The 230686-nt window shown below is 45.1% G+C and carries 215 protein-coding genes, 2 tRNA genes and 2 pseudogenes (2 of these 219 running past the window's edge); 130 read left to right on the forward strand and 89 right to left on the reverse strand.

Going from position 1 to position 230686, the window contains the following annotated elements; translation table 11 throughout:
- The 3 genes from ricT to P150_RS0111025 form a co-directional block, all read left to right on the forward strand.
- Positions 1 to 56 carry the 3' end of a regulatory iron-sulfur-containing complex subunit RicT gene (ricT, locus tag P150_RS0111015; protein ID WP_028897727.1) on the forward strand. 1264 nt of this gene lie to the left of the window's left edge, so the window shows 56 of its 1320 coding nt (coding positions 1265-1320); its start codon lies off the left edge, out of view; its stop codon occupies positions 54 to 56.
- Positions 46 to 537 carry a gliding motility lipoprotein GldH gene (locus tag P150_RS0111020; protein WP_028897728.1) on the forward strand — a complete coding sequence of 164 codons (492 nt, stop codon included), beginning with the start codon at positions 46 to 48 and terminating at the stop codon, positions 535 to 537. The genes ricT and P150_RS0111020 overlap by 11 nt, the downstream gene beginning before the upstream one ends.
- A gap of 602 nt (positions 538 to 1139) precedes the next feature.
- Entirely contained in the window at positions 1140 to 2078 is a 939-nt protein-coding gene (locus tag P150_RS0111025) for an IS30 family transposase (protein ID WP_028896942.1), read from the forward strand.
- Between the two features lie 232 nt (positions 2079 to 2310).
- On the opposite strand, the gene P150_RS0111030 is transcribed toward P150_RS0111025, so the two are convergent.
- From P150_RS0111030 to P150_RS0111040, 3 genes are all read right to left on the reverse strand, one after another.
- The gene (locus tag P150_RS0111030; RefSeq protein WP_028897729.1) at positions 2311 to 3558 is read right to left on the reverse strand and encodes an acyloxyacyl hydrolase; all 1248 of its coding nucleotides are present in this window, start codon (positions 3556 to 3558) and stop codon (positions 2311 to 2313) included.
- Between the two features lie 35 nt (positions 3559 to 3593).
- A complete protein-coding gene (locus P150_RS0111035; protein WP_028897730.1) occupies positions 3594 to 4370 on the reverse strand; it encodes a TatD family hydrolase in 777 nt (258 codons plus the stop codon).
- Positions 4371 to 4648: 278 nt separating this feature from the next.
- Positions 4649 to 6841: a S9 family peptidase gene (locus P150_RS0111040; protein ID WP_028897731.1), complete on the reverse strand. Its 2193-nt coding sequence runs from the start codon at positions 6839 to 6841 to the stop codon at positions 4649 to 4651.
- Positions 6842 to 6903: 62 nt separating this feature from the next.
- Here P150_RS0111040 and P150_RS0111045 point away from each other — a divergent pair, with 62 nt between their 5' ends.
- Positions 6904 to 7800: a TIGR01212 family radical SAM protein gene (locus P150_RS0111045; RefSeq protein WP_028897732.1), complete on the forward strand. Its 897-nt coding sequence runs from the start codon at positions 6904 to 6906 to the stop codon at positions 7798 to 7800.
- Positions 7801 to 7931: 131 nt separating this feature from the next.
- Here P150_RS0111045 and P150_RS0111050 read toward each other — a convergent pair whose 3' ends face one another.
- Both P150_RS0111050 and P150_RS0111060 read right to left on the reverse strand, forming a co-directional pair.
- Positions 7932 to 9503, reverse strand: coding sequence for an Rne/Rng family ribonuclease (locus P150_RS0111050; RefSeq protein ID WP_028897733.1), 1572 nt, complete (start codon positions 9501 to 9503; stop codon positions 7932 to 7934).
- 285 nt (positions 9504 to 9788) lie between these two features.
- A complete protein-coding gene (locus P150_RS0111060) occupies positions 9789 to 10067 on the reverse strand; it encodes an HU family DNA-binding protein (protein WP_028897734.1) in 279 nt (92 codons plus the stop codon).
- A 179-nt stretch (positions 10068 to 10246) separates the two neighbouring features.
- On the opposite strand from P150_RS0111060, the gene coaW reads away from it, so the two are divergent.
- A complete protein-coding gene (coaW, locus tag P150_RS0111065) occupies positions 10247 to 11065 on the forward strand; it encodes a type II pantothenate kinase (RefSeq protein ID WP_028897735.1) in 819 nt (272 codons plus the stop codon).
- 416 nt (positions 11066 to 11481) lie between these two features.
- On the opposite strand, the gene P150_RS0111070 is transcribed toward coaW, so the two are convergent.
- The 4 genes from P150_RS0111070 to P150_RS0111085 are packed head-to-tail and all read right to left on the reverse strand — an operon-like array spanning position 11482 to position 16910.
- Positions 11482 to 12462, reverse strand: coding sequence for an MlaD family protein (locus tag P150_RS0111070; RefSeq protein WP_028897736.1), 981 nt, complete (start codon positions 12460 to 12462; stop codon positions 11482 to 11484).
- Between the two features lie 2 nt (positions 12463 to 12464).
- The gene (locus P150_RS0111075) at positions 12465 to 13829 is read right to left on the reverse strand and encodes an N-acetylmuramoyl-L-alanine amidase (protein ID WP_028897737.1); all 1365 of its coding nucleotides are present in this window, start codon (positions 13827 to 13829) and stop codon (positions 12465 to 12467) included.
- Positions 13830 to 13883: 54 nt separating this feature from the next.
- Positions 13884 to 14264 carry a dihydroneopterin aldolase gene (folB, locus tag P150_RS0111080; RefSeq protein WP_028897738.1) on the reverse strand — a complete coding sequence of 127 codons (381 nt, stop codon included), beginning with the start codon at positions 14262 to 14264 and terminating at the stop codon, positions 13884 to 13886.
- A gap of 45 nt (positions 14265 to 14309) precedes the next feature.
- Positions 14310 to 16910: an adenosylcobalamin-dependent ribonucleoside-diphosphate reductase gene (locus tag P150_RS0111085; RefSeq protein ID WP_028897739.1), complete on the reverse strand. Its 2601-nt coding sequence runs from the start codon at positions 16908 to 16910 to the stop codon at positions 14310 to 14312.
- 93 nt (positions 16911 to 17003) lie between these two features.
- Between P150_RS0111085 and P150_RS0111090 the strand changes: the two genes are divergently transcribed.
- Positions 17004 to 17744 (forward strand): nitroreductase family protein, encoded by a 741-nt coding sequence (locus P150_RS0111090; RefSeq protein WP_028897740.1) that lies wholly within the window; start codon positions 17004 to 17006, stop codon positions 17742 to 17744.
- Between the two features lie 431 nt (positions 17745 to 18175).
- On the opposite strand, the gene P150_RS0111095 is transcribed toward P150_RS0111090, so the two are convergent.
- The 3 genes from P150_RS0111095 to P150_RS0111105 form a co-directional block, all read right to left on the reverse strand.
- Positions 18176 to 19750, reverse strand: coding sequence for a DUF6850 family outer membrane beta-barrel protein (locus tag P150_RS0111095; protein WP_028897741.1), 1575 nt, complete (start codon positions 19748 to 19750; stop codon positions 18176 to 18178).
- 172 nt (positions 19751 to 19922) lie between these two features.
- Positions 19923 to 21128 carry a DUF4876 domain-containing protein gene (locus P150_RS0111100; RefSeq protein ID WP_028897742.1) on the reverse strand — a complete coding sequence of 402 codons (1206 nt, stop codon included), beginning with the start codon at positions 21126 to 21128 and terminating at the stop codon, positions 19923 to 19925.
- 12 nt (positions 21129 to 21140) lie between these two features.
- Entirely contained in the window at positions 21141 to 23921 is a 2781-nt protein-coding gene (locus P150_RS0111105) for a TonB-dependent receptor (protein WP_028897743.1), read from the reverse strand.
- Between the two features lie 832 nt (positions 23922 to 24753).
- Between P150_RS0111105 and P150_RS0111110 the strand changes: the two genes are divergently transcribed.
- Both P150_RS0111110 and P150_RS0111115 read left to right on the forward strand, forming a co-directional pair.
- A complete protein-coding gene (locus P150_RS0111110) occupies positions 24754 to 25233 on the forward strand; it encodes a methylated-DNA--[protein]-cysteine S-methyltransferase (protein WP_051617685.1) in 480 nt (159 codons plus the stop codon).
- 110 nt (positions 25234 to 25343) lie between these two features.
- A complete protein-coding gene (locus P150_RS0111115; RefSeq protein ID WP_028897745.1) occupies positions 25344 to 26060 on the forward strand; it encodes a YjjG family noncanonical pyrimidine nucleotidase in 717 nt (238 codons plus the stop codon).
- Positions 26061 to 26302: 242 nt separating this feature from the next.
- On the opposite strand, the gene P150_RS16445 is transcribed toward P150_RS0111115, so the two are convergent.
- Entirely contained in the window at positions 26303 to 28492 is a 2190-nt protein-coding gene (locus P150_RS16445) for a T9SS type A sorting domain-containing protein (protein ID WP_051617628.1), read from the reverse strand.
- Positions 28493 to 29109: 617 nt separating this feature from the next.
- Here P150_RS16445 and P150_RS0111125 point away from each other — a divergent pair.
- Together P150_RS0111125 and P150_RS0111130 are read left to right on the forward strand one after the other, a co-directional pair.
- Positions 29110 to 30924, forward strand: a complete 1815-nt coding sequence (locus P150_RS0111125; RefSeq protein WP_028897746.1) for an aminotransferase class I/II-fold pyridoxal phosphate-dependent enzyme — start codon at positions 29110 to 29112, stop codon at positions 30922 to 30924.
- Between the two features lie 14 nt (positions 30925 to 30938).
- Positions 30939 to 31949 (forward strand): NAD/NADP-dependent octopine/nopaline dehydrogenase family protein, encoded by a 1011-nt coding sequence (locus tag P150_RS0111130; RefSeq protein WP_028897747.1) that lies wholly within the window; start codon positions 30939 to 30941, stop codon positions 31947 to 31949.
- A gap of 470 nt (positions 31950 to 32419) precedes the next feature.
- On the opposite strand, the gene P150_RS0111135 is transcribed toward P150_RS0111130, so the two are convergent.
- Positions 32420 to 32962, reverse strand: a complete 543-nt coding sequence (locus P150_RS0111135; RefSeq protein ID WP_369793318.1) for a formyltransferase family protein — start codon at positions 32960 to 32962, stop codon at positions 32420 to 32422.
- On the reverse strand, positions 32880 to 34031 hold the full coding sequence (locus P150_RS0111140) for a GNAT family N-acetyltransferase (protein WP_028897749.1): 1152 nt from the start codon (positions 34029 to 34031) through the stop codon (positions 32880 to 32882). Before P150_RS0111140 ends, P150_RS0111135 begins: the two co-directional genes overlap by 83 nt.
- A 510-nt stretch (positions 34032 to 34541) precedes the next feature.
- Here P150_RS0111140 and P150_RS0111150 point away from each other — a divergent pair.
- The gene (locus tag P150_RS0111150) at positions 34542 to 35705 is read left to right on the forward strand and encodes an IS4 family transposase (RefSeq protein ID WP_028897750.1); all 1164 of its coding nucleotides are present in this window, start codon (positions 34542 to 34544) and stop codon (positions 35703 to 35705) included.
- 867 nt (positions 35706 to 36572) lie between these two features.
- Here the strand turns inward: P150_RS0111150 and P150_RS17640 are convergent.
- From P150_RS17640 to P150_RS0111185, 6 genes are all read right to left on the reverse strand, one after another.
- Complete coding sequence (locus P150_RS17640) at positions 36573 to 36872, reverse strand: transposase (RefSeq protein WP_197018083.1); 300 nt, start codon at positions 36870 to 36872, stop codon at positions 36573 to 36575.
- A 603-nt stretch (positions 36873 to 37475) separates the two neighbouring features.
- Positions 37476 to 38414: an IS30 family transposase gene (locus tag P150_RS0111165; protein WP_028897751.1), complete on the reverse strand. Its 939-nt coding sequence runs from the start codon at positions 38412 to 38414 to the stop codon at positions 37476 to 37478.
- 241 nt (positions 38415 to 38655) lie between these two features.
- Positions 38656 to 39561: an IS982 family transposase gene (locus tag P150_RS0111170; protein WP_028897752.1), complete on the reverse strand. Its 906-nt coding sequence runs from the start codon at positions 39559 to 39561 to the stop codon at positions 38656 to 38658.
- A 309-nt stretch (positions 39562 to 39870) separates the two neighbouring features.
- Complete coding sequence (locus P150_RS0111175) at positions 39871 to 40227, reverse strand: DUF2023 family protein (protein ID WP_231477631.1); 357 nt, start codon at positions 40225 to 40227, stop codon at positions 39871 to 39873.
- A 57-nt stretch (positions 40228 to 40284) separates the two neighbouring features.
- A complete protein-coding gene (fldA, locus tag P150_RS0111180) occupies positions 40285 to 40773 on the reverse strand; it encodes a flavodoxin FldA (RefSeq protein ID WP_028897754.1) in 489 nt (162 codons plus the stop codon).
- A gap of 199 nt (positions 40774 to 40972) precedes the next feature.
- Positions 40973 to 43072: a S8 family serine peptidase gene (locus P150_RS0111185; RefSeq protein ID WP_028897755.1), complete on the reverse strand. Its 2100-nt coding sequence runs from the start codon at positions 43070 to 43072 to the stop codon at positions 40973 to 40975.
- A gap of 223 nt (positions 43073 to 43295) precedes the next feature.
- On the opposite strand from P150_RS0111185, the gene P150_RS16455 reads away from it, so the two are divergent.
- Together P150_RS16455 and aroC are read left to right on the forward strand one after the other, a co-directional pair.
- Complete coding sequence (locus P150_RS16455) at positions 43296 to 43934, forward strand: peptidylprolyl isomerase (RefSeq protein WP_036932196.1); 639 nt, start codon at positions 43296 to 43298, stop codon at positions 43932 to 43934.
- Between the two features lie 190 nt (positions 43935 to 44124).
- Positions 44125 to 45225, forward strand: a complete 1101-nt coding sequence (aroC, locus tag P150_RS0111195) for a chorismate synthase (protein ID WP_028897756.1) — start codon at positions 44125 to 44127, stop codon at positions 45223 to 45225.
- A 1033-nt stretch (positions 45226 to 46258) separates the two neighbouring features.
- Here aroC and P150_RS0111205 read toward each other — a convergent pair.
- Entirely contained in the window at positions 46259 to 47107 is an 849-nt protein-coding gene (locus P150_RS0111205) for an esterase family protein (RefSeq protein ID WP_028897758.1), read from the reverse strand.
- 144 nt (positions 47108 to 47251) lie between these two features.
- On the opposite strand from P150_RS0111205, the gene P150_RS0111210 reads away from it, so the two are divergent.
- The 4 genes from P150_RS0111210 (at position 47252) to P150_RS0111225 (ending at position 51093) form a co-directional block, all read left to right on the forward strand.
- Complete coding sequence (locus P150_RS0111210; protein ID WP_028897759.1) at positions 47252 to 48157, forward strand: M48 family metallopeptidase; 906 nt, start codon at positions 47252 to 47254, stop codon at positions 48155 to 48157.
- Between the two features lie 169 nt (positions 48158 to 48326).
- Complete coding sequence (locus P150_RS0111215; RefSeq protein WP_028897760.1) at positions 48327 to 48776, forward strand: NfeD family protein; 450 nt, start codon at positions 48327 to 48329, stop codon at positions 48774 to 48776.
- Between the two features lie 40 nt (positions 48777 to 48816).
- A complete protein-coding gene (locus P150_RS0111220) occupies positions 48817 to 49770 on the forward strand; it encodes an SPFH domain-containing protein (RefSeq protein WP_028897761.1) in 954 nt (317 codons plus the stop codon).
- Between the two features lie 174 nt (positions 49771 to 49944).
- Positions 49945 to 51093 carry a UDP-N-acetyl glucosamine 2-epimerase gene (locus tag P150_RS0111225; RefSeq protein WP_028897762.1) on the forward strand — a complete coding sequence of 383 codons (1149 nt, stop codon included), beginning with the start codon at positions 49945 to 49947 and terminating at the stop codon, positions 51091 to 51093.
- A 367-nt stretch (positions 51094 to 51460) separates the two neighbouring features.
- Here the strand turns inward: P150_RS0111225 and P150_RS16460 are convergent, their stop codons facing one another.
- The 4 genes from P150_RS16460 to P150_RS0111245 form a co-directional block, all read right to left on the reverse strand.
- Positions 51461 to 52465 carry an endonuclease/exonuclease/phosphatase family protein gene (locus tag P150_RS16460; protein ID WP_051617630.1) on the reverse strand — a complete coding sequence of 335 codons (1005 nt, stop codon included), beginning with the start codon at positions 52463 to 52465 and terminating at the stop codon, positions 51461 to 51463.
- A 43-nt stretch (positions 52466 to 52508) separates the two neighbouring features.
- The gene (locus tag P150_RS0111235; RefSeq protein WP_028897763.1) at positions 52509 to 53591 is read right to left on the reverse strand and encodes a bifunctional 3-deoxy-7-phosphoheptulonate synthase/chorismate mutase type II; all 1083 of its coding nucleotides are present in this window, start codon (positions 53589 to 53591) and stop codon (positions 52509 to 52511) included.
- 287 nt (positions 53592 to 53878) lie between these two features.
- Positions 53879 to 54691: a lipopolysaccharide assembly protein LapB gene (locus P150_RS0111240; RefSeq protein ID WP_028897764.1), complete on the reverse strand. Its 813-nt coding sequence runs from the start codon at positions 54689 to 54691 to the stop codon at positions 53879 to 53881.
- A 75-nt stretch (positions 54692 to 54766) separates the two neighbouring features.
- Positions 54767 to 55903, reverse strand: a complete 1137-nt coding sequence (locus tag P150_RS0111245; protein ID WP_155952998.1) for a hypothetical protein — start codon at positions 55901 to 55903, stop codon at positions 54767 to 54769.
- Positions 55904 to 56105: 202 nt separating this feature from the next.
- Between P150_RS0111245 and P150_RS0111250 the strand changes: the two genes are divergently transcribed.
- Together P150_RS0111250 and P150_RS0111255 are read left to right on the forward strand one after the other, a co-directional pair.
- Positions 56106 to 56318: a heavy-metal-associated domain-containing protein gene (locus P150_RS0111250; RefSeq protein WP_028897766.1), complete on the forward strand. Its 213-nt coding sequence runs from the start codon at positions 56106 to 56108 to the stop codon at positions 56316 to 56318.
- A 112-nt stretch (positions 56319 to 56430) separates the two neighbouring features.
- Complete coding sequence (locus tag P150_RS0111255) at positions 56431 to 58353, forward strand: cation-translocating P-type ATPase (protein WP_028897767.1); 1923 nt, start codon at positions 56431 to 56433, stop codon at positions 58351 to 58353.
- Between the two features lie 143 nt (positions 58354 to 58496).
- Here P150_RS0111255 and P150_RS0111260 read toward each other — a convergent pair whose 3' ends face one another.
- From P150_RS0111260 to P150_RS0111280, 3 genes are all read right to left on the reverse strand, one after another.
- Positions 58497 to 59354: a hypothetical protein gene (locus tag P150_RS0111260; RefSeq protein ID WP_028897768.1), complete on the reverse strand. Its 858-nt coding sequence runs from the start codon at positions 59352 to 59354 to the stop codon at positions 58497 to 58499.
- Positions 59355 to 59687: 333 nt separating this feature from the next.
- Positions 59688 to 59996 carry a hypothetical protein gene (locus P150_RS0111270; protein WP_028897769.1) on the reverse strand — a complete coding sequence of 103 codons (309 nt, stop codon included), beginning with the start codon at positions 59994 to 59996 and terminating at the stop codon, positions 59688 to 59690.
- A 642-nt stretch (positions 59997 to 60638) separates the two neighbouring features.
- Positions 60639 to 61586 (reverse strand): aldose epimerase, encoded by a 948-nt coding sequence (locus tag P150_RS0111280; protein ID WP_028897770.1) that lies wholly within the window; start codon positions 61584 to 61586, stop codon positions 60639 to 60641.
- A 290-nt stretch (positions 61587 to 61876) separates the two neighbouring features.
- Between P150_RS0111280 and ftcD the strand changes: the two genes are divergently transcribed.
- The 9 genes from ftcD to P150_RS0111330 all read left to right on the forward strand — a co-directional run bounded on the left by ftcD (position 61877) and on the right by P150_RS0111330 (position 75940).
- Complete coding sequence (gene ftcD, locus P150_RS0111285; RefSeq protein WP_028897771.1) at positions 61877 to 63580, forward strand: glutamate formimidoyltransferase; 1704 nt, start codon at positions 61877 to 61879, stop codon at positions 63578 to 63580.
- A 147-nt stretch (positions 63581 to 63727) separates the two neighbouring features.
- Positions 63728 to 65722 carry a urocanate hydratase gene (locus P150_RS0111290; RefSeq protein ID WP_028897772.1) on the forward strand — a complete coding sequence of 665 codons (1995 nt, stop codon included), beginning with the start codon at positions 63728 to 63730 and terminating at the stop codon, positions 65720 to 65722.
- Positions 65723 to 65965: 243 nt separating this feature from the next.
- Positions 65966 to 67441, forward strand: coding sequence for a histidine ammonia-lyase (hutH, locus tag P150_RS0111295; protein WP_028897773.1), 1476 nt, complete (start codon positions 65966 to 65968; stop codon positions 67439 to 67441).
- Positions 67442 to 67457: 16 nt separating this feature from the next.
- Positions 67458 to 68702 carry an imidazolonepropionase gene (gene hutI, locus P150_RS0111300; RefSeq protein ID WP_028897774.1) on the forward strand — a complete coding sequence of 415 codons (1245 nt, stop codon included), beginning with the start codon at positions 67458 to 67460 and terminating at the stop codon, positions 68700 to 68702.
- A 451-nt stretch (positions 68703 to 69153) separates the two neighbouring features.
- The gene (locus tag P150_RS0111305) at positions 69154 to 70698 is read left to right on the forward strand and encodes a restriction endonuclease subunit R (protein WP_028897775.1); all 1545 of its coding nucleotides are present in this window, start codon (positions 69154 to 69156) and stop codon (positions 70696 to 70698) included.
- 234 nt (positions 70699 to 70932) lie between these two features.
- Entirely contained in the window at positions 70933 to 71148 is a 216-nt protein-coding gene (locus tag P150_RS0111310; protein WP_155952999.1) for a hypothetical protein, read from the forward strand.
- A gap of 263 nt (positions 71149 to 71411) precedes the next feature.
- Entirely contained in the window at positions 71412 to 73877 is a 2466-nt protein-coding gene (locus tag P150_RS0111320) for a TonB-dependent receptor domain-containing protein (protein ID WP_081819318.1), read from the forward strand.
- A gap of 62 nt (positions 73878 to 73939) precedes the next feature.
- Positions 73940 to 75175 (forward strand): hypothetical protein, encoded by a 1236-nt coding sequence (locus P150_RS0111325; protein WP_028897779.1) that lies wholly within the window; start codon positions 73940 to 73942, stop codon positions 75173 to 75175.
- A gap of 147 nt (positions 75176 to 75322) precedes the next feature.
- Positions 75323 to 75940, forward strand: coding sequence for a TetR/AcrR family transcriptional regulator (locus P150_RS0111330; RefSeq protein ID WP_028897780.1), 618 nt, complete (start codon positions 75323 to 75325; stop codon positions 75938 to 75940).
- A 116-nt stretch (positions 75941 to 76056) separates the two neighbouring features.
- Here the strand turns inward: P150_RS0111330 and P150_RS16465 are convergent, their stop codons facing one another.
- Positions 76057 to 76863: a DUF4359 domain-containing protein gene (locus tag P150_RS16465; protein ID WP_155953000.1), complete on the reverse strand. Its 807-nt coding sequence runs from the start codon at positions 76861 to 76863 to the stop codon at positions 76057 to 76059.
- Between the two features lie 263 nt (positions 76864 to 77126).
- On the opposite strand from P150_RS16465, the gene ffh reads away from it, so the two are divergent.
- The 10 genes from ffh to P150_RS0111380 all read left to right on the forward strand — a co-directional run bounded on the left by ffh (position 77127) and on the right by P150_RS0111380 (position 85828).
- Positions 77127 to 78524, forward strand: coding sequence for a signal recognition particle protein (gene ffh, locus P150_RS0111340; RefSeq protein WP_028897781.1), 1398 nt, complete (start codon positions 77127 to 77129; stop codon positions 78522 to 78524).
- Positions 78525 to 78569: 45 nt separating this feature from the next.
- Positions 78570 to 79454 (forward strand): bifunctional methylenetetrahydrofolate dehydrogenase/methenyltetrahydrofolate cyclohydrolase FolD, encoded by an 885-nt coding sequence (gene folD / locus P150_RS0111345; protein ID WP_028897782.1) that lies wholly within the window; start codon positions 78570 to 78572, stop codon positions 79452 to 79454.
- Between the two features lie 42 nt (positions 79455 to 79496).
- Positions 79497 to 79676, forward strand: a complete 180-nt coding sequence (locus tag P150_RS0111350; protein WP_028897783.1) for a tetratricopeptide repeat protein — start codon at positions 79497 to 79499, stop codon at positions 79674 to 79676.
- Positions 79677 to 79687: 11 nt separating this feature from the next.
- Positions 79688 to 79921: a ferredoxin family protein gene (locus P150_RS17160; protein ID WP_081819320.1), complete on the forward strand. Its 234-nt coding sequence runs from the start codon at positions 79688 to 79690 to the stop codon at positions 79919 to 79921.
- Positions 79922 to 79924: 3 nt separating this feature from the next.
- The gene (locus tag P150_RS0111355; protein ID WP_028897784.1) at positions 79925 to 81010 is read left to right on the forward strand and encodes a 3-methyl-2-oxobutanoate dehydrogenase subunit VorB; all 1086 of its coding nucleotides are present in this window, start codon (positions 79925 to 79927) and stop codon (positions 81008 to 81010) included.
- Between the two features lie 16 nt (positions 81011 to 81026).
- Complete coding sequence (locus P150_RS0111360; protein WP_028897785.1) at positions 81027 to 81794, forward strand: thiamine pyrophosphate-dependent enzyme; 768 nt, start codon at positions 81027 to 81029, stop codon at positions 81792 to 81794.
- Positions 81795 to 81817: 23 nt separating this feature from the next.
- A complete protein-coding gene (locus P150_RS0111365; RefSeq protein ID WP_028897786.1) occupies positions 81818 to 82360 on the forward strand; it encodes a 2-oxoacid:acceptor oxidoreductase family protein in 543 nt (180 codons plus the stop codon).
- Between the two features lie 285 nt (positions 82361 to 82645).
- The gene (locus P150_RS0111370) at positions 82646 to 83680 is read left to right on the forward strand and encodes an OmpA family protein (RefSeq protein WP_028897787.1); all 1035 of its coding nucleotides are present in this window, start codon (positions 82646 to 82648) and stop codon (positions 83678 to 83680) included.
- Between the two features lie 485 nt (positions 83681 to 84165).
- Positions 84166 to 84765 (forward strand): nitroreductase family protein, encoded by a 600-nt coding sequence (locus tag P150_RS0111375; protein ID WP_028897788.1) that lies wholly within the window; start codon positions 84166 to 84168, stop codon positions 84763 to 84765.
- A 4-nt stretch (positions 84766 to 84769) separates the two neighbouring features.
- On the forward strand, positions 84770 to 85828 hold the full coding sequence (locus P150_RS0111380) for a bifunctional methionine sulfoxide reductase B/A protein (RefSeq protein WP_081819321.1): 1059 nt from the start codon (positions 84770 to 84772) through the stop codon (positions 85826 to 85828).
- Positions 85829 to 85969: 141 nt separating this feature from the next.
- On the opposite strand, the gene P150_RS0111385 is transcribed toward P150_RS0111380, so the two are convergent.
- Together P150_RS0111385 and P150_RS17165 are read right to left on the reverse strand one after the other, a co-directional pair.
- Positions 85970 to 88702, reverse strand: a complete 2733-nt coding sequence (locus tag P150_RS0111385) for a calcium-translocating P-type ATPase, PMCA-type (protein ID WP_028897790.1) — start codon at positions 88700 to 88702, stop codon at positions 85970 to 85972.
- Between the two features lie 352 nt (positions 88703 to 89054).
- Entirely contained in the window at positions 89055 to 89222 is a 168-nt protein-coding gene (locus P150_RS17165; protein ID WP_081819322.1) for a DUF362 domain-containing protein, read from the reverse strand.
- Between the two features lie 220 nt (positions 89223 to 89442).
- Here P150_RS17165 and P150_RS0111395 point away from each other — a divergent pair, with 220 nt between their 5' ends.
- Together P150_RS0111395 and P150_RS0111405 are read left to right on the forward strand one after the other, a co-directional pair.
- Entirely contained in the window at positions 89443 to 90189 is a 747-nt protein-coding gene (locus P150_RS0111395) for a porin family protein (protein WP_028897792.1), read from the forward strand.
- A 338-nt stretch (positions 90190 to 90527) separates the two neighbouring features.
- Positions 90528 to 91799, forward strand: a complete 1272-nt coding sequence (locus P150_RS0111405; protein WP_036932200.1) for an MFS transporter — start codon at positions 90528 to 90530, stop codon at positions 91797 to 91799.
- An 18-nt stretch (positions 91800 to 91817) separates the two neighbouring features.
- Here the strand turns inward: P150_RS0111405 and mutY are convergent, their stop codons facing one another.
- Complete coding sequence (gene mutY, locus P150_RS0111410) at positions 91818 to 92801, reverse strand: A/G-specific adenine glycosylase (protein WP_028897794.1); 984 nt, start codon at positions 92799 to 92801, stop codon at positions 91818 to 91820.
- A gap of 116 nt (positions 92802 to 92917) precedes the next feature.
- Here mutY and P150_RS0111415 point away from each other — a divergent pair, with 116 nt between their 5' ends.
- The 11 genes from P150_RS0111415 to P150_RS0111465 all read left to right on the forward strand — a co-directional run bounded on the left by P150_RS0111415 (position 92918) and on the right by P150_RS0111465 (position 105132).
- Entirely contained in the window at positions 92918 to 93280 is a 363-nt protein-coding gene (locus P150_RS0111415) for a hypothetical protein (RefSeq protein WP_028897795.1), read from the forward strand.
- Positions 93281 to 93497: 217 nt separating this feature from the next.
- The gene (locus P150_RS0111420) at positions 93498 to 94091 is read left to right on the forward strand and encodes an IMP cyclohydrolase (RefSeq protein WP_028897796.1); all 594 of its coding nucleotides are present in this window, start codon (positions 93498 to 93500) and stop codon (positions 94089 to 94091) included.
- A gap of 93 nt (positions 94092 to 94184) precedes the next feature.
- The gene (locus P150_RS0111425; protein ID WP_028897797.1) at positions 94185 to 95207 is read left to right on the forward strand and encodes a rod shape-determining protein; all 1023 of its coding nucleotides are present in this window, start codon (positions 94185 to 94187) and stop codon (positions 95205 to 95207) included.
- 87 nt (positions 95208 to 95294) lie between these two features.
- Positions 95295 to 96176 (forward strand): rod shape-determining protein MreC, encoded by an 882-nt coding sequence (gene mreC, locus P150_RS0111430; protein ID WP_028897798.1) that lies wholly within the window; start codon positions 95295 to 95297, stop codon positions 96174 to 96176.
- A 69-nt stretch (positions 96177 to 96245) separates the two neighbouring features.
- On the forward strand, positions 96246 to 96746 hold the full coding sequence (mreD, locus tag P150_RS0111435) for a rod shape-determining protein MreD (protein WP_028897799.1): 501 nt from the start codon (positions 96246 to 96248) through the stop codon (positions 96744 to 96746).
- Positions 96747 to 98882 (forward strand): penicillin-binding protein 2, encoded by a 2136-nt coding sequence (gene mrdA / locus P150_RS0111440; RefSeq protein WP_028897800.1) that lies wholly within the window; start codon positions 96747 to 96749, stop codon positions 98880 to 98882.
- A gap of 31 nt (positions 98883 to 98913) precedes the next feature.
- Positions 98914 to 100389 (forward strand): rod shape-determining protein RodA, encoded by a 1476-nt coding sequence (rodA, locus tag P150_RS0111445; protein ID WP_028897801.1) that lies wholly within the window; start codon positions 98914 to 98916, stop codon positions 100387 to 100389.
- Positions 100390 to 100971: 582 nt separating this feature from the next.
- Entirely contained in the window at positions 100972 to 102252 is a 1281-nt protein-coding gene (locus tag P150_RS0111450; RefSeq protein WP_028897802.1) for a GLUG motif-containing protein, read from the forward strand.
- A 75-nt stretch (positions 102253 to 102327) separates the two neighbouring features.
- Positions 102328 to 104382, forward strand: coding sequence for a S8 family peptidase (locus P150_RS0111455; protein ID WP_028897803.1), 2055 nt, complete (start codon positions 102328 to 102330; stop codon positions 104380 to 104382).
- Between the two features lie 278 nt (positions 104383 to 104660).
- Positions 104661 to 104822 (forward strand): hypothetical protein, encoded by a 162-nt coding sequence (locus P150_RS17645; protein ID WP_155953001.1) that lies wholly within the window; start codon positions 104661 to 104663, stop codon positions 104820 to 104822.
- Positions 104823 to 104886: 64 nt separating this feature from the next.
- Positions 104887 to 105132 carry a hypothetical protein gene (locus tag P150_RS0111465; RefSeq protein ID WP_028897804.1) on the forward strand — a complete coding sequence of 82 codons (246 nt, stop codon included), beginning with the start codon at positions 104887 to 104889 and terminating at the stop codon, positions 105130 to 105132.
- A gap of 515 nt (positions 105133 to 105647) precedes the next feature.
- On the opposite strand, the gene P150_RS0111470 is transcribed toward P150_RS0111465, so the two are convergent.
- Positions 105648 to 106013, reverse strand: coding sequence for a helix-turn-helix transcriptional regulator (locus P150_RS0111470; protein ID WP_036932204.1), 366 nt, complete (start codon positions 106011 to 106013; stop codon positions 105648 to 105650).
- 163 nt (positions 106014 to 106176) lie between these two features.
- On the opposite strand from P150_RS0111470, the gene P150_RS0111475 reads away from it, so the two are divergent.
- The 16 genes from P150_RS0111475 (at position 106177) to P150_RS17650 (ending at position 120378) form a co-directional block, all read left to right on the forward strand.
- Positions 106177 to 106374 carry a helix-turn-helix transcriptional regulator gene (locus P150_RS0111475; RefSeq protein ID WP_028897806.1) on the forward strand — a complete coding sequence of 66 codons (198 nt, stop codon included), beginning with the start codon at positions 106177 to 106179 and terminating at the stop codon, positions 106372 to 106374.
- 117 nt (positions 106375 to 106491) lie between these two features.
- Positions 106492 to 106761: a hypothetical protein gene (locus tag P150_RS0111480; protein WP_028897807.1), complete on the forward strand. Its 270-nt coding sequence runs from the start codon at positions 106492 to 106494 to the stop codon at positions 106759 to 106761.
- A 172-nt stretch (positions 106762 to 106933) separates the two neighbouring features.
- The gene (locus P150_RS16470; protein WP_155953002.1) at positions 106934 to 107173 is read left to right on the forward strand and encodes an ornithine aminotransferase; all 240 of its coding nucleotides are present in this window, start codon (positions 106934 to 106936) and stop codon (positions 107171 to 107173) included.
- Between the two features lie 34 nt (positions 107174 to 107207).
- Positions 107208 to 107609, forward strand: a complete 402-nt coding sequence (locus P150_RS0111490) for a hypothetical protein (RefSeq protein ID WP_028897808.1) — start codon at positions 107208 to 107210, stop codon at positions 107607 to 107609.
- Position 107610: 1 nt separating this feature from the next.
- A complete protein-coding gene (gene dnaG, locus P150_RS0111495) occupies positions 107611 to 111576 on the forward strand; it encodes a DNA primase (protein ID WP_028897809.1) in 3966 nt (1321 codons plus the stop codon).
- A 37-nt stretch (positions 111577 to 111613) separates the two neighbouring features.
- Complete coding sequence (locus P150_RS0111500) at positions 111614 to 112132, forward strand: class I SAM-dependent methyltransferase (protein WP_028897810.1); 519 nt, start codon at positions 111614 to 111616, stop codon at positions 112130 to 112132.
- A gap of 623 nt (positions 112133 to 112755) precedes the next feature.
- Positions 112756 to 113280, forward strand: coding sequence for a hypothetical protein (locus P150_RS0111505; protein WP_028897811.1), 525 nt, complete (start codon positions 112756 to 112758; stop codon positions 113278 to 113280).
- Between the two features lie 52 nt (positions 113281 to 113332).
- The gene (locus tag P150_RS0111510) at positions 113333 to 113686 is read left to right on the forward strand and encodes a hypothetical protein (RefSeq protein WP_028897812.1); all 354 of its coding nucleotides are present in this window, start codon (positions 113333 to 113335) and stop codon (positions 113684 to 113686) included.
- Between the two features lie 51 nt (positions 113687 to 113737).
- A complete protein-coding gene (locus P150_RS0111515) occupies positions 113738 to 114730 on the forward strand; it encodes a S49 family peptidase (RefSeq protein ID WP_028897813.1) in 993 nt (330 codons plus the stop codon).
- A gap of 18 nt (positions 114731 to 114748) precedes the next feature.
- Positions 114749 to 116752: a hypothetical protein gene (locus P150_RS0111520; RefSeq protein WP_028897814.1), complete on the forward strand. Its 2004-nt coding sequence runs from the start codon at positions 114749 to 114751 to the stop codon at positions 116750 to 116752.
- A gap of 224 nt (positions 116753 to 116976) precedes the next feature.
- The gene (locus tag P150_RS0111525; protein ID WP_028897815.1) at positions 116977 to 117978 is read left to right on the forward strand and encodes a hypothetical protein; all 1002 of its coding nucleotides are present in this window, start codon (positions 116977 to 116979) and stop codon (positions 117976 to 117978) included.
- Positions 117979 to 118068: 90 nt separating this feature from the next.
- Positions 118069 to 118575 (forward strand): hypothetical protein, encoded by a 507-nt coding sequence (locus P150_RS0111530; protein ID WP_028897816.1) that lies wholly within the window; start codon positions 118069 to 118071, stop codon positions 118573 to 118575.
- Positions 118576 to 118607: 32 nt separating this feature from the next.
- Positions 118608 to 119039 carry a hypothetical protein gene (locus P150_RS0111535; RefSeq protein ID WP_197018085.1) on the forward strand — a complete coding sequence of 144 codons (432 nt, stop codon included), beginning with the start codon at positions 118608 to 118610 and terminating at the stop codon, positions 119037 to 119039.
- Between the two features lie 108 nt (positions 119040 to 119147).
- Complete coding sequence (locus P150_RS0111540) at positions 119148 to 119612, forward strand: HU family DNA-binding protein (RefSeq protein ID WP_028897818.1); 465 nt, start codon at positions 119148 to 119150, stop codon at positions 119610 to 119612.
- A 353-nt stretch (positions 119613 to 119965) separates the two neighbouring features.
- Complete coding sequence (locus P150_RS16475) at positions 119966 to 120229, forward strand: hypothetical protein (protein WP_036932206.1); 264 nt, start codon at positions 119966 to 119968, stop codon at positions 120227 to 120229.
- The gene (locus P150_RS17650; protein ID WP_155953003.1) at positions 120226 to 120378 is read left to right on the forward strand and encodes a hypothetical protein; all 153 of its coding nucleotides are present in this window, start codon (positions 120226 to 120228) and stop codon (positions 120376 to 120378) included. The genes P150_RS16475 and P150_RS17650 overlap by 4 nt, the downstream gene beginning before the upstream one ends.
- 141 nt (positions 120379 to 120519) lie before the next feature.
- On the opposite strand, the gene P150_RS0111555 is transcribed toward P150_RS17650, so the two are convergent.
- Both P150_RS0111555 and P150_RS0111560 read right to left on the reverse strand, forming a co-directional pair.
- Entirely contained in the window at positions 120520 to 120930 is a 411-nt protein-coding gene (locus P150_RS0111555) for a HicB family protein (protein ID WP_028897819.1), read from the reverse strand.
- Between the two features lie 38 nt (positions 120931 to 120968).
- Positions 120969 to 121163 (reverse strand): type II toxin-antitoxin system HicA family toxin, encoded by a 195-nt coding sequence (locus P150_RS0111560; protein WP_028897820.1) that lies wholly within the window; start codon positions 121161 to 121163, stop codon positions 120969 to 120971.
- Positions 121164 to 121326: 163 nt separating this feature from the next.
- On the opposite strand from P150_RS0111560, the gene P150_RS0111565 reads away from it, so the two are divergent.
- The 28 genes from P150_RS0111565 to P150_RS0111700 all read left to right on the forward strand — a co-directional run bounded on the left by P150_RS0111565 (position 121327) and on the right by P150_RS0111700 (position 147818).
- The gene (locus P150_RS0111565) at positions 121327 to 121518 is read left to right on the forward strand and encodes a hypothetical protein (protein WP_028897821.1); all 192 of its coding nucleotides are present in this window, start codon (positions 121327 to 121329) and stop codon (positions 121516 to 121518) included.
- Complete coding sequence (locus P150_RS0111570) at positions 121515 to 122159, forward strand: hypothetical protein (protein ID WP_028897822.1); 645 nt, start codon at positions 121515 to 121517, stop codon at positions 122157 to 122159. The genes P150_RS0111565 and P150_RS0111570 overlap by 4 nt, the downstream gene beginning before the upstream one ends.
- Positions 122152 to 123915, forward strand: a complete 1764-nt coding sequence (locus P150_RS0111575; protein WP_028897823.1) for a hypothetical protein — start codon at positions 122152 to 122154, stop codon at positions 123913 to 123915. Before P150_RS0111570 ends, P150_RS0111575 begins: the two co-directional genes overlap by 8 nt.
- A gap of 267 nt (positions 123916 to 124182) precedes the next feature.
- Entirely contained in the window at positions 124183 to 124500 is a 318-nt protein-coding gene (locus tag P150_RS0111580) for a hypothetical protein (protein WP_028897824.1), read from the forward strand.
- Positions 124497 to 125966 carry a hypothetical protein gene (locus tag P150_RS0111585; RefSeq protein ID WP_028897825.1) on the forward strand — a complete coding sequence of 490 codons (1470 nt, stop codon included), beginning with the start codon at positions 124497 to 124499 and terminating at the stop codon, positions 125964 to 125966. The genes P150_RS0111580 and P150_RS0111585 overlap by 4 nt, the downstream gene beginning before the upstream one ends.
- Positions 125963 to 126841: a hypothetical protein gene (locus P150_RS0111590; protein ID WP_028897826.1), complete on the forward strand. Its 879-nt coding sequence runs from the start codon at positions 125963 to 125965 to the stop codon at positions 126839 to 126841. The genes P150_RS0111585 and P150_RS0111590 overlap by 4 nt, the downstream gene beginning before the upstream one ends.
- Before the next feature lie 192 nt (positions 126842 to 127033).
- Positions 127034 to 128005 (forward strand): hypothetical protein, encoded by a 972-nt coding sequence (locus P150_RS0111595; protein ID WP_028897827.1) that lies wholly within the window; start codon positions 127034 to 127036, stop codon positions 128003 to 128005.
- Positions 128006 to 128089: 84 nt separating this feature from the next.
- Positions 128090 to 128674 carry a hypothetical protein gene (locus tag P150_RS0111600; RefSeq protein WP_028897828.1) on the forward strand — a complete coding sequence of 195 codons (585 nt, stop codon included), beginning with the start codon at positions 128090 to 128092 and terminating at the stop codon, positions 128672 to 128674.
- A 32-nt stretch (positions 128675 to 128706) separates the two neighbouring features.
- Positions 128707 to 128958, forward strand: coding sequence for a hypothetical protein (locus P150_RS0111605; RefSeq protein WP_028897829.1), 252 nt, complete (start codon positions 128707 to 128709; stop codon positions 128956 to 128958).
- Between the two features lie 7 nt (positions 128959 to 128965).
- Complete coding sequence (locus tag P150_RS0111610) at positions 128966 to 129484, forward strand: glycoside hydrolase family 73 protein (protein ID WP_028897830.1); 519 nt, start codon at positions 128966 to 128968, stop codon at positions 129482 to 129484.
- 4 nt (positions 129485 to 129488) lie between these two features.
- Positions 129489 to 130157 (forward strand): DUF6549 family protein, encoded by a 669-nt coding sequence (locus P150_RS0111615; protein ID WP_028897831.1) that lies wholly within the window; start codon positions 129489 to 129491, stop codon positions 130155 to 130157.
- Positions 130158 to 130371: 214 nt separating this feature from the next.
- Positions 130372 to 131316, forward strand: a complete 945-nt coding sequence (locus tag P150_RS0111620; protein ID WP_028897832.1) for an amidoligase family protein — start codon at positions 130372 to 130374, stop codon at positions 131314 to 131316.
- Positions 131313 to 131546, forward strand: a complete 234-nt coding sequence (locus P150_RS0111625; RefSeq protein ID WP_028897833.1) for a hypothetical protein — start codon at positions 131313 to 131315, stop codon at positions 131544 to 131546. Before P150_RS0111620 ends, P150_RS0111625 begins: the two co-directional genes overlap by 4 nt.
- Positions 131547 to 131703: 157 nt before the next feature.
- The gene (locus P150_RS17835) at positions 131704 to 131856 is read left to right on the forward strand and encodes a hypothetical protein (protein ID WP_197018087.1); all 153 of its coding nucleotides are present in this window, start codon (positions 131704 to 131706) and stop codon (positions 131854 to 131856) included.
- A 49-nt stretch (positions 131857 to 131905) separates the two neighbouring features.
- Entirely contained in the window at positions 131906 to 132163 is a 258-nt protein-coding gene (locus P150_RS0111635; protein ID WP_028897834.1) for a DUF5053 domain-containing protein, read from the forward strand.
- A gap of 165 nt (positions 132164 to 132328) precedes the next feature.
- Positions 132329 to 133420: a type I restriction endonuclease gene (locus tag P150_RS0111640; RefSeq protein WP_028897835.1), complete on the forward strand. Its 1092-nt coding sequence runs from the start codon at positions 132329 to 132331 to the stop codon at positions 133418 to 133420.
- Positions 133421 to 133439: 19 nt separating this feature from the next.
- Positions 133440 to 133991, forward strand: coding sequence for a DUF4468 domain-containing protein (locus P150_RS0111645; protein ID WP_081819323.1), 552 nt, complete (start codon positions 133440 to 133442; stop codon positions 133989 to 133991).
- Between the two features lie 293 nt (positions 133992 to 134284).
- Entirely contained in the window at positions 134285 to 134593 is a 309-nt protein-coding gene (locus P150_RS0111650; protein ID WP_028897837.1) for a hypothetical protein, read from the forward strand.
- A complete protein-coding gene (locus tag P150_RS0111655; protein WP_036932209.1) occupies positions 134590 to 134877 on the forward strand; it encodes a hypothetical protein in 288 nt (95 codons plus the stop codon). The genes P150_RS0111650 and P150_RS0111655 overlap by 4 nt, the downstream gene beginning before the upstream one ends.
- Positions 134878 to 134894: 17 nt before the next feature.
- Positions 134895 to 135188, forward strand: a complete 294-nt coding sequence (locus tag P150_RS0111660) for a hypothetical protein (RefSeq protein ID WP_028897839.1) — start codon at positions 134895 to 134897, stop codon at positions 135186 to 135188.
- A 131-nt stretch (positions 135189 to 135319) separates the two neighbouring features.
- Positions 135320 to 136756 carry a DNA cytosine methyltransferase gene (locus P150_RS17170; protein ID WP_036932210.1) on the forward strand — a complete coding sequence of 479 codons (1437 nt, stop codon included), beginning with the start codon at positions 135320 to 135322 and terminating at the stop codon, positions 136754 to 136756.
- Positions 136757 to 136810: 54 nt separating this feature from the next.
- The gene (locus P150_RS0111675) at positions 136811 to 137056 is read left to right on the forward strand and encodes a hypothetical protein (RefSeq protein WP_028897842.1); all 246 of its coding nucleotides are present in this window, start codon (positions 136811 to 136813) and stop codon (positions 137054 to 137056) included.
- A 48-nt stretch (positions 137057 to 137104) separates the two neighbouring features.
- Positions 137105 to 137533, forward strand: coding sequence for a hypothetical protein (locus P150_RS0111680; RefSeq protein ID WP_028897843.1), 429 nt, complete (start codon positions 137105 to 137107; stop codon positions 137531 to 137533).
- 2 nt (positions 137534 to 137535) lie between these two features.
- Positions 137536 to 141459: a 2-oxoacid:ferredoxin oxidoreductase subunit delta gene (locus tag P150_RS0111685; RefSeq protein ID WP_028897844.1), complete on the forward strand. Its 3924-nt coding sequence runs from the start codon at positions 137536 to 137538 to the stop codon at positions 141457 to 141459.
- Positions 141460 to 141597: 138 nt separating this feature from the next.
- Positions 141598 to 143742: a hypothetical protein gene (locus tag P150_RS0111690; RefSeq protein WP_028897845.1), complete on the forward strand. Its 2145-nt coding sequence runs from the start codon at positions 141598 to 141600 to the stop codon at positions 143740 to 143742.
- The gene (locus tag P150_RS17655; protein WP_155953004.1) at positions 143703 to 143882 is read left to right on the forward strand and encodes a hypothetical protein; all 180 of its coding nucleotides are present in this window, start codon (positions 143703 to 143705) and stop codon (positions 143880 to 143882) included. The genes P150_RS0111690 and P150_RS17655 overlap by 40 nt, the downstream gene beginning before the upstream one ends.
- A gap of 114 nt (positions 143883 to 143996) precedes the next feature.
- Positions 143997 to 146687, forward strand: a complete 2691-nt coding sequence (locus tag P150_RS0111695) for a hypothetical protein (protein WP_028897846.1) — start codon at positions 143997 to 143999, stop codon at positions 146685 to 146687.
- A 105-nt stretch (positions 146688 to 146792) separates the two neighbouring features.
- Positions 146793 to 147818: a hypothetical protein gene (locus P150_RS0111700; protein WP_028897847.1), complete on the forward strand. Its 1026-nt coding sequence runs from the start codon at positions 146793 to 146795 to the stop codon at positions 147816 to 147818.
- Here P150_RS0111700 and P150_RS17660 read toward each other — a convergent pair.
- Positions 147775 to 148974: a hypothetical protein gene (locus P150_RS17660; protein ID WP_155953005.1), complete on the reverse strand. Its 1200-nt coding sequence runs from the start codon at positions 148972 to 148974 to the stop codon at positions 147775 to 147777. The two genes, P150_RS0111700 and P150_RS17660, sit on opposite strands and share 44 nt — an antisense overlap.
- On the opposite strand from P150_RS17660, the gene P150_RS17665 reads away from it, so the two are divergent.
- Both P150_RS17665 and P150_RS0111710 read left to right on the forward strand, forming a co-directional pair.
- The gene (locus tag P150_RS17665) at positions 148927 to 149991 is read left to right on the forward strand and encodes a hypothetical protein (protein ID WP_155953006.1); all 1065 of its coding nucleotides are present in this window, start codon (positions 148927 to 148929) and stop codon (positions 149989 to 149991) included. The genes P150_RS17660 and P150_RS17665 overlap by 48 nt on opposite strands.
- 326 nt (positions 149992 to 150317) lie before the next feature.
- Positions 150318 to 150992, forward strand: coding sequence for a hypothetical protein (locus P150_RS0111710; RefSeq protein ID WP_197018089.1), 675 nt, complete (start codon positions 150318 to 150320; stop codon positions 150990 to 150992).
- Positions 150993 to 151048: 56 nt separating this feature from the next.
- Here the strand turns inward: P150_RS0111710 and P150_RS0111715 are convergent, their stop codons facing one another.
- Positions 151049 to 152239: a site-specific integrase gene (locus tag P150_RS0111715; protein ID WP_028897850.1), complete on the reverse strand. Its 1191-nt coding sequence runs from the start codon at positions 152237 to 152239 to the stop codon at positions 151049 to 151051.
- Positions 152240 to 152371: 132 nt separating this feature from the next.
- Positions 152372 to 152445 (reverse strand) — tRNA-Pro (locus P150_RS0111720).
- 276 nt (positions 152446 to 152721) lie between these two features.
- Between P150_RS0111720 and P150_RS0111725 the strand changes: the two genes are divergently transcribed.
- Positions 152722 to 153969 carry a 3-phosphoshikimate 1-carboxyvinyltransferase gene (locus P150_RS0111725; RefSeq protein ID WP_028897851.1) on the forward strand — a complete coding sequence of 416 codons (1248 nt, stop codon included), beginning with the start codon at positions 152722 to 152724 and terminating at the stop codon, positions 153967 to 153969.
- A 202-nt stretch (positions 153970 to 154171) separates the two neighbouring features.
- On the opposite strand, the gene P150_RS0111730 is transcribed toward P150_RS0111725, so the two are convergent.
- The gene (locus P150_RS0111730; RefSeq protein WP_028897852.1) at positions 154172 to 154384 is read right to left on the reverse strand and encodes a hypothetical protein; all 213 of its coding nucleotides are present in this window, start codon (positions 154382 to 154384) and stop codon (positions 154172 to 154174) included.
- Positions 154385 to 154452: 68 nt separating this feature from the next.
- On the opposite strand from P150_RS0111730, the gene P150_RS0111735 reads away from it, so the two are divergent.
- From P150_RS0111735 to P150_RS0111760, 7 genes are all read left to right on the forward strand, one after another.
- A complete protein-coding gene (locus P150_RS0111735; protein ID WP_028897853.1) occupies positions 154453 to 154851 on the forward strand; it encodes a hypothetical protein in 399 nt (132 codons plus the stop codon).
- Between the two features lie 61 nt (positions 154852 to 154912).
- Positions 154913 to 158524, forward strand: coding sequence for a hypothetical protein (locus P150_RS0111740; RefSeq protein ID WP_028897854.1), 3612 nt, complete (start codon positions 154913 to 154915; stop codon positions 158522 to 158524).
- A 45-nt stretch (positions 158525 to 158569) separates the two neighbouring features.
- On the forward strand, positions 158570 to 160168 hold the full coding sequence (locus P150_RS0111745) for a bifunctional response regulator/alkaline phosphatase family protein (RefSeq protein WP_028897855.1): 1599 nt from the start codon (positions 158570 to 158572) through the stop codon (positions 160166 to 160168).
- 30 nt (positions 160169 to 160198) lie between these two features.
- Positions 160199 to 160609, forward strand: coding sequence for a tRNA (adenosine(37)-N6)-threonylcarbamoyltransferase complex ATPase subunit type 1 TsaE (gene tsaE, locus P150_RS0111750; RefSeq protein ID WP_028897856.1), 411 nt, complete (start codon positions 160199 to 160201; stop codon positions 160607 to 160609).
- A 77-nt stretch (positions 160610 to 160686) separates the two neighbouring features.
- Positions 160687 to 161202: a WG repeat-containing protein gene (locus P150_RS0111755; RefSeq protein WP_028897857.1), complete on the forward strand. Its 516-nt coding sequence runs from the start codon at positions 160687 to 160689 to the stop codon at positions 161200 to 161202.
- A gap of 42 nt (positions 161203 to 161244) precedes the next feature.
- The gene (locus P150_RS18140) at positions 161245 to 161367 is read left to right on the forward strand and encodes a hypothetical protein (RefSeq protein ID WP_255327176.1); all 123 of its coding nucleotides are present in this window, start codon (positions 161245 to 161247) and stop codon (positions 161365 to 161367) included.
- A gap of 191 nt (positions 161368 to 161558) precedes the next feature.
- Positions 161559 to 162017 carry a histidinol phosphate phosphatase gene (locus tag P150_RS0111760; RefSeq protein ID WP_028897858.1) on the forward strand — a complete coding sequence of 153 codons (459 nt, stop codon included), beginning with the start codon at positions 161559 to 161561 and terminating at the stop codon, positions 162015 to 162017.
- A gap of 171 nt (positions 162018 to 162188) precedes the next feature.
- Here the strand turns inward: P150_RS0111760 and trxA are convergent, their stop codons facing one another.
- Both trxA and dnaE read right to left on the reverse strand, forming a co-directional pair.
- Positions 162189 to 162503, reverse strand: a complete 315-nt coding sequence (gene trxA / locus P150_RS0111765) for a thioredoxin (RefSeq protein WP_028897859.1) — start codon at positions 162501 to 162503, stop codon at positions 162189 to 162191.
- 69 nt (positions 162504 to 162572) lie between these two features.
- The gene (dnaE, locus tag P150_RS0111770; protein ID WP_028897860.1) at positions 162573 to 166289 is read right to left on the reverse strand and encodes a DNA polymerase III subunit alpha; all 3717 of its coding nucleotides are present in this window, start codon (positions 166287 to 166289) and stop codon (positions 162573 to 162575) included.
- A gap of 130 nt (positions 166290 to 166419) precedes the next feature.
- On the opposite strand from dnaE, the gene P150_RS0111775 reads away from it, so the two are divergent.
- Genes P150_RS0111775 through P150_RS0111785 form a run of 3 tightly spaced genes read left to right on the forward strand, consistent with a single transcriptional unit; the run spans position 166420 to position 168140 of the window.
- Positions 166420 to 167115, forward strand: coding sequence for a phosphatidylserine decarboxylase family protein (locus P150_RS0111775; RefSeq protein ID WP_028897861.1), 696 nt, complete (start codon positions 166420 to 166422; stop codon positions 167113 to 167115).
- A 17-nt stretch (positions 167116 to 167132) separates the two neighbouring features.
- A complete protein-coding gene (gene pssA, locus P150_RS0111780) occupies positions 167133 to 167828 on the forward strand; it encodes a CDP-diacylglycerol--serine O-phosphatidyltransferase (protein ID WP_028897862.1) in 696 nt (231 codons plus the stop codon).
- Between the two features lie 42 nt (positions 167829 to 167870).
- Positions 167871 to 168140, forward strand: coding sequence for a DUF4834 family protein (locus P150_RS0111785; RefSeq protein WP_028897863.1), 270 nt, complete (start codon positions 167871 to 167873; stop codon positions 168138 to 168140).
- 243 nt (positions 168141 to 168383) lie between these two features.
- Here P150_RS0111785 and pyrH read toward each other — a convergent pair whose 3' ends face one another.
- The 3 genes from pyrH to P150_RS0111800 are packed head-to-tail and all read right to left on the reverse strand — an operon-like array spanning position 168384 to position 170253.
- Positions 168384 to 169094 (reverse strand): UMP kinase, encoded by a 711-nt coding sequence (gene pyrH / locus P150_RS0111790; RefSeq protein WP_028897864.1) that lies wholly within the window; start codon positions 169092 to 169094, stop codon positions 168384 to 168386.
- Positions 169081 to 169866 (reverse strand): biotin--[acetyl-CoA-carboxylase] ligase, encoded by a 786-nt coding sequence (locus P150_RS0111795; protein ID WP_028897865.1) that lies wholly within the window; start codon positions 169864 to 169866, stop codon positions 169081 to 169083. The genes pyrH and P150_RS0111795 overlap by 14 nt, the downstream gene beginning before the upstream one ends.
- Positions 169867 to 169890: 24 nt before the next feature.
- Positions 169891 to 170253 carry a YraN family protein gene (locus P150_RS0111800; RefSeq protein WP_028897866.1) on the reverse strand — a complete coding sequence of 121 codons (363 nt, stop codon included), beginning with the start codon at positions 170251 to 170253 and terminating at the stop codon, positions 169891 to 169893.
- Between the two features lie 117 nt (positions 170254 to 170370).
- On the opposite strand from P150_RS0111800, the gene P150_RS0111805 reads away from it, so the two are divergent.
- Positions 170371 to 170823 (forward strand): nucleoside deaminase, encoded by a 453-nt coding sequence (locus P150_RS0111805; protein WP_028897867.1) that lies wholly within the window; start codon positions 170371 to 170373, stop codon positions 170821 to 170823.
- A 620-nt stretch (positions 170824 to 171443) separates the two neighbouring features.
- On the opposite strand, the gene P150_RS0111815 is transcribed toward P150_RS0111805, so the two are convergent.
- The 3 genes from P150_RS0111815 to rsmI all read right to left on the reverse strand — a co-directional run bounded on the left by P150_RS0111815 (position 171444) and on the right by rsmI (position 174212).
- Positions 171444 to 172160: a hypothetical protein gene (locus P150_RS0111815; protein ID WP_231477605.1), complete on the reverse strand. Its 717-nt coding sequence runs from the start codon at positions 172158 to 172160 to the stop codon at positions 171444 to 171446.
- Between the two features lie 354 nt (positions 172161 to 172514).
- The gene (locus tag P150_RS0111820) at positions 172515 to 173426 is read right to left on the reverse strand and encodes a hypothetical protein (RefSeq protein WP_028897870.1); all 912 of its coding nucleotides are present in this window, start codon (positions 173424 to 173426) and stop codon (positions 172515 to 172517) included.
- A 66-nt stretch (positions 173427 to 173492) separates the two neighbouring features.
- Entirely contained in the window at positions 173493 to 174212 is a 720-nt protein-coding gene (gene rsmI, locus P150_RS0111825) for a 16S rRNA (cytidine(1402)-2'-O)-methyltransferase (protein ID WP_028897871.1), read from the reverse strand.
- Between the two features lie 457 nt (positions 174213 to 174669).
- Between rsmI and P150_RS0111830 the strand changes: the two genes are divergently transcribed.
- The 4 genes from P150_RS0111830 to P150_RS16485 all read left to right on the forward strand — a co-directional run bounded on the left by P150_RS0111830 (position 174670) and on the right by P150_RS16485 (position 177982).
- Positions 174670 to 175281 (forward strand): thymidine kinase, encoded by a 612-nt coding sequence (locus tag P150_RS0111830; RefSeq protein ID WP_028897872.1) that lies wholly within the window; start codon positions 174670 to 174672, stop codon positions 175279 to 175281.
- Positions 175282 to 175306: 25 nt separating this feature from the next.
- Positions 175307 to 176410: an AI-2E family transporter gene (locus tag P150_RS0111835; RefSeq protein WP_028897873.1), complete on the forward strand. Its 1104-nt coding sequence runs from the start codon at positions 175307 to 175309 to the stop codon at positions 176408 to 176410.
- Between the two features lie 172 nt (positions 176411 to 176582).
- A tRNA-Lys gene (locus P150_RS0111840) sits at positions 176583 to 176655 on the forward strand.
- Positions 176656 to 176929: 274 nt separating this feature from the next.
- Positions 176930 to 177982 (forward strand): site-specific integrase, encoded by a 1053-nt coding sequence (locus tag P150_RS16485; protein ID WP_036932215.1) that lies wholly within the window; start codon positions 176930 to 176932, stop codon positions 177980 to 177982.
- 184 nt (positions 177983 to 178166) lie between these two features.
- On the opposite strand, the gene P150_RS0111850 is transcribed toward P150_RS16485, so the two are convergent.
- The 3 genes from P150_RS0111850 to P150_RS0111860 all read right to left on the reverse strand — a co-directional run bounded on the left by P150_RS0111850 (position 178167) and on the right by P150_RS0111860 (position 181296).
- A complete protein-coding gene (locus P150_RS0111850) occupies positions 178167 to 179090 on the reverse strand; it encodes a putative phage abortive infection protein (RefSeq protein ID WP_028897874.1) in 924 nt (307 codons plus the stop codon).
- Between the two features lies 1 nt (position 179091).
- Positions 179092 to 180075 carry a hypothetical protein gene (locus P150_RS0111855; RefSeq protein ID WP_018360139.1) on the reverse strand — a complete coding sequence of 328 codons (984 nt, stop codon included), beginning with the start codon at positions 180073 to 180075 and terminating at the stop codon, positions 179092 to 179094.
- A gap of 792 nt (positions 180076 to 180867) precedes the next feature.
- Complete coding sequence (locus P150_RS0111860; protein ID WP_028897875.1) at positions 180868 to 181296, reverse strand: DUF3408 domain-containing protein; 429 nt, start codon at positions 181294 to 181296, stop codon at positions 180868 to 180870.
- 710 nt (positions 181297 to 182006) lie between these two features.
- Between P150_RS0111860 and mobA (P150_RS0111870) the strand changes: the two genes are divergently transcribed.
- Positions 182007 to 182423 carry a conjugal transfer protein MobA gene (gene mobA / locus P150_RS0111870; protein WP_028897876.1) on the forward strand — a complete coding sequence of 139 codons (417 nt, stop codon included), beginning with the start codon at positions 182007 to 182009 and terminating at the stop codon, positions 182421 to 182423.
- Positions 182424 to 182510: 87 nt separating this feature from the next.
- Here the strand turns inward: mobA (P150_RS0111870) and P150_RS0111875 are convergent, their stop codons facing one another.
- The 5 genes from P150_RS0111875 to P150_RS0111895 form a co-directional block, all read right to left on the reverse strand.
- Positions 182511 to 182837, reverse strand: coding sequence for an RteC domain-containing protein (locus P150_RS0111875; protein ID WP_028897877.1), 327 nt, complete (start codon positions 182835 to 182837; stop codon positions 182511 to 182513).
- 22 nt (positions 182838 to 182859) lie between these two features.
- A complete protein-coding gene (locus P150_RS0111880; RefSeq protein ID WP_028897878.1) occupies positions 182860 to 183093 on the reverse strand; it encodes a hypothetical protein in 234 nt (77 codons plus the stop codon).
- A gap of 91 nt (positions 183094 to 183184) precedes the next feature.
- Positions 183185 to 184165 carry an AraC family transcriptional regulator gene (locus P150_RS0111885; protein ID WP_028897879.1) on the reverse strand — a complete coding sequence of 327 codons (981 nt, stop codon included), beginning with the start codon at positions 184163 to 184165 and terminating at the stop codon, positions 183185 to 183187.
- Between the two features lie 140 nt (positions 184166 to 184305).
- Positions 184306 to 185487, reverse strand: coding sequence for a hypothetical protein (locus P150_RS0111890; protein ID WP_028897880.1), 1182 nt, complete (start codon positions 185485 to 185487; stop codon positions 184306 to 184308).
- 18 nt (positions 185488 to 185505) lie between these two features.
- A complete protein-coding gene (locus P150_RS0111895) occupies positions 185506 to 187881 on the reverse strand; it encodes a TonB-dependent receptor (protein WP_028897881.1) in 2376 nt (791 codons plus the stop codon).
- A 201-nt stretch (positions 187882 to 188082) separates the two neighbouring features.
- Here P150_RS0111895 and P150_RS0111900 point away from each other — a divergent pair, with 201 nt between their 5' ends.
- Both P150_RS0111900 and P150_RS0111905 read left to right on the forward strand, forming a co-directional pair.
- The gene (locus P150_RS0111900) at positions 188083 to 189828 is read left to right on the forward strand and encodes an ABC transporter ATP-binding protein (protein ID WP_028897882.1); all 1746 of its coding nucleotides are present in this window, start codon (positions 188083 to 188085) and stop codon (positions 189826 to 189828) included.
- Between the two features lie 3 nt (positions 189829 to 189831).
- On the forward strand, positions 189832 to 191529 hold the full coding sequence (locus P150_RS0111905; protein WP_028897883.1) for an ABC transporter ATP-binding protein: 1698 nt from the start codon (positions 189832 to 189834) through the stop codon (positions 191527 to 191529).
- A 57-nt stretch (positions 191530 to 191586) separates the two neighbouring features.
- On the opposite strand, the gene P150_RS0111910 is transcribed toward P150_RS0111905, so the two are convergent.
- From P150_RS0111910 to P150_RS0111920, 3 genes are read right to left on the reverse strand one after another with little or no spacing between them, the layout of a single operon-like run.
- Positions 191587 to 191949, reverse strand: coding sequence for a hypothetical protein (locus tag P150_RS0111910; protein WP_028897884.1), 363 nt, complete (start codon positions 191947 to 191949; stop codon positions 191587 to 191589).
- A gap of 6 nt (positions 191950 to 191955) precedes the next feature.
- Complete coding sequence (locus P150_RS0111915) at positions 191956 to 193158, reverse strand: site-specific integrase (RefSeq protein ID WP_028897885.1); 1203 nt, start codon at positions 193156 to 193158, stop codon at positions 191956 to 191958.
- Positions 193159 to 193183: 25 nt separating this feature from the next.
- Positions 193184 to 194413 carry a site-specific integrase gene (locus P150_RS0111920; protein WP_028897886.1) on the reverse strand — a complete coding sequence of 410 codons (1230 nt, stop codon included), beginning with the start codon at positions 194411 to 194413 and terminating at the stop codon, positions 193184 to 193186.
- 287 nt (positions 194414 to 194700) lie between these two features.
- Between P150_RS0111920 and P150_RS0111925 the strand changes: the two are divergent.
- From P150_RS0111925 to P150_RS0111950, 7 genes and pseudogenes are all read left to right on the forward strand, one after another.
- A pseudogene (locus P150_RS0111925) lies at positions 194701 to 194901 on the forward strand (tyrosine-type recombinase/integrase); the annotation flags it as partial.
- A gap of 75 nt (positions 194902 to 194976) precedes the next feature.
- Positions 194977 to 195519, forward strand: a complete 543-nt coding sequence (locus tag P150_RS0111930; protein WP_028897888.1) for an ORF6N domain-containing protein — start codon at positions 194977 to 194979, stop codon at positions 195517 to 195519.
- Between the two features lie 258 nt (positions 195520 to 195777).
- Entirely contained in the window at positions 195778 to 196230 is a 453-nt protein-coding gene (locus P150_RS0111935; RefSeq protein ID WP_010992379.1) for a RadC family protein, read from the forward strand.
- A gap of 409 nt (positions 196231 to 196639) precedes the next feature.
- Entirely contained in the window at positions 196640 to 197173 is a 534-nt protein-coding gene (locus tag P150_RS0111940) for an antirestriction protein ArdA (RefSeq protein ID WP_010992380.1), read from the forward strand.
- 43 nt (positions 197174 to 197216) lie between these two features.
- Positions 197217 to 197429, forward strand: coding sequence for a hypothetical protein (locus tag P150_RS17670; RefSeq protein ID WP_032533122.1), 213 nt, complete (start codon positions 197217 to 197219; stop codon positions 197427 to 197429).
- 29 nt (positions 197430 to 197458) lie between these two features.
- Positions 197459 to 197674, forward strand: coding sequence for a DUF3873 domain-containing protein (locus P150_RS0111945; protein ID WP_028897889.1), 216 nt, complete (start codon positions 197459 to 197461; stop codon positions 197672 to 197674).
- Between the two features lie 20 nt (positions 197675 to 197694).
- Positions 197695 to 198174, forward strand: coding sequence for a hypothetical protein (locus tag P150_RS0111950; protein ID WP_028897890.1), 480 nt, complete (start codon positions 197695 to 197697; stop codon positions 198172 to 198174).
- A gap of 301 nt (positions 198175 to 198475) precedes the next feature.
- On the opposite strand, the gene P150_RS0111960 is transcribed toward P150_RS0111950, so the two are convergent.
- From P150_RS0111960 to P150_RS17840, 17 genes are all read right to left on the reverse strand, one after another.
- A complete protein-coding gene (locus P150_RS0111960; RefSeq protein WP_008766847.1) occupies positions 198476 to 198793 on the reverse strand; it encodes a hypothetical protein in 318 nt (105 codons plus the stop codon).
- A 13-nt stretch (positions 198794 to 198806) separates the two neighbouring features.
- Positions 198807 to 199256, reverse strand: a complete 450-nt coding sequence (locus P150_RS0111965; protein WP_028897891.1) for a DUF3872 domain-containing protein — start codon at positions 199254 to 199256, stop codon at positions 198807 to 198809.
- A gap of 21 nt (positions 199257 to 199277) precedes the next feature.
- On the reverse strand, positions 199278 to 199856 hold the full coding sequence (locus P150_RS0111970) for a conjugal transfer protein TraO (RefSeq protein WP_028897892.1): 579 nt from the start codon (positions 199854 to 199856) through the stop codon (positions 199278 to 199280).
- A gap of 2 nt (positions 199857 to 199858) precedes the next feature.
- Positions 199859 to 200767: a conjugative transposon protein TraN gene (gene traN / locus P150_RS0111975; RefSeq protein ID WP_028897893.1), complete on the reverse strand. Its 909-nt coding sequence runs from the start codon at positions 200765 to 200767 to the stop codon at positions 199859 to 199861.
- A 32-nt stretch (positions 200768 to 200799) separates the two neighbouring features.
- A complete protein-coding gene (gene traM / locus P150_RS0111980; RefSeq protein ID WP_028897894.1) occupies positions 200800 to 202167 on the reverse strand; it encodes a conjugative transposon protein TraM in 1368 nt (455 codons plus the stop codon).
- Complete coding sequence (locus P150_RS0111985) at positions 202142 to 202447, reverse strand: TraL conjugative transposon family protein (RefSeq protein WP_022470971.1); 306 nt, start codon at positions 202445 to 202447, stop codon at positions 202142 to 202144. Before P150_RS0111985 ends, traM begins: the two co-directional genes overlap by 26 nt.
- Before the next feature lie 3 nt (positions 202448 to 202450).
- On the reverse strand, positions 202451 to 203074 hold the full coding sequence (gene traK / locus P150_RS0111990) for a conjugative transposon protein TraK (RefSeq protein ID WP_005926197.1): 624 nt from the start codon (positions 203072 to 203074) through the stop codon (positions 202451 to 202453).
- Positions 203075 to 203086: 12 nt separating this feature from the next.
- Entirely contained in the window at positions 203087 to 204112 is a 1026-nt protein-coding gene (traJ, locus tag P150_RS0111995) for a conjugative transposon protein TraJ (RefSeq protein ID WP_028897895.1), read from the reverse strand.
- A 19-nt stretch (positions 204113 to 204131) separates the two neighbouring features.
- A complete protein-coding gene (locus tag P150_RS0112000; RefSeq protein WP_005926203.1) occupies positions 204132 to 204761 on the reverse strand; it encodes a DUF4141 domain-containing protein in 630 nt (209 codons plus the stop codon).
- Between the two features lie 4 nt (positions 204762 to 204765).
- The gene (locus P150_RS0112005) at positions 204766 to 205122 is read right to left on the reverse strand and encodes a DUF3876 domain-containing protein (RefSeq protein ID WP_028897896.1); all 357 of its coding nucleotides are present in this window, start codon (positions 205120 to 205122) and stop codon (positions 204766 to 204768) included.
- A 28-nt stretch (positions 205123 to 205150) separates the two neighbouring features.
- Positions 205151 to 207655: a TraG family conjugative transposon ATPase gene (locus P150_RS0112010; protein ID WP_028897897.1), complete on the reverse strand. Its 2505-nt coding sequence runs from the start codon at positions 207653 to 207655 to the stop codon at positions 205151 to 205153.
- Entirely contained in the window at positions 207652 to 207984 is a 333-nt protein-coding gene (locus tag P150_RS0112015) for a DUF4133 domain-containing protein (protein ID WP_008775036.1), read from the reverse strand. Before P150_RS0112015 ends, P150_RS0112010 begins: the two co-directional genes overlap by 4 nt.
- A gap of 11 nt (positions 207985 to 207995) precedes the next feature.
- A complete protein-coding gene (locus tag P150_RS0112020) occupies positions 207996 to 208292 on the reverse strand; it encodes a DUF4134 domain-containing protein (RefSeq protein ID WP_005926215.1) in 297 nt (98 codons plus the stop codon).
- 164 nt (positions 208293 to 208456) lie between these two features.
- Positions 208457 to 209170, reverse strand: a complete 714-nt coding sequence (locus tag P150_RS0112025) for a hypothetical protein (RefSeq protein WP_028897898.1) — start codon at positions 209168 to 209170, stop codon at positions 208457 to 208459.
- Position 209171: 1 nt separating this feature from the next.
- Positions 209172 to 209642, reverse strand: coding sequence for a DUF3408 domain-containing protein (locus P150_RS0112030; protein WP_028897899.1), 471 nt, complete (start codon positions 209640 to 209642; stop codon positions 209172 to 209174).
- Between the two features lie 4 nt (positions 209643 to 209646).
- A complete protein-coding gene (locus P150_RS0112035; RefSeq protein ID WP_028897900.1) occupies positions 209647 to 210408 on the reverse strand; it encodes a ParA family protein in 762 nt (253 codons plus the stop codon).
- Positions 210405 to 210734 (reverse strand): hypothetical protein, encoded by a 330-nt coding sequence (locus tag P150_RS17840; RefSeq protein WP_028897901.1) that lies wholly within the window; start codon positions 210732 to 210734, stop codon positions 210405 to 210407. Before P150_RS17840 ends, P150_RS0112035 begins: the two co-directional genes overlap by 4 nt.
- Before the next feature lie 357 nt (positions 210735 to 211091).
- Between P150_RS17840 and mobA (P150_RS0112050) the strand changes: the two genes are divergently transcribed.
- The 7 genes and pseudogenes from mobA (P150_RS0112050) (at position 211092) to P150_RS0112080 (ending at position 220510) form a co-directional block, all read left to right on the forward strand.
- Positions 211092 to 211529 carry a conjugal transfer protein MobA gene (gene mobA, locus P150_RS0112050; RefSeq protein WP_005926230.1) on the forward strand — a complete coding sequence of 146 codons (438 nt, stop codon included), beginning with the start codon at positions 211092 to 211094 and terminating at the stop codon, positions 211527 to 211529.
- Positions 211514 to 212757, forward strand: a pseudogene (gene mobB, locus P150_RS16490) (conjugal transfer protein MobB). The gene mobA (P150_RS0112050) and the pseudogene mobB overlap by 16 nt, the downstream one beginning before the upstream one ends.
- Positions 212758 to 212776: 19 nt before the next feature.
- Positions 212777 to 214789, forward strand: a complete 2013-nt coding sequence (gene mobC / locus P150_RS0112060) for a conjugal transfer protein MobC (protein ID WP_028897903.1) — start codon at positions 212777 to 212779, stop codon at positions 214787 to 214789.
- Positions 214776 to 216542, forward strand: a complete 1767-nt coding sequence (locus P150_RS0112065) for a hypothetical protein (RefSeq protein ID WP_231477606.1) — start codon at positions 214776 to 214778, stop codon at positions 216540 to 216542. Before mobC ends, P150_RS0112065 begins: the two co-directional genes overlap by 14 nt.
- Before the next feature lie 184 nt (positions 216543 to 216726).
- A complete protein-coding gene (locus P150_RS0112070) occupies positions 216727 to 218247 on the forward strand; it encodes a DUF3945 domain-containing protein (RefSeq protein WP_028897905.1) in 1521 nt (506 codons plus the stop codon).
- A complete protein-coding gene (locus P150_RS0112075; RefSeq protein ID WP_028897906.1) occupies positions 218244 to 218432 on the forward strand; it encodes a hypothetical protein in 189 nt (62 codons plus the stop codon). Before P150_RS0112070 ends, P150_RS0112075 begins: the two co-directional genes overlap by 4 nt.
- Entirely contained in the window at positions 218429 to 220510 is a 2082-nt protein-coding gene (locus tag P150_RS0112080) for a type IA DNA topoisomerase (protein ID WP_028897907.1), read from the forward strand. The genes P150_RS0112075 and P150_RS0112080 overlap by 4 nt, the downstream gene beginning before the upstream one ends.
- Before the next feature lie 104 nt (positions 220511 to 220614).
- On the opposite strand, the gene P150_RS0112085 is transcribed toward P150_RS0112080, so the two are convergent.
- The 13 genes from P150_RS0112085 to P150_RS0112145 all read right to left on the reverse strand — a co-directional run.
- Positions 220615 to 221136, reverse strand: a complete 522-nt coding sequence (locus P150_RS0112085) for a dihydrofolate reductase family protein (RefSeq protein WP_028897908.1) — start codon at positions 221134 to 221136, stop codon at positions 220615 to 220617.
- 379 nt (positions 221137 to 221515) lie between these two features.
- Complete coding sequence (locus P150_RS0112090) at positions 221516 to 221794, reverse strand: helix-turn-helix domain-containing protein (protein ID WP_007483899.1); 279 nt, start codon at positions 221792 to 221794, stop codon at positions 221516 to 221518.
- Positions 221795 to 221806: 12 nt separating this feature from the next.
- Complete coding sequence (locus tag P150_RS0112095; RefSeq protein WP_028897909.1) at positions 221807 to 223846, reverse strand: bifunctional DNA primase/helicase; 2040 nt, start codon at positions 223844 to 223846, stop codon at positions 221807 to 221809.
- A complete protein-coding gene (locus P150_RS0112100; protein WP_028897910.1) occupies positions 223809 to 224168 on the reverse strand; it encodes a helix-turn-helix domain-containing protein in 360 nt (119 codons plus the stop codon). Before P150_RS0112100 ends, P150_RS0112095 begins: the two co-directional genes overlap by 38 nt.
- Positions 224169 to 224368: 200 nt before the next feature.
- Positions 224369 to 225229: an RteC domain-containing protein gene (locus P150_RS0112105; protein WP_028897911.1), complete on the reverse strand. Its 861-nt coding sequence runs from the start codon at positions 225227 to 225229 to the stop codon at positions 224369 to 224371.
- A gap of 142 nt (positions 225230 to 225371) precedes the next feature.
- Positions 225372 to 226418, reverse strand: coding sequence for an ACR3 family arsenite efflux transporter (gene arsB, locus P150_RS0112110; protein ID WP_028897912.1), 1047 nt, complete (start codon positions 226416 to 226418; stop codon positions 225372 to 225374).
- Positions 226419 to 226430: 12 nt separating this feature from the next.
- A complete protein-coding gene (locus P150_RS0112115; protein WP_028897913.1) occupies positions 226431 to 226859 on the reverse strand; it encodes an arsenate reductase ArsC in 429 nt (142 codons plus the stop codon).
- A gap of 4 nt (positions 226860 to 226863) precedes the next feature.
- Positions 226864 to 228576 (reverse strand): arsenical pump-driving ATPase, encoded by a 1713-nt coding sequence (arsA, locus tag P150_RS0112120; protein ID WP_028897914.1) that lies wholly within the window; start codon positions 228574 to 228576, stop codon positions 226864 to 226866.
- A 25-nt stretch (positions 228577 to 228601) separates the two neighbouring features.
- Entirely contained in the window at positions 228602 to 228928 is a 327-nt protein-coding gene (gene arsD, locus P150_RS0112125; protein ID WP_005800952.1) for an arsenite efflux transporter metallochaperone ArsD, read from the reverse strand.
- Between the two features lie 32 nt (positions 228929 to 228960).
- On the reverse strand, positions 228961 to 229668 hold the full coding sequence (locus P150_RS0112130) for an aromatic aminobenezylarsenical efflux permease ArsG family transporter (RefSeq protein ID WP_005800951.1): 708 nt from the start codon (positions 229666 to 229668) through the stop codon (positions 228961 to 228963).
- Between the two features lies 1 nt (position 229669).
- Positions 229670 to 230113 carry a nitrophenyl compound nitroreductase subunit ArsF family protein gene (locus P150_RS0112135; RefSeq protein ID WP_028897915.1) on the reverse strand — a complete coding sequence of 148 codons (444 nt, stop codon included), beginning with the start codon at positions 230111 to 230113 and terminating at the stop codon, positions 229670 to 229672.
- A gap of 9 nt (positions 230114 to 230122) precedes the next feature.
- Positions 230123 to 230356, reverse strand: a complete 234-nt coding sequence (locus tag P150_RS0112140) for a thioredoxin family protein (protein WP_005800948.1) — start codon at positions 230354 to 230356, stop codon at positions 230123 to 230125.
- Between the two features lie 77 nt (positions 230357 to 230433).
- On the reverse strand, positions 230434 to 230686 hold the 3' portion of the coding sequence (locus tag P150_RS0112145; protein WP_028897916.1) for a helix-turn-helix transcriptional regulator. 74 nt of this gene lie beyond the right edge of the window; only the last 253 of its 327 coding nucleotides appear in the window; its start codon lies off the right edge, out of view; it ends in the stop codon at positions 230434 to 230436.

A 230686-nucleotide genomic window follows, 5' to 3' on the forward strand; every position in this document is an offset into this window, starting at 1 on the left:
GTGAGCAAGGAAATCAGCCTCCAAAACCAGTAAACAACAATCAGAATGAAGATTAGGGTAAACACCTTATACATACTCTCAGTGCTTATGGCTTTGGTCATAAGCACTTCTTCGTGTGATAATCCTAAAAAATACGACCACTATGAAGCCATCCCTCTTTCCGGATGGGCAAGAAACGATACGACTAAGTTCGAGATTCCCAGACAAAAGTCAGGCAACTACATTCTGGATCTGGGCATAAGGGCTTCACGAGACTATCCTTACAGGAATATCAGTCTGCTGTTGGAAAGTACCATCTACCCTAAAGACAAGAAGGACGAAAACAAAACTTTCTCGGACACAGTTGTGTGTAAGGTTATTGGTAATGATGGGGAACTATTAGGCAAAGATGGTATCAGCAGCACTGAAATCCTTCGATACGTAACTACCATTTCTCTGAAAGATTCCGATTCCATACATATCGACGTACGTCATATAATGAGCCAAGAAAAACTACTGGGCATCAGTGATATTGGAATAAGATTAACCAAAGACTAATGAACATTTGGGCTGAATCCAATTGGATTCAGCCCAAATGTTTATATATAATTGTTGTTGTCATAAGATTGTTTTATATCAAAGCATTAACGTATAAATAATCGTCCCTTAAAAAGAATCTTTCAGCGAAGAGTTCTTAAAACTCAGGCGTAATGGACATTTACATTACGCCGGCTATACTGTTTTCCTGTCGGAGCTTGGGAAAAGAAAGCAAAGGAGTTGGGAGAAAGCCTGTGAGAGGGTGGGAGGCAAGAGGACAGTCCGACGGACAAAATGCTCACAAGCCCTGCGTTCTCGGGGCTGCATCATTTCTTCCCTTGTATTCCGATTGTATTTCCTACGTACTTTTATTTGTCGCTATACCGTTCCGAGAATAGTTTCATAGCTATGAAACTATTGTCTCATAATTATGAAACAGTTGTCTCATGAAGATTCCAAATCGAAGTGCAAAAAAGAGTAGCCCTCGCCGAGAGATGCAGACGTTCTCGAAGCGTAGCGAGAGGTTGTCTGCATCTCTCGCCGAGGAAAAAGCAACAACCGGCAATACAAATTAAAAAAGGGAGACCGAAGTCTCCCCAGGATTAACTAACTTTGTATTGTTTATGTACCATCAATTAATCTCGGAGCAAAGGTCGCAAATTTTCGCCTTACTTCAAAAGAAAACCGCAAGAAAAGAAATTGCCGCCATCGTCGGCATCAGTCAGGCAACACTCTCACGTGAAATCAAACGCAACAGCACGCCCTCGGGAAAGTATATCTGGACGAAGGCGCACGACATGGCCATGGAGCGCAGGAGGCGAACGGTGAGCAACTCCAGGCTCTCCGACGAATTGGTCTGGAGAATCAAGGAATATATCGTTAATGACCAATGGTCTCCAAGACAAATATCAGGGTATCTGCGTGTGAATGAGGGGATAAAGGTGTCCCATCAGTCCATCTACAACATCATCCACAATGACCCTACAGGGAAACTTGCCGGGCACACAAGACATCAGATGAAATACAGGCATCACCCCAAGGGTGGGCATCTTCCTGTCAAGGACAGGGTGAGCATCCATGAGAGAAGCAAGGAAGTGGACGGGAAGAGATTTGGAGACTTTGAGATGGACCTGATCGTCGACCCTGCCCAAAGGGCCATACTCACACTGGTGGAGAAATCCACCAATATGTTGCTTATGCAGAAACTGCCATTTGGGAAGCAGTCGAAACCTCTGGCAAAAGCAGTCAGGAGACTGCTGCTGCCATACAAGGACAGACTGAAGACCATTACCACTGACAACGGACCTGAGTTTGCCGCACATAAGGATATCACGAAATGGTTGGGCGTGCCTGTGTACTTTGCAGATCCATATTGTCCATGGCAAAAGGGAGCCATTGAGAATACAAACAAGTTAATCAGACAATATATACCTAAAAAGGATTCCTTTGAGAACTATACGAACAAGAGGATTATGGCCATACAGAAGAAATTGAATGAAAGACCAAGGGAAAAACTAAACTTTTCCACACCAAAGTGCGAGTTCTTCAAACATGTGTTGTAATTTTGCACTTGCTGGTTGACTCTACACTCAAAGCTATGAAACAACTGTCTCATAGCTTTGAGATAATTCTCGGAACGGTGTATAAATAAATGCAGATACGAATCTTAGTTCGTGATAAACCTGATGAAGAAACATAAGATTGTGCTGAAAAGTAATGAATCTTCTTTTGTTTTAATCTCTCACAGAGAGCGCAGAATCACAGATATCATCCCTTAAAAGAAATGCTCTTGAATTATAAACGTATTGGATAAGTTACAACAAGCTCTGTAAGGTCTGCTTTAGTTTTGTGAGCCTTGACATTAATACCGATTTTCAATCCTTTCAGAGCAGGGAAAGAGTAATGTATGCCGATTCGTTCATAATAAGGAGTTTCGTTGTGTCGAGCATTGTCGCCCATCTGTCTGTGAAGATAGAAGCCGAAAGCCATTGCAAGGGACAGGTTATGATAGAAGACTTCGTGCTTGCCTGCAATACCTAATGACCAAGGGCTATGCTTCATATCTGCTCCCTTGGCAGTATCAATTTCCTTGATACGGTTGGAATAGGTGCCATAGAACCAGTCTATGCCGATCCCCGATGCCCAACGACGCGCATAGCGACACATAAGGTCGGCCTGAATGGAGTAGGCCATATAGAACTTGAAATGTTCGGTGCGATAGTTCGGGTCTGTTGATGGCGTACCGAATTGTGTGAGAAGCCAGTCTTCCAACAGGGTTTTTCCTCCGACGCCTGCTGCAACGTTCATATACCAGTACTTCCTGAACGGTGCAGGCTGAAATGCGTTCTTTTTTTCTACCGTTTCTTCGTAGTAAGGATAATACACTAAACCCAATGATGGTCCGAGCGTATTTGAGCCCTTGTTCGGGCGATACAATGCGCCATTGCTGTGATGCACAAATTCTAGACCTGCCTTCACTCCCCAATTACGGGAGAATCTGTATGTCTGATGGATTCCGGCAGCGAAATAAATGAGGAATGGCGTGCCTATAAGCTCGTTGTCGATATTGTTTTCTTTATTATATCGTTTCCTGTTATAGCCGAATCCTGCACTTAGGGAATAGCTTGTCTCCCAGTGCTTGCTGCGATGGAGGGTGCGATAGAATGTTCCGTAGAGGGATAAGGTATTTCCCAGTCGGGAATCATAGCTCACCTCCTGTGCCATTCCCCAGTCCGGATCTGGAAATCGGTGCATTCTTACGGCACCATTCATTGTATATCGAAGTCCGATTGACAGGGTGGGATATCCGAAATCTTTTGCAAAATCATCACTGTCAGAGGGTAGGGCAGAGTATCGGAGTTCGGCTGCTACGGAGCCGTTCGTTCCTTTCTGCACCCATTTTTTCTCGTATTTATCCAATGAAATAATGCTGCTGGGCGAACCGGTAACGGAGAGTCCCCAGTGTTTTGTGGAGTCTGCTTCTGATGCCATTGCATTCAATGTGGATGTGAGTATCAGTAAGAGTGTAAGAATTTTCTTCATATCAAGTAATTTGTGGTTATTTGAGTTGTTTGAGCTTAATTGAATCCGAAGATTCTCTTTACGTTTTTATTAGTCTGATCGGCAATTTCCTGTGCTGTTTCACCATATACTTCTGCTATCTTTGCTACTATGTGGACCAAAAACGCACTTTCATTCCGTTTGCCACGCATCGGGACAGGTGCCATATAAGGAGCATCGGTTTCCAGAACGATGCGTTCTAATGGGACGGTTTTCAGCGTTTCGGGCAGATTGGCTTTCTTGAACGTGAGCACACCACCGATTCCCAGTACGAAGTTATCGAATGAGAGCAATTCAGCAGCCTCCTTTTCATTGCCGGTAAAACAATGGAACACACCTCCCGGGAGTTCTTCCTGATATTTTCTCAGGATATGCACTAACTCGTTCTGCGCTTTTCGGCAATGAATCATCAATGGAAGACGCGTCTCGACAGACCATTTCACTTGTTCTTCAAAGGCTGCCAGTTGCTCCTTTTCAAATTCCCGGCTCCAGTAGAAATCCAACCCGACTTCGCCCACGGCTATACAGTATTTCGTTTCGTCGAGATGCAGGCGCATCTGTTTGAGAACGTCCTCGTAGTCTGCCTTCACGTCTTCGGGATGCAGCCCGACCATCGGATAGGCAAAGCCGGGGAATTGCGTGCAGACCGACTTTATCGTATCTATTGAATCCAGATTGATGGCAGGAAGGAAAACCTTTGAAACGCCTGCTTCTCTTGCTCTTGCCACCACTTCGGGCAAGTCTTCCTTAAATTCTTCTCCATCAAGGTGGATGTGTGTATCTATCATCGTCATCTAATATTATCAATATGAAATTGGCATAAACTTATACGGCAAATGCCGTTCTTTAGCAATGGCTTCGGTCGTTCCCTAACAACGGCTTCAGTCGTTCCTAAGGAAGTCCTCAGGCCGTTCCTAAGGAACCGTTCGAACCGTTCCTGAAGGTTGGGGTTTAAGGCTGAAAAATTATCGAATCTGCAAGTAGATTGCCGTCTGATGTTCAGAAAGAAATAGTATGACAACTGAACAATGCTACTTGCCGATTCGTTAAACTCACAAGCCTGTTTGCTTTCTTAGAGGTTTTCAATGAACCAGTTGGCAACCTGCTGGAGCAAGTGCTGACGGGTTTTTCCTCCGAAGATGCTGTGATTTCTGTTTACATATAAGTTCTCCTTGAAATCTTTTCCTGCCTGAACCAATGCTTCAGAATATTCGTAGGCATTCTGAATATGCACATTGTCGTCAGCTATACCGTGGCAGATAAGGAGTTTGCCGTGCAGCTTTTCGGCTCTGTTTATAGGATTGATGGCATATCCATCTGCATTCTCTTGCGGGGTGCGCATATATCGCTCGGTATAGACGGAATCATAGTAACGCCAGTTGGTTGGAGGTGCAATGGATACTCCCGCCTTGTAGGCGTTCCTTCCGTCGCTCATACTCATCAGCGTGTTGAAACCACCGAAACTCCAGCCCCAAATGCCGATGCGGCTTGCGTCCACATAAGGCTGTTTGCCCATCCACAGAGCTGCTTCCACCTGATCTTTAGACTCTAAATATCCAAGTTTCAAATAAGTACACTTCTCAAAATCAGCACCACGTGCGCCCGTTCCTCTGCCATCTACGCAGGCCACGATATAGCCGTGCTGATTGAGATATGTGTCGAACAAGCCACCGTTTCCCATAGAGCCTGCCGTCCAACTGTCTACGACCTGCTGACTTCCGGGGCCGCTGTACTGATGGAATATAACAGGATACTTCTTATTAGAGTCAAAGTTCTCTGGTTTTGCTATCCAACCGTTCAGTTCAACGCCTTCGGAAGTGGTGAACTTGAAGAACTCGCGCTTCGACATATTGAATTTTGCCAGTTCGGCCTTTAGCTTGTCGTTGTTGAGCACTTCTCTTACCAGTTTGCCCTGATTGTCGTAGATGGAATAGACATAAGGATTGTTTCTGTCGCTCCAGTTGTTCAGGAAATATTTGTAATCGCCCGAGAACACGGCATTGTTCCATCCATCCTTGTTGGAAAGCATCGTAACCTTTCCGTTCTTGTCGGCAACGTATATTTCGCGCTGCATCGGAGTCTTCATAGCAGCTTGGAAATAAGTGTTTCCCGATGTTTCGTCATAGCCGTACACTCTTATCACGTCGTAATTTCCATTCTCAATCTGACGTATCTGCTTACCGTTGATATCGTAAAGGAAAAGGTGCATCCGTCCGTTACGGTCGGAAGGCATAAGAATATGATCTTTCAGAATGCTGATTCCTTCCATAGCCTCTTCCTTCACGTACTTTGCAACGCTTTCCTTGATAATCAAATTGCATTCACTGGTCAGAGGATTGCAAGCGTAAAGCTGGAGAAGATCCTGATGGCGGTTCATCGTGTAGATGATGATTCTGTTGGCAATGCTCGTCGGTTTCACCCTCGGGATATATCCGTCAGCATCCAAAGGCAGGTTGTATTTTGCAGTCTTGCCGTCAGCAAGCGAATACGACCAGACACTCACTTTTGCATTATCTTCGCCTGCTTTAGGATATTTATAGGAATAATCGCCCGGATAGACTTCGTATTCCTTTCTCTGTGGTTTAGCACCTTGGAACATCTGAAGGGAATAAGTCTTAACCTTTGATTCATCAAAGCGAATCCAACTCAATGTCTTGCTGTCTGCACCCCACGCCAAGGCATTGTTGAATCCAAATTCCTCTTCATACACCCAGTCAGGAATACCGTTGATGATTTCATTGAACTTGCCGTCGGTCGTAATCTGCTTTTCCGTCTGTCCGTCCGTGATGAAGATGTTGTTGTTTCTCACGAAAGCTATCTTTCTGCTGTCAGGAGAGAAAGTAGGAATCTGCTGCAAACCGCCTTCTGATAATTTCTTGATGCTTTTGTCCTTTACGTTGTAGAGATAATATTGCGCTTTATAAGAACGGCGGTAAATCCGTTCAGTCTCTGTTTGAATCAGAATAAAAGCACCGTCATCAGAGATCTCATAACCGTCAATCTCTTCTATCTTCACGCCACTGATTGTATTGACATCAAACAGCACCCCTGTCTGTTTACCGGTCTTGAACGAGAATTTCTCAATCTTCTTGCCATCGCCTGAGATACTTGCATATTCGGAAGTACCCTTCAGAGGGTTGATGCCGTGAATGGTTTTGGCAACCAAAGAGTTGTTCGTAACTTGCTCAATAGTTATTGGCTCGCCAGCTAAGGCTTGATTAGCCAAAGAAAATATTGCAGCACATACTAAAAAAAACTTTTTCATTGTATATTTTATTGATTTAATGCAACAAAAGTACAAAATATTAAGTAAATTTGCAATAGTAAATGGAACAATACTATAATGATTTTGGAAATTGGATCAGAAAGCAATTTCCATTCCGTGTTCAGAAGATTTCAATCGATGCAGGTTTCACTTGTCCGAACCGTGACGGAAGGATAGGCAAGGGGGGCTGTATTTTCTGCGACAATAAAACTTTCAATCCTTCTTATTGCGAGTCTTCCAAGAGCATAACCCAACAACTGGAAGACGGAAAAGCCTTCTTTGCAAAGAAATATCCCGATATGAAATATCTGGCATATTTTCAGGCATATACGAATACTTATGACTCGGTGGAATCCTTGCGTCGGATGTACGAAGAAGCTCTTGGCGTGAAAGACGTAGTCGGCATAGTCATCGGCACGCGTCCCGACTGTGTGAGTGATGAACTTTTAGATTATTTGGAAGAGTTGAACAGGCAGACTTTCCTGATAGTGGAGTATGGAATTGAGAGCTGCAATGACGAAACGCTGAAACTCATCAACAGAGGACACGACTTCGCCTGTACCAAACGTGCCGTGGAGGAAACTGCCAAACGTGGCATAAAGGTCGGTGGACATATCATCGTCGGACTGCCGGGCGAAGACCCGGATGAAAGTCTTCGACAGGCATCTGTCATATCTTCATTGCCATTGACGATATTGAAAGTTCATCAACTGCAAATCATTCGCGGCACGAAACTCGCAAGGATGTACGAGAAAGAGCCTTTCCATTTATATAGCGTTGAAGAGTACATCGACCTCATTGCCCGATTCATTCAGTTGTTGAGAAAGGATTTGGTGTTGGAAAGATTTGTCAGTCAGAGTCCTCCCGAACTACTTGTAGCTCCTAAATGGGGCTTGAAAAACTATGAATTTACGAATCTTCTCAACAATCATCTAAGGATAATGATGGAAAGGAAGTAGAAGTTTGACCCTTAATTTAATTATCAGTAGAAAAGAAATATAAAAAGAGGTTGGGCATATCAGTTGCGCAACCTCTTTTTTATACTAACACTTTTCTTCTGTTTTAATCTTTCTAATTAGAAAGCAGTAACTTAGGATTTGTCGTTTAGTTCCTTCATATCAATGAACTGCTGCTTTTCATCGTAGAATTCGTACTGCATAAAAGCGAGTTTCTGAGAAGGAATGATACTAATGCCGAATCCGTACTTCATCTGCCACTTGCGCTTCAAGGAGATTATGCCTTGATTGATGTAGGCAGCAACGTAAGGATGTACGTGCAAACTGAACTTCTTGATTCCAATCTTGTTTATCAAGCGGTCAATCTTGCGCTCAAGCTGATCGGTAAACAGGATGCTGGAACGAATCTTGCCTGTGCCGAAACACGTCGGGCAGTCTTCTGCGACATCAACATCCATAACCGGACGAACACGCTGGCGTGTAATCTGCATCAGACCGAATTTGCTGAGCGGCAGGATATTGTGCCGAGCACGGTCTTTCTGCATCGCCTTGCACATACGTTCGTAGAGCATCTGTCGGTCTTCTGCGAGATTCATATCAATGAAGTCTACAACAATGATGCCACCCATATCACGCAGTCTTAGCTGTCGTGCCAATTCGTCTGCCGCACCCAAGTTGGTGTCAAGAGCGTTCTGTTCTTGTCCTTTGTCTTTTGCACGGTTTCCGCTGTTTACGTCTACAACGTGCATTGCTTCTGTGTGTTCGATGATGAGGTAGCAGCCGTGACCGTAGTTGATGGTCTTACCAAAGCTGGATTTGATTTGCTTTGTAACATCAAAGTTGTCGAAGATTGGCAATTTGCCATTGTACTTTTTCACTATGTTCGCCTTTTCAGGGGCAATGAGAGAAACATAGTGCTGTACGGCTGTACAAATCTCCTCGTCGTTCACATAGATATTCTCATAGGTAGGATTGAAGAGGTCGCGGAGCATTGCCACGGCACGTCCTGTCTCTTCAAAAATAAGTTGTGGGCGATTCTGAGTTTTCTGCACCTTGGTGATGGCTTCTTCCCATCTGCTCAAGAGCACTTTCATCTCAGCATCCAGTTCGGCTACTCTCTTTCCTTCAGCAACCGTCCGAACGATTACGCCAAAATTCTTTGGGCAAATGCTCTGAATGAGTTGCTTGAGGCGAGCGCGCTCTTCGCCGCTTTTAATCTTGGAGGAAACGTTTACCTTGTCCCCGAAAGGGATGAGTACAATGAATCGGCCTGCGAACGATAGTTCGCCAGTAAGGCGCGGTCCCTTGGTAGAAATGGGTTCTTTTACAATCTGCACCATTACCTCTTGTCCGACCTGAAGTGCATTCTGGATGCTTCCATCCTTCTTCAAGTCTGGCAAGTGGCTGGCTTTCTGAATAGGGTAGAGACGTTTCCTGTCGCTTTGTACCTGTTTGAGATATTTCGCAAAGGAGTCGAACTGACTTCCTAAGTCAAGATAGTGAAGAAATGCGTCGCGTTCATAACCAACATCTACGAAACAGGCGTTAAGGCCCGGCATCAGTTTCTTGACCTTTGCAATGTAGATGTTTCCAACTGAAAAATTGGCTTCTCTCGGCTCTCGCTGGTATTCCACCAGTCGCTTGTCTTCGAGTAATGCAATCGAAATCTCTTTCGGTTGGGCATCAATAATTACTTCGCTTGTCATTTTCTCCTGTTTTATAAATACTTTATGGTGTATTTATATTCAATAAAAACGAGACTTGTCTTCGCACTCCCAGGGAAAGGAGTATTATGCGATGACACGCCCCGTCAAGTTCTGAAAGACCAGTTTGTGCTTTCTGCCCCAGAGGCTTACTTGCTCTTGTGTCTGTTCTTTCTTAATCTCTTCTTACGCTTGTGCGTAGCCATCTTATGTCCCTTCTTCTTCTTTCCGTTAGGCATAGCTTTAAAATTTTAAATTGTTATTATAATATTTTGTTTCTTTCTTGTCTTACTTCTTCATATCCTCGATAAAAGTCTTTGCTGGCTTGAATGAAGGGAAGTCGTGTGCAGGAATAGTGATTGTCGTATTCTTTGAGATGTTACGAGCAGTCTTTTCAGCACGATGCTTTACGATAAAACTACCGAAACCACGGAGATATACGTTTTCCTTCTTGTCAAGCAAGCTGTCTTTGATAGCGTCCATAAAAGATTCTACAACCGCCGACACGTCTTTCTTGGCAATGCCGGTCGAAGATGCAATCTCGTTGATGATATCTGCCTTTGTCATTTTCTTTAATTTATCTTTGTTATTATGTATTCTTACCTATCTCTTCATAACGGAATGCAAAGATACTCATTTTCAGATAAATACGAAAATGTTTTTTACTATTTTTTGCAAAAACTCTTTTACACACGCTTTCGGTATCCTTTTTTTCATTATCTTTGCACTATAAATATATAAGGTGTATGAAGACTGCGATAGGAATAGACGTTGGGATTTCGACTACCAAAATTGTTGGAATCCGTGATGGAATGGTAGTGAACCCACTGCGCATCAAGGCTACCGACCCGATAACTTCTCTCTATGGAGCGTTTGGCAAGTATCTGTATGACAACAAGATAGAGCTTAACGATGTAGACAAGGTGATGATTACCGGTGTGGGCTCTGCTTATATCGACAAGCCTGTGTATGGGCTGCCGACCGAGAAAGCCGATGAGTTTCTGGCAGACGGTATGGGTGCCCAGTTTGCAGCGAATCTTGAGCGGATGATTGTGGTTTCGATGGGAACAGGCACTTCGCTGGTGGAATGCAACGAAGGAAAAATCAAACATATTGGTGGAGTGGGTATCGGTGGAGGTACGCTCAATGGCTTGTCAAGACTTTTGCTCAGCACCGACGATATTCATCAAATATCCGATTTGGCAATGAAGGGGGATATATCAAACATCAACTTGGAGATTGGCGATATTTCCGCTCATCCGCTCCCCGGACTTCCAATGAATGCCACAGCATCGCTCTTTGCCAATGCTCAAGGCAATGCAAGCAGGGAGGACATTGCGCTTGGGTTGATTTGTCTGGTGCTTCAGTCCATTGGTTCGGCAACGATTTTGAGTGCGTTGAATAGTGGTATCAAGGATTTCGTGTTGATAGGCAACTTGACGCTATTGCCGCAGTGCAAAGTTCTCTTCCCTATGATGGAACAAATCTATGATGTGAATTTCATTATTCCGAAACATTCAGAGTTCTGTACGGCTATTGGTGCAGCTTTGCAGGCGAAGAAATAACAGTTCTTCGTTTAAAGAAATTGCCCTGCCTTGGAAATGTTAGGCCGTGATTCTGATTGATGCAATGTCAGGAATGTTCTGTAACCTGTAAATTCCTGAAAATCAGACGATAAATAATTGCTTTCCATTCTTGCGAAGAACGCCGCGCAATCTTCGCAAGAATGCACGGTATTTTTGCGAAGAATGAAACGCATTCTTCGGATAGTTGTAAATCACTTGAATTTAGGGTAATTTCATACTCAAGAATATGAGGTTGCAAATGAGTTTGTCCTCGGATATATGAAGGTGTGTTTGCGAATAAGGCCGGTCATAAACTTCACGCTGTTGAAAGCATTGTCAGAACTCAGATAAAATATTATGCCCTCGTACTTCAATAGAAATACGAGGGCATAGTGCAGTATATAATCTTATTTTTCTTATTTATCTTTTCTGCCAAAGAGTGAGAAGTGGACGTAACGCTTCGGATGTGCCTTCAGGTTTACCATCAGACTGTCCATATTTGCCAATGTGTTGGACAGATTGTTGTAGAGCGTAGGGTCGTTCATCAGCAAGCCCATAGAACCTTTGTTGCTGTTCAATGTTGCGGTCAGCGTGTTTACATTGTCCAGTGCTGTGTTGAGTTTTGCCATTGTTGTGGCAATATCCAGTGCATTTACCTTGCTGTTGATGTTTGCCATCAGCCCGTCTGCTCCCTTCAAAGCACTCCGAGCCTCCGTAATGCCACTATTGGCATTCGCCATCAGGCTGTTTGTGTTGTCCATAAGATTACCGGCTTTTGCGCTCATAGCAGGCAGAGTGCTGTTCATTTGAGCCAGCAGAATGTTTAATTGCTTGGTGGAGGTAGTCAAATCGGCTGTAATCTTGTCTACATTGTGGATGGAATTCTTGACAGAAGGGTCAGCAAGAACGGAGTTTACATTGGCAAGAATGCTGTCGAGCTTTGGTAACATTTTCTGGATAGACGGCACCATATTTTTCACTTCGCCCATTGCGCCGTTGTTGATGCTGCCGTTGATAACACCATTTTCAGCCAGCCATTTGGTGCTTTTGCCCAGAACGAGATTTACCTGTACGTTACCCATCAGGTCGCTGATGATTTCAGCCGTGGTTCCTTCGGGAATTTTCATATTCCTATCAATATCAACGCCTACGCTGATACCTTTTTCGGGGTGGTTGTAATCGTAGGCAATATCCTTCACAATGCCCACCTTGAAGCCATTTGCATAGATAGGGCAGGTTGTGGTAAGCCCGCTGATATCGTCAAACTGCATCTTGTATCGTGTGTCTGTGGAAAAGAGGTTGAGTCCTTTCAGGAAATCCATACCGAAAAACAATATTATTATTCCACAAATAGCCACGAGTGCTATCTTTACTTCTGGTGTTAGAATCTTTTTCATAATTACTTTGTTTGTTGATTCCTCTTTGCAAATTCGCCAATCGCAACGCTGGTGTTCATTCGTTCACCATTCTTGAATGCGATAATGAACGCTTCTGGGAAATCTTTTCTAAGTTTCTGGCGCAGGCGAACCACTTCGTTATAGTCCTCGCTGGCACCGATTGTATATTTATAAACATTTCCTTCCTGGAATGAATCTACGTCGTTGTGTCCCTTGAAATGCTCGCTGCCAGGGCGCAACTGTCGGTTGATGGCAAATATCTGCACCTTGAAGATAGGACGAATTTCATTACCGGAGGTGTTGTTCTCCTTCTTTTCCTCTGGTTTCTTTGCAGCGACTGTCGCTTTCTTTTCCGATTTCACGTTTCTGCTGACAGATGCTTGCTCTTTCTTTTTGTTTTGGGTTGAAGCCTGAATGTTAGTTTTTTTCTCTTTTATAGCCTTTACTTCCTTTTCTTTTTTAATCTGAGTTGGCTGAGAAACTGCAACATTTACTTTTGGAGCGATCTTTACATCGTCGATGGTTTTAGGTTCTATCTTGGTAACAGTCGTAACCTTTGGCACCTGTTGAGGATAGTTTCCTTTGTAGGGAATAACCAAATGGTCGTCTACTTTATTCTTATATTCTACAAATGCTTCATAAATGCCACGCGCCATCAAGTCAATACCTTCCTCTGTGTTCAGAAATTGCTCTTCTTCTTCTGCCGTTATGAATCCCAATTCTATCAGACAGCCCGGCATCGACGTTTCGCGCAGCACCAGAAAGCCTGCCTGATGCACACCTTTGTCGATACGGTTTGCCTTGCTGCACACGGAATGCTGAATGAGTTGCGCCAGTTGAACGCTCTTTTCCATATTGGCGTTCTGCATAAACTCGAACATTATGTAGCTTTCAGAAGAATTTGGGTTGAATCCTTCGTAAGTCTGCTGATAGCCCTGTTCCAATGAGATTACGCCGTTCTCACGCATAGCCACGTCAAGGTTGTCTTTTGCACGGTGCATACCGAGTGTATAAACCTGAAACCCTCTTGGCGAACGACCCGGAGGGACTGAATTGGTGTGAACGGACACGAATAAGTCGGCTTTTGCCTTGTTGGCTATTTCCGCGCGACCCTTCAATGGAATAAAAACATCGGTCTTTCTTGTATAAACTACATTGACATCTGACAAATTGTGCTCTACTAATCTTCCAAATGCCAAGGCAACGTTCAGGTTTATATCTTTTTCTTTCGATATTGCACCGATTGCTCCGGCATCGCGGCCACCGTGTCCGGGGTCAATTACCAATGTAAACTTCCCCTTGGCACTGGTAATATTCAGTCCCAATCCGAAAGTCAATACAAATAGCAACAATACCTTCTTAACCATACTGTACATTTAAAAAGCAAAGTTACGTATTTTTATTCAGAAACTCGGAAGCTCTTATTGGGTTTTATCATTTATTAAATGTAATTCCACGCCTGCACCATCGCAGTCTGCTCCCATAGGTGGATTCAATTTAGTAAGTTTCAGGTCGATTCCTTCGATTTTTGGAAATGCTTCCGTCAGTTCATCGACAATGTTTCCAGCCACGTTTTCCAACAGTTTTGCAGGTCGTTTCATTATCGCTTTCAATAATTCGAATACCTCTGCATAGCTCAGCGTGTCTTCAACGTCGTCCGACTGCATTGCCTTTTCAATGGGATATTGTAAGCGAAGGTCGATGAGGTAATCATTGCCAACCTCTCGTTCCAAGTCTCCCACACCGATATAAGCGTGGAATCGGACACCTTTTATATATATATAGCTCGATTTCAGAATCATAATGTAGCTCCTCCGGAATGGAGGAGCTGTTTGTTTAAGAATTAATTATCCACATCTTGAAGCACCGCAACTGGTGCAAATCAGGCAGCCTTCCTGATAGACGAGGGTTTCCTGACCACAAGCAGGGCACTGCTGGCCCGACGCTTTCGTTCCGTCTGTAACATATTTCTTCAGCGCGCGCTCTACACCGTTCTTCCAAGTATTGATGCTTTCGTTCTTCAACTGCAATGAACTCACGAGGTTTATCACATTGTCGATTGGCATTCTGTAACGGAGCACACCCGAAATGAGCTTTGCGTAGTTCCAATATTCGGGATTGAATTTCTCTGAAAGCCCCTCTACGGTTGTTTTGTAGCCACGTTTGTTCTCGAACTGGAAGTCGTAACGGCGGCTTCCGTCTTCATTTGTAGACTTGATAATCTTACCCTTGGTAACACTCTTCGGCAAGGCAATTCCTTCTTCGTCGTCTTGCAGACCGGTAAAAATCTCATAGGGATAGCCATCTAACAAACCAACGAATGCCACCCACTTATCCTTGTTGTTCTGGAAACGCACGACATCGCAATCCAAAACGGCCGGACGTACCTCAACAACGTGAGGAGGCTGGCAGATATGCTCGTGATGTTCTTCTGCTGAACTCAAATCCTTAGTCTTTTCTTCCGATGCCAGTTCTTCTTTCTTTTTCTTGTCTTTCTTTGAAACGGAAATCATCACGCCGGAACGAGAGCCGTCTCGATAGATGGTGCAGCCCTTGCAACCACTCCTCCAAGCCTCAACGTAAAGTTTGTTTACCAATGCTTCGTCCACGCTATTCGGCAGATTTACGGTAACAGATATAGAATGGTCCACCCATTTCTGAATAGCTCCCTGCATACGCACCTTCATCAGCCAATCAACATCGTTTGCCGTTGCTTTGTAATAAGGAGATTTCTTCACAAGGTCATCAATTTCTTCCTGTGTGTACTTCTTTGTTGAATCGATGCCATTGATGTTCATCCAGTCAAGGAACTTCTGATGGTAGACGATATACTCTTCAAATGAATCGCCAACTTCATCAACATAGTCTACGTGTGCGTTGGTATCGTTCGGATTCACCTTGCGACGACGTTTGTAAACAGGCATAAAGACTGGTTCTATACCTGATGTGGTCTGTGTCATCAGCGAAGTTGTGCCCGTAGGAGCGATTGTAAGACAGGCAATGTTGCGACGACCGTATTTTGCCATATCGTTATACAGTTGCTCGTCTTCTTCTTTCATACGGAGGAGGAATGGATTGTCGGCCTCGCGAGCTGCGTCGAACACCTCAAAAGCACCACGTTCCTGTGCCATCGTAACGGATGAACGGTAGGCATTCAATGCCAAAGTCTTGTGTACTTCAACAGAGAAATCCGTAGCTTCCTGTGTTCCGTAGCGCAATCCCATCGCTGCAAGCATATCGCCCTCGGCAGTAATGCCCACACCTGTACGACGTCCCTTGCCGCTCTTGTCCTTGATTTTCTCCCAAAGATGATATTCTGCATTCTTTACTTCCTCGTTTTGTGGGTCGGTCTTTACCTTTGCCATAATCAAGTCGATCTTTTCCATTTCAAGATCAACGATGTCATCCATCAGACGCTGAGCTAACTGAACGTGTTTCTTGAACTTCTCGAAATCGAAATAAGCATCCTTTGTGAACGGATTCACTACGTATGAGAACAAGTTGATTGACAACAGGCGGCAACTGTCGTATGGACACAATGGAATCTCGCCGCAAGGGTTGGTAGATACGGTCTTGAATCCCAAGTCGGCATATCTGTCGGGAAGACTTTCACGCACGATCGTATCCCAGAACAACACTCCCGGCTCGGCACTCTTCCAAGCATTGTGAACAATCTTTTCCCAAAGTTTCTTTGCAGAAACATTCTTGCTGTAAGATGGATTATCGCTGTCGATTGGATATTTCTGCTCAAATTCCTTATCATTAACGGCCGCTTCCATAAACTCATCGGTCAATTTCACGGACACATTGGCACCGGTAACCTTACCTTCCTCCATCTTTGCGTCGATGAATGCTTCGGAATCAGGATGCTTGATGCTTACAGACAACATCAGCGCACCACGACGGCCATCCTGAGCCACCTCGCGCGTACTGTTTGAATAGCGTTCCATAAAAGGAACAAGGCCGGTTGAGGTCAGCGCAGAGTTGTTCACGGGCGAACCCTTCGGACGAATGTGGCTCAAATCGTGCCCGACGCCGCCACGGCGTTTCATCAGTTGCACCTGTTCTTCGTCGATTCGGAGGATTGCACCGTAAGAATCGGCATCGCCATCGAGTCCAATCACAAAGCAGTTTGACAACGATGCCACCTGATAGCTGTTACCGATTCCGGTCATCGGACTTCCGGCAGGAATGATATAGCGGAACTGGTCGATAAGGTCGAAGATTTCCTGCGCACTTACAGGATTCTTATACTTCTTTTCGATGCGGGCTATCTCGTTGGCAATGCGCCAGTGCATATCTTCGGGCGACTTCTCGTAGATGTTGCCGAAGCTATCTTTCATAGCATACTTGTTTATCCACACACGGGCAGCCAGTTCGTCGCCCTTGAAGTATTCCAAAGAGGCCTGAAATGCCTCTTCGTGAGAATATATTTTATTGGTTTCCATTTGTTGTTTAGTAAAATTTCTGCTTGCGAAGTTACTAATTGTTTTCCAAAAGTGAAAACTTTTCAGTAACTTTGTATCGTAAAAATTTCAAAAATGGAAAGCTTAAAAAGAAGAAGAACAATAAGAAAGTTCTCACAGAGAGAACTTTCCAACACACTCTTAAAGGAGTTGTTGAGTGAAGCGGAAAGGACACCTACGATGGGCAACCTGCAACTTTACTCGGTGGTGGTAACGAGAGATGCCGACAGGAAAAAGAAACTTGCACCGGCTCACTTCAATCAGCCTATGGTGGAAGGTGCTCCGGTGGTGCTCACTTTCTGTGCGGATTTCAGAAGAACGAGCCTTTGGGCGAAGCAACGAAAGGCCGAACCGGGCTACGATAACTTCCTCTCGTTTATGAATGCTGCAACCGATGCGTTGCTCTACTGTCAGACTTTCTGCAACATTGCCGAAGAAACAGGTCTCGGCACGTGTTTCCTCGGCACAACCATCTATTGCCCGGATGCCATTATCGATGCTTTGGAACTCCCTGAACTCGTTATGCCGGTTGCCACCATCACAATCGGATGGCCCGATGAATTACCGGCACTTACTGATCGTTTGCCTATTGAGAGCATTCTACACGAAGAAGTCTACGAAGATTATACGCCCGAGCGCATCGACCTTTTTTATAATGAGAAGGAAAACCTTGAGGAAAACAAGCATTTCGTGGAAATAAACAACAAGGAAACCCTTGCGCAGATTTTCACGGACATCCGTTACAGAAAGAGCGACAACGAAACTATGTCCGCTACTTTGCTGAATGCGCTGAAACGTCAGGGGTTTATCGAATAAAATTTGATATCTTGCAAAGAACTTTTATCTGGTATCTGGCAAATTTAGATTTCAAATGAACTGCGACACTTGTTTAATTATAGATAAATCATAACTCATTGAAAATCAGTTGATAATGATATTGTTTTCAATTGTGCGAAGAATGCGTTCCAATCTTCGCACAATTACAGTGCATTCTTGCGAAGATTAGAGAGCATTCTTCGGTTACTTGTAAATTAGGTATTTTACTGCTTATTTTCCTTTCCCTGAAAATTGAAAGGCAGTAATGTTTTATCTGCTTACTTTTTACTAATAGATAACAGGAAAAAGCCGTATCATCACTTAAATCTTTAAAGTGGATGATACGGCTTTTTAATATCGGCGAAGCGTGGAATATTTAGTTTATGATTCTTTTTCTGAAAACCGAATTGAATCTCCTTGTATTTACTGTTTTAGTTGAACACTCCAATTGAAATGCCGAAGTTATATCCCTTCTGCCGTTCTTCATTGTTGGCAGACTGGAAACCTCCATTTGCCTTTATGTACCACATTCCACGGACTTTCCTGATACTTAGCGGGAACTGATACATAACCTGAAGCTGCGTATGGAATACGTTGGCATCGTAATACCTGAAGTCAGGGATGAGTACGCTCTTCGCATAGTCTGTTGTCGGGTCGGCAAGGTTCAGTTCTGACTTTGTGGCAAAACTGTAGCCGAGTACGAGGTCGAGTGTCAGACGATTGTTGAACAGCGAGACACCATCTTCTGTCTGAAGATTGAAACGGCCGTATTTCGATTTGCTCTTGTTGAGCAAATGCGTGTTGCGCTGCGAACTGAGATTGCCTGCCAAGCCAAGATATGCCTTTACTTGTCTGGCATTGTTGGCTTCGTTCAGGCGAATGAGGTTGGCACGATAACGGAAATTCAAGTCCATAGTCTCCACCTGATAGCGTTTCTTGAACTCAAACTGGGTGTCGTAGCGATAAGAAGTAAGCCCGGTTGTGGCATCGTTCGTAATCACCAATTGCTGACGGTATTCGTTGGCATAGGCCTGTTGGAAATCGACCTTTACGTCAATCTGATGTATCAGCCTGTCGGTTTTTATGCGATTCTGCGACGCTATATTATATAAATAGGTGTAATAGCGTCCCGGTTCGTATTTGTAGTTGCCGTAAATATACTCCGTGCCGTGCTCAATGCTCACAGCACTCGTACTCGTGAAAGCGTCGTTCTTATAGCCATACTGGACTTCTGCACCGAAATTGTGGTTTACCCACTCACGATTGAAACTTGAATAGCCACTGATTGTTCCGTCGGCAACTTCCATTCCCGACATCAGATAATACATCAGGTTGGCATCGTTCTGAACGGTTGTCAGGCTACCCATCTTTTCCTTTCGGCGATTGTAGTGCCCGGAAAGTCCTATGGTGTGGGTGTCGTCGTTATCGAAGGAATAAGAAACGGAGGGTGTGAGTTTGTATTCCAAGAGGCGAGAGCGTGAACGAGGGTCGCGAAGGCGCGAAAGGTCGCCGAGATTATAATCCAATGCTACTCCGAAACGCCATCCGTTGAAGCTCTTTGTGCCTACTTTTGCTGTGAGTTCAAAGTCTTGATGGTCGTATTTCCCGGGGATGGAAGAGCCTGAAATGAAAGGATTTGCATTATACAGGCGATACTGGTCGCCCCAAACACGTTCTTGGGTACGCCCTATATCGAAACGGAACTTGCCGTAGCCATAAAGATACTTTCCCATTTGCTGATATCGCTCGGTAAAGAATTTCATAGAATTGGTCTCTTCGCCCTCTTGAACACGATGATAGTCGCCACCTTTGTGATAGTATCCGATGGAAGCCACACCACGATTGTCGGTTGGTTCAATGGTCAGTGCAGCCGAGTTTTCCGTGTTTCGCCACGTCTGCATCAGATCGCTGTAACGATATTCCGTGTCGCCACGAAGCGAATCGACCTGTGCGCAAGCCGGTAATGCAATCAGGGGGAGTGCTGTTAAAATATATTTTGTTTTCATTCCGAAATCAAGTCTTTTTCCTTTATCTTTCTTTGGTACGGGGAAAGATGACTCGTCAGTTTGGATAAAGGAATTATTGTAAGTTTATTTTTCTAAATTCAATATCTAACTGTCCCTGCCTGCCATTCTCTTTTTGCTTTCGAGGAAGAGTGAAAAGGCAAGGATGGTTTTCCTAATCATATTGTCTTGGAGCAATGGTGGTCGATACTTGGAAATCGTTGCTGCTGTTGTTGGTATCCATCAGAATCTTCTGACCGGCCGTACCTGTGCCGGAAGTCTTGCGATACACAACTTCGCCCGACCATCCGTTGATTGTATTCTGAAGAGCTGAGCCTGCATCGATGTCGGAATAGAGTCGTTTCTCGCCCATATCCTGCCCAGTAGACTTGTTTCTGAGGTATTCCACACCATCAATAATATAGCGTTTGGGCATCAAAGTGAACATCGTTCCACTCTTCTTACCATATTTATAGGTGCGCTTCCACGTTGTAACGTCCTCGGTTGTACGGAAAATAACGACTCCTTGTCCACTCTGAAGAATGTTGAATGTAGAAGCTCCCGAATAAATGTTGAAAGCATTGATTAACTCCTTCGTATCGGGATTGTTCTGAAACGTTCCACTTTTATCCTTGGTTTCAAAGTCTGCATCGAGCAAACTGTGTTCCAGCGGAGCATTCACACTATGGTCGATAGCACTGAGTGCCATCAGGACGGTGCCACCCGGCGCAACGAGGAATGGTTGGTCGTTTGGAATGCGAAAGGCTTGCTTCAATACAACTACCGAATCTGCGTATTCATCGTGCAAATTCTTGAGTGTGAATGCCTGTGGATTGTCCGTTTCAAGCAAACCAATGTATAATCCTGCCACATTGATGGTGTCGTCAGACTGATTATACAGTTCAATGTATCTTCCTGCACGATAGTTTCGGTTGTTGTTGTCCTTTGCACCGGCAGCATAAATCTTACCGATGACGATATCTCGCTTCAAGGATATCAAGGTGTTGAGTACGATTGGTTCAGAATTTCCTATCATATAGCCGTTTAAAGAACCTGATACCGTTGCACCGGAATTTGCTTCTTTGCTGCCAGTCAATGCGCTGTATTCGGCTGATGTCAGATGCCAAGAAACCGAAATGTCGTAAACGTCAGGAATCAGACTGCTGAAATGTGCCACACCATTCGCATCGGTAGTTGTGGAAATGCTTGTGCCGTTGGAAGTGATCGTTACTGTACGTCCCGAAAGATCCAATGCCGGATATTCAGATGGGGCAGACAATTGAATGTTTGTTGCAACATTGCCGGTTGCATCGTCGAAATCTACGCAGGCTGCAAGCACGAGTGTTGCGAGCAATGCGAAAATATATGTTATATGTTTCATAAGATGGAACTTTTAAAGATTAAAATACAACTCCACTCCGAAGTTAAAGTTGTTGGTATTTCTTTGAGTTAATGTACTCGTTTTGTTACCAGTGAGGAACGGCTCATAGTAAAGCATATTGTTCACATAGAGCGAAAGTCCTCCAAGACGGCCTAATTCCTTTGTAAGTCTGCCCGAAAGGTTCCACGTTACGGGGTTTTTCGTCGGTTCTTTATCCGTCGTTGTGCTGGCAAGGTCTTGAATGGCAACGTAATTTGTACCGATTGGAGCCGTTTCGTAATACTTTGCATCCATACCAAGATAGCCTCCCAGCATATTGGCAGTAATGTGGTGGCGTTGCAAATCGGTGTCGATCCATCCGATAGGAATGTTATTGCCTGTGTAGGATTTGTGCCAATCGTGCCAAATGGCTTGTGCAGTAAATGTCGCTACCATCTTTAAGCGAGGAATATGTGTTACGATTCGGAGCGTATTGATGAATCTTCGATACGATTCGTAGTCAAGTCCTGAAGGATAAATTACCTTGAAGGGAGTCAGTCCATAGCTCGAATAGCTCGCAGGCAGCAATGCAGACTTCACGGATTCTGATTTAATGTCGGTTGAATAGGTCTTTGTTTCCGAGTAAGCACCGTTGAAACTGAACGAAGTATGGATAGCCTTGATTTCCCCGAAGTCGAAATCGAACTCTACACCTTTGTTGATAGTGGTGTTTGTATTGCCCACTTTGCCTGTTGTCATAAAGACAATGTCCTGACGTTCAGGATTGTTGTAGTCGATAGTTGTTGCTGCGCCAGACGTGATAATCAATCCCTTTGAAGGCGTATAGACGTTTGAAGTGTAAGTGATATAATCGCTCAGGTTTCCAAAACCATTTGGCGTGCGGTCGCGATACGCCAGAAGACTGAGTTTCTTTCCGTTAGGCAACTTGAAATCCAGTCCAACTTCCACTTTGGTTGTGGTTGCATTCTTCAGATGCTTCGATGCTTCAACATTGTAAACCTGTGTGTGGTAAGCCAGTAGTTGTGCAATTTGGTCGGTCTGTGGCATATAGTTGGCAGCAACACGGTCGTCATAATTCTTATCGGGATAGAGATAATTCAAGCCGGGAGTCTTTGAATTCAGTCCGATACCTGCACGAATATCCAGCCATTTCGTGATGCTGAACGAAGCATTGAAGCGCGGACTGAGGGCATAGGTACTCAATTCGCCGAACGGTTGTAAGGAAGTGAAACGGAAACCGAGGTTGGCACGCAGCCGATTTACCTTATTGATATTCCAAGAGAAGTTGTCTTCTACGTAGGCCGACAACTGATGAATGCCCGGCACATCGGAGAATGCACGTGGACGACCGCTGCTGTTGGGGCGATAGGGGCGAGTGTCGTCGTCATTGTAATATCCCTTGCCGCTGTTCCAGTCATAGTGATAGTCCATACCGAGTTTGAATGCCTGATGCGTGTCGCCCAATTTGCAGTAGAACGAATTGTTGAGCTTTGCATATACACTTCCGGGACGGCTTTCCGTACGTCCTGTTGCAAGATAAGACTGGGTTAGCCACGGCACGATGTTGTAGCCGGTTTCCATCGCTGTTATGATAGGCAGCAGCCCCGTACTGTTGGTTACGAATCCAGAATTGATGTTGTCCGTTTCGCCGTAAGTCAAACCGAAAGTATAATTCAAGGTGCGCATAAACAGTTTGTCCACAGAAATGCGACCATTGTGCGTCAGACCGAAATTGATGTTCCGGTTCTTGCTGTACGTTCCGTCCTGAATGGCATCAGGATCTTTGCCCGACCAATCCTTTGCATAGAGCATACGGAGTTTGGTTTGCGTGTGCCATTTCTTGCTGATATCGTAGCTGTAACCCAGATTGAAAGTGGACCGGCCATAGCTTCGGGTCTTTTGGCGTGGATCGCCCCACGCCTTGGCATAATCGAAATTGAAGTTCAGAATGCCTGCACGGTTCAGCAAGAATCCTTTTCCGAGCGAAATATTCGTCATTTCGGGATTAACCTTTCCTCTTAATTGCCAAGGAGTAACGCCCATCTTGGAATTGACAACCACCAATCCACTGGTCAAGTCTCCATATTCTGCCGACGGAATGCCTCGAATCACCTCAACGCTTTCTATATTGTTGGCTGCAATCTGTCGCAAGTCTGTGCCCACGAAGGCCGTACTGCTGAACTGTCCCTGTGTCATTGCACCATTGTTGGACATCGGCACACCGTCTACCACCACACTCGAACCGAATGCGCTTGTATTGTTATTGACCAAAGTGCGGAGCTGGAGATTGGATTGTGAGGTCAAATCCGTATTTCTTATCATTTGACCGGGAATCAACTGCATAATATCAGACAGGGAACTCGCCTGAAGATGGTCGATAGCCTGACGGCCAATGATCGAGCTTGTTGATGCCCCCGACGCATTCTGCCTTGCAGTTACCGTTACTTCTCTCAAGGCAAGAGAGGTTGGAACCAGCGCAACGTTCACGTTCAGGTCAGTTTCTATCTTCAAGTTCGTCGTGTATTCCTCGTAGCCTACATAAGTTACCCTCAGAACGAAATTTCCGTTCGGAACTTTTTCAAACCTTGCTTTACCGTCTATATCCGTTACCGTAATCGAACCAAGTGGATTCAGCGTGGCAGTAGCCATCATCACTGCTTCCTTTGTGTTCTTGTCCGTTACGCTGATCGAGATGGTTTTGTTGCCCGCTTTTGCCTCAATCTGTGCATTGGCTGTCGGGGCAAACCCCACGAAGAGTAGGGCGATAAGACTTAGAAGTCTCACGATTTTCATATATTAAGTGTATTATGTTTATTCTGTACAATCTATTAAAAACGTTGCAAAGTTAGATAGAAGATGTGGAACTCGCAATACTCAAAGATAGGTATGAAACACGGTGGCTTTAAACATTTTCCGAGCAGTTCTACTTTAGTAGGTATGCTTATGAAAAGCGTGATACATTTTTGGGGAAAATAGTTTACAAACATTGCTTCATAATGCCGATATTTTCAGCAAGATATTTTTATTTTTCAAATACGCGGTTTTTGAGTGTGCAAAGATAAGGAAATCATTGTCAGCTCTGTACGGAATATGATTCGCATTTGTGCATCTGTAAAGACAGAAAAACTTCTTAAATAGACGAATAAATACGACTTAACGATCTTATTTTTCCTCCTTTCTTTCGTACTTTCGCATTGCATTCTTGCGATAATCAGTTTGCGTTTATCGCAAGAACGCATAATAACCTTCGTATATTTGCAACTAAATACTGCGAAAATAGCATCTGAAGCATAAAAACAGAGCCTGATTTTTTCTGAAACGAAGAAAAATTTTGTGCGTTTTTTGGTAATTAAATATTACAGAATGTTGAATGTTTTAGACGTTCAGCGAACTTTAATCTTACTTGCCGAAAGCCTGCAATTCTCTGTGTTTGGGATAAGATGATGAATATATATATTGACGGATTTACAAATAATTTGTTCAGAAACATAGGATTGTTCTCTCAGTTTTTCATTATTTTCTTGACCGAATGAAGTAATATTCTTATTTTTGTATCTATAAAATTTATGATAAAACCGTGCAACAGAAAGAATATATACAGCACTATGATTCGCCACTTGGTGGAATGTTGCTCAGCAGCGATGGGGAAGGACTGACAGGTTTGTGGTTCGATGGACAGAAATATTTCGCTTCTACATTGGATAGGGAAAATGCCATTGATGCCGAATTGGCTGTGTTCGGTGAAACAAAACGGTGGCTCGACCTCTATTTCAAAGGTGTTCAACCCGACTTTTTGCCTGCATTGCACCTCATTGACACACCATTTCGTCAGCGGGTGTGGCAGTCGCTTATGCGTATTCCACGTGGCAAATTAACAACTTATGCTGCTATCAGCCGCGAGATTGCTGCAGAGCGCAAGAAAGGTGCGATGTCGGCACAAGCTGTTGGTAGTGCTGTGGGGCATAATCCCATTTCTATCATCATTCCCTGCCATAGAGTAGTGGGAAGCAACGGAAGTCTGACAGGATATGCCGGTGGAATTGACCGTAAGATAGCCTTGTTGAGGCTTGAGGGAATAGACACGGACAAGCTGTCAATGCCTTGATTTTTTGCAAATAAGCCTTTCCCGAGAGCATAGCTGCTTCTGAATTTTATTTTTAATCGTAGCAGAATGCTGCATTATTTACTATCTTTGCCTCCAAAAATTCCGAACGAATGAAACAATATACCGACCTTTTCATCGATTTTGACGATACACTATACGATACACACGGAAATGCGCAGATAGCATTGAGAGAATTGTACGACTGTTTTCGTCTCGATGATTATTTTGATGATGCAGAACGATTCTATAAAACTTATTGGGACGTAAACGTGGCTTTATGGGCGCAGTATTCCCGTGGAGAGATTACGCGCGATTATCTTATCGTTGAGCGTTTCCGCCGTCCACTTTCGTCGGCTGTTCGCCGTCCCGAGGGTTGGCCCGACAAGGAGTATTGCGTGGCGATGAGCGATAAGTTTCTTGAGCTTTGTTCGGAAAAACCGGGCGTAATCGAGGGAGCGCACGAACTGATGGATTATCTGAAGGGTAGGGGATACCGTTTGCACATTTGCAGCAATGGTTTCGGCGAAGTGCAATACAAAAGGCTGAAAGCCTCACGGCTGATTGATTATTTCGACACCATCGTGCTCAGCGAAGACGCCGGTGCGAACAAGCCTTCTTCCCAATTCTTCGATTATGCCCTGAATCAAACCGGTGCGAAGGTGGAATCCACCCTGATGATTGGCGATAATTACGATACCGACATCCTCGGAGCGATGAATGCCGGCATCGACACGATGCTCTTCAACCGATGGGGAAATGCCGATGCGCTGTTTGGCACCATAAACTTCACGGTTGATTCCCTCCCGCAGATAATGGACGTTTTGTAACTGAGAAGTTTCGTTTTGCCAGACTCGTTGAAGTCCTAAGAAAGTATATGAAGAATAAAATAACGATAGCTATTATCTAATCCATCATATAGCATTTAATGATAGGAATGATATATAAAGACGAAAAGTGAGACGCATTTTAAAAGTTCTGTATCAAACTTTTAAGACGAGTCTCACTTTTTAATGTGTCGTGTTGCAGATTCTAATGTATCGACAAGGAATTAGAATTGCAAGCTACGTGTTTATTTTACGAATACCTTGCTCAAATCATCATTTACTTTTACGATGTAGATAGCTGACTGTACGGGGAACGAGAAGCGACCTTCCTGACTTGCATAGGTTTTAGTAATCAGGCGACCTTGCACGTCGTAAATGCTGATGTTGGCATTGCCTGAAGTATAAACGTCGATTCTGCCGTTTTCTGCCACGATTCGTGTATTGGTGTTCTCAACGGTGTTTATACCAGTAAGCGTATTTTTTACTGGCATCATTGCCGAATATTCAGATACATATTCAGTAGTATTCTTCTTTGCCGTTGCGATTACATCATAGGCATAGTCGTAGCCTTCTTCCAAGCCCTTCACGGCATAGGAATTGTCTTCTGTGAATATTGTCTGGTAAGGGCAATACAGACTCTCGCCTGCCTTCAGGTTCTGGCGTATCGTTACCTCGTCGATATAGAATTGCTGACCGTAAACGCTCATAAACGCGATTCTGATATTGCGGCGTGTGTTCCAGTCTGCCACATTTCCTTCAAACTTTACGGTTGCGCTTGTCATACCGGCTTCTTTATTCAAGGCTATCTTCTTGCCTTCCAATGCTATTCTGTCATTGATGTCTTTCATAACGAGTACATACAGAGAGTCGCCGGGATAGGAATTATATGCTTTCAGATCAACCTCAAAAGCACCATCGTCGCAGTCGAGAGAAAGGCGTGGAGAAACTACCAAACCCATTCTTTCCAGATATTCAGGCACTTTCTGTGCGCCGGCCATTCCATCTGCGAGTGCGGACAGTTGTTGCATCCAGTCTGTTTTTGTATATCCTTTCTTCGCCAGGGAAGTTGTTCGGTCGTATATTGTGACAGGAGAATTTACAGTACCGACTTTAATGTTGTTGAAATCTTCGTGAAGCACCACTACGTTCTCCATATCTTTCGTTGCTTTCACAACTTTATAGTTGTTGAGTTGATATGTTTCTGCGTTATGGATTCTGTTCCAGTTTGCGGTATAGCTTGTAGAAGTAACCTTTGTAGCTTCGTTTACGGTAGGCGTAATGCCGACGATTCCGTCTACCCACATATTGTTGGAACGGTCGGAAATTACTTCGCCGTCTTTAGCTCTCACATAGTAGAAATATTCGATTTCAGGATTTATGTCTGAGACAAGGCAGAAGGTGTCCGTTACTTCCTTGTCGGCAACCAGAAGTTTTTCTATTGGCAATGACTTGTAAGTGTAGGTTACATCGTCGATGGCAAAAGAAAGAAGATTCTTTTGTGTGAGTTCTATCTTCACTTGCGTGGTGTTCTCGCCAAGTGCAGCCATATCGAGTGTGTAGAAACCACCGTCTTTCTTCATCCAGTTGTTGGGAATATTTGCAACCGGAGTCCATTCTCCGTTTGAGAATATTGATACGCCCACCATAGAATACTTGTAGTTTGGCTCTTTCTCCATACTGCTGGGCTTTACCCAAAATGAAAGATTGGTAATGGGGGCAGGAGTTTTAGGAGTGATGATGCAGTCGCCAACCTCGTCGAAGCAAATGGATAAACTGCCAGAATTGAGGTCTTTTGCCAAAGTATAGACTTCTTTATCGCCCTTTGAAGACACGTCGATAGTCCAACCTTCGGGATAATTTGGATTGGCTGTGTTGATAGTAGTTTTATCTTCCTTTAGATTGATAGCGTCAAATCCCTCAACCACTTTGGTTTCAGGAATGACATTCTCGGGCATTCCCTTGTAAAATACATTCAGCAAGTAGCTTTTTGCTTCCTTCGTAGGATTCCATTTTGCTATGAATGAAGAACTGGACTTGTTGATTGGAGCCAGTGCAACAGGTGCCGGAATCCTGTTTCGAGTTCTGACAATCTTGATATCATCAATCAGCATATTGCATTCCTCGGCTTGAAACTGGAATACATTGTTGGCAGCAAAGGTTCCCTTATTTGAAACCATCTTGAAATCTTGCCATTCAGTAGTAAGATTTACGGTAATTTCATCTACCGGACCACTGCTGTTGTCGCATAAAGCCACCCAAAGTCTGCCATTCTTGTGTGCCTCTGAAAGACGCTTGGCACGGAATGTAAGCACCACGTCGCCATATAGTTCCATTTCGGGCGTGCTGATGAATCCTGCTCTATAACCGGTTGATGACAACTTTAAACAACAGGTTCCACCTGCTTGATAGGCATCATCGCCAGTCCAACCTTTCATCTTTGTGAGATTTTCAGGTATTTTATACTTCAGGTGTTTTCCACTTACTGCATTGTTGTCGGGAATTTCTTCTGTTCCTGCCGACCATTTAGAGAAGTCTTCTTCAAGAACTGTAACAGCTTTAACATTTTCTTTTGCAATGAGTTATACATTTTGATGCGATTGTGCCGATGTGCTGTGTGTGATTCCCATTGAAAAAATGAGCAATGCCAGCGAAAGTTGTAGCTTTTTTCTTTTCATAAAATTAATTTTAATTTGACAAATGGTGGCGAAATATACGAAATAAATATTCTAACATCAAAATAAAATGATGGAATTTGTTATTTTTGAACATATATTTCAGGAAAAAAAGTATTAAAGATGTATTTGAACGGCTTAAAAATTGATAATTCTTTATTATAATAAGTAGGATTTGTTTATTTTCAAATATACGATTTTCAAATGTGCATTTTTTATCGTATCTTTGTCCAATATTTTGTATACACGAGGTGGTTGAAACTTGATTTTTCACATTCAAGGACTAAAACTCTTCCGATTTACATAAAAATACAGTAAAGGCGACTTATTGATTACGCAATTTCATTATATAATTTATCTGTCATTTAAGATTAAAGGATATGCAGGCAATAATATTAGCAGCAGGAATGGGCAAACGCTTAGGAGAATTGACAAAGGGCAATACGAAATGTATGCTCGAGGTAAATGGTACTCGTCTTATAGACAGGGTCATCAATCAACTCTCGAAATTACAGTTGGAACGCCTGATTCTTGTTGTTGGCTATGAACGGGAAAACCTGATGAAGTATATTGGCAATCGTTATGATAGCCAAATAAAGATAGAGTTCATAGAGAATCCTATATACGACAAAACAAACAATATATATTCTCTGGCACTGGCAAAGGAAGAATTGTGCAAGGATGATACTTTGTTGCTTGAGTCTGATCTTATTTTCGACGATGAACTGCTGAGAATGCTGATAGAAAATGAAAATCCGAACTTGGCATTGGTAGACAAGTACCAGACTTGGATGGACGGTACAATGGTAAGAATTAATGAAGAAAAGGAAATCGTTAATTTTATTCCGAAGAGTGCATTCAGATATGAGGAAGTCGAAGAATACTACAAGACTGTGAATATATACAAATTCAGCAAGGAGTTTCTCACAAATGTATATGTACCTTTCTTAGATGCTTATAGTAAGGTTATGGGCAATAACGGATATTACGAGCAGGTACTGCGAGTTATCACTCATCTGCACCGGGCAAATCTCAAAGCACTCCCGCTGAATGGACAGAAATGGTATGAGATAGACGATGTTCAAGACTTGGACATAGCTTCTACAATCTTTTCAGACGGAGAAACAAAATATCACGAATATCATAAGAGATACGGTGGTTTTTGGCGTTTTCCACAATTATTGGATTATTGCTATCTGGTAAATCCGTATTTCCCTACAAAGAGAATGAAAGATGAAATGCGTGCCAACTTCGATACGCTCTTGAGTGAATATCCGTCAGGTATGTACGTAAACTCATTGCTGGCTGCTAAATATTTTGGTATCAGACAGGAATACACGGTTGTTGGGAATGGTGCGGCAGAGCTGATAAAAATAGTAATGGAAGAACATACCGACAAGAAAGTCGGCGTGATGTTCCCTACATTTGATGAATATCCAAACAGGTTAAAGCCGGAGCAGATAGTTCCATTCATTTCCACGAAGGAAGATTTTGGTTATACTGCCGATGATTTGATGTCATTCTTCGCAGATAAAGATATTTCCATCCTGTTATTAATTAATCCTGATAATCCTTCGGGCAATTTCATTCCCAAGAAAGATGTTCTGAGGTTGGCTGAATGGGCTGAGCATAAGGGCATCAAACTTCTTGTTGATGAAAGTTTTGTGGATTTTACAGACGACTTTGAAGATAACAGCTTGCTTCATAATGAAATATTGGAGAGATTTCCTGGCTTGATGGTTATGAAGTCTATCAGCAAATCTTACGGAGTGCCGGGACTTAGATTAGGCGTTTTTGTATCATCAGACGAAGAACTCATCGCGAAACTGAAGAAAGAGGTGTCAATATGGAACATCAATTCGTTTGGAGAGTTTTATCTGCAAATATTCGGTAAGTATGAAAACGACTACAAGTATGCCTGCGAGAAATTCATAAAAGAACGCAATATATTCTTTGAAGAATTAAAGCAAATACCATTCCTCAAAGTAATTCCTTCTCAGGCAAATTATTTCCTTTGTGAGGTTACGAAGAAATATACATCTGCTGAGCTTACACAAAAGTTGATAGAGAATGATGTGATTATCAGTAATTGCAGCTTGAAAAGAAATATGGGCAATAATAAGCAGTTAGTAAGATTTGCCATCAGGGACAGAAAAGATGACAGTAAATTGGTGGAAATTTTGCACAGATTATAAATCCGTTGTTTAGAATGAATATCTGTATTTGCGGAGGAGGAAATCTTGGACACGTACTCAGTGCATATATTGCAGCAAAGAAAGGTTACGATGTGAGCATATTAAGCAACCATCCAGATAAGTGGGGCAGAAGTATCCACTTGATATTACCTGATGGCAAAGAACTTATAGGAACCTTGGCAGGCATTAGTAATAAGCCTGAAGATGTGCTACGAAATGCTGATTTGGTTATCATCTCCTTACCGGGTCAATACATTCAGCAGGAACTTGAGAAAATAAAACCTTTTCTCAAGAGAAATACAGTTGTTGGAACTGTTGTTTCCAATACCGGTTTCTTCTTTCAAGCGCATACCATTATGCCAGATCAGCCTGTTTTCGGTTTTCAGAGAGTTCCGTTTATTTCAAGAATTGACGAGTATGGACACAAAGCAAACCTGTTAGGGTTTAAAAGGAAACTTAATCTCTGCATTGAAAATTATGAAGATAAGGATTCATTAAAGAATCATCTTGAAAATCTATTAGATACACCAATAGACCTTCTGAATAATTATCTGGAAGTAAGTCTGTCAAATAGTAATCCTTTGTTGCATCCGGCACGCCTATATACGATGTGGAAAAATTGGAAAGAGGGTATAGTCTATCCTTCGCAAAGTTTGTTTTATGAAGAATGGACAGATGAGGTTTCTGAAATCTACATCAATATGGACAATGAATTTCAAACTTTATTGAAATCATTGCCCGTATCAGAAGGAAGTATTCCCTCAGTGCTTGAATATTACGAAAGCACAGATGCGAAGTCATTGACCGAAAAAATCAGATCAATAAAAGCATTTCAGGGAATCAAATCTCCGATGATAGAGGTACAAGGAGGTTGGATTCCAGACTTAAACAGTAGATATTTTATAGAAGATTTTACTTTTGGTGCTTTTTTCATAAAGCAGATGGCCAATGAAAAAAAGATATCAATACCTGCAATAGAAACAGTGTGTAATTGGTATGATAATTTAAGGAAAATGCAATCATAGAATAAAAAAAATCTCATCCACTCTTTTTTGTTTTCTATCGTCTTTGAATTATATCTTCGGAATTGTAAGATTTTTTCATTCTAAAATATAATAGAAAATCCTTTGTTGCATACTTATAAGGTAATCTTCGTACAAATGGTAAGCAAATGTGCGAAGAATGTATTTCATTTATGCGAAGAATGCAATGTAAAACAATTATATTTGTAAATGTTTATAAATCAGTTGTTTGCACGACAGTATATCTTTGTTCTCTAAAAATATAATGTAAATATTTTTTGTGTCATATATAATCCGAAAAACGATTTAGATTGAGGAAGAAAAACAAAGCGAGTAAAATTAACAATCAAGTTGAAAAAACGAAAGGGTATAAAAAACGCACGCATAGTATAAATTTTCTATAATATCAATAGATAAAAAGTCCAAAAGTATTGCTCTTTTGGACTTTTTGGTAATACTAAGCGGTTATGCCCCTACCGTTTATCAAAACTGGAGTACAACTCTACTTGTGGTATTGTGTGTTTAAAACCTATTGAAAGAGCATTTAAACAGCGTTCTAAGGTGCGTAGCATAGTAGGAATGATGTGCTGCTCATAGAACTCCCGAGGGCAGAGTTGGTAGTCTATCCTCACAATTTCCTGTTCGCAGATATCGCCTGTGTCAAGTCCGTTGTCCGCCCAAAACCATGTAGCCGCGGTAATTGGTTCATGACGCTTATATGCCCACTTTATGGAGGCCGCCCCTCTTCCGTATGGCAGAGGGGACGGATGGAAGACGAGTGTGCCGAATTTGGGAATGCTGAGGGCTTCCACTGATACTTTTTCTGTGAGTAAGGGGGCGATAGCGAGATCGCATTCCTGGCTTGTCTCTTCAGTGATAGTATGTCCTTTGGCTTGCAGAAGGCACAGTGCCTTGTTATAAGCCAAGGTGTCTTTATTGCCTAATATCCTGATTTTCATCGCCTGTATATTTAAAGGCTTGGACAGCTCTAAAGTGTCCGCCGTAGCCTGCTGCATATTGTTTCTTTCCCGCTTTTATTGCGGAACGCTTAAAGGAAGCTACGCTTCTTGCCTTGTTTGCTCCGTAGAGTGTTCGACCTGTTTGTATCCATTTTTTTGAATGTCGCAGCGCACTGCATAGCTGTGGGTGAGAAGTATGGAAGAATACTGGGTATTTCTTGTTGCACCGTCCATTTCCCTGCAGGTGGTACTCGCATACGGCTTGAAGAAACTTTGTGCCTACGCCGATGCCCTGCCATTCCGGCATTACCACGAGTCGTGTTGCCCGGTATGCATTAGCGGTAAAGAGAGGTGCTACGGATAGGTGGCAGACCGGCTCCGTGCCGATGAATCCTACGAAGCATTCTGCCGTTACGGGCATAGGCAAGTCTAAATAGTAATGTTTTTTAAAGATTCTTGGGAATACAGCTCCGCTGACTTTATAAATTTGAAGGTTGAGCGTTGGGCGTTGCCGAAGGCAGTCACGCTCGTAAAAGCGTGCCTCCGCCGTATCGTAGACCCAATCTGGCTGTAGCCATTCAATGATATCATAGTGGCAGGACAGCAGAACTATTTTCCCGGTGCCTCTTCGCCATGTCTTGGCAAATGCTGCCGCTCCTACTTTTGCTATTTGTCGGTCGATAACTGATGTAAATTCGTCCACAACGGCATATTGGGGCTGTTCGCAGGCTAAGCGTGCCAATCCCGCCCTGAATTTTTCTCCGTTACTCAGTACGGAGAATGGCCTCAGCCACGAGGGTACATCTCCTAACCCCACGGCTGACAGCATCCCCGTTACGGTATTGAAATCGCCATCGGGCGCAATGCAGTCGACTATCGGCTTGTCTTCTTCCCACCCGGCGTATAGGTCATACATTGCCTTACTGCCAAAAATCTTGTTGCCGATGCTTGTTTTTCCACTTCCCGAAGGTCCTACGACAAGTCCTATTTTCCACTCTTTTTCTTCTATGGGCAGCTCGGCTTTTGTTGCCCAGTCGCAACCGCTTTCAGCATTAAAAAGGCTTTTTACCCGTTCTGCCCGATAGCTGTTATAGTTACTGCAATGGTGGTTTACTTCTATTCTCATACGTTTACTACTTTTGGTTTGTACCCGTCAGCGGCCAGATGCTCAAACACCGCTTTTTGTTCCTTTTCATCTGCGCATACGACAATGATGCCATACTGTGGTTTGTAAGTATATTTTCCCATATTATGTTTTTTGTTTTGCAAAGGTATGACAGACTGATTTATTGGGGGCATTTATTTTTTGTTTTGCACTGCACGTCAGCTGCAGTGTCTTCCAAAGCGTTTGATTATGTGATATACTTTACGCTCTGATATGTGGTATTTTTGGCTTAGCAGGGTTACGGTATAGGTAACTTTTTCGCCCTTATCTTTCATTTCCAAATACTTTGCATACAGTTCTACAAAGTTGTAATCGTCAGGCTTGATACCTGCTTCGTTTATCCGTTTTCATTGCCGTCCACTAAAAATCGCTAAGCGTTCTTTGAAATATTTGAAATATAGTTAGTTACAGAGATTTTCAAGGTGCGACGATTTGATTTTGTATCTTTGCAGTCCAAACAGATGACTGCATATGAACAAGCTCCAATACGTTTTCTCCCAATTGGTCGCTTTTATGGATTCAGACAAGTTTCGTCACATCGTTGATAAGTATGGCGGTAACCGCTATGTGAAGCACTTCACATGTTGGAACCAGATCCTTACACTCATGTTTGGCCAGTTGAGCAATCGTGAGAGCATGCGAGACTTGATTGTCGCCATAGAGGCACATTACCAGAAGTGCTATCATCTCGGACTTGGCAAGCACGTGACCAGAAGTAATCTGGCTAAAGCCAATACAAATCGTGCCTGTCGCATCTTCGAGCAGTATGCCTACTACCTTGTGAGTAAGGCCAGGCGCAAACGGGCTGCGAATATCTTCAAACTTGACGGTAATGTCTATGCTTTCGATTCCACGACCATCTCGCTATGCCTGAATGTGTTTTGGTGTGCCAAGTTCCGCAAGCATAAGGGCGGTATCAAGATACATACCCTATATGACCTGGAGACTCAGATTCCCGCCTTCTTTCATATCACCACAGCATCAGTGCATGACTCCAAGGCGATGGGGGAAATCCCCATTGAGACTGGTGCTTACCACATCTTTGACCGTGGCTACAACAACTTCAATGAGCTCTATCGCATACATCGTGCAGAGTCGTTCTTCGTTGTCAGGGCCAAGACCAATTTGCAGTACAAGTGCATCAAGTGGAGACGCAGGCTGCCCGGGGGAATAATGACAGATGCTGAGATAGAGCTGACCATCTATGGCAGTCAGAAAGGCTATCCAGAACATCTTAGGCTTGTACGATTCTTCGATGAGGAGCAAGGCCGTGAGCTCATGTTCCTGACTAACGCAATGGAACTGACCGCACTGCAGGTTTCCGACCTCTACAAGAATCGTTGGCAGATAGAGCTTTTCTTCAAGTGGCTCAAGCAGCACCTCAAAATCAAGAAATTTTGGGGAACAACTGAGAATGCTGTCAGAATACAGATTTACTCCGCCATCTGTGCCTACTGCCTCGTTGCCATTGTGCAATATGATATGCGATTGGATAGAAGCACTTATGAGGTGCTGCAAATCCTCAGCATGTCACTTACAGACACAACAAATCTCAGAGATCTCTTCGACAAAACTATATTCAAAAATGACAAAGACCGAAGTGGTTCAGGTGAACCTAATTTATTTAATTTTTAAACTCGTCCATTTTTAGTGGACACTAGTGAACAACTGCATAAACAATCCTCATTTTTAACATTTAGGCAGTAAAAACAGGGATAAAATGGAAAAACACGCCAAGCGGCTGTGTAAAAGCGTTTAAGTCCTGTTTAATCAGCTACTTACAAGCGTAAAACCGCCTAAAACTATGCAAAAACGGCTGTAATATCATTTAAGAGTAGTATTACAACCGTTTAAATTCCGTTTAATCAATGAGTTACAGCGTTGCGCACCATATTGTAACCACTTCTTTTAGGTACACCCAACGCAACACCCCAAAATACACAAGCCTTATTTCTTTGCGTTCTAAGCCCCTCGCGCCACCACGACTTGCAAACTCTCACAAGCCCTGTATTTAAAGCGTTCTGCGTGTTTCGTATAGCCTAATAGGCGGTGCAGATGTAAAGCAGAAGTTAAGCCGTCAATAGCATTCCTTTACACGATGTAAACTTTTCATGCTGAAACACCGTTTAAACACCCTCTAAATGTAAAGCAAATGTAAACCAATGCAAAGCAATTTTATACGATTGGTTTTTGTATTTATCCCATCTAACTACCTGATAATCAACAAATCAGTTGTATCATTTCGTTATGCAGTCTTTACATAAACCTTTTATAAACCGAAGCTATCGACACGCTTTAGTGGTTATGGTTCTGCTGTTTCTAAAAATATGCAGGTCAATACTGATATTGTAATATTGATGGTAACTATTACGAAGACATAGGAGAATATATATATTGTATGTTTACAAATAACATCCGAATATTTGTACGGTAAGCATCTGCTTTGGAATGTCCCTGCGTGTAGGAATGAAAGGGGGTATCAATATAAACCACAAGATAATGTTATGGGAGTTCTCTGCAAAGCCGGCTTTCCACATCTTCACGACAGCTCTGTGTAAGATTAGAGATTTGCCGTTTGCTGTAAGTGTGGTCATAGATTACCTCTAGTATTTTAACTGTCTGCTCTATCATCAACCCCTTGGTATAGAGCATGTTGAACAGTCTGGCACGTTTCCCATCCTCACTGCATATCAGGTCAAGAAGGACTGGATAGAAACTGCCACTCCGACTGCATGGAATGTGTAGGAAAAACGCAAAGCTATGGCTGTCCAACGTCTGGGACAGACGCCGTTCGTTGCTCACCTAAATGCTCCTCTATGAACAGTTTATGCTTATTAAATATCAGAGAATCTATAATTAATGGCTGAAGGAAGACAAACCCTCGCTGCTTGCTAGAGTAATTCGAAATAATTTCCGAAATTTGTACTTGTGTAAGTTCCATTTTATTTTTCTTTTTTGCTTCAAATACAAAGGTTATAAAAAGGGCTTACACACTTTTTAAGACAGTTCCGAAAAAAACGGAGATAAAGCATTTGCAAGAAGCGTTTCCATATCGTTTAACAACTACACAGAAAGGTCCAATCGAATAGTCGCCCAAAAGATACTGAGCAATCTCGCAATTGCTCGGTATCTTTTCGCAATAAATCAAGTACATTTGCGTTATCAGTCCAAGAAATCTCTCCAGTGAGTAAAATCCTCCGATTTTGAGAGAGAAAATAATGGGAATATATTGAATTATTATAAACTGAGTTATGTATAGATGATTGTATGAGAAATTATAAATGCGTTAATATTACAAGGGATTCAATGAAAAGAAAGACTCTCGTTGTAATAATAACCATCGGTTTGTTTGCCCTCTTAATCGAGGGAATGGAACTATTGTAGAGTCAACCAGCAAGTGCAAAATTACAACACATGTTTGAAGAACTCGCACTTTGGTGTGGAAAAGTTTAGTTTTTCCCTTGGTCTTTCATTCAATTTCTTCTGTATGGCCATAATCCTCTTGTCCGTATAGTTCTCAAAGGAATCCTTTTTAGGTATATATTGCCTGATTAACTTGTTTGTATTCTCAATGACTCCCTTTTGCCATGAACAATATGGAACAGCAAAGTACACAGGCACGCCCAACCATTTCGTGATATCCTTATGTGCGGCAAACTCAGGTCCGTTGTCAGTGGTAATGGTCTTCAGTCTGTCCTTGTATGGCAGCAGCAGTCTCCTGACTGCTTTTGCCAGAGGCTTCGACTGCTTCCCAAATGGCAGTTTCTGCATAAGCAACATATTGGTGGATTTCTCCACCAGTGTGAGTATGGCCCTTTGGGCAGGGTCGACGATCAGGTCCATCTCAAAGTCTCCAAATCTCTTCCCGTCCACTTCCTTGCTTCTCTCATGGATGCTCACCCTGTCCTTGACAGGAAGATGCCCACCCTTGGGGTGATGCCTGTATTTCATCTGATGTCTTGTGTGCCCGGCAAGTTTCCCTGTCGGGTCATTGTGGATGATGTTGTAGATGGACTGGTGGGACACCCTTATCCCCTCATTCACACGCAGATACCCTGATATTTGCCTTGGAGACCATTGGTCATTAACGATATATTCCTTGATTCTCCAGACCAATTCGTCGGAGAGCCTGGAGTTGCTCACCGTTCGCCTCCTGCGCTGCATGGCCATGTCGTGCGCCTTCATCCAGATATACTTTCCCGAGGGCGTGCTGTTGCGTTTGATTTCACGTGAGAGTGTTGCCTGACTGATGCCGACGATGGCGGCAATTTCTTTTCTTGCGGTTTTCTTTTGAAGTAAGGCGAAAATTTGCGACCTTTGCTCCGAGATTAATTGATGGTACATAAACAATACAAAGTTAGTTAATCCTGGGGAGACTTCGGTCTCCCTTTTTAAATTTGTATTGCCGGTTGTTGCTTTTTCCTCGGCGAGAGATGCAGACAACCTCTCGCTACGCTTCGAGAACGTCTGCATCTCTCGGCGAGGGCTACTCTTTTTTGCACTTCGATTTGGAATCTTCACTATACACTTATGTTGATAATTCAGAGTTTCTCAAAGAAGTTAATATAACGTGAGTTCGACGAATTCAGAACAAAGCAAGCTGTGTGTCCAATGTCCTTTGTACATTGATGCACGGCTTCTTTGGAAACAGGCAATAGGCCGCAATGCCCCCCAATAAATTGACGATGAAATTGTCAAAGGACCGATGCCTGGAGTGCTCCACCTGTGCAATGTTCTTGAGTTCATCGTTCACCGTTTCTATGATAGCCCTCTTTCTGAGCAGCAGTTTGTCCGAGACGCTCATCAATGCTCCTTTCATGTTGCTTTTCAACTTGGTAATAAGTTGTATGCCATCAACGAAAAGTCTTTGGAAGAGCCCCTTGCTGATATATCCCTTGTCACCGACCAACTTGCCATGTATAAACTCTACAAAGGCTTTGTATTCCAAAGGCTTACGGTCATCAAGACCACCTGGGGTAATCATGAAGTTGAGAAGTTCTCCTCTCTCGTTGCAGATTAAATGCAACTTGAATCCGAAGAACCACCCCATGGAGCATTTCCCTCTTTGGGCAATGCCCCTGAAAACCTTATGAATGTGTATTCTCTGGTTTCGGCAGACGCGAAGAGGTGTACTGTCAACAAAACTGATGCCTGTGCATTTGCCCAGCAGGACCTTTTTGATAAACAAAGCCAAGGGGATGGCGACTTCCCTTTCCAATTCTACGAAACGGTTGTACGAGACTACCTCGGGAAACAGATGACGTAAATGCTTGCACACCTTCTCAAGATAGAAATGCTTCAGGCAACGATAGCCTGAATCGTGAAAGAGTATCATAATCAGCATGGTTTCAGCCTTGGACATCGTGGAATCACGGTGATACTTCCTCTTGTCAGACGGTTTTAGCGTATATTTTGCCATCAGTGCGTCAAAAAACTTGCAGAAGTCATCTGCCATACAAAATATTTCTGTAACTTTGCCCTCGGTAAGCATAGCGATTTTTGTTTGTAATTCTTTGTATTTTAGCACTATAAAGTTACAACAAATTTCGCTAATTACCAAATTTACAAGAACTTATAATTCATCGAACTCACGTTAAAATAACAGGGGGAAACAGCCTAATGACCGATTTGGGATAAACACGTAATGTAATTGGCAATGAACAAAAAGAAAAGGGTTGTCTCACGACAACCCTTAATCCTATACAAAAACATTATGAAATAATTTTATTTCGCGAACAAGATTTTCATTTAATAAATTGCAATGGCCACTGCCATTCAACATATAATTTCTTTTTCTTATTTATTGAGCCTGATTGCAGGTGCGGCACTTTCTTTCGCAATAGCGTTCGCACTGTACGCGGATATCATAGCCCAACATTGCACCAAGTATGAAGTCTTCCTCGGGTGAGAGTTGATTCAACGGCTTGGTAACCATTAGCTGTATAGCGTCGAGGCACTCCTTGCGACCGAAGAAAAGGTTTAGGCAACCATTTCCTACGGGCTGTATGACGTAGGGGATGTTCTGATGCTGCAAGCGCGCAATTACATAGTCCTCATACTTTTGGTTGAAAGTATAGAGAATCATCTGTCGCACGCCCTTCTTGAACTCATAGATATGGTTCATCAGGACCTTCATATCCGACGGCATTGACTGCATCCCTTGCATCTGTTTTAAACAACTGACCTGAAAAGTGCCTAACTCTTTGCGTTTGGTTTAGAGCGAACCCTTGATGCTTTCCAACCAAGCGTCGATACGACCTTCTGTCTGATCGTCTTCGTTCACGTCGTCCAATGCGAGACCAACGAACTGACCATCGACAACTGCATCGCTATCGTCGAATGTGTAGCCGTCGGTAGAAACACCCGGGAGAACGTTTGCGCCTTCGCAAGCATCGAAGATTTCCTTCATTGCACCGCAGAAAGTGTCGCCGTAAGACTCGCTGTCGCCACAACCGAAGAGAGCTACGGTCTTGCCTGCAAGGTCGGCACCCTTCAATACGTTGATACCATCGTACCAATCGTCCTGCAATTCGCCTGCACCCCAAGTGGAAGTACCGAGAATGAGGTTATCGTTTTCTGCAACTGTGTCGGCAGAGAAATCTGTTACGTTGATTACTTCAGCACCGAGCTTTTCGCCTATCGTGTTTGCAATAGTTTCGCAAGTACCGGTTGATGAACCGAAAACTACAACTGTTTTTTTCATATCTTTGTTACTGATTTAGTTTTTTCTTTGTTTATTTCGGTTGCAAAGATAGGAAGTTTCTTTTTCACTTGCAATACCTAAAAATGGTGGTTATGGTAAAATACCTACTTTTGGGTAGTGGTTTGTGAGGAAAAAAGGGTGCAATCCCTTGCTTTTGTAACAAGAAATAGCACCCTTTCACGATTTGTAACTGTAATTCTTACTTGTTTACAAACTTCTTGTGATTGCGTATGTAGATACCTTTAGGTAGTCGTGCCGCATCCTTACCTATATATATGCCATCCAATGAGTATATTCTGTCGTCTTGAAGCTGTTCTTTTGACGGAATGTTCTCGATTCCGGCTGCTGCCTTCTTCAGAGCTTCCTTCAGTCCTTCGAGAATATCTATCTGTCCGTAGCCGTACAGATTGTTGGGATAGGAGAGGGAAGCGTCGTAGTGTGTGCAGGTTTTGCTGAAGATGTCGATGCAGTCTTCGGGTGTCAGTTTCGGATAAGCCTGTAACCAAAGTGCGATAGCACCTGCCACAACCGGTGTAGCCATTGAGGTTCCGGAGTTGCAGTTCCAAGCATAGGTACGTCCGTTGTATTCAAAGTGGCGAACGTCGCTGCTCAATGGATAGCCGGCATTGTCGGGATTGCCGATGAAGAAGCTGCTGTAAGACGATATGACATTCTGTCCCGGAGCCATAACATCGGGCTTGGTTCTTCCGTCGAGGGTCGGACCGACACCGGAAAAGGAAGACCTGCTTCCATTTTCCCCATTTTTATATGCCTTTGTTTCGCCGAGATAATTCACAAATTCCGTGCGATAGCCCGTAGACCCCACGCAGATAACGCTTGGGGCACTCGATGGAGAATGGACGCTGTGGCTGTTGTTGCCCGACGGAAGTTCCGGGTCGAGGCTGTTCGGTATGATGTATCCGGCTATTCTGTACAGTTCTATATTGGCATTCTCTCCCACGACTTCGAGCGAAACCGGCGTGGTGTGTCCGATTTTCTCTGCCGAAACACGAATGTCATACACCATTTCCACCTTATTATAATTGGAAGGGTAGGCTGCAACGTGCCAACGGTAGGGCGTTCCGTCAATCAAGATGGTATCTGAATACAATGAATCGGTGCTTGCCAGCACTTCACCGGCAGTGATTTCCTTCACGAAAGGAGTTGCATTGTCGTTGTAAATCTTGGTTATGAATGTGAAAGGTCGGTCGGTCTTTACCGTGTAATATCCGTAATCCATATTCCCGATGATAAGTCCGCCAGCCCGTTTCTGCCCCGACGGCTTGTGGATATAGTTCACGTGGTCTGCATCATTGCCTGCTGAAGCCACCAAAATGTGTCCGGGACCAGTGAGCGAATCGAGAATCTCATAGTACAGTTGGTCGTAGCCCATAAAATCCTGATGCCCTCCCTCGCTGAAATTGATAACGCAAGGCTTGCCCTGACTGTCGGCATAGTCGAACATATACTTGAATCCGAGTGCATCCGTGGCATAGGTGTATTTGTAATAGTCGGCCGTGTCGATGAGTGTTATGTTGTTTCCCGTAGCATTTGACACCATTACGATGTCGGCCTCATAGGCTATGCCCTTATATGGCGACACCGTTCCGTTTCCTTCAGCCCCACTTCCGGCTGCAATCCCTGCCGTATGCGTTCCGTGTGTCTGTGTCAGACCGTCTAATGGGTGTCCGATTGCGAGCAGCGCATCCTTTCCTATGTAATCTCTGCCTACGGGAAGCGAAGTGCCGATCGTGTCTTTCGACAACTGATCCCACATCGCCTTGACACGGTATTCGCTCATATCCGAGGAGTAGAAGTTCGGATGGGTAAGGTCGAAGCCAATATCCTGAACGCCCACCACAACTCCCTTGCCTGTATAAACCTCGGGAAGGCCTGTCCCGGCATATACCGGCAGGGCGTTCAGCTTTTCCGAAACAATATTCATCTGCGCATCGGCACGTTTCCCTGCCTCAATTCTTTCCACATCAGGATGGTTTGAAAGACTTGCCAACTGATTCAACGGAATGGAAACAATATGAATATTGCCTATCTTTGCCAAATTCCGGCAGCGATGATCGCTGAAAATTCTTTCGGCATCGCCGTTGATTTTCACGAAGGCAGTTATCGCAGGGCGTTTCTTCTGCAACTCTTGATTTTGTGAAAGGGCTTTTCGCTTCTGCAGACTGGCGTCGATGGTGGCTTGTCTGACGAGAGACGACATTTTGTGAAAGGCAGCTCGCTGCGCCGTCATCGTGGTTGCAATTCCGATGCAAAGGAGTAATAGTCTGATTCGTTTCATTGTTGTCTGATGTTTAAGGGCAATATGAGATACCATAGATATATTCTTAATTATCATATTGCAAAGAAATATAAAAAAAACGAGATTAACGAAGAAAACTCAAGATTTGCTGCCGGCGAAGTGTTTATAACTCGTTGCAATACTGTTTTTTTCATCTTCCCGGTCGATTTCTCATAATAAAATGTTACCTTTGCAATGAATCGTAAATTTTAAAAAGGAGATTATGGATAGTAAAACCCACAAATTCATATCTGTAAGTTATGAATTATATAGTGTAGAAAACGGTGAAGAACAGTTTGTAGAAAAGACGGAGGATGCGCGTCCGATGGAATTTTACACGGGCTGTGAAATGGCTTTGCCGGCATTTGAAAATGCAGTCGTTAATTTGAATACAGGTGATGATTTCGCTTTCACGCTTTCTCAGGAGGAGGCCTACGGGCCTCACAACGCAGAACAGGTGCTTCTGCTGAACAAGGAGATATTCTCCCGCGATGGAGCATTCGATGCAGAGAATGTATTTGTAGATGCAGTTCTTCCTTTGCAGAACGAGCACGGACAGCGTTTCATTGCCCGCGTATTGGAGATTACGGACGACTCGGTAAAGGTAGACCTCAATCATCCATTGGCAGGCAAGGATTTGAAGTTTACCGGACACGTTAATGAATCTCGCGAAGCCACGGAAGACGAAGTGAAAGAGTTCTTCGACAAGATGAACAGTCATCATTGTGGTTGCGGCTGTGGCGGACACGGCGACGGAAGCTGTGGTTGCGGCGGTCACGGTGATGGCGAATGTGGAGGCCACGGAGACGGTGAGTGCGGCTGTGGAGGTGAAGGCCACGAGGGTGGCTGTGGCTGCCATTAATCGGGAATGACGGAATAGAAGGGGTGGGTATGGATGTTCTTTGAGTTTTGAACACCCTACCTTATACTCCCAATATGGCTGTGGGTAATCACAATTCAGAATTTCATACTCTGAAAAATGGATTATGATTATCTATGGTGTGATAGTCGCTTCTCTGTTTCTTCTTTGTTCTTTTAAAAACTCGTAGAATATGCGCAATACTTTTGGAACCCTTTTTACCCTTACCACCTTTGGTGAAAGCCACGGAGTGGCAGTTGGTGGCGTTGTAGACGGAATGCCGTCGAGTGTGGATATCGATTTGGATTTCATTCAGAGCGAACTGAACAGGAGGAAACCGGGACAGAGCAAGATAACTACCGACAGGAAAGAACCCGATGAAGTGGAACTCCTGAGCGGTATCTTTGAAGGGAAGTCCACAGGCGCACCGATTGGATTCATTGTAAGGAATCGCAATCAGCACTCAAAGGATTACGATAATATAAGGAATCTTTTCCGCCCTTCGCACGCCGATTACACCTATTATAAGAAATATGGTGTGAGAGACCACCGTGGAGGAGGACGCACGTCTGCACGCATTACCTTGGCCCGAGTTGTAGCCGGAGCATTGGCAAAGCTCGTCTTGAGGAAATATGGCATTTCTGTTCACGCCTATACCTCACAGGTGGGTAATATCTGCTTGGAGAGAGATTACAGGAAGTACGATTTGAGCAAGGTGGAAGACAGTCCCACGCGTTGTCCTGATCCTGAAAAGGCAAAGGAAATGGAGTCGCTCATCAGTCAGATGAAGGAGGAAGGCGATACGATAGGTGGCGTTATAACCTGTGTGATAAAAGGTTGCCCTCCGGGATTGGGCGAACCGGAGTTCGGCAAGCTGCATTCGCTGCTCGGAGGTGCAATGCTGAGCATCAACGCCGTGAAAGGTTTTGAATACGGCGAGGGCTTTGCAGGTGTTTCTTGGCGGGGAAGCGAGCAGAACGACCGTTTCGTGTCGAATGCCGATGCAAGAGACGCATCACGTTTGGCTGTCAATACAAGTACGAACCATAGTGGAGGCATTCAGGGAGGGCTAAGCAATGGCGAGGATATTTACTTCCGTGTAGCCTTCAAACCTGTTGCCACCTTGCTGATGGAACAGGAAACGGTGGACGTTGAGGGCAATCCGGCTACGATAGATGTGCGTGGACGGCACGACCCTTGTGTATTGGCACGTGCCGTTCCTATTGTCGAGGCAATGGCTGCAATGGTCATTCTCGATCAGTTGTTGATCAATAATACAAGCAAATTAACATAATTTCAATCTTGGTGCATAAATTTTACGGCTAAAATGTTGAATTATCCGTTTTTAGTTATACCTTTGCACCACGATTCGAGATTGATTGCGAAATTCATCCGAAATCGTTTAGTTAAGTCTAGTTTAGTTTTTGTGTTGGTTGAGGGCGATACTTGTATCGCTCTCAAATCGTTTATATACCCCTCAACTCCTTTTTGAACAACGTTTCAGCCCAATGGAAAGTGGATGCGAGCTGTAAATTATAGCATCGTTCGCACACGGCATACCATAATATTTGTGTGCCTGATTTACGGATAGGTCTGAATGCAGAACCGTAAGGTTGGCTTTGATAATTATTTTGCTGTCTTGCCGTTGTGTTTTTCATAGATTTCTCGGAACTATAATCTTATACCTGAGTTCGGGATAAATCTGAACTTGGAAATATGCGATTGCACTAATAATTATTCAGCCATCTTGTGCTTTTATCTCTCACAGATTCCACAGATGCACAGACGTTTATTTTCGCCACAGAGAAGGCAAAGCCTTCAAGGATGGCACAGATTTCCTTGTGCGAATGAGTATTGCAGACCAAATATCCAATCGTTTCTCATCAGACATCTGTGCCATCCTTGAAGGCTTTGCCTTCTCTGTGTTCAGGGATAGGCGTAAATCTGTGCTTCTGTGAAATCTGTGAGAGAAAGTCTTGCCATTTTATCTCGAATTCGAGTAATCTTATGGGGAAAATGTATGAAATATGACTGTTTTTCAAACGTGCGAAGAATGCAATGCGTTCTTCGCACGTTTGCATTGCATTCTTCGCAAAAATGAAGTGCAATCTTGCGAAGAATGGAATATTGTTTTTAATATCTTGATTTTCAGTGTGTTATAAATTTCTTGCAATATGCGCACTATTGTGTGTATCTTCTGTGATTTGGATTGGGCGAAAGCACACGAATTGTAGGATAATTTTTCTGCACATACGAGGTAGTCTGCCTGTAAACTTGTTTGCTGATTACCCTGTTCCTTAAGGTTCGGGGCTTGTGTGGAACGCCGATTACTCAGTAAAGCTGCGTGAAGCAAACGGAAGGGCAAGACGAAGAGAGGTGCGCCAGTATTCCCAATTATGAGCACCGTTGCGAATGCGGAGTTCGCTACGGATGTTGGCAGCCTTGTAGAGCCTGAAGATGTTGATGCTTGAGTCGAAAAGGAAATCGTCGTCGCAATCGAAAAACCATTTCACGGTGCGCAACTGCTGTCTTGTGTTTTCATCGGCATCGGCAATGAATCGAATGGCAGAGTTGTCGGCTATGGATTCCGTGAGATAATAGAACTTGTTCTTCCTGTCTGGGTTGCCCTTGAGTGCGTCTGTTGGTTCGAGCCAAGGGCTCATAGCATAGGAGGAAGAGAATTTGTCGGGATGTTTCTGCGCATAGACAATGCTGGCTCCGCCACCCATCGAGAGTCCCATAATGGCACGCTGCGCTTTGTTGCCCATTGCCTTGTATTTTCTTTCGGCAGCAGGCAGCAGTTCGGAAAAGAAGAATGTTTCGTATTTTCGTCCCGGCATATCGAAATAACCGTTCCAATGGTTGTTTCGGTCGGGATGTCCGGCATTCGGCATAATGATTACCATTGGCTGTGCTTCGCCGGAACTGATGAGTTCGTCGGCTATGAGGCGTACATTGCCTAAGTTTTCCCAATCCGTGTGGGTGCCTGTGAGACCGTGCAGAAGATATACCACGGGATACTTGTCGGCAGACTGGTCGAAACCGTCGGGGAGATACACGTTGAAGCGCACGTGGCAGTTCATCGTCTTGCTGTAAATGCTATCCGTTACCACTCGTCCGGCTCGGGCGATAAGGCAGAAGCACAGTAAAGCCAAGGTAAAAGCAATCTTTCTCATCTTTATTTGTTCTATGTTGATATTGCAAAGATACGAAGAATAGAGTCCAGATAGTTTATTGTTTGTGAAAAAACAGTCAGTTCACTCTTTATGTGTAAAAAATGTTGTATTTTCGCACACGGAAAGTTATAAAAACATTTTAAGATGAATAAGATTAAGTTACTTTTAATGGCGATTGCAATCGCTACATTGGCTTCCTGTGGTTCAAGTTCTACGGTGCCTTTGAGTGGTCGGAAGCATCGCATTAGCGTGAGCGACGGAGAGCTGCTGAGCCTCAGTACGCAGGAATACAAGAAGTTTATGGCTTCTGCCAAGAGGTCTACCAATGCAAAGAATACGCAGATGGTGGAACGTGTTGGCCGTAAGTTGGCAAACGCTGTGGAAAGCTATCTGAGAAACAACGGATATGCCAACGAACTTCAGAACTTCCAATGGGAGTTCAACCTTGTTCAGGACAATCAGGCCAACGCATTCTGTATGCCCGGCGGAAAGATTGTAGTGTATGAAGGCTTGTTCCCATATACACAGAACGAAGCAAGTCTGGCTATCGTGCTCGGCCACGAGATAGCGCACGCCGTGGCTAAGCACAGCGCAGAGCAAATGACCAAGAAGCAGAATCAGGGCATCGGTACTGCAATTCTGGGCACGGTATTGAATTCTACGATGGGAAGTGGTGTCGGCGACATTGCAACCACGGTGGCAAATGGTGTGTTTACGTTCCGTAATGCAAGTTACAGTCGTTCAAATGAGAGCGAGGCAGACTATATGGGACTCATCTTTGCGGCAATGGCAGGCTATGATCCACAGGAAGCTGTCGGTTTCTGGCAGCGTATGGCTGCCTCAAAGGGTTCAGGTGCGCAGACTTCTCTGTCAAGTTATCTCAGCAGCCACCCGTCCGATGCAACACGCATCAAGAACATTCAGGGATGGATGCCTGAGGCTTTGAAATATTATCAGGCGAGTGGTGCTGCAAGCCCACGACCTGCAAGAACATTCACGGCGAAGAAGCCCGCAAAGCCTGCAAAGAAAAAGGGTTCTAAAAGACGTTAGGATTTAAGCGTCTGCGCAATAACAGGGGATTGCCACTGGCATTCAGGCTTTTCATCATTATGAAAATTCTGAATGCCGGTGGCGATTTTCTTTTAAAAAGTTGGCAGAACCAAATTCTTTTATTAATTTTACATTCGAAATTCAAGTGTTAATTTAAGCCATTATGACTATGATTGAATACTTCTCACAGAACCTGTGGTTGGCTTGGATGCTTGTAAGCATCCTTTGTCTCGTTTTGGAATTGACCAATGGCGATTTCTTCATTATGTGTTTTGCCATTGGAGGTGTTGCGGCAGGCATTGTTTCCGCTTTCACGGATAGCCTTGCTGTTCAGATTATCGTGTTCTCCATTGCAACGTTGTTGAGCATTTCCTTCGTTCGTCCTGTGGCATTGAAATACTTCCATAAGGGCGGCGAGAGCCGGGTAAGCAATGCCGAGGCCATCATCGGGCGTGTGGGAAAAGTTACGGAAAGGATAGAGGCCGGCGGCTATGGCCGTGTGAAGATCGACGGCGACTATTGGAAGGCTGTGGCAAATACACGTGAGGCTATTGAAGAAGGTATGGCCGTAAGGGTGCTGAAGATGGATTCCATCATCGTAACGGTGGAAATAGCTTAGTTTGGAAATACAAGAATAAAATCATTAAAACTTAATATTTATGGAAATAGGAACTTATGTATTGATAGCCATCGTGCTGTTGGTAATTCTGTTTGCCAAGATGGCGATTGTGATTATCCCTCAAAGCGAAACACGCATTATAGAACGGTTGGGTAAGTATTACGCAACCCTTCAGCCGGGTATCAACATCATCATCCCTTTCATCGACCGTGCAAAGGAAATTGTTGCATTGCGCAGCGGGAGATACACCTATACGACAGTAATAGACTTGCGCGAGCAGGTGTATGATTTCGACCGTCAGAATGTGATTACAAAGGATAACATTCAGATGCAGATCAATGCCTTGCTCTATTTTCAGATCGTAGACCCGTTCAAGGCTGTGTATGAAATCAACAATCTTCCGAATGCCATCGAGAAGCTGACGCAGACCACGCTCCGTAACATCATCGGCGAAATGGAACTCGACCAGACGCTGACCTCGCGAGATACCATCAATACCAAGCTGCGTTCGGTGCTCGACGATGCCACCAACAAGTGGGGAATCAAGGTGAACCGTGTGGAATTGCAGGATATCACTCCTCCTGAGAGCGTGCTTCAGGCTATGGAAAAGCAGATGCAGGCAGAGCGAAACAAGCGTGCCACCATTCTTACCAGCGAAGGCGAGAAGCAGGCAGCCATCCTTCAGTCTGAAGGCGAGAAGACATCGCGCATCAACCGTGCTCAGGCCGACCGTGAGCAGGCCATTCTCATTGCCGAAGGCGAGGCACAGGCGAAGATTCGTGTTGCCGAGGCCGAGGCTATTGCCATCGACAAGATTACGGAAGCTGTGGGAAAGAGCACAAATCCCGCCAATTATCTCATAGCACAGAAGTACATTCAGATGATGGAGGAACTGGCAAAGAACGGCAATCAGAAGACCGTATTCCTGCCATACGAGGCTACTGGCGTGATGGGCTCGGTTGGTGGAATCAAGGAAATGTTCAAAGGAGAATAATAAATGAGGGATTAAAGAGAGTTGGAGGAAGTCGTGTTTGCTTCATTGTCGGTTTCAAAGTACAAACGCCGATGAGCCTTTGTGCATTGGCTGATAACATTTATCTGAAGGATGCGGTTTCCTCCAACTTTATTTTTTCTGTCTCTAACTCAATAATAAAGAATCAATCGCCAAATGATAGAAACGAGAAAAGAACTGAAGATTTGTATTTTTTGCGGTGCCCGTCCGAACTTTATCAAGGTTGCACCCATTATCCGTCAGTTGCAGAAGATGCAGGAAGACGGCAAAAACATAAGAAAGATCTCTTATTCATTAGTCTATGCCGGCAGCGCAGAAGACCCGACGTTGGAAGACAGCCTGTTTGCTGACTTGCAGATAAACCGTCCCGACGTGTGTCTGGGTGTGGAATGTGAGAATTTGAACGAGCTTACGGGGCAGGTAATGTCGAAGTTTGAAGTGTATTTGCAGCAGCACGAAACAGACGTTGTAATCGTTGTGGACGATTTGGCATCAACAATGGCCGCTGCTATCGTTACCAAGAAGCAAGCCCTGATGCTGGTTCGTCTGGCCGCAGGCACACGTTCGTTCGACATCACGATGCCGAAGGAAATCAACCGACTGGTTATCGACGGACTTTCGGACATTCTTTTCACGGCCGGACTCAGCAACAACAGCATTGCAAACAGGGAAGGTGCCGAGCTTTCAAAGGTCTATATGGTGGGCAACATCCTGATAGACAATATCCGTTTCAATCGCGAAAGAATGGAAGGAATGTCTCTCGGTGCAATAGAATCTCTGAAGGATTTGCAGTTGAAGGAGAAAAACTATCTTGTCTTCACGCTCAACCGTAAGGCCTTGATGACCGACAAGGAAAATCTTGTGCAGATGCTGAAGGCTATGTTGGATGCTTCCGGCGATATACCCGTTGTGGCACCGTTGCGAGATTCCGCCGTAGACACGGTTCTTTCTCTGGGCGAACGTGAGGATTTGGATTTGCGCAGACTCCATATTGCCAAGCCGTTGGGCTATCTTGAGTTTGGCTATATGCTTGCAAATGCGAAGGGAATCATCACCGATTCGGGCAATGTAGCCGAAGAAGCCACATTCAACAATGTGCCTTGTGCCACTATCAACAGCTATACGGAGCATATAGAGAGCGTGAAGCAGGGAACGAACGTGCTCGTTGGCGAAGATGCAGAAAGGCTTCGTGAGGCTGTTTCGGATATGATAAACGACAGATGGAAAGCATCGAGCATCCCTGACCGATGGGACGGACGTTCGGCAGAGCGCATTGTCCAGATACTTCTTGAGAATATGAAATGATGAAATAGAATAACGGCGAGCGTACAAGTGTATGTTCGCCGTTATTTATTGGTGTCAAACTGAATTGACAAGGAGGTATAGTAATCTTTCAGCTTGGCGATTTTCAACTGTGGAATTATGAAAACAAGTGGAAATTCCACCTTCTTTCATACTCCTTTTTATACTCTTTTTCTGCCGATTTTTCACTCTTGTTTTGTGTTTTTGCAACGTGTTGAATATCAGTTGATTGCGAAAAGATCTATCAATCTTCCAAAAAAGTGCTATCGTTTTGGGTAAAAAGTACTATCGTTTTGAACAAAAAGTACTATCGTTTTTGTGGAAAAGTACTATCGTTTTCCGTAAAATCTGTGAGAGCTTTCTTTGGTATCTACCTTGATTGCCCGATAGGCTCGGCTGTTTTGCCCTTTCTAATCTTTAAAACAATAGGAAGATGGTCGCTCACACCTTTGTTGTATCTCGTTCCGTTGTAGAATCTCTTGGGTTTCTTTCCACCGTATTTTGTGTCATCTTCCAGCAGAAACTCGGCATCATTGATGGAGCAATCCATAACGTTCTGTGCAATGTTTCTGCTCACGAGCACGTGATCGAGGCTTGCCCATTCGCCTCTGAAACGGTAAGTTCCCCTTGCATCGTTGCGCCCTTCAGCCTTTGCCGAAACGTTTACCATATCGTGCTCATAGATGAGTTGCAGCGAGGCATCGCCGTAATAGTCGTTGAAATCTCCCATTGCTATGATCTGTGCGTTCGGCGAAATGATTCTGATGGAATCTATCGCCGTGCATAGCCTTTGAGCCACGTGCATTCTGAAAGGCCGTGTGGCCGGTTCGCCACCGAAACGGCTGGGTGCGTGGAGGAGGAATGCGTGGAGCGTGTCGCCGTCGGCCAGTTCTCCGGCTACGTGGAGGATGTCTCTCGTGGGTCTCATTCCTCTGATGGGGCGGATGCGAATTGTGTCGATGCTGACGGGACAGAATGAGAGAGGAGAATAGAGTAGGGCGACATCAACGCCTCGCACGTCTTCAGAAGCTGTCGTTATGTATTCGTAATGGGCTTTACGGAGCAGGGAACGTCTGGTCAGGTCGCGCAGAACGGTGTCGTTCTCCACCTCGCACAAGCCAACAATGTCGGGCAGGCTCCAGTTCTCCGAATCTTCTCCACACGAAATGATGGCTTGCGCTATCTTGTTCAGTTTCTCCCAGTATCTTTTCCTCGTCCATTTCCGTGGCGAATCGGGAAGAAATTCCTGATCGTTCTTCAGCGAATCGTGTTGCGTGTCGAAAAGATTCTCCACGTTGTATTCAACAATCGTGAATTGCGTTTGCCCGAACAGCAAGAGAGGAAACCAAAGGGCGATGATGAGGAGTTGCTTCATTCTATGGCTAAGGACTGATCGTGATAACTGTCAGCAGGCTGTTTCATTCCTGTTTCTCTTTCCGATGGTTCAGGATAGCCAACTGCTGGCGCACGCTCTCTTCGTGAATGAACTCGAAAACGTGGGCTGCAAATTCCGCATCCATACCACAGAGGGCTGCCTGTGCGCCACGCTTTTCGAGGATTTCGTTGTAGCGTTCAGACTGGAGCACGGTCATATTGTGCTCTTTCTTGTATCTGCCGATTTCCCTGCAAATGTGGAAACGCTTTGCAAGCAGTTCCATCAGGCTGTTGTCGAGGTCGTCGATCTGCGAGCGCAACTGGCGCAGCCCTTCCGTTTTGCAATGTCCGTTGCGCACCACGAGTGAGGAAAGAATATCGTCAAGAATATCCGGTGTTACCTGTTGCTTTGCATCGCTCCACGCCTCATCGGGATTGCAGTGGCTTTCCACAATCAATCCGTCGAAACCGAGGTCCATTGCCTGTTGGCACAAGGGTGCAATGAGGTCTCTGCGCCCACCGATGTGGCTCGGGTCGCAGATGATGGGCAAATCGGGGATGCGGCGGTGCAGCTCGATGGGAATCTGCCACATAGGAAGATTCCGGTAAATCTTCTTTTCATAACTGGAGAAACCGCGGTGGATGGCTCCCAATCGCTTCAGACCTGCCTGATTCAGACGCTGCAATGCGCCAATCCACAGTTCCAAATCGGGGTTCACGGGATTCTTTACGAGCACAGGAATGTCGATGCCTTTCAGCGAGTCTGCCAACGCCTGCATTGCAAACGGATTTGCCGTAGTGCGCGCTCCCACCCAAAGCACGTCCATTCCGTATTTCAGAGCCAGTTCCACGTGTTCGGGAGTTGCCACTTCCGTGGAAATCAGCATACCGGTTTCGTCCTTGACACGCTTCATCCACGGCAGAGCTTTCTCGCCGTTTCCCTCGAATCCACCCGGTTTCGTGCGTGGTTTCCAAATGCCGGCACGGAATATATGGCATCCTTTCTCGGCCAGAGCTGCTGCCGTGCTTATTAATTGTTCCTCGGTCTCTGCCGAACAAGGCCCGGATATCACGACAGGACGCTTCCTGTCGCTCGGCATTTCCAATGGTTGCAGTTCTAATTCCATAGTCATATATCTTCGTTTTTCTTCTTTTTCTATCTTAATAATGCCTTTTTCCGCGCCAATAACTGATTGAAATTTGGCAGCCGTGTCTGCTGATGTCGGATGATTTTCCGATACCTTGTCTGGACTGACAATAATGCGTTTTACAAGTAACCGAAGAATGGCTCGCAATCTTCGCAAGATTGCAGTGCATTTTTACGAAGAATGGAATGCAATCTTCGCAAAAATGGAAAGGAGTTTCTTGTCTGTTGATTTTCAGGTGTTTACAGAATTGGAAAGATTTACGTGCTTTAGCGGTTGCCGGTAAGGACTTCAGCGTCTCTTTGCAATTCGTCTGCCTTCTCCAAGTCTTCTTTTGCCTTGTCGGTCTCTCCTGTCTCCTCGTAGAGCAACCCTCTTTCCCTGAATGCCGCTATGCTGAATGGGCTGGCATCGATAACCTTTGAGAAATATTCCAAAGCGAGGGGAGCGTTGTTTCTGGCTCTCTCAATGCGTGCCTTGAGCAGCAGCACGTCCTCGTTGTCTTCAGTATGCTCAAGGAGCCATTGTGCATCGGCGTCAGCCTCTTCGAGCTGCTGCATACGGAGGAGGGTTTCTCCACGCAGCAGGTAGGCATCGCCGTAGGAATCGTTGAGCGAAATGGCTTTCGTGGCCATTGCCACGGTGTTCACATCGTCGCCCTGTCCTTTCGTCGCCTGTGCATAGAGATAGCTCACTTCGGGGTTTTCCTTGTCGATGAGCAATGCCTTTTCGCAGGCGTTGCTCATAATTCCGTAGTCCTCCATCATATAGGCAATGTTTGCCATACGGATGAAAATCTGTTGGTTGTCGGGCTGTACCTCGCTCAGCTTCAACAGTTGCTCGTAGGCTTCGGAGAGTTGTCCCGTCCGTGCGTAGACGATGGAAAGATAGTCGCGTATCTCATAGTCCTCCTGCAATTCGAGTGCGTGCTTGAAACATCTGAGTGCGTAGTCGTTCTCTCCGCTTTTCATAGCGCGCACGCCGTCGTATTTCAATACTTCAAAGTCTTTCGCCTCGCTTGCCGCCTTTGTTTCCTCCTTGTTTTCTTCCTTTCCTCCGAAGAGTTTCTGAAAAAAGTTCATATTGTGTAGCTTTTGTTTTAATTATTCCTTGCTGAAGTAGTCTGTCATTATGGGTCTTAGGAACTTGCTGAACAGTTATTTCACAACTATTTTTCTACCTTTATATATACAGACACCCTTGACAGGATTTGCATAGGCACGGCCCTGCAAGTCGTAGTACAGATGATTCTCCGTTCTCTGACTGTCCTTGACGGTCAGATTTTCGATGCCGTTTGTAACGGTAGTTTCGTGAATGGTTATTGATATGGCTTCATACATTGTTCCCCATTCCTTCTGCATACCGCGATTGTCGGTAAAGTAGTCGGCGGCACCGAGTATTTCGTCGTCGGCAGCCACGCATTTGTAGGTGTGGTTGGCTTTGTCGTAGGTCATCGGGAGCACCAGTTCGGTCATATCCCTCGTAGCCTCCACTGCGTCCTTATTCAACTTTCCCGCTTTGAAAACGAAACTTTCCGTTGCGCTGTAATGCCCGAGGAACTGGTCGGTGGGAATGTGCAGCGTGAACTGTTCGCCTTCTTTCGATACATAAGCCTGTTGCCAAGTTGCACTGAAGAGCGTTTCCAATGGCTTGAGATATATCTTGTTTCCATACTGAATACATTTCGCCTCGGTTTGTTGGTAGCCCTCGCCGTAAAAGTTGTCCGTGTATTCGTAGACGGCCGATGTTGTCAGGTTGTCGAGGAAAGTCTGATCGGTCATTCTTATGCCGTGTGCGTACCTGTATATGGTAGGGGCTTCTGCGTCTCCGTAGTATAGCGCGTAGGTAAGTTTGCTGCCGTCTATGATTATTTCGCCATTGCCCTTGTCTTTATATTCGAGGACGAAGTTTCCGGTCAGTGGTTTCTTGGTTTCAGGGTCTATGCAGGCAAAGTAAATCGTAGTTTTCTCTGCATTCTGTCCGAACTGTATATGCTGTACGGGCTGCCTGTTTTCTATTGTGATGGTTCCTGAACCCTTGTCTATTTTGCCTTTCATATAGCCTCCGTAGTCCAAGAACTCTCTTACAAGGACTTCGTCGTTGTCCATAAAGTATATTTTTTCTTCGATTAAGCTGCGTTTCGCGAATCCAAGTGTGTTCACATAGATTTCGTCGTCGAAGTAAAAGACTGTTGGTGTCTTGTCTTCGGGTTCTCCTATCGGTTCTGTATTTGCGGTTTGTGCGTTCATTGTGGTTGCTGCAACCATCAACAAGAGTAATGTTATGAATCTCATAAGCTCTGATAGTTTATTAAGTTCGTATTTGATAAAGAATATACTGTCGGTTTGAAACACTTACAAAGATAATCAAAAGTAACAGAATATGCTTTCCTTTTTCTAAAAAAATGAGAAATACATTGTCTTTTAAGCGTTTCCTGACTTACATTTGGATATTAGTAGCTATCTTTGCATTATAAACTTTTAAAAATAAAGAATTATGGAAAAAAGAACATACGCAGTAAGTGGAATGAAATGCGAACATTGTAAGGCAAAGGTTGAGAGCGCACTAAAAGGTTTGGACGGTGTTTGTAGCGTGGAAGCACATCTGCAAGATGCAAATGTTACGGTGGAGTATGATGAGAGCGTGATTGCCCCCGAACAGATTAAGGAAGCTGTGGAGAATAGTGGGCGGTATGAATTGCAGATTTAAGAGATAAAGAACCATAGAGCCTCCCAAGCCCCTCCAAAGGAAGGAATGTCTTAATTGTCAGTAGCTTCAACATCCCCTCCTTTGGAGGGGCTTGGGGAGGCTTAAATTTATTATGAAGAAAACGTTTCCAATAGTTGGTATGGCGTGTTCGGCGTGTTCTGCCAACGTAGAAAAGAAGTTGAATACATTGTCGGGCGTGGCGAGTGCTTCGGTGTCTTTGCCGGGACGTTCGGCACTTATCGACTTTGATCCGTCTCGGATTTCACCCGAACAGATGAAGGCCGAGATCAACGGCATCGGCTATGATATGATTATCGACGATGAACAATCCGTTGAGGAAATTGAGAAAAAGGAATATGCGCTGCTGAAACGGAGCACGATTCTCTCGTGGATATTTTCCATTCTGTGTATGGCTGTGTCTATGAGATGGATAGAGCTGGGCGCAAAAAGCGTTGCCAATCAGGTGACGATGCTCATTGCGTTGGCGAATATGATATATTGTGGCAGACAGTTCTATGTCAGTGCGTGGAAACAACTCCGACACGGTATGGCAAATATGGACACGCTCGTGTCGCTGTCTACGCTCATAGCCTTTCTTTTCAGCGCATTCAATACGTTTTGGGGCGATGCCGTTTGGACGAGTCGCGGCATAGAATGGCACACCTATTTCGATGCCTCGGTAATGATTATCACTTTCGTGCTCACGGGAAGACTGCTCGAGGAGAAAGCTAAGGACGGTACGGCTTCTTCTATCCGTCAGATGATGGGAATGTCGCCGAAGACAGCACACATCGTGGACGGCGAAAGAGTGGAGGAAGTTCCGATTTCCACCATCGAAGTGGGCGACATTCTGGAAGTGCGTCCCGGCGAGAAAGTGCCTGTGGACGGAGAGGTCTTGTCTGCCGAAAGTTTTATGAAGGCCGATGCGGCATACGTAGACGAGAGTATGATTACGGGCGAACCTACGCCGATGGAGAAGAAGAAAGGCAACAAGGTGCTCGCCGGTACGATTCCGAATCAGGGAAAGTTCCGGATGAAGGCACGCCAGATAGGCGAGAATACGGCACTCGCCCACATTATCCGTATGGTTCAGGAAGCACAGGGATCGAAAGCTCCCGTGCAGCGTATCGTGGACAAGGCTGCAATGGTGTTCGTTCCGATTGTGGCAGGGATTGCATTGACAACATTTCTTGCGTGGTGGATTATTGGAGGAAGCGAAATGCTCCCACAAGCCATTATGTCCTCCGTGGCTGTACTCGTAATCGCCTGTCCCTGTGCAATGGGACTGGCGACGCCTACTGCTTTGATGGTGGGAATAGGCAAGGCTGCTGAAAAGCAGATTCTCATCAAGGACGCTTCGGCATTGGAAGGACTGCGCAGGGTGGACGCATTGGTTACGGACAAAACCGGAACCCTGACCATTCCGAACACGAACGTGGATTTCACGAAAGCCGACGACTTGGAATTGGAAATGCGTGAAACCCTGAAACCCAACGCACGCAAGGTTATGGAAGAATTGCAGCGCAATGGCGTAGAGGTGTATATGATGAGCGGCGATAAGGAAGAGGCTGCACGATACTGGGCTGAAAAAGCCGGAATAAAGCATTGGCAGAGCAAGGTTTTGCCACAGGATAAGGAAAATCTCGTGAAGAAACTACGGAGCGAAGGCAAGCGCGTGGCAATGGTTGGCGACGGTATCAACGATACGCAGGCACTCGCATTGGCAGACGTGAGCATTGCTATCGGCAAGGGAACGGACGTAGCGATGGACGTGGCGCAGGTAACGCTGATGGGAGACGACCTTCAGACGCTCCCCGATGCCATTGAACTGAGCAGGCGTACCGTCCGTATGATATGGCAAAACCTCTTCTGGGCTTTCATCTACAACCTTGTCTGCATTCCTCTTGCAGCAGGTTTGCTCTATGCTTTCGGCATCCATTGGCAGATAACGCCGTCGTGGGCAAGTGCCCTTATGGCTTTCTCCAGCGTCAGCGTGGTGCTGAACAGTCTGCGATTGAAGTGGACAAGGAAATAAGGGAACGAGGAAACAAGGGGACGAGTTTACAAGGAATTACTGAATATAAAAAGTAATTTACTTGTAAACTCGCCCCTTCGTTCCCTTGTCTACTGACAAAAGCCCTCTTGTTCCCTGACAAAAAGTCCCCTTAAACACGCTTTTTATCTGACCGGATAATCGTATCTTCGGTTATTGTAGAAGTTTCCCCGTTGTTGAGGAATATGGTCAAATTCAACATTGATGGAGATAGAATTCTGATTGTTTTCGCCCCATTCGTAGGTTACTCCACCTCCGATTCTGTCCATAAATCTGTTGGCAGCAGGACCATAACCCATATAAGGGCTGTATGCCCAACCTGCATACATCGGACTGTACCCCATTCCGTATCTTCCGAATCCATAGCCGAAAGAGTTGTAGCCCATCATAAACGGGCTGAAGTTGTCGGAAGTAAATGCTTTCTGAACGAACGCATAGGCACTCCAATGCTCGTTGAAACGATAGCCGAACATTGCATTGATGCCTGCCGTGGTATAGTTGCTGCCGCCGAAAATCATATTGTTGAAATAGCCTCCTACGGCTAATGTGGCTTTTTGGGAAAGATTGGTAACGTACATCAGGGAAATATCCTGCGTGAAACCTGCACCGTGCCCGTAACCGTCGCCGAAGTTTGCAAATACCGACGCACCCACGTTCACGTTCAGTCCCTTGTGCAGTCGCCAAGTATTCAATCCCCAACCGTAATCCCAATATGGATAGTAAAGGTCATTGCCGGTCAGGGCCTGTCCGTTTTCGTCCACAAGAGGGAGGTTGCTGTCAATCTGCCGTTGCTGGGCACGTTCCTCGGCCAGCATTCTTGCATACTCCTTCTCGGCTTCAGTGGCTTGTCTCGGACCTTGCAAACGAGAAGATTCTATTGGTTCAATGGTGCTTTGCTCATTGTTGCCAACGTTATAGACATCCTGTGCATACGCCTGTATGCCAAGAATCATTGCCATTGCTATGATAAAAATCTTCTTCATAATATTGCAAATTTAGTCTTTCGCTTCTTAACTGCCAAAGAATTTAAAACTTATTAACCGGAGTTTAGAATAAGTTTGCGAGAGAACAAGAGGCAAGGGAACGAGGATGCAGGAGAACAAGGGAACGAGTTTACGAGAAGACAAGGCAACAAATAGGCGAAAAGACAAGAGAACGAGGAAACGAAAGGGCAAGTAGATTTCTTCATCATCCTACCGTTTCAGCATTGCATTTCCATATTTCCCTGCATATACTGAGGCAATCTGCCTGTCGATTCGTTTTCTCGTTCTCCTGTCTTTATAACTTCGGTTCACTCCGAACTCCGATTTTAATCTTTATTTCTCCCTATTGAAGAAGCAATAAGCGTAGAATCCCACCATCAGCACTACATACAACATAGAATAAATCCACATATTCGTTGTATCCAGTGGCAAATCGTTTTCCAGTCTCTCTATTTGTTGATACCAAAAGTACGAAAAGGCGAGAAGCGAAAAGACGGTGGCACAAAGGCCATACAGGGCTACTCTCTTTCTGAATTTCCTATTCTTTTCGTCCGGAGTTATCAGCAACGGTCCCCACGCACTGCCCAAAGGAAGTACAAAGCCTAGCAAAGTGCTTAGGATAATTTTGTTACGTATAGTCATAATCTTGGTGTTTTAAATTATTTTTTTAGTATTATTATGTGCAAATATAAACAAATTAACACGATCTCCCCCCATTTTAAAATATAGAATAAACATATTTAAGAAAATAATACACTTTGTTGGGATGCTTTCCCCTAAATATAAGGATGAATTTTAAGCAAGTACACTTATTCGGAATCGTATTTTCTCCTATGTTATAGATAGTGGGAGTGATGTGATAGTGAGGAAATATACTCATAAATAGAGATAATATTTGTGTGAATTTGTGTTGTTTAGGGCTTGAATTGATATGGTTGGAGTTAAACCAAATTAGCGCGATTTTCATTTTTGCGAAGATTGCACTTCATTTTTGCGAAGAATGCAAGGCAAACGTGCGAAGAATGGAATGCAATCTTCGCACGTTTGGAAATGAAGTTTTTATCTATTGATTTTCAGGGATTTATAAATGCAATGCAAATGAAAAGTGGAACGGAGAGAGAATATCCTTACCTCATTCGTTTTGTTTGTTGATTTGTTTCCTTGCAAACTCGTTTTCTCGTCTTCGGATTGGCTCATTCACTTGCAGCCTTATGTGCGATGCGTTCGGAATAACCTTGACCATTATATATGATAAGGTAGAAGACAGACGAATCGTGGTTTTCTTTATTCTCCTTTTTTCATTATCAATGGAGGATCGGTAGTGAACACAAATACGGTGGCAGCGTGGAATACCTGTCCGGGAGTGATGGTGGCATTGATTTTCTCCTTGTTTTCATCGTAGCCGGTGTGAAGGGGCTGGAAGGAAATGCCTGTGCTCTTCTTGCCGTAGGAGTTTATTTTAAGCGTAGGCTCGTAGGTATATACCGTCATTGCCCTGCCGCTCTGCGCATCGAAAAGGATTGCGGCAGGCTTCTGCACGTTTGCAGGGTGGCGAAGTTGGAAGGCGTGGTTGTAGCCGGTCTTCAGGTCGTTGATTCTTTCGCCTATCTCGCGTGTCCGTGTGAAGTTCAGCGGAGTGTGGCGCACGTTCTCCTGTTCGCCCGTGAGGTGCATCTCCTTGTCAAATACGTTCGATTTGTGCGAATCCACCCAAAGATGCTGTTGGAGAATGGAACGGTTCGGGTCGCCGGAGAGGTTGAAGACGATGCCGTTGGTAAGTTTGTACAACGTAGGGATGGTGGAAGTCATACGATAGTCAATGTCGAGTGCGTTCTGATCGGATAGCGTGTAGGTTACGGTGAAGTTCATTTTGCCTTCAAACCCCGCTTCGCTGTCGGCAGTAATGTATCTGAAGGTAACAGACTGGTTGTCTGCACTCAGCACCTCCCACGTCTTTTCTGCCAGCGTGCGTTCCACGTTGCCGTCTATGCTTATGAGCGTTGCGCCGAGCATAGGGTTTCTTTTGTAGCTTTCTATGTTTTCATAGCCTTTTATCACAGGTTCCAGCCTTCCGTTCCAGTTATGGGCAGTGAGCGACATCAGGCGAGCACCGTAGTTGCTTACCACGGCTTGCATTCCGGTATTGTTCGTTAATTGGAAAGTCTTTATTTCTTGTGCCTTCGCCGTAAAGGCAATCAGGCAGGCAATGACAGTCAGTGCGTAGTGTTTCATTGTATTCTCTCTTTCTGGTTTATTAATCACAAAGATACGAAAAAGTTATCATAAGCCTGCTTTTTTATGTTCATTTTTCTGCATATCCCTCTGCTTTTTTATTTGTTCACGGCTTGCAGATTGGCACATTTTCTTTTTCTTTCAGCAGAAATTTAGGATAATTGATGCCAAAAAATCACTATAAAAGCATTTTTTTTAATGATTTAATGAATATTTCTTTGTATTCTAATTCATTATTCCTAATTTTACAACCAATTAACTATCGCCTAAATTTAATATTCTAAAATAATATGGTACGAGAAAAACAAATCGTTGAGTGTGTTCCTAATATCAGTGAAGGACGCAACAAGGAAATTATCAAGCAAGTTACTGATGAGATTGAGCGCGTAAAAGGTGTGAAACTTCTCGATGTAGACCCGGGAGAAGCCACCAACCGTACGGTTATTACCTTTGTTGGAGAGCCGGAAGTGGTTGTTGAGGCTGCATTCCAATGTGTGAAGAAGGCTGCGCAGCTCATTGATATGCGCCAGCATCACGGAGCACATCCACGAATGGGAGCAACGGACGTTTGCCCTTTGATTCCTGTTGCGGGTATTACTCTTGAGGAATGTGCAGAACTGGCACGCAAACTTGCTGAACGGATTGCAACCGAACTCAGCGTTCCCTGCTATTGCTATGAGGCTGCTGCGAGAACACTGGAGCGCAAGAACCTTGCTATTTGCCGCAAGGGCGAATACGAAGGATTGCCTGAAAGAATGACAGTAGAGAAAGAAGCTCCCGATTTCGGCGCACGTGCTTGGGACGAAGGAGTGGCTCGTACAGGCTGTACGGCAGTTGGTGCGCGCGACTTCCTCATTGCAACCAATTTCAATCTCAACACCACTTCCACACGCCGTGCCAATGCAATTGCATTCGATGTTCGCGAGAAGGGCCGTCCACAGCGCGAAGGTGGATCGCCGGTTGGAAAGATTATGAAGGACGCCAATGGCGAAACCATTATGATACCGGGCACATTGAAGGCTACAAAGGCTATCGGATGGTATATTGACGAATATGAGATTGCTCAGGTGTCAATGAACATCACGGATATCAATGTAACCCCGCTTCACGTTGCTTTCGACGAGGTTTGCCGTTGTGCGCAGAACCGTGGCGTTCGTGTAACAGGTACTGAAATTGTTGGATTGATTCCAAAGCGCACATTGATAGAGGCAGGTAAATACTTCCTGAAGAAGCAGAACCGTTCAACAGGTATTCCTGAAGCTGATATTATCAAGATTGCCATCAAGTCAATGGGCTTGGACGATTTGAAGGGGTTCAACGCCCGCGAGAAGGTTATCGAATACTTGTTGGAAGACGAGAACAAGAAGGAACTCCTCATTGACCTTACTGTCAAGGGATTTGCAGAAGAAACATCGCGCGAGTCGCCTGCTCCGGGTGGTGGAACTATCTCTGCCTATATGGGTGCGCTCGGTGCTGCGCTCGGTACAATGGTGGCAAACCTTTCAAGCCACAAGGCCGGTTGGGACGCCCGTTGGGAAGAATTTAGTGATTGGGCAGAAAAAGGTCAGGCTATTCAGAAAGAACTGATGGTGCTTGTAGACGAAGATACCGAGGCATTCAACCGTATTATGGAGGCATTCGGTCTGCCAAAGGGTACTGAAGAGGAAAAGGCTGCCCGCTCAAAGGCCATTCAGGATGCAACGCTCTTTGCAACTCAGGTGCCTCTGCACACGATGCAGGCATCTGCAAAGGTGTTTGAACTCTGCAAGGCTATGGCTGAAGAGGGCAATCCAAACAGCGTTTCAGATGCCGGAGTGGGCGTGCTTGCTGCCCGTGCAGCCGTATTGGGTGCAGGTTTGAACGTGAAGATCAATGCGTCAGGCCTCAAGGATCGTCAGGTTGCCAATATGCTTGTTGCCGATGCCAACCTTCTTATCAAGCAGGCAAACGAGGCTGAGGCTGAAATTATGAAGATAGTCGAAGCAAAATTATAATATTCGGAGTCATAAAAGTTGAAGAGGGATTGAAGGCAGGTGTCTGTTAGTATAAAATCCTACATATAATAATAAGGTGTTTACCTTTAACCCCTCATCAACTTACCCTGATTCCTATTAAATAACTTTAAGCAAACCATTACAACTATGACTAAAGAACAATTCATAGAAGATATCCGTGTCGGTATTCCCGATACATTGCCTGAACCACAGGCGTATGATCCTAACATTAACCACGCACCGAAGCGCAAGGAAATTCTGACAGAAGAGGAGAAGAAACTCGCACTCCGCAACGCTCTGCGCTATTTCCCGAAGAAGTTCCACGCTACGCTGGCTCCGGAATTTGCAGAAGAACTGCGCACTTACGGACGTATATATATGTATCGTTTCCGTCCTACATACGAAATGTATGCCCGTCCTATCGACGAATATCCACACAAGTCTGAACAGGCGGCAGCCATTATGCTGATGATTCAGAACAATCTGGACAAGGCTGTGGCGCAGCATCCTCACGAATTGATTACATACGGTGGCAATGGTGCCGTGTTCCAGAACTGGGCGCAGTATCGTTTGGTAATGAAATACCTGAGCGAGATGACCGATGAGCAGACACTCGTGATGTATTCCGGCCATCCTCTCGGACTTTTCCCATCACACAAGAATGCACCTCGTGTGGTAGTTACCAACGGTATGGTTATTCCGAACTATTCAAAACCTGACGATTGGGAACGTTTCAACGCATTGGGCGTGAGCCAGTACGGTCAGATGACTGCCGGTTCGTATATGTATATCGGCCCGCAGGGTATCGTTCACGGAACAACGATTACCGTATTGAATGCTGCCCGCAAGGTGGGTGGCGACAATATGAAGCTCTTTGTGACGGCAGGTCTTGGTGGTATGTCGGGTGCTCAGCCGAAGGCGGGCAATATAGCAGGCGTCGTTAGCGTTACGGCCGAAATCAATCCGCTCGCTGCCCGTAAGCGTCACGAACAGGGATGGGTGGACGAACTCCACGAAAGTCTCGACGAATTGATTCCGGCTGTTCGCAAGGCAGTTGAGGAAAAGCGTGTCGTTTCAATGGCATACGTGGGCAACGTGGTAGACCTTTGGGAGCGTTTGGCAGAAGAAAATATCCGTGTAGACCTCGGTTCCGACCAGACTTCGCTCCACAATCCTTGGGCAGGCGGTTACTATCCTGTGGGCGTTTCCTTGGAGGAAAGCAAGCGTATGATGGCAGAAGAACCCGAACTGTTCAAGGAAAAGGTACAGGAATCCTTGCGCCGTCAGGTTGCTGCAATCAACAAACTTACTGCCAACGGTATGTATTTCTTCGACTATGGCAACGCCTTCCTCTTGGAGTCAAGCCGTGCCGGTGCTGATATTATGGGCGAAAACGGCAAGTTCCGTTATCCTTCATACGTTCAGGACATTATGGGTCCGATGTTCTTCGACTATGGTTTCGGTCCTTTCCGTTGGGTATGTTCGTCTGGCGACCCGAAGGATTTGGAAGCAACCGACCGTATTGCAACGGAGGTGCTCGAGGAAATGCGCAAGACTGCCACTCCGGATATCATCGGACAGTTGGACGACAACATCCATTGGATCAAGGAAGCGGGCAAGAACAAGCTCGTAGTTGGCTCTCAGGCACGAATCCTCTATGCTGATTCTGAAGGGCGAACAAAGATTGCCTTGGCGTTCAACGAGGCTATCAAGCGTGTCGAAATCAGCCGTCCTATTGTTCTCGGGCGCGACCATCACGACGTTTCCGGTACCGACTCGCCATTCCGCGAAACAAGTAATATCTACGACGGTTCGCAGTTCTGTGCCGATATGGCCGTTCAGAACGTTATCGGCGACTCATTCCGCGGTGCAACTTGGGTATCAATCCACAATGGTGGTGGCATAGGCTGGGGCGAAGTGATGAACGGCGGCTTCGGTATGGTTATCGATGGAGGCGAAGATGCTGAACGCCATATCCGTCAGATGCTCCTCTGGGACGTCAATAATGGTATCTCACGCCGTAGCTGGGCACGCAACGAAGGTTCTATGGACGCCATCAAGCGCGAAATGGAACGCACTCCGGGCCTGACCGTAACGCTTCCGAACCTCGTTGAAGACGACATTATCAACAACGCATTCTAACATTAAAAACAAGAGAATAGGAGGGGGCAGGCGTTCGCGTAATCGTTCCCGAGAGAAGACTTCGGTCTTCATTATATAATGGCTGTCGTCGTTTAAGTATAACGGCAAATATCGTTTAAGTATAACGACCATTACTGTTTAAGTTTAACGACCATCGCCGTTTAAGTATAGCGACAAATGCCGTTAAAACAATGCAAACCTCTGCCTCCTTCTCCTTATTATAACCAAAATAATTGAACAACAATGACACATCAAATAAGTGCAGAACACCTTTCTATCGAAAGAATCGGCGAAATCATCAAGAACAACATCAAGCTCGAACTCTCAGACGATGCACGTCAGCGCATCGTTCGCTGCCGCGAATACTTGGATAAGAAGATTGAAACATCAGACAAGCCCATCTATGGCGTAACAACCGGTTTCGGTTCACTGTGCAAAATCTCCATCGACAAGCAACAGCTCTCCGACCTTCAGAAGAATCTTATGATGTCTCACGCCTGTGGTGTGGGCGAAAGAGTGCCTAATGAAATCGTCAAGATAATGCTTTTGCTCAAGATTCAATCCTTGAGTTACGGTTTCTCGGCTTGCCAGTTGGTAACTGTTGAGCGTCTGATTGACTTCTTCAACAACGATATTTATCCTGTTGTCTATATGCAAGGCTCTCTCGGTGCATCGGGCGACCTCGTGCCTCTGGCGCACCTTTGCCTGCCTCTGTTGGGTATCGGCAGCGTGGAAATGAACGGCGAGGTTATCTCCGGCGAGGAAATGCTGAAGAAGATGAACTGGCAGCCGATTCAGCTTGTGTCAAAAGAAGGCCTTGCGCTGCTCAACGGCACGCAGAATATGAACGCATTTGCCGTTTGGTGTATGCTTCAGGCAGAGCGTCTGAGCGACTGGGCAGACAAGATTGGCGCAATGTCGCTCGAGGCTTACGACGGCCGTATCGAACCATTCACACACGCCGTACACGCTGTGCGCCCACATCAGGGACAGATTGAGACTGCTGCACGCATTCGTGAATTGCTCGAAGGCAGCGAACTCATCAAGCAGCCGAAGGTAAACGTGCAGGATCCTTACTCATTCCGTTGTATGCCGCAGGTTCACGGTGCATCGAAAGACACCATCCGTTACGTGAAATCAGTTATTGACATCGAAGTAAATGCAGCTACTGATAATCCAACTGTCTGCCCTGACGAAGATTTGATTATCTCTGCCGGCAACTTCCACGGCGAACCTATCGCACAGCCGATGGACTTCCTTGCGATTGCTCTTTGCGAACTCAGCAACATTTCAGAACGCCGTATCTACAAGCTCGTTTCCGGCACACGCGATCTTCCAAGTTTCCTCGTGGCTAAACCAGGCGTGAACAGCGGCTTTATGATTCCACAGTATACGGCTGCCTCTATTGTAAGCCAAAGCAAGATGTACTGTACGCCTGCTTCTGCCGACAGTATTCCTTCTTCACAAGGTCAGGAAGACCACGTAAGTATGGGTGCGAACGCAGCTACGAAGCTCTATCAGGTGGTATTGAACACAGAACGTGTGCTTGCTATCGAACTCTTCAATGCAGCGCAGGCACTCGAATTCCGTCGCCCACTGAAGTCTTCTCCGGCTATCGAGGCAATCTTCGAGGCTTACCGTAAGGTGGTTCCATTCGTGGAGAACGACCAGTTTATGGCTCCTCACATTGCAGAGTCGGTAGATTTCTTGAGAAAGTAAGAAGAATACTGCTGCTATGAAACTATTAGTAACAAACATAGGCGTCCTTGCCGGTGTCGGACACGAAGGAAAACGCTGTCTGAAAGGCAAGGAAATGTCGGAACTCAACACCATCGAGAACGCCTTTCTCTATGTGGAAAACGGGCGCATAGTATCGTATGGTGGGCGTGTGGATACGCCTCAGGTAGACAGAAACACGCTGATTGTGGATGCTGAAGGGGGCACGGTGCTGCCTTCGTTCTGCGATTCCCATACACACGTGGTCTACGCAGGCAGCCGCGAGCACGAGTTTGTGGATAAGATTCGCGGACTCAGCTATGCGGAAATAGCCAAACGAGGTGGCGGCATTCTCAATTCTGCCGACCGACTGCACGAACTTTCGGAAGACGAACTCTACAATCAGGCGATGAAGCGTGTAGACGAAGTGATCCGTAAGGGTACGGGAGCGATGGAAATAAAGAGCGGCTACGGGCTGAACCTCGAAGACGAACTGAAGATGCTGCGTGTTATCCGCCGTATCAAGGAAACTGCTCCCGTGAAAGTGGTGGCGAATTTCCTCGGCGCACACGCCGTAGGTCGCGAATACGCAGGCCGACAGGCAGAATATGTAGACCACATCATCAACGATATGCTTCCGGCAGTAGCGAAAGAAAACCTTGCCGACTTCATAGACGTGTTCTGTGATGAAGGTTTCTTCACGCCCGACGAAACGCGCCGATTGCTGCAAGCCGGTGCGAAATACGGACTGCGGGGCAAGATACACGGCGAGGAACTTGCCGTATCGGGTGGCGTTGAAGTAGGCGTGGAGTGCAACGCACTCTCCGTAGACCATCTTGAGGCGATGGACGACCGAGACATAGAGCTGCTCAAGGATACCGAAACAATGCCTACTGCACTGCCCGGCACGTCGTTCTTCCTCAATATGCCGTTTGCCCCGGGCAGAAAGATGATAGATGCAGGGCTGCCAATGGCGATTGCGTCCGACTACAATCCGGGTTCAACGCCGTCGGGCGATATGAAGTTTGCCGTTTCGCTGGCTTGCATCAAGATGCGCCTGATGCCGGCAGAGGCTATCAATGCGGCAACAATCAATTCAGCCTATGCAATGGGACTGAGCGAGGACTACGGTTCTATCACGAAGGGAAAGGTGGCGAACTTCTTTATCACTGCCCCCATCCCGTCCGTAGATTTCATTCCATACGCTTACACCACCCCGATTATTCGGCGTATCTTCCTCAAGGGCGAGGAATACGTAGGTTAAGCCATTTAAGAGAAAGAGATTTTACCGATAATAAAAGAATGCTACATAGTCTTGTGTTGTACATTTTCTCCCAATCGGTACAATCTCTTTCTCTTTTTGTTTTTTGTAGAATAGAATGTTTCGTTAGATAAAGTGTCAGCAAAGAATTGTATTCGGAAGTATTAATGATTTCAGTATAATCATAGGATTTATCAACGGAGGTGGAAACTATGCGGGCATTGCCAACTGAAAGAAAGGGAGAAAGAGATATTTGTCGTACTTGGTCTAGTATTAAGAAATTATTTGCTAAAAGTTAGTAGAAATCATCGTGGATATAAAATATTTATTTAACTTTGTTTTTGGAAATATATTTTGAATTTTGTTGTCTTTCAGTAGTTTGTAAAATCTAATGGAAACAATAATTTTTCAAATTGTTTCTTAAACTAAGAATAATATAAACTCGTATTTGTTTATGAATAAGAATTTCTGGAACTTATATAAAGAGGCAAAAGGAAAAGATGTTATAGAATTGTTTAATCCTGATGTAGAAGATACATATGAATCTGTTATTAATATCTGTGAATCTGCTAAGAAATGGAATGATGATTTTGATTCAGTATTGACAACCAATATCTATGGTTGTATATTGATAAATTTATTAGAACGATACCCATTACCTAAAGAAAATTTTACTCGCAAGTCTTTTTTGAAATTTGTAGAAGATTTCGATTTAATAAATTTCGATGTTGATATTAATGGCGATACAGTATGGTATGAAAAAGAAATTTTATTGCCTAAAGATAAATTTAGAAATAAAAACTCTATGGTTTGTCCTTTATCCCTCTTTTTGTATTTTCATTATGACTATTTTAAGCCTATCTTACTCCCACAACGTTTTGACTTAATGCAGAAACGTTGTGATGTATTAGGTATAGATTTGCCTGAAATTCCTAGGACAAAAGATTATAAAGAATATTTGATGTTCTATTATGATTTATGTGGTTGTATGAATGAGTTTCAAAAGAAATACGAATTGACCGATGCTGAGTTTTGTGCGTGTTTGTATGACTTTGGAGGTATGGCGATAGGAGAAACTGTAAAAATAGAAATGCCCAAACCGACGAATGTTTGGCTTACCGGAGCTTCTGGAAAAGCTGATTTTACGTATCTTGATAATTTAGGAAAGGACGAAGATAATCAAGGTCATATATGGGCTTGCAATGAAAGAACGAAACGAGGTGATATTATTATAATTTATTGTACTTCTCCAAGGAGTTACATTCATTCCATTTGGCGTGCAAATTCTGGTGGTATATTCAATCCTTTTGATAGTTATCAATGTCGTACAGCGGTATGTGATGGAATTAGGATTCCCGAAATAGGATTTAAAGACCTTAAAGCAGATAAGTATTTTTCACAAGTTCCAATAGTAAGAGGGAACTTGCAAGGAATTAATGGAGTGGAATTGAGTGCTGATGATTATTCTCGACTGTTGGAAATGATAGAAGAACGAGGAGGAAATGTATCCATATTACCAAAACTCTTTGATGGTGCCGATGTGGATTTTGGTATTATTGAATTAGAGAAAGATGTAGAAGAAAAGATTCTGATTCCAATTTTGAGAGAATTAGGATATGAAGATAAGGACTGGACTCGACAACTTAGTTTGAAAGCTGGGCGTCAAGAGAAAGCTATACCTGATTTTGTGTTCTTCCCACAAGGAAAAGAGCATTTTGAAAACGCTCCTTTTGTCATAGAAGCCAAACTCGATATGTCATCGGCAATAGAATTAAATCGTGCATTCCGTCAAGGTCTTTCGTATGCAAGGCTATTAAGAAGTAAATTAATGGGGCTTTGTGATAAAGAACGACTTGTTATATATCAAGTTGATGAGGTTGGTTCTAGTGATCAGACTAATCCGATATTTGAAAATCATTGGAAAGCAATATATTCCGATTCAGCAATTGGGACACGATTAAAACAATTGATTGGAGCTGAAGTTATTAGGTCCTTGTAGAGTTTTTGCATCTAATCATACAGTATTGGATAATTTGTCACATAATCCCAATATTTACATCTATGGTATTAATAATATGTTGAATGTATCCTTTCCTATCATTAGATTTACATTCTAAATTCTGCAAAGTGTCAAATGGTATGTGTTTTGTAAGTGGTTGAAAATCAGGTAGTAGTGATGCTGTTTGCAAACGTGCGAAAAATGTGTTCCATTCTTCGCAAGAATGCACGGCAAGTGACCGAAGAATGGAGAACATTCTTCGGTCATTTGCAAATCCTCTCTTTGGCTGTCTGTAATGAAAGCAGTTTTGTTGAAACTATTTTGCGCTTTATTAAAGAAATAAACGAAGAGCATAAGGAAATAAGAAATATGCAGGCAGAATTAATTCAGCGAATATTTTTTGTTTACCTGTTGTTGGTGGCAGACCAATACAATGATATTCGTTTTTGAAAAATGGCATATCGCAGAAATGCAAAGTCTGTATTTGCTGCTTTGGTTTCAGTTTTGGCTCAATGCGAATTATGCAATCAGCATTTGATGAAAAGGCAAGTGCAGATGATACTGACAAATTCAACACCTGCTATCAGAATACAGTCTGTGAGAAATTCCCGGGTTTATTCAATATTTCATATTTACCTATTTTTAGGTATTGTTGAGTTTCACGGATTTTATTACTTTTGCATATTAATAATTAAGAATTATGTAAAACTGATATGAATATTTTTATTAGAAAACGCAGACAGACATCTGCATTCATTCATAAGGAAATCCGCCATCTTGATAAAAAAAGATGGTGGATTTTTGTTTTGAATAATTTTGAATTTCGTTCGTTTTTCAAAAGCGTGGCATTTCGTTGTGCGCTAAGCTTGTTTTTAAGCGTATTTGCATATTCGGTCAATGCTCAAAAAGCAGTACTATACGGAACAATAACCGATGCTGCCACAGGAGAAGCCCTCATAGGGGCATCCGTAATAATCGACAATGGAGTTTTTGGAACTTCTACTGACCGGAATGGAAACTATACGCTGCAAATTCCGAACAGCCGGAAAGCACGTCTGTTGTTTAAATACATAGGATACAAAGACGAGCGACGAGAAATTGTGGTAAAGGACAGCACAAGATGTGATGTAAGCCTGAAAAGTACTGGCAAGCAGCTCGATGAAGTAACTGTAACTATGCGTAGCGACATAAGACGGCTGAAAGAGTCGGCTATGCCAATATCAGTTATCGGGCAGAGACAGCTGCAGGGAACAGCATCGAATATCAACGATGTTTTGGCCCGCACGGTAGGTGTAACTATCCGCAATACGGGAGGTATGGGCAGCTCTTCGCGTATCTCGGTCAGAGGTTTGGAAGGAAAACGGATGGGAATGTTTGTAGACGAGACTCCATTGGGACAGATTGGCAACTTTGTGGCTCTCAACGATATACCGACCAACTTAATAGAACGCATAGAGGTCTACAAGGGTATTGTGCCTTATAAGTTCGGTGGCTCGGCTTTAGGTGGCGCAGTCAATGTAGTTACAAAAGAATATCCTCCATTGTATTTTGATGCTTCATACGAGATAGGCTCGTTCAACACCCATCAGTTTTCCTCTATACTGAAACGGACGGATGTGAAATCGGGGCTTCAATTCAGCGTGGGAGGATTCTATACTTATGCGGGCAACAACTACAAGATGCGGCTTGTGAATATTGATAACCGCGAAGTGGAACGCAACCACGATAGATTCAAGAAATTCATTGCCGGTGGTTCTGTAAAAGCTACCAAATGGTGGTTCGACGAAATAAAGTTAGAGCTTATAGCAATGCGTACCCATCAGGAGATTCAAGGTATTGATATGGATATCAGGGAAGCGTATAACAAGTCGGAAAGTTTTGTCGCAGCTCTGAATTTTAAACGCGATAATTTCTTTTTGGATGGTTTGGATTTCGATTTGGATTTAGGCTATGTATTGGGAAAATATGGAATGCACGACACGGCGATGCATCAATATGACTGGGACGGGAATGAGCTTCCGCCTGTATCGCCTTATGGAGGAGAACAAAACAAGTTTCCGTCGGACGGGCATAACAGGTCGAATGATTTCATAGGAAAATTCAACTTAGGCTATACGATTGACAGGCATCATAGCATAAACTTCAATATATATGCCAACAATACGGCCTTAAAACCGAAAGATCTGCTTATGGACAAGGCTCTCGGATTTCGTGCAAACTTTCCAAGCAATATGAATAACGTTACTACAGGACTTTCCTACGATCTAAACCTGTTTGACGACCGTCTTCAGAACGCATTGACATTCAAGAACTTCATATTCTCTTCGCACTCAAGGAGCATTGATATTTTTTCGGTAAACGAACCTGAACCTGTAAAAGTATCGAAGAGTTTTTACGGATTCAGCAATGCCCTGCGCTATAAGCTGACTCCGGAAATTATGGTTAAGGCGGCTTTCAATTCGGAAGTACGCATTCCCACGAGTGAGGAGCTTATTGGCAACGGTTACTCCATACTCGCATCGCCGGCCTTGAAGCCCGAGCGCACCACGGGTTGCAACATTGGTGCTATGTTCCGGCAGCAAGGAAACGATGGAGGGCTGATAGAGTTGGAAGTCAATGGATTCTACAACACTCTCAAGGATATGATACGGTTTACACCCGATGTGATTCCTACTATGGCGCGATACCGAAACTTCGGAAGTGTACGCACGATGGGAATAGAACTGGAAGCAAAAGGCGATATTACACCTTTGTTATATGTGTATGCAAATGGTACATACCAAGACCTGCGCGACTCTCGGAAATACATTCCGGGAACAGAGGTTGTTAATCCCACAAAAGGAAAACGCATACCTAATGTGCCTTATCTGTTAGGAAATTTTGGTGTGGAGTTTCATAAAGAAAATCTTTTTGGAGGTCGTGGGCAAAACACACGTCTGCTCTTCGATGCGTCCTACATTCATCAATATTTCTATGATTTTGAAATGAGCAAATATCAAGAGCGCAAAATACCCACATCGTTCACTATGGATGCAGGGATAGAACATAGTTTGGAAAACAACCGTTGGACTCTCGCCTTGAAGGTTAAAAACCTGTCTAACCGTAATGTTGTTTCGGAACTTAACCGTCCGCTTCCCGGCCGTTCTTTGGCATTTAAAATAAGATATGTGCTAAAATAAATCCCGAGACAATCAGAATATAATAACAAACAATATATATTTATCATTAAAAAAATAATAGTATGAAAATTAAAGCATTATTTTCAGCCATTGCACTGATGGCACTGACAGTTTCTTGCAGTAACAATGACGACCCTACGCCAACTCCGATACCTGAAGGCGGAGCTTTCAAGGGGGTAATTTTTGCAACAGGCATAACAAACCCTGAGGGAAACAATGGCAGTATATATCTGCAGGCGTTATCCGATTTTGTTCCGGGTACTTACGATAATGAAAATACTTTGCCAACAGGATTTGGAGCAACTCCAATAGCATTGCCCAATGGAAACATCTACTCTTTTCCAGACTATATGGGAAATTCAAAAGCAGAGATTGCCCGCTATAATTTGAGCAATGACGGAAAATGGATTAAAAAAGGAGCATTGCCCATACCGGCAGGTGCAAATGCCTGCAACGTTGTGGAACTGAATCACGAAAAAGCCTATGTAAGTTTGCAGGGATTAGGACTCGTCAGAGTGTTTAACCCGACAACGATGACCAAAATCAAGGATATAGACCTGAACAGTTTGCAGCAGAAGGATGCAAAAGTATCACCGGCCGCAATGATAATACGGGATGGAAAACTTTATGTAGGGCTCAATCAAATGAATGCACAATGGATGCCTACGCAAAACAGCATAGAGCTTGCTATGATAGATGTTCAAACCGATGAGTTGAAAAAACATATTGTAAACAAGACGCACGGACTTAGCTTTGCAACACGTCCGATAGATGCTAATTCAATATTTATGGATGAGAATAAAGACATCTACATAAATTGTATAGGAGCATTTGGGTTCATACCTGATTTTCCGGGTGGTATTGTACGCATAAAGAATGGCAGAGATGAAATTGATCCTGACTATGTCATTCGTTTAAATCAGACGGAAGTAAAAGGACTGTCTACCAAATATGCCGAATTCATAGCTTCGATGTATTATGCCGGTAACGGAAAACTTTATATTTACGGAAATTCATACGGACTTGATGCTCAAGGGATGGCAAACCCATATTTGAGTCTTACCCATTTCCCGGGCGTGATTGACCTCAAAGAGAAAACTATAACTAAGATTGCGAATATGGAAATATCCAATCCACAAGGCATAGCTATTGCCAAATACAAGAATCTCATTGTGTTTGGAAGTGCAAACAAAAAGGCAACAGGTTTCTATACATATAATCCGGAGAATAAAGAAGTTAAAGGGCCTGTCATCAATGTGCAGGGCAATCCGGGTTTCTTTTACAGCTATGCCAAATAAACAAAGGATGGTATAAAAGTATACGTTTGGTTTTGAACGTTTGATCACAATTAAGATACGAGGAATGTCAGTCTCAACCAGTTGTTGGAATGGGAATGAATTTAGCATTCCTCGCATCTGAATTTATTGTATAATCTTATTCAGACAATGCAAACACGGAAAAAAGATATTCGGACACTTATACTTGCCGTAGCACGTGAGGAGTTTTTGAGGAATGGAGTAAAAAACACATCAATGAAAACTATCTCACTGAAATCCGGAGTGGCAGTAGGCAATATCTACAATTATTTTGAAAATAAGAGCGACCTGTTAAAAGCAGTTCTTTCCCCATTGATTAAAGCGTTTGAAGAATATAGAGAAAAGAACAGAAGCATTTCTTATTTTACAATCGATGTCTTTAAATATGATAGTTTTTTAGAAATGATGTACGATCAGATGGCATCCGTCATCACACCTTATCGGGATGAAATGAGATTGCTGCTTTTTGAGACTGCCGGTACTTCGCTTGAGAAATTCTTTCAGACACGTCAAGACGATATGCTTCAGGACGGTATTAGGTACTTGCAGATAATGAAGGAAAAATACCCCTATGTAGATATTGATATATCGCCGCATTTCCTTCATATTCTTTGCACCTTATGGTACGATGTTGTGAAGGAAATTGTGCTCCATCAAGATATGAGTCAAGAGGAAATAGATTTAATAATAAAGGACTATGTAAAATTTACTACTGGAGGGTGGAAATATCTTTTAAATATTCCATAAACATAAGGATTCTGCTTGTGATACAATTCATCAAGCAAGAATAGTATTTACACTATTCAGTAATACCGTCAATGGGATATTGGGAAAATCCTCTTCTGATTTTTAATTCCAAATTATCACTTGAACAAGTTTTCGATGGTGGAGCCCACAAAGTCTTCTGCTAAATCCGTCAATGGATTGAGAATTTTGTCGTTAATCAGTTCGTTGGTCTTTCTTTTAATCTCTTCTTCCAGTCTTATTTCGGCTTTCTCGTAATATTTTGTAGCAGCCTTTTTTAGGTTTTCCTTGTCTGTGGTAAAGATGTGCCCCAATAAGCCCACGGAGACGATACGGTCTCTGCCGTCGAGATTCACTTTCCCTACGGAGCAGACAAAGTAATTATCCACGGTGATAAGGTTGTCGGCGGCGAAGTTCACTATCTGTTTTGTGAATGAATTGCTGAGAGCATTCAGTGCTGAGGAGAGCAAGTCGCTGCCTGACTTTTCGCCTGCTTCGCTTACAGACTCGTTGATGGTGGCGGTGATTACGTCGGATAACTCATTTTTGTGGTCTTGTGGTTTCGGACAAGTGAAGATAAGCACCCCGACGCAGACAAGCAGCGTGAGGAATGAATAGAAAAGGCAGCCTCCACGTTTCTTCTGGGCAGCCGAAGTTGGCTTTTCTTCATTTTCGGAAACAGGGTTTGCCTGCACGATGGGGATTTCCTCGGCTGCGTTTCCCGTTGCTTGTGCTTCCCAGACACCTTGCTTGCCTGACGATAGATTGGCAATTGCCTGTCGCAAATCCTCTATCTTGCTTGCTTCAACCCATTCAAGCCCATTCGCGGGCATTACAACCGAATGCTCGTTCAGCCCTCTCTCCATCAGTTCTTTTATGCTGTATGGGCCTCGTTTCTCGTTATTTGTTCTGATGTAATATTCCATTTGCTTTCCTCTCTCTTTGTTGTTTATGATTGAACCGATAGTGAATCTCTCTGATTTACTGCGAGTTTTTTCGTTTATACAGAGTGCGAATTTAAATAATATTTCCGGAGAAAACAAAGATTTTTTGCTTTTTTAGCCACTTATATATAATAAGGTAAAGAAGAAAAGATATAATTTTTTTTAAATACTTTCTTTTTCATTTGCTTTTATATACCATATTTATTATCTTTGCATATATTTCGATTAAAAGACACTATAAGATAATGTTTGAAAATTTAAGCGATCGTCTTGACCGTTCCTTTAAGATTCTGAAGGGCGAAGGCAAGATAACAGAAATAAATGTAGCCGAAACGCTGAAAGACGTGCGTAGAGCATTGTTGGATGCCGATGTAAACTATAAAGTTGCAAAATCATTTACCGATACCGTAAAGCAGAAAGCTTTGGGTATGAACGTGCTCACGGCTGTGAAGCCCGGTCAGTTGATGGTAAAGATTGTTCACGATGAATTGGCAGAGCTGATGGGTGGAGAGGCAGTGGGCCTGAAGCTCGAAAGCAAGCCGGCAATCATATTAATGAGTGGTTTGCAGGGTTCGGGTAAGACTACATTCTCTGGAAAACTTGCCAACTTGCTGAAGACAAAGGAACACAAGAATCCGTTGCTCGTGGCTTGCGACGTTTATCGTCCTGCTGCTATCCAGCAGTTGCACGTTGTAGGCGAACAGGTAGGCGTTTCTGTTTACAGCGAGCCTGAAAGCAAGAGCGTGAATCAGATTGCTGAAAACGCTATCAGAGAAGCAAAGGCGAAAGGAAATGATGTCGTAATCATCGATACCGCTGGTCGTTTGGCCGTGGATGCAGAGATGATGGACGAAATCGAAAGCCTGAAGAATCACGTGAATCCTGATGAAATTCTGTTCGTTGTAGACTCAATGACAGGTCAGGATGCAGTGAATACTGCAAAAGAGTTCAATGACCGTTTGGATTTCGATGGTGTCGTATTGACAAAGTTGGACGGCGATACCCGTGGTGGTGCCGCGCTTTCAATACGCACGGTCGTTACGAAACCTATCAAGTTCATCGGTACCGGCGAGAAGATGGAGGCACTCGACGTGTTTCATCCTGCCCGTATGGCAGACCGTATCTTGGGTATGGGCGACGTGGTTTCGCTGGTGGAGCGTGCTCAGCAGCAGTTCGACGAGGAGGAAGCAAAGAAACTTCAGAAGAAGATTCAGAAGAACAAGTTCGACTTCAACGACTTCTACAATCAGATTCAGCAGATTAAGAAGATGGGTAATCTGAAAGATCTCGCTTCTATGATTCCCGGCGTGGGCAAGGCTATTCGCGACGTGGATATCGACGACAATGCTTTCAAGGGTATTGAGGCGATTATCCTGAGTATGACTCCGAAGGAGCGCACAAATCCTGAAATCCTGAACAATGTCCGCAAGCAGCGTATTGCAAAGGGTTCGGGTACGAATATTCAAGAGGTAAACCGTCTTGTCAAGCAGTTCGACCAGACTCGCAAGATGATGAAGATGGTAACTGGCTCCAAGATGGCAGGTATGATGGGACGAATGAAGAATATGCCTAATATGAAGGAATTGGGCGATATGTCTAATATGCCTGATCTGCCGAATATGCCAAAGATGCCTAAACTTTAGAATTAAAAAAAATATAATATAAACCTATAATAACTAATAATCAGAATGGAATATCAGCTTATTGATGGAAAAGCTACTGCAACTGCGATTAAGCAGGAGATTGCAGCAGAGGTGAAAAGAATAATGGAAGCCGGTGGCAAGCAGCCACACTTGGCAGCAGTATTGGTAGGCCACGATGGTGGCAGTGAGACCTATGTGAAGAACAAAGTGCTGTCTTGCGAACAGTGTGGTTTCAAGTCTACGCTCATTCGTTTTGAAGATGATGTTACCGAGGAGGAACTTCTCGCTTGTGTAGACAAACTTAATAAGGATGAAGACGTGGATGGTTTCATCGTTCAGTTGCCGCTGCCTAAGCATATTGATGAACAGAAGATAATTATGGCAATCGACTATCGCAAGGATGTGGATGGTTTCCATCCTATCAATGTGGGTAGAATGGCTATCGGTCTTCCTTGTTTCATTTCAGCAACCCCATTGGGTATTCTGACATTGTTGCAGCACTACAATATCCAGACTTCAGGAAAGAAGTGTGTGATTTTGGGTCGAAGCAATATCGTAGGAAAGCCGATGGCGCAGTTGATGATGCAAAAGCAGTATGGCGATTCAACGGTAACCGTATGCCACTCGCGTTCAAAGACCTTGAAAGAGGAGTGTAAGGAGGCAGACATTATTATTGCAGCAATCGGAACACCAGAGTTTGTTACTGCCGATATGGTGAAGGAAGGAGCCGTTGTCATAGACGTAGGTACGACTCGCGTGCCGGATGCAACGCGAAAGAGTGGTTTCCGTCTGAGTGGAGACGTGAAGTTTGATGAAGTTGCACCTAAGTGCTCTTACATAACTCCCGTACCGGGTGGCGTTGGTCCGATGACCATCTGTTCTCTGATGAAAAACACACTTGCTGCCGGTAAGAAAGAATACTACCGGTAGGGAGAATGATATTGCCAATCACAAAAATTAATACGAAAGATAATGACAGCAGAAGAATATTTGAAACTGGGAAATGACTACAGGAAGAAAGGTGATTTTAAGAATGCAATGAATTGCTATCTTGAAGCTATTGACTTGGATCCGGATTCTCCTGCTGTCGAAGCTAAGAAGATGCTGGAAGCTATCTTCAGTTTTTATAACAAAGACGCATATAATCCTTAAAAACAAAAACTATGAGCAAGATTAGAGGAGCTATCGTCGTTAATACCGAACGATGCAAGGGATGCCAGTTGTGTGTCGTCGCATGTCCGAAGGAAGTTATTTCCTTGGCACAGAAGAAAGTGAACACGCACGGGTACCCATTTGTTGAACCAGCTAATGCCGATCGTTGTATTGGTTGCGTATCGTGTGCAATTGTATGTCCAGACGGATGTATTACTGTTTATCGTAAAAAAGTGGAGGAATGAAGTATGGCTGAACAAGAAATAACATTGATGAAAGGCAACGAAGCTATTGCGCACGCTGCTATCCGCTGTGGAACAGATGGTTATTTTGGCTATCCTATCACTCCACAGAGTGAAATTATTGAAACATTGGCTGTTTTGAAGCCTTGGGAAACCACTGGAATGGTTGTTTTGCAGGCTGAAAGCGAGATAGCCTCTATTAATATGATCTATGGAGGAGCTGGAGCAGGTAAGCGCGTGCTTACGTCTTCTTCTTCTCCCGGTGTCGCTTTGATGCAGGAAGGCATTACCTATATGGCTGGTGCGGAACTTCCCGGAGTGTTTATTAACGTTATGCGTGGCGGTCCCGGTTTGGGAACTATCCAACCGAGCCAGAGCGACTATTTCCAAGCTACACGTGGTGGTGGTAATGGCGACTATAATGTCATCGTTCTTGCACCGAACTCTGTTCAGGAAATGGCAGACTTTGTTGATTTGGCTTTCGAGTTGGCGTTCAAGTATCGGAATCCGGCAATGATTCTTTCCGATGGCGTTATCGGTCAGATGATGGAGAAAATCGTTCTTCCACCTATGAAGCCGCGTCGCACGGAAGAGGAAATAATGAAGGAATGTCCTTGGGCTGCTATGGGTAAGAGGGGTGGTCGCAATCCTAACATTATTACTTCTTTGGAATTGCAGTCGGAAGTAATGGAAGTGCGAAACATTCACTTGCAGGAGAAGTACAAGCAGATTCGTGAAAATGAAGTGCGTTATGAAACTCGTGAGTGCGAAGATGCTGACTACATCATCGTTAGCTTCGGTAGTGCTGCCCGTATTGGAGAGAAGGCCATCGAGTTGGCACGCGAACAGGGTATAAAGGTTGGTTTATTCCGTCCTATTACGCTGTGGCCATTCCCAAGCAAGGAGATTCTTGATCTTGCAAAGGGCAAGAAGGGAATCTTGGTAAGTGAGATTAATGCCGGTCAGATGGTGCAGGATGTTCGTCTGGCTATTAATGGTGCGCTGCCTGTTGAGCATTTCGGAAGATTAGGTGGTATTGTTCCTGATCCGGAAGAAATCGTGGAAGCACTCAAGGAAAAGTTGATTAAATAATATGGAGGAAAGCCTTATGGCAAATGATATAATTTCACCAGAGAATCTGGTATACCAGAAACCGAAATTGATGAACGACACGACAATGCACTATTGTCCCGGTTGTTCACACGGAGTTGTACATAAACTCGTAGCAGAGATAATTGCTGAGATGGGTATGGAGGAAAAGACCGTAGGCGTATGTCCTGTTGGTTGTTCCGTATTTGCATACCGTTATCTGGATATTGACTGGGAAGAAGCACCGCACGGACGTGCTCCTGCTGTTGCAACCGGAATCAAGCGTCTTTGGCAAGACCGTCTGGTATTCACCTATCAGGGTGATGGCGACTTGGCTTGCATCGGTACTGCCGAGACTATTCACGCTTTGAACCGTGGCGAAAACATTACTATCATCTTCATCAACAATGCGATTTACGGTATGACGGGAGGACAGATGGCACCGACTACATTGATTGGTCAGAAAACAGCAACCTGTCCTTATGGTCGTGATCCTGAAATTCACGGTTATCCATTGAACATTACCGAACTGGCAAGCCACTTGCAGGGTACTTGTTACGTGACTCGTCAGAGTGTTGATACTGTTGCGTCCATCAACAAGGCAAAGAAAGCCATCAGAAAAGCTTTTGAATCCAGTATGCAGGGTAAGGGAAGTTCTCTCGTTGAGATTGTTGCTACCTGCAATAGTGGTTGGAAACTGACTCCGCCAAAGGCAAATGAATGGATGCGTGAGAATATGTTCCCTGAATACTTGAAGGGCGACCTCAAGGATACTACAAATCTTTAGTTAATCATTAATAGTTGAAGAGTATGAAAACAGAGATAATTATTAGTGGTTTCGGAGGACAAGGCGTTCTTTCTATGGGCAAGATCCTTGCTTATTCGGGACTGATGGAAGATAAGGAAGTTACTTGGATGCCGGCCTATGGACCAGAGCAGCGAGGTGGTACAGCCAACGTAACAGTAATTGTAAGCGATGAACGAGTTTCGTCACCTATTCTAAGTAAATACGATGTAGCCATCGTGCTCAATCAGCCTTCCCTCGAGAAGTTTGAGCCAAAGGTAAAACCGGGTGGCATCTTGATTTACGATGGATTTGGTGTGATAGCACCTCCCACACGCAAGGACATTACAGTCTATCGCATTGATGCAATGGACAAGGCTGCTGAGATGAAGAACTCAAAAGTCTTTAATATGATTGTCCTTGGTGGTTTGTTGAAAGTTTGCCCAGTGGTAAGTCTTGATGGTTTGAACAAAGCATTGTTCAAGACCTTGCCAGAGCGACACCACCACATGATTCCATTGAATATGGAAGCTGTGGAGGAGGGTAAGAAGATAATTACCGAACAGTAATTGATTTTTTTACAATATATTTTATAACTCTCTAATTTGTTTAAGGAACCTTCAGCAGCGATGCCATAGGGTTCCTTTTTTATTTACATCAGCTAAAATTATAATGGGTTATTATTTGTATGTATTTATATTTTTTACTTGTTTCTTGTTCATAATCACCTGTTTTCTTTGGTTTTATGATAGTTTTTGTTGAAATAATTTGGTAGTATGAGTATTTTTTTATTACTTTGCACCCGAAATCGATTGAAAATTACTTTTTAAAATATTAATTAATTCAGAGAGACAATGAAAAAGTTAGTTTTAATGTTGGCTGCTGCTACAATGGCAGTATCTGCTTCTGCACAGACTGTTGCAGAGAGCAAGACTTTTGATAACATCTATGTTGGAATCAACGGTGGTGTTGCTACAAAGACAACTGGACACAAGTGGTTGAGCGACCTCAATCCTAACGCTGGGCTTCGTATCGGTCGTTGGTTTACTCCTGTATTCGGTTTGGCAGTTGAGAGCAATGCATACTTCTCAAATAAGCCAGGCGAATCTACTGGAACTGTTGTTCGTGGTTTGAACACTGGTCTTTTGGCTACTGTAAACTTGAGCAACTGGTTCGGTGGCTACAAAGGCGAGCCTCGTTCATTTGAGGTAATTCCTGTTTATGGTTTGGGTTGGTTCCATTCTTTCAACAACAAGGGAATGAAGAATATCAATGCTTTGACTTCTAAGGCTGGTATTGACTTCGCTTTCAACCTCGGTGAGTCTAAGGCATGGCAGATTTACGTTGAGCCTTCTATCAACTACGCAATCAACGGTGCAGGTTACGATGGTGCAGAATATAACATCAACCGTAGCTTCGTTCAGTTGAATGCAGGTGTCGTTTACAAGTTCAAGAACTCTAACGGCACACACAACTTCACAATTGTTACTCCACGTGATCAGGCTGAAATCGATGCACTCAACGCACAGATCAATGAGCTTCGCAACCGTAAGCCGGAAGTTATCACTAAGGAAATCGTTAAGGAAGTTCCTGCTGTTAAGGAATTCACAGTTTCTGACTTGGTATTCGTAACATTCGCTCAGGGCAAGTATGCTCTTACTAACGAAGCTAAGGTAGCTCTTGACAATGTTAAGGCAGGCAGCCACGTACAGGTTGTTGGTACAGCATCTCCAGAAGGTAGTGCAGAACTCAACCAGAGACTGTCTGAAAACCGTGCTAAGGTTGTTGCAGACTACCTCTCAAGCCGTGGCGTAATCGTTGATGAAGCTACTGGTAAGGGTGTTCAGGGCACAACTTCTAACCGTCTTGCAGTTGTTTACGTTAAGTAATCAAATCAACAAGAAGTAATTATTAGAATTACATAAAAATGCTCCTCGGTACTTTTAGTACCGAGGAGTTTTTGTTTAATGTAGGTTTTCTGACCTTTTGCGAAATATTTATATTGAGGAATGTGTTTGCATCAGGCAGCACATATTTGCTTTGTCAGGCTACATCATAATCTGGTAGTTGAAAATACATTTTTCAAACGTGCGAAGAATGCGCTGCAATCTTCGCACGTTTGCGTTGCATTTTTGCGAAGATTGGAATGTATTCTTCGCACGTTTGCAAACAAAGATTTTGATACCTGATTATCAGATGTTTACAGAAGGAAGAATAATTTAATTAAAATGGTGGATAACTAAAATAAATTATACCATATTTATGTTATTTTCATAGTGTTTATAAGCATTTTGCTTGCAATATTGGAATTATTTCAGTAAGTTTGCAGTGCAAAGTATAAAAATAGTATTGACAAAGTAAAAAGATTAGGATTATGGCTAAAACATTTTTGGAAGCAATGGCTCATCGCCGTTCATATTATGCACTAAAGAACGAATCTCCTATTTCCGACAAAGAAATCATCAATATAGTGAACGAAGCAGTTAAGCACGTTCCGTCTGCATTCAACAGTCAGTCTACGCGTGTTGTGGTATTGTTGCACGAAAAGCATCAGCGTGTATGGGATATCACGAAGGAAATTCTTCAGGGTATCGTGCCTGCTGAGGCTTTTCAGGCTACAAAGGAAAAAATCGAAGGAGCTTTCCAGAGTGGATATGGTACTATTCTGTTCTATGAAGACCAGCGTCCTGTAAAGACTTTGCAGGAGCAGTTCCCATCTTACGCTCCCAATTTCCCCGTATGGTCGGAGCACACAAATGCTATGCACCAGTTTGCTATATGGACGTTGTTGGAAGATGCAGGTTTTGGGGCAAGCGTGCAGCACTATAACCCACTGATAGATGAAAGGGTAGCGAAGGAATTCGATATTCCTTCAGATTGGAAGCTCATTGCTGAAATGCCGTTCGGTGCGCCTGCCGGTGAACCGGGAGAAAAGGAATATCAACCTCTCAACGAACGAGTGCTCGTTCCCTAAGCCTATGAAGAGGTTTAAGACTTTCGTCCCGGCACTTTGCCTGTTGGGATTTATGCTTTTTTCCTGCACAAACAACAATATGGATAAGATGACTACAATGCGTGAACAACTGGAACGGCGTGCAAACAACGACTCGCTGCTGAAGTCTGAACTTTCTTCGGAGCAGTATGCCGTTACGCAGAACGGCGCAACGGAACGCCCTTTTACCAATGAATACGATGAAGAGTTCAGGGAAGGTATCTATGTTGATATCACTACGGGCGAACCTTTGTTCGTTTCTGCGGATAAATATAACTCCGGCTGCGGCTGGCCTGCGTTCTCGAAACCGATAAACGAAGAACTTCTTGTTGAAGTTGAAGATAATTCTCACGGAATGCAACGTGTGGAAGTGAGGAGCAAGAAAGGAAATGCGCATCTCGGCCACGTTTTCAATGATGGCCCGAAGGACAAAGGAGGAATGCGCTACTGTATCAATAGTGCTTCACTGAAATTTATACCGAAAGAAGATATGGAAAAAGAAGGATATGGAGAATACATAGGTTTGCTGTCAAAAACGAAGGAAATCTATGTGGCAGGTGGATGTTTCTGGGGAACGGAGCACTACATCAAACAGGTGGAAGGCGTTGTTTCAACAGAAGTTGGCTATGCAAATGGCAAAACTGAGAATCCAACCTATGAAGAAGTATGCACGGACAGAACCGGTTTTGCCGAAGCCGTTCATATTGTCTACGACCCATCGGTTGTAAGTCTGGAGTTTTTGCTGGAGCTTTACTTCAAGTCTATTGACCCGTTGAGCCTAAACCGACAAGGGAACGACAAGGGAACGCAGTACCGTACCGGCGTATATTATACGGATGCTTCAGAAAAGGCTGCCATCAGAAAGGTGTTCGATAAGGAAGAAAGCAAATATTCACAATTGCTTGAAGTGGAATTGCTTCCATTGAAGAACTTCTACCGTGCAGAAGAGTATCATCAGGACTATCTTGATAAGAATCCCAATGGCTATTGCCACCTGCCGCGCGCACTGTTTGAATATGCCAAGAAAGCGAATAAGAAGAAATAAAGTTGTTGTTCTTTAGTTTTCTCAAGCAGGCGTTTAAACAATGTACGTTTAGTATTTGACACCTGTTTATTATAATAAAGATAAAGAAATGCCACGGAACATCTGCATTCCGTGGCGTTTCTTGTTTGAAGTGGTTTGTTGTTACTTTGTAAAGAGATTGAATAGCTCGCGAATCCATAGTACAACAGATGTTCCGAGAATAATCAAAATCCAGTCTTCTATCTTCAATGGCGTAACGCTGAAGAGCGGGCCTCCGACGGTTACGATGATGATTTGTCCGATTAGGATAATGAGTGCAATGCCGATGAAACTCTGGCAGCCTTTGAAGTGGAACGCTGTCTTGCCAGTTGCGAATGCTCGTGCGTTGAACATATTCCAGAATTGCAGCATCACGAAGATAGTGAAGAACAATGAGAGTTCGTAAGCCGAGAGATGATGGTCGGCGGAGTTGAGTTTGAGGTCGCACAACTGTCTGAGACTCGTGATGTCGCTGTGTTGGAAGATGTAAACCAAGCTGATGAGTGCGAGGAAGAAGAGACCTCCCACGCCGATAATGGCAAACTTCATTGGTCGGTTGATGATGAATGCCATACGGTTTCGTGGCTTATGCTGCATAACTCTGGCATCAGGAGGCAACGCTGCAAGTGCCATCGCCGCGAAAGTGTCCATAATGAGGTTTACCCAGAGCATCTGTGTAACCGTGAGTGGCGAATCAGTGCCCATAAACGCACCTGCCAACACGATGAGACAAGCTGCTACATTTACCGTCATTTGGAAGAGAATGAAACGCTGAATGTTCTGATAGAGCGAGCGTCCCCACATTACGGCTCTGCCGATTGACGAGAACGAATTGTCTATGATGGTAATGTCTGATGCTTCCTTTGCTACGGATGTTCCGTCGCCCATCGAGAGTCCCACCTGTGCAGCCTTCAAAGCAGGTGCATCGTTCGTTCCGTCGCCTGTAACAGCCACCACTTGATTCTGTGCTTGGAGTGCTTCCACAAGACGTTTCTTGTCCATCGGGCGCGCTCGGGAAATGATTTTCAGATCCAGTACACGGTCAGCCAGTTCTTCATTGCTCAATGCCGCAAATTCAGGACCGGTTATAATGTTTCTATCTGTATCGGTTCCGTCATTCCATAAACCAATCTGTCTGCCTATTTCTTTTGCCGTTCCCGGCGTATCGCCCGTAACGATTTTTACTTTTATGCCGGCAGTGAAGCATTTCTCCACGGCAGAAGGAACATCTTCGCGCACGGGATCGCTGATGGCTACGATACCGAGGAAGTTCAGTTTGTCGGCTTTCAGCTCTCCGTTGTGAATCACATCTTCATCGTTTTCGATTACCTGTGCGGCAAATCCGAGCGTGCGCATTGCCTGATTCTGATATTCAATTAATTGCGCATCGATAGTCTCCTTCGTAACATTGCCGCTTGCAGTCTTGCAAAGCGAGAATACGATTTCAGGCGCGCCTTTCAGATAGAGTATTTTTTTGCCATTCGCACTCTTTACGAGCGTTGCCATATATTTACGTTCGGTGGAGAATGGTATTTCTTCGAGTCGCTCGGTCTTGTCCTTCAGTTCAAGATAGTTGAGATTATTGTCGTGCAGCCACAATAATAGCGCACCTTCGGTAGGGTTGCCCAATACGTTCGCCTTTTCGCTGTCCGAAAAGTCAAGCTGCGCAGTAGAGTTCACGGCTATTCCTTCGGTAATCATCAGGCAGAGTTCGTCGTTGCCGAGTTTTCCGTCCTTCAAACCATAGAAATTCGTCTTGTAAACCTGCATTCTGTTTTGCGTAAGCGTACCTGTTTTATCGGTACAGATTACGCTTGTAGCCCCCATTGTCTCGCAAGCGTGCATCTTTCTCACGAGATTGTTTGTCTTGAGCATCTTGCGCATAGAGTAGGCGAGCGAGAGTGATACGGCCATCGGCAGTCCTTCCGGCACAGCCACCACGATGAGTGTAACGGCAATCATAAAGGTCTGAAGCAGATAGGCAATGAAGTTTCCGATTTCAAACTCACTGGTAGTCAGATACATTATAATCCTTCCCACTACGATGAGCGCAGCGATACTGTAACTTGCCTTTGTAATGAGTTTGCCAAGACCGTCAAGCTGTTCGTTCAGAGGTGTCTTAACGCTGTCGTCTATCTGCGCAGCCCCCATTACCTTTCCGTTTTCAGTGGCGTCTCCCACGGCATAGACCCTGCAAATGCCGTGTCCTTCCATTACCTTCGTGCCACGCATAATGTGGTTGCTCGGAAAAGTAGCTTCTTTATCGAAAAGCGATTCGTCGGTGGTTTTCTCGCAGACAGGCTCTCCAGTCAGCGTGGATTCGTCCATTTTCAGCGTAATGGCTTCCAAAAGTTCTGCATCGGCAGGGATTTCTTCGCCTGTTCCGATGATAATGATGTCGCCCACCACTACATCTTTCTTCAGAATCTTTACCGGATGGCCGTTTCTGATTACCTGAACCGGTTCTTCATCGTTCACTTGATTGAGGATGGAAAACTCCTTATCAGCCTTCAACTCAAAATAGAATGCGATTCCGGTAGCGAGGAAGATAGCCACGAGAATGCCGATAGGCTCGAAGAATACCGTTGCGTCGGCACCGTGCAGGCCAAACCAATGGAAATATTCTGCGAGGGATATGAATACAGACAGGATGACTGCAATCTCAAGAATGAAGATAAGCTCGTCGCCATCGTTCCATCCTTTGATCAGATGTCCGAACGGTCCTGTGAGTTTCTCAAAGAATAGTTTCCATTTCGAGTCTTTCTGTGGAGGCGTCAGCACATTTGCACCGTGTTTCTCACGGCTCTGCAACACTTCTTCGTCTGAAAGTCCAACGTAATGTTTGTTTTGGCTCATAATGTCATTTTATTTAAAATCAGTTGATGGCGGTGTGAAAGTGCTAATGGGCAAGGAATATTCTCACTCTAAAGTAGTTCTTATATATTTAAAGAGGTAAGGCATCCTATGCTGTTTCTGCATTGGGAAATCAGTCCGCTCACTGAATAGCTCTTTCAACAACTGTTTATTTTGCTCTGCAAAGATAATAATTAAAATGGATTTTCCTCGCAACTTAAGTTCAGGATGAGATAAACAAGAAATTAAAAAACTATAATCGGACAAGAATAACCGAGCGTACAAATATTGCAAAACAAAAAAATGGATTCCGAAGAACCCACTTTAAAATTTAATCAGTAACAATATGTTTTCCTTATGGAAGGCTGATAGCCTCGTTAGGACAAACTTCAGCACAAGTGCCACATTCTGTGCAAGCATCTGGGTCGATTTTGTAGATATCGCCTTCAGAGATTGCAGCTACTGGACATTCATCAATACAAGTACCGCAAGCGATACAGTCATTTCCAATTACGTATGCCATAATAATAATCTTTTATATTGTAAATAATGTTTTTGTATAGGTTCCTATTTGGTTATACCTACTTTTGTTTGATGCAAAGGTAGAAATATTTTTGATTAATACCTAATAGTAATGATAGTTTTTTCAATATTTAGACAAAATAAAAATATGGATACCTATTAGTTAGGATTGGAATTAGCTGCACAATAAAGAGAATGGAAATGTCGTTATTATTACAGATATGAAAAGACTTCTATACATAGCGATATTTTTAGCCTGCGTGCTTGCAGGCAATGCACAGGAGCGAACCGTTCAGAACCGTCCCTACACCGATTTGCGCAAGTTTCATTTCGGAGTGATGGTGGGAACGCATCTGCAGGATTTGGAATTGCTGAATGCCGGACCTCAGATGATTGACCTTGAGGATGGAAACGGAATAGTGGAAAAGGTGGTATCAGCAGATCAGGACCGTTGGGATGCCGGCTTTACCGTAGGTGTGTTGGGCGAATTGAGGCTCAACACGCATCTCCAATTCCGAGTTGCGCCATCAATGTATTTCGGAACTCGGCACCTCACATTCAAGAATCATACGGATTTGGACGTGAATGGCCGTCCGACTGAAAAAGTACAGGATTTAAAGACGGCATACTTTGCGTGTGCGTTCGACCTGATTGCCGCTGCTCCAAGGTTCAACAACCACCGCCCATACGTAATGGTGGGAATCAATCCGATGCTGAATCTGTCGAGAAAGGACAATGATTTTCTGAAACTGAAGGGAAACGACGCATATCTGGAAGTGGGTATTGGCTGCGATTTCTACTTGTCTTATTTCAAACTGCGTCCTGAACTGAAGTTTATGTACAGCCTGACCAATAGCCTTGATGGCAAGCACGCTGATAAATTACGCGATAAGAGTATGCTGATGTACACAAATTCTGCCAAGGAAGCAAGGTCTAAAATGATAGCACTGACTTTCTATTTTGAGTAGGAAGTGTGAAGATTGAACTGCCGAACCTTCGCTTTGAAAGCAGTGCTGTTTATTAAATATGGTGCAATTTGTAAGTAATTGAAAATCAGCCTTTAAAAGAATGCTTTTCAAACGTGCGAAGAATGCGTTCCATTCTTCGCAAAAATGGAATGCAAATGTGCGAAGATTGCAAGCCATTCTTCGGTCATTTGCAAATCGTGCTTTTATCCACCTGTGATGTTATCGTTGTTTTTTGCTCAATTCAGCGCAGAATGGCAGAAATATAAGTTTATTTTGCTATCTTTGCATTCGTTGCAGGTTTGCACAGCACAATACTATTAATTAAAAACAAAAGAGAATTGAATCCCAATCGTAAGATATCACCGTGGGCGTGGGTACCTTCGCTTTACTTTGCCGAAGGGTTGCCATACGTTGCCGTAACCTTGTTGTCAATCCAGATTTATATGCAGTTGGGACTTTCCGACGCAGAAATAACTTTCTACACCTCTTGGTTTTATCTTCCGTGGGTAATAAAACCCCTGTGGAGTCCGTTCCTTGATTTGGTAAAGACAAAACGTTGGTGGATAACGGCTATGCAGCTTCTTCTGGGAGCAGCCTTCGGAGGAGTGGCTTTCGTGATAGACACGGACTGGTGGTTGCAGGGCTCGATATGCTTCTTTTGGCTGCTGGCTTTTTCCAGTGCCACGCACGATGTAGGGGCAGACGGATTCTATATGCTCGGTCTTGCAGAAAGAGAACAGGCTTTCTTCGTGGGTATCCGTTCAACATTCTATCGTGTGTCAATGGTAGTCGGAAAGGGTGGTCTGATAGCATTGGCAGGACTGCTTCAAAAGAGTATGGATGTTCAACTGAGTTGGGCACTGATATTCTATGGGCTTACGGCATTCTTCATCGGATTGTCCCTATACCACAAGTTTGTTTTGCCTAAGCCGAGCGAAGATGCCGAACACTATAAACTTACTGCTGGAGAACTGCTTAGGGAATTTGGGGCAACCTTTGCTTCTTTCTTTTTGAAAAAGCAGATATGGGTGGCTATTGCCTTCCTGTTGCTCTATCGCTTGCCGGAGGCTTTGCTCACGCCGGTGTCGCCTCTGTTCCTTCAGGGAAAAAGAACGGACGGAGGATTGGCTCTGAGTCTGGAGGAATTCGGAATCGTGAATGGAACGGTTGGCGTTTTAGGATTGCTCTTGGGAGGAATACTCGGAGGTATTGTGGCAAGTAGGGGAGGGTTGAAGAAGTGGCTTTGGCCAATGACCGTTGCCATCACGTTGCCTAATATTGCCTACGTGTATCTGGCATTCGAGATTCCCGAAAGCATCTGGGCTATCAGCACGGCTGTTTTCATAGAGAATTTCGGCTATGGATTCGGTTTCAGTGCCTATATGCTGTTTATGATTTATTTCAGTCAGGGCGAACACAAGACAAGCCATTATGCACTCTGCACGGGCTTTATGGCTCTGTCGATGATGTTGCCGGGATTGTTTTCCGGTAAACTTGCCGAACTGGTGGGCTACGATTGGTTTTTCGTCATAGTGATGGCATCGTGCGTCTTTCCGTTCCTCGTAGCCTCGCTCTTGAAAATCGACCCTGAATTTGGAAAGAAAGAATAAGTTTTTTCTGCGTTGGGTTCAAAGTTTGGACAGGAGAATTTCGAGGAGACGGGGTAGGGCGTAGTTGTTCAGTTCCGTTTCCTTAATCCAAATGTAATCAGGTGGCAGACTGGGTTTGATGTCAGTTTCGAGCAAATAGAAGTCTGCATATAAAACCTGATGTGTCAAGACGTGTTTTACCTTGTGTGCAATGGCCTTGCTTTCTTCTATGGCTATGTTGCAGGCATCGGTTGTTGGAAATTCCCATAAGCCTTGCCAGATGTCGCCTGCCGCACGTTTGCGAATCGCAATCTCATCGTTACACCTTATATATATAAAGGAGAAGACGCGTTCGCGCTGTTTAATTTTCTTGCTTTTCACAGGCAGCGTGTCGATTTTTTGTTCAGCGTAGGCTGCACAGGTCTCAACAAGAGGACAAACATTGCAGTCCGGGGATGCAGGCGTGCATTGAATAGCCCCGAAATCCATAATGGCCTGATTGAATGTCGCAGGCTTGTCTTTCGCAAGATACTCCTGTGCCATAGCTTTAAATTCCTTTTTCCCCTGAGTGGAGTCTATTGGTGTGTCGATGCCGAAATATCGTGAAATAACTCTGTAAACATTGCCGTCTACTACTGCAACCGGTTCGTTGAAAGCAATGGATGCAATGGCAGCAGCCGTATAGTCGCCTACGCCTTTCAGAGTCTTGATGGTTTCGTAGGTGGTGGGAAAACTGCCTGCCTCTGCGATTTGGCGGGCAGCTTTGTGCAGATTTCTGGCACGTGAGTAATAGCCGAGCCCTTGCCATTCGCGTAAAACCTCATCCTCGGTAGCCGATGCCAGATTCTCTACCGTAGGCCATCGCTTCATAAATCGTTCCCAGTATTCCCATCCTTGTGCGATGCGTGTTTGCTGAAGAATTACTTCGCTCAGCCATATAGCATAAGGGTTCGTGGTTTCCCGCCACGGCAGGCTGCGCCCGTTCAGTTCATACCATTTTAATAAAGCATTGGTAAAGTTCATATTGCAAAGATAAGGAAAACGGATAAGTATGAAAAGTAAAATGCTAAAAAGTTGGTCGATTCCATATTATTTCCTACTTTTGTTGCGAATAATAACTTACTAATTAAGGAAAAAGTATGAAAAGAACAGGAAAAATATCGCATTTTGTAGCCATCGCAGCATTTGCGCTGACTATCGGCTCGTGTACCACGAAGCAGTCTGCCGTAAATGATCTCGAAAGATTCTCTTATGAGCTGAGAGACAACAGCAGAGACTACACCGTGGATGAATGGAAAGGAGCTGTGGACAAGTTCGGCAAAATCCGGAAGCGTATTTCCAAGTATGATTACAATGCTGCTGAACGGCAGAAGATAGGTAAGCTCGAAGGACAGTGCGCCAAGTATATGGCAAACGGCGCCAAGGAGGGATTGCTGGACAAAGTTCTGGAGTTCGGTGGAGAATTGCAGGGTATTCTCGACGGCTTAGGCATTTTTAAATAAGGCTTCCTTGCTCATTCGCTATGCGTTCCCCGTGTAGCGAATGAGTGTCTCGTTTTTTATTTTTATATATATTCGCACATCGGTGCAATAATTAGGTATATACAGGGAAATTGATATTGAGCAATTTTGTTGCTATATTTAAGTTTTTTTGCGTCGAAAATGTTGTTATAGTTGTATGGTTTTAGTAACTTTGCAATTCAAATCCAAAATCTTAAATATGGCTGGTACAAAACAAATCAAGACTGCACTTATCTCGGTTTTTCACAAGGACGGTTTGGACGACCTGTTGAAGAAACTGAACGAAGAGGGTGTTAAATTTCTAAGTACGGGTGGCACGCAACAGTTTATTGAATCTCTTGGCTACGAATGCCAGAAGGTTGAAGACGTAACCACCTATCCTTCGATTCTCGGAGGTCGTGTGAAGACCTTGCATCCGAAAATATTCGGTGGCATTCTCTCTCGTCGCGATAATGAAAGCGATAGTGTGCAGATGAAGGAATACGAGATTCCAACCATCGACTTGGTTGTTGTGGACCTTTATCCTTTCGAGCAGACTGTGGCAAGCGGTGCCAGCGAGGCTAACATTATCGAGAAAATAGACATCGGCGGCATATCGCTGATTCGTGCCGGAGCGAAGAACTTCAACGATGTTGTGATTGTACCAAGCAAGGCAGAGTATCCGGTGCTCCTTCAGATACTGAATACTAAGGGTGCGCAGACTGATTTTGAAGACCGGAAAATGTTCGCAGAGCGTGCATTTGGTGTAAGCAGTCAGTATGATACAGCTATTCACAACTGGTTTGCCAAGTAATTTCAACTTGCAGAACTGGTTTTCAAAAAGCAATAATTTACTTGTTGGCAGTTTGTAAAACTAAGCCGGCATCTTATTTACAATTTATAAAGAATGGGATTATTTTCATTTATCCAGGAAATAGCAATGGACCTGGGAACAGCAAATACGATCATTATCAGTGATGACAAGATCGTTGTAGACGAACCTTCTGTGGTTGCGCTTGACCGTCGCACGGACAAGATGATTGCAGTAGGAGGTGATGCTAAAATGATGTACGAAAAGGAGCATCCTAACATTCGTACTATCCGACCACTTCGCGACGGTGTGATTGCAGACTTTACTGCCTGCGAGCAGATGATGCGTGGGCTTATCAAGATGGTTCATAGTGGGAACCGTTTGTTTTCGCCATCATTGAGAATGGTAATTGGTGTTCCTTCGGGCTCAACGGAAGTTGAACTCCGTGCCGTTCGCGATTCTGCTGAACACGCCGATGGCAGAGACGTGTATCTTATCTTCGAGCCAATGGCGGCAGCTCTCGGTATGGGGCTCGATGTTGAGGCACCGGAAGGAAATATGATTGTTGATATCGGTGGTGGCAGCACGGAAATTGCCGTGATTTCATTGGGAGGCATTGTCTGCAACAACTCTATCCGTGTGGCTGGCGATGATTTGACTGCCGACATTCAGGAGTATATGAGCCGTCAGCACAACGTGAAGGTCAGCGAGCGTATGGCGGAGCGTATCAAGGTTGCCGTGGGTTCTGCATTGACAGACTTGGGCGAAGAAGCTCCGGAAGATTACATTGTTCACGGTCCTAATCGCATTACTGCTCTTCCAATGGAGGTTCCTGTATGCTATCAGGAAATCGCACACTGTCTCGACAAGACTGTTGCAAAGATTGAAAACGCAGTTTTGTCAGCTCTTGAGAACACTCCGCCTGAACTGTATGCTGATATTGTGAAGAACGGTATCTACTTGAGTGGTGGTGGTGCATTGTTGCGTGGTATCGACAAGCGTCTGACCGATAAAATCAATATCCCATTCCATATTGCCGAGGATCCGTTGCACAGCGTTGCGAAGGGTGCAGGTATTGCACTTAACAATGTAGACCGTTTCTCATTCTTGATGAGATAATTATAAAAGCAAAACATATCTGTTATGGCAATGTCTCCCGATTGGAGGCATTGCTTTGATAGATATTTATGTTCCACAGTTCTAAGAATGCATAATCTAGCAGAGTTTTTGGCAAAATACAAACACTGGTTTCTTTTCCTGTTGCTGGAAATAATCAGTTTAGTACTTTTGTTCAGGTTCAATAACTATCAAGGCAGTGTGTGGTTTACTTCAGCCAACATTGTTGCTGGTAAGGCATACGAGGTAAGTTCGGAGATTTCGTCCTATCTGACAATGGGAAAAGCAAATGAAGAACTTACAAAACGGAATGTAGAACTGGAACTTCAGGTTAAGGAACTCTCTGGACAGCTTTATGAGAAGACGCGTGATCCGAAATATCTGAATAAAGGTCAGTACAGATACCTGTCGCAGTTTAAGTTGATTCACGCTAAAGTGGTTTCCAATTCTGTTTCAGGTTCCGATAATCTCATTACAATCAACAAAGGCTCAAGAGATGGCGTCCACGTTGATATGGGCGTGGCTTGTGGAAATGGCATTGTCGGTACAGTATATTTGGTTGGAATCCATTATTCCATTGTGATACCTGTATTGAATGCGAAGTCAAATATAAGCTGTTCTATTCAGGGAAGAAACTATTTCGGATATTTACATTGGGCAGGTGGTGCAACGGATATTGCCTATTTGGATGATGTGCCACGGCACGCAAAATTTGAAGTGGGCGATAGAGTTGTAACGAGTGGCTATTCCTCTATTTTCCCTGAAGGAATCTTAGTGGGTAAAGTTAAGCAGGTCTACAATTCTGAAGATGGTTTATCGTATCGAGTGGCTGTTCAACTGTCTACCGACTTTGGTAGTTTGCGCGACGTGAGCGTTATCGACGACGCCAGTATTCGCGAACAGAAAAAGATGATGGATGCTGCAAATGATTCCATCAGACGTTTGGGCGATGGCATTATGCCGGGAAATTAATCTTGTATGATAACTGGTCAGAAATTATTGCAACTATCAATTGTTCTGTAAAGACTAATTCGCTAAAGGATGAATATAGATTTTTTAAAAGGAACCTTGTGGTTTTTGATACTTGTACTTGCGCAAGTGTTTGTGCTCAATCACATACACTTGTTTGGTATAGCCACTCCGTTACTCTATATTTATTTTGTACTCCTTTTCAGAAGAAACACTCCTCAATGGATAATGCTCCTGTTGGCATTCTTTATGGGACTGGTTATTGATACATTTTCAAACACTCCGGGAGTATCGGCTGCTTCAATGACGTTGATAGCTGCGCTTCAGCCGTATGTTCTTCATCCGTTCATACCGCGTGATAGTGCTGACGACCTTCAACCCGGTATGGACACGTTAGGTTTCTTCCAATACGTGTGGTATGCAGCCATACTGACTGTTATTTTTACTCTTTCCTTTTTCTCTTTGGAGATGTTCAGTTTCTTCAATATCCTCGAATGGCTCGAATGTATAGGAGGAAGTACTTTGCTTACTTTGTTGATGATTCTTGTAATAGAACACGTGAGGAGTCGGTAAATGAAGAATTTTGATTTAGAAAAGCGTCGTCTGGTATTAAGTGGAGTGGCAATAGTTGTTATTATTGTCTATGTTATCCGTTTGTTTGCCTTACAGATCGCAAGCGATGATTACAGACAGAGAGCCGATTCCAATGCTTTTCTAAAAAAGATAGAGTTTCCGTCGCGTGGTATTATTACAGACCGTAATGGAAAGATTCTTGTTTATAACCAACCAGCCTATGACATTATGGTGGTTATGAACGAACAGAAAGACCGTATAGACACGCTTGAATTTTGCAAAGCACTGAATATTACCAAAGAATATTATGTAAAACGAATGCAGGAAATCAAGGATCGCAACAAGAATCCCGGATATTCCCGCTTCACTCAGCAGCTTTTTATCAGTCAGTTGAGCGACAAGGAGTTTAGTGCTTTCCAAGAAAAACTGTATCGTTTTCCCGGATTTTATATTCAAAGACGCAGTATTCGTCAGTATCAGGAACCGATAGCCGGCCACGTTCTTGGAGATGTGGCCGAAGTAAACAAGGCAGATGTAGAGAAAGACCAGTATTATCAACCGGGCGATTATATAGGAAAGATGGGTGTTGAACGTGAGTATGAAAAGCAGTTGCGTGGTCAGAAAGGCGTTCAGATTCTGTTGCGTGATGCTCGGGGAAGAATAAAAGGCCGTTATCAGGATGGAGAATTTGATCAGAAACCACAACCGGGAAAGAATATCCAACTGGGTCTTGATGCCGACTTGCAGGCACTCGGCGAACGTTTGATGGAAGGAAAACTCGGTGCCGTTGTTGCAATTGAACCAAAGACAGGTCAGATACTCGCAATGATTTCTTCTCCAACGTTCGACCCTCGTGATATGATAGGCAAGATGCGAGGAAAAAATCAATCGGAAATGACACTTGATCCTGCAAAACCATTGTTGAACAGAGCCATAATGGGACAATATCCACCGGGTTCTACTTTCAAAACCAGTCAGGCAGTAACCTATTATACAGAAGGAATTATCAACGACTCCACACGATACCCTTGTCCTCACGGTTTCTCTTTCAAGGGATTGCACGTAGGATGCCACGGACACGCATCGCCTATATCACTCGTCCCTTCGTTGAGTACATCTTGTAATGCCTATTATTGTTGGGGATTGTATTATATGTTGTCCAACAGAAAGAAATACAAGACGTTGGATGAGGCAATGAACAGATGGCGCGACTATATGAAGTCAATGGGTTTCGGATACCAACTGGGTATCGATTTGCCGGGAGAAAAGCGTGGATTGATTCCCAATGCAGAGTTTTATAACAACGCTTTCGGCACTTGGAATCCACTGTCAGTCATCTCTATTTCCATCGGTCAGGGCGAAGTGAACCTGACACCATTGCAGATTGCCAATCTTGGTGCCACGATAGCAAACCGTGGTTACTACTATACGCCACACGTTGTTCAGAGCATTGAGGGCGAGGCATTGGATAAGAAGTTCACAGAGAGGCACCAGACAATGGGCAGTCAGCTTTCATACGAGAAGGTTATAGCCGGTATGGAGTCTTCGGTGCGTGGTGGAACTTGTGCCCACGCTGTGCATCCGGGCTATACGCTTGCAGGAAAGACCGGTACGGCACAGAACCGTGGTAAAGACCACTCCGTATTTATGGGTTTTGCACCCGTAGACACGCCAAAGATTGCCATTGCCGTTTATGTTGAAAACGGTGGTTTCGGTGCTGTGTTCGGCGTGCCAATCGGCTCGTTGATGATAGAGCAGTACATCAATGGTAAACTAACCGAAGCTGATGCTCGCAAGGCTGAAGGCATTCAGAAACGCCATATCAGTTATCCTTTCAAACGTCCGTTGAGCCACGCCGACTCTCTGCGCCTTGATTCCATCAAGAGAGTCAATCAGATAAAGGATTCTCTCCGTCTGGAAAAACAGAAACAGATGATGGAAGAAACAAAATTGCAGAAAGAACAGCAGGCAAAGAAAGATGCCGAGGAGAAAGACAAGAACAAACAACCTTTGAATGAACCTGCGATAAGGGTTGATGAAGAGGTAAAGATAAAGTCTGAAAAAGACAAGAAAAACAAAGACGATACGGAAGGAGGAAAGAAAGAGGAGAATACTTCCAAACCGAAATCAGATTAAAGCGTAATCAGTAAGATAATAAATATACAAAGTGGCAGCTAACTATAAGGCAGATAAGCAACCGGGTGTTCTTCGTTCATTGGATTGGTGGACGATAGGCATTTACATTGCATTGCTCATCTTCGGATGGGTAAGCGTTTGTGGTGCGAGCTATACCTATGGAGACACTGATATCTTCTCTTTCGATTCCCGTTCCGGTATGCAGATTGTATGGATCGGAACTTCCATCTGTCTAGGCTTTGTGCTTCTGATGATGGACGACCGACTCTACGATACTTTCGCCTATGTTGTCTACGGCTTATTGGTGCTGTTGCTTTTTGCCACTGTCTTCAATCCACACGAAATCAAAGGTTCTCGATCGTGGATAGTCCTTGGACCTTTAAGACTGCAACCCGCCGAATTTGCTAAGTTTGCCACGGCATTGGCTATCTCCAAATTTATGTCAGCCTACGGCTTTACGATGGAAAACTGGAAACACTTTGCTGCTGCCTGCGGCATTGTCCTTTTCCCGATGCTGCTGATTGTGGGTCAGAAGGAAACCGGTTCGGCACTTGTTTATCTGTCGTTCTTCCTGATGTTCTATCGTGAAGGAATGTCCGGAGCTTTCCTTTTCACGGGCATATCAATGATTATCTATTTCGTGGTAGGCGTGAAATATGCCGATGTAACGCTGTTGCACACGCAAACCTCGTCGGGAAAGTTCTTTGTTCTGCTTCTGGTTCAGCTGTTCTCGGCGGGAATGGTTTGGGTATATATGCAGGACAAGGCAAAAGTGAAGAGGATACTATCGTTTGTGGTCGGCATAACCTTGTTGGCAGTTCTGTTTTCCGAATACGTAATTCCATTCGATATAGTTTGGATACAGTTGATTCTTTCAGCTTGTCTGATAGGCTATCTTGTTTACGTGTCGATGAGTTCACGCATCATCAATTATATGTATATAGCACTGTTCGCAATAGGCTCTATTGCTTTTTTCTATTCTGCTGATTATGTATTGAACGATGTGATGCAGCCCCATCAGCGTGTGCGTATCAATGTGCTTTTTGGCTTGGAAGAAGATATGGCAGGTGCAGGCTATAATGTTCATCAGAGCGAGATTGCCATTGGGTCAGGTGGTCTTCGAGGCAAGGGATTCCTCAACGGAACGCAGACAAAACTGAATTTCGTGCCTGAACAAGATACCGACTTTATTTTCTGTACAGTAGGCGAGGAGGAAGGATTTTTAGGTTCAGCCACCGTGCTTCTCCTTTTTCTGGCACTCATCTTGCGACTGATGGTTGTTGCCGAGCGACAACCGTTCAAGTTCGGTCGCGTCTATGGATATTGCGTTGCAGGTATTTTTCTTTTCCACGTGTTCATCAATGTGGGGATGGTGCTCGGTCTGACCCCCGTTATCGGTATTCCGTTGCCGTTCTTCAGTTATGGAGGTTCTTCTTTGTGGGGCTTTACGCTGTTGTTATTTATTTTTATGCGAATAGATGCAGGGAGAAACCTAGTTCGCCAATAGGGGAAATTTTGCATTTTCAATAAGATAATAATGCCTTGTTGGTGGAATAAATCTATCGACATACCCTTTCTATTTTATTACGTTTTCAATCTGATTTTTCCAACGATATACTTCAGTTTGAAGTAAGTCAAGATTTGATTGATTTGTATGTATCCGAAGAATGTATTTCATTCTTCGCACATTTATAGTGCATTTTTGCGAAGATTGCAGTGCATTTTTCGCACGTTTAAAAAGCAAAAAATACCAATTGATTTTCAGGTATTTATGGAATACATAAATTTACCACATCGTGTAATTCAAACCTTGATATACGAGAATAAAAACCGATGTATGAAGAAAACAGAATACCCAATATAAATAAAAAATAGAATGAAAGATAAAGGGTATACATCAGCTTACATTCTACAAGAGTGAATATTGATGTTTTTAAAAGTCTTTTTGTAAAATTCAAAATTTTATTTGATTATTCTGAAATAATTTAATATATTTGCAAAAACAAGCATAGTCAGCAGTTGTTGGTTGTATTATTGCGAAGCATCGTTGACTATATGCAATATTTATTATTAATTTAACCTATGCTTTATGAAGAAAATTTTTACACTACTCGTTACAGTTATTGTCTCATTCTCTGCCTCTGCACAGATATGGGATGGTACTTCCGCTGTTTGGACCAATGGTGATGGTACGGAAGCTAATCCTTATTTGATAGAGAAGCCCGCCCATTTGGCTTATCTCAGTGCAACTGTTTCGCCAACAGAATCTTATGAGGGCAAGTTCTTCAAGATAACAAATGAATTGAATATGGGGGCAGATGCCGGTCAGATTTTCCGTCCAATAGGAAAATTCGATAAAGGATTCAATTCTGAAACTATGCAGGATGAAGATAACTCATCTTATTTTAAGGGAACTTTCGATGGTAACAACAAGCCTATAAGAAATCTTCTGATTCAGCTTAAAGAACCTAATGATTTGGGAGGTACTGGTTTGTTTGCAGCCATCAATGCTCCTGCACGTATCCATAATGTTATTCTATCCAATTCGGTTCAGATTGCCGGCGATTTGGAAACTGGTTCATTGGTTGGTCATATGACTGATGGTTTGGTTTGGAACATTCTGTTTCAGGGACGTTTGCAGGGCACTATGAATTGCGGAGGTATCGTTGCCGTTATAGATGCTGGTATGGTTCAGAACTGTTTCAATACTGGTGAAATCAAGGGAACGAACGATGTGGGTGGCATTGCGGCACAGGCCGTAGGAAGCTCTGTGATAAAGAATTGTATCAATGCAGGGCCTGTTACGGTTACTCCGAGTTATGGAGTAGGTGGTATTGTAAGCAGTCTTTATGATCAGGCTTCAGTAACGAGTTGTTACAACACGGGTAAAATTACAGGAGCTTCTCTCAGCAACATTTTTGTTCCTCATGCAGTCATAGGCGATCCGTCTTCAAGCACAGGTACTGTTTCAAATAACTTCTATGTCGAGGCAACGAGTGGAGTTTCTGATCCGAGTGCAACGGCCAAGACTGCCGATGAAATGAAAACTCAGGCAGTTCTTGATGCACTCAATGACAATCAGAATCCTGCTCCTTTTGTAAAGGATGAAAAAGGGATAAACAGTGGATTCCCAAACCTTGCGTGGATTGTCGAAGCTGCAAATCAAACTACAAGCATTGAAAGTTTCATACGAGTATCAGAAATAGAAGACTTCCGTGTCAATGGTCGCGAAGCAGTTGCTTCGCAATCGGTATCTGTTTATACAATAGATGGGAGGCTTGTTGGGCAAGGCACGCACATAACATTGCCAACAGCAGGTCTGTATATAGTAAAATCAGCAACAGCGACTGCCAAGATTCTTGTAAAATAATATTGTATTTCTATACACATATCGCCCAGCAGTTCTAAACTTGCCGGGCGATTGTGTTTTTCAACATCAATTCCTATGAAGAAACAAATAAGTTTATTTGCATTTTCCATATTGCTTTCCACTTCTCTGGTGGCACAAACCATCCGTAATCATTCTCCAAAACTCACTTCACGCACCATATCTGCACAACTCACGGAAAAAAAGCAATATGTTAATGCTTTCCTTATATTCAAGGAAAATGCGAACATCCAATCTCTTGTATCACGCTACGACATTCATCTTAATGTTAAAGTGGGCAACAGATATACGGCTTTGATACCTTTACAGATGGTGGATTCCATTGCCGATGAACCTTCTATATCGCAAATTGATATTGGTGATACCACACGTCCTATGTTGGACTCTGTTCGCATACTGACACATATCGATGCTGTTCACGATGGAGGTTCTGGTTTGACAAGCTCTTACAAAGGTAAGAATGTTATTGTCGGCGTGATAGATACAGGATTTGATTTTTCACATCCGAACTTTAAAGATGCATCGGGTAACAGCCGTATTCTCTGCGCTTGGGATCAAAGCAATCAGGTAGTATCAGAGAATGCCTATGGATATGGACGTATATACGATTCAACTTCAGCAGTCCTTGCAGCAGCCCACGATCAATCATTCGACACACACGGAACTCACGTGGCAGGTATAGCGGCAGGTAGTGCGTCAGGCAATTACAAAGGTATGGCTCCCGAAGCCGATATAGTACTTGTTGCAACCAATAAAACCGAACAGGGAATTGTAGACGGTGTGGATTTTCTGTTGAAGTATGCCGAAGCACAGAAGAAGCCAATTGTTATCAACATTAGTTTTGGAGTGGTTTTAGGCTATAAGGATGGCTCTGGTACACTCGCTTCGATGATCGACGGTCTTTTGGCTAATAAAAAAGGAGTGCTGCTTGCCATTGCTACGGGGAATGAAGGACACCGTGCAGCAACTTTGAGAACTAATTCCACCCTGAAAAGTTTCTGGAATGTACCTAAATATGGTCGCGACAATATGTTTGTGATGGGAGAAAAAGACGGGAATTATACACTTAAGCTTACCCTTCGCAATACAAAAAACAACGATGAACTGTTTGCTCAGACTTTTTCTACAGCGACTGAGTGGACACAAAGCTATACAAAATTCGGAACTTCGGATGCAGCAAACTCACAACTTACTGTATCTTCAATGCTAAACGCACAGACAGGCCGTCCTGCGCTTTCGCTCAATTTGATATATAGATGTGCTGAAAATGAAGTATGGGAAATAGATATGACAGCTCAAGATGGTTATATGATGGCTAACTGTGATTATGGAACATTCAGTTCCAATGGCAAATTTGGTTTTTCAGAAGGTTCCAATGTCTCTTCTGTCGCCTCGACTGCCACTGGAAACGAACCTATTGCTGTCGGAGCGTATGTTAGCAAGCGTTATTATACTGATATTATGGGTAAAAAACAGGATATGAAATGGCAGAAGGATGCACTCTATCCTATGTCTGGACAAGGTCCAACATTTGATGGACGTATAAAACCAGATGTTGTAGCTCCGGGCGCAGCTGTTGTTTCTTCTTTCAATTCATATGCAGCTTCTTATAGTATACCGAACAACCTTAAAACGCATTCCATAATAAGCGATGGGCGTAACTACTGTTGGGGAGTAGCCTATGGAACCTCTATGGCAACACCGGTTGTAGCAGGTACTATGGCTTTGTGGCTGGAAGCCAAGAATGATCTCACTGCTGCTGAAGTGAGGGATTTACTCAGCACTTCTGTAACTGATGGGTTTACTTCAACTGTACCCAACAATGCCTATGGACGAGGAAAACTCAATGCTTTGGAAGGATTGAAAAAATTGGTTGAGACAGCATCCGTCAGCAGTATTCCATCAGATGCTTCCGAATTGCATTATATGTATGATTCCGCTGCACGTTCCATTATAGCTCTTGGGGCAAACTCCATTCAGCTTTATACGGCATCGGGTATACTCATCAAACGCACTGAAGGCAATAGGATGCAATTAGGCAATGTTCCTTCAGGCATTTACGTTGTGCATATCAAGGGAAATACCGTAAAATCTGTAAAGATTAAAATTTAATCAAGAGAATATTCTGCATCTACCTTGCCTATTGCATCCGACGAGCTGCAGAAGATATATAATAATTTATATTGTATTACACCGTTGAATAAGAGTTCCTACTTGACTTGTAGCGCATACATAGCTTTTCGTTTATGTGAGGAAACTAAGTATGCGCTACGTATATTTGTTATGCTGTTTAAAATATTTTAGCGCCTTTATTAAACTTGTATTACCTAAAATGACTTGCATTATTAGATTATAAATGTTATATTTGTATTGAAATAAACATTAGGATTATGGAACTGATACAAGGTATATCGTTTATAATAGCTCTTGTGCTTATGCCTTTTCTGTGCAGAGGGGAGAATTGGGTAATCAAGCTAATGTATTTTATCTGTATGACGGTGTTTACTCCGATACTTGGCTATCTGATTTATCGCTATATAATGAAGCACTAAAATCTTTAATTCTGCCCTATATAGCAGCCTTTTACTATTTTTGCATTGAAATAAACATTGAATTATGGAACTATTCTATATTCTTTATGCTGTTCTTCTGATAGTCCTTGCTCCCTTCCTTACCATAGGAATCGGATGTATGGGGTTTCTTTTCTTCTTTGCTCTTTCAATGGGAATACCGGTTATCGGTCCGGTGCTCTGGGCGTGGCTTTGGTCGCCGGGAAACAAGACGCAGAATGTTCGACTCACGATAGCTTTGCACATTCTTGTAGCCTGCCTTATCCTTATATGGCTGCTCTCGACTACTTAATCTTCCCATCCTTTGTTATCTTTGTTTGTTCTGCGATAATGGAAAAATTCATTCACATTCTTTCTTCCTTTCTCCGTTTACGAAACCTTATGAAACTTCGGAATTTTCCAACTGACAATCTCACTAGTTGCCATCTGTCAGTTCTAAGAATATTTTCAGGAATTTTATTCTTTGAGTGAAATGCCTCGTTGAACAACCTTTTAATGATGAAACAGGAATTTGCCAATTTTTGCCAACCTCAAATTGCCCGATAAAGAAAAAAGGAGCTGACTATCAGCTCCTTTTTTCTTTATATAAGTCGGGATGAGGCGATTTACGAAAGCAAATATTTTATTGTTAACTCATTGATAATCAACAGGGACTTTTTTTGTTATACATCTTTTGTCACCGATTTGTCGCCGATTACAGGAATCTTGAAACTATTTAAAAATCAAACATTTGAGTGATTTTTCATTTTTAGATATTGACAACAATATCGTATTTTTACTCTTTCGATGTTTTGGAATACATCCTTATCAGCCGACATTTGCCACTTTGGGGGAAGACGCTTCAGATATGTCCTGTACCAGTTTTGATGTCAGTCGATCTATTGTTTTTTGTTGGTTTTCTATGGTTTTTTGCTGTGTCGCTATAATCGAATAGAGCTTCTTTTTATCTGTATCAGTTTCACTTTTCTCCCCCATAACAAGCCAATTAGCATCAACCCAATCAAAGTTCTCTACGATTTTCACAATAATATCGTAACTTGGCTTATTCCGATCTTTTGTAATACTTCGAATAGTCTGGTCGCCAATATCCATTTTTTTCGCAAAGGAACTAACTGTATGCCCCTCTTTTTCAATAATATAGCGAATCCTATCGTTAATTGTTTCTTGTTCCATTAATTCTATAGAAATTTAGATAATTAAAATATTGAGTGAAATAATCACTCAAATGTTTTCGTATTCCAAAAATATTTTGCACTTTTGCATCACGTAATATTTTTTACGCTACGAAAATAGTAAAAACATTTGATGTAGCAATGAAAACAATAAAAAAAAACAAATGGAATTCAAAGAGTATGTTAATTCTCTCCCTAATCAAAGGGATGAACTTATGGAAAATTTAGCTACCCTCTGCAGAGTATCAAAGATAACTGTCTATAGGTGGTTTCGAGGGGATTTTCTTCCTGATGCACTCAAAAGAAAAGTTATTGCCGATTATCTTCAAATATCTGAAAAAGAGTTGTGGCCAAATGTGTGATGAATGCAAAAACTGCCAATATCACCGAAATTGTATTAACGGATTATACTGTATGAAGATTAAAAAGTATGTGCAGTATGCCCACAGTAAGAAATGTGAATCAACAACAGAGAATCAATGAAAGCAAAAGATTTTGAAAAAGCGATAGATGCTCTCAGTGCAGATATAACTATCGACGAGATGAAGCTACAACATTCCAATGTCAGACAGGTCAATGCCCATACAAACAGCCAATTGGTAGTATGGGATGAATATGGTCGGGCTTTTTCTGCCAGTAGAGAAAGCAAAAAAGATATATTCCTTACAAATGGAGAGGATGGAAATATCGTCTGTAAATCCGGATTTCCATTGAGCAGGGATAAAAGTTTTGATCTCAAATTCGAATAATTATGACCAGTATAAGAAAAGTAAGGAAAGCTTTTAAACGCAAGAATGGTATTAAGGTGTTCAGTATTCGCTTTAAATCTAAAAACGGACGTATATCCTTCACTCCAACGATGAAAAAGATACTCAGGCAAAACATTACTGAACTATTCAGAAATAAATTAAAATAACCGTTATGTATATAGACAAAGACAGTTGGGGCAAGTTCTCCGTCAATGATTTAAGCGAAAAAGATCTCCGTCTGCTCCACGAAGCACTGAAGATGTATGTACAGCAGAATCTTGGGCGCATCCATCCGGCCGATGGTGCGAGGATATTTCGCTTCGACTGCGAGTATTCACAGGTTCTGCATCCTGATGGAAAGAGCAAGGGTGCAGGCATGGAACGAATGCTTGACGTGAAACACAATACTTAATTTTGCCTTTGTAAAAAGCTATCAATAACTGTATATGGAAATGCACAAGAACAACAGGAGATGGACCGATGAAGATGCAGCGTATGTGAGGCTGCATCTCGGCAAGGCCTCGCTTGAAGATATGGCAGCGGACCTGAGGCGCAGCCCAATGTCCGTCAGGCTCTACATTCTGAGAAACCGGCTGACAACCGGACAAGCAGTAAGACGCAATCTGCTGCTTGAAATGCTCAAGATGAAATTCAGACATCCCGAGGATTTCAGCCCGACAAGAGCCTTTTATGAAGAAACGGGCATCGGGCAGCGCAGGTACTGGAATCTATACTTCGGTCGAAAAGCCATTACAGAGAAAGAATATGCAGCTGTGGCAGAATATCTTGGAGTAACTATAAACGAGGCTTTCCAGTCCCGTCAGTTGGAACTGTTTGAGGAGAAATAATATGATAGACAAATTATTCATTGAAAAGGTAAAATCAGCTCTGGACATCGTGAATGTAGTGGAGTCATTTACTCACCTGCATAAAGCAGGGGCAAACTATAAAGGGGTCTGCCCATTTCACGATGATCATACCCCGTCGATGGTGGTAAGTCCGGCAAGACAGACTTATCACTGCTTTGTCTGTGGAGCAAGTGGTGATGTCATCTCGTTCATTCAGCATCACCTGAACATAACCTTCGTGGAAGCCTTGCGATGGTGTGCCAGTCAAGCCGGACTGGAGTTCCCCGTGAAGGAAATGACACCAGAGGAGGAAGCACTGTACAGAAAAAAAGAGTCACAACGCATTGCCATAGACGCTGCTGCCAGGCTTTTTCAGAAGAATCTGCCACAGGCTGAGTCGTTTCTTATCGCCCGAGGCTATGCCATTACTGATAAGGCTCTTGCCGATTTCGGAATCGGATATGCACCTGTTGGCAATGTTGCAATGACGGAGCTTACAAAGGCAGGCTATTCGTTGGAACGACTTCAGGAAGTAGATATCATAGGCAGCAATGAAGGACGCACTTATGACAGGTTCCGGGACAGGCTTATGTTCCCGTTCTACGACGTACAGGGGCACATTGTCGGTTTTTCAGGACGTATCATTACCCAGAAGGAAGGCGTAGGCAAGTATGTGAACACTGGGGAGACACAGCTGTTTACCAAGGGCAAGCATATATTCGGACTCTATCAGGCCCGGAAGGCCATTGGCAGACAAGGCTTTGCTTATCTCGTGGAGGGGCAGTTTGATGTGATGACGCTGCACAAGATGGGCATAGAGAATGTCATCGGGGGTAGTGGCACGGCATTTACCGATGATCAGATAAAGCTGCTGCTTCGTTTCACAGACTCCATCATTATGGTCTATGATGCCGATGCCGCAGGTGTCAAGGCATCGCTGAAGAACTGCGAGCTATTGCTGAAAGCCGGGGCAAAAGTGAAGTGCATACGTCTGCCGAAAGGCACCGATCCTGACGAGTTCGCAAAAAACAATGGCATCCGTACGGCAGAAAGGCTGAAGGAACTGACAGAGCCATTTCCTAAAGCCCTGAAAAGAATGATGATTCCACACGGTTGCAAGGACGAGACAGTCATCGGCGATAGCCTGAATGCCATCTGTTCACTCGTTGCGTGCGTAGTCGATGCCGGTCTTAGATTGGAATACATAAAATCAACAGCTGCCGACTTCAAGAGCAAGATGAGCATCATTGAGGAAAAAGTCCGCAACATCCGTCTGAAAATACAGGAAGCCTTGCCAAAGACCAAAACACAGGAAGGGCTTTTCGGACTTGACGTGCTGAAAGATCATCTCGAGAGCGACCGGCCGGGCATACTGACCTCCGTAATGCAGGAATTTCTCGACAGGTATGGCGAAGATCCCATTGTTTATGTGGCCGGTCGGCCATCGGGCAATGATATCCAGGAACTGCGCCGGGTGTATTGTTATTTTGTCTCTTCCGAAACAGGCTGCACCATCAATGAAGACGGAGAGGAAAACGACTACCTGCACGCACTGGCCGAAATGTTCCGCGCAGGCATCAATATACAAATTACCTACAATGACTCCACCGGTTCGTTCGTGGACTATTACATCAGCCTGCACGGCAGATTCATGGAAAACTATTCAGGCGACCGTGTACCTCTCATATCAAGATGTATCGAGCTGACCTCATACGCTGAAGATACAGTTGTAACGGTAAATCGCAATCATTACTGCTCGGTACTGAAACTGACGAAGGGACAGTTTGACGAAATCAGAAAGCCTTTTGTGCAGAAAAGGAAATCTGCTATGAAAGTGAGCATGCAGACCGACAACCTTGAGGATGAGGATTTCGATGTGAATGAGCCGCCTGACTACGTGCAGGAGAACGAGGAATATCGTCGTATGTGGAAAGAATGTGGTTATTATCCGCGACTCAACAAGAAGAGTGAGCCAGTATGCTATATGTTCCGCAATAAGAACGGCAACGGTATGACACAGGTCGCTGACTTCTTTATGACACCTCTGCTGCATATCTTCTCCGATGATTTCGAGCAGAACAAGCGTGTGCTGCGAATCAGCCGCCGATACTACGATACGCCCATCTATATAGAAATTCCTTCCAGGGCTTTGCTGAAGATGTCATCCATAGAAGAGGTTCTTATCAACTACGAAGCCGTGAACTTCAATGGAGAGGAATGGCAGTGGAAAGCAATCAAGACTTATATGAGCCGCCATTTCGTGATGTGCTCGGAAATCAAGACCTATGGCAATCAACAAAGTGATGGTATGAGCAGAAAAACAGACGAACAGTTCTTTGCCTTTGCCAATGGTATCTTCCATAACGTTGAAGGACGCTGGCAGTTTGACCCTGTCAATGAACTGGGAGTCGTTACTCACAATAAGAACAATTATTATCTTCCGGCTTTCTCCATGATATATGCCGGCAGCGGAAAACAGTCTGACAAATACGAACTCATCAGCCAACTGACATATAAGGAAGTACCTGCGGAAAAAAGAGTGTCGTTTGAGAAATGGGCTTCCCTGATGAATCAGGTCTATAAAATCAATGATAACGGGAAATGGGCAGTCATCTTCGCTATTATGTGCGCTTTCCGCAGCAACATACATTGTATCGACCGTCTTTTCACTGCTCCTTTCTTTATGGGACCGATGTCCTCGGGAAAAACACAGATAGCGATCTCGATCCGGTCTCTCTTCATCTCGCCCAATATCCCCATTTTCAACTTAAATACCGGTACGGATGCTGCAATGGCCACCATTATGGGTATGTTCAAGGATGTGCCCGTCGTGCTCGACGAATACAACAACAAGGACATCAGCGACAACAAATTCCAGGCATTGAAAGGCATTGTATACGACGGCGATGGAAAACAGAAGAGAAAAGGCACATCAGGAAGAGATATTGAGAACGATAAGGTCTTCGCTCCTGTGATTATCTGCGGGCAGGAAACACCACAGCGAGATGACAATGCCCTGATGAGCCGTGTCATTGTCTGCGAAGTGCCCAAGCCCCGCAATCGTACACAAGAGGAAGTGCGCATCTTCGAGGAGTTGAAAGCAATCGAAGATCCCAATAAAACAGGTCTGTCAAATGTACTCCTTCAGATATTGGAGCTGCGTCCAATGTTTATGGACCATTTCCGACATCTGAAACAAGAGGCGTATAATGAGCTGAAGCAAGACGTCATAAATTCAGGAGAGATGGACCGACTGATGAAGACCGCATCGCTGTTTCTCGGCACGGTAAAGCTGATAGAGCAGTATTCCAATCTCCGGCTGCCATTCACTTATGCCGATTTCTTTAAAATAGCACAGGAAAAGATAAAATTTCAACTCTCACTCATCCGCAGCACGGATAAACTTGCCATGTTCTTTACAGCTGTCAATAATATGATAGACACGAAGCAGGTTATCGAAGGGCGCGAGTTCCTTATCGAGCAACCTAAGAAAGTTACCGGCAAGGATTCCCGAGGCGACCAACACACTTTCACATTCGAGCCGGATACGAATGTTATGTTCCTTCGCCTGAGTGCTGTTTTCAGCATTTTTGACAGAAGTGGTTATAACAGCGAAGCCAGTACCTTATCTACTTTGGAACAAAATCTCCGTAGCCATCCCTCGTATATAGGTACAGTTCCTTCGCGTCGTTTTACATGGGAAGAAACTGAAGATGTGGCAAGAGCTGACTACGACGGAACACTGGTCAAAATAAGAAAGCCCAAAAGCACGTCTACAAGTGCGATTATTATTGACTATGATAAGTTCAGAGAATCGTACAATATCGATTTCAGAAGAACCTATACACCAGAAAAGGAACTAACTCCCGAACACAAGAAAGAAGAGATTGCACAAGAGAACAAAAACACTACCATAATACAAGATCTTCCTTTCCCTCCGTCAGACGAAGTTGATAAACCATTCTAAATAAAAACAAATATGAAAACATATGTATTTAAGAGATATGAAAGATATACTTGACGCTTGCTGTGGTGGCAAGATGTTCTATTTTGACAAGAAAGACTCCAGAGTTTTATTTCAGGATATACGGAATTTTGAAATAGTCCTTTGTGATGGTCGTCACTTTGAAATCAAGCCTGATATACAAGCTGATTTTACTAATATGCCATATCCAGACAATAGTTTTGCAATGGTAGTCTTTGACCCTCCACATCTTCTTCGTAATGTAAAGAAATCAACATTTGCAGAGATATATGGCTCACTTAATTCAAAAAGCTGTGCTACTGGATATCAACATATTAAATATGGAGCATTACCCAATTCAGATTGGAAAGAGATGCTAAGTAAAGGTTTTACAGAGTGTTTTCGTGTTCTAAAGCATAGAGGTTTTTTAATATTCAAATGGAATGAAACAGATATAAAAGTTTCAGAAATTTTGAAACTTACATCCGAAAAGCCGATATTCGGTCATATTTCAGGTAAGCGAGCTAATACACACTGGATATGTTTTATGAAAGAATAATATATACAGTAAGACATATAGTATATGCCCAATTTAACTATGTAAAGGTACTAAAAAAAAGCGATATTACCAAACAAAATCATATTATTTTATCACCCAAATAGGCATATTTTTCCTCAACAAAGCCGTGCCGGTTCGAATGAATAGGTACGGCTTATTTCATTCCATAAACCAGATGGAATCATCGAAAAAATCCCCCGTACCCCCTAATTTTATAAGAAAACAAGGAAAACACAACTTTTGAAAAATAATTTTCAGAAAACACCGTCCTACAATCCTACAATCCTACAAATTATTTTTATTTTCAAACCTATATACAATATAAATATCTATATATCAAATAGTTATATATTATTACAGAATAATGTAATTTTGTAGGAAACTTTGTAGAATTGTAGGACAATATAGGAAATAGGTTTTTTGCTGTTTTTATACACTTATCAATCATCAACCTACAAAAAAGGCCATTCTGTAGGCTTGTAGGATAACTCATTAGAGTGATATTTAAAAATATTTGAGTAATTTTATTTTGTTAATTAACTGATAATCATTATCTTTGCATTATCAACCATCATATTTGTAGGAATGTAGGATGGTAGGAATAGAAAAAGACGAAAAAGAATATGGAAAAAGAAAAATGGAGGAAAAAACGAGTGGCGACTATCCGAATAGAACCATATCTTGCTGAATATATTATGGCAAAGTACGAGACTGACATCGCTACCGGAGGCGTCAAAATTCCTCCCACTACCGATCTGTATTTCTGTGTATGGGAACAGATGTCTCGTAAACGTGCAAATCAGTCCGAGATTGTCGATGGCAACCTCCTCATCCATCTCCCTTTTAGAAAAGCTGATACTTGTTCCCCCTGGAAGGATCCTGCTTACTACAACTATCTCTCCTCTTCAGCAGCTAAGGAAGTTGAAGGACAAATCCGTAGGATGTTCAACTTTGAGCTGCATCGTGTACTGCTTGAAAATGAAGAATTTGGAAGAAAGCGAAGAAACCTTGACGTCATCTATGACTTCATCCACAACTACAGATTGAAATCCATTTCATCAGATGCGCTACTGAAGAATTACTATCGTTTTCGCAATCGCCTGCATCCCAAAAAAATCAGACAATACAAGAAATCTTCATCCAATTAACATCATTTAATACAGACCAGACTGGCGTTTTTGTCATTCAACATAACAGAGTATGATAGAGTTCTCAAATCTTATACAGGTTAAACCGATACATTTGGATAAATCTGATTCGGTAAAAGTGTATGAATTCATAGCAAATCCTTTTTCATACATTCCTCAACTCACAGACAACGAGACAGGAACTTACTGGAACTGCGACAAAACAATCGTGATAGACTTACCCGACAGTGATGCACTCCGTTTCTTTTCCATCGAACGCAGTGCCGTTGTAAACATCAGGACTTCTGACCGGCGAGACCATAAGATAGGAACATCCGACATTCCAGCCCGAGTCCAGATTTCTTCAAATCTGAACTCTGCCAATCTCATTATCAGGTGTAAAATGCTTATTGCCCCATTTTTATAAGTCTTTTGAAGACATCGCATTATATGGTAAATTCGCATCAAAAAGACTTTGATGAACGAATTACAGAATCTTCTTGCTTCAGGAAAACCACTATTCATTACCATTGACGGCTTCCGGCAAGCTATGCTTGCAGCCTTTCCTCTCAATGGGAAAGAGAGCGGCAAGCCTGATGTGAAGGCAGCCTGTGGTGTTTCGCAATCTGAAATGGAAGCCTACCTGAAAGACCACACCCTGTATCAGTTGGAGACACGTATTGCCCTTGAGGAGCTTCAGAAGGTGCTCGTACAGAGTGGAAAGACACCTACTGTAACCCTTACCGACGAGTTCGACGATGAGCATCTGCCCGACAACTCCATTGCATACCACCGTGTATGGGGCACGGTCATGGCCGACAGCTACCGGTGGTTCTCCTCCAAGCAACTTGCAGCTGACCTGCAGACCGCCGAAGCCAATCCACAGATTTCCTGCCATTTTCTACACATCAACTCCCCGGGAGGCGAGGCGTGGTATCTCGACCGTCTGAGCGAGACACTACGCAGTTGTCAGAAACCTATTCTTACTTTCTATGAGAAAATGTGTTGCTCGGCCGGCTACTACATCGGCTGCCACGGCAATCGCATCTATGCGCTCACCGACAACGACTATGTGGGCTGCATCGGCACGATGTGCAGTTTCTACGACTTCGAGCCTTACTTCGCCAAACTCGGCATCAAGCATGTGGAAGCCAAGGCTACCGGTTCAGATTTAAAGAATAAGACATTCGATGACCTCAGGCACGGAAAGGACAAGAAATTCGTTCAAGACATCCTTGACCCTCTCAATGCCCAATTCCTTACAGAAGTGAGAGGGCAGAGGGCACAATTGTCCGAGCTTCCCGATGATGCTCCCGTACTTCGCGGAGAGACATTCTATACCCCACAAGCGATAGAGACAGGACTTATCGATGGCAGCAGAACAATGGCTGAAGCAGTAGCCGAAGCTATTACAATGGGAAATGAATACAGTAACGCAAACAAATTGAAAACTGCCATATATAATATTTAAATCTTTATTTTTTAGTTTATGAATTTCAAAGAAAAGTTGAAAAGCGTTCTTGACTTCTTAGGGCTCAACAAGAAGTTCGAGGACAAGACTCTTTCTCAGGAGGAGTTTCAATCCATTGTGGCTGAATACCAAAAAAAATATCAGACCACGCTGAATGATGACCTTGCTGCGGAACAGGCAGCCAAGCAGACTGAACAGCAGGCAGCCGAGTTCCAGCAGACACTCAATACCATTCAGTCTGTAATTAACGGTATAGAGCCTTCCGCGACTTCAGAGGAAGAAGAACAGCCAACCCGGCAGCCGGAGAGCAATGCCACACTCGAAGGCATCCTTGACTCCCTTAAAGGTATGCGTTCCGACTTCAAGGCTCTTACGCAGGAACCGGAAAAAGACAAACCGATACAAACTGTAACCGTTTCTCCTGTCAATATCAATGGCTTTGGCAATACGGCAGAATATTTATTCGGCGTGGAGCATTCTTTGTTCTCAATGAAAGACCGATGGAACAAGATTGCAGCCAATCCCCGCGCAGCCGCTGCGCTGCCTGAAGTGGATGAACAGGTAGACGGCGTTGCCTTTTACAGGGCTGCCTGCAATTTTGCCAAGTCACTCAAGGCCCGTTACCAGTATCTGCAGGAGAACAAGCTGCTCGACGCTCCGGCTCTCGCCAAGGGCACATACGCCACCAACTACGACGGTGTGGATAACGCCGGTATAGGCGACCAGTTTATCGTTCTCCGTCAGGATGCGCTTATCGCCCGTGTGCTCCAAATCCGCGATATGACACAGTATTTCCCTGTCGCTTACGGTTATCAGGACCGCGGACTGGTATTCAACGCCTTCTTCGACGAAGTTTCACAGGCTTATCAGGCCGGTGAGGTCTTCAAGGGAGGAATGAAGATCGAAAACCACATGGGTTACGTTGATGATGCGATGATCAAGATGGAATGGGGGCCGATGAAGGAACTCGAGCGCAAGTACATCGGCTATCTCAACAAGGAAGGGTCCGATCCAATCAAGTGGACGATGATCGAGTATCAACTGCTCAACACGCTTACCACCGCACAGGTCGAGCAGAACAAACGCCGTATGCGCGGCATCTACGTGAAGCCCGAGAAAGGTGTTGCCGGCTCTTACCTCAATGCAGGAACAGGTATCCTTTACACCTTGCTTCGCTACGTGCATCAGTACGACATCAAGCCACACGCTGACGAGGACTATCGTTCTTACACGCAGGCAACATTCCTTACTGCCGTACAGGAATTCTGTGCAGATGTTCTCAGTTCCGTCACTGAAGATATGGATCTTGACCAACACTGTGTCTACCTGAACAAGAACCATCAGGGCTGGTGGATTAAGAACGTGCGCGCCACATACGGCAAGGATACGGATTTCTCCGGACCGATGAGCGCACTCAACGTTGTTCCTGATACAACCATCCGCATTATCTGGCTGCCATATCTCGGTCAGACTCCATTTATGATGCTGCATCAGCCGGGCAACATCCAGTTCCTCGAATATGTTCCGGGAGAGATGCTGTCGGTGAAGATGGAGGAGCGTATGGAGCTGGTACGCGCGTGGAGTACTTGGAAGGAAGGCTGCTCGGCTTCGTTCACAGGCCGTCGCTTCGACACCAAGGAGGATATGGACAACAACCACTACGAATGGCAGCAGATTTTCATCAATCTCTTTGCCCATACCTATACAGACAGCGTCGATGCCAACAACGGTTTCTGGCAGGTTACCGGAGCTGCGACAACCCAAGACACCATTACCGACATCGCCAATGCAAAGAATGGCGTGGCGTACTGCATCGAGGCAGGCGTGGCAGAGCATCTGCCCAAGATTGCCAAGAGCGGCAATTTTGCCAAGATCTCCTCTGCGTTCACTGCGTCGAAGGTGGGCGACTACATTATGGTGATCATCGACAGCGACGGCAATTTCCGTGAACTCGAACGCTGCGTGGGTGGCAAGCGCACCATCAACAAGGAGCTGCAGCCCAATGTTCCAGGCGGAAGATAGTTTTATGGAGAGTCAGGGGAGTGAAAGGAGTGAAGGAAGTTAGAAGGAGTTATAAGGAGTTAAGGGAAGTCAGAAGGAGTTAAGGGACAACGGCTCAAGCCGCACAGTCTTTCCCATCCCTCCATCTCCCATTTCCCATCTCCCATCCCCCATTTCCCATCCCCTGACTCCCTCCCAACTCCCCTTAACTCCTTTTTAAGCAACAACAACAATCAAGAAGCAATATGAAAAGAATAAATATCCCAACAAAACACCGTTCCTACAGTCCGGCGAAAGGCTTCAACTATGCCAACCGTCAAGGGCGACGTATGTTTATGATTACATTTGCAGTTTTCGGCATCGCGATGCTGCTTGCCGCCCTGCTCGACCATTCGCTGCTTGCAGGCGGAGCATCAGGCCTCTCGCTTGCATCGATGGCCGTGCTCGGCAACATCGACGACGTTTCCGACCGCGACACGCACGGCTCGGCAATCTCCTACATAGTCTACCTCATTGCTATCGACCAGATAGACCGCACGAAGGAATTTCCACAGCCCAATGCCAACCGGGAGGTGGGGCCCATACCGATGAAGCCGGGAGAGGTGCCCCACTACTTCGAGGCACACGACATTCCCACCTTCACGGGAACCACCGAGAAAGGCGACATCACCACAACGGGCGAGAACAATGTAGCAATCGTCATGGGCGGAGCACGCGTGAAGCTCTACAACTTCATCGAGGAATACTCGGGCGGCAGGTTCATCCTCTTGTTCAAGCACATCAAGGAGAAACAGTGGTTCATCCTCGGCGAACTCGAACGCCCGATGATTCTTTCCGGAACCGAGAGCAAGGACGACAAGGACGGACGCTATTCCACACTCACGTTCAAGCGTCCATCAGTAGACCTGCCGCTCCTCTACACCGGCAACCCTGCCGCGGCAAGTGCCATAGAAGTGGCAGCAGGTGCAACTTCCATTGCCGTGAAGCCCGCCTCCAACACCTACACCATAGCCAACGGAATGGGCAGTGTGGCAGCCATCGCCACTGTGTCCGGACTGAGCAAGGCCGACAAGGGACGCTACATCACTCTCATCGGCGCAGGCACCGACAAGCCGGCAACCATTGCCGACGGCACAACCTTCGTACTTGAGGACGGTGCTACGTGGACGGCCAAGACCGGCTCAAGCATCACGCTTCGTGTTCTGGACACCACAACTCTTGTCGAAATATCCCGCACCGAAGCATAGATGACGGGAGATGGGAAATGGAAAAAATCACATCTCACATCTCACATCTCACATCTCACATTTAACATCTCACATTTAACATCCATCAATATGTATAGCGAAAAAGAGAAACTCCATCATTTCCGCCAGCTCACCAATCCTCTCGCAGCCGAGGCCGACCTTGCGTTGTTGCACGGGAAAGCTCCTGACAGCACGAACTTCACTCGCTACGACCTTGCACCTGCCAAGAACGCCGAGGATATTCTCTTCGAGCTGCTCGGCGTATGCGGCCACGACGAGATTGTGCGCAACCGTCGTGAATTCTTTGCAGACAAGGAAGCAGAAACTGACAAAGATGTGGATAACTCGGTGGACAACTCGGAAACAGCATCTGAGACAGACTCTTCCGAAGAACTCCAGGAGGAGGGAACAGACGATGTTCCAACATCGGAAGCCGAGGAGGTGGCTCATTCCAATGCAGAAACAGCCACAGAGCTGGCAGAGGAGGCACAGGCAACAATCCCTGCCGACGAAGTTCAAGCACGGAAAACAGCAAACCCGAAGCCGGCAACTGAAAAAAAAAGCCGGTCTCCAAAGAAGAAGAGTACCCCAAGATAGACTGGACAAACCTTGACGATGCCGACGTGCAGATGGCAACGGTCATCTACAACGACCGCATCAATACATGGCGCAAGATGAAGCAGCTCGACGAACTGCTGGAGACGAAGCCCACCGCACAGGCCGTGGCCGATATGGCCGAGCTGCGCATCCGCAATCTTCAGGCATTCGCCGAGCTTCGGTCGCTCAACGACACGGGGCGTTTTCTCTGCCGCCATCCCATCCTCTTCGGACGCTCCGAGACAGCCCGGCTCACCGACCTGCTCAGGCGAGATCCCGCCGAGTTTCTGCGCCGGCACAGGAACGTGCTCGACAACATCAAGCGATACCGTTCCTACCTCAAGCGCGCCGACCGTCAGGCACGCCGGCCACAGGACAAGCAAAATCTGGAGCGGCACCAGTCGCAGGAACGCCTCTTCCGCATCATCCTCGAGCAGCAGCAGGAACGCCCGTCCAAAGCATAGCTCTCCATCCTCAAAAGCATAGCTTTCGATGGTCCGGAGCATAGCTTTCGGCAATCAAAAGCAATGCTTTATCCAAACTATATGTATAACCCTTAAAATCAACGCATTATGTCAGTAAAGTACAAACTCTATCAGGACAACCGAAAGAGCAGCAAGACCCGGGGCAAGTTCTACGCCCGCGCCGTGGTCAGCGACGTGGCCGACCTCGAGACCATCTCCAAGGAAATCGAGGAGAACACCTCGGCCAAGCAGGCCGATGTCTACGCCGTGCTCCGGGAACTCGTAAACGTCATGGCGCGCCACATGCGCAACGGCGACCGCGTGGTGCTCGACGGCTTCGGATCGTTCAAGGTGGGCCTGAAGACCAAGCCCGCCGAGACGGCCGAGAAGTTCAACGCAGCCGTGAACATCGTCGGCACACGCGTGAACTTCCAGCCCGAGACCCACTGGAAGGCCGGCGACCCTGCCCGCACCCGCGCCTTCCTCTCCGGCATCGAGGTGCGCCCCTACGAGCCCAAGCCCGGCGAGAAGGGCGGCACGCAGCCCAAGCCCGACACGGAGGAAAACCCATAATCCGAGACGCGCAGACACACAATCCGCCCCCTGTCCGTACCGCCGGGCAGGGGGCTTTTCCGTTGCGCTGCGCAAAAATAATTGCGCTTTCGCTTGGCAGTTCCAAATCTTCTGCCTATCTTTGCAGTGCTAAAAGAATGATAGTAACCTATCCCGGTGAGCATCGGTCATTGCTCAGTTTGTTTGTCTGGGCATTTTTTATGCCCATAAACTGAATATATTGGCGGTTGCCATCTCGTAGAATTTTCAAAGCCCATCGGGTAGAGACATCATTCTTTTAGCAGCGGGATGTGCAGCCGCCTCTCTGTATCTCTGCCCCGGCAGTTCCGGGGATGCTAAAAGAATGATGCAATATGCAACAGACAATCCATTTCGAGCCCTCCGCCCAAGCGCGGCAGCCCCTCGACGTACTCGCCACGACACGGCGCGCCATTCGTCAACGCCTGTCAACCGTCAGCCGGCACCTGAATCACTGGCTCCGTGCCGAGTCGAAAACCTTTACCGCCCTCTGCGGCGAACGTTTCACCCACGGCGAAGTGCTCCTTGCCCACCTGTTTCTCATCGCCATGATTGCCGCGTGCGGCTTGGCCGAATGGCTGGAAGGAGGTGCGCTATGACCGTCGCCCTCTCGCCCTCGGCAGCCTACGGCGCAGTGCGCATGGCATGGCAGCAGTTCAAGGCGGCACCCACCGACACGGCAGCCATCGACGGCTACCTCGAAGCCCTCGAACGATTCAACGGCATGCTCGACAGCATTGCCGTCTGAAGATATATTTTTTAGAGCATTTCAAATCCGGGGAGCGGTGCGCCGTGAGGCGCGCCGCTCCACATCTTTTTCTGAAGCCAAGAAAAAGGTCGGAGCATTGCTGCCCCGACCTGCCATTGGAAGTCTGCTGTCAAACAATAACTATACAACGGCTATAAGTTTCCTGCCTATCTCGTGCAGTCCCTCCACAATGCGCTCACGCTGCTGTGGGCGGGGCTTCTTCACACCGTTGGCATAGTGGCTCAACTGCCTTTCGTTTACGCCCGATGCGCGCGATATGGCGGCAAGGCTGGCATACTGCTCGCACGAACGGATAAGGGCTGCCGTGTCAAGATGATAGTCAAACTCGTATTTCCCATCACGCAGCCATTGGGGAACATCATCACCGTCGGCAACCATGCCTTCTACATGGAACTGCAGGGTTTCCGGAATTTCTTTCATCAACTCATCGTAGGTCTTTGCCGTAAGTACCACTGCTCCGGGTACGTTATCGCCAAAGGTTGCGCCAAAATTATGGTCGCACCATTCTATATATACTTTTATCTGCTCCATAGTGTTTGTTGTTTTATTTTTGTTGGAAGGTAGGGTGGTTATTTCCACCCTGCCTGTTTCCAAATGCTGTTCAATAAAAACTGACTCAAATCCTCGTTCTTTTGACCTCTTACCGTTACCTTGCCGGGCTTTGTCGGATGCTTGAACTGTCGGTGGTCGCCCTTTGTCGTGATGCACACCCAACCGTCGGTTTCGAGCATCTTGATGACTTCCTTTACTTTGTACCTTTTCATTTGTTGTATGTTGTTATTGTTTGACATTACAAAGGTAGTAAAAATAATACTATTATCCAAATAAAATGGAAATAAAGAGTATTAGTTTTAATACTTTTAACTATTTTCCCCCACTTAGTTTCGTGTCTTTTGCCCTCCCCTCCGCTTTCCTTATCTTTGCCTTATGAACAACGACTTACAGCAACTGCTCAGCCAGATAGCGGCAATGACCGACCTTGCCGAAGACGTGCGCATCATCCTTGACAAACTCATAGAGCAAGCCAAGGAGGGCAGCACCGATGCCGTGAAGGAACTGCGCGACACCGTGCAACAGGTAAAGGAGGAGAGGCTGCGCAAAGACCTTTTCGGCGTATGACACAACTTGAACGCATAGAACAGATACACCCCGACCTTATCTCGCAGTTCTTCGCAACGGGCGAGTGCGAAGCTATCCCTGAGGAGCTGCGCCTGTTTCTGCAACAGTTGCAGTGGGCTATGGAGATATACGAGCACGAGCGCAATATCACTCGTGCCGCACGCCGTCTGCAGCAGCGCATCAACGCCCAGCAACACGTGAAGATAGAACAGCGCACCTGTATGGCACGGCTCTACGAGGCCATCAACTACTTTCAGGTGGACAACAACGTGCCCATCAAGATATGGGAGAACCAGTATGCCAACCAGTTTGAGAACCTTGCCAAGATGTGCGCCCTCGCCGGCGACTACAAGACGCAGGGCAAGTGCTACGAGCGTGCGCTGGATTGCCGCCGCCGTGCATCGGAGATTACCGAGGCCGACCGTGACCTCGGCGTTACCTTCATCATCTCGCCCAACATCACCGCCGAGGAACTGGGCTTCTCGAAGAAGAACCTCAAGGAGATTGCCGCCAAGCACAACCAAGGCTTCTATGTTACGCTCATCGACTCGCTGCCTATCGAGGCGAAGGAGAAGAAACGGTTGCTGCGCGATGCCGATATTCAAGATGCTGAAATAGTGGAGGAAATACAGAATGACTGACAACCAAACCAATGAGAACAGCGTGCCCGACTTTGAGCACTACTATATGAACCACGTGCAGCTGCTCGCCAATATCATTGACCCCAATATGCTCTATGCCGAGTGGGCGCGTGCCACGGGTAAGACTGAGGGCGTGATAGTGCCACGCCTTATCCGTGTGGCAAACGATATGCCGGGCGAGCTGTCGTTCCTTGTCCACAAGACCTATGTCGCCCTGATGACCAACGTATGGCCGAATATTCAGGCATCGTTCTCTCGCCCCGTAATCGTGAACGGCAAGCAGCGTGCGATGCTCGAGTATGGCATCGACTATGTGGTGGGCGAGGCGAAACTGCCCTCCCACTTCCGCCGCCCACGCTACCCGATAGCCTACGCCAAGCACTCGGTCATCTTCCGCAATGGGGCGCACCTGCAGCTTGTATCTTCCGACCAGCCTGAAAGTGTGGCAGGTCGCAACGCCGTCCATGCCTTCGTGGAGGAGATGAAGCACAACAGTGGAGAGAAACTCAAGTCGCGCCTGTTCCCTTCTCTTCGTGGTGGCTCGGCAGACATACGTCGGTCGGCCTACTACGAGGGCGTAACTGGTGTGAGCGATACTGCCCGTGTGGATTTGGGCGAAGATGATTGGTTTGAGGAGTATGAAAACAAGATGGACCGTCAGCTCATCGAGGAGATAGCCAATGTGTCGCTCGCCATCAACCAGTCGCTTTATAAACAGTTTACCCTTCAACAGGAATTGCGCAATACTAAGAATCCAGTCGTAATGGAGAAAATACGACTGGAGAGCAATCGGCTCAACGCCTTCGTGGCACGATGGAAGCCACGTCTTGCCGATATGCGGCGCAACGCCATCTACTATATCCGGGCATCATCGTTCTGCAACAAGGACATCCTCGGTCCCAAGTTCTTCAAGACCCAGCTCGACACGCTCGATATGGATGAGTTCCTGACCGCCATCTGCGCCATACGCCACAAGGAGGTTACTAACAAGTTCTTCACTACCTACGACCACGAAAGGCAGCAGTTCAAGGACAGCTATATTTACGATCAGATTTTGAAGTTCGACCTCAAAGACCAATTCCTGCTCACGGCACGCTATCTGCGCCATTACGACAAACGCGAGCCTCTTTATATGGGTTATGACCCGGGCAACTTCCAGTCGCTCATCGTGGGACAAAAAAAAGACTATGGCAACCGTTTCGACATCATCAAAGAGTTCTGGGCGTATATCCCCGACGATCAGCAGAATCTTGCACAGCAGGTGTACTCGTTCTTCGGTACCGATGCCGTGAACAAGGTAATACACCTTTATCCCGATCGTGCCGGAAACAAGACACGCGAGGAGTTGGAGCAGATAACCACCGACTCGCTCACGATGAAGGCAGCCTTGGAAAGCTACGGTTTTTCGGTGTTCCTTTACAACGACGGTGCACCTACCATCTACCACTGGCAGCAGTTCCGGCTTTGCCAGTTGCTCTTCGGAGAGAAACTTCCCTTACTCCCCAAGGTTCGTATCGATGAGAACGAATGTGCCAATTTGTGCAGTGCCATTATGATTAGTCCTCTGAAGAAAAACAACGGTAGGATAGAGCTGGATAAGTCGAGCGAGAAGAAGGAAGAACTGAAACGTCGTCCGGGTCTGACCACGCAGCTTCCGAGTGCAATGATATACCTTCTTTATGGTCTTTATTCGGACATTATCAAGAAGGAACTAAGCAGTTATCCCGATGATTTGCCCGAAAACATCACGATATAACGGCCGATAATGTCCAATATCTGGTATAAAAAGCGGCCAAAACAGGGCAATAACGAAGGCTATTTACATAGGTCGAAAACATACTTTTCTGAAAATCAATGCTTTGAGTTCTGAGAAACAAAAATAAAAAAGTCCAAACGACGGAAATCACCACGCACCGCTGACTTTGAGTATTGAGGTGCAGCTCTTCGAAAGTACGGAAATATGACACCAACCTCCATTTTCCGTCCTTTGCCCCCATAGAGGAATTGCGTAATTTCGCAACCGATGGAAAAGAGAATCGAAATGGACGGCATCAATGCGATGCAATGGGCAAGGGAGATAAGCAGGCTGCCGCAGGGCGACTTCACGCTGTGCTTCTTCCCTTATTCAAGGTCGCAGGGGATGGCAGGAGACAAACTTGTGATAAAACCCCATTGCAAGTACCGCACACAGTTGCCACAGGACAAGTTTTCCGTAGATGCCGAGAACTACTTTCTTTTCGAGGATGAGCACGGAGATCCCAAAATGTGCTACCGCATACTCATCAGGTATATGGGCTTTCCACAGGACGGATATAAACTTCATAAGATTAACTGGTTATGAAAGACAGTATAGAACTATACGGCAATGCCGGCAACTATATTCTGGACGGCAATGTGTTTTCCTTCCAGATAGGAGAGGGACAAAAGGTATTCAATAATCCCGGACTGCTCATACCGACGGGCAGGCGGTTGCTTCTGCACGAGCACCAGTGGCTCAGCGTGAACGGCTATCAGGTGTGTATGCGCGGCGTGGACAATGCCCTGTGCGACGAGGTTACAATGGAAATCAAGCAGAACCGTCTGCTGCCACGCCTGTACAGCAAGGAGATAAAAATGCTGTACGGGCACGGTCCGTGTGCGTATGTGCAAACTGTGGAGAACGGTAAGCTGAAACGTGAGTACACTGCTCTCCCCGAATGGGATGAGTGGCTGAACACATGGTGTGAGCGTGGTATGGAGACCTCGGCACAGGAGTTTGCCAAGAGCTGCATCAAGAACTTCTATTATTTCGGCGATTTCTTCTGCAAGTGGAGATTTGCCCGTGGAAAACGGCTGGGAATGATGCCCGTTGCCGGGTTGGAGCCGTTGGAAAACAAGCACTGCAGACTGGCAACCACCAGACAGGATGTGGCATACGGGCAGACAGGCTATGGAGATTTCCATCATATTGCCGTGGGCAGGTGGACATACGGACTGGGCAATTACAAGATATATCCCAAATTCGCCCTGTCGGAGGTGGACAATTATCTCTATGCTGCCGTATCGCACCACAGGGAGAAATCGGTCGATGAGTTCTACGGCGTAAACGAGACTCATCAGGGAGCGCGCCCCTATATTCAGGGCAGCAACAAGACGGCTACCTATATAAACTCCTTCCTCCGCAACTCGCTCGCTGCGAAGATCCACATCATCATTCCCAATGCGTGGGTAAGCAGCAAGCGCACGCAGCTCATCAAGCTCTGCGAGGAGAACAAACTGCTCAAGTCCAAGGACAAAGCCCTGATAAGATACAACGGCATCGAGATAGGCACGGAATACCGTGAATCGCTGCTTGTAGAATATATGCGACTGGAATTGCGCAAGATAGGCGACTATCTCAGCGGAGCTGACAATCAGGGAAAAGCATATTCCTCAATATCATTTATGGACTCTTCAGGTAATGAGCAGCAGTGGAAGATTGAGACCGTGGACCTCAAGTACAAGGAATACATAGAAGCTCTCATTGCCTATGACAAGCGGTCTGAAGAAGCCCTGCTGTCGAGCGTGGGACTGGATGCCTCTATCACGGCAGTAAGCAAGGATGGTGTGATAAGCAAGTCCGGTTCGGACGCCTACTACAACTATCTTATATATATAATGTCGCTTACCTCGGAGGACGAGATTTGCGCCGAGCCCTTCAACCTTGCCCTGCGGCTCAACTTTCCGCATCTCTACAGGCAGGGCTACCGTATCGGGTTCTACCGTGAGGTGCCCCAACGACAGGAGGAAATATCACCCAAAGACCGACTTAATCAGCAACAGTCATGAACATTCTCACAGACCTGTTCCGGGACTTCGGAACATTCAGCCAATATGCACCGGGGGTGGAGACGAATATGAACCTCGACGATCTCCGCTCTTCAGGAGTTACCGCACGCAAGCGCGTGGAAACCACACTGACCGCTCCCGTATTCAATGCCATTCTCGGACTTCCCGATACAGCACCGCTTATGGAGGCACTGCGGCAGGCAATGGCCAATATTACGATGGCAACGCAAATTGTCTTCGACAGCATCAACCGGCGCAAGAATCAGGTGGACGTGTACAAATATGAGATAGAAGGGATGAAGAGGGCATATATGGAAAACTACTATAACGCCATGGACACCATCATCCAACTGCTCATATCCGAAGCCGAGGATACTGAAACAGGAAAACTCTGGTGCAACTCTCGCTACAAGCGTCTGATGAACGCCTGCAGGGTAAAGACTGCCGATGAGTTCGATTCCATTTATCCCATTGACCTGTCGTATTTCTTCTTTTTCCGAATCGTTCCCCTTCAGAAAGAGACACTCGATGAACGCCTCTCGGTCTATTACGAAAAGATGACGGTGGACAACGTGGACCGCACAGAACCCATACTGAATCTGGCACTCTCGAAGAAGACCATTGCCAAGGCTCTCCGGAGATTCGACATACTGGAGTTCCCCCCGACCATACGCAATCTTTTCTCCGATAGCTGCGCCAGTCGTTCGGGGAGGGACGAGAGCACGGCGGCTCTCTCGCTTGCCGACAGGCTCGACCGTGAAGCCGAAGAGCTCATTGCCAATGCCGATACGCTGCTCTCCTCAGACACCACGGCAGACTTCTGCTCTAACTCGGCATACAACAGCGGGGACGACAACATCGTGATGCTGCCGTAGGAGGGGGAGATTGAGAGGTTAGAGGGAGTCAGGAGGAGTTAAAGACAATACTGCCGTGAGGATGGGAAATGGGAGACGGAAAATGGGAGATGGGAAACAGAAAATGGGAAAGCTCTTGCAGCTTGAACTGTTGTCTTTAACTCCCTTAACTCCTGAAAAAAACTTTCCCTGAATTCTAAAACAACAGTGAATATGAAAGATATAGAACTTACCTACAAGGACAAGACATTCATAATCCCGAACAGATGGGACGGAATGACACAGAGCCAATACACCGCACTCTGTGCCGACCTGCTCCGTATGGAAGCCGGGGAACTGTCGGCAGGCGAAGTGCGCATCAACCACCTCTGCCGGCTTATGTCGTGGAACCGACGCAGATTCCGTACGGAAGAGCAGATCGCCAATCTCATCTCAATCTCCGAACGGCTTACCTTCCTTTTCCAAATCAGCTATCCCGACGGCAATGCCGTGCTCGAGGCACTGGATGACAATACCTATCGTCTCTGCCGACGCGTCGATCCCTTCCGGCTCTCACTTCCCATAGCAAGAGTGTTGCGCAAAATGGAATATCGGTATGTCGTGGACCTCTGTTTTTGCGCCCAACTCATTCCCGTCCTAACCATTGATGGTAAAGATTACAACGGATACCGTGTGATTACCGACTGCAATCGTCTGTCCTGTTCGCTCACAGCCTTGCAGTACATCGAGGCCCGGGAACTCCTCGACAAGGGAACCGACGCACTGCCTCTGCTTGCCGCCATCCTCTACCACCCGGAACCGGAATATGACTCCGGGAAAGCCCACGCCCTCGCACCTCTCTTTGCCCGGAATCTCTCGGTAGAAATCCTCACGGCCGTCGCATTCAACTTTCAGGCGTTCAACAGCTATCTCTTCAGCAAGACTCCATTCTCCCTTCTGGGCAAGTTCGAGCCTTCACAGCCGTCACCCATCACCACGGATGCCTCGGACGCTATCTACGACCTCTCCAAGGAGGGGCTGGGCAATGTGCATCAGATTGAGCAGATGAATCTGCTTACCTACCTGAAGGTGCTGCGCAAGAAAACCATTGATGCCGTCCGCACCCTGAAGGGATTCGGTTGGGACAAGGCGAAGATAAGCAGCGAGGTAGGGCTGCCGATCGGAGTGATAGACAAGATAATTTAAGACGGGAAACGTTAGATGTTAGATGGGAAAACATTCCCATCTAACATCTAACATTTAACATCCCCCATCTAACATCTCAAGAATATGATTAAAGACCAATTTCTTTATTTCGCACGATACCCCAGAAAAGAAGGAGTTCTTGCCATCTTTACCAACGGTGCGAGCCATACTCCCGGCTATGGCGACATCGTCCGTGAACTGAGAGAACTCCCCGAAGACTCCCGGATACCCGAACTCGACAACTACGTCTACGGACAGTCATTCGAGGATGTGCAGCAGCGCATAGACAAACTCATAGGCTCATACCTCTTCGTAGACTATGGAGAAATCAACCTACGCTCAGACGGACGCAACTCATACCAGTGCGTCCAACGCATAGCCGTCACCATAGCCTGCAAGATGCCCAACCGTGCCGATGCCGCAGAACGTATGCTCGCATCCGACAACACCCTCCGTCTGCTCGCCCGACTGCACGCCCACTTGCTTGCCGATGCCGATGCAGGCAGCATAGGATGGCTTGCGCGCAGCGAACTCGACAAAGCGGAAATCATCCCTTTCGTTGCCACCGAGCTCCACTCTGTCGGATGGACGCTGATGCTCTCCTGCATCGCCCCCGACACCCTCGGCACACACCATCTCTACCGGTCCTTTGCCAATCAGGCACCGTAAAGTAACTTTGTACAGCAAAAAACGATCAGCGTATGAAACCGAACACGAAAGAATGGTTCCAGTACATCACGGCCGGAGGAATGATTGTCAGCGGCGTGGTGCTCACGTTCCTCTGCTTCTTCCTGAACCATTACCAGATCAGCGACTCCGTGCTCTGGTATATGGCACAGGCACTCGTCTATGCCGGCAGCATCTTCGGGGTGTCAATGTACATCAAGACGAAATGGGGAGAAGTGAAGAACGACGTGAAGAATATCATAGACGAGGAATTAAGCAAAAAGTAAGCATACAATGGCAACAGAAGCACAGCGCGCCTTCGCACGCAACATCTATCAGGCAGCCCTCGAGGCTACCGACATCGCCCCCGAGTTCGTAACGGCACAGGCCATCCTCGAGAGCGGGTGGGGCAAGTCCCGGGTGGGCAGGTTCAATCTCTTCGGCATTACCAAGGGAACGGGCTGGACGGGAAAGACCGTCCTCGTGAAGACCCACGAGTATTTCCCAACACCCAATCGCAGGTTCACGGCTCCCGAGCGCATAGTCTCCGTCAGCAAGTGCAAGACTCCGGGCAAATGGTACTACACCGTCTACCGGCTCTTCAAGGACTTCGACTCCCTTGCCGACTGTCTGCACGAACACACCCGGCTGCTCCGTAAGCCCGGCTATGCCGACGCCTGGCCCTACCGTAGGGATGCCGAGGAATTTGCACGTCGTATCTGCGACAGCAAGGGAAGCAGATATGCCACCTCGCCCGACTATCTCCGCACGCTGCTCTCGCTTATCAAGTCTGTCCGTTCAATATGCCAGTAAGCCTATGACACCGAAAGTAAAACTCACTTGGAACGCCATCAGTCTTATCCTGATGACGCTCTTCGCAGGGATGACTATCCTTGCATTCAGGGCATACAGCGAAGTCAAGGCCGACCGCGACCGGCTCAGGGAGAATCAGAAGATGCTCCTCCACAACGGCGTGGTGGAGATAACTCAAACTGACACGGGCAACAGCCGTGCTTCCACTCCGGCACTTACCCTGCGTCCCGAGGAGTTTCTCCGAAGCGGCGACACACTGAGAAAGGTTGCCCGGCAGGCAGGTATCAATGGCTCACGGATATCTGCGGCAGCCACCACCTCTACGGTTACCAGTGCTGAAATCGTCACTTCCGTCTCTCATTTCCCTGTTCTTCCATCCTTGCCACACGACAGTGTCATCTTACCGCTCTCTCACTCCTTAACTTCCGAATCCATTGACACTGTTACCTGTTTCTCGTGGCAAGATCCGTGGCTGTCCCTCTCAGGCTGTGTGTCGGATTCACTCTTTCGTGGAACAATATCATCCACCGACACGCTTGACATCATCGTCCATCGTGTGCCCAAGCGATTCCTGTTCTTTCGTTTCGGATGCCGGGAAGTACGTATGGACATCATAAGCCGAAATCCTCATACCCGGCTCACATACGCCCGATATTACAAACTGGTCAAATAAATGCTTTCATAGTTATTAGTTTTTGGTTATTAGATTTAATCAGGTTCGATAGCCGTCGCAGTGATTGCGACGGCTATCTCTCATATCATATATTAGCAGAAGATAAACAGTTCTAACCGACTGATTATAAACAAACTACTACTTGCACGTTCCTCTTTATAGTGTTACCTTAGCAGTACAATTAGAAACAAAGAACATTCAAAAAACAAAGATTATGAACGAGCAAATTCAGAACATTCTCAACGAGAACGGAACAAAAACTTCCAAGATTCAGAAACTACTTGCCCTCGGACTTACACGCCGACAGGTTGCCGACCTTGCTGCAGGTGGAAACTACGGCTTTGTACAGAACGTTTACAAGCGTATGATGCAGGGATTGACCACCACGGCAGCACAGGCAGCAGCCACGGTCATTCCCCAACTTGATTACACCTTCAACCGTAACTTCGGTGTTGAGATAGAGGCTTACAACTGCACACGCATCCATCTTGCAAGTGAACTCAGCGCAGCGGGAATCAACGTGCAGGTGGAAGGCTACAACCACACTGACCACACCGACCATTGGAAAATCGTCACGGACGGCAGCCTCAGTGGAAACAACACCTTCGAACTGGTCAGCCCCATTCTTCACGGGGAGCAGGGACTTGAGGAACTTGAAAAGGTGTGCTGGGTGCTCGACCTATGCAATGTGAAGGTAAACGACTCTTGCGGACTCCACGTTCATATGGACGCTGCCGAGTTCGACCTGCAGACTTGGAAAAATCTTATCCTTGCCTACAAACGCCTTGAGGGAGTCATTGACCATTTTATGCCACGCAGCCGTCGCAACAACACCTACTGCAAAGGACTTACCTCCATCACTGAAGCAGCCATTAACAGGGCAGCCAACATCGGAAACTTACGGGCTGCCTTCCACAACAATCGCTACCACAAGGTAAACCTCGAAGCCTACGCACGCCATCGCACAGTGGAGTTCCGACAGCACGGAGGTACGACAAACTTCACGAAGATGTCAGCATGGATTCATTTTCTCGCAAAAATGATTACCTTTGCAAAACAGGGAACGGTACAGGCAGGCACGACCCTCCGAAGCATTCCTTTCCTGACAGAAAGCGAAAAACTCTACTTCAAATTGAGAACAAAAAAATTAGCAGTATGACAACAATCTATAAGCTGAAGGATGGCGACCGGGTGGTCGCCACCTCTCCGGCAGACTTTCTCCACCAACTTCGTACAGGCAGCCGATTCGACCATAGTGGGACAGACACCGAATATATGCATCGGTTTGCCCGGCGTCTTCAGGAACTCGAGGGTTACCTTGTTTCCACCGAAAGCTCCGAAGCCTTCCTTGCCGACCTCATTACTCACGGTTTCGTTGTCGAAGAATAATACATCATGCTCATTCTTTGCAGCCGTAGCAGTTCTTAGGCTGTTACGGCTTCTCAAATGTTAAAATTTTAATATAGTACGAATAAAAGTATTAAAAAAATTGCATAGTACGAATAAAAGTATTATCTTTGTAGTGTTCAAAATAAGTAATACAACAATGAAAAGAAAAGTAACATTAACAGAATTAGAATTTGATTTTATCGAGACTGTCAGGAATTACAAAAGAAGCTATCCTAACGGAGAACCGGGATTAAGATGGGCACTCAATAGAATGTTGGCAGAACTACTCGATGAACCTCTTGAAGATTAATAACAGCCCCCATCATTTTTTAATGGTGGGGCACAAAAACAATATGATTATGGCAACAATGACAATGACAAAGGAAAAGACTGGCACAATGAAAGCACAGTTAAAGGATATTCTGCTCTCAATTTCATGGTCAGATTTATCCAAGACCTATTTTGGAAAATCAAACTCATGGCTCTATCATAAACTTGACGGTATAGACGGTAATAAGAAACCTACTGAATTTAGTGAGGTGGAGAAATTGCAATTAAAGGGTGCACTGGTAGATCTTGCCGATCGTATCCGAAAGGCTGCCGACAGTATTCAATAAGCCTTGGTAGTATTACACCATTGAACAAAAGTCGCCACCGGGCTTGTGGCGCAAGTCAGCCTCTCGCTTTCGCGAGGGGCTTTTTGATTACGCAGCGTAGAATTTATTACGTGATGTCGATTTTTTTTAATATCTTTGTAGCATTATAAACTTAAATGTCTCTTTATGGATTTCAAGGACTCTATTAAACAACTTGCTGAGAAAGTTACTCAACTAAAGGAGGGTATTCTTACAGAAGAAGCTACAAAAAATGCATTTATAATGCCGTTTATCAATGCTCTTGGTTATGATGTGTTCAACCCATTGGAAGTCATTCCAGAAATGGATTGCGACTTAGTTAAGAAAAAGGGTGAGAAAATCGACTATGCGATTATGAAAGACGGTGCTCCCATTATCCTCATTGAATGTAAGCACTGGCAGCAGAATTTGTCGCTCCACGATACACAGCTTAAAAAGTATTTTGTTGCTTCTAAGGCAAAATTTGGTTTGCTCACCAATGGTATAAAATATCTGTTTTACACTGATCTTGAAGATCAGAACATTATGGACGAAAAGCCTTTCCTTGAAGTAGATATAACAGATATCAAGGACTATCAAATAGAAGAACTAAAGAAGTTTCATAAATCTTATTTTGATATTGATAGCATTCTTAATTCTGCCAGCGAACTGAAGTATTCGAGTGAGTTAAAGAAGATTTTTGCAGAAGAAGTTGTAGAGCCTTCTCCTGAGATTGTGAAGTATTTTACCAAGCAAGTCTATGATGGAGTTATCACAGCAAAAGTACAAGAACAATTTTCTGCATTGGTAAAAAGAGCTATCAGCAGTTACATCAACGAATTAATCTCAAATCGCCTGAAGACAGCACTCAACAACGAGGAGCAGCGTGAGGCAACGCCTTCTACCGTTCAGTCTCCAGAAGAGCAACCTGTATCCTCTCCAGAGGATTCAGACGACGGCAAGATTGTCACCACACAGGAAGAACTCGATGGCTTTATGATTGTCAAGGCTATGGTACGTAAAGTGGTTGATGTTGAGAGAGTGGTTTACCGTGATGCTCAATCATATTTTGCCATCCTGCTCGATGATAACAACCGCAAGCCCATCTGCCGTTTGTACTTCAATAGTAAATCAAAGAAGTATATATCCACCTTTGACAATGAGAAGAAAGAAACAAAACATGAAATTACAAACCTCAACGACATCTTCAACTTTGAAAAGGAGCTGTGTGAGGTAATCAAAGCGTATGACGAGAAATAATAACTAAAACCAAAGTATAATGAAAAGATTTAGACTATTGCTGCTGATGGCATTCGTTGCTTTTACCTGCAGCGCACAGAAACCTCTAAGTTACAGTAAGGTCATTCAAAAAGAAGGAATGACAGCCCAACAATTGTATGAGGCATCTAAGAATTGGTTTGCCCGTACTTTTGTTGACTCTAAAGCCGTAATGAGAGATGCAACCCCAGGAAAAGAACTTACAGGAAAAGGTAAGTTGGTTTTTTCAACCAATATGATGTATTCAAGTATTCAAGGATATATCGGCTACCTTATCGATATACAGTTTAAGGATGGTCGCATGAAATTCACTATGAGCGATTTTCGCCATGAACCTTCCCATGAGGCAAAATATGATAACCACATGGGTGTACTTGTAGATTCGCTCCCCAAAGATCTGAAAGATATAGGTGTCGAGGGAATGAACAGAAAGGCAAGTTATAAGTATTACTTTAAGAATGGGATTCCACTCTGCGAGAAGCAATTTAAAGAACTCAGCGAAAGTCTTGAAGAATTCATTGATAAGCGAGAAGAGTCCAAAGACGATTGGTAATTTTTGCGCTACGCAAAAATAATTATGTATAAATAATCCCCGAAATCCTTGGAGGTCTCGGGGATTATTCATATCTTTGCCCTCGGAAAAGAATAGTTGTAATCAACTCCGTAGGGCGACGGTATTCGCTCTGCCATTCGGCTGGGCTTTTTTATTGCCCAAGGGCAAGCCTTACATGACGGCTGCCTCCTCGTGAATTCTCATGCTCTTCGGAGTATTGCACTATTCTTTTCCAACGGGGAGCGCAGCCGTCACCCGTATCAAGGCGACTGCAAGGAAAAGAATAGTGCAATATGCAACAGACAATCAATTTCGAGATTCAGGCGCAAGCCCGCCCTGCTATCGACGTCCGTGCCACGATACGGCGCAAAATCAAGTCCCTCAACCTTTGGCTCGACCAAAAGAGCGAGTTCTACAGCCGTATCGCCGAGTTCCCCGTAACTCGTCGTTTGGTCATCCGTATCAACCTCGTATCTTTGTGCCTGATTGTGGCGGCCGTTGCCATCGAGCAGCAGCCCATTGTCTCTGTCATCTCTGCCCTCTGCGCAGCCTGTTTGGTCTATCGTGTCAATCACTCAGATAAGAAAGGAGGCAAGGTATGAAACGACCGATGGACAAGGCACTCAATTTCGTCAGCCAAGACACCATCGCAGCTCTCAACGAAATGGTAGGCGATGGCTATATTTTGAAGTATCTCGACACATTGGAGAATATTGAGAACAGGATTTTCTCCGACAGCAACGGCACCTTTGTCGAAGCCACGGGCGAGCCGCGCCCCGGCACATTCGACATGCTGCGCACGCTGCGTGCCCTCAAGGACGATTTGCGAACCCTCAATGCCCTATGCCCTGAAAGCCCTTCAGAGCTCAGCAGTACAGATAATTAATTCTCAGACAATACAGTATGAAACAGAATAACAAACAGGCTTCTCTTCCTTCAGGGAAGAAAGTCCCCATTACCGACATCAGCATCTACATTGCCGCCCTTCAGGCCACATACAGCCCTGCATCAGCACCGGCAGACGCCACCCACTTTTTCTCAACGATGGAAGTAGTCGATGCCATCAGGGATATCGACCCCTCAGCCAAAGTCGGTCCCGAACAGGTATTCCCGGCTTTAGTTCAGGCAGGCTTCAATTTCTGCAACCGTCCCGGCGCACACGGCTTGGAATTCAAATGGATGTTCCGGGAACGATAATATCTTTTTTACCAAGACATCCATTCATTTGGATGTTTGTTTGTCAGGGCACTTCGTCGTGAGACGCAGTGTCCTTTACAAACAGAATAGAAGTATATAATTTTGCCATTGACAAACAAACAAGGAAATGAATGAACAGAATTATCAGACACGCCTCGCTTTTCAGCGGTATTGGCGCACCCGAACTCGCAGCCTTTTGGTTGGGATGGCAAAACGTCTTTCACTGCGAAATCAGCGATTTCTGCAACACAGTCCTCAATTATTGGTATTCTAATTCTATCGGTTATGAAAACATCAAAACAACAGATTTCTCAAAGTGGCAAGGAAGAATTGACATTCTCACAGGAGGCTTTCCCTGTCAACCCTTCAGCTCAGCAGGGCAGCGACTCGGAGCGGATGATGACCGTTATCTCTGGCCGGAGATGCTACGGGCAATCAGGCAGATACAGCCCTCTTTCGTCATTGGTGAGAACGTTGCTGGAATCCTCTCAATGGTACAGCCCTGCGAGGCTGTTAAGGTGGGAAGCACAACCTCTCTCTTCGACGAGAACGACCACATATATAGAAAAAGGCAGCAGTTCGTCGTCGAAACCGTCTGTGCAGACCTTGAGCGTGAAGGATACGCCGTCCAACCGTTCGTTATTCCGGCTTGTGCCGTCGGCGCACCACACAAGAGAGACAGGATTTGGTTCATCGCCCGAAGGAATGTTCCCGCATCTTCTCCTGACTCCCTGCACGAGGGAGTCCTGCGAGGATCCCTCATCGATGAGAGCCAGAGCCATGCGCAACGGATACAGGAACGGAACCAAATACAACAGTCTTTTGAGTCAGGTTGTGTATTCGGATATGCTTCCGACTCCTGTAACTCAAGGACTGAAAATCTGCGAGAACGGCAAGCAGAAATTCTGTCCACAGGAGCTGTTGCCGACGCCACTGGCCGTGGAGATACAGCACGGCAAGAGAGTACGGGAGCTCCGTGCGAAGGGAGGGCAGACAATGGGAAGCCGGAAGAACGGCGAGCAACGTCCGAACGGACTGATGGACTACATGAACTTTCACGGGATGCTGCCAACTCCAAATGCAGCCGAGGCTACGAACTGGGCAACCAGTTACAACCCGAACAGTCAGATGGGGACAGGACTCACGGCTATGGCACTAAACGAAATGCTGCCGACTCCATGCGCTCAGGATTTCAAGAAGCGTGGGAAAAATTCCAAGCAGAAAGGATTGCCGGAAATGTTCAGCAAGACAGACTGGCTGCTGACTCCAATGGCAAGCGACAGCAGAAGGTCTATGATGACGATGGACAATCTGAAAGCACACAGGAAGCCAAAAGCCGAAATGAGCAACCTGGCCGAACAGATTGCCCACAAGATTGGTGGAGGAACTTCCCAACTGTCTCCCCTGTTTGTAGGGGAAATGATGGGCTTCCCTTTGATGTATCTCGTCTTGCCATTCCTTTTATCCAATGGCGAACGGAAGCCATAAAGGCACTCGGCAACTCTATGGTTCCACAGGTCGTGCTCGAACTGTTCAGGGCGATAGAGAATGAAATACTCGGGAAATGACTTGCATTTTAAAATCATAAGTGTTATATTTGCATTGAAACAAACATTAAAATTATGGAACTTTTCTATATCCTTTACGCCGCTCTCCTGACCATACTTGCCCCATTCCTTACCATAGGAACTGGCTGTACCGGTTTTATCTTCTTCTTTGCCCTTTCAATGGGAATACCGGTTGTCGGACCGATAGTCTGGGCCTGGCTATGGTCGCCCGGCAACAAGACGCAGAATGTCTGTCTCACGATAGCCCTGCATATTCTTGCAGCCTGCCTTATCCTTATATGGCTGCTCTCTACTACCTAATTTTTCCCTGTCCTTTCCCACCTCTGTATGTTCTGTTATCTTTGCCTTATGATAACAGAACATTTCATTCGCAATAAATTCATTTCCGAAGCCCTCCACAAAGGCATCCACAAGGTTTACTCCATACAGGAGCAGGTTGTCCGTTCCAACTACCAGTTGCATACCGGCAGGCTTCTCACATCCCTATCTTCCCATAATTTCACATCTTCCTCGCAGGGCTATACTCAAACCTTCTATATTCGCATTCTTCCCTATCTCCGTTTCCTCGATATGGCATACCGGCTCCGAAAGGACCGCATTGCCAAACATCGCCGAGCCAAATTCGCACTCTACAACCGTGTTGTCTGGGGAGTATTGTATCACGAGACTTTCCCCGAAATCACCTACGGGTTCACTGATGAAGTGCGTAAACAGATTGGTAATGACCTAAAAGGCATTTTCAACACAGACATCAAATCCTATTTCAAAGCAGATTAACTATGGCAGGAAAACATCTTTCAGAAGACGAAATCAAATATGTCATTTCGGCAGACTCTTCCAAGGCGCAGCAAGAACTTCATCAGCTCGGAAAGTCCACCGCGGCTCTCCGCCGTGAGGAAAAGGCACGTCGGTCAGCGATGATTGAACTCGAAGCAACAGGAAAAAAGAATTCAGCACAGTATCAACGACTACGTGAAGAATGCAGGGAGTATACAAGGCAAATTAAGGACAATGAGGAAAAGATGAAGAAACTCCGTTCCACTCTTGATGTCAGTGCCATGACTATGGTTCAACTTCGCAAATATGCCAAGGAACTCTCTTCAGAACTCAACAATACATCCAAAGCTGCATCACCTCAAAAGTATGCCGAACTCGAAGCTCGTCTGCAAGGGGTCAATATGCGCATAGAAGACTTGCGCAACGGAGCCGTCAAACTTCGACAGCATTTCAGCAGTATGGAAGCATTAAATGTCATGGCAGGTAATGTTATGACAAAACTTGCAGAACTTGCCGGGAACACATTGAAAAAGTTCGCGGGATTCATCTCCGAGTCTATCTCCAAGAGTGTCGAACTTGCTGAGTCGGCCGACGGCATAACTCACGCTTTCGGGAAAATCGGCAATGAAGAGTATCTCCAGGAACTCCGTGAGGCCACCAAGGGAACGGTCAATGACGTGGAGCTGATGAAGGCCGCCGTCAAGGCAAAAGACTTCCGGATTCCTCTCGAGGATCTCGGGAAGTATCTCTCATTCGCACAGCTCAAGGCGCAGCAGACGGGGCAGTCGCTCGACTATATGGTGGACTCCATCGTTACCGGTCTCGGACGCCAGTCGCCGCAGATTCTCGACAACCTCGGCATTTCTGCTGCCGAAATCAAGGAGCAGACCAAGCAGACGGGCGACTTTATGAAAGCCGTGGCAGGGATAGTGGAGAACAATCTTGCCAAAGCCGGAGAAACCTACATCTCCGCCGCCGACCGTGCAGAACGGCGAACGGTGGAGCTGGAAAATGCGCAGCGTAAGCTCGGCGAAGCCCTGCTGCCGCTGAAAGAGCAGTTTGCAGACGTGTTCGGACAGTTCCAGCTTACAACCATCAAGACCATCAAGTATCTCGTTCAGCACCGAGACACACTGCTGCTGCTCGGCAAGGCAATCGTCCTGCTCATAGCCACCTACGGAGCTTATGTTGCCGGACAGAAACTCGCCCATCTGTGGAGCCTCCGTCTCTTGGCAGTGAGCAAGCTCAAGGCGGCAGCCACAGCCGTGGAGAATACGATGCTTGAGCTCTCCGTTCTGCGCCACGCCGTACTGAACAAGACGATGAAGACCTCCATCGCCCTTCAGAAGGCGTTCAACGTGGTCCTCAAGCTCTCCCCCTGGGGACTGGTGCTCGGCGCGATAACCCTCGTGGTGGGCGCACTGCTGCTGTTCAGGAAACGCACCGATGCCGCCACAGCTGCACAGAAAACCCTCAATTCCATTCACGAGGAAGCTATTCGCAAGGTAGAGGTGGAGCGTGTAAAGATAGAAATGCTTACACGGCGTATTCACGACAACTCCCTTTCCCTTGGCGAACGCCACGACGCCATATCCGCCCTGCAGAAGATAGTGCCCGACTATACAGCCAAACTTTCCAGAGAAGGGAAGGTTTACGAAGAGAACACCGGTGCACTAAAAAAATACCTCAATGCACTCAAGGAAAAAGCCTTGCTCGAAGGAGCGAAGGGTACAATCGCCAAACTGTCAGGGCAGAAAGCCGAACTGATGGCTGAACAGACCGTCAGGCAGCAGGAACTGGACAAGCTCAAAGAAGAACAGAAACAATTCGTAAGGCAGAATGCCGGCCGGCCGCAGACTTCCGGAGGCTCCGCTGCCCCGGGCGCAGTCAATGCCGCTATGAGCTATTCCGCCAATGTATCAGCACTATCGAAAAAAATCAAGAATATCGACGATAAGATAAAGACGGTAGATGTTTCCTTGGAAGCCATCGACAAAGCGTTCGGAAAGCAGCTTGCCGAGGATGAACTTTCCACAGGGAAAGGCAACTCAACTCCGCCGAGAGCTTCCACCGGTGGAGGTGGAACCAAATCAAAGTCCACCTCCACAGGCAGCACCCCCGATCCCGACGACACTTTCACAAAGAACTTCGCCGCCGCACGGCAGAAGGAGATAGACAATGCCGATGCCGCCTATCAACAGGATACAAACAATCTGAACACATCGCTTGCCCGAAAGAAAATATCCCAAGAGCAGTACGACATCTACACCTCAGCCCTCGCCACCCGGCACACCACCAACCTGCTTGCCATAGAGCAGAAGTATCAGGAACAATCCAGACAGGCGGCCATCAAGGACGCTGAAAAGAAACAGCAGCTGCAGGACACCCAGGACAGGAACGTGGAACAGGCCGAGCAGAGGCTCACCGAGACACAGATTGCCGCACAGCAGAAATATCAGGACTCCATACAGCAGGTAGCGGAACAGGGAAAAGTTGCCCGAACGCTCACGCTCGAAGAGGAACGCGATGCCAAGCTCGCCGTGCTTGAGGGATATTACCTGACGGCTCTCGAATGGGCACGGCAGAACGGCGAGGACACCACGGCCGTGGAGCGTGCCTATCAGGAGGCACGCCTTAACATCGCTGATGAGTATGCCGGCAAGCAGTTGGAGCAAATCAGGGAACTTGAAAGGCAGAAGGCACAGGCGCGGCAGAGTTTCGGACTTGACACTTTTGATGAGCAGGTTAAACAACAGATGCAGCAACGCCGTGAAGCCTACGACAGAGGACTGCTCACGGAACAGGAGTATCTGCAATCCATTGAGATTCTCAACCAACAGGCCGAGGAGCATCTGCTCCAGCTCCGTCAGCAGTACGGACTGGTTTCCCAACAGGAACTCTACAATGCCGAACTCGACCAGCTCAAGCTGCACCTGCAGAATAAGGAATTGTCGGAAGAAGAATACGAGGAAGCCGTCAAGAACCTCAAGATTTCCAAGATGAAGGAGTCCTTCGACTACTTTTCCAATCTTTCCGGAAATGCGGCGCAGGCTCTCCAAGATGCAGAGACAGCCAATGTCGAGGCAAAATATGATGCCGAAATAGAGGCTGCCCGCAATGCGGGGAAGGACACCACGGAATTGGAGAAGAAGAAAGCCGATGATAAACTGAAGATACAGAAGAAGTACGCCGACGTGAACTTCGCCATCAAGGCTTCCCAGATTATAGCTGACACGGCGACCTCCATAATGAGGGCATATTCCGACCTCGGCCCCATCGCAGGTTCCGCGGCGGCAGCTCTGATGGGAGTTACGGGGGTGGCACAGCTCGCCGCCGCCAATGCCGAACGACAGAAGGTGAAGAAGATGACGCTCAACGGCACGGGTGGCAGCCCTTCTGCCTCCGGCACCCGCGTCGCCACCGGCCTTGAGTCCGGAGGATACATTGACGTGGAGCGGGAACAGGACGGCAGGCGATTCAATGCGACATACGACCCGATGAAGCGCGGCTTCGTGGACAAGCCCACCGTAATCGTGGGCGAGGGAGGATTCGGACGCAGCCGTGAGTGGGTGGCAAGCAATGCCGCCGTGGAGAACCCCACCGTCGCCCCCATCATCGACATCATAGACCGTGCACAGCGCACAGGCAGCATCCGGACACTTGATATGAACAAGATAATGCTGAGATATCAGGGCAGGGCTGCGGGAGGTTTCATCGGCAGGCAGCCGTCATCTGCCGACGCCGTCAATTCCGGCCGTTCCGTTCCCTCTGCCCATCCGGCACCCGACAATCATCTCATAGACAAACTCTACAACCTGCTCGACAGGATTGCCAGCGAGGGAATCCCCGCAAGCGTGGCACTCACAGAACTGGAACAGAAGCAGCAGCTGCGCGACCAGGCACGGAGATTCGGGAGCAAGGGATGAAGTTTCAGGAGTGAGGGGGAGTTAAGGGAGTCAGGAGGAGTTAAAGGAGTTAAAGACAACGGCTCGGATGGTACGGTCTTTCCCATCTCCCGTTTCCCATCTCCCGTTATCCATTTCACATTAATCACATTACCTATTATGAAAATTACCAACTTGGACAAGGGCGAGGCCTACAACCTCAAGCCCGGCACAAAGATAGAAGTAGAGCGCACCAATCCGTTCTTCAACGACTATGGGGAACAGACCGTGCCTCTCGAGCTCCCGGCATCCGAGCACAACCGCCGGCTGTTGGGATTTCCCGGCTCCTTCGGCAGCCGTGTCAAGATGAAGCCGATGAGCGTGAGCATTCAGGACGGCGACTATTTCGCCACCTGCAGGCAGATCGTACTCTCGGCTCAGTATAACGGCAGCATCGCCACCTCCTTCTACATCAACGACGGCTCATTCTATTCCCGGATACAGAACGTCAGGCTCAAGGACGTCTTCCGGGATGAATTTATTCCAGGAGTGAGCACCGTGGAGGAGGGTATAGACTTCTGCCGGAGGCTGAGAGCCAACACCGACGACAAATTCGGGATATTCCCCGTGCTCCTCGCCGACGATTCGGGAATGGACACCGGCTACAACTACAAGGTGCTGAACGCCTACGGAAGGCAGCGCACACTGACGCTCGATGACATACTCGTCTGGAGGAACAACCGGTACGAACTCGTGGAAAATCCACAGGGTGCCGCCTTCATACCCGACGAAGACGGAACAGGATGCGACTTCTACAACGCCACGGAGCGCACCGAGTATGTAAACCAGATTCCCATCACGCTCGGCAAAGGCTATTATATCTCGCCTTTCATACGCACCAATTATCTGCTCCGCAGAATTTTCTCCCACTTCGGCTATACACTTTCTGAAAATTTCTTCGACCGGACGGAACCCTTCAGCAAGATGGTTGTCGTGAACAATGTCATCGACGTTCTGGTAAACGGAAAGATAAGGCTTTCCGACCTTGTCCCCAACGGCACCTGCGCCGATTTCCTCGCAGTGTTCAGGAAGAAGTTCTGCTGCGAGTTCACGGCAGACGAGGGAAACCGGACGGTGGAAATCGTATTCCTCAGAGATGCCATATCGGCCAAGCCCCGTGAGGACCTCACGCACTCAATGGTGGAGGAGCCCGTCATCACCTATAAGTCCGAGAAGGACTATCAGCGCATTGTCATAGGGTCTTCTGAAAAAGTAGACTCAGACACAGAGGGATCCTATGAGGATATTGCCGAGATGGCAAAGGCCAATCCACAGGCCTACTTCGACCCCGTGGAGGGCATTTTCATAAAGGATGGATTCTCAGGCGACTTCCTTGTCAAGACCAAGATAGGAACTTCCTCCCAGGATTACAACACGGGCGAAGAACTCGAGCCGAGGGAGATAAAAGTCCCCGACCTCATTCCCGAGTTCCGCGCCCTCGAGTTCGCCGAGAACGTGAACGGCACAAAGTCTGTGAGACGCTTCGGACGCTATCCGTACATCGGCAGCTACACATCACTCAACTCCAAGATGCTCATCACGGGCAAGGACAATGAGGAAGTGTCAGAATCGGCACGGAAACAGCCGTGCGTCCTGGCTTTCACATACCTTTCCGACGGCAGGCCCGAAGGAACCATATCACCCTATGACATCCACAAGACCATCCCCTCCAAGAGCGCGGAAGACTACCGATGGCCCCATCCCCGGATCTTTGACTACGCCCTCTACTACAACGGCAGATACGGTATATTCGAGAAATTCTACAGAGACTTCGACCATCTGCTGCGCAATTCCTTCCACGATGCCAAGGTAAAGCTGCTGCTCAGTCAGCATCAGAAAAAGAGCATACCCGCCACGGCGAAGGTCATCATCCGGAACACGGCCTTCTTCCTGGACAAACTCAAGTTCTCCCTCGGCGAGGAGAACGCCCCCGTGGAGTCGCAGCTGCGCACCGTAGCACCGATGGAGCCGGTATCGGATGCACCGTCGCTTGCAGACCTGCTCCCCGCCTCCTCCTCCAAGTGCAGATGGGTGGGAAAACAGAGACAGACCGAGGTAAGCAGGGATGAATGGCTCAACTCGGGGACGGACAAGGACCGTACTTTCGTCACCGTCTATCCTCCTGTGCCTACGGAGGCTATGCTCGGCGAAAAGTTCGGATATCAGAAGTCATACACCGAGCAGCAGCTGCGGCACGGCTCGTTCTGGCGGCACGGGAAATGGAAATGGACAAAGACAGAAGTATGGCTCGAATGCGTGAGGTAAAGGAGGTAAAGGAGTCAGGGGAAGTTAAGGGACAATACTTCCGTGAAATGGGGAATGGGAAACGGGAGATGGGGAATGGGGAACGGGAGATGGGAAACGGCAGATGGAAAAGCCCGTGCCATTCGAGCCGTTGTCCTTAACTCCCTTAACTCCCTTAACTCCCCCTAACTCCTTTAATTCCCCAAAATCCCCCTCTCCCTGTCCTTTGCAATTCCCCTCTTTTCTTCTACTTTTGCTGAAAAACAGAAGCGTCAATGAACATCATTCAGAAGCCCGACACCTTCTCCCTGCTCGGCAACCTCAACCACTTCATTGTCTCAGCCGGCAGGGAAGTGAGTTTCGTCCTGAAGGAAGCCGGAACGGACACTCCCATCGTGAAGCACATCTATGAGCCGGGACGAGACTCGCTCGTGGAGGTAAACATTGAGAGTTTCATTCTCCCCCTGCTCTCCGTCGAACTCAAGGACACGGACAATGTCTATCCACAGCTGAACCTCAAGAAGACTTTCAAGGTATCATTCAGAGAAAAAGACACCTCTGAAATGCTTGAGCACACATTTACCGTGCTCCGTGCAGGCGTGAGCAACCTGGCCGACTCGGCACGGAACTTTCTCCGTGCAAACTTTCTCACTTGGCAGCCCACCGTGAAGCCTGTAACCTATCATACACCTGAGTTCCTGACCTACTATGCAGAACAGGACTCAGTATGCAGGCTGAAGACGTATGTGGGCAAGGAGGGAAAATATCAGGAGGAAACCATTACGCTTGCCGTTCTTGCCGGAGACACGGCGTGGACTATCCCGATGCAGTATGCGCATATCGCAGCGAGGATGAAGAAACTGCCGTCATACTACGACGTGTGGATAGAAACCCCGGAAGGGCACAGGCTTACCTACGTGCAGAGATACGTGGCCACCGACATACGGAGCGAGCAGGAACAGTGGATTGTCTTCGAGAACTCACTGGGCGGAATCGACACTTTCCGTGCCTACGGCGATCTGGAAAGCACGGCAAAGCACACCCACAACACGGCACTGATCGAGGGTACCGCAGAGGAATACCGCGTGGACACGGAACGGGAATACAGAAAGAACACAGGCCTGCTCGATGACAGGGAACGCCGTTGGCTCCTCGACTTCTTCCCCTCCCTCGGCAAGTACGTCTGCGAGGACGGTGCCCTGCGGCGGATCATCCTCGTAGAGAGCGATGTCTCGTTTCAGGCAAGGGAGCTGCCATCGAGCTACACCTTTACCTACAAGTATGCCACTGCCTGTCCGTACCTGAACCTGAAGCGTACAGACATAGACTGCAGTCAGCTCAGGATAGAAGTTCCCGACTCGGCAACTTTTACAGTAGCCCCCCGCCTTGTTGAGTTCGACAGGATACAGCTGAGCGAGGGGGCTTTGTTTCCGGTGCAGAGTCCTTACTCCGACAGGTGGCAGACCACCACGATGGGCGCAGTCCTCGCCTTCATTTCCGAGCAGATCACAGCCGCATACAAGGATGACGGAGGCATAGGACACAGGCATCACAACCTGAAACTGCTCGAGCGAATTTCAGCCGCGGGCAGATACATACTTCTCAACAGCGAGAAAATCAGCGCGGGCTATGCGGACCTTGCAGAGGCGGCCGAGAAACTCTCCGAGAAGAGCACCGAATGGAGGAAGATTCTGCGCAAGGATGTACCCGACACGGCTCACGGAAAGATAACCTTTGAGGAGGGCATCAGCACGGACAGCATCAAGGATGAATCCTTCGTGCCGGGAATACAGGGAAAGGGATTGGGAATATGGATTGATGAACACGGACGAAGCCACGTCGAGACCGATATCCTCCTGGCACGGGTAAAGCAGGTTGCAGCATCGCTCGAACTTCACGAGCTTTCCTATGTCGGAGGCAACTTCGTGCTCTCGCCCGCAGGGGGACAGGTGGCGGAAGTAGTGCCCGTGGACAGCGGGGGACGGCCGGTCGGCAACGACGTGAAACCATATTCCTACCGGTGCTATCTGACGGCTGACGACGGGACGAGACGCACCGGCACAAGATTCAGGCCCGGCGACCAGGCCCGCTGCCAGACCTTCAACCTTGAGGGAAGGAAGAATGCGTTCGGAATCTATGAGAATGTGGAGAACAGATACTACTGGCGACTGGTAACAGGAGCGGGCAGCGAGATTATCGACGGGAAAAAGAAGGACTACGCCGACCTCTCGGCCGAACTGTTCGTTCAGCTCGAATACAGGGGAGTAAAGTTCGACTGCATAGGCTATGACAACAGTGTGGAGAACGACATTCCCGCCCCCGGCGACAAGATTGTGCAGGAAGGCTCGCAGACCGACCCCGACCGTCGGAGCATCATAGCCCTGATGACCTCCGACACTCCGGGAATCTACTTCTACGACGGCATCAGCGACTACGACCTCGCCTCCCATATCGTTCACGAACTCTCCACACGCAGGGTGGAACTCAACTCGGAACGGTTCGCCCTCAAGACCTATTCCGGAGCCATAACCCCGATGGTGGCCTACCTCGGCGATTGGCAGCCCGACGGACGGTACGGGCACTACGACAGCGTTACCCACGACGGCTCCACGTGGCTCTGCACCGTCCCAAAGGGACAGTTCGCAACTGAGGAGCCGTCGGAAAGCAGTAGCCAGTGGAAACGGCAGGTGGCAAGGGGCGAGAGTCCGGTGTCCGTCCAAATATCGGGAGGCAACATCATCCGCAACGGACAGGGATCGACAACGCTCACGGCATACGTGTGGAAAGGCAACGAGGACATAACGGAAAGGTTCAAGCCCGGGGACTTCTCGTGGACAAGGGACAGCGGCAACCCGGAGTACGACACGGAATGGAACAGACGGCACAGGGGATTCGGACGGACGCTTACCGTGAGCGCGCAGGACGTTTTCAAGCGTGCCACGTTCGACTGCATACTCACGATGTGAGATGGGAAACGGGAAATGGGAAATGTGAAATGGGAAAACTCTCACATCCAACATCTCACATCCAACATCTCACATTTAAAATCTCACATTTAAAATTATAAAGCAATGGCAACAACAGCAAGAAATCAAATCACGATCGTGGACCTCAACGACGCCAAGTCCGTGCAGGTCTACTTCACGGCGTCGCAGGGGTTCTCGCAGCACTACAACCCCGACACCCACAAGTTCAGCCCGGCGTACCCGTCGGCGAACAACGTCATAACCCCGAGGGTGTACGAGACGGGCGACCCCAACGACCATCTGGCGCGCTGTACGAACGTGAGGTACACCATCAACGGCACGGCCTTCACGGCGTCGAACTCCAACACCTCATACGTGGTCGGGGCGGACGGCAGGCTGACCGTCAAGGTAAACCTCACGGGCAACCTCAACGTAACCTTCGAAGCCGACTACGCCGACGAGGACAACATCGTCTCCAAGATCGGAGGCTCGTTCACGGTCGTGCGCAACGAGTCATCGGGCGCACTCTTCCAAGTGGTGCTCACCTGCCCCAAGGGCAACATCTTCGACAAGTCCGTAGCGGGCGACCTCACGGTAAAGGCGCAGGCCGTGCGCGGGGGAACGCCCGACACTACCAACGTGAGCTATGCGTGGACGCAGTTCGACATCAGGACAGGTGTGTGGAAGCCAGTGGCGTCGGGACGCTCCAACGGGGCGGTTCTCACCGTGAAGCCCGACGACGTGCTCAACTTTCAGACCTTCAAGTGCGTGGCCACCGACGCCGGGGGCAGCGACGCGGCGGCGACGGCGGAGGAGATCGTTACCTTCCAGGACCTCACCGACCCCTACGTGCTCGAACTCTACTGCCCCACGGGCGACAAGATAGTGAACGGCACTGGCTCCACCACCGTAAACGCCCGCGTATGGCAGGGAGGAACGAAGGTGGAGGACGAGGCAACGCCCGAGCCGAGCCGTAAGTTCACCTACGCGTGGACGAAGCTCGACGCCTCCGGAAAGCCCTCCAACTTCAACGGAACCACGTCGCCCTCCAAGGCCGGCAACCCCCTCACCGTGGGGGCGGCCGACATCAGCGGCAAGGCCACCTTCGTGTGCGAGATAACGAAGAAGTAAGAAGGGACGGGAAATGGGAAAGTTTTCCACATCTTCCATTTCCCCTCTCACATTTCACATCAATATGATACTTGCAAGAGGACAGATAACAATCACTTCGATACACGACGGCAGGGACGGGAAATCTTCTGCCGTGAGGAAACTCGACACGCACGTCCGTAAATATGACAGTGCGAAATGGGAAGTCTATGCACAGTCCGGGCGCAGGGAAACATGGAACGCCATCGCCAACGTCAGGGATTTCAACACTGGAGACACGGCCTATCTCGAAGGCATTGTAACCGACAGGGGAAACGCTGAATGTATGCTGTTTGGTGAAGTGGTGGGGAAAAACGGAAGCGACATCACGCTGAAAACGACGGCTTTCATAAAAGACGGAAACAACGGCACGGACGCCTACTCCGTGGACCTCACTCCCTCGGAAATAGTCTTCGAGACCGACATCAACGGCACAGCCGTCAATCCGAGTGGGAAGCCCGCCGCGCTCACGGTGCGCAGAGGCTCGTCCGTAATCCAGCCCACGTCCGTGAGCATCACACGCCTCGAGGGCTGCACGGCGCGCTTCGAGAGCGGAAAGGTCATCATAACCACCCTCGCCCGGAGGGACGGGATGTCCGTCCCCACCGGCTACGTGAACCTCCGTGTCACCGCGGATGGAAACACCTTCGAGAAGCAGCTCGTCTTCACGGTCAATACGCAGGCCGTGCTCACAAGCATCACGGCCGAGAACGGGCAGATACGGCAGCGCGTGGAAAAGGTTGAGAGCGAGAATGCGTCCCTCACCACCTCCGTGAGCCAGATCCGTCAGCAGGCCGACAGGATTTCCCTTGAGCTTACGCAGCGCAGGTTCTCGGGCATCAACCTGCTCAAGGGGGCGGGGCTGAGAAGCGAGAACCTCACCATCGAGACCGACACGACGACCATCTGGGGAGGAACGCTGAGCGAGAAGAGAATCGAACTGACCGCCGGCTATCGCTGCGCCTATATCAAGGCGGCAGGGCATACGGCTGACACGCAAGGCGGACTTTTCTTCGTCGGCCGCATCAACGGCAGGGGCGTCTACACCCTGTCCTTCCGCGCCCAGCTCGCCACCACTCCCGACAGGGGGATGAAAATCAACGCCTGCCTGAACAAGACGATGAACACCCGCGTGCAATGGCTGCCCGAGCAGGCATTCGTGCTGTTATCCAATTCTGAATGGAATCAATACACATTCCAGATAGAAGTGCCCGAAACCACTTGCCCATATCTTGAGATTTCCATCCGGCTCGTGCGCAACGGAGAGGTCAGGGTCAAGGACATCCAGCTCGAGGAAGGCACCGTGGCCACGGCGTGGAAAGACCCCGACACGAAGGAGGCACTCAAAAATGCGGGTCTTCACATTGATCTGGAGAAATTCATAGCCACCACCGACAACTTCGTAATACGGAACTCAAAGGGAGAGGAAAACCTTCTCGTGGATGAGCACGGAATGGTAAACGCGAAGCTCATCAAGGCACGGACGCTCGAGACCCTCAATCAGGGACGCGGCTCCGTACGCGCCGAGAACGGCGTCCTCGAGGTGCTCAACCCACAGGGAAAGGTGAACATAAGGTTCGGACTCGTGAACGGTCTCGTCGTGCTCGCCTACTACGACAACTCCGGAAAGCTCCTCTACACCCTCGGACCCGACGGGATGAGCGCGAGGGACATCACCGAGGAGAAGTTCCTCGAGAAGTCCTTCGCCGAGATAAACCCTACGATCTATCCTGTCGCCAAGATGGAGGACATCGTGTCGAACGGCAGCCTGATGCGTGCGCTCTTTGCCCGGAAGGGCAGCCACACCGGCAACGCCCTCAGGGACGTGATACTCTACCAGTACACTGCCGGAAGGGTGGGCAACGAGGTTGTGAGGGGACTCTGGGCAGATACTCCGTCGCAGGCACTCGGGGCGAACGGCAGGTACTTCCCGAGGATAGGCAACGTCGCATCGACGCCCTACGCGAGGGGATTCTTCGCCGAGGAAAGCTACGCCATGGAATTGATAGGCGCAGTGCCGCAGGATTACAGCAGATACGAGAGATACTACGCCGTCAAGGTAAACTTCAACCAAGGCTCCTTCAAGCGGAGGATACTCGTGCTGCTCGACGGACTGCCAGCAACGGTCGAAGTATATTCAAACACGATTTATTAAACGGGAAACGGGAAACGGGAAATGGGAAAACTCTCCCATCTAACATCTTCCATCTCCCATTTACCATCTCCCATTTACCATCTCCCATTTACCATCTCCCATTTACCATCTCCCATTTACCATCTCCCATTTACCATCTCCCATTTACCATCTCCCATCTTCCATTTAACATCTTTAAAACAACAAGCAATATGAAACAGTACAGAAAACAGGACGGAACAGTCTACGACGGTCTTCCCATACAGTTCGCCGGAATGACCATCGCCAACCCGACCGAGGAGATGCTCCTCCGTGCGGGCTACGAGGAGTACATCCCAGAGATCTACGTGCCCGTGGCCGAGGAACCCACGGCAGCCGAGGTGCTCGAGGCAGTAAAGAAGCACATCAGGACGGACGCCATCAGCGACGGGGATGCCGTTAAAATCGCAGCCGTCTTCCCGACGTGGAAGTCGAGGATAGGACGGCAGGTGAAGACGGGCGAGAGACTCTGGTTCAACGGCTGCCTCTATAAGGTAATGCGGGACCATACCGTGGCTGAGGAGCGGCAGCCGAGTATCTACACCCTCCAGCTTTACGATCAAGTGGGGACTCACGACAGGGGAAGGAATTCCTCCGATGCGATAGAGTTCCAGTACGGAATGGCTCTCGTGCAGGGACGCTACTACAAGGACGACGGACAGATCTACCTCTGCACGATGTCCCTGCCCAACTGCACGTGGGACTTGAAGCATCTCGTGGGCAGGTTCGTGGAGACCGTGGTAAGCGGCTCTGAAAATGGCACTGTAAACCCTGAAAATGGCACTGATACCTCGTCAGGGAAGAACCCAGAGACGTCCGGTGAGGAAGCAGTGACGAAGTTCATCACGGGAATGAAGCTCGTAAAGGGCAGAATCTACGAGCAGACGGGCGTGAAGTACCACTGCATCCGTGACCTGTCCAACTGCATGTGGGACTTGAGACACCTCGTAGGAGAATACGTGGAGAAGATTCAAGGACAGTGATTGTAGGAAAGATGGAAGATAGGAAGGCTTTATTTCCCATCTCCCATCTTGAAAAGTCAAAGTATCCCCTTATAATTCAGAATCATCTGATTGGCATTCTGAATATCCTTCGGGGTATATATATCCGTTATAAGGATTGACGAGTGGCGTGCCTGGTCTCTTACACTGAGAACATCGGTGTTTGCACGGAGCATATTCGTGATACCCGTATCTTTCAGACTGTAGAACTTGTAACGGTCAGTAAGGTTCAAATTCTTCCGGATATAATGATGCCAGTAATCCCTGAATGACTTTTCACTTCTTCGCTCAGGACCGGGCATAAAGTTGCTGCTGAATATATAGTAATTCCCGGGATTGTCGAATATTCTCAGGTCTATCATCAATTTCAGCACGTGGTCGGGAACCGTCAGGAGCGCATCATTGTGGTTTTTCGTGTTCGAACCGTGCAGGAACAGTGTTTTTTTCTTGATACTGAAATCTCCGACTCTGAGATAACTCATTTCCTTCGGTCGCACAAACAGGTAATGGAGAATGTAGCATGCCAGCAGGTAATGCCTGTTATGCTCAGTCAGCCATCTTTTCAACTCTGCAAGGACATCATTGGGAATCACGTCCCGGTTCTTGAGTTCTCCCCTGTACCGGACAACCGAATAACCCTCTGTTGGATTCCTTGAGATATAACCCCGCTCAAGCAGATATTTACAAAATGTTTTAAGCCAGGACAGATAATTGTTCCTCGTCCGTATGGTATTGTTCCGGTCAATGAAGACATAATCCAGGAACCGCCCTATCATATGCCTGTCAAACTGGTAGGTATAGAACAGGTTGATTCCCTGAGTATCCTTCCACTCCTTCAGCACTTTCATTCTGCTTAGATAGGAAATGACGGATTCCTCGCGCATATTGCCCTCTCTCAACAGCTTGAACAGATATTCCCCATACTTGCCGCAGACTTCGTCAAAAGAAGCATATTCAAGGGGCTGCATCATTTCCACCCACGGATTCCATCCCTGCATCAGCTTCTCTGTAAGTCTCTTGATGAGAGCTTCTCCGTACTTCTGTTGGTTACGCTTACCCTTGATGTGGTCAAGCATGATCTTCTTGATATGGAATTTTCCCCTTGACGGGTCAAAGGCCGAAAAGGAAACATAACACTCCGAGGCTTGATGAAACCTCGGAGTTTTCCAACCGATGATCTCATCGATTGCCGTCTGTCTGTTCTGAAAAGAAAAATTTTTTTTAGACATTTCAATTTTTTGAGTGAAATGCCCTGTTGAACTATTTTTATGAGAAAACAGGGGTTCGCCGATTTTCCGCCGACTTCAACACCCCCGACAAAGCAAAAGGAACTGAATATCAGCTCCTTTTGTTCCTAAATGTCGGGATGAGGCGACTCGAACGCCCGACCACTGGTCCCCCAGACCAGCATTCTAACCTACTGAACTACATCCCGATTTCCTTAAGCGATGCAAAAATAGTTATTTTTTGAGAGATTAGCAAACTTTTAAAGTAGTTTTTCCTCTATCATAAGTTAATTTAGTATTTTTGTATGATAGAAGTTTTAGGCAAAATCTGTCGTGGATGGATGATATTTACCCCAAATAGATACACGGCAACACGAAAAAATAATAGCACGGATTTTGCAATCACACTTTCAGAACGGAATAACTAACGGATATTTGCTGCACGGGATGGAAACCTGTCGGCAATACAAATTAAACAAATAAGGATGCACTACATTATCAAAGCACCATCGCATATAGATTCGAGGATAACATTGCCTGCCTCAAAAAGTATCAGCAACAGGGCACTGATTATTCAGGCACTGACAGGAGGACAGTTGTTTCCCGTCAATCTTTCCGACTGCGACGACACCGAAGTTATCATCAGCGCATTGAAGAACAATCCTGAAACTATCAACCTCAAGGCTTCAGGCACGGCTATGCGCTTTATGACAGCCTATCTCAGTGTTACGGAAGGCGAACACATACTTACCGGAACAGAAAGAATGCGCCATCGGCCTATCAAAATTCTTGTGGATGCACTGCGATTTCTGGGTGCGGAGATAGAATATATGGGCGAGGAGGGCTTCCCTCCATTGAGGATTCGCGGAAAAGAACTTGAAGGTGGAAATCTTGAAATATCAGGAAGTGTCAGTTCGCAATACATTTCGGCATTGCTGATGATTGCTCCTGTTCTTAAGAAAGGACTGAAATTGAAGTTGCTCGGCGAGATTATTTCCCGACCATACATCGACCTTACTCTGCACTTGATGCACCAATACGGTGTGGAAGTGGATTGGACGGATGTAGACACAATAACGATAGCTCCTCAGAAATACAAGGAATGTAATTACGTGGTGGAAAACGATTGGACAGCATCGAGTTATTGGTATGAAATACTGACGTTATTGCAGGATGGCGAGTCGAAAATAGTTTTTCCGGGATTGTTGAACGGCTCTCGGCAGGGCGATTCTGCCGTTAAGTACATTTTCTCATTGCTGGGCATCAAGACGACGCACGCCGTACAAGACAAATTGGCAGACGTAACACTGGTGGCGAAACGCCGTATGCTGACAAAACTTGAATACGATTTTTCCTATCAACCCGACCTCGCACAGACGCTGATAGCATTGTGTCCGATACTCAACATTCCATTCAAGTTCACGGGTTTGTCTACCTTGAAAATCAAAGAGACCGACCGAATTACTGCAATGAAAAATGAAATGGCAAAGTTGGGCTATGTAATCTATGACGAGAACGATTCCGAAATGAGTTGGGACGGAGAACGCTGCGAGCCTCTCGCCAATCCCATTATCGAAACCTACGAAGACCACAGAATGGCAATGTCGTTTGCTCCGTTGGCTGTCAGCCTTGGAGAAATCAGAATAAACAATCCTCAGGTAGTGTCGAAATCCTATCCGCACTTCTGGGATGAATTGCAACGTGTAGGGTTCAGGATAGAAGCGAAAGAGTAGGAGAGAAGTGAAAGAATAAAAAGTATTTCTTGAGTTCGGAATAGGCAATTTGTAATTGTCCGAAGAATGGCGAGCAATCTTCGCACATTTGCCTTGCATTCTTGCGAAGAATGGAATGCAATCTTCGCACGTTTGAAAACAAAGAGTTTATTAGTTGATTATCAGGCGTTTACAACTCAATGGATAAATAAGATGTTGTATCTTATTGCAATGCCTGTCTGCTGCCTGAATTAAAGCGCGCGACAAGGAAAATTTCCTTTTCCCGATGCTTGATTTCTGCATATTGTTTGCAGATTTCGATGTTTTTTCGGAACTTTGTAACGAAGTTGTACACGCTGATGGAACGCCATTCCCACAGAATGCGAACTGCCAAATGGGCGAGACTCAACGGTATGCTCAGTACTTCTGTTACCAATGTTTCATAAATTAAATTCAACCAATCGGTACAATCAGTACCGGAAGGTATAAACTAAGGAATTATAGATGAATATTATCATTATCGGCATTCTGGCTATCGCAGCATTATGCGCAATCGTTGGTCTTGCCACGTTCATAAGCAGGCGCAACAGCACGGAGCCTGACGTGATAGTTCACGCCTCGGGCGACTGCAACACCTGTTCGGGAATAGACGAGAGTTGCGAGCAGACGTGTATGATGGTGGCCGCTACAAAGGAAATTGAATACTTCGACGACGAAGAACTCGACCGTTTTCAAGGCAGAGACGCATCGGATTATACGGATGAGGAGGCCGACGAGTTTTCCGAAGTTCTCTATACGATGCGTCCCGAAGAGGCAAAAGGGTGGAACAGAAGTCTCATTCTCCGCGGCATAAACGTGCCCAATCAGATGAAAGACGAACTCATTGCAATGATAGAGGGCTGATTGCAAGGCAACTTCTTACAGGAAAAGACAATAAAACATAGCCTTTTTGAGTTAATTATACGTGAAATATAGATATTCAAAATATATCCCCATTCTGTTTTTGGCGGTGTTGGCAGCGATTGTTGCAGGATGCTCCACCAAGAACAATACTGCGCAGTCGCGTTGGTGGCATTCGTTCAATGCGAAATACAACACCTATTATAATGGTGCGCAGGCCTATATTGACGGTTCTCTGGAAAAGGAAAACGGCAACAAGGACAACTTTACCGAAATGATTCCACTCTATACTGTCGGCAACAAGAGCAGCAGAGAGCTTGGATTGGCCAACTTCGACCGTGCCATTGAAAAGGCGGAGAAAGCCATTGCACGCCACAGTATCAAGCGCAGGCCTGAATGGAACAAGAACCGGAAAAAGACCGAAAGAGACATAGAGTGGCTTTCGCGCCGTGAATACAATCCGTTCCTGTGGAAGGCGTGGATGCTGATGGGACGTTCGCAGTTCTATAAAGGAGCGTTCGACGAGGCTGCCACTACCTTTGCCTATATGAGCCGCCTTTACAAAGGGCAGCCTGCCATCTACGGCAAGGCGCGTGCGTGGTTGGCAAAGGCTTATGTCGAAGAAGGATGGCTTTACGATGCAGAGGATGTAATCCGGAATATGCAGCGCGACTCTATGGACTGGCGTGCCGTGAAGGAATGGGACTATACTTTTGCCGACTACTATATCCATACGGGCGAGTTGGAAAAGGCTGTTCCCTATCTTCGCAAGGTCATAAAGCACGAAATGCGCCGTAAGCAGAAAGCCCGCGAATGGTATCTGATGGGGCAGATTCAGGCAGCTCTCGGCAATAAGGAGGCTGCCTACAACGCATTCCGGCACGTTATCCGTTCCAACCCTCCCTACGAACTTGAATTTAATGCACGGATTGCAGCCACGGAAGTCATGGCTGAAGGCCAGTCCAAGCAAATGATAACCCGATTGAAGCGTATGGCAGCGTCGGACAACAACAAGGAGTATCTCGATCAGGTGTACTACGCTATGGGCAACATCTATCTTGCCGAGAAAGATACGATGAATGCCATCAGCGCATACGAGCAGGGCAACAAAAAAGCAACGAGAAGTGGGGTAGAGAAGGGCGTGCTGTTGCTCCATCTCGGCGATCTGTATTGGGCAAAGGAGAAATTCGGCGATGCCCGCAGATGCTATAATGAAGCATTGGGATTGCTGGACAAGGACAGGAAAGACTATGAACAGTTGTCTGACCGGTCGAAAATCCTCGACGAACTTGCACCTTACACGGATGCCGTTCAGCTTCAGGATTCACTTCAGTATCTTGCAAAATGTTCCGAAGAGGAGCGTCTTGCGGCCATTGACCGTGTTATCGACGAACTGAAAAAGAAGGAAAAGGAAGAGCGCGATCGGTTGGCCGAACAGGAAGCAGCGCAGCAGCAATCTGCCAACGAGGGTATCGGTACCAACAATAATGCCAACGGCAGACCACCGCAAATAGGCAATCAGAAGCAGGAATCCACGTGGTATTTCTACAATCCTATGGCTGTTCAGCAGGGTAAGGCCAGTTTCCAACGCCTTTGGGGTAAGCGCGAGAATGTGGATAACTGGCAGCGTGCGAATAAAACTGTTGTGGGCAACATTGGTTCTGACTTCAACTACGCAGAAATGACCGATGAACAGCGGGACTCTATAATGCGTGAAGAGGCAAGGCTCGATTCGATTAAGAATCTTACAGACTCTGCTCAGAACGATCCACACAAGCGTGAGTACTATCTGGCGCAGATACCATTCACACCAGAGCAAATTCAAGCCAGTAACAAAATATTGACAGACGGTCTGCACCATTCCGGTGTCATCTTCAAAGACCGTCTGGACAATCTTAATCTTTCAGAGCGCGCACTCAGAAGAGTGAGCGATAACTACCCGGAATACGAAAAGATGGATGATGTTTACTATCATCTATACCTTCTTTATATGCGAAAGAACCAACCTGAAATAGCCAACAACTATATTTCAAGGTTGAAAGCCGAACATCCGAAAAGCCAATGGACGGCTGTCTTGTCGGATCCATATTATAAGGAGAACGCCAAATTCGGCGAACATCTCGAAGATTCGCTTTATGCTGCCACATACGAAGCATTCAGACAAAACCGTTTGGGCGAGGTGGCTGCCAACAGCCGCATTTCGGAAACACGATTCCCGATGGGAGCCAACCGAGACAAGTTCCTCTTCATCGGTGGTCTGGGCAAGCTGAACAGCGGCGATGCCAACGGTTGTTTGCAGGATATGAAGACGGTTGTGGAGAAATATCCACAAAGCCGTATCAGCGAAATGGCGGGTATGATTGTGAACGGCGTGCAGGCGGGAAAGAAAATACGTAACGGAAAGTTTGATTTGGGCGACGTCTGGAACTATCGGAGCGATATTCTCAACGACAGCGACAGCATCAGACAGGTGCAGTTCTCTCCCGAAAGAAACGCGGACTTCAAGTTCCTGTTGGTCTATAATCCTGATTCGCTCAACGAAAACAAGCTGTTGTTTGAAATGGCCCGCTTCAACTTCACGAACTTCCTTGTCCGTAACTTTGAAATCGAAATAGAAGACATCGAAGGTATGCACCAGATGCAGCTTTCAGGATTCCGAAGCTATGATGAGGCTTATCAGTATGCACGACAGTTGTTCAGTTTTGATAATGTTGTGGCGCAGATGAACAAGGAAACAAAGGGAATCATTATCAGCGAACAGAATCTGAAACTCATAGGAACGGCATTCAGTTATAAGGACTATGAAGATTTCTATGCGAAACATTTTGCACCACTAAAGGTTACGAAGCGATACCTGCTGTCTGAACCGGCTGAAATAGCATCGCCGAGAGAGAAGGAACGCGACTTACAGGAAGAGATAGAAAGCCGAAATCCGACCGAGCGCGACCTCAATATTCAGGAGCAGATGAATGTACCGGCGAACAACGGTATGACAATTCCAATGGAGGAAGAGCCCGTTGAAACAGGAAACAACGGCGGCGTAGTGGTTCCAAATGAAGCTCCGGCCGTCAAGGTTCCGACAACGCCTGCAACATCGTCCACCGAAGTGGTTATTCCTATCGATAAACCATCAAAGACTTCACCAACAGAAATCATCGTTCCTGTTGAAGAGCCGGTAAAGACCATTCCACAAACAGTGCCCGTAAATACAGGAAAACCTGTGGAAACAAAGCCTGCAACGCAGACTCCTGTCCCTCCCGTGCCGACAATCGACAACAACACGATGGAGATTCCAATGAACAACGAGCCTACTGCACCTGTTGGAACATTCGAGATTCCAATAGAGAATGAACCCAAAACACCAGTAGGCACATTTGAAATCCCTATGGATTCTCCCAGACCTGCTGCTCCAAAGTCTGCTAATGGCACTACGACTGCAAAGCCTGCAACCAATGCACCGTCTGCGAAAAAGCCGTCTGCGAAGCCTAACCCTAATCAGAAGACAACGCCTGCGCAGCAGAAACCTGCTCAGCAGCCGAAGAAACAGACTGCCGAAGGACCGGTTATCTACTTCGAGGATGCCCCCAAAGCAGGCAACAATAACCAAAAGAAACAGACCACTCCTGTACTCGACTACGATTTCGACGACGAGTACTACGACTTGGACGGTTTCTAAGTTTTAAACATCAGTATTAATAAGAAAGAATCAGTTCACGAATATATGAGCAACGGACTTCTATTATGGGTTGATGATGAGATAGAACTTCTCAAAGCCCACATCATATTCCTTGAAAAAAAAGGATACGAGGTTATCACGGTCAGCAACGGAGCTGACGCGATAGACCAGTGTCGTGCGCAAACGTTCGACCTTGTGCTGCTCGACGAGCAGATGCCGGGTTTGTCCGGTTTGGAAACGATTCAGAAAATAAAAGAAATCCAACCGGCAACTCCCATCGTGATGGTAACGAAGAGCGAGGAAGAGGACATAATGAATCAGGCAATCGGTTCCAAGATTGCCGATTACCTTATCAAGCCTGTCAATCCCAGTCAGATACTTCTTACATTGAAAAAGAACATCCATCGGCGGGAAATCGTAACGGAAGTTACGCAAAGCGGCTATCAGCAGGACTATCAGCAGATAGCGATGCAGATAAGCGATTGCAGAAACTTTGAGGATTGGGTGGAAGTCTACAAACGGCTCGTGAAATGGGAACTTGAACTGAGCGATGCGGACAGCAATATGACCGAAATGCTCACGATGCAGAAGGAGGAAGCCAACATCGGATTTGCCAAATACATCGCCCGGAATTATCTCGACTGGGTGGCTCCCAAGGACAACGGCGGCAAGTTCAAGATGCAGAACAAGGACAAGAGAAATGCCGGCGAGCGTCCGCTGATGAGTCCCGATATATTCAAGAGCAAGGTTTTCCCACAGATTGACGAGGGAAACAAGGTGTTCCTCATCGTCATCGACAACTTCCGGTTCGACCAATGGCGCGCATTGTCAGAGGAAATCGGCGATATGTTCGAGATAGAGGAAGACCTCTATATGACAATCCTGCCGACAGCAACCCAATACGCACGCAATGCCATCTTCAGCGGACTTATGCCCTTACAGATTGCACAGATGTTTCCGGAACTCTGGGTGGATGAAGACGAGGAAGAAGGCAAGAACCTGAACGAAAGCCCGCTCATACAGACACAGATAGAACGCTACCGCAGGCGCGACAAGTTCTCTTATCACAAGATCAACGATTCGAACGGCGCAGAGAAATTTATGCAGCAACTGAAGAATCTGGAGCAGAACGACCTAAATGTGCTCGTCGTCAATTTCATCGATATGCTCTCGCACGCACGCACCGAAATGAAGATGATCCGCGAACTGGCAAGCAACGAGAGTGCCTACCGCTCGCTTACCATCAGCTGGTTCCGCCACAGCGTGCTTGCCGAACTGTTCAAGGAACTGGCACGCTCGGACTATAAGGTGATTCTCACGACCGACCACGGTTCGATACGCACCACGAAGCCCGTCAAAATCATCGGCGACAGGAACACCAACACCAACCTGCGCTACAAGTTGGGCAAGAACCTGAACTATAATCCGAAGGAAGTCTTCGCAATCAAGGAGCCGCGGCAGGCGCAACTGCCGTCGCCCAACATCAGCACAAGCTATGTTTTCGCGACAGGCTATGACTTCTTTGCCTACCCGAACAATTATAATTACTACGTATCCTACTATAAGGACACATTCCAGCACGGCGGAATCTCCATCGAGGAAATGATAGTCCCGCTCGTTACACTTACCCCCCGCAAGCGATAAAAAGTAAGAAACCAAACAAACATTCAGAAAATGGAAATCAAGATAAAGAGCCTCGACGCTATCCACGAGGCTGCAAAAGAGTTCATCAGCAACATCGGCGAAAACAAAGTATTTGCCTTCTACGGCAGGATGGGTGCCGGCAAGACCACGTTCATCAAGGCTCTCTGCGAGATTCTCGGCGTTGAAGACGTCATAACTTCCCCCACCTTCGCCCTTGTGAACGAATATACCGACGGCAACGACAATCCCATCTACCACTTCGACTTCTACCGCATCAAGAAACTCGACGAAGTCTACGATATGGGCTACGAAGACTACTTCTACAGCGGCAGCCTCTGTCTCCTCGAGTGGCCCGAACTCATCGAAGAAATATTGCCCGAGAATGCCGTCAAGGTAACGATTGAAGAACTGGAAGACGGCACGCGCAGCGTCAGTTTCTGACGGACGGGCAAGAACAGGAATCTTTGTCCACGGCAGGAATTATCCCCTACGACGGATGTCTTAAAACGGAAACAACGATGAAGGCACTCTTTCTGAAAAGTATCGCCACGCTGCTTTTCCGCTCCATTTTCCTTTTCCCCGCAGGCTGTACGAAGCCAGACAACAGGCTTTTCAGCATAGAGAAGAACGACCTGTACGGCTATGCCGACGCACGCGGCGATACGGTCGTCGGCTGCCAATATACGCTCTGCTTCACGGATACGATTACCCGAATCGGCTTTGTTGCCGACCAGCACGGACGCATCAGCTGTCTTGACAATCAAGGCAAATTCCTCTTCTTCGTCTTTGCCTACGACAATGGTCCCGATAATCCATCCGAAGGACTTTTCAGAATCATCGGACAAGACGGCCGTATGGGCTACGCCGACACCCTCGGGCATATCGTCATCGAGCCCAGATACAAATTCGCACATCCTTTTGTGAACGGAAGAGCCAAGGTGGCCGACCGGGGAAGCGTCGTCATTGAAGGCAGTCCGAATGGAGACAGGCACGAGACGTGGGTTTCGGACAAATGGTATCATATCTCGCGCTGAATACGACAAGGCAAACTTTCAAAAAGCCATAGCATATAACTTATGAGACAGAAATTAACTTTAATCACATTAGGAGTGAAAGAATTTCCACGAATCAACAAGCTGTTGCCATTGTTGGAGACAGGATTTCCATACATAGTAAGCCATAAATTTGCATCATTGTAAAGATTAGTCGATTATTATAGTGTATCGATCCCTCAAAAGGGTCGAGGGTTTTGAGCGAAAAGGTCGAGGGTTTTCTTGGAAACCCACGACCTTTTTCGTATATTTGCACCGAAGACACAGAAAAAACCGCCGGAGGGTACAGGCTCCCGACCTCCGCACGGCAACCCACCGTGGAGCACCTAAACAAAACTATGGCAAACAGACCTTTAGCCTACACGCTCACCGAGCGCAAGGCAACAATCGGGGCAATGGCTGGCAAGACCGTCATTCAGGCTAATCCCACAGGACGCAAGCGCGTCGACCACCGCAGCTTCTGCGACGAGGTGGCGCGCGCAACCACATTCACCGGCGCAGAGGTGGAGGCAGTGCTCCGGCTCGCCGCCGAGATAGCAAAACGCCACGTAGAAAACGGCGACATCGTGGAGTTTGGCGACATCGGCACGCTCACACCCTCCTTCCAGAGCAAGTTGGTTGAGAAAGGCGTAGTGGAGTTCAATCCCAACATCCACATTACGAAGCCCGTCGTGCGTCTCTCGCCCTCGCGCAAATACTTCACCCTCACCGGCGTAAGCTACGAGCGTGTAGAAGCACCGGCCAAGAAAACGAAGAAGCCGAAGCCGTCAGAAGAAAGTGGCGAGGATAATCCGTAACGGCAGATCCACAACGGAGCGATGAATCTCAAGGGCATCGCCCCGTTTCCCTCTTACCATCCTTTTACATACCAACAAAGAAAAAGCCATATCGGAATCTCGACAAGAGAGGATTTCCGATATGGCTTTTAAAATGTCGGGCAATCTTTCAACAGATTACCAATGTTTAGTTTACAGCAATGCCTTGAACTTCTCGTCGAGAACAGCCTTGGAAGCAGCTCCCACGAACTTGTCTACCAATTCGCCGCCCTTGAAGAAAAGGATTGTAGGGATGTTGCGGACACCGAAATCCATAGCGATGTCGTTGTTTTCCTCTACATCGCACTTACCGACAACGATCTTGCCGTCATAGTCGTTTGCCAATTCTGAAATGATTGGACCAACCATCTTGCAGGGACCACACCAAGTAGCCCAAAGATCAACTACCAATGGCAAATCGCCATTCTTGTAACTCTCAAAATTCTCAGTTGTAATTACTACTTCCATTTTTTCTTTTATTTAAAAATTGTTTGTATTCTTGATTATGTTTCCGTTCTTCCAAATATTGTGCCAACTTTAATTTATGTGGTAGGCCATTGCAGGATTCCGTTTGAGAAACTCTATCAGCTTTCTGTCCACGTTCACTCCCTTGCTTCTGCTTCGGAGCTTTACCACGTTCTGCTCCGGCGTGCGCAACTGAACGAGCAACTGCGTGTCGCCGGGGCATTCCTCTATGACAGATGTCAGGTCTGCCACGGTGTCTTCTGTCAGCGTCAAAGCGTCAAGCGTGATGGTAAAACTCTTCAGCCGGTGTGCCTTCACGTCATACAGTTGCTCCACATTGCTCACTTTCAGCTCGTAGATTTCGCTGTTCCGGTAGCGAGGCTGGCATTTTGCCGTTACAAAGATAGTATAATTTTCTTTCATTAAGCCATTATATCGCGCCCAATCGTCGCCAAACAGTGCCAATTCGCCTGTTCCTTCATAATCTTCTATCTTTACAAAGCCGAATGGCTTGCCTGTTTTCTGTGAGAAACGCTCCACAACTTCCGTTATGATGCCGCCGAAAGTAATCTCGTCGCGCTTTGACAGTTCGGCATAATCGGCATTGCGGCTCACTTCCGTACACTTTGTGTTGCACATATTGTTCAGAATAACGCCGTATTCATCCAACGGATGCGCCGAGAGATAGATGCCCACAAGTTCGCGTTCCTTGTTGAGCTTCTCGATGGTGGGCCACTTTTCGCCCTTCGGAATCGCCGGATGCGCCACATCGACTGCGTCGTCGCCGCCGAAAAGAGAGTTCTGCTGCTGTGCCTTTTCCATCTGGAAGAGCTGCGCATATCTGACGAGTGTGTCGAGGAAGGTCTGTCCCTTATTGGTAATTCCGAAGAACTGTTCGCGCTGCAAGCCGAAACTGTCGAAGCCGCCGCTGTACGCAAGGCTTTCAAATGCCTTGCGATTGACGTTGCTCAGGTCTATTCGCTCCGCGAAATCAAAGATATCCTTGTAGGCTCCGTTCTTCAGCCGCTCGTTCACGATGGCTTGCGCAGCTCCCGTTCCCATACCCTTGATGGCCGAAAGACCGAATCGGATTTCTCCTTTCTTATTTACACCGAATCCCATCTGGCTTTCGTTCACGTCGGGTCCGAGCGTCTGTATCTTCATCGCCTTGCACTCTTCCATCAGTTTTGTGATTTCAGTAATCTGACTGAAACGACGTGTCATCAGTGCTGCCATAAATTCGGCAGGGTAATGGGCTTTCAGGTACGCCGTCTGATAAGCCACCCAAGAATAGCAGGTGGCGTGGGACTTATTGAAAGCATAGCTCGCAAACTTTTCCCAGTCGGTCCATATCTTTTCCAAGACGACAGGGTCGTGTCCGTTTTCCTGTCCCTGTTTCAGGAATTTTGGCTTCATTGCGTCTACGATGGCTTTCTTCTTCTTACCCATCGCCTTGCGGAGCGCATCGCTTTCTCCACGGGTAAAGTTGGCCAACTGACGACTGAGAAGCATCACTTGCTCCTGATACACGGTAATTCCGTAAGTGTCCTTGAGGTATTTCTCCATGCAAGGAATATCGTATTTTACCAGTGAGGGGTCGTTCTTTCGCTTGATGAAGTCGGGAATGTAGTCCATCGGTCCGGGGCGGTACAAGGCGTTCATCGCAATGAGGTCTTCAAATACCGTCGGGTGCAGTTCTCGAAGATACTTCTGCATACCTGCCGACTCGAACTGGAACGTACCGATGGTTTGTCCCCGCTGATAAAGCTGATATGTCAGTTCGTCGTCGATAGGGATATTGTCGATATCTACGATGTCGCCGGTGGTCTGCTTGATAACCTTGCACGCCTCCTTGATTTCCGAAAGCGTCTTCAGACCGAGGAAGTCCATCTTGATCAAGCCGGTAGTTTCGATTACGTGTCCGTCATACTGCGTTACAGGCACTTTCTGGTCGGGATAGTCTGGGTCGGTTGCCGTAGAAATGGGCACCCACTCGCTGATAGGATTGCGGCAGATGATGAATCCGCAAGCGTGAATGCCAGTTCCACGCACCGTTCCTTCGAGCATCTTGGCATACTTTATCGTGTTTCTTTCGCGCAAGTCTTCGCTCACTTCGGCTTCCTGCAACTGTGGTGTACACTTGATGGCATTGGTAAGATTCATCTTCATTCCCTCCGGCAAACGGTCGGGAATGGCTTTGCACAAAGCATTTGAAACCTCCAGAGGTAATTGCTCTACACGTGCGACATCCTTGATGGAGTTCTTTGTTGCCATCGTAGAGTAAGTAATGATGTGTGCGCAATTCTCTTCTCCGTACTTGTCCATTACCCATTGCAGCACTTTTCCTCGTCCGTCGTCGTCGAAGTCGGTATCAATATCGGGAAGATTTACACGGTCTGGGTTTAGAAAACGCTCAAAAAGCAAGTCGTATTTCAACGGGTCTATCCTCGTAATACCCAAGCAATAAGCCACGACGGAACCGGCAGCAGAGCCACGTCCGGGGCCAACCATCACTCCGAGTTCGGTACGTGCTGCGTTGATAAAGTCCTGCACGATAAGGAAGTAGCCGGGGAAACCCATTGTTTTCATTACGTGAAGCTCGAAGTTGATGGCCTTTCTCACTTCATCCGACAATGGTTCGCCATACAATGGCTTAGCTCCGTCATAGGCAAGTTTGGCCAGATAGTCGGCTTCGAACTTGATGCGGTACATCTTTTCATACCCACCGAGACGCTCGATAACCTTCTGTCCCTCTTCAGGACTTAATTGGTTTTCTCCATTCTCGTCGGTAGTAAATTCACGATAAAGATCTTCTTCCGAGAATATCCTTCGCCATTCCTCTTCCGTTCCAAAGTCTTCGGGAATCGGAAAGAACGGCATAATCGGACCATTGTCGATACTGTAAATCTCTACCTTATTAAGAATATCTATCGTGTTGGCCATAGCTTCCGGCACATCGGCAAAGACTTCATTCATTTCCTCACGTGTCTTAAACCATTCCTGCTTTGAATAGCGCATACGTTTCGGATCGTGAAGGTCTTCCTGAGTGCTCAGACAGAGCAGATGGTCGTGAGCTTCGGCCGTTTCCTGATCTTCAAAGTGGCAGTCGTTCGTGCAGACAACCTTTATTCCGTATTCCTTTGCAAACTGCAACAGCACTTTGTTCGCCTTTTGTTGCAAGGGAAATGCCTCACGATTGGCAATGAGGTTCGGATCCTTCACTTCGTGCCGCTGCAATTCCAGATAGAAATCGTCTCCGAATACACGGTGGTACCATTCACAAGCCTCACGTGCACCTTCTATATCGTCGTGGATTATCTTGTTGGGAACTTCTCCTGCAATGCAGGCCGTGCAGACAATCAATCCTTCGTGATACTTTTCCAAATCGGCACGGTCGGTTCTTGGGCGATAGTAATAACCGTCCACCCAAGCCCTTGACACAAGTTTGATAAGATTCTTGTAACCAGTGTAATTCTTGGCAAGGACAATAAGATGATAACCCGAGTTATCGTGCATATCTTTTACCTTGTCAAATTTAGTTCGGCGTGCCACATACATTTCACAGCCGAAGATGGGCTTGAACGGTTCCTCGCCTTTTTCCTTGCGTCCTTTGTTGATTTTTGCACAGTAGTCAGAAAACTCCTTGATGCCAAACATCACACCGTGGTCGGTGATGGCCATACCTTTCATCCCATTCTTGACGGCCTTGTCTACAAGATACTGCACCTTTGACTGGCCATCAAGGATTGAATAATGCGTGTGAACGTGTAAATGTACGAAATCTTCCATTTTTTAACTGCAAATTTGAAGTTCAAAGTTACGACGAAAAGATGACACGACCAAAAGAATGATTATAAAAATTTGTACAACTAACAAAAAAGAACTATCTTTGCACCAATAAAAATGTTGCTTCTCAACCATGGGAAAAATCAAGAGAAAACTTAGAAAAATCAGAATACATCACGAAGGTACGGACCAAATACTGTATGGAGGAATAGGCATAGTGCTCATTGCCCTCATTTTATGGTTTGCAATGCCTCAGAACCATATACCTTTTTGGATTTTCATCGCCATTTTCGGTACTGTTTATAGCATCGTGCTCAATTTCTACCGTTGTCCTATCAGATATTTTGAAGGCGAAGATACTGAAAAGATTGTTGTAGCTCCGGCAGACGGACACATTGTCGTTGTGGAAGAAGTTGAAGAAAATACCTATTTTCACGACAACCGTATGATGGTTTCCATCTTTATGAGTCTTTGGAACGTACACGCCAACTGGTTTCCTGTTGATGGAACCGTGAAATTCGTCAAGCATTTCGATGGCAAGTTTATGAAAGCGTGGCTTCCTAAAGCGAGCGAGGAAAACGAACATACCGATACGATGCTTGTAACTCCCGATGGTCAGGAGATTCTTTGCCGTCAGATTGCCGGTGCAGTAGCACGCCGTATCGTCAATTATGCAAAGGATGGCGATGAATGCTTCATAGACGAGCACCTCGGTTTCATTAAATTGGGTAGTCGTGTCGATCTTTATCTTCCAATGGGTTCGGAAATCCTTGTCCAGATGGGACAGTCCACAACTGGCGACCAAACCGTAATAGCCAAACTACCTTAGAAGAGCTGTTCAACAAAATGAATCTTAAAAAGCATATTCCCAATAGCATTACCTGCTGCAACCTCATTTCCGGCTGCATTGCAACGATGTTTGCCGTTGCCAATGAGTTGAATGTTGCATTGCTATTCATCGTTTTAGGAGCAGTTTTCGATTTTTTCGATGGGATGACAGCACGTTTGCTGAAAGTCAGTTCGCCGATTGGTAAGGAACTGGACTCATTAGCAGATGTAATTACGTTTGGAGTAGCTCCTGCAACGATGGTTTTCAGCGAACTCCATATTATGGATTATCCGGGAATATTGAATGCACTTCGCGACTATATCCCGTTCTCGGCATTCATAATGGCTGCATTTTCAGCATTGCGATTGGCAAAGTTCAATCTCGACGAGCGACAGGCATTAGGCTTCATTGGACTGCCGACCCCTGCCAATGCGCTTTTTTGGGGTTCATTATTAGTAGGTGGCAGAAGATTTATAGAAGCATCGCCGTTGATGCTCTTCTTTGTTCTCGGAGGAATCTGCGTAAGTTCGTGGCTGATGGTTTCTGAAATTCCGATGTTTGCCTTGAAGTTCAAACAATGGGGATGGAAAGGAAACGAAGTAAAGTACATTTTTCTGCTGACCTGTATACCATTGCTTATCATCTTTGGGATAGCAGGTTTGGCAATAATCATCGCTTGGTATGTGCTCTTGTCAGCAATTATCCACAAATAATTCGTTTTTCATCTAATTTACCGATTAGCAAAAAACAAAGTTATGGCAACAATTCTTAAGTTCATTCTTGCAATATTCTTCCTCTTTTTGGTAGCTATCCTTTGGATAGCCTACACATTCTATAAACAGATAAAACACACTGCGAATAGATTTCAGCAGAGAGAACGCCCACAATATCAAGCTGGAACTGATGGCGATACGGTTATAGACAATCGCCCGCAAGCGCAAAGAAAGAAACAAATCATAGGAGATGACGAAGGAGAATATGTGGATTTTACCGAGTCAGAAACTCAATCAGGGCAGAAAGAATAAGTTTTATCAAATAGAAAGAGAATCAAATTCATTTTTGATTCTCTTTTTTATTTTTGCAAAAAATCTGTTTTATCATCCAATTTCGTACAATGCACGCGCTTACTCTGTTCCGAATTTATGTGAAATGCTGAAAAAGTAAACCACATATTTTAATAAAGGACTGCTAAAAGTAATAAAAAAAACAACAAGCCACCCATAAATCATCAGCTTGTTGGGATTTATTATGCCATTGTTTGAAGAAGATTAGTTGTGTACCAGCGTACCAATCTCTTCTCCGTCCATCACTTTCTTCAAATTGCCCACTACGTCCATATTGAATACATAGATAGGAAGATTGTTTTCCTTGCACATAGTAGTTGCAGTAAGGTCCATAACCTTCAGCCCCTTCGTATAGATTTCGTCGTAGGTAATCTCCGTGAACTTGGTAGCAGTAGGGTCTTTTTCGGGGTCAGCCGTATAGATGCCATCAACACGAGTGCCCTTCAGCATCACGTCTGCCTCAATCTCAATGCCGCGAAGGCTTGAGCCGGTGTCGGTTGTGAAATACGGGCTACCCGTTCCGGCCGAGAATATGCACACATAGCCTGCTTCCATAGCCTCGATGGCTTTCCACTTGCTGTAAAATTCGCCGATAGGTTCCATACGGATAGCCGTCAGAACCTTTGACTTCACGCCGATTGCACCCAATGCAGAGCTTAATGCCAACGAATTAATCACGGTTGCACACATACCCATCTGGTCGCCCTTCACGCGGTCGAAGCCTTTCTGGCTTCCACTCAATCCACGGAAGATGTTGCCGCCACCGATAACGATGCCTATCTGAACTCCCATCTCCTGCACTTCCTTTATCTGGCGGGCATAATCAGACAGACGTTCCGGATCAATTCCGTGTCCCTGACTGCCCATTAAACTTTCTCCTGAAAGTTTCAAGAGTATTCTCTTAAATCTTGCCATACTTTATTTCTTTAAATTCGTAAGTTCTTATCATTCCCTGACGGTCTCTAAGCACGAGATGTCCGTCGTCCTCCACTTCAACGATTGCGCCTTCAAACGTTCCGTCAGCATCTTCAAACAGATGGAAACCCTTGTTGCGATACATCGCCTCGTGATACATTCCCGAAATGGCAGCATAGTTTGCGCTGCGTATCAGTTCATAATTTTTCTCGAACGAGCAAACAATCTTCTCAAGAAGCTCGTCCCTGTCTACTTCGCGCCCGAGAATCTGACACAAGGAAACCGGATTTGGCGCATCGCTCCTGAAATCAGTCTGATTGACATTCAGCCCAATTCCAAACACGCAATCCTTGATTCTGCCTGCGCCCAGTTTGGTTTCTATGAGCGTTCCACTGAGTTTCTTGTCCCTCCAATAGATATCGTTCGGCCATTTCAGAGTTATATCTTCATCAACATAGTCGGTCAAGGCTTCCTTCAATGCCAAAGCACCGTATTCTGACAGGAGAAACTGGTTGCGAACGGCTATTTCGGACGGATGCAGCAAGATGGAAAAAAGAAGATTCTTTCCCTCTTCGCTCTCCCAAGTGTTGGTGCCCTGTCCACGCCCTTCCGTCTGATAGTCGGCAACGGCTACCGTCATAGCCTCGTCTGCGGTTGGAGTGTAAGCCATAAGGAAGTTGTTCGTACTATCGACAGACTCCAGACGGATAATCTTTGCAGCAGGTTTCTCTTCCTTTCGGAAAGCATTCTTGATTCTTTTTAATATATCCATTTATTCTTGATTCACGTTCGGGTTTCAGACAAATGGCAGGAAAGCATCCTTTACGTGTCTGACTTCGTGCTCATCAGGGCTACCGACTATCGTAATGATGTCAAAACGAATGTCTTGATTCCAGCAATGCGACTTCACATAGGCATTTGCAGCAATGGAAAGAGAACGGATTTTCTGTGCATTCACAGCCTCATCGGCATCCGTGAATCTTTCGTTTCTGCGTGTTTTAACCTCTGCCACTACGAGTACATCATTTTCCACGGCTACAATATCCAAGTCCCGCCGACCGTATTTCCAGTTTCTGTCGAGTATTCTGTAACCGCTTTGGCGCAGATATTCGCACGCAAGCTCCTCTCCCCACGCTCCCAATTCGTTGTGTGTTGCCATTATCTGTAAATCTTAGATTATTTTTAAGGTGCAATGTACGCTAAGGCGCATTTTCTAACGCATACAAAGTTAGAATTTTCTTTCTGAAAAACAAAATAAATGTAGTAATTTTGCAATATGAGTATGGAAGAACAACAGAAGAAAGACGAATACTATATGCGGCGTGCGCTGGCCGAAGCCGAAGCTGCATACAGGGAAGGCGAAATACCGGTGGGAGCCGTAGTGGTTTGTCGAGACAGAATCATAGCCCGTGCGCACAATCTGACTGAAACGCTGAACGACGTTACTGCGCACGCAGAAATGCAGGCGATAACGATGGCAGCCAACGAGTTGGGTGGGAAATACTTGCAGGACTGCACGCTTTACGTTACCGTTGAGCCTTGCATAATGTGTGCAGGTGCCATAGGATGGGCGCAATTAAAGCGAATAGTCTATGGCTGTCGCGACGAAAAGCGTGGCTATATGGAGTATGCACCAAAGGCATTGCACCCGAAAGCCACAACTGTGTACGGTGTGTTGGAAGATGAGTGTAAGGACTTGATGCAAAGGTTTTTCAAGGAAAGGAGATAGAGGTACGAACGGGCAGATTCTAAAAATCGTGTTCTGCATAGAACTGTCTCAGAATCTTTGAATAATATTGACAAAGACCTCTGCATAATTCGTTTATTTTCGACAAAAGATTTTTATTTTTCAAATATGCGAATTATGAGCGTGCAGTCCTAACCGTCAATAAATCAATTTGCTATGAATATTTGATATGGTTTGTGCATAAAAATATCTTCAAATTCTTTACGAATAGGATAATAAATCCGACTTTTTTACCATATTTTTCGCTATATTCTTCGCAAGTTTGCTCTCCATTCTTGCGATGAATGTGTTGCGTTTATCGCAAGAATGGAAAATCATCTTCGAACAACTGAATGCCAATACCTCGAAAAATCAAATTCATTTCTCAAAACAAGCCTTGAAATTCTCTATATTGCAGAAAAAATATGTGCGTTTTTGGGTAATCAAGTTTTACATTTTTCTGAATTACATTCTAGTGTTTTCTTGGTTTCATAGATGAAAATACGTCTTAATGGGCGAATGATTCTTTTCGTAAATTCTTGCTACAAACCGATATGTATAAGAAAAAGACGACACACTTTTTGAAAAGTGTGTCGTCTTTTTTATAAGATATAATCTTTTAATTACTTGTTGATAGACTTTATAGTCTTTTGTGTTCCGTCATTGAACTTGATTTGCTTAATGATAACACCCTTTGCTGTCGGAGAAACTTTCCGTCCTGCAATATCGTAATAGGTATTGCTGACAGCTTCAGCATTGTTTTCTTTTGCTATATTTCCGATGCCGGTAGGGGCAGCATTCTTTAGTTTGTACACGGTTCCGGCATATTCGCTCATTCGTTCCCAAGTTTCGTCTTCTCCTATACAAGACAAGAGATATGTCTTGTCAGTTCCCGGTGAATCAAGTGTAATCTTGTCTTCTTCGATAGTATAGGTAATGTCCAAAGGTGTGGCTAATTTTTCAGCTTGATTGTTTTGGTTTATGCTGTAATAGCCCATAAAAATCTCTATTTTATCATTTGCATCATTTATGATAGAGAATATCATAGTTTTGTGTGGAATAGTAATTTTATTGCCTTCGATATTTCCTTTTACCCATCTGTCGGTTATATCAATAAATGTATAAGGAAGTGCCGCGATTGGATTTTTAACGTAAACGGTCTTGTTGTCGGCAGCGAAAACCACCTCAAAGTCGGAAACCTCTTTCAAATCCAGACTGGCCATATCAAGCGAGTAGCCGTCATCTGACATTTGCAGAAAAATACCTTGACCGACGCGGTTGTAAACTTTAACGGTGCCTTCCGGTCGCTCATTAAGAGGTTCTTGTGCATTGGCACTCATTCCGAAGATAGCTGCAAGAGCTAATAGTAATAATTTTTTTATAACTTTAAAATATTAGAATTGTTAATCTTAATTGTTTGGTCTTTTTTATCTTTTTAGACTAAGGCTTTTATTTATGCATTTGCTTACAAAGATAAGGAAAAATATGAAAATTTTAAATATTTTCATTCTATTTTCAACTTAAACAGTTGCTTTTTAGATTTATCACCAATGTTTAAGGTATAGATGATGGGAATAGAAATACACAAAAGTGGAAAAGGGAAATCTTAATCCAACCAATCCGTGAGGGCATAAAAAAGCAGGCGATTCCAAATAGAACCGCCTGCTTCTTCGTATGTAGTATTTTGTGCTTTTTTACTTTACCTGAACTACCAGATACTTACTTGTACTCCAGAACAGTTGTGGATCTTGGATTTTCAAGATGTAATTGTCGGAAGCATCTCTTACAAGCGAGTAGCTGCTGCTCGGGTGTGAGGTAAGCAGAGACGCCTTCTTGCTGTACAATTTGAGTTCCTTCACGTTACGGATATCAATCTTTGTGAAGTAATCCTTGTTGAAACTGCTCTTCAGCACTTCTCCGCTTGCAAGAATGCGCTGTTCCTTGAGTTCCTTCTTCGTGCCGAATACATACCAAGCTGTGTTGAGCTGAGCATCCTGTGCGGAGATTGTTTCGCTCTTCTGCTTTGATTCAGTTTGGAGATTAGCCTTGTCTGTTTCAAGATTCTTCTTTTCCGTTGTCAGGTTTTCCTTATCAGTCTTCAGCGTTTTTACGTCTGTATTCAGACCTTCAATGGTTTCATCAAGTTCCTTGATGTGAATATTCTTTGCTTCCAATTCAGCTTGAAGCTGCTTCAGTTTTGCATCCTTAGCATTTACTTCGGCAATCAGCTTGTTGATGGTCTTCTGCATTTCTTCTCCCTTGAAACCGGTAGCCTGCAACTTAGCCTGCAAATCCTTGATGAGCTGACGGTTTTCAGCCATACGCTGCGCAATGAACTTGATGTCTTCACGAATCTTGTCCTCGGCCTTCATACCTTCGCCTTGCTTTGCAAGGGTAATACGGTCTTCGGCCTTACTGATTTCATCGAAACCTTGCTGAATCTGATTCATAGATGCCATCATAGCATCCAGTTCACTATCGCGGGCTTCGATGATGGCACGCAATGAATCGTTCTGAAGTTCGGCAGGATTGATTGTACCTTTCTTGTCTTGGCAGGATGCTAATGCTATCACACTGCAAACTGCGAGGATGAATAGTTTTTTCATATTCAATGTGTTAAATTGTCAATGTTAGAAGAGTTGTCGTTCTTCAATGTTAATATCTAATTATTCTTATTGGTTGGTCGTTTGGGATTTATTTGATTTTTCTTTTGTCTTTGTTTTCTCTTTTCCAGCCAAGACGATTACAAATTCGCCTCTTGGGGCTGTCTCCTTGAAGTGATTTATTACTTCTTCCAGCGTGCCACGCACGCTCTCTTCGTGCAATTTGGAGATTTCGCGACAGCAACTGACCATTCTCTCCTTGCCGAATATTTCGGCAAACTGCTCCAATGTTTTCAATACCCTGTATGGAGATTCATAGAATATCATTGTGCGTGTCTCGTCTGCTAGACTTTCTATCTGCGTTTTCCGTCCCTTTTTCTGTGGGAGAAAGCCTTCAAAGCAGAAACGGTCGCAAGGAAATCCGCTGGAAACCAAGGCCGGAATCATTGCTGTTGGCCCGGGCAAGGTCTGCACCGTGATGCCTGATGCGATTGCTTCGCGCGCCAAAAAGAATCCGGGGTCGCTGATACCGGGCGTTCCTGCATCGGAAATGAGTGCTACTGTCTCGCCTGCCTTCAGTCGGTTCACGATGCTTGCAGCAGTACCGTGCTCATTGAACTTATGATGCGCCATTAGATGATTCTTTATATCAAAATGCTTGAGCAGAATCCCGGACGTGCGTGTGTCTTCGCAGAGCACGAGATCTGCTTCCTTAAGGATTCGGATGGCACGAAAAGTCATATCCTCCATATTCCCCACTGGCGTTGGTACAAGATATAATATACCCATAAGTGCTGCAAATGTAAAAGAAAAGTATGAAATTCCAAAATAAATTATGATTTTTTACAGTAGAAAATTATATAGATTGCACGCAAAACGATGAATCCTGTCTGTATATTTTGAAAAACAGAGCAAATAAATCATTTGTGTTCCAATCTATTTGTAATCATTTTGGCTAAAGTATCTGCAAATTGCCAATACAGAATTGTAAAAATAGGTATATGATAATTTTTCTGTTTCAATTTGATATAAATGCTGCTGATGGTTGTGAAAGGCTTACATATATTAAAGGAGAGAATCATTTAAATTGACACTTTTTGTTATTTTTCACAATCACAAACCATTTCTTTTAAAGATGTATAGGGTAGAAACATTGTATGAGATTATTTGTAAAGCAGAAAAGACAGAGAACTTTTAAGTTGATTAGTTGCGTTTTCTTATTAAAATTTCTATCTTTGCAACTACTATGACACTAATGGACAATTTGAATGGAGAAAGACGTCGGCAAGGACGCATCGAAGTGATTTGTGGAAGTATGTTCTCCGGGAAGACGGAAGAGCTCATTCGCAGAATGAAACGTGCGAAATTCGCAAAGCAGAAGGTTGAAATTTTCAAGCCTTCTATTGACACACGCTATTCGGATGAGGATGTTGTGAGCCACGACAAAACGGCTATTCATTCAACACCAATCGATTCTTCAGGCAATATTCTGCTGCTTGCTTCCGATATAGAAGTTGTAGGAATCGATGAAGCACAATTCCTTGATGAAGGACTGGTGGATGTATGCAACCAATTGGCCAACAATGGTGTCAGGGTTATCGTTGCCGGACTTGATATGGACTTTAAGGGCATTCCTTTCGGTCCGATTCCTGCCTTACTGGCAATCGCTGATGAAGTAACAAAGGTACACGCAATTTGTGTGAAATGCGGCGCATTAGCATACGTCAGTCATCGACTTGTGCAGAACGACCATAGGGTTTTGCTCGGCGAACAGCAAGAATATGAACCACTTTGCCGAGATTGCTATCAGAAATCACTAAAGGTGGAACGAAGCGCAGGTTCGGAATCGGGAAAATAACTTACACATTATAAATTCCAAGACTATGCAACACCCCATCACTTTCGATAAATTCATACGTTGGGCACTGATAGTTGCAGGCGTAATTGTGGCATTTCTTATACTGGATATGCTTTCTGGTGTTCTGCTGCCATTTTTCATAGCGTGGCTATTCGCATATCTGCTGCATCCTATCGTGAAATTTGTACAATACAAACTGCACGTTCCGACACGTGCATTGAGCATTATCGTTACGATGCTTCTTGTTGTAGCAGTAGGCTTTGGCATTTTCCTTTTCATCGTACCGCCATTGATAGAGCAGTTCGACAAACTCGTTGCCATTGCGACGAAATATTTGCAAGGCTCAACCAGTTCAAACAGCATAGCTACTGCCGTTCGCGACTGGATACAAGAGCATCAGTCGGAAATAAATAAATTCCTGAAGAGCCCGGATTTTACCGATGCGCTGAAAACGGCAATGCCCAAAGTGTTCTCGGTTATCGGCAAGACAGCCAGTATTATTCTTTCCATCATTGCATCCTTTATTACCTTATTATATATGTTCTTTATCCTTTTGGATTATGAAATGCTGACATCGAAGTGGATAAAGATATTCCCAAAGAAGGTAAGACCTTTTTGGATGGGTTTGACAAAGGACGTTGAGCGCGAACTCAACAATTACATTCGCGGTCAGGGGATGGTATCGCTCATTATGGGCATCCTCTTTGCCATTGGATTTACCATCATCGGCTTTCCGATGGCAATCGGTATGGGAATCCTGATAGGCATTCTCAATCTTGTGCCTTACCTGCATACCTTTGCATTAATTCCGGCAGCATTGCTCGCATTGCTGAAAGCTGCCGATACCGGACAGAATTTTTGGTTGATTTTCCTTTCAGCAATCATTGTGTTCGTCGTGGTGCAGCTCATCTGCGATATGGTGGTTACACCCAAGATAATGGGAAAGGCAATGGGGTTAAACCCAGCCATCCTTCTTCTTTCCTTGTCCGTGTGGGGAGCTTTGCTGGGCTTTATCGGATTGATTATCGCCCTTCCTCTTACCACCTTGCTCATTGCATACTGGCAACGGTACGTAACAAAAGAAACGAAGGATGAGGAGACGGAAATATTTCCAGATGAAATAGCATAATTTACGGGCGAAGATTTCTGTTTTATCTACAATATTTTGTAGATTTGAAATAGCGGTATTGGTTAGAAAGAATACCTAATAGACTTTCTCGTACCAAAAAGTCTGCAAATAATTTGGCATACTAAAAAAAAATATTTACCTTTGCACTCGCTTTCAAAAAGAGAGTTTGGAGGATCCGCTAGCTCAGCTGGTAGAGCACAACACTTTTAATGTTGGGGTCATGGGTTCGAGCCCCATGCGGATCACATAAGAACAAAGCCAAACGGCGACAAAAAAGAGACAAGTCCTACAATATCAACGTATTGTAGGACTTTTTTTTATCTTTCAGTCTTGCCTGAAAGACAAAAAAGGGGCACGAAAAGACACACTTTAGTATCCAAATCGTACCCCCTTCCCCAAAAAACGATTAGGGGGTACGATTGTCGGAAAATGGCTTACTTTTGACGTGATTTGTCTATACTCTATTTATCTCATTTACAGTGATTAAAATTAGTTTTGCAATCTAAAAAAAGTGAGATTATGAAAAATGAAAAGAGTACATTCAGCGTATTGTTTTACCTGAAAAAAGACAAGATGAAAAAGAGTGGTTTAGTACCCATTCATGCCCGTATCACAATCAACGGCAAACAAACCCAATTCAATACCAAGTTAGAAGTCCTTGAAACCAACTGGAAATCCGGCAGAGCCATAGGTAAATCAATGGAGATACAAAGGCTTAACTCCATGCTGGACGACATTAAGGCAAATATCCGTTCCCACTTCCACAACCAATTAATGCGGGATAGCTATGTTACCCCCGAAAGCGTGAAAAATGCTCTTTTGGGAAAAGAGGAAGAAGCCAATACCATCATTTCTTTTTTCACCCAGCACAACGACCAGTACAAGAAAAAGGTCGCAGCAGGTGAAGCGACCCCCAAAACCTACAGCCGATATGAACTGACAAAGTTACGCCTGATAGAATACATGAAAGATGAATATCGTGTATCAGACTTACCGATACGTCAAATTAATAAGGTATTTATTGAGAACTTCTACCTATATATAATAAAGAACCACGATTGTTCACCCAATACAGCAATGAAGTTTATCCAACGTTTCCGTACAGTGGTAAACTTTGCACAAGCTACCGGATTAATTACTGCTGACCCGTTCGCTCATTACAAACTTAAATTCGAGTATATCGAAAGAGGGTATCTTGACAAGGACGAAATAAGCAGGTTATGCAATAAAGAATTTGCTTCAAAGCGATTGGAACAGGTACGGGATATTTTTATTTTTAGCTGTTATACCGGACTTTCATACGTGGATATATGCGAATTAACCCGCAGCGACATCCGTATGGCATTCGATGATAATTTGTGGATTATAAAGAAACGTCACAAGACAAAAGTAACATCAAACATCCGTTTACTGGATATTCCGAAAGCTATCCTAAACAAATACGAGGGAAAACTTAAAAACGGTCAATTGCTACCTGTTATCAGCAATCAAAAAATGAATGATTATTTGAAAGAAATTGCAACGGTATGCGGTATTGACAAGAACGTCACATTTCATATGGCAAGGCATTGAGAATTTTATAAGCGTCAAATAATCAATAGATTATGTTGTTCGTTAATAAAGGGAGGTAACGATAAGGAAACCAGCAAACTTCTATACTCCACCTTATTTTGCCATTTCAAAGAACCGCTTTTTAGTTTTGCAAAAATATTATTTTCTAAACAGAAAGACAAATATTTATCTACTTTTTTATTAGTTATCCATGAAAGATATCTCTCTTTAGAGGCATTTCTTTTTTTAAACGCCTCTCATCTCTATTTAAAAATTTGAAAAATGTTTTTTGATAAAATACATGATGATTTCTATGTAATAAAAAATGCTCGTTAATATTTTCCAAAAATTGGTATGTATCTAATAAAGTATGAAATTGCTTATACCCATACTTATTTTTTCCAAAGGATGAAAGAGCATCGTAAAAAATCAAGGCTAATTCTTCGTCTGACAATTGTGCTTGTAAAATATTTAAATAACGTTGAATGTCAGTATTCTCGGTTTTATCTTGAACTGCATTCCTTTCTGTCACGACAAAGTTGATCGTATTGTAAATATATCTAAAAAAATAGCCTATACTAAAATTGTGCTTTCCAACGAATGAATCAAAAAAATCTAGTATACAGCCTTGAGCCATATCTTTCTCGGTATCCAATGAATTGCTTGACAGCCTATCCATAATAGTTTCAAAATTATCCTTGTTCTCTTCTTTTGGATAGATTGTGTAATATTCTTTCATTAATCCATAATAGTCCCATATCGTTGTAATGTTGGGGGTATTAAAGTGTTGAGCAATGTTTTTATTCACATTATCCCTAACATCATCTAACATTAATAGGAGATTAAAATATGTCGTTTCAAAGCGAGATTGCTCTTGAGACTGTTTAGATAATTCAAACTGTTTCCGTTGTTCTCTGAATGTTATGAATAAGAAGATAGTTGCTGTTATTGTAAAGAGTATACCAATTGTATCTGAAATAAAACTTCCAAGGTTATTCTTTAGTTGTTCAACAACATAACTATTACTAAACACCTTTTGTGAAATACCCATATACAAAAAGTATACACATAGGAGTATGCCTGCAACTAAAAAAATAATTGCCATCCAAAACATCAAATTTTTCTTCATTCTAATTATCCTCTTGTATTTCCCTTATAATAAATGTTGTCAACAGATGTGCTTGCCTATTAAGCGACTCATAAGTAGGATAATTGTTTGAAGCAAGCTCAACATTGTCTGTTATATCCATAAAAGTTCCCAGTTTTTCTATGTCTTTTACTGATAACTGCCTTGCTTGCCCTTCAATTATTACTTCAAATTTAACATCTCCATATTGCACACCTTCAATGCTAAAAACATTAGATGAATCAACACGCTGTATTCTATTAAGAAGGCTTCTGATATTAAAGAAATTATTTCTTTTAGCAGTGTAAACAATTTCTGTATTTCCCACCTCATCATTAGATATTTCATTGTTTGTCATGCGCGAAACTTTGAGATCTTCCTTGTGCACCTGTTCAAAAGTTATCTTCTTTGCCCCTCCTCCTATAGAACCAAGATGTTGATTTATAAGTCTTTGTAAAACTAATGGATTGATTTTTAAAACAAAATTGTTTTCATCATCTTCAATAATTCGGGGGGCTAAATATCCTCTCAGTTTACTTTCCAATAAGCTATAGATACCTAGATTCCCTATTCTTTCTAAAAGCAAAAAAGCAACTTTAGAATCTTCAGGAACATAAAAAAGGAAATAGAAAGGAATAAGAAGAGCTTCATTTACACTCTTGGTATGTGTTGCTTCTCCAGTTAAAACATTAACCATATTTTCTTCTGTTCCGTAATCACCTGTTTCAATAATTCCAGAGATATACCTTCCGTCAGTAAATAGCAAATCCCTCCCATCTCTTTTCATAATTCGAAAGAATTTTTCTTCATCTCGATTTTGAGCAACATCTTCATTTACTGAATTATACCTTAAGGTGTTAAACAATTCGTTAATAATATCAATAATATCAAATCCATTCATAAAGTCCGAAAGCACTATTCGGTCATCCCTTTTTCCTTTTCTGTTTATCGATAATTGATAGAGGGCTAAACTAATTTTTCTTGCCATAAGATGTGTCTCTTTTATTTTAAATTACTAATTGAATGTCAACAGATTCTTGAGTTATAGAATACTGTAGAAACAATTAGTCGATAAAACTATAACAATGATATACAGCATTTTGCATGGCTCAAAGAACCTATTGCAAAGATAAGGGTATGTCGTGAGAAAAAAGAATTTTCTCTCTTAATTTTTTCGTAAAGCCGTCTGTTGGGACGGCTTTTTGTTTTCTGTGTATTCTATTCTTATGATGAAATGCAGTCTCCGAAGACGGCGTTTTTTGTTTTCACCCTGCTTCTCTCTCTGCACATCCTCCACTTATGCCCGTGTATCATGTCCGGGATCGGTTGTTCGTTGTCAGCGGCAAAGGTAGTTCCTGGCTTCTACGGACAAAAAAAGGTCGGGTCGGCAAGCCGTTTAGACGACAATCTCCACACTTCCATTTCATTGCAGGTAGTATTCTCGCCGTAAAACCTTGTTTGTCCTAAGCCCTACCTTTTTACGCCACTGAAACGAAAACGACCGACCTGACGGAAAAACGCATAAGAAAATGTCGGATATGCGAGAAGCAGGGAAAAAGAAAAGTTGAAACTCAAACTCCCTCTCCTCTGGAATCCGCATAAAATCAAAAATAATCATTCAAGAAGAACAGATGAAGTAAAGCGGTCGGCAGATTTGCCGACCGCTCCTTTTCTTTCTTATGCTTCGGGCGGACAAAGCCCCCCCAATGAAAAACAGTTCGTTACTTTTGACAGTGAGTTGATACGGCTCAAAAGTAACAAAAAGCCATTGCTAAATGCCTCACAATAGCTTCTTGAATTTTATCTCTGCCAATCTGTTGATTTCATCTTTGTAGGTCTCAAGATGATGCAAGATGATGTTCTCCACATAGATGCCGATAGTCATATCTCTATTCCTCATAGACATGACTATCTCCGCCAATGTATCCTGTAGCTCTTTGGCGATATAGATGGTCTTGCGATTTTTCAGGGCGTTGCGACAGATGAAAAGCGACTCATAATCGCCCTTATCAGCCTTTCGCCTTTCTTTTCTTGGGACTCTTGATAAATCCTTTGACATTGGTTCGTCATTTGGACGTTCCGATTCAACACACAGCTCTTCAGATTGAGAGTGTTTTATCTCACTCTCTTTTCTTTTCATGGGAATACCCTGTGAAATAAGTTCTCGGATAGCAACGGGATCTACCTTGCCGTTTTGGTTCTCTGTCATACTTCCTTAATTTTTATTGTTATACAATTCACTGTTCATTACGTTGCCAAGATATTTACCGATGGAGATGAATACATCCGTTATCGGAGATATGTCCAATAATTGGCTTGTACCAGCAGGGCTACATCCTTTCGTTCATACCCTTTCTGTGGAGATGTTAATTAGCGTCCATCAATACAATCGTTCGATTGTATTTGCTTTCGCACATTCCCACGTTCGAGTGAAAGAATCAAGGATATGCTCTTTGATATACACCCTCGCTCATATCGCTCATCGAAACGTGATGTTATCGAAGACGCATCCCTCCACCGACATATTCGACAGTGCAAATATATGGCTCGGAGATGCTGTAATCAGCGTGATTTCCTTTAGTGCGTACTTGTGGCGTTAATTTGGATAGTTGTGACTTCATATGAGGTAACGGAGTTAGACATGACGCTTAGTAATTTTGCACCCAAGCGGTAAGCCGAAGCTTTCGAGACATAAAGTGCTCTTTTTTGAGTGATTCGTTTTCGTCCTTTATGGACAGACTTATTTGCATCGGGCAAATAGCAAGGTATGTTTTATGCAGCACGACTCCGTTTTTGCAGCATAAAACCCTTGCTCTTGCAGAGAGCTGAAAAAAACTCCGAAGTCGTTTTTCTTGGAGGAGAGAATGCCACATTCTGAATGCCGGTTACGCCGTGAAACACTAAAATCCAAAGTAAGAAATGAAAATGAAGAAAATTCGGAGCTCACGCTCCAAAGAGAAGACAGAAAAGCGTGTTTCGGTCAATTTCACGCCGACGGAATACGCTCATTTCCTCACGATGAAAGAGGAAAGCGGTGTGCCAAGTCTGTCACTATTCATCAAGGCAAGGGTCTTTAACGAGACTTTCCGAGTGATAAAAGTGGATCGTTCCTTGCTTGACTATTATCAAAAACAGACGACTTTGTACGGACAATTTCGCAGTGTCGGAGTGAATTACAACCAGACAGTTGTCGCTTTGAAGAGCAACTTTACTGAGAAAAAAGCCTTTGCGATGCTTGCCAAGTTGGAGAAAATGACGTTTGAATTGGCAATAATTGGAGGTGAAATCGTACAACTCACCCGTGAGTTTCAGGAGAAATGGCAACATCGGCAATAGCCTTTTACTGTGCATTATTATTCCTTAATGAACAAAAATCAGGCTTCCCTCTCATTTCGGGAAGCCTGATTAAGCATTTGAATGCATTTATCGTTTCTTGTATTTTCCGCCTTTCAGGTCACTCTCAACCATTCGTTTGTTCATTTTCTCTCGGAGGTCATCAAGGAAATAGGTGCGACTGTCATCCTTGCGGTGTTTCATGTTCATATAGACGTTGTAGCAGTTCTTAATTTCTACACCCAAGATTTCAGAAAAGACATCTGCCAATTCTTCTATACCAATTTCACCATCGTTAATACAGCCATAGGTATCGAGTGCATAGAGTAGTTCGACCAAGTCTGTTGCCCTGCCTGTCCAACGGAGTTTCTTCGCAGGTCTGACTGGCAAAGCAGGAAGAAGCCCCTGCATTCGCATCCTCAACAATAGCAACTCTGTGTCAATAACACAGAGCAGTTCCGATATATTTTTTCCCCATTTCGGTTGTTATACCTATTTTTTCAACCATACCTCTTAAATGGAATCGAGTAAAGTTCAATGTGCGAAACAATGAAACAAGATTTTCTTCACTATTCCCCAACTTTATGATTTCTCTGATAAGGTCATCGGTTGCTTCCGTACTTTTATTAGAGAATAGCATCTCAAAAGATGCGTTTTTAATAAGTCTTTTCATATTGCCTGATGGTTTTTGCAGGCAAAGTTCTGAAGATTGTTCAGGGCAAAATAACCCTCAAACGGCAAGTAATATCCCTATTGCATAAAACTCACAAAGAGTCGAGATATTGCTTGGGTTTTATTCTGTGATATTTGCGGAAAGCCTCCGTGAAGTGGCTGAGATTGGCATATCCGATTTTATAGCCTACTTCGGATACAGAGTAAAGACGAGTGGAAAGCAGTCGTTTTGCCCATTCCATCTTTTCGGATAGGGCATACTCGGCAATCGCCTTGCCGATAACCTGCTTGAAGCATTTTTGCAGTTTGGAGCTGCTCATTGCTGCTTCACGTGCCAGTTCGGGAATGCTCGGTACGTTGTTTAAACTTTGTAAAATCTGACGACGGACACGAAAGACAGCCTCCACATCGTTCAAATTCAAGTTGGAAAGAGATTTTACCTCCGAACGTTTTTCGAGTTTTTCGAGGAACATTGTCAGCAGTTCTATTGCCTTTCCGTGCAGATGGAGGGGATAGAAAGGCGCATCGCTTTTGGCTATCGCCTTGATGCCATCCAATACTTGTTGCATCGCAGGTGTGATAGTCTCGAATAGATAAAAAGACTTGTCCGACCGGAGCAGCCGACCGATGTAGGTTTCGTGAGCCGTATCCATTTGCTCTATCCAATCCTTGTTGAAGGTCAATGTGATGTTTTCATACTGCCGTTTGGGAGCGAAAGTCCACTCCGTAGGGATATTGCTTGAGGGCATAAAGATACCGTCGAGCGTGTCCACCCCGACCGTTTTCGTGCTTGTGCCGATAATCTGCTCGTGCTTATGCTCGTTGATATAGAACATCACAGGAATCCATTTCGAGTTTTCCACCGAGCGACGCACCATTGTCATCGGTTCGTACGATACGAAACTGATGTAGGTCAATGTGAGCCATGACAACGGGTAGTATTGCTTGAAAAAGCCGCTGCCCACTGAGGGCGGAACGGTAAAACCATCGTTCGTTACCGATGTGCCGAATTGCTCGGCAACCATCTCCATCCAATCTTCTGGCTTATTGATTGCACAAAATTCTATGGTCATATCATTATACCTTTCTGCAAATTTACAAATAAACAAGGATAAAAAAAGAGGATTTTCTTATATTTTTATCCTTGTTGAATCACATGCTCTATAAAAAACAAGAGTATTCCTTTTTGAGGGAATACTCTTGCGATAGGGATTTACTCAAACGCGACTAAACTTGACGGTACTCCCACGGCAGTAACGACGGGTATTTGGGAGCATTCGCCCGTCTTGGTATTGTAGGTATAGTAGCCCGTTCCGTTATTGCACGTCATACCAAAGACGATGAAATCCTTGTAGCGAGTTATGGCAAAAGAGCCATTGCTGTCGGTCATCGGCAAATCGAGTTTTTCGATGGTTTTGTTCCAAATGTCGATTTTCACGGGTTGGAAGTCTTTCTTGAGTATTCCAAATTCCGTATCCGTTACTTTCAAGCAACTATATACAATGCCATTGCCCGCATAGTAAGACTTAATCATATACTGTCCGGTCTTTCCTATTCCCTTGATGGTCGTTTTCGACAGGTTGAACAGGTAGTCGGCGTCCCATTGGTCGCTTCCTTTGCGGATACGCAGGAAACCTTCCTTATTGGCAACGTTGAAGTTGTTGCCCGCACTGTAAAAGTAGATGTCTCCCCGCTCGTCCATAAAGGCATCGGAATGGCGGAACAATCCGACAACACTTGTGCGACTATCCTTAATGACTTCAGTCTTTTTCGTTTTAAGGTCAATAACAGCCACCTCTGCACCCGTCCCCGGAACGGAGGTGTGGGGCGAATTGAGCTGGTTGAGGGCTACATACATCTTTCCGTCTCGAATGACGTTGCAACCGGGGTCGGGATTATTGTCCTGAACGGCATAAGGCGAGAGGTCGATTTCATCTTCTTTTTGCAACGTAGCGGTATTGATTAGCGCAATCTTTCCCCTTCCGTGCAAAGCGACATATGCCCGTTGCTCGTCGATAAAATTGATTTCTCCGGGTTGCGCCATCTGTTCAAAGGTCATCGTACCTGCTTTTAGCAATTCGCCGTGCGCCCCTCTTGTAAACTTATGTACCTTATCTCCGAATTTCCCTTCGGGCACAAGTACCGTGTTTCCTTTTGCGAAGAGATAACACCCAAAGCCAAATTCGAATGCTTTCTTGTTGTCGGTAGCTTGAGGTGTCAAATCACCGAACGTGCCGACGTAAGCACTTTTGTCCACATAATGCACAAAGGCAAAATGCTGTTGCACCTCGTTGGGCGTTGGTTTGGGGTCATCATTTTTGTCGCAGGACGTCAGCCCTATGGAGCCGACCAGCATAGCAAAAAGGGCTATGTTCTTCAATGTTGTTGTTCTCATTTTTATTTATGTTTAGAATTATAAAATACCTTTCAAGAAGACGTATCTGAATTTCAGATGGAATGTCCGTCCTGCCAACGGTTGGCGGAACTGGTCCCAAACTTCTTTATTCATCAGATTGTGGCATTCCAAAGCGATGGAATATTTGTTCTTGTAGGTCAATAGCAGACCAATATCATTGACGAAACTGCGAGGGATACGCCGTTTCTGCAATTCGGTAAGTTCCCAAAAGTAGAAGAACTCTTCCGTGAACTTCCCGTCCCAAAATGCCTTGACATACCAATTCTTGAACAATCGGTCGCTGTGATATTCCGCTCCAAAGTTGGCAAACAGGTAGGGAATATTCGGCAGTCGCAATCCTTTTGTCGGATTAGGGGCTTGGGTGCCCGGCAAATAGTCCAAAACATCGCGTACGTCCTGATAAGTCAGGTTCCCGTAGGCATAGACCGTCGGCGATATATCCAGTTTCAATTCAGTCTCTATACCTTTGATATGTACCTTTTCAGCATTCACATATCCGGCTGCCATATGTTGTTTCATCAGTTTTATCATATCGCTCACCTGCATATAAAAGCCATTCACTTCAAATTGCAATCGCGACAATCCGAGTACATCGTTTTTATCTATCAAGAAACCCAGATTGAAGTTGTGGCTTTTTTCCGGTTTCAGTCCGGCAGCAGGAAAGGTAATGATACCGTCACCGAACAACTCTTGCGAATTGGGGAGGCGTATTGCCCGTTGATAAGATGCCTTCAGAAGAAAGCCTCTGAACGGTTCGTACTTCATTGCCTCTATCCATCCGATTTGCGATGTCGTATTGCTCTTTTTCTTCGGAGCCTCGATCATCTCGTATGAAGTCAAATCCTCTATCTCGGAATGGAGATGGAAATACTTTGCAGAGAACATATTCGTCAGTTTCCTGCCGAAGAGTTTCGCTTCCCAAGTCAATCCTAAGACAACACTGGTCTTTTTGCTTGGAAATCCTCCGATAATAAATCCTGCGTGCTGACTTGCAATGTCATCGCTTGGTTGTCTTTGGGCATAGTTAATAAGCGTGTTCAGGTTCAAACTGTGATTGACAGACAATCTGTAATCAAGGTTGATACGTTCGTTGATTTCCAAACCTTTGTCGTTTGAGTTGTGAGGAACGTCCCCCGTTTCTCCCTGTCCGTTCGGGCTCGGATATATATTTCCCTCAAAATCGTGATTAACTCGTGCCGTATCCACAAAATTGTTCGTCGTATGCGAGAGGGAGAAATGCGACTCGAAGTTAAGTCGATTGTTCAGTATTCCGCTTTTTATCAGTTTGTTTTCGAGCATAAACATCCCGGATTTGTTTTCAGCATGCTGGATATTCTTCAATACTCCTTGTATCTCATTGAAACGGTTGTAATACCCGAACTCGGTACTAATCTCATCGAACCAAAGTTTTGTAAAAGCGACTTTCCCTTTCAACATATACGAACGAAAACGGTCGTGGTCACGCTTTACCAACAGGTTCTCTCTTTCGGGGACTCTAAATGAGTAATCATTCTTTGCAGAAGTATAATACCCTCCCGCACCGAGCAAAATACCGCTCTTGGGAAAGTTCTTGCGAGAGAAGACACTTCCCTTGTGCGTCTGATAAGAACCGAGTTCGTACGAAGCATCCAAATAGTCCGTACTGAACTCCTTCGTGACGATATTGACGGCACCACCCAAGCCATCGCAACCGAAACGTGCAGGGATAATGCTTTTATAGACCTCTATCCGTTCGATAATGTCTATCGGAATTTCATCAAGCGAAAAGGCTCCGTCCGAAGTATTCATCGGAATACCATCCCAAAGGATTTGAATGCGGTTTCCCTCCAAACCGTGAACAATAATCCTCGAACTGCTTCCCAATCCACCTGTCTGCCCGACCTTCAAACCAATGGTTTTGTTCAAGATGGTTTCTAAAGAAACAGAGCGACCTTGCAATTCCTTAGCGTTTATTACTGAAACCGCTTCGGGCGACTCTCTAATAACCTGTGCTTTTGTTTTTCCGAAGACGACCACATTTGCCAATTCCGTCGATTCCGGACGTAACTTCAGGGTATGACGTTTCTCATTTGCCGTAATCGTGTCGGTAATTGTCTGGTAACCTACGTAACTTACCCTTAGTACAAGTTTTTGATGGGCAGGCGTATTTAGTTTCGCCACTCCTTTTTTATTTGTGGTTGTACCGTTCTTGTATGAAGGTTCGTTCAGGCCTTTCCATTGCACCGTGGCAAATTCTATACTGTTACCATTCTCTGCATCAATAACTTTTATTTCGATGGAATGCTGTTGTGCAAACATCGGATAAGCCCACAGCAATAGGATGCTGATGATGAGCATTCTTTTGTATAAATGAACTATTGAGTTGATTGACATATCTTATCTGTTTATAAAAACTCGTACAAAATTACCCACCTATAAAACAGATAAATAACCCTACTATCCACACTTATACCCCTATTGAGTTTTATATGTGTCAAGTTATCGTTTTCGGGCAGTGTAATGCTCATTCGGGTTATTTTACCCCTGTGCGTCTCCGTACTTTTGCATCTTAGAAAATCAAAACGATACAGATATATGGATAAACAAAAAATCAAGCCTCTCGATGAGGAACGGGAGAGTCGCAGCCTGCTCTCCAATGCGGTGGTCATACTGCATCTTGTTTTCGGCACACTGCCCCTATTGCTCGTGGTGTGGGCGGTAGACAGGCTGATGGATGGTACGCTCACTTCTACAATGATTTGGATTGTCGGGGCGGCGATGGTGCTGTTCGCCCTGCTTCGCGGCGTGTTTTACGGAACGTCGATCTGGCGGGCGCACCGCTCGGCTTACAACGCCCTCACACGGTTGAGGTTGCGTATCGTGAGCCACTTGCAACGGCTGCCGCTCGGCTTCTTTCAGGAGCGGAAGGTGGGTGACTTGGTGAACATCATCAACCACGACGTGGAGCAAATCGAGATTTATCTGGCACACGGATTGCCCGAAATCCTCTCGGCAACGCTTTTCCCTGCTTTGCTTTGGGTAATTGTTATGGTATTGGACTGGCGGCTGGGACTGTCGCTCATCTCGCTGCTACCGTTGGCATTTCTTTTGCAGATGGCAGTTAAAACGTTTTGGGGCAAGAGTTTCCGACACTTTATGGAAAATACGCAGAAGATGTCGGAAGACCTTCTGGAATATGTGGCTACAATACCAATCATTAAAGCATTCAGCCACGAAGAGACCCGGACAGAGCGAGTTCTCGGAGGTATGCGCGATTATATCCATTGGGTGAAGCGGAGCATGTTCAGCGTTACTGTTCCGATGACGCTCATCACGATGTTCTTGGAGGGCGGTATCGTGGTAATGACCCTTGTCGGGCTATGGTTGATGAGTTCGGGCGAACTGACCGTAGCACGTTTCATCCTCGCCCTGATATTGGGTGGACTGTTCTCATCTTCCTTTGCCAAACTGGCTACGTTCCAGCATTTCAGGATTGTCTATGGTCAATCGTTGGCGAAGGTTCAGTCGATTACCGAAGTACCTGCAAAGGATACGGCAGACAGGGATACGGATGCCATGCAGACCGATGTCTGTTTCGAGCACGTGACATTTGCCTACCCGAATAAGAAAGACTGTGCGTTGTGTGATGTCAATCTGCAATTTCCCAAGGGTAGCCATACGGCTATTGTGGGCGAATCGGGGTCAGGCAAAAGCACACTGGCAAGCCTGATGATGGGTTTCTGGCAACCGCAGTCGGGAACCGTTCGACTGGGCGGCGAGAACCTTGCGGAACTCTCCGAACACAACATTGCCGATTTCTTTTCTATGGTGCAACAAGAGGTATTCCTCTTCAACACGAGCATTCGGGACAATATCCGTATCGGCAAGCCCTCCGCCACGCAAGAGGAGGTGGAAACAGCTGCACGACGTGCACGCATTCACGATTTTATTACGGGGTTACCCAATGGTTACGATACTTTGGCAGGCGAAGCCGGCGTAAAATTCTCCGGCGGAGAGAAACAGCGCATTTCCATTGCACGGATGTTGCTCAAAGACTCGCCGATTGTCATCCTCGACGAAGCCACCGCTGCCTTGGACGGGGAGAACGAGAAACTCATTCAAGAAGCTCTTGATGAATTGCAGCGTAACAAGACCGTCATCACCATCGCCCACCGTCTCAACACCATTCAGGATATGGAACGTATTGTCGTGATGGACAAGGGAAAGGTTGTGGCGACGGGAACACACGGAGAATTGATGGACAACTGCCCACTATATCGCAATATGACGGAAACACAGGAACGGGTAAGCAAATGGCAACTGAAAGAGGAGGAGGTATAAACAATGATACGCAATATATTGAATGAATTGACCGTTCGCGGAGTGCGGCATCTGATAATCTCCGCACTGTTTTTCGTGGTTTATGCCCTTTGCGGAACGGCAATAATGCTTACTGTCCTGTTCCTTATCGACCGCCATATATCGGGCGAAAGCGTTTCGCTCATTTCGGCAGCGTGGATACTCGTTGGTCTGCTGATTTTGAAAACCATATCCAATGCCGTAGCCGATATGAGCAAGCACTTTGCCGGCTTCGATCTCGTGGAGCGCATCCGTGAGAAGATCATCTTGAAACAGAAAATGTTCTCGCTCAGTTTCTACACCAATGAACGGCTGGGCGAGATAAGCACCGTCATTCACAAAGACGTGGATAATATGGAAATGGTTGTGGGGCACCTTTGGACACGGATGTCCGCCGACTTCATCGTGGCGCTGATACTCGGCATCGGGCTGTTCTGTGTGGACTGGCGCATGGGATTAGCGATGATTACCATCCTTCCTATTGCCCTCTTCTCCTTGTATCGGGGCATCCGTTCGGGAATGAAAGCGCAACAGGAGGCACAAGACGGTCTGGCGGATATGGTCAGTCTCTTCGTTGAATACGTCAAGGGCATACCTGTGCTGAAAGTCTTCGGAGGAAAAGGAATGTTCCGTGACAGGCTCGACCGTTCTGTCAGCGAGTTCGGGGAGAGCAGCAAGAAGACCTCACGGTTGGCAGCTGTAAGCGTGGGCAGATATGCCTTTCTTATAGAATTGGCTTTCGTACTGATGGCAACGCTTGGTTTTTGGTGGACTCGGCATGGCGAACTTTCCCTTTTTGTTTATCTGATGTTCGTCATCGTCTCGAAAGAATTCTACAAACCTTTTGTCAATATGGAGAGTCATTGGCTGAACTACATCAAGGTAAAGGACAGCTACGAACGCATTTCCCGTCTGTTGGACGCTCCCGTTATCGTCAACCCCGACCAACCGAAAACGGCGGAACATTTCGACCTCTCGTTCGATGGTGTCGGATTCCATTACGAAAAAGAAGGCTTTGAGATGAAAGACCTCACGTTCAACGTACCCGAAGGAACGGTAACGGCTCTTGTCGGCTCGTCAGGCTCCGGCAAGACCACCATCACCAATCTGCTGCTCCGCTTTTGGGAACCGCAGGCAGGCTGTATCCGTATCGGCGACGTAGACATTCGGGAGATGGACTACGATTACCTGCTCGGCAAAATCAGTGTGGTGATGCAGAACGTCATCCTCTTTTCCGACACCATTGCCAACAACATCAAGGTGGGCAACCGCAATGCCACACAGGGGGAAATCAAGGAAGCCGCACGTCGGGCGATGATACACGACTTCATCGTCAGTCTGCCCGATGGTTATGAAACGATAATCGGAGAGAACGGCTTGGGACTATCTGGCGGACAGAAGCAACGCCTCTCCATCGCCCGTGCCTTCCTCAAGGATGCTCCCATCCTCCTTTTGGACGAGATAACGAGCAATGTTGACCCCATCAATGAATACAAAATACAGCAAGCAATGTCTGCCCTTATCCGAAACCGCACGGTCTTGGTCATTGCCCACCATTTGCAGACCATCCGCAATGCCCACCAGATTATCGTGATGGACAAGGGACAGCTTATGGAGAAGGGTATGCACGCCGAACTCGAAGCTAAAGGCGGAATGTATTGTAAACTGCTGTCGATGCAGTAAGATCGCTAAAAAAGAACAGGTAGAAAGACGCATTTATCTTACTGCCTGTTCTCATATTCAACTGTACCATCCACCTTTGCCATAACACACAAGTAGCGGAGGACTTGTTCTCTTCTTTTCGGTCAGTCTTCTGATTATCCATTTACGGAAACTTTTGGCTTGTGGAGAAGCAAAACGAAATGACAGCATCGTTATCATTTCAATATTATATAAATCCACTGCACCACCCTTAAACAATAGCGTTTGCATCACCTCATCTTCTCTGAGTAATCCTTCTTTGAAGATAGACTTGATGTGGCTGTTTACTTTGCCGGAGAATATGCCGAATAAATCGGCTATTTCGCAAGCCGACATCCAAATGGAAGTCGTAGGAACGTGTACGTTCCCATTCTCCTCAATGGTTATGAATTCTCTTTTCATAGTAATTCAATATTCATTGTTCTTTCTTCTTTCGATTAACTTATCCATATCCTCTGAAATCTTCTTCTCTGAAATCTTCGCATAGGTCTGCGTGCTGGTGATGGAGGCATGTCCCATCATCTTGGCAATGCTCTCCGTACAAATCCCCTCGGAAATCAAGAACGATCCGAAACTGTGCCGGGCTTGATGGTAGGACAGATTCTCCTTGCGCCCGATGATGACGCCCAGTTCGTGTATTTCAAACCACATCATATCCCTGCTTGGCAGAGGGAAGACGGGTTGTGTGTCATCGGTCGTGTTGTACAGATTGATAATCTGCTCCGCTATCGGATGCAGGGGGATAAATGACTCTACCTTTGTCTTCCTGCGGTTAATCCGTATATAACGTCTTCCTTCGGCAGTCTTCCCTATGTGGTGCGGATAAAGCAATTGTGTATCGACATAGGCAAGCCCCGTAAAACAGGAGAAGATAAAAGCCCGGCGAGCCAATTCCTTCAATGGGTCATTGGCGGGAAGTTTCAGTTCCAACAGTTGTTTCAGTTCAGTCCTGCTGATATGCATTCGCTTGGAGGACGGTTTCTTCTCATACTCCAACTCCTCCAAAGGATTGGCACGGATAATCTCATGGTCTACGGCAAGATATATCAGTCTGTTCAGCCAACAAAGGCAATGGTTGGTCTGCGATGCCCCGAAGTTCTTGTACCGCTTCAGGTAGACCTTATATTCCCGTCCGAATTCCTCGGTGATGTCCGAAAAGGCAATATCCGTCTTGCCTTTCGAGTCCAAGAACTCACGGATATAGCTCTGGTAATACCGGGAACTCCTGTAGGTCGAAGTGGAGTCGATTTCCTTGGAACGGACGGCAAGGCGTTCCCGTTCCCTTTCTCCCATTTGGAGCAGATGGGTAGGAATGACCGACTGACCTGCTATCCTGTTTTTCAGCAGTTCGGCACTGACCACACCCTGCTCTTTGAGCATTTCATCATAGAGCCGCTCCGCATGTTTGCGGAACTCTTTCAGGCGGTTGTTCGTCCGCACGTCAGCGGTCTCCGCCTTTTGGGCATTCCACTGTTTGGGATTGCAAGTAATACCCGTGGTTATCGTCGTGCTTTTCCCGTCGATGGAGATTCGGCAAAGTACGGAAGTTGTACCATCCACACGTACCTTGTTGCGATTGATATAGAGTAGTAAAGAAAATGTGCTACGCATAAATTCATTTATTATCTATGGGGTGTTATAATACAAGTTTCAAATCTTTTGTCACTTCGATATATTTGTCCATATCCTCGAAGAGTTTCTTGGGCGTGACCTTTGCATATACCTGTGTGGTCTGGAGGTTGGAGTGTCCCAGCATCTTGCAGATGGTCTCGATAGGAACGCCGGCTTCCAAGGTAATCAGCGATGCGAATGAGTGCCTGCCGGTATGGTAGGTCAGGTCTTCCTTAATGCCCGCAAGAACCGCAAGGCTTTTCATCAGACGGCGAAGGTTGGGATGGTACAGCATTGGAAAGAGGGTCGGACGAGCATCATCCCGGTACTTCTCTATCAGGTCAAGGGCTTCGGGCAGCAGCTTGACACAGGCACGAAGCTCGTTTTTCTTGCGGCAGTATTTAAGCCACAGCTCGCCATTGTCATCCGTGAACAGATTGTCACGCGTAACGGAAACTGCATCGGCGTAGGTTGTTCCCGTATAGCAGGCAAAGAGAAAGAGATCTCTTGCCAAGATATGGGAGGCGCGATGTTCGGGGATTACCAAGTCACGGATTTTCTCGAAGGATTCCCGGCTTAGGGCTTTTGGTGTCTTCTCCTTTTGTTTGGGGAGACTGAAATGAGCGAAAAAACATCTGTCGGCATAACCGTCCTTGTAGGCTTTACGGCATATTTTCTTGACGATAGCCAAATAGTGCCGGCAGGTATCTATGGCAAGCCCTTTCTCGTCCAAGATGAAGCTCTGATAGTCATGAATGAACTGTTCCGTTATCTGACCGAAAGCGATGTCTTTGGTGCGAAACGTCTTGTCGATGAACTCCGCCAAGGTTCTCCGAGTATAGAAATAGGCAGGGTAAGTTCCCTTTGCACGGTCTATCCCGATACGCTTTCTCAATTCCTCACAGACGATGTCCGTCATTCCCAACAGGGTCATCTGCGTTTCAAGGCTTCCTTGAAACAGGTTTTTGACGGCCTCCGCATCGAAGTCCATTTTCCTATCCGCAAGCGTGTCGAATGCCGTGTGGATGGAGAGCATCAGCTTGTCCAGCTTTGCATTGGTCTCTACGGCTTCATGACTCTTGCCTTTCAGACGGCTTTCACGAGGATTCCATAAGTCGGGAGTACAGGAGATTTTGCAACTGAATTGCACCATTGAACGATTGACGGTGATGCGTCCCATAATGGGGGCTTTGCCCGACTTGTCGGGTCTGCTCTTTTTGAGGTAGAGCAACACTTTGAATTTTTCTATTTTCATACGCTTTAATTTTATGGGCAAAATTACCCGTTGTTAAAGCGTTCTTTGATAAGCAAAATACTGTGGAACAGCGAGATAGGATCTCGCCCTATAGAAACTTCTCCTTTTTCCTGTTACCTCACCACACTTGGGAAACCGATGGATAACGGTTTGGTAACCGAAAGGATTCAGTATTCCGTGCCGAATTACTTTTCCACTGTAGCTGCAAAATATAGAAAAACGCCTAATTCACAATATGTTACCGATTTATTCTCTATGTTCTTCCAATTCCTCAAATGGATGATATTTTCCATATGGCAAGGCACACTTTTGCAACGACCATAACTTTAGCAAATGGTGTACCCATCGAAAGTGTATCTAAGATGTTGGGACACACCGACATTCGCACTACTCAAATCTATGCTAAAGTTATAGATGCGAAATTAAGTAACGATATGGAATTACTGGCACAGAAAATTAATACGAAAAAGGTAACTGCTACCATATAAAAGATTAGGAACTGGTCACGATTTGTGACCAGTTCTAAAGATAACTTATCACTTAACAACTTAAAATATTGAATTATGGATTTACAAATCATTCAAAACAAGATTTATGAAATTAGGGGTTGCAGGGTTATGCTCGATAGCGACCTTGCGGCACTTTATCAGGTGGAAACAAAAGCGTTGAAACAGGCTGTTAAACGTAATATAGAACGTTTCCCCGAAGATTTTATGTTTGAACTGACAAAGGAAGAAGTCGAATGTTTAAGGTCACAAATTGTGACCTTAAAGAATAATCCCGATGAAATGGAAACAGCAGCCAGTTCAAAACGCGGCAAACATACCAAGTATTTGCCTTATGTTTTCACGCAGGAAGGTGTAGCGGCTTTATCGGGTGTGTTACGTAGTCCTATTGCCATACAGGTGAATATTTCCATCATGCGGGCATTCGTAGCCTTGCGTCAAATGATAACAGGCTATCAGGAACTACTAAAGCGTATTGAAGAACTGGAAGAAAGTACGGATGCACAATTCAGCGAGATATACCAAGCACTGACCCAATTACTAAGCAAGCCCGAACCGAAGCCACGCAAACCGATAGGATATAGAACCTATGACGAATAACGGTTTAAGGTATTCGGTTGTCTAAGGGGTGTCACCAGTGATACCCCTTTTTCAGTTCCCTAAAGTAATGTATCTCAATCACAAATTTTAGCAAAGTTACAGCCCGGTGGGGACAAATACCAAATCCGAGCCGTTCCGGTTTTCTAAAAAATCTCCACACCTACGGGTCGTATTTTTTGAAAAGATATGGTTGAAGTCCCCGCCAAACTGTGGATGTCCGGCAAAATTTCTTATTGTTTAATTTAAATTTCAGTAGTCATGAAAACAACAGAATTTACCATGCCGGAAATCACTATCTCTTATAAAGACAATGTAAAAGCATCCGAAAGGGTGAAAATACTCTCATCCGAAACGTCCTACTCTTACCTGAAACCGTTCTATATCGAATGTATGGAACACCACGAGGAAAGCCATGTAATGTTTCTCAATCGGGCAAATAAGGCTTTAGGCGTTTCCCTTATCTCTAAAGGCGGCATGGCTGAAACTGTAATGGACGTGAAAATCATCCTGCAAACCGCCTTGAAAGTCCATGCTTCGGGCATAATCCTCTCACATAACCACCCATCGGGCAACCTACGTCCGAGTGAACCGGACAAACAAATTACCTCAAAAATAAAAGAAGCCTGCAAGGTCTTGGATTTACATCTGTTAGACCATATCATCCTGACAGAAGAAAGCTATTATAGTTTTGCAGACGAGGGGCTTATCTAAGCCCTTTTTTTGTTACAGGCAACAAAAACACAATATCCTACTTTTAAAATAAAACCATTTTTCCAGTTTCTCCTATTGTAAATCTTCCTCTTAGGCAGTCCCCAGCCGAAGCAGTCATTATCGTATCACATAGGCAAAGGTATTTCCGTGTTCTTCACGTCTTTGCAAGGTCAAGCCCTAAAGGGTTTAAACAAAAATCTTCCTGTTGTACTTCGTCCAAAGAGTATTTTTCTTTAAAATCTTGCAAAGCCTAAACACTACCCTTTAAAGCCTATATGAAACGAAAACGACCGCCCCGACCGGAAACGCATAAAAAAAAAGTCAGATTTACGAGAAACAGGAAAAAAGGTTATGAAACTTTGGCTCCCTTACCTCTCAAATCCGCATAAATTTTAAAAGACACAGAATTATGGAAGCAGTAACATTATCAGAAGCAAGAGTTTATGTAGGTACTTACAACAAGTATAACAACGGTTCACTTTTCGGCAAGTGGTTAGACCTGTCCGACTATTCAGATAAGGACGAATTTATGGAAGCGTGCCGGGAACTGCACAAGGACGACCAAGACCCGGAATTTATGTTTCAGGATTACGAGAATATCCCGGAAGCCCTGATTTCCGAAAGTTGGCTTTCTGAAAAGTTCTTTGAGCTTCGGGATGCCATCGAGAAACTAAGTGAAACCCAGCAGGAAGCGTTTTTCGTATGGTGCGACCACCACAACAGCGATATAAGCGAAGAAGATGCGGACGACCTTATTTCTTCCTTTGAGGACGAATATCAGGGAGAATATAAAGACGAGGAAGATTACGCCTATGAAATCGTAGAGCAATGTTATGACCTGCCGGAGTTCGCAAAGACCTACTTTGACTATTCGGCTTTTGCCCGTGATTTATTTATAACTGATTACTGGATGGATAACGGTTTTGTTTTCCGTTGCGCCTGATTACTAACCGGGTGGAGCAATCCACCCGCAACACACCAAGACAATGAAAGTAAATAATAAGATAGCGACTTCTTTACGATGGTTCATACTTGCTTTTATCATCTATCAGGCAGCCACCAGCACCGCCGGAATGTGGATAGCCCTAATCATAGGCTTTTTTATTATCCGGTTCGTTCTCCGGCTGTTTATCTCCGCCGTTTACCTGTTTTGTATGGCGATTATTTTCATTGTGTTGCTCTCATTTTTGATTATCTGATAACTCATTATAAAATAAATTATAACGATATGGAAACTTTAAACAAAAACGGGGTAAGCATTACCCAAATACCGGGAGAAGAAAAATATGTGAAATGCTGTTTAGGCGCATTCAGGGGACAGATTTATTTCCAGTATGATTATCGCCATACAGATATGGAACTGTTCAGCACAGTGGCTAAAACGCTTGACGAATGTCGCAAACAGCGGGATGAATGGATAGCGAAAAAAGAAAAGAAACAATAACAATACAAATAAGTACATTTATGAAAACGACAGAAGTAAATAAAAAGATTATCGGCAGACGTTGCAAGTGCATATTTACCGGATTGTTGGTAACGGGTGTTATCGAGGACACCACAGAGGATAAATACACGGTCAGCGTGAAAGTACGTTTTGACACGCCGCACCAGTGGGGCGATGAACTTTATTCTTATGACTGGTCTTTCGGACGGAAAGCAGATGATTTCGGTTCATTGAAGTATTTGGAACTACTACCCGACAAAACAACATTCGATGCAATGATAGTTACTTTCCGCGAACCCATCGACACGCTGAACGACATTTTTGAGGACGTGAAAGCATGGGGTGTCTGTTCCCTGAAAGGGTGGATAGATAGCTATGAAAGCACCCGTTTTACGCCCATAGACGTAGATAAGGCGGTTATAACGAGCGAATATAACATGGAATGTGTCAAAGAGTGGTTGGAACATAACACACCTGTAAAGAACATTATAATCGGTTAATAAAGAACGGCGGCAAATGCCGCCGCTACTTTCTTTCCGTGAGCCGAAGCGGACAAAGAAAGATAGCAAAGAAACCTGTTTCCATTCCCTATAAAAAAGATAATCCGGCGGGAAATACCCGCCGGATTATCTACCATAACATTACGCATTACGTATCATTCCAATTCTTCGCCCCATAGTTCTTTATCGGTTGGAGCGTGTTTCATTTCATACCAGCACCAGCAACCAGCCAGCAGGTAAAAAGCAGCCAAAGCCACAAGGAATTTATCTATCATACGGATAAAATACATGAAACTCAATATCATCCCTCATGGAGCAGAAAGATAACTTTCAGAATGCACACCATTTCTTCATCTTCGGAATCAAATTTCCAAGTCCGCTTTTTTACAACCATTTCCGTATCATAGTCGAAATAATTCAATGCCGGAGAATCATCTTCTTCATCCGCCCACTTGAAAGCCTGATTGGACGGTGTTTTCCTTAATGCTATCCGGTCAGATGGTGAAATGCTTTCTTTATCCACTATCACAATATCACCGACTGCCGGAACTGCATCCGTTTTCCATGTGGTACTTACAAAAAATGAAATACCGTTTATATCCAATTCTATTTTAACCATGTTCTTTTTGTCTTTAATTGTTTTCTTCTTCCTTACTGTTGTCATTGTTAAATGAAAACGTAAGTTGTTCCAACTGCCCGAAGCTATCCTGAAAATACACATCTACCGTCTGTTGGTCGGTTGATGCAGAGGTATAGTAAAGCCGGAATGTTTCGCCCGGAAGAGGGTACAGGTCATTCGGCAGCAGAACCGTCCCATCGGACATTTTCAGCGTTCCCGCCCCGTCCGGCTGGAAATAGCGGATGAAATACTTTGTTTCCTCATACCGCCCGTCCCGGTGAAGCTGACACCTGATTTCGGCGGTTTCACCCACCTTTAATTTCTTTGGTACAGGCATCGTTTCAATACTGAACGGGTAAGACTGCTGTATATCCACATCGTCATTACACGCACCCACAAATAAGATGGCGGCCATTATATAGCAGCCCATTAAAATACGGCTTAAAATCTTTCTCATATACATTATATATAATAGGTTAGTTTATCACATTATTATCTTTAGACCGATACCGAACTGTGTATGGAACTTTCCGACTGAAGAACCGAACAGGCATCTTTCCCGTGCGTTAATCAGGAACACCACCCGGTCGGTAATATAACTTTCCAGTTCCAGCGTCAGCGCACCGCCATAGACAAAACCGTCCTTATCCGTCAGGGTAGAGCCATCGGGCAGCAGCTTGTCACCCCAGTTGCTTGTTTCGTATCCGGCAAGGGCAGACAATCCCAGCGAAAGGAAAAAGGTTTTCTTCCGGTCTGAAAGGAAGTTCATATAGTAACCGCCCTCACCTGTGAACTGGCTTACGGGTATCTGTAAATCCTTATAGGGGTAATGCTTTTCGAGGTATTCCCCGCCGATAACCCACCTGTTCCCGTTTTTGGTATAGGTGGAAAGAGCCGCCCCAAAGTAATAGGCAAAATCACTTTTACTGTTCCAGTGAACACCGTCCGCCATGCCGCCCGTGACCTGCAAGCCTTTCATTCCCGGCAGACATCTTTGTGCGTGTGCCTGGTTAAAAGTCAGGCACAGCGCAAAAAGGAACATCATACAGAATATCCTTTTCATGTTCATTTGATTTTAAGTTCATTAATCACTTTGGCTGCCACTATATCCGAATTTTCCACCCGGATAGTTTGGTGTCTGCCCCCGTTCTTTTCCACCAGTTCGATAACCAATATCTTATCGTCAGGGATAGTGAACTGTGGAACGGTGTACACGGTGCGGACAGTACTTTTACCACCGATAACCAGTATCTCGTTATAGCTCCGCACCGGGTCAATGACCGTTTCCTGAATAGCCGTTCTTTTGGCTACTTTCTTATCCACAATCTTGAAACGGATAAAATCGGTATCAAACGGTACGTTTGAACTGTTCCTTGTTTGTGTGTGGAAGTAGAACAGTCCGTTATGCGAATAAATGCCCTTTACCAAGAACTGCACCCCGAAACGCTTGCATCCCAAATGTTTTATCTCCCGGTCATTGTTCTTGTAGATGGACTGCATAATCAGCTTTACCAAAAGCGGGCTTTCGTTACCCAGTTCACGGAAATAGATGTTCATCCGGGTATGGCTGAAATCTGTCGTGTCCTCATTCTCCAAGAAATCTTTCATTTCGATGTTCAGCATTTCCGGTTCGTGTGCGTATTTCGCATTGAAACTGTAAAAACTGCCATCCTCACAGATAACGGAAAAGTTCGTTTCACCGGGAAAACCCTCTGTCGTAGCTTTCACACGAACAACATTTTCCGCCCCGTCCGCTTTTCCGGCAATAATGTAGTTACTGCCTAAGTCCACGTACTTAACGGCAGACGGGAAAATGATGTGTACCGTTTTGGCGAATGTCACCTGTACGCCGTAAGGTGTCACCATTTGGCGGTAAGGTAGTTTTTTAGTGATGCCCTGATACAAATCGTTACTTTGTGCTTTCACTGAAACCACTCCCAAAACAAGAGCGAATAAAATCATTAACTTTTTCATTTGGATTGAAATTTTTATGGTTGATAAATAAATTACTGTTGTTTGGCGTAAAGCATCACCTGATAGTTCGCTTTCAGGTGTACTTTTACCGTTCTGAACTTCTTAGCGAAGTATTGCGACCCGCCCTGCATCAAGCCTCTTGTAATATCCATTGCGACCTGCTGCCCGGCACTTTGCGCAAAGGAAATACTCGTACCCAGTCCCGCACCGATATTCGCCATCGCTTCTTTTGCCGCTTCCTGTTCCAGTGACGAGGGGACGGAAAGCCCTTTCTGCCCGTCACTGTCGTAAACGGCAAGTTCCACCGGAATGATGTTACCCGCATATTCGAGCGAGGACACCAGTATGTCGAGCCGTTCACCCTGAACTTTGGCACTACCCGATACAAGGCTGTTTTTGGGGACAATGACATTGCCCGCTTGCAACGGTTCTAACAGTCGCAGTTTGACAGTCTGCCCGTCCATAAGTGTTTGGTCGTTATGAACGCACGCCCGGATAGTGTTCTTTCCCATCGAATAGCTGCTGCCGACTGCCGTATTAAATCCGTAATTGCGTGACTTGCCGTATTCGGCGATAAATTCGCTGTTGCTCATGGGCTGTTGCAATCCTGAAACCGTCTTGTCCGATACCGCCTTTACAGAAGCGGTACTTCCTTTTTCCTGAATGGGTGCAGATGGCGTAACCTGTGCAATCTGTCCCGGCTGTGAACTTTGCCCGTTTTGTCCGTTCATATACTTTGCCGCCAGTTCGTAGGATTTTTCCATAAGAGCCACCTGTTCATCCATGCTACCCACCCCGCTTTCTTTCGCATCGAGCCGGGCAGTCAGTTCTTCCACCTGCCGTTTGAGTTCCTCTTTTTCCTTGTCCTCTTTCGGCGTTTCGTAGAAACTGCCTAACTGACGGTTCATGTCCCGGTAAGCCGCCGCCGAAGACTGGATAGAGGAACGGGTATTGTTCGGCGTACCCGCCCCGAAGTCTATTACATTGGTTTTCGGCTTTTCCGCCGGAGCATCATCTATCAGAGTCAAATCTTCCCCGTTCCCGTTTTCCTCTCCGAGTGAAAAGGCAAAATCCTGCAAGGAACGCATCTTGTCTGCCTGTTTGTTCTCCATCTGTTCCTGTTCGTAAGCTGTCTTTTTATCGCTGATTATCCCGTCCCCTTTGGGTTGCGGAATATCGGCGTTAAAGCCGCCCACGCTTTCCACCTTTGCTTCATCCTTTTCGGACGGTGCAAAAATCAGATACATAGACCCTAAGAATACCAGTCCCATAAGCGGATAAACCAGCATCTTCTTTCGTTGCTGTATCTGTTGCGGGGTAAGTTCCTTTTTCTCTTTTTCTTCTTTCTTCCTGTCCGTTTCCGGTGCGGGAACTTCATTCTTCACTTCTTTTTCTTCCATTGTCTGACTGATTAAAAATATTCGTACTGTCTTTACTTTGAAGTTGTAACTGCCTGATATGTTCTATCCGTATGGTTTCGCCATCCTCTTTGCCTATCCGGTAAATGGATGATACCGTAAAGTAGATGGATAACCCGCCGAAGAACAGGAGCATAAGCAGGATTACCGCCAGCCTTATTTCCGGTGTCATGCGCCCGCACAGGTGGCGAAGTTTTTCATCCGCCCAGTCCTGTACATGGGTAACAGCCTGATTCACCGGAGAGAGTATTTTCCGTATCATGGCTTACCGCTTTATGGTGTTCAAGTCCTTGTTTTCCGTTATCTCGAAACTTTCCATCATAAAACCGTGCGGGTTATTATCACTTCTTACAGCGTTCAATAACCGGCAACGGGTGACAAGGCTTCTTTCGGTCACGCTGCTTTCACGGATAATCATTTGCCGGGCATAGGTAGCCACCGCATACGGGTACACATCGAAATTGCATGAAACGCTGTCTATCCGTATCGTTTGGCTGATATTGCCCGATATGATACGGTTGTAATACCCTTTTTCCGAGAGGTCACGGTAATAGTTAAATGCGCTCTTATCGGCAAGGAACAGCGACCGTTTGATATTGCTTTCGATAGCGTTCTTATCGGGTGAGAGCGTGAAAAAGAGTTCGTGGAAACGTTTCACGTGTTCCCTTGCTTCAACCGGACGGTTTTGCGAGAGGTCTTGCGAAAGCGCAAGCATCAACGATTTGCCACCGTCCAGCACATAAATCTTCTGCCGTTGCGCTTCGGCAAACGTGTAGGAGTTCCAAACGGCATAACCTGTTATCAGGGTACACATCACGACAAACACAATACCGAAAAGCCGTATCTGTTTGAAACTGGTTTCAATGTTCTTTAAACTTTTAAATTCCATCTTGATTTTTAATTATTGATTACCTTTGATTAGTTTACCGCCAACCCTGCCGCCAGCGTTTCCGGTTGCTGCCCCGGCTACCGCACCGACACCGCTACCCGCTTTGTTAGCCGCACTGTTTATATTCCGGCTCATGTTACCCATTCCGCCCGCCTGAATAATCCAGTTCGATACGGTGGGGATGGTGAAGTAACCGACAATGCCGATTATCATAAAAATTATGTACACGCTATTGCTGCTGTCCGGTATGAAATTGGGGTCTGATAGCTCTTGAATATCCTTTTGCAGCATAAGCACCTGTATTCGGGCAAGAATGGAACTGAACAGGTCGGAAACGGGCAACCACAGGTAAACGGAAATGTACCTTGTTATCCATTGGGTCAGTGTCGCCTGAAAGCCATCATACACGCTGATGGCAAAGGCTATCGGACCCAGTATGGCAAGGACAATCAAGAAAAAGGTTCGGATAGTGTCTATCACAAGGGCTGCCGCCTGAAAGAGCAGTTCCAAAAGTTCCCTGAACCAGTCCCGGACGGATTGCTTGATATTATGTGCCGCCCTATCCATATACATGCCGCCCATCGTGGCTATGTCTTTGGCAGACCACCCCAGTTCATCTATCTGCTTGTCAAACGCTTCATCCGAAACAAGATAAGCCGTTTCCGGATTGCGTACCATCGCTTCATATTCCAGCTTGTCCTTTTGTTCCCGGTAAGCGTTCATATCGAAAGTTTGCGTTTCGAGCATATTGTTACACCCCTTGACTACGGGTGACATCACGCTGTTAATCGTACCCAGTACGAATGTGGGAAAGAACATAATACAGAAGCCAATCACAAAAGGACGGAGCAAAGGGTAAACGTCTATCGGTTCGGCACTGGCGAGCGACTGCCATACTTTGGCAGCCACATAGAACAATGCGCCCAGTCCCGCTATTCCTTTGGCTACCCCCGCCATGTTCCCGCATAACGGCATCATGTCCGTGTACAGACTTCGTAAAATCTGATGCAGGTTATCAAATTCGATTGCTAATAACATACTTGTCTGTTTTTAGAGGTTACCAGTAACGTTCATCCGCCGAGCCGTAAAGAGCCATTACCCGGTCGGTGTCCTTTTTCTTTTTCGCCCGCAGGTAGGAAACGGAAATATTCTTCCGGGTATAATAACTCACCAAGTCCCGATAGTTCCTGATGGCGTTATACGTCCGGTCGATTACGTCCATCCGTTCCTTGTCCGACATGGAAAGCCCGTTGATGTTCACCACGCTTTTCATTTCTTCCAGTACATCGGAACTTTCCTGCAACAGTTGGGTATAGCCGTAAGCAATCGCCGAAAGTTCGTCCGGTGTATAGTTTTCATCCGAAAGCATCTTCTGAAAACTGTTCACGTATATATCGGAAATCTCCCCGATAAGCAGGATGGACTTTTGTACTTTCCGGGCATCTTTGACAAGGTTATGCACTGATTTTAAGGCATCGTAATATTCTTTACCTTGTTGATAAATCTTTACCGTTTCCTGAAAATTCTTTATCATGTTCTGTGCGGTGGATGATGTCTGTACGATGTTCTTTGATGCATTGATAATCCCTTGCGCCAAATTACCGGGGTCACTCACCACCCACTGTGCACTTACCTTTCCAGCAAACAGGCTGCATACTACGAGCAGCATTATAATCTTTGTTCTCATACGCTTATTTCTTTATTGGTTGTTTACTCCGTTTGTATTCTCCACCGGGTGAAAGTAGAATCCGGTCGTTCTCTTTGTCGTAGGTCAGCAAGACGGAAAGCCCCGTTTCGATGAACAGGTTTCCGTCCTGTTCTGAAATCTGATAGGTTTCCGTTTGGACAGTCCCCCGGTAGGTCTTTCGATAGGTCGTTACCCGGTAATGCCCGTTTTCTTCAAAAAGGGTAAATGCCGGACGATTTTTTACACTTTTCCAGTCGCCACGCATCGCCCTAAGACGGTCGGCGTTCGTTTCCTTACAGGAAGAAAACCCCAGTAACAAGGTGCATAGCAGCACCGGAAACAAAAATTTTAAATGTTTCATACTGATTGATTTTTAAATTGTTGATTGATTATTTTTCAGGATTGCGCTTGCTTTCGGCAAGCCGTTTGATAGCCAGTTCGAGGTTGCCGCCCAACTTTTCAGACAAGGCGAAAAGTTCCATCTTTTCCGTTTCTTCCGTTGTGAACGTGTAATATTCTTCCAAACTCACTTCTGTGGCATATACGGCGGATTGTGTACCGCCCAAGCCTATCCAAACTTCCTTATATTTCCGGTTGGGATGGTTGGCAAGGTTGATGGAAAGCACCTGTGAACGTTCCTTGTCGGTCAGTCCCAAAAGGTTCTGTATGCTATCGAATTTATTAAGGTACTTCCGTTGGTCGAGCAGTATCTTACAATCAGAATTGTTTATAATACTCTCTTTTACAATGGGTGAGGAAATAATATCTTCGACCTCTTGGGTAACAACAATCGCTTCGCCGAAATACTTTCTAACCGTTTTGTAAAGGTATTTTATGTAATCCGCCATATTCGCCGATGCAATCGCTTTCCACGCTTCTTCTATCAATATTAATTTCCTGATACCCTTTAGTTTACGCATTTTGGAAATAAATACTTCCATGATGATAATCGTAGTAATCGGGAACAGGATTTTGTGGTCTTTGATATTATCCAACTCAAAGACAATGAAGCGTTTATGTAGTAAATCAAGCTCTTTGTCGGAGTTCAACAGGTAATCGTATTCGCCGCCTTTATAGTAAGGCTCTAATACATTCAGGAAGTTATCTATATCAAAATCCTTTTCCCGGACGTTCTTTTCTTGCAGGTGCGCCCGGTAGTCATTCCTCACATACTCGTAGAACGTATTGAAGCAGGGAGTAACGGAACAGTCTTTGGTAATCAGTCCGATATAGGAACTAACAGCGTTCGACAAAGCCACTTCTTCCGCCCGTGTAGGTGCTTCATCGTCCCTTTTCCACAGGGTCAGGATAAGCGTTTTGATACTCTCTTTCTTCTCAATGTCAAATCCCCCATCTTCCACATAGAAAGGATTGAACGCTATCGGGTTTTCTGTGGTATAGGTAAAGTAAATCCCATCTTCCCCGTGCGTTTTCCTATTTATCATTTCACACAAACCTAAGTAACTGTTTCCGGTATCAACCAGCAGCACGTGTGCATTTTGTTCATAATACTGGCGTACCATGTGATTGGTAAAGAATGACTTGCCGCTACCACTCGGCCCAAGTATGAACTTGTTACGATTGGTAATAATACCCCGCTTCATGGGTAAATCTGAAATATCAATGTGCAACGGCTTTCCTGTGACCCTATCCACCATCTTGATACCAAAGGGAGAAAGTGAACTTTTGTAGTTCGTTTCTTCGGTGAACAGACAAAGAGCCTGTTCGATGAATGTATAGAAACTTTCTTCCGCCGGAAAGTCCGCCTGATTGCCGGGTATTCCCGCCCAAAACAGGGTAGGCGTGTCGGTGGTGTTATGGCGTGGCTTGCATTCCATAAGTGCGAGCTGTGACCCCACATCATTTTTAATGTGCTTTAATTCGTCCCGGTCGTCACTCCAAGCCATGATATTGCAATGGCATCGCACGGAAATAAGCCCCTGTGAATGGGCTTCGTTCAAATATTCCTCTATCCAAGCCTTGTTTATCTGATTGGCACGACTGTATTTGGAAAGGGAGTGCATATTGCGAGCCATCTTTTCAAACTGTTTCAAGTTCTCCGTATGGTCGTCAATGAAGATATACTGGTTATAAATATGGTTACAGGAGAGCAGCACACCCACCGGGGAAGCAAATGACAAACGGCAATCGCTCCGGTCAGTGGATAGCTTTTCATAACGGGTATCTGTGCCTACTTTTCCCGGCATATCTTCCGCATCCGAAAGGGTATGCAGGCAAAGAATATCATCGCCAATCTTCATTTCGTCAGCACCCAGTGAAATATCTTTCAGTGTGGTGGTGTCGGTCTGTGAGAGTGAAAAGTATTTTTCCACGATACCCGCCGTTTCCTTTGTCCCGGTTATCTCGTCCGAAGTCAGACGGGTAAGGGTGATGAAACCGCTATCGTTCATAATGCTTTCAAACTGTCCCACCGCTTCGAGGAACTTTGTAACCGTTTCCCTGTCCCTAATCTCTTTGGGTACAAGGAAACCCCGGCAAAGAGTGGAAAAATTGCTCTGCATCCGGCTGCGTTCCTTTGTCGTTTTCGTCAGGAACAAATAGCAGGTATGGTTCAGGAACGGTCGTTCATTGAAATGGCGTTCAAAGGAACGGGAAAGGAAACTCAAATCATCCTTTTGGATGTCAGGTGCATAGTTCTCTTTGATGAACCAGTCCTGTTTGTGTACGATGCTATAATCGGGCAGCACCTTTACCGCCTTGTTCCAAGCGGAATGTATCGCTTCGTATTCGGCTGCCGTGACGGTGAACAGTTCGGGCAGTTCTACCCGGAACGCCACCGTTATGTCGGCATCTTTGGAAACGATGCACCCGTTTTCCACCGTGAACAGTGGAAACTTGTTTTCCAGCGTGGTAGCTTTTAATATATTTCTCATTTCGATGCTTGTTTCTGATTTTTAGTGAATAATCGGGATATGGCTTTTCGGTTGATAATATGGAAAGGGTGGCTTTTGCGTGCGGACAATTTCATCAACCCGTGTGTCCCGTACTTTTCGTTTAACCGGAATGTGAGCCATACCAGCAGCGTTGCCGAAGTAACGCCGAAGATGATGCACACCCACTGGTTGATACCCACCATGTACATAATGATGAAAAGCACGAACAGGGCTAACAGCCCGCCCGCAAAAATGAAAAGATATTGACTTTTCAACCCTTTAAATTCAACTGGCTTACCTATTCCCCTATTAATCGGATAGTCTGCCATAGCTCATTTCTTTAGAGGAAGAATGAACGTAGGATGGTGGCAGCCACAATCAGGAAGATACATGCACCGAACCACGAAGCCGCCGTTTTACTGGTGTCAGGGTCGCCACTGCTGAACTTTCCATACACTTTCACACCGCCAATCAAGCCGACCACCGCACCGATAGCGTAAATTAACTTTGTCGCCGGGTCGAAATAACTGGTTACCATATTGGTAGCTTCGGTAATACCCGCCATGCCGTTACCCTGTGCAAAGGCGGAGGATGCAGCCAAAAGAACGGCTGCCGAAAAAAGAACTTTCTTTTTCATTATAAATATATTGATTTTTAAATTGCCGGACGGTTGGATAGTCCGCCCGGCGGAGTGATTAATAATTGAATTTTTGTGGTTGTGGGGAGTGTTCCCCATGTTCTAAAAGGTCTGTTTAACCGTAATCTCTTTGTTTCATCATCTTACTTATTTAAAGTTTACCATTAAAGAAAATCGTTCATGTCAAAGTCTGCCATTTCATTACTTCCGGCAGCCGGGACGATGGCAGGCACGGGTATCTCATGCTTTTGTAAAAGTTCCGCCACCCGTGACCTGCCCCCGTTAATCTGTTCCACCAGCGAATGAAAGAGGTTTGTTTCCGTCCGGCAGATGGTCTGAACGGCTTGCCGTTCTTCCGTGTCAGACGCTTGCTTAACCTGAATGACCTGTACCATTTGACCCAGTTCCCCCAGCGTGATACCTTGCGCCATTTCCGGCTCACCGTCACCCATGTAACAGGCGATTTCTTCCGCTTCAATTTCATCTGGCGAAACGTCCGTTTCTTCCGCATCTTCTGTTTCAAACTCCATCTCAAACTCGGTTTCAATCGCTTGCGAGGTATCGGCTTTTTTTTCATCTGCCAGCTCGTTATCAAGCGTTTTCGTTACCGTTTCCTCGCTTTGCGGGACAAATATAGAAGCATTATCAACCCCTTTTGAAAGGTGTCCTAAGATGTCCTCGCTTGTCCTCATTTGTCCCATCCGGTAACGGCTTGCACCTACAAGACAATCACCGTTTCCGGTTTTCACAGTCGTTTTGCTTTCCGGTTGTTCCGGCTGCTTTTTCCTATCCGTGAACCATGTTCCCAAGCTATCCCGGTATCGCCATAAGAGAACGGCGTAATACAGGAGCGTTCCGATAATAAACCATTTCAACATATCAGAACGGCTTTTCAAATTTGCTTTCGTACAGTTCGTTTATCTCGTCCTGAAACTGGTCGAAATGCCGGAGCAGGATATTTTCTACATAGCTGCTCACGGTTGCCTTGCGCCCGCCGATAACGGTTACTATTTTCATTAACTTTTCGTGGGTGGTACGGCTGACGTACAACGGCTGGCGGTCGGTCAAGTCCACCCGCATGAAATAGCTTTCCCGGTAATCGCCCGGAGTGTTCTTTTTCCGGCGTGCAGGTTCTTTCACTGCCTTTTCTTCCTTTGGCTCTGCCTTGATTTCCGGTTTATCTGCCGTTTCCACTGCACCCGTTTTATCATCCGGTTTATCCGGTGTTTCTATTTCCGTTTTCACCGTCACCGATGGCGTTTCCTGTTTCTTCACGGGCAAGCCCTGTGAAATAATCTCTTTCATAAAATCCTCGTCAATTTGCGGTTTCCCGCCGCTTTGCTTTGCCATATCGTTACAGTTTTATAAGGTATGCGATTTCGGTTATCAGTTCTTCCATGTTGCTGCCCTTTACCAGCCGTTTGTCCGCCGGGAACAGTGTAGAACGGAACACGGTTTTACGCTGTGCGTCCAGTTCCTTTTTGAATCGTTTCGTGTCCGGGATAAATACCTTCATAAGGGGTAGTTCCAATTCCCCGATAGTCTGTTCATACAGGGTGTAGAGGTCTGTTTTTTCCCGTCCATCTACCATGTTCCAAAATAGGTGCAGCCCTTTCAGTCGGCACGCTTCATTCTTTACCAGCAGTTTATGGATAGCCACTGCAAACGAAAGGCTGCTTTCCAATACCACCCGGTCGGCGGCTATGGGGGTGAAAATATAATCCACCCCTGAAAGGGAGTTGATAACACCCTCGCTATTTACCGTTCCGGGCAGGTCGAAAAAGACCACATCATAGTCCATCCCGGCAGACGCAAGATATTCATCCGCCGTTTTTATCGCTTCGTCCGGTGAACTGCAAAGGACAGGGTACGCTTTCTTTCCCAGTGCTTTGAACTGGCTGAAAGCAAGCCGTTTGTAATACTCATCACTGTTCACCTGTTCGGCATCCCGTTTGCGCATGGCGGAAATGGAATGTTGCGGGTAATCGCAATCCACGACTGCCACGTTATACCCTTTGAGATAATACAGGTAACTTGCCACCAAGACGGTGAACGTTGTTTTGCCGACCCCACCCTTTTGGGTGGAGAAAGCTACATACAAGGTTTCTTTCTTCATTGTAATAATTCTTTTTTGTGATACATCTTTATTTCATTCCATCCGTACAGATTGACGGATGGTTTTCTTTCGTTCCATGTTGAAACTCCGAAAGAGAAAATGACTTCTTTTTTTCTTTCCTTGTTTCTTGCTACCTTTCTACAAAGACAGCTTGCTTTCTTTGCAGAAAGTTTGCTTTCCCGATTGAATGACTGTTTTCTTTCAATCATTCCATCCGGTTTTCTTTCCTGCTTTCTTGAAAGATTGCAATCTTGAAATCTTGTTTTCAAGATTACAAAACCGCTTTCTTTCCGTCCGTTTTCCGTTACGTATTTCCATCCGTCCATATTGCTTTCTTTCTTAAATTCGGGACAAATAAACACAGAAAAGTAGTCCCTTTTGAAAGGTGTCCTCAAATGTCCCTGTTTGTCCTCATTTGTCCTATAACCCACTATTTCACAGCATTTTTAATACCCGTTACTTTGCAACCGAAAGGTATCGGTCAGGTTAACCAAGCCCCCGGTGTCGGGAGCGTTCCAATATCCGCTAACTCCAATCCGTCCGTAGGCGGATTTTTATTTGCACTGGCAAATAGCAAGGTGTGTTCTGCGCTGCTTAAAATTCTTTCAGCAGCTTTGAACGCCTTGCCCGGACGAAGCCGGGATAGGGTCACTCCGAAGTCGTAACCCTTAAAAAAATGTAGCATGAAACAGAAAAATGAAAATGCGCCCCGTCCGGGTGGCGCAGGACGAAAGCCCAAAGCAGACCCGGCAGTGTTCAGGTACTCTATCAGCTTCAATGCGATAGACCACGCCCGCTTTTTGGCATTGTTCGACCAGTCCGGAATGCGCACGAAAGCGCATTTTATCACCGCCCGCATCTTCGGCGAACCGTTCAAAGTGATTAAAATAGACAAGGCGGCAGTAGAATATTATACCCGGCTGACCGCTTTATATTCCCAATACAGGGGTATCGCCGTGAATTACAATCAGGTGGTAAAGGCTCTCAATACCAATTTTTCAGAGAAGAAAGCACTCGCGTTTCTCTATAAACTGGAAAAGGCAACGATGGAACTTGCCGACCTGAACCGCCAAATTATTGAACTGACCCGTGAGTTTGAAACAAGATGGTTGCAAAGATAAGTGTAGGCAGTTCCCTGTTCGGTGCGCTTTCCTACAACCAAAACAAGGTCGATGAAGAGCAGGGAAAGGTACTTTTAAGCAACCGGATGTTCGAGAGCGAGGATGGGAATTTCAGCATCCGGCGATGTATGGAATGTTTCGATATGCACCTGCCCGCAGACTTGAAAACGGAAAAACCGATTATCCATATCTCCCTGAACCCGCACCCGGACGATGTGCTTTCCGACAGCCAGCTTGCGGATATTGCCAAAGAGTATATGGATAAACTGGGGTATGGCAATCAACCGTATATGGTTTACAAGCACGAAGATATAGCAAGACACCATATACATATCGTTTCCATCCGGGTAGATGATACGGGCAAAAAGATAAATGACAAGTTCGAGCATATCCGCAGCAAACAAATCACCCGTGAACTGGAACAGAAGTACGGGCTACATCCGGCAGAGAAGAAACAGGCAACCGAACGCCCCGAACTTAAAAAGGTGGACTACCGGGCAGGGGACGTAAAGCACCAGTTATCCAATACGGTGAAAGCCCTTGTCGGCAGTTACCGTTTCCAAAGTTTCACGGAGTACAAAGCCCTGCTATCTATATATAATGTACAGGTGGAAGAAGTGAAAGGGGAAGTGAACGGTAAACCTTATAACGGTATTGTCTATTCGGTAACCAATGACAAAGGAGAAAAGCAGGGAAACCCGTTAAAATCTTCCTCTTTGGGAAAGTCGGTAGGTTACGAAGCCATCCAACGACACATCAAGAAATCCGCAAAGGACATTCAAGACAAAAACCTGAAAGAGCGCACCCGCCGGCAGTCGGCGCAGTGATGAAATCCGCCCGTAATCGTAAGGAACTGGAACAAGAACTGAAAAAGAAAGGTATAGATGTACTTTTCCGGCAGAACGATACAGGCAGGATATACGGTGTAACATTCATCGACCATGAAAGCCGTACCGTCCTGAACGGTTCACGGTTGGGAAAAGACTTTTCCGCCAATGTGTTCAACGACCTGTTTACTGGCTCCCGCACTCTTACTACGGGAAACAGCAAAGCGGAAATGCAGGAACACACGCAAGGGAATAACCCGACCGGGCATCTTTCAGAGGGGACGGGTAAAACCGTTGCCGGACTGTTCGGTTTGTTATCCGGTGGGAATGATACACCGCCCGATAACAGCCAAGTTCCGTCACCCAAGAAGAAAAAGAAGAAGAAACAAAAACGTATTTAGTAATCCTAAAAATTCAATTATGCAGAACGAAGATGATTTAAGAGGACTGGCAAAAGTCATGGACTTTATGCGGGCAATCAGTATTTTATTTGTAGTGATAAACATTTACTGGTTTTGTTACCAGTCGTTCCGGGAGTGGGGTATCAATATCGGGGTAGTCGATAAAATCCTGCTGAACTTCCAGCGTACCGCCGGGCTGTTCTCCAATATCCTGTACACCAAACTTTTTTCGGTGGTGTTCCTTGCGCTTTCCTGTTTGGGTACAAAAGGAGTGAAAGAGGAAAAAATCACATGGAATAAGATTTATGTGTTCCTGACAATCGGTTTTATCCTGTTTTTCCTGAATTGGTGGCTGTTGGTTATGCCGTTGCCACTGGCGGCAAACACGGCATTGTATATCTTTACCATGACAGCCGGGTATCTTTCCCTGTTGGCTGCCGGAGTATGGATTTCCCGCCTGTTGAAAAATAACCTGATGGATGACGTGTTTAATACCGAGAATGAAAGTTTTGCACAGGAAACACGCTTGATAGAAAACGAGTATTCCATCAACCTGCCGACACGGTTCTACTACAAAAAGAAATGGAATGACGGATGGATAAACGTTGTAAACCCGTTCAGGGCAAGCATGGTTTTAGGCACACCCGGTTCGGGAAAATCGTATGCGATAGTCAATAATTACATAAAACAGCAAATCGAAAAAGGCTTTGCTGTTTATATTTATGACTACAAATTTCCTGACCTTTCGGAGATAGCTTACAATCACTTAATCAGCCATTTAGACGGGTATAAGGTGAAGCCTAAATTCTACATGATTAACTTTGACGACCCACGTAAAAGCCACCGATGCAACCCGATAAATCCGGCGTTTATGACGGACATATCAGACGCATACGAAGCCAGTTATACAATCATGTTAAATTTGAACCGCAGTTGGATAACCAAGCAGGGAGATTTCTTTGTGGAAAGCCCGATTATCCTGCTCGCTTCTATAATATGGTTTTTGAAAATCTATCAGGGTGGCAAGTATTGTACATTTCCGCACGCCATTGAATTTCTGAACAAGAAATATGCCGATACGTTCACAATTTTAACCAGTTATCCCGAACTGGAAAACTACCTTTCGCCGTTCATGGACGCATGGGAATCGAATGCGCAAGACCAGTTGCAGGGGCAGCTTGCAAGTGCTAAAATCCCGCTTTCAAGGATGATTTCACCCGCCCTATATTGGGTAATGACAGGTGATGATTTTTCACTGGATATAAACAACCCGAAAGAACCTAAGATATTGGTAGTAGGCAACAATCCCGACCGCCAAAATATCTATTCCTGTGCTTTGGGACTGTATAATTCCCGTATCGTGAAACTGATAAACAAGAAGCACCAACTCAAAAGTTCCGTGATAATTGACGAGTTGCCGACAGTATATCTTCGGGGACTGGATAACCTGATAGCAACGGCACGAAGCAACAAGGTTGCGGTCTGTTTGGGCTTTCAGGATTTCAGCCAGTTACGCCGGGATTATGGGGACAAGGAAAGCAAAGTAATTGAAAATACAGTGGGTAATATCTTTTCCGGTCAGGTGGTTTCTGAAACGGCAAAAACGCTTTCAGACCGTTTCGGAAAGGTACTGCAAAAACGGCAAAGCATGACTATTAACCGGAATGACAAATCAACCTCTATCAGCACGCAGATGGATAGCCTGATACCACCCAGTAAAATATCCAATCTCACACAGGGTATGTTTGTGGGTGCGGTCAGCGACAATTTCGATGAACGGATAGAGCAGAAAATATTCCATGCTGAAATTGTGGTGGATAACGAGAAAGTGAAGCGGGAAACAGCCAGTTACAAGAAACTGCCCCAAATTATAGATTTTAGGGACGAAAACGGGAACGACCGGATGCAGGAAGAAATACAGGCAAATTACAACCGGGTCAAGCAGGAAGTCCAACAGATTGTCACGGACGAAATGGAACGGATAAAGAACGACCCTGATTTACAACATTTGATTAAAGATGTTGAAGAATAAGCATTTGCCTTTCTTTAAGAATAGTATTATTTGTACTTTTGGAGAAATTATAAATTTACTAATTATGGATGAAAGAAATTATGTTTTATGCCAAGATATAAAAGATAGAATATCTAAAAAGTTTATAGAGAATGGATGGATAACAGTTAGTGATATTGGAATACATTCTGCATTAGTAACAGATGAAAATGTATTAGAAGTATTGGGTAACTATTGTTGGGATTTGCCGCGAGGGGATGGAATGCCGGGTGTTTCTGTAAGGTATGTAAATAAAAAGCCTATTGTGAATTATGATAGATTGGGACACAATAAATGTGAACCTTTTGTTTTTTATAGGGATGGTTATGGTACACATCCATCTTATATTGAACTATCCGAAGAATTTAGATTGTATCATAATTTGCATGAAAAATACATTTCAGAAGAAGAAAAGAACTATGTTGTTATGAATAATGGTTCAGAAGAGGTCGTAGCAAAACTATCTAAAATATCATTATACATCAAAGCTAAATATGTAAAGGATTATCTTGCGATAAGAAAAATTAATCTATTAATATTCTTTGATATAGAAAATTACGGTTCTTCAACGTATTCAGAACTCAATATTATTCCTGTTAATAATCAAATAATAAAGGAAGATAATTATATATATAATTATACGAATATGTTTGAGTATTTTAATGAAGAAAAAAAATCTTGTGGTTGGATAATGGGGAAATGTGTTTTACGCTACGAACAAAAGACGGACTATGACCCTTTTGAACGTGATAATAATCAATATTTAGATTATATAATTGGATATGATGATAATGGAGAAGAATTACTACATACTTGCAATAAGGATTTTCTATCAAATTACTTCGTTCAAAAAGAAAATGAACCGTTAGAACTAACGCCTGTATTTTTTTCTAAAGATGTATTAAATAAGTATTATAACAACCCCAATAAATACACAGTTAGTGATGGTCTTATTACTTGTGATGGTTCATGGAGTTTAAAGGTTGATAATAATTGTAAAGAGTATGTTGTTGTAATGTTAGTTGATTTAGGAACATTAGATTATAAGGAACAATCCTATTGGAAAGGGTTTAATATAGCTCCACCCCATAAAGGATGCTTAAGTTATACAGCTTATCAACGATGGATTAATGGAGTTTGGTGTAATCCCATAAGCCCTGATTTTGTATTTAAGCAGAAGTATAAATCTTTTAATAAGAAATGGCATGAAATATACGGTTGGTATTTGTTTCTACCTCTAATAAATGAAGATGAACATAGATTTAAAACATTACATTGCTTGACTACTTTAGATAACGAGCAGGATTTTGACGAGCAAATTTTATCTTTAGTAAAATTATTTATAGACTCTCTAAATCAGGAAGAATTAATAAAAAATGTCTGTATTGAGAAAAAAGAAGTAGTAGATTTTCTAAAAAGAAAGAAGTTTGATAGTTTGAAAGATGTTAAAGCTGGTATAGATAAATTTGAGCTATTTATTTTGTCCCAAAAATATCCAATTCCTGATATGTTTAACTTTTTAAGGAAATTGCAGGATTTACGCTCTCGTGATGTTGCTCATAGAAAAAGCTCTAATAAAAGTAATCGAAAAAGTATAGTTGATTTTTTTAATTTAGAAACTAAGCCTAAACAACAAATACTTGATGATATTTTTAAAGATGTAATAGAGACTATTTCAACATTAGAAGATTTGTTTATAAATGAAAACCCTAAAAATATAATACCGAAAAAATAGTTTTTTTTGTGCCATAATAAAAAGCAATCTCATTGAGGTTGCTTTTTTTATATACTTCTGTGTAGACTAATGAAGCCAAACGAGGACAAATGAAGCCACCCGTTCCCAAATCCTTAAATATACTCTATTTCATCCTTACTTTTACTTCCGAAATTTTTATTTACTCACTAAAATTCAAAAAGTTATGGATGTAAACACAGCCAACCAGTCCACCACTGACGAACAGATGATGGATATTCTTCTTGTACTGGATAAGGAGAAAAAGACAATCAGCGCAGTGAAAGGCGTGGATGAAAACGGGGAACTCCAAACCGTACCGCCGGAAAACAACAGCGAACTTCTGAAATTCGACCGTCACGGCGATTTCTTTTCCAACTTCTTTTCCAACATGATGAACCAGTTGAAGAACCCGACCCGCTTCAACTTCTTTAAAATCCCCAAGATTGAACTTCCCAAGATTACACCGATAATCAGGGACAACTTCGACCATCCGACCGCCAAGAATGAAGCGGAGATAGAACGTTACCGGGTAACACCCGAAACGCTGAAACAGGGGGTGAAGAATGAACAACCGAACCAAACACAACAGCAACCGCAGCAGGAAGCAACGGCACAAGCACCGCAGCAACCTGACAAAAGCAAGTATGTTATCGACCCTGACAAGGTGGACTGGGAAGCCCTGAAAAACTTCGGGCTTTCCAAAGAACAGCTTGAAAAGGCAAAGGCTTTAGAACCCATGCTAAGGGGGTACAAGTCACCCGGTGCGTTCTCCATCGTAGGAAACTACAATTCCGCCATTATGAAACTGGACGCACGCCTGTCTTTCCGACATGATAAGGACGGGAATGTGGTTTTGGCGATACACGGCATCCGCCAAAAGCCGGAACTTGAACGCCCGTTCTTCGGGCATGAATTTTCCAAAGAGGATAAAGCCAATCTTCTTGAAACGGGCAATATGGGACGGATAGTGAACCTGAAAAACTATATCACGGGAGAAATGATACCTTCTTTCGTCAGCGTGGATAAGGTGACAAACGAACTGGTTTCCATACGTGCAAGCAGCGTCCAAATCCCCGATGAAATAAAGGGTGTCAAACTTAGTAAGGAACAGCAGCAAGCCTTACGGGAGGGAAAGGGTGTATTCCTTGAAAACATGATTTCCAACCGTAAAAATCCTTTTTCCGCAACCGTTCAGGTCAATGCCGACAAGAAAAGTTTGGAATTTATCTATCCCAATGCCAAACAGTCACAGGAGCAACGGCAGAAACAGGAACAGCCGAACAACCTTGTCACCAGTGACGGTGTAACCATCCCCAAGAGCATTTCAGGAATAGAACTGACACGCCAGCAACAGCAGGATTTAGTCGATGACAAGACCATCTTTGTTGCCGGGCTGAAAGACAAGAGAGGGGTCGAATACGATGCTTATATTCAGGTGAACCATGACAAGAAGAAACTCGGCTTTTACAGCGACAATCCCAGTTTTGACCGTTCCGCCGTGAAAGAGATTACTCCGGCAAGCAAGAACCGCACACAGGTAGCAGTCAATTCGGAGGGCAAGACCAACGAAGCCACCAAGAAAGTGAAAGAACCTTTGAAAAAGGGTCAGGACAAGCCCACTGAAAAACAGAAAACCAAGCAGGATAAAAAGGAGAAGCAGGAGCAGACGGACAAACCCAAACAAAGCAGGGGACGCAAAAGATGATAGCGGTATTAATCCTTATCCCGGTTATCGGTTTCGTCCTGTTTCTCTTTGCCTGTTACAAAACGAACTGGAAAGCCATAGACGAGCAGAACCGACAATTTTATGTAGATGGCTATCACATCTATTATGACCGGAAAATCCTAAGACAAAAAGAAGTGGAACAATTAAAATCGAAATTAGAATGATTGCAGTAATCGGAGAAAAACCAAGCGTGGCAAGGGACATTGCCCGCATTTTAGGAGCGAGTGAAAAACAGGATGGCTACCTTTCAGGTAACGGGTATCTCGTTACCTGGGCGTTCGGCCATCTTGTAGGATTGGCAATGCCGGAAGCCTACGGCATACAGAGTTTCCGCCGGGAAAGCCTGCCCATCATCCCGGAGAGTTTTCAACTTACCCCCCGGCAAATGAAAGCGGATAAGGGGTACAAGGCTGACCCCGGAGCGTTGAAACAGCTAAAGGTAATCAAAGAGGTATTCAGCCAGTCGGACAAGATAATAGTCGCTACGGATGCAGGAAGAGAGGGGGAACTTATCTTCCGCTACATCTACCAGTATATCGGATGCAACAAGCCCTTTGTCCGCTTATGGATAAGCAGCCTTACGGACAAGGCAATCCGTGAGGGACTGCAAAACCTGAAAGCCGGTAGCCTGTATGATAACCTTTTCCTTTCGGCACAGGCACGCAGCGAAGCGGATTATTTGATAGGGATTAATGGTACACAGGCTTTAAGCGTGGCAGCCGGACAAGGAATATTCTCTTTGGGACGGGTACAGTCGCCCACATTGGCTATGATATGCACCCGCTTTTTGGAAAACAAGAACTTTGTCCCGCAAAAATATTGGCAACTGAAATTACAGTCGGCAAAAGACAATATCTCTTTTTCTGCCCTATCCGTAGAAAAACACGATGCACAGCAGACCGCCATCGACACACTGCAAAGGATAAAGGAAGCGGAAATGGTACGGGTGAAATCCGTAGAGCGTAAGGAAGTGAGCCAAGAACCGCCCTTGCTCTATGATTTAACTACGTTGCAAAAGGAAGCGAATACGAAACTGAATCTCTCCGCAGACAAGACATTATCCATCGCACAAAAATTATACGAGGGTAAGCTAATCAGCTACCCCCGAACCGGAAGCCGTTACATATCACAAGACGTGTTCGAGGAAATCTCGGAACGTCTTGTTAATTTGGAACAGTACACCCGCTTTGCCGGGTATGCAGCCGGGATGAAAGGCAAAGCCTTAAATTCCCGTTCTGTGAATGATGGCAAGGTAACAGACCACCACGCCCTGATAGTAACGGAAAACCTGCCCGACAAGATGGAAGCTGACGAACAGGCAATCTATGAACTGATAGCCGGACGGATGTTGGAAGCCTTTTCTGAAAAATGCGTCAAAGATGTTACCAGTGTAACGCTGGAATGTGCAGGGGCACTTTTCACGGTCAAAGGGTCTGTAACCAAATCTGCCGGATGGCGTGCCGTATTCGCAGAAAAAGAGGACGGGGAAGATAACGCCACTTTGCCTGCCATGCAGGACGGAGATAGTTTACCGCTTTCCGGCATTGAACTACTGGAGAAACAGACCAAGCCCAAGCCGTTACACACGGAAAGCAGTTTGCTTTCTTCAATGGAAACGGCGGGTAAGGAACTGGAAAACGCAGAACTGAAAGCAAGCATGAAAGATATGGGTATCGGCACGCCCGCAACACGGGCAGCCATTATCGAAACGCTGTTTTCCCGCCAGTACATCATCCGGGAGAAAAAGAACCTTGTCCCGACCGAGAAAGGGCTTGCTGTTTACAACATCATCCGGGACAAGAAAATAGCGGACGTGGAAATGACGGGTATGTGGGAAAATACGCTTGCCAAAATAGAAAGCGGGGAAATGAACCCCGACACATTCCGCAAAGGTATTGAGGTGTACACAAGGCAAATCACGGCTGAACTTTTGGATGTTCGGCTTTCTCTCGCTTCGGGTAATGATTGTACCTGCCCGAAATGCAAGACCGGACGTATTTTATTTTATCCGAAAGTCGCCAAGTGTTCCAATGTGGACTGTTCCGTTACCATCTTCCGCAACAAGAGCGACAAGCAGCTAACGGACAAACAGATTACCGAACTGGTGACGACCGGGAAAACCGGGCTAATTAAAGGCTTTAAAAGCAAGAGCGGTAAAGTCTTTGACGCTTCACTCGCTTTTGACGAACAGTTTAATGTTACTTTCGTGTTTCCTGAAAAGAAAAGCAAGTCGAAGAAATAAGCTGGAAATCGTTATATTTGCCACAGAAACTTTCATTATAGATAGATTTATAATTGAAATTTTTGTGGTTGAAGCACCCGGAGGGACACCGGGTGCTTTTTTAATCATTCTCCTTTATACTGGTAGGTCAGGCAAACTACCTGATTGTCTATCACCCGATGTCCGGTCAGTTCCCACTTCGACCCGAAAGTCTTTCCAATGAACTTGATACCGTCCCCCAACATGACAGGGACAATATACAGCGTTATTTCGTCCAGCAGGGACGCTTCAATCAGCGAGGTTATAAACTTACCGCCGCCAATGACCTGAATATCCGTTTCCGAACTTGATTTAAGTTCATTGATAGCCCGTAAAGGCACATCGGTAAGAAAGGTAATATTATCTTTACGAGTAACATTGGTGTCGTAATGGGACACTACAAAAGTCTTTTTACTTTTATACGGCCATCCGCCCCAATTCCTGAAAATCATATTATAAGTATTCACCCCAGCAATAAAAACAGAGGGTATTTCATAGGCTGCCGAAATCTCTTTCTTTATATTTCCGGGCATCCAGTTTAAATCTCCATCTTTTCGGGCTATAAATCCATCAAGAGAGATTACAATACAGGTTTTTAAATGTTTCATAAGTTGGTATCTAACAGTTCATATTTGCAAACTGTTCGCCAGTACATCCAAAAAAGAAGCGTGAACCCACGCTATCCCGACACAGAGGCACTGGTATACCTAAAAGACAAGATAGGCAAGTCCACGCCGTATGCACATACAGCATGAAACATTGCGCTTTGGGTCTTGTCTTTTTTGAAAATTACCAGTTTTCTGTGTCAAGACGTTCTGCGAACGTTATGTTATATATAAAAGTGAAGTTCTTTAACTTCAACTATTATCGTCTAATATGAAACTGTTGCAAATATACAGAAAGTCCCGGATATTCCCGAATCGGAAAAAGAAAATCCTGCCTTATCTCACGACAAAACAGGATTGAAAGCCATTAGAAAAGAAAAAATTAATCGGTTTTCTCCCGAATTAACTTGTGTACATCCGTTGCACGGTAATAACATCTGCCATCCAGCATAAGGAAAGGGAGTATTCCCTTTTTCCGGTAACGGGTCAGTGTTCGGGGAGCTACTTTCAGAAGCAGGCACAAGTCCTGATTATCCAGTAGTTCTTCCCCGTCCAAACAATTACGTCCGTTTATCACTCGGTCTATCTTCTTATCCTGCATATCGAACCTATCCATAATACGTTCCATCCATGCGGTAAAATCGTCTTTGTCTATATACATAAGGCTATCTGATTAAATTGAACCAATCATAAAATAACTTTGGTTGGACGGGTCTTTGATGATAATATCCTTTTCTCGCATGAAGCGGATATAGCTTTTTGCGGTGCGTTCTTTCACGTCCAAAATCTGCTGTATCTGTTCGCACAAGTCTATGTAGGTGATGTGTTCCTGTCTGCCGAACACGTCACGGGCAACCCCGACCAATTCCTTTTCCTTGCGTTTCTCTTTTTCCTCACGGGTCTTTTCACCCCTGTAAAGGTGCATTCCGGCTGCTTTGTCCCACGAAAAGAGCATTAAAGGAACATCCAGCGGGCTGCCATCCCTTACTTTCAGGGCTTTTACCACAGACATAGCCGGGTCTTCGTCTTTCTCTATCGAAAGGATAGCAGCCGCTTTGCGTTGCAGTTCCGAGCCTAAATGCCCCCGGAGCTTTAAGCCATTGGGAATAAAATGCAGCACGCAAATGATGCAGGTTTTATATATTCCTGCCAGTCGATACAATTCATCTATGATTGCCACGCTTTCCGCTTCGTCATTGGCACACCGCACAAGGTCAGCAATACCGTCTATCACCACTAACTGAATGCCATCGTACTGGTAATAATATCTATCCATGCTCTGAACAATGGCGTGAAGTCTTTCTTTACGAGACATACCCGTAAGGCAGAAAGCCTTAAATTCATCAGGCTTGTCTGTTTGTTTCGCCCTTTTTATCAAGTTAGTTACATTCTTGAACAGTTGTACTTCCGATTGTTCCGTATCATAAAGCAGGACGGCTTTATGTTTGGTATTTTCGCTTACATTGATACCCAGCGTATCAACCTGAACATTTGCCGGGCGGATTGAACCCGCCACAAGTGCAGCCACATAATTACTTTTCCCTGTTCCCTCTCCGCCTGTGATGCAACACAAGTTCCCCTGTGTTCCCAGTGGAACGTCACCCGCCGAAATAATTTCCTGCGCTTTTGCCGGAGGATTATTAAAATCAATCTCACACGATTTAAGCATAGTCATTGTTTCATTATAGATTGTATCTAAGAAGTCGATAAATAGCTTGATAAAGTTTTCCCGGCTGTTGCCTGCCCGGAAATAATCGGAAATATCCTTTTCCGTTTTAGTTCCCTGTAAAGGCAGTAACAACCGTTTCACCCCGTATTCACAGAGTTGTTTCTCATGCTTCTTTGCGCTTTCTGTTCCGGTCGCATCCATATCATAAAGCAATATGATATGTTTAAACCGGAACGTAAGTTTATAGATGATATTCGGCGGGACGGTTACCGTTTCACTGTTGAAACAAATCGCATGAAATCCCTTTGCAGCCAGTGAAAGGACGTCTTTTTCTCCACCTGTTATAAACAGGGTGTCGCCTTTGCTGGGTAGTTGTTCCAGTCCGAAACAATAATTCTCGCCGATGTTACCGCCATACAGGAAACGTGTTCTTGAAAACGGTCTGTACAGTTTGATAAAGCGTTTGCTTTTATACCCATAAATGGGTTCTTCCTTAGTGGAAGTATAGGAAAACGGATTACCCTCTGAATTTTCACTTTGGAACTGGACGACCGAACAGACTTTATACTGTTCCAGTATTTCAGGGGTTATGCCGTACTGTTGCCAGTATTCCAGTTCGGAAGCGGTAAATTTCCTCTCCTTAAATGTGTACGGTCTGCCAGTACATTCTACTGGAACAGGCACAGGCTTTTCCTGTTCTTTAAATGGTTGGGGTAGAGGTATCGGATTACCCTCTGAAATCCCCAACGACAAATCCCGGTCAATAATCTGCAAAATCTTGATGAAGTCACCTGAATTGTTACAATCCAACCCTTTGAGCCTGCCCACGAAAAAGAAACAGTCACCGGAATAACTGTCATTCCCGAAATCTTTCAATTTATAGGTATTGCTCCGGCGGTCGAAATAGATGTTACAGGACGCTTTGCTGTCTTCATACAACGGATTAAGGAAGTTACGACCTACCCGCCATGTACCAGAAATGTAGTGTTTGAACACGTTCAGACCGTTATTTGTCCTTTCTAAGATTTCGTCTTTCCTTAACATATAGCTTGTGGTTGGTTATCAGGTTACGCATACATTCGTCATTGCTCTTTATCAAACGGCTTTCCAGCAACCGTTTAATCTCTCCGATTTTATAGAAATTGCGTCCCCTGATGGTAGAGTAAGCAATTTCTCCTTTGGAGCGGAGCCGTTGCAGGGTACGGTCACTTATTTTCAGGAAAGTACATACTTCGTAACTATCCACCCAAATATCATCTTCATTCTCCTTACAGTCATCCTGACGAGAAAATACATAATTGGCAATCACATTAATCTTTGCCATCAATTCCTTAAAGGCTTTTGTTTCTACGGTTATTACATCCATAATTATACTATAATTGTTTGGATGCAAAGGTGCAGGCTTTTCATAACCTAAACTTACAACCTATTTCCAAGTTGGAAGATTTATTTTTTGAGGTAAAATATAGGAAAACAGGGATAATAATAGGCTTTTGGATAGAATTATACCTTTAAAAACAGGAGATACAAAAACAACCAAGTTGGTATGAACTTGGTTGTTTTTGTTTAAAGGTTATCATCTTCATCCATCTTTTTAAGCAGGCTTTTTATTAAGCTGTTTAGAAAAGAAGTCCGGTCTTTTTTTCGGTCTTTCATGGTTATGTAAGTTCGGTAATAGTCGCCTAAGTCGATTTGAAACGATGCTTCCATAAAAGTCATAATTTCTTTTATATCCGTTTGTCCGTTATTCAGGACACCCGCCGCATAGATAGCGTAGCCTAATTCTACGGCGGCTATTTTTGTTGCAGTCCACCGAAAAGGGTGTTCCGGTAAGAAAGACCGACTTTTTGCGATGATTACTTGCTTATCAACCCCATGTAGCTTTTTATTCAGATAAATACAAAGCATGTCATTCGCTAATATTTGTGCTGCTTTGTGGTCGTAACAAGTGGAAAATTCCGGGTCACGGTCATAAGGTACACAATTCGGACACAGCTTAAAATCAATATGCCCCCGTACAAAATAATGATTGTCTAAGTGGGTCGCTTTAGAACGGTAATATTGGTAAAAATCCAAATTACTTTCAAAATAGGAAGTCAATTCATCCAATCTGTCGTTATAATACTTTTTTAAGACTTCAATACTTCCATGTGGTTTTCGCATTTCGGTATTGTAAATCTCTGTAAAGTATAATAATCTACTCAATACTTCCGGTTTGATGTGTTTGAAGAAATAAATTTCTTCTTCCTTGCTACTGAAAGGATGATTGACAATATATGTCCTCAAATCTTCGAGTGACCGTTGCAGGAACTCTACGACATCGAGAACTGCCTCTATTGAAATATTCCAGTTATCAACATCTATTTTTTCATAGATAGCACAGTCTATGTTTCTTATAAATTCTTCAAAATCGATTTCATTGTTCATGTTATAACGGTTGTCTTAATGCCGAAAAATGTATCTTTATTCTGACTTTTGTAAAAGGCAGAATGCCGGAAATGTTAGAAACAAACATTTCCAGCACCAAGCCTTTTTGCGATAAAGTTAGATTAGGACTTTTGTCCTATTATTATTTTGTAGCCGGAAACCAGCTTCGTGTATTATTGGCAATCCTTACTAACATCAACATTACCGGAACTTCAACCAGCACACCAACTACCGTAGCCAATGCAGCCCCGGATTGTAAACCAAAAAGAGAAATAGCCACAGCAACCGCCAATTCAAAGAAATTACTTGCCCCAATCATTCCGGCAGGTGCAGCAACATCATGGGGTAATTTCCACCATTTTGCCCACCCGTAAGCAACGAAGAATATCAGAACCGTTTGCAATACAAGCGGAACTGCAATCAATAAGATATGCAGGGGATTGTTCAATATCGTTTCTCCCTGAAATGAAAACAGGATAATAAGCGTTAAGAGCAGTTCACCTACCGTATAATTATCAAATTTCTTAATAAACACGTTATTGAAATAGTCCACTCCTTTGCGGCGAATAACCATTATACGGGTAATAACCCCGGCAGCAAGTGGTATCACAACAAATAACACTACGGATAGCAACAGGGTGTCCCACGGGATAGATACGCCGCCAACCCCTAAAAGGAAAGCTACAATAGGCGCAAATGCTACTAATATGATTAAATCGTTTACCGCAACCTGTACCAGCGTGTAAGCGGCATCGCCTTTCGTTAAGTAACTCCACACAAATACCATCGCCGTGCAGGGTGCAGCCCCTAATAATACCGCCCCGGCTAAATATTCTTCGGCTAACCCGGCAGGTATAAAGGCTTTGAAAACCACATAGAAGAATAAATAAGCTATTCCGAACATGGTAAACGGTTTTATCAGCCAATTTGTAACGCACGTAACTATTATTCCTTTCGGACGCCTGCCTACATTCTTAACGCTTTGAAAATCCACTTTTAGCATCATCGGATAAATCATCAACCAAATCAGGATAGCCACAGGTATAGACACATTGGCATATTCAAATTTGCTTAATGTTTGCGGAATTGCCGGAAGCCATTGTCCCACAGCAATTCCAATAATGATGCACAAGGCAACCCAGATAGTCAGGTATTTTTCAAAAAATCCAATTCCTTGTTTCTTTTCCATAACAACAACTATTTAGCTTAATTGTGGTTTTAATTCGTTCAGGTAGAAGTCATAGAAACGGGCTTTTATTTCATCCCGTACCCGATGAAATTCACTGTTTATAAACTCCGGCGTTCCGGTTGCTTCTGATGGGTCGTCAAATCCTATATGCTGCCTGTTTCTTACTTTACCCGTAAACATCGGGCAGCTTTCGTTTGCCCCACCGCAGACCGTAATAACATAGTCCCATTCCTGCCCTATATATAGGTTTACACTTATAGGGGTATGGTGGGTTAAATCTATACCCATTTCATCCATAACCTTTACCGCCATCGGATTGACCTTTTCAGCAGGTTTTGTTCCTGCTGAAAAGACATTCAGTTTATTGTCAAATGATTGCAAAAAGCCATGTGCCATTTGACTGCGACAGCTATTCCCTGTACAAAGAATTAAAATCTTCATGTTTTTAATTATTTTTCCAAGCTATCAGGGCAGCATTTCCCTTTGACAATTCTTCTACTTTCTTAATCCAAATCAATTCATTTTGCGCCTTTGCCCGCAAGAAAGAATTTTCGGTGTCAGTTAATGACAGGCAGGCATTTACAACCCACCATTTATTATTAATCCCAGCACGTTGTAAATCCATTTGCAAACGTTCGGCTTCAAATACGGGTGTTGCTTCGGGCAGAGTCACAATAACGACTTCTGTTTCCTGTTGGTTTCTTAAACGTGGTAACAGTTTTTTTACCGACGCGGGAGTATCGCCATGTGTACGTTGCACTTCTTTATGGTAACTTTCCGTTGCATCCAGCAATAACAAAGTGTGTCCGGTAGGTGCGGTATCAATTACAACGACTTCATTTTCCGCTTTATCGACAATTTCAGCGAAAGCCCGGAATACTGCGATTTCCTGCGTACACGGTGAACGTAAATCTTCCTCTATATATTCCATATCTTCGGCAGTCATTGTTTCCGCTGCTTTACTGCGAACCTCGTTTTTATAGGCTTCCAATACTTCCGCTTCATCAATACGGCTTACCGTAATGCCCGCCTGAACAGCAAGGTTATAATTCAGATGGTTTGCCGGGTCGGTGGTGGTAAGATGTACCTTTGCGCCCAGTTTTGTTAATTTCAGGGCTATTTCAGTGGCTAAAGTGGTTTTTCCCACGCCGCCTTTTCCCATAGTAAAAACAACCCTTTTCCCTGACTGATAAAGGTCGTTTACCAGTTCATCTAACCCTTTGGCATCGGTAATCCGCTGATAATTCGCATCATTTGTTAAATTATCATCGTGAAGCATCCGGCGGATATTCGCAATATTAGATAAATTGTATGACCGTAAAGGAACATAATAAGACGGATACGCCAGCAATTCCGCAGGGGTCTGTTTCAGGGCGTTTTGCTGTCTGTCATATATTTGTTTCGATACGCTGTCGGCTTCATCTAATTGCAGCAGAAGCCCGTTAATTACCAATAGCTGGTTTTTAATTCCCAGTAATTGCAATTCGTGTGAAGAACGTGCGGCTTCTTTTAATGGTGCGATTTCGGGACGGCTAACCAACACTAAGCGGGTTGCGTTTGCATCCGAAAGTGTTTCTACTGCCTGCTTATAGATACCTTTTCGTTCTTCTAAACCGGATAATTGACCTAAGCAAGATGCACCGTGCGTACTCTCACTAATAAATGTACTCCACGCTGATGGCAGTTGTAGCATTCGTAACGTGTGTCCCGTAGGGGCTGTATCAAAGATGATATGGTCGTATTCCTTTGCTTTATTGGCATCCGTGATAAAATCGGAAAACTGGTTAAAAGCCGCAATTTCTACCGTGCAAGAGCCTGAAAGTTGTTCTTCCATATTCTGAATAACACTTTCGGGCAGTTGTCCCCGGAAAGGAGCGATAACGCTTTCCCTGTATTCGGCTGCGGCTTGTTCCGGGTCGAGATTAACGACTGTTAAGCCGGGGACTTCTTGAATATCCGTGCCGTGTCCGTTCAGTGTTTGATTAAACACGTCTTGCAAATTGGAAGCCGGGTCTGTACTGATAAGAAGTATTTTCTTTCCATTATCTGCCAAACCTACCGCAGTAGCACAGGCAATAGAAGTTTTTCCTACACCGCCCTTTCCGGTAAAGAAAAGGTATTTCGTCAAATCTATATCTGATAAATTGAATGTTTTCATTTTTATATAATTAGCTGGTGAATACTCATTTTACTGGCATAAAATCCAAATTGATACCTGTCCATTCACTCATTTGTTTGGTGGTAGGATAGGTTTGTGAAACAGCGATTTCTCCGTCCACTAAAGTAATTGGCAAAGCATCCGCCCCATGTTTTTGCAGATACTCATTTACCGTTTTATTACTTACGTACACTTGCGGTTCGTCACGTAAATTGTGGCGGGTAACGATGATACCCTGTTTTTTCAATGTTTCAATAACCACTGCAATACGCATTAATTCCGGGTCGATATTTGTCCCACAAAGACCCGTAGGGCAACACATTGCCGGGTCGAAAATTTCTATCTTTTTCATACTGTTTTTATTTAAAATGATACTCTATGTATTTATAGATAAAAGACTACTGCATAATAAATTCCTACCGCAATAAAGAGGATGGCAACTATTTTACGAAACCATTTCTCGAATATTTGCATCCGGTTATAAAACTTACCCAGTCCGGCAACACTGTACGCTAAAATCCATGCAACAAGGATTACGGGCAATCCCGTAGCAATAGCGTAAATTACAGGTAAGAGATACCCGCCCGTTTCTGCTGCTGACAAGGGCATAAGCATACCGAAATAAAACACTCCACTGGTAGGACAAAAAGCAAGGGCGAATAAAATACCCAATAGCATAGCCCCCCAACCGCCTTTAGTCCTCTTTTTCAAACTTTCACCGCCGATATTGATTTTCGGCAAATTGAGTTTTATTATATCGAGCATAAATATTCCAATGATGATTAACGCCGGAGCAATCAGCATTTCCCCGTATTTGCTTACAGCTTTTTGAACCATAAACATACTTGCCCCCTCACGGAGAATAGGAATAAGGATAAAGCCAAGAACTGTATAGCTTACTATTCTGCCGAAAGTATAAAGCAATCCGTTTATAAATATTCGGTGACGGTTTTCTATGTCCTTGCTAATAAATCCTATTGCCGTTATGTTGGTCGCTAACGGGCATGGGCTGACTGCCGTTAAAATCCCCAATATAAAAGCTGTAATAGCAGGAATAGAACTGTTATCTAATAGCGATTGAAGAAAATCCATCTTACAACTGTTTTAACAATTCGTCAATCTTGCTTTTAATTCCCTCTTTAAACTTGTCCGGTGCATTTTTCGCATTGGAAAAACTAAACTCGGTCATGTTGTTTACATTCTCTTTGCCGTCTTTCCAGCCGTTTACGAATAAAGACGACCATGTAACTTCGTACTTGTCTGCAATCGCTTCATTTTCTTTCTTTGAAATATCTATCACTTTGTAGATAATTTTACCGTCTGCTTTTTCTTTTGAATAAAGGCTATCCAAAAGGGCTACTGTATTTGCTTCTATCGCCCGGCAAGTGATACACCGTTGCGCTCCATGAAAATAAAGAACTTCTATGCGGTTAGTCTGTATTTCTTCCGCTTGGTTTTCTCCGGTCTTTTTCTTTGAACCATTACCACAGGAAACTAAGACCAGCGTTGCAATCAGTAGATAAAATAATTTTCTCATAGTTCATTTTTATTTTGTTATTAACTCTTTCACTTCTGCAAGAGATAACTTTTTTCCGGCTGATACGACTTTCTCGTCAATCACCAAAGCCGGAAGCCCTAAAATGTTATACTCCATGATTTTCAATAAATCTTCCTCTTTGATAAGGGTTGCATCGCAACCTAATTCTGAAATAGCTTGTTTGGTGGTTTCGTACAAGGCTTTACAGCTTGAACACCCAGTTCCTAATACTTTAATTTCCATTATCATTCTACTTTAAAGTTAATATAATAATCGTAATTCGTAGAACTACGAACATTAATTCCAAAAAAAAGGTACTGCTATTCACAGCACGATGTACCTTTACATTTGCAATCCCCTAAAAAAGCTGCAAACAATTTTCGGGCAAGTTCCCAATTCTCACGGTTTATACAATACCGGACTTTTGGCGTTTCTATTTCTCCCTGAATTAACCCTGCTTCTTTCAGTTCTTTCAAATGCTGCGAAACGGTTGCTTTAGCGATAGGCAGTTCTTCGTGAATATCACCGAAGAAGCAACTATCTTGTTTTGCCAAAAAAGCAAGAATAGCCATT

The sequence above is a fragment of the Prevotella sp. HUN102 genome, assembly GCF_000688375.1.
Taxonomy (GTDB): Bacteria; Bacteroidota; Bacteroidia; order Bacteroidales; family Bacteroidaceae; genus Prevotella.

Coding starts and splice junctions, on each gene's coding strand:
- P150_RS0111020 (WP_028897728.1), top strand. CDS start 46: ATGAAGATTAGGGTAAACACCTTATACATACTCTCAGTGCTTATGGCT.
- P150_RS0111025 (WP_028896942.1), top strand. CDS start 1,140: ATGTACCATCAATTAATCTCGGAGCAAAGGTCGCAAATTTTCGCCTTA.
- P150_RS0111030 (WP_028897729.1), bottom strand. CDS start 3,558: ATGAAGAAAATTCTTACACTCTTACTGATACTCACATCCACATTGAAT.
- P150_RS0111035 (WP_028897730.1), bottom strand. CDS start 4,370: ATGACGATGATAGATACACACATCCACCTTGATGGAGAAGAATTTAAG.
- P150_RS0111040 (WP_028897731.1), bottom strand. CDS start 6,841: ATGAAAAAGTTTTTTTTAGTATGTGCTGCAATATTTTCTTTGGCTAAT.
- P150_RS0111045 (WP_028897732.1), top strand. CDS start 6,904: ATGGAACAATACTATAATGATTTTGGAAATTGGATCAGAAAGCAATTT.
- P150_RS0111050 (WP_028897733.1), bottom strand. CDS start 9,503: ATGACAAGCGAAGTAATTATTGATGCCCAACCGAAAGAGATTTCGATT.
- P150_RS0111060 (WP_028897734.1), bottom strand. CDS start 10,067: ATGACAAAGGCAGATATCATCAACGAGATTGCATCTTCGACCGGCATT.
- coaW (WP_028897735.1), top strand. CDS start 10,247: ATGAAGACTGCGATAGGAATAGACGTTGGGATTTCGACTACCAAAATT.
- P150_RS0111070 (WP_028897736.1), bottom strand. CDS start 12,462: ATGAAAAAGATTCTAACACCAGAAGTAAAGATAGCACTCGTGGCTATT.
- P150_RS0111075 (WP_028897737.1), bottom strand. CDS start 13,829: ATGGTTAAGAAGGTATTGTTGCTATTTGTATTGACTTTCGGATTGGGA.
- folB (WP_028897738.1), bottom strand. CDS start 14,264: ATGATTCTGAAATCGAGCTATATATATATAAAAGGTGTCCGATTCCAC.
- P150_RS0111085 (WP_028897739.1), bottom strand. CDS start 16,910: ATGGAAACCAATAAAATATATTCTCACGAAGAGGCATTTCAGGCCTCT.
- P150_RS0111090 (WP_028897740.1), top strand. CDS start 17,004: ATGGAAAGCTTAAAAAGAAGAAGAACAATAAGAAAGTTCTCACAGAGA.
- P150_RS0111095 (WP_028897741.1), bottom strand. CDS start 19,750: ATGAAAACAAAATATATTTTAACAGCACTCCCCCTGATTGCATTACCG.
- P150_RS0111100 (WP_028897742.1), bottom strand. CDS start 21,128: ATGAAACATATAACATATATTTTCGCATTGCTCGCAACACTCGTGCTT.
- P150_RS0111105 (WP_028897743.1), bottom strand. CDS start 23,921: ATGAAAATCGTGAGACTTCTAAGTCTTATCGCCCTACTCTTCGTGGGG.
- P150_RS0111110 (WP_051617685.1), top strand. CDS start 24,754: ATGTTGCTCAGCAGCGATGGGGAAGGACTGACAGGTTTGTGGTTCGAT.
- P150_RS0111115 (WP_028897745.1), top strand. CDS start 25,344: ATGAAACAATATACCGACCTTTTCATCGATTTTGACGATACACTATAC.
- P150_RS16445 (WP_051617628.1), bottom strand. CDS start 28,492: ATGAAAGGTTGGACTGGCGATGATGCCTATCAAGCAGGTGGAACCTGT.
- P150_RS0111125 (WP_028897746.1), top strand. CDS start 29,110: ATGCAGGCAATAATATTAGCAGCAGGAATGGGCAAACGCTTAGGAGAA.
- P150_RS0111130 (WP_028897747.1), top strand. CDS start 30,939: ATGAATATCTGTATTTGCGGAGGAGGAAATCTTGGACACGTACTCAGT.
- P150_RS0111135 (WP_369793318.1), bottom strand. CDS start 32,962: ATGCAGCAGGCTACGGCGGACACTTTAGAGCTGTCCAAGCCTTTAAAT.
- P150_RS0111140 (WP_028897749.1), bottom strand. CDS start 34,031: ATGAGAATAGAAGTAAACCACCATTGCAGTAACTATAACAGCTATCGG.
- P150_RS0111150 (WP_028897750.1), top strand. CDS start 34,542: ATGAACAAGCTCCAATACGTTTTCTCCCAATTGGTCGCTTTTATGGAT.
- P150_RS0111165 (WP_028897751.1), bottom strand. CDS start 38,414: ATGTACCATCAATTAATCTCGGAGCAAAGGTCGCAAATTTTCGCCTTA.
- P150_RS0111170 (WP_028897752.1), bottom strand. CDS start 39,561: ATGCTTACCGAGGGCAAAGTTACAGAAATATTTTGTATGGCAGATGAC.
- P150_RS0111175 (WP_231477631.1), bottom strand. CDS start 40,227: ATGCAGTCAATGCCGTCGGATATGAAGGTCCTGATGAACCATATCTAT.
- fldA (WP_028897754.1), bottom strand. CDS start 40,773: ATGAAAAAAACAGTTGTAGTTTTCGGTTCATCAACCGGTACTTGCGAA.
- P150_RS0111185 (WP_028897755.1), bottom strand. CDS start 43,072: ATGAAACGAATCAGACTATTACTCCTTTGCATCGGAATTGCAACCACG.
- P150_RS16455 (WP_036932196.1), top strand. CDS start 43,296: ATGGATAGTAAAACCCACAAATTCATATCTGTAAGTTATGAATTATAT.
- aroC (WP_028897756.1), top strand. CDS start 44,125: ATGCGCAATACTTTTGGAACCCTTTTTACCCTTACCACCTTTGGTGAA.
- P150_RS0111205 (WP_028897758.1), bottom strand. CDS start 47,107: ATGAGAAAGATTGCTTTTACCTTGGCTTTACTGTGCTTCTGCCTTATC.
- P150_RS0111210 (WP_028897759.1), top strand. CDS start 47,252: ATGAATAAGATTAAGTTACTTTTAATGGCGATTGCAATCGCTACATTG.
- P150_RS0111215 (WP_028897760.1), top strand. CDS start 48,327: ATGATTGAATACTTCTCACAGAACCTGTGGTTGGCTTGGATGCTTGTA.
- P150_RS0111220 (WP_028897761.1), top strand. CDS start 48,817: ATGGAAATAGGAACTTATGTATTGATAGCCATCGTGCTGTTGGTAATT.
- P150_RS0111225 (WP_028897762.1), top strand. CDS start 49,945: ATGATAGAAACGAGAAAAGAACTGAAGATTTGTATTTTTTGCGGTGCC.
- P150_RS16460 (WP_051617630.1), bottom strand. CDS start 52,465: ATGAAGCAACTCCTCATCATCGCCCTTTGGTTTCCTCTCTTGCTGTTC.
- P150_RS0111235 (WP_028897763.1), bottom strand. CDS start 53,591: ATGGAATTAGAACTGCAACCATTGGAAATGCCGAGCGACAGGAAGCGT.
- P150_RS0111240 (WP_028897764.1), bottom strand. CDS start 54,691: ATGAACTTTTTTCAGAAACTCTTCGGAGGAAAGGAAGAAAACAAGGAG.
- P150_RS0111245 (WP_155952998.1), bottom strand. CDS start 55,903: ATGAGATTCATAACATTACTCTTGTTGATGGTTGCAGCAACCACAATG.
- P150_RS0111250 (WP_028897766.1), top strand. CDS start 56,106: ATGGAAAAAAGAACATACGCAGTAAGTGGAATGAAATGCGAACATTGT.
- P150_RS0111255 (WP_028897767.1), top strand. CDS start 56,431: ATGAAGAAAACGTTTCCAATAGTTGGTATGGCGTGTTCGGCGTGTTCT.
- P150_RS0111260 (WP_028897768.1), bottom strand. CDS start 59,354: ATGAAGAAGATTTTTATCATAGCAATGGCAATGATTCTTGGCATACAG.
- P150_RS0111270 (WP_028897769.1), bottom strand. CDS start 59,996: ATGACTATACGTAACAAAATTATCCTAAGCACTTTGCTAGGCTTTGTA.
- P150_RS0111280 (WP_028897770.1), bottom strand. CDS start 61,586: ATGAAACACTACGCACTGACTGTCATTGCCTGCCTGATTGCCTTTACG.
- ftcD (WP_028897771.1), top strand. CDS start 61,877: ATGGTACGAGAAAAACAAATCGTTGAGTGTGTTCCTAATATCAGTGAA.
- P150_RS0111290 (WP_028897772.1), top strand. CDS start 63,728: ATGACTAAAGAACAATTCATAGAAGATATCCGTGTCGGTATTCCCGAT.
- hutH (WP_028897773.1), top strand. CDS start 65,966: ATGACACATCAAATAAGTGCAGAACACCTTTCTATCGAAAGAATCGGC.
- hutI (WP_028897774.1), top strand. CDS start 67,458: ATGAAACTATTAGTAACAAACATAGGCGTCCTTGCCGGTGTCGGACAC.
- P150_RS0111305 (WP_028897775.1), top strand. CDS start 69,154: ATGAATAAGAATTTCTGGAACTTATATAAAGAGGCAAAAGGAAAAGAT.
- P150_RS0111320 (WP_081819318.1), top strand. CDS start 71,412: ATGAATATTTTTATTAGAAAACGCAGACAGACATCTGCATTCATTCAT.
- P150_RS0111325 (WP_028897779.1), top strand. CDS start 73,940: ATGAAAATTAAAGCATTATTTTCAGCCATTGCACTGATGGCACTGACA.
- P150_RS0111330 (WP_028897780.1), top strand. CDS start 75,323: ATGCAAACACGGAAAAAAGATATTCGGACACTTATACTTGCCGTAGCA.
- P150_RS16465 (WP_155953000.1), bottom strand. CDS start 76,863: ATGGAATATTACATCAGAACAAATAACGAGAAACGAGGCCCATACAGC.
- ffh (WP_028897781.1), top strand. CDS start 77,127: ATGTTTGAAAATTTAAGCGATCGTCTTGACCGTTCCTTTAAGATTCTG.
- folD (WP_028897782.1), top strand. CDS start 78,570: ATGGAATATCAGCTTATTGATGGAAAAGCTACTGCAACTGCGATTAAG.
- P150_RS0111350 (WP_028897783.1), top strand. CDS start 79,497: ATGACAGCAGAAGAATATTTGAAACTGGGAAATGACTACAGGAAGAAA.
- P150_RS17160 (WP_081819320.1), top strand. CDS start 79,688: ATGAGCAAGATTAGAGGAGCTATCGTCGTTAATACCGAACGATGCAAG.
- P150_RS0111355 (WP_028897784.1), top strand. CDS start 79,925: ATGGCTGAACAAGAAATAACATTGATGAAAGGCAACGAAGCTATTGCG.
- P150_RS0111360 (WP_028897785.1), top strand. CDS start 81,027: ATGGCAAATGATATAATTTCACCAGAGAATCTGGTATACCAGAAACCG.
- P150_RS0111365 (WP_028897786.1), top strand. CDS start 81,818: ATGAAAACAGAGATAATTATTAGTGGTTTCGGAGGACAAGGCGTTCTT.
- P150_RS0111370 (WP_028897787.1), top strand. CDS start 82,646: ATGAAAAAGTTAGTTTTAATGTTGGCTGCTGCTACAATGGCAGTATCT.
- P150_RS0111375 (WP_028897788.1), top strand. CDS start 84,166: ATGGCTAAAACATTTTTGGAAGCAATGGCTCATCGCCGTTCATATTAT.
- P150_RS0111380 (WP_081819321.1), top strand. CDS start 84,770: ATGAAGAGGTTTAAGACTTTCGTCCCGGCACTTTGCCTGTTGGGATTT.
- P150_RS0111385 (WP_028897790.1), bottom strand. CDS start 88,702: ATGAGCCAAAACAAACATTACGTTGGACTTTCAGACGAAGAAGTGTTG.
- P150_RS17165 (WP_081819322.1), bottom strand. CDS start 89,222: ATGGCATACGTAATTGGAAATGACTGTATCGCTTGCGGTACTTGTATT.
- P150_RS0111395 (WP_028897792.1), top strand. CDS start 89,443: ATGAAAAGACTTCTATACATAGCGATATTTTTAGCCTGCGTGCTTGCA.
- mutY (WP_028897794.1), bottom strand. CDS start 92,801: ATGAACTTTACCAATGCTTTATTAAAATGGTATGAACTGAACGGGCGC.
- P150_RS0111415 (WP_028897795.1), top strand. CDS start 92,918: ATGAAAAGAACAGGAAAAATATCGCATTTTGTAGCCATCGCAGCATTT.
- P150_RS0111420 (WP_028897796.1), top strand. CDS start 93,498: ATGGCTGGTACAAAACAAATCAAGACTGCACTTATCTCGGTTTTTCAC.
- P150_RS0111425 (WP_028897797.1), top strand. CDS start 94,185: ATGGGATTATTTTCATTTATCCAGGAAATAGCAATGGACCTGGGAACA.
- mreC (WP_028897798.1), top strand. CDS start 95,295: ATGCATAATCTAGCAGAGTTTTTGGCAAAATACAAACACTGGTTTCTT.
- mreD (WP_028897799.1), top strand. CDS start 96,246: ATGAATATAGATTTTTTAAAAGGAACCTTGTGGTTTTTGATACTTGTA.
- mrdA (WP_028897800.1), top strand. CDS start 96,747: ATGAAGAATTTTGATTTAGAAAAGCGTCGTCTGGTATTAAGTGGAGTG.
- P150_RS0111450 (WP_028897802.1), top strand. CDS start 100,972: ATGAAGAAAATTTTTACACTACTCGTTACAGTTATTGTCTCATTCTCT.
- P150_RS0111455 (WP_028897803.1), top strand. CDS start 102,328: ATGAAGAAACAAATAAGTTTATTTGCATTTTCCATATTGCTTTCCACT.
- P150_RS17645 (WP_155953001.1), top strand. CDS start 104,661: ATGGAACTGATACAAGGTATATCGTTTATAATAGCTCTTGTGCTTATG.
- P150_RS0111465 (WP_028897804.1), top strand. CDS start 104,887: ATGGAACTATTCTATATTCTTTATGCTGTTCTTCTGATAGTCCTTGCT.
- P150_RS0111470 (WP_036932204.1), bottom strand. CDS start 106,013: ATGGAACAAGAAACAATTAACGATAGGATTCGCTATATTATTGAAAAA.
- P150_RS0111475 (WP_028897806.1), top strand. CDS start 106,177: ATGGAATTCAAAGAGTATGTTAATTCTCTCCCTAATCAAAGGGATGAA.
- P150_RS0111480 (WP_028897807.1), top strand. CDS start 106,492: ATGAAAGCAAAAGATTTTGAAAAAGCGATAGATGCTCTCAGTGCAGAT.
- P150_RS16470 (WP_155953002.1), top strand. CDS start 106,934: ATGTATATAGACAAAGACAGTTGGGGCAAGTTCTCCGTCAATGATTTA.
- P150_RS0111490 (WP_028897808.1), top strand. CDS start 107,208: ATGGAAATGCACAAGAACAACAGGAGATGGACCGATGAAGATGCAGCG.
- dnaG (WP_028897809.1), top strand. CDS start 107,611: ATGATAGACAAATTATTCATTGAAAAGGTAAAATCAGCTCTGGACATC.
- P150_RS0111500 (WP_028897810.1), top strand. CDS start 111,614: ATGAAAGATATACTTGACGCTTGCTGTGGTGGCAAGATGTTCTATTTT.
- P150_RS0111505 (WP_028897811.1), top strand. CDS start 112,756: ATGGAAAAAGAAAAATGGAGGAAAAAACGAGTGGCGACTATCCGAATA.
- P150_RS0111510 (WP_028897812.1), top strand. CDS start 113,333: ATGATAGAGTTCTCAAATCTTATACAGGTTAAACCGATACATTTGGAT.
- P150_RS0111515 (WP_028897813.1), top strand. CDS start 113,738: ATGAACGAATTACAGAATCTTCTTGCTTCAGGAAAACCACTATTCATT.
- P150_RS0111520 (WP_028897814.1), top strand. CDS start 114,749: ATGAATTTCAAAGAAAAGTTGAAAAGCGTTCTTGACTTCTTAGGGCTC.
- P150_RS0111525 (WP_028897815.1), top strand. CDS start 116,977: ATGAAAAGAATAAATATCCCAACAAAACACCGTTCCTACAGTCCGGCG.
- P150_RS0111530 (WP_028897816.1), top strand. CDS start 118,069: ATGTATAGCGAAAAAGAGAAACTCCATCATTTCCGCCAGCTCACCAAT.
- P150_RS0111535 (WP_197018085.1), top strand. CDS start 118,608: ATGGCAACGGTCATCTACAACGACCGCATCAATACATGGCGCAAGATG.
- P150_RS0111540 (WP_028897818.1), top strand. CDS start 119,148: ATGTCAGTAAAGTACAAACTCTATCAGGACAACCGAAAGAGCAGCAAG.
- P150_RS16475 (WP_036932206.1), top strand. CDS start 119,966: ATGCAACAGACAATCCATTTCGAGCCCTCCGCCCAAGCGCGGCAGCCC.
- P150_RS17650 (WP_155953003.1), top strand. CDS start 120,226: ATGACCGTCGCCCTCTCGCCCTCGGCAGCCTACGGCGCAGTGCGCATG.
- P150_RS0111555 (WP_028897819.1), bottom strand. CDS start 120,930: ATGGAGCAGATAAAAGTATATATAGAATGGTGCGACCATAATTTTGGC.
- P150_RS0111560 (WP_028897820.1), bottom strand. CDS start 121,163: ATGAAAAGGTACAAAGTAAAGGAAGTCATCAAGATGCTCGAAACCGAC.
- P150_RS0111565 (WP_028897821.1), top strand. CDS start 121,327: ATGAACAACGACTTACAGCAACTGCTCAGCCAGATAGCGGCAATGACC.
- P150_RS0111570 (WP_028897822.1), top strand. CDS start 121,515: ATGACACAACTTGAACGCATAGAACAGATACACCCCGACCTTATCTCG.
- P150_RS0111575 (WP_028897823.1), top strand. CDS start 122,152: ATGACTGACAACCAAACCAATGAGAACAGCGTGCCCGACTTTGAGCAC.
- P150_RS0111580 (WP_028897824.1), top strand. CDS start 124,183: ATGGAAAAGAGAATCGAAATGGACGGCATCAATGCGATGCAATGGGCA.
- P150_RS0111585 (WP_028897825.1), top strand. CDS start 124,497: ATGAAAGACAGTATAGAACTATACGGCAATGCCGGCAACTATATTCTG.
- P150_RS0111590 (WP_028897826.1), top strand. CDS start 125,963: ATGAACATTCTCACAGACCTGTTCCGGGACTTCGGAACATTCAGCCAA.
- P150_RS0111595 (WP_028897827.1), top strand. CDS start 127,034: ATGAAAGATATAGAACTTACCTACAAGGACAAGACATTCATAATCCCG.
- P150_RS0111600 (WP_028897828.1), top strand. CDS start 128,090: ATGATTAAAGACCAATTTCTTTATTTCGCACGATACCCCAGAAAAGAA.
- P150_RS0111605 (WP_028897829.1), top strand. CDS start 128,707: ATGAAACCGAACACGAAAGAATGGTTCCAGTACATCACGGCCGGAGGA.
- P150_RS0111610 (WP_028897830.1), top strand. CDS start 128,966: ATGGCAACAGAAGCACAGCGCGCCTTCGCACGCAACATCTATCAGGCA.
- P150_RS0111615 (WP_028897831.1), top strand. CDS start 129,489: ATGACACCGAAAGTAAAACTCACTTGGAACGCCATCAGTCTTATCCTG.
- P150_RS0111620 (WP_028897832.1), top strand. CDS start 130,372: ATGAACGAGCAAATTCAGAACATTCTCAACGAGAACGGAACAAAAACT.
- P150_RS0111625 (WP_028897833.1), top strand. CDS start 131,313: ATGACAACAATCTATAAGCTGAAGGATGGCGACCGGGTGGTCGCCACC.
- P150_RS17835 (WP_197018087.1), top strand. CDS start 131,704: ATGAAAAGAAAAGTAACATTAACAGAATTAGAATTTGATTTTATCGAG.
- P150_RS0111635 (WP_028897834.1), top strand. CDS start 131,906: ATGGCAACAATGACAATGACAAAGGAAAAGACTGGCACAATGAAAGCA.
- P150_RS0111640 (WP_028897835.1), top strand. CDS start 132,329: ATGGATTTCAAGGACTCTATTAAACAACTTGCTGAGAAAGTTACTCAA.
- P150_RS0111645 (WP_081819323.1), top strand. CDS start 133,440: ATGAAAAGATTTAGACTATTGCTGCTGATGGCATTCGTTGCTTTTACC.
- P150_RS0111650 (WP_028897837.1), top strand. CDS start 134,285: ATGCAACAGACAATCAATTTCGAGATTCAGGCGCAAGCCCGCCCTGCT.
- P150_RS0111655 (WP_036932209.1), top strand. CDS start 134,590: ATGAAACGACCGATGGACAAGGCACTCAATTTCGTCAGCCAAGACACC.
- P150_RS0111660 (WP_028897839.1), top strand. CDS start 134,895: ATGAAACAGAATAACAAACAGGCTTCTCTTCCTTCAGGGAAGAAAGTC.
- P150_RS17170 (WP_036932210.1), top strand. CDS start 135,320: ATGAACAGAATTATCAGACACGCCTCGCTTTTCAGCGGTATTGGCGCA.
- P150_RS0111675 (WP_028897842.1), top strand. CDS start 136,811: ATGGAACTTTTCTATATCCTTTACGCCGCTCTCCTGACCATACTTGCC.
- P150_RS0111680 (WP_028897843.1), top strand. CDS start 137,105: ATGATAACAGAACATTTCATTCGCAATAAATTCATTTCCGAAGCCCTC.
- P150_RS0111685 (WP_028897844.1), top strand. CDS start 137,536: ATGGCAGGAAAACATCTTTCAGAAGACGAAATCAAATATGTCATTTCG.
- P150_RS0111690 (WP_028897845.1), top strand. CDS start 141,598: ATGAAAATTACCAACTTGGACAAGGGCGAGGCCTACAACCTCAAGCCC.
- P150_RS17655 (WP_155953004.1), top strand. CDS start 143,703: ATGGACAAAGACAGAAGTATGGCTCGAATGCGTGAGGTAAAGGAGGTA.
- P150_RS0111695 (WP_028897846.1), top strand. CDS start 143,997: ATGAACATCATTCAGAAGCCCGACACCTTCTCCCTGCTCGGCAACCTC.
- P150_RS0111700 (WP_028897847.1), top strand. CDS start 146,793: ATGGCAACAACAGCAAGAAATCAAATCACGATCGTGGACCTCAACGAC.
- P150_RS17665 (WP_155953006.1), top strand. CDS start 148,927: ATGAAAATCAACGCCTGCCTGAACAAGACGATGAACACCCGCGTGCAA.
- P150_RS0111715 (WP_028897850.1), bottom strand. CDS start 152,239: ATGTCTAAAAAAAATTTTTCTTTTCAGAACAGACAGACGGCAATCGAT.
- P150_RS0111725 (WP_028897851.1), top strand. CDS start 152,722: ATGCACTACATTATCAAAGCACCATCGCATATAGATTCGAGGATAACA.
- P150_RS0111735 (WP_028897853.1), top strand. CDS start 154,453: ATGAATATTATCATTATCGGCATTCTGGCTATCGCAGCATTATGCGCA.
- P150_RS0111745 (WP_028897855.1), top strand. CDS start 158,570: ATGAGCAACGGACTTCTATTATGGGTTGATGATGAGATAGAACTTCTC.
- tsaE (WP_028897856.1), top strand. CDS start 160,199: ATGGAAATCAAGATAAAGAGCCTCGACGCTATCCACGAGGCTGCAAAA.
- P150_RS0111755 (WP_028897857.1), top strand. CDS start 160,687: ATGAAGGCACTCTTTCTGAAAAGTATCGCCACGCTGCTTTTCCGCTCC.
- P150_RS18140 (WP_255327176.1), top strand. CDS start 161,245: ATGAGACAGAAATTAACTTTAATCACATTAGGAGTGAAAGAATTTCCA.
- P150_RS0111760 (WP_028897858.1), top strand. CDS start 161,559: ATGGCAAACAGACCTTTAGCCTACACGCTCACCGAGCGCAAGGCAACA.
- trxA (WP_028897859.1), bottom strand. CDS start 162,503: ATGGAAGTAGTAATTACAACTGAGAATTTTGAGAGTTACAAGAATGGC.
- dnaE (WP_028897860.1), bottom strand. CDS start 166,289: ATGGAAGATTTCGTACATTTACACGTTCACACGCATTATTCAATCCTT.
- P150_RS0111775 (WP_028897861.1), top strand. CDS start 166,420: ATGGGAAAAATCAAGAGAAAACTTAGAAAAATCAGAATACATCACGAA.
- pssA (WP_028897862.1), top strand. CDS start 167,133: ATGAATCTTAAAAAGCATATTCCCAATAGCATTACCTGCTGCAACCTC.
- P150_RS0111785 (WP_028897863.1), top strand. CDS start 167,871: ATGGCAACAATTCTTAAGTTCATTCTTGCAATATTCTTCCTCTTTTTG.
- pyrH (WP_028897864.1), bottom strand. CDS start 169,094: ATGGCAAGATTTAAGAGAATACTCTTGAAACTTTCAGGAGAAAGTTTA.
- P150_RS0111795 (WP_028897865.1), bottom strand. CDS start 169,866: ATGGATATATTAAAAAGAATCAAGAATGCTTTCCGAAAGGAAGAGAAA.
- P150_RS0111800 (WP_028897866.1), bottom strand. CDS start 170,253: ATGGCAACACACAACGAATTGGGAGCGTGGGGAGAGGAGCTTGCGTGC.
- P150_RS0111805 (WP_028897867.1), top strand. CDS start 170,371: ATGAGTATGGAAGAACAACAGAAGAAAGACGAATACTATATGCGGCGT.
- P150_RS0111815 (WP_231477605.1), bottom strand. CDS start 172,160: ATGAGTGCCAATGCACAAGAACCTCTTAATGAGCGACCGGAAGGCACC.
- P150_RS0111820 (WP_028897870.1), bottom strand. CDS start 173,426: ATGAAAAAACTATTCATCCTCGCAGTTTGCAGTGTGATAGCATTAGCA.
- rsmI (WP_028897871.1), bottom strand. CDS start 174,212: ATGGGTATATTATATCTTGTACCAACGCCAGTGGGGAATATGGAGGAT.
- P150_RS0111830 (WP_028897872.1), top strand. CDS start 174,670: ATGACACTAATGGACAATTTGAATGGAGAAAGACGTCGGCAAGGACGC.
- P150_RS0111835 (WP_028897873.1), top strand. CDS start 175,307: ATGCAACACCCCATCACTTTCGATAAATTCATACGTTGGGCACTGATA.
- P150_RS16485 (WP_036932215.1), top strand. CDS start 176,930: ATGAAAAATGAAAAGAGTACATTCAGCGTATTGTTTTACCTGAAAAAA.
- P150_RS0111850 (WP_028897874.1), bottom strand. CDS start 179,090: ATGAAGAAAAATTTGATGTTTTGGATGGCAATTATTTTTTTAGTTGCA.
- P150_RS0111855 (WP_018360139.1), bottom strand. CDS start 180,075: ATGGCAAGAAAAATTAGTTTAGCCCTCTATCAATTATCGATAAACAGA.
- P150_RS0111860 (WP_028897875.1), bottom strand. CDS start 181,296: ATGACAGAGAACCAAAACGGCAAGGTAGATCCCGTTGCTATCCGAGAA.
- mobA (WP_028897876.1), top strand. CDS start 182,007: ATGAAAATGAAGAAAATTCGGAGCTCACGCTCCAAAGAGAAGACAGAA.
- P150_RS0111875 (WP_028897877.1), bottom strand. CDS start 182,837: ATGCGAATGCAGGGGCTTCTTCCTGCTTTGCCAGTCAGACCTGCGAAG.
- P150_RS0111880 (WP_028897878.1), bottom strand. CDS start 183,093: ATGAAAAGACTTATTAAAAACGCATCTTTTGAGATGCTATTCTCTAAT.
- P150_RS0111885 (WP_028897879.1), bottom strand. CDS start 184,165: ATGACCATAGAATTTTGTGCAATCAATAAGCCAGAAGATTGGATGGAG.
- P150_RS0111890 (WP_028897880.1), bottom strand. CDS start 185,487: ATGAGAACAACAACATTGAAGAACATAGCCCTTTTTGCTATGCTGGTC.
- P150_RS0111895 (WP_028897881.1), bottom strand. CDS start 187,881: ATGTCAATCAACTCAATAGTTCATTTATACAAAAGAATGCTCATCATC.
- P150_RS0111900 (WP_028897882.1), top strand. CDS start 188,083: ATGGATAAACAAAAAATCAAGCCTCTCGATGAGGAACGGGAGAGTCGC.
- P150_RS0111905 (WP_028897883.1), top strand. CDS start 189,832: ATGATACGCAATATATTGAATGAATTGACCGTTCGCGGAGTGCGGCAT.
- P150_RS0111910 (WP_028897884.1), bottom strand. CDS start 191,949: ATGAAAAGAGAATTCATAACCATTGAGGAGAATGGGAACGTACACGTT.
- P150_RS0111915 (WP_028897885.1), bottom strand. CDS start 193,158: ATGCGTAGCACATTTTCTTTACTACTCTATATCAATCGCAACAAGGTA.
- P150_RS0111920 (WP_028897886.1), bottom strand. CDS start 194,413: ATGAAAATAGAAAAATTCAAAGTGTTGCTCTACCTCAAAAAGAGCAGA.
- P150_RS0111930 (WP_028897888.1), top strand. CDS start 194,977: ATGGATTTACAAATCATTCAAAACAAGATTTATGAAATTAGGGGTTGC.
- P150_RS0111935 (WP_010992379.1), top strand. CDS start 195,778: ATGAAAACAACAGAATTTACCATGCCGGAAATCACTATCTCTTATAAA.
- P150_RS0111940 (WP_010992380.1), top strand. CDS start 196,640: ATGGAAGCAGTAACATTATCAGAAGCAAGAGTTTATGTAGGTACTTAC.
- P150_RS17670 (WP_032533122.1), top strand. CDS start 197,217: ATGAAAGTAAATAATAAGATAGCGACTTCTTTACGATGGTTCATACTT.
- P150_RS0111945 (WP_028897889.1), top strand. CDS start 197,459: ATGGAAACTTTAAACAAAAACGGGGTAAGCATTACCCAAATACCGGGA.
- P150_RS0111950 (WP_028897890.1), top strand. CDS start 197,695: ATGAAAACGACAGAAGTAAATAAAAAGATTATCGGCAGACGTTGCAAG.
- P150_RS0111960 (WP_008766847.1), bottom strand. CDS start 198,793: ATGGTTAAAATAGAATTGGATATAAACGGTATTTCATTTTTTGTAAGT.
- P150_RS0111965 (WP_028897891.1), bottom strand. CDS start 199,256: ATGTATATGAGAAAGATTTTAAGCCGTATTTTAATGGGCTGCTATATA.
- P150_RS0111970 (WP_028897892.1), bottom strand. CDS start 199,856: ATGAAAAGGATATTCTGTATGATGTTCCTTTTTGCGCTGTGCCTGACT.
- traN (WP_028897893.1), bottom strand. CDS start 200,767: ATGAAAAAGTTAATGATTTTATTCGCTCTTGTTTTGGGAGTGGTTTCA.
- traM (WP_028897894.1), bottom strand. CDS start 202,167: ATGGAAGAAAAAGAAGTGAAGAATGAAGTTCCCGCACCGGAAACGGAC.
- P150_RS0111985 (WP_022470971.1), bottom strand. CDS start 202,447: ATGATACGGAAAATACTCTCTCCGGTGAATCAGGCTGTTACCCATGTA.
- traK (WP_005926197.1), bottom strand. CDS start 203,074: ATGGAATTTAAAAGTTTAAAGAACATTGAAACCAGTTTCAAACAGATA.
- traJ (WP_028897895.1), bottom strand. CDS start 204,112: ATGTTATTAGCAATCGAATTTGATAACCTGCATCAGATTTTACGAAGT.
- P150_RS0112000 (WP_005926203.1), bottom strand. CDS start 204,761: ATGAGAACAAAGATTATAATGCTGCTCGTAGTATGCAGCCTGTTTGCT.
- P150_RS0112005 (WP_028897896.1), bottom strand. CDS start 205,122: ATGAAACATTTAAAATTTTTGTTTCCGGTGCTGCTATGCACCTTGTTA.
- P150_RS0112010 (WP_028897897.1), bottom strand. CDS start 207,655: ATGAGAAATATATTAAAAGCTACCACGCTGGAAAACAAGTTTCCACTG.
- P150_RS0112015 (WP_008775036.1), bottom strand. CDS start 207,984: ATGGCAGACTATCCGATTAATAGGGGAATAGGTAAGCCAGTTGAATTT.
- P150_RS0112020 (WP_005926215.1), bottom strand. CDS start 208,292: ATGAAAAAGAAAGTTCTTTTTTCGGCAGCCGTTCTTTTGGCTGCATCC.
- P150_RS0112025 (WP_028897898.1), bottom strand. CDS start 209,170: ATGTTGAAATGGTTTATTATCGGAACGCTCCTGTATTACGCCGTTCTC.
- P150_RS0112030 (WP_028897899.1), bottom strand. CDS start 209,642: ATGGCAAAGCAAAGCGGCGGGAAACCGCAAATTGACGAGGATTTTATG.
- P150_RS0112035 (WP_028897900.1), bottom strand. CDS start 210,408: ATGAAGAAAGAAACCTTGTATGTAGCTTTCTCCACCCAAAAGGGTGGG.
- P150_RS17840 (WP_028897901.1), bottom strand. CDS start 210,734: ATGGACGGATGGAAATACGTAACGGAAAACGGACGGAAAGAAAGCGGT.
- mobA (WP_005926230.1), top strand. CDS start 211,092: ATGAAACAGAAAAATGAAAATGCGCCCCGTCCGGGTGGCGCAGGACGA.
- mobC (WP_028897903.1), top strand. CDS start 212,777: ATGCAGAACGAAGATGATTTAAGAGGACTGGCAAAAGTCATGGACTTT.
- P150_RS0112065 (WP_231477606.1), top strand. CDS start 214,776: ATGTTGAAGAATAAGCATTTGCCTTTCTTTAAGAATAGTATTATTTGT.
- P150_RS0112070 (WP_028897905.1), top strand. CDS start 216,727: ATGGATGTAAACACAGCCAACCAGTCCACCACTGACGAACAGATGATG.
- P150_RS0112075 (WP_028897906.1), top strand. CDS start 218,244: ATGATAGCGGTATTAATCCTTATCCCGGTTATCGGTTTCGTCCTGTTT.
- P150_RS0112080 (WP_028897907.1), top strand. CDS start 218,429: ATGATTGCAGTAATCGGAGAAAAACCAAGCGTGGCAAGGGACATTGCC.
- P150_RS0112085 (WP_028897908.1), bottom strand. CDS start 221,136: ATGAAACATTTAAAAACCTGTATTGTAATCTCTCTTGATGGATTTATA.
- P150_RS0112090 (WP_007483899.1), bottom strand. CDS start 221,794: ATGTATATAGACAAAGACGATTTTACCGCATGGATGGAACGTATTATG.
- P150_RS0112095 (WP_028897909.1), bottom strand. CDS start 223,846: ATGTTAAGGAAAGACGAAATCTTAGAAAGGACAAATAACGGTCTGAAC.
- P150_RS0112100 (WP_028897910.1), bottom strand. CDS start 224,168: ATGGATGTAATAACCGTAGAAACAAAAGCCTTTAAGGAATTGATGGCA.
- P150_RS0112105 (WP_028897911.1), bottom strand. CDS start 225,229: ATGAACAATGAAATCGATTTTGAAGAATTTATAAGAAACATAGACTGT.
- arsB (WP_028897912.1), bottom strand. CDS start 226,418: ATGGAAAAGAAACAAGGAATTGGATTTTTTGAAAAATACCTGACTATC.
- P150_RS0112115 (WP_028897913.1), bottom strand. CDS start 226,859: ATGAAGATTTTAATTCTTTGTACAGGGAATAGCTGTCGCAGTCAAATG.
- arsA (WP_028897914.1), bottom strand. CDS start 228,576: ATGAAAACATTCAATTTATCAGATATAGATTTGACGAAATACCTTTTC.
- arsD (WP_005800952.1), bottom strand. CDS start 228,928: ATGAAAAAGATAGAAATTTTCGACCCGGCAATGTGTTGCCCTACGGGT.
- P150_RS0112130 (WP_005800951.1), bottom strand. CDS start 229,668: ATGGATTTTCTTCAATCGCTATTAGATAACAGTTCTATTCCTGCTATT.
- P150_RS0112135 (WP_028897915.1), bottom strand. CDS start 230,113: ATGAGAAAATTATTTTATCTACTGATTGCAACGCTGGTCTTAGTTTCC.
- P150_RS0112140 (WP_005800948.1), bottom strand. CDS start 230,356: ATGGAAATTAAAGTATTAGGAACTGGGTGTTCAAGCTGTAAAGCCTTG.